Raw genomic sequence first — 229,813 nt, forward strand, 5'->3', positions numbered from 1 at the left:
TCAACCCTAACGGCCGCGAGGAAGATCTTCGCGCCCAGCCGCCTGCACTGACGTATACAGGTGCAACTCGGGCCGGATGCAGTGCGCACTCCTTCACACGAATGCCACCGCCCGAACCTACCTCCTTGGTGGTCCTAGTCAGACGTTCGTCGGGGGTTGTGCCAGGCGATGGGATCGGCGGGGTAGAGCCCACAAGCGCAGTCGAAAGCCCTGTCGGGACTACCGCTCGGCCGCCCGGTGGACAGGACCGAGTCCTGGTCCTTTCCATTGCAGGCCAGATAGATCGCGAAACCCCAGCTATGGGCAGAGCCCAGATTGCGCAGCGTCAGCGGCAGCACCGTGTCGTCGGCGAGCGTGCCATCGAAGTGAGCGAACGCGCCTCGGAATCGGGCATCGATGCCACGCAGCGGTGACCAGCGGCCCCATGCATGGTCGAGCAACCGCAGGCGCAGCGAGTTCTTCGTCGATTCCGATGGCGAGTTCGGCACGACGTCCCCGTGACCGGGTCGCCGTGACGGCAGGCGGACCGGATCCGGCAGAGTTGAGGCATGAGTGACCTGGTGGTACCGGCGTGGAGGCGCTGGTGGCGGTCTCGATCGAGGTGAGCCTGGCCGACCGTGCCGAACTCAAACGACGGATCCACCCCCGCAGCGGCAGGTTCTGCGGCCGCTGATCGTGGTGTGTCGACGGACATGAGAACCTGACCGTACGCGGACAGGAAGATGACCGCTGACGGCCAATAAGAGCCGACTGTGTGCGGACACGAAAGTGACCATCGACGGTCACGAATCTGCCCAGACCATCCCATTCGCCCCGGCGCGTCCGCGCCGGGGCGGCCCCTCCCGTGGTTTCGATTGCGATGCCTAGTCGAATCGAACGCCCCGGGAGGGACCACTGTGAAGTCTGACGGAGAACTGATGGACATACTCAATGCCTACGATCTGACCGGCTCGTACCGTGCCGCCGCGCAGTTGTGCGGCTGCTCGCACAACACCGTCAAGAAGGCCGTCGAGGGCCGGGCGGCGGGGCTGCCGCCGGCGGTGCGGCGCGCCCGGTTGATCGACGACTGGCACGACGTGCTCGAGGGGTGGGTGGCCGAGTCCCGCGGCAAGATCCGCGGCGACGTCGCGCACCGGCGGTTGCAGGCACTCGGCTACACCGGCACCGACCGTACCACCCGGCGGGCACTGTCGGAGATCAAAACCCAATGGCGACTGGGTAATACGCGAGTGCACCGCCCGTGGGTGACCGAACCGGGGTTGTGGCTGCAGTACGACTTCGGGGACGGTCCGGTCGTGGACGGCCGCAAACTGGTCCTGCTCGTCGCGTGGCTGGCGTGGTGCCGGTACCGGGTGGTGCTCGTGCTGCGGGACCGGACCGCGGCCAGCGTGTTCGCCGGCCTCGACCGGGTCTTCCGCATCCTCGGCGGCGCCCCGACCTACCTGCTCACCGACAACGAGAAGACCGTCACCACCGGTCACATCGCCGGGGTCCCGGTCCGGAACCGGCAGGCGGTGACGTTCGGACGCTACTACGGCATCTCGGTGCTGACCTGCGCTCCGGCCGATCCCGCCTCGAAGGGCGGGGTGGAGAACGCCGTCAAACTCGCCAAGGCCGACATCGTGCCCACCGAGACGAACCTGCTGTCCCGCTACGACAGCGTCGCCGCGGTCGAGGCGGCCGCCGCGGAGTTCATGGACCAGGTCAACACCCGCACCCACCGCGCCACCGGCCGCGTCCCGGCCGAGATGCTCACCGAGGAACGCCCCCGGCTGCACGCGATACCGGACCTGCCGCACACCGCCGCGCTCGGGGTCACCCGTCGTGTCCCCGACACCACCCCGATGATCACCTTCGAACACGGCCAATACTCCGTTCCGGCAACACTGTTGGGGCACAGCGTGTGGGTGCGCCACCACGCAGGCACCGACGAGATCGTCGTCTGCGCCCTCGACGACGGCGGCCCGGTCGAAGTCGCCCGGCACCGGCGCACCACCGTCGGCAGCCCCGCGATCGACGACCGACACTTCCCCGACCACCGCGCCACGGTCCCCGGCGACTACCGGGTCCGTGCCCGCACCGCCGCCGAACACGCCTTCCTCGCCATCGGCGAGGGCGCGGCCTGCTGGCTCAAGGAAGCCGCCGCCGTCGGCACCGAACGCATGGGGCAGAAGATGGCCCATGCGGTCGCACTGTCCACCCTCGTCGACCGCGCCGACGTCGACTGGGCACTCGGGCACGCCGCGGTGCACGGCCGCTTCGCCACCGGCGACCTCGACTCGATCCTGCGCGCCAAGGGCCTGGATCCGACCCGCCACCGAGCCCGCGAGGACACCTCCCTCGCCCAGGGAACCCGGGGATGGACCCTGCTGGGCGCCACCGGACCCGACGAGGAGGTGGGCGCATGAACCCCACGACGGCACCGCTGTCCGCCGACGTCGAGGCCCTGATGCGGCAGCTGCGGCTGCCGCATGCCCGTGCGATCGCCGCCGACGTGCTGGCCACCGCCCGCTCGCAGCGGTGGGACCCCACCGAGGTGATCAAAGCACTGTTGGCGGAGGAGGCGGCCGGGCGGGCCCGGTCGATGCTCGCCTCCCGCCGCAAGGCCGCCGGATTTCCCACCGGCAAGACCTTCGACGTCTGGGACGAGACCGCCTCGTCGATCCCGTTGCCGACCCAACACGCCCTCAAGACCCTCGAATGGGTGCACCGGCGCGAGAACCTCGTCGTCTGCGGCCCCTCGGGCACCGGCAAGACGTTCTTCCTCGAAGCCCTCGGCCAACGCGTCATCGAGGCCGGCATGCCGGTGGCCTGGTTCACCCTCGAACAGATCGGGGTGCTCGTGCGCTCCCACCGCGCCGACGACTCCCTCGGCAAAGCGATCGCCAAGATCGTCCGCGCCGAACTCGTCGTCATCGACGACGTCGGCTTGCTCCCGGTCGGGGCCGATGCCGCCGAAGGGCTCTACCGCATCGTCGAAGCCGCCTACGAACGCAAATCCGTGGCGGTCTCGTCGAACCTGCACCCCAGCGGCTTCGACGAGCTGATGCCCAAGACCCTGGCCACCGCCACCGTCGACCGGCTGCTGCACCACGCCCACCTCTGCCAGACCAGCGGCGACTCCGTGCGCCTGGCCCAAGCCCTCAACGGGAAAGGAGTCAAAGCTCTGACCTGACCACCACCCGGTGGCGGACACCCCGCGGGCAGATTCGTGTCCGCCACCGGTCAGCCCCACATGTCCGCCCACGGTCAGCCCTCATGTCCGCCCGCAGTCAGATCCAGATGTCCATTGACAGTGGTGCTCGCCGCCGACCTGCGGATCTGCGTCGACACCGTCATACTGAAGGTCCCGTTACTGCTGCATAGTGGTCGGCGCCGATCCAGAGGTCGGCGGCGAGCACCAATTAGTACTGCAACGACAGTTTGTGATTCCGACGTTTGTGGTGACTGACGCGAGCTCTGGCCTGACTGACGCGGCGCCAGTTCGACCAGTGCCAGACGTGGACGAGAGCGTGTCTGACGGGACACGCGGCACGATTGAACAGTCGTCGAATCTCATTGACTGTCAGAGGAATCAACTTACCGGGACCGGCCGAAGATCCCCTTTTGAGCGTCTCGGCGCAGAATCGTCAAGAACGCGGCGGCAGCCATCGACAAGGTGATGTGCCGGTACCAGGCGGTGTAGCCCCGGACCTGATAATGGTCGAGCCCGGTCTCGTTCTTCGCGGTCTGGAAACACTCCTCGATCGCCCAGCGACTGCCGGCCACGCGGACGAGCTCGTCGAGTCCGGTGTCGGCAGGGCCGTAGCAGATGTAGTAGGCGATCTGCTCCGGGTCGGTGATCGAGCGGCGGGCCAGCAACCAATGGCCCCGGCCGGGCTCGCGCAGCGGCCGGATCGGGGCCGCGGCCCAGTCGTACACCCGCGGTCCGTGGGCACCGTCGCCGCAGGACAGTCGTTGCCACGCCGACGCCTCGAGCTCTGCGATCACCGCGTGCGCCCGGCGCTGACGTAGCTGCATCGAGATCACCATCTGCGACTTGGGCACGGCCAGCACGTGCGCAACGCCGCGGGATTCGAGCCACATCCGCACGCGGCCGACCTGCCCGTAGGCCTCGTCGGCGGTGACCCACCCGAACGGGATACCGCCGTCGACCGCTCGTTCGATCATCGATTGGGCCAGTTCGGGTTTGGTCGCAAACTCTTTACTGTCGTCGATGCCGGCATCGCGGCAGCGATCGCGGTCCTCGGTCCAGGACTTGGGTAGATACAATTCCCGGTCGATCAACGCCCGACCACGATCTTCAGGCGTAGGCGAGGAACACTCCGACCTGACTGTTCTCGATCCGCCCGGCGGTGCCGGAATACTGCCGGGCCACGCCGGCGGATTTGCTGCCCTTCTTCAGAAAACCGGTCTCGTCGACGATCAGCACCCCGGTCTTCTCGTCGCCGATCGTCTCGACTACCACCTGCCGCACGTCATCGCGCAGCCCATCGCAGTCCCAGGCATAGAAGTTCAGCAGCCGCTGCATGCCTTCCGGGCCGGTGTCCCCGGCGGCCTCGGCCAGCGTCCAGCCGTTCTTACGGTCGACCTCCGCGAGCAATCCACGGACATAGGCCACCATCCGCCGTCGTGACTCCACCCGCGAGAACCGGTGTGCGAACCGACTGCAGAACGCCGTGAACCCCGCTGACCATTCCAACACCTCCGACTGCACCAAGATCAATTACCATAGGTACAACCTTGGTCACAAACTGTCGTTGCAGTATTTAGAGGATGTCTCATTTGGCGAGCTTCTTCCAGCACGTCAGCGCGGCGGCGAGTTGGAGAAATCCGGCGAAGTGCTCACCGTGGCGTTCGTAGCGGATCGTCAGGCGCCGGTATCCGGTCAGCCACGCCAGGGTGCGTTCGATCTTCCACCGGTATCGGCCGAGGCGCTCGCCGGTGTCGACGCCCCGGCGAGCGATGCGTGGGACGATACGTCGGGCGCGCAGCCACCGGCGGTGCACGGGGTAGTCGTAGCCCTTGTCCGCCTGCAACCGGCCGGGTCGGCGACGACGCGGCCCGCGACGCGACCGCACCGCCGGGATCGCAGTCACCAGCGGTTGGAGCATGACGCTGTCGTGAGTGTTTGCGGAGGTCACCGCGGTCACCAGCGGGATGCCGTCGGCATCGGCGAGGATGTGGATCTTCGAGCCGTTCTTGCCTCGCTCGACCGGACTGGGACCGGTCAGAGATCCCCCCTTCGCCCGGACGTGCGCTGCATCCAGGATCGCCGCGGACCAGTCCAGGTCCCCGCCGGCGCCGAGTCGGTCGAGGACCTGGCGGTGCAGCTCGTCGAACACCCCGGCCTTGACCCACGCGGCGAAGCGGCGGTGCGCGGTCGGGACGCTGACCCCGGACGATGGCGGCAGGTGCCGCCAGGCGCAGCCGCTGGTGAGCACGTAGACGATCGCGGTGAACACCGCCCGATCGTCGAGCGCCACCCGACCGCCGCCCTGCGGCCGCGCCCGGAACCCGGGCAGCAGCGGTTCACCGATCTCCCACAATGCATCCGGCACCAGCCGTGTAGACAACGCATCGACCACGACATGTATCATGCCGCACAGACGATCCGATCCATAAGATACACGCTCTTAATCAGGGGCAACCGCTCAATACCTCCCCGGCGTGGCCGCATCGGTCGGCACGAAGAGGCGTTCAAGCCCGGAAATCGCACTTGACAAGAGTGCCGTTACAACCTAAAACCGGCGATTTCTTGACGATACAAGACCACTTTCACGCGCGCTGCTGAACCTCCCTTTCAGCCCGACGATCCCGGACCGCCTCGTAAGCTCTCCGGGCAGGGATTTCGATCCATCGGTACATCAATACTCCTACGCCAATGCCAAGCGCTGAATGAATCAATAATCGTAGGACCAATGGACGATGATCGGTATAACTCTGGGCCCACATGATCAGACTGAGGTGAACCAAATAGATGCTGTAGCTTGCGAGACCGATCATCTTGACGACCCGATTTCGGCAGAAAGCAGTAAACAGGTCCCGCACTCTTCCGTCGGCAGCCGTGAACCCGTAGAGGAGCACTACGCAGGTCGCGATGCTTTGGAGCGAGTACCGAATCGTTTGCCGATACCAGTCGTCCCGAATCGCCAAACTCACCAGGAAAACCATGACCGCTGCAGCGAGTGCAGCTCCACGGCCGCTTGATCTCCGCAGACGGCCTGGCTTTCCCCCACCGCATTGCCAACCGAACAGAAGAATGGCGACCAAGATGCCCCAGGCAAGACTGTCGGCACGCGTATCGGAGCCATAGTAGATGCGATCAGCGATCTGTTGGCTTCCCGGATCTGCGAGAAGAAGCCGAGCCGCCGTACTGGCTCCGACGACTCCGATCGCCGAAGCAGTCAACCATGGAATTGCCCGGGGGCTCTTCACCATCCACAACCAAAAGATCGCAAAGACAATATAGAACTGTTCCTCGATCGAAAGACTCCACACGACTCCGGAGCCTGGAAGTACCCCTGCCTTGTCGGCATCCAGCAAGTTGAAGTAAAAGAGCAATTGACCCGCGAAAGCGTTCCAATTGATCGTTCCGCCGAACGCCGCGAAGATCAGTGTGGGAACAGCAACGGCAAGGAGGAGCGGAGGAACCAACTTCACCGCTCGACGAACGTAGAACGCCTTGATGTCGAAACGTCCTGTCCTCTGCCACTCCTTCAGCAGAAGAGTGGTGATGATGAAACCGGAAATCGTGAAGAACACTGTGACACCAGCGCCCCCAGGGACAATGTGGCCGAGTCCGGCGTGCCCCACGATGACGAGGAGAACAGCGAATGCTCGCATCCCGTCGATGTGTTCGTACCTATTACCTGCGGTCTCGGCCGGTACTGGCGTTCTCACCTTCCCTGCTCGAAGCGTGGCTGGATCATGAGGCACCGCGCCCGTGTCGCTCATGACAGAATCGGGTAGCTAGAGATGTACACGTGACGTTCTCCTTCGGCTATGGCCAGGTATGCGGCATGGTCATCCAGGATGTATGAATTTCCCATGCGTTGTGCTGTTTCCGAACCGGCTACCTCGGAGCCACACGCACGGTCTGCATGGCCGAACTCGGGCACAAGGTGATCGGCATCGATATCGATGCGGACAAGATCGCAAACTCGAATCCCGCGAGGTTCCGCTCCTCGAGCCCGGACAGCTCGAAGTCCTTCAGCCGGCCTGGAGGCCGGACGGCTCGCGTTCACCAAATCGTTCGAAGAACCAGCCGCGCTGCGTTTGCAGACCTCCAAATCCGTTCGTCGAGCCGTCGATGACCCGATTCCTCTTCTTCCGCCCAAGCATGTCGTAGAACGGGAAGACCGTTCACTGACATGCTCGATGCGCCTGTCAGTCGGCCTACGCGCGGGCCGCGATGACCTCGTCCGGCGCACCAATATCCGCGACACGGTCCGATGCGTCGCGTCTCAACACTTCGGTGACATTCCGCCGAACGCTAGCGGGGACGACGTCGCTAGGTTCGAGGTAGCCGAGGGAGATTCCCACGGCAGCTCGTTCGTAATCTGGAATGCCCAGGTCTCGGATCAGGGCTCGTTCCTCTGAAGCCGTGTTGCCGAACTGCAGCAGGCACGACCCCACCCCCTTCCAATGAAGCGCGTACACCAACGTCATCGCGAACAACCCGGCGTTGAGATACCCCTGGTTTCTCTCTCCGTAGAACTCCAGACTACGAGAATCGTAGGTGATCAACCCGATTCGGCAATTGTCGTAGTCGACGCCACCCGTACCGTGCAGAGTGTCGTAGAGCAACCGCTTGCCTTGATGGTCGTCGATCACATGCAATCGGACCATCTGGCGATTGCATGCTGAGGGAGACAACATTGCCAGATGTACAGCCTCGTCAAGGACCTCATCCGAAACGTTGCTGCTTGTGTAGCGCCGCGTCGAGTGGCGTGAAGCAACGAACTCGTCGAACGGAATCTCCCTCCAAGCCTCCGGGTCTCGCTCCGAAATGGTCTTCACACCGGCTTCGCACCGTTCCACGTCCGGGTCGCTGGCGCTGTCCAGGAACCGGTCAACCGTCTCGTACGCGTCCTGATTTCTGTCATCGCGATCGGAGTGAAAATCGAGCCATGCCCGCAGAACGGATTCCCCCATCCGGTACGCGGTCGATGTCCGAGTCTCCGCGCTGGCGTTGTCGAGCATGTGGGCAAGCGCGATCGCTTTAGCGGCACCGAAAGACCTGGGGGTGCGGTATGCCATTCCCTTCTCCAGGGAATGAACTCGTAGCATTATCCGGTACTGTTCATGACTCGATGCACGCCCACCGTCCAAGAGGTGACTGGACATGAACCGGGCATCGTAGAAGTACTCCCGATGGATCTTGATCCGCTTCACGAACTGCCGGAGCGAGTCAACGGACTTCAGCCTTTTCTTGAGACTCACGACGAATCACGCTCCTTGCTACCTTGACGAGATTGGGGTCGCAAACGAGTAGGTAAGCGACAAGGACTATCCAAACGAACACTTTGACGAACAGAACCGGCCAGAATTCCAGTCCCCACCAAGACTCATGGTCGCCCACCATCACGAAGCACACCGCAACGAGGCCACCGGACTGCAGCCTCGCTACGCGGGACCAGGGGATTCCCGGGGTGTCCAGTCGTCTGGACGACGAGACTGCTATTGCGCTCATCATGATGCGCTGCACCAGTTGAGCCGCGGCCACACCCATCAGGCCGAACTGGGCTGCACCCAGTACAGCCAAAGGGATCGAGGTGACGCTCGAGGTGCCCGAGATAATCAAGACCACACGTGTGCCCTTTTCGTGGTAAAGCAGGGCGGACAACGACGGATAGTAGATCGACTTCACCATCATGCTAAGTGAAAGAAGTGGGACGATACTGGCCGCGGCGTGAAAACTCTCCGGTGTCATCAACGTCAGGAGCTCGGATGCGAAGAGTGCTACCGAGGACGAGATGACGACGGAGGCCCCCACGAACGTGGCAATCACATCGCGTACACGGCTCTGCCAGCCGGAAGGTTTCCCATCCACTTGCGTGAAGTACCACGATAGAAATGCTCGGTGGAACGCCGTCTGAATCGCGTCGATGAAGTTCACCGCGTACATCGCGATGTTGAACAAGCCGGCGGCCGCGACACTGATCAGGTGCGAGATGATGACTCTCGTGGCCAGTGAAGTCGCCTGCAGGGTGAGTGTGTGAGGAAGCATGGGCAGCGCGTATGCGAGCAGACGACGAGCATCCTCCTGATCGAAGCGAACCCACAGCATGCCCATCTTAATTGCTCGGACTGTTCCGATAAGCGCAAAGGACCCATTGGCTACCACCAACGCCAGCGCCACACCCAGAAGTCCGAGTTTCAGTGGCCCGAGGAATAGTACGGTTAGCGCACCATTGGAAACGAACAGCGCCAGCGAATAGAGACCGAAGGACCTCGCCATCGATCGCGCTTGGAGCAGCGCAAGATACACAGTGGTCAGCGGCTGGAAGAGCAACGACGGTAACGCAACCAATATGACCGGGTAAAAATCGAATTCGGGAAACACCAAGGGCGAGTACAAAGGTCCGGATAGTGTCAGTACCACGGTGAGGGCCACCGCGGCGGACAGCACCGTCGTGTAGGCGGCCGTATAGAACTTGGCTTGGCTTCGGTGGAGCGCCTCACCCGAGCCGTCCACACCGTCCTCAGCCTCGAAAGACGGGTGGCAGAATCGCACCACTGCGTATTCCATACCCAGCGACGCGATCGCTCCCCCAAGTACTAGGAGGGTGACGATGAGATTGAAGTATCCGTACTCCTCAGGGGTGAGGAGTCGCGTGTAGACCGGCAGAAGGATCAGCGACGAGAGCTTCTGCAGAATGGAAGCTACGGCGTAGATCAGGGAGCGTCGAGCGACTCCCCTGGTCTTATCGGACGTCGGCAAGACCTTCTCCGACTGCTTCCTTGATCCGGGCCAAGACGGCAAGACCGTGGTCCCGTTCGCGGTCCATAGCCGATTGCGCAGTCCAGGCCGGCGGTTCGGCGATCATCTTCTCGACTGCGGCGAGCAGTACACGGTGATCGCCGGCAGCGCCCGCCTCGGTCAGATTCACGTAGCGATCCTGTAGTCCGAGCTTGACGAGCAGATTCTTGATCTTGCTCTCGTACTTCGAGTAGAGGCACTCGCTGTCGAAACTGATAAATGGGACCTGGCTCAGTGTGCTCATACAGGTTCCGTGGAAGAAGTCGGTGACCACGCAGTCGTACTGGCCGAAGGCACCCGCGAACTGGACGGGGTCCAATTGAAGGAACCGGGCACCGGGATACCGAATGAACACCGTGTCGATATCCACCGAGCCGCTAAGACTCGAAACCAGGCCTTCACCTACCGTTCGGTCGCGCACCATCAGCAAGATCTTCTTCCGACCGTTTCGAGAAGCCGCGGAGTAGGGAACAACGAACTCCGGTAGCCCGTGGATGAGCGTCGGATCTACGATCTCGTCGATCCCTACGGACTCACCCAGCAGTTCCTGGACGAAGGAGTACGTATTTGCGTCACGCACGGATATGTAAGTGTACGACGCGAGTGAACGCCGGAGGATCTCTCGGCTCCCCGTCGAAAGCCCCGAGATGTCGAGCCTGTTGGCTGATGTCGCAAAACTTGCTCGAACCCGACCGAGAGATTCGGGAGCGTAATAGATGCTCTTGTCACCGACAAATGCCAGATTCCAGACCTCGTCGGATCCTGTCACGAATCCGTCGAACTGGGAGTCGAGGTAGTCGAGCGTCCCGTTACGGTCGCTGACGTCTATCCACCGCTTCCCAACCGGCTTGTGCGTATACGGACTCACGAATTGACGCATGGACGCGAAGTTCCGCGCTCTGGTGAGACCGAAACTCGGATTCTTGGGGTTGAGTACCGAAGCGAGGCGCCGCCTTCTAACGTGTCCGACGTCCGTCGGGACGAGGGAATAACTCCCCCTTGCGTCTGCAGTGGCGAACAGTTGGTAGGTCGCGTACGCCTGCAACACCGTCCCGTAGTTCTCCGACTGAGTGAGTGTGAGAATGCCAATTCTCCCGGTAGCGCAATTCACTCCGTACCCCTGTCAGTTCTTTGGCTCTCAACGGCGTCAATGGCAGGACAGATCTCGTCCGGGACCAGTGAACGCCTGGTGGAGTAGTGCAGATCGAGCAGCGCGATCGCGATGAACAGCACGATCCAGTAGCTCGTATGCGTGATCAACCTCGAAGTGATCAGCACGAAGAACGTGTACGTCATGAGAATGAACGCGGGACGACTTGTCCTGCCGACAAACACGAGAGCACCGAGATAGACCGCGACGCCGAGAATCCCCACCTCCATGTACACACGTAGAGTGTCGTTATGAAGAAGACTGTTCCAGGATGTTCCGCTCACCCGCAGAGCAGTATCGGCGAGACACTCGTTGAGAGATCCGAACGCCTGGGACGAATCGGCGCAGTGCACTGCGAGTCTGTAAATGGAGACCCGGCCGCTGGTGAAATCATCGAAAGCGATACCGAAGTAGTTGTAGAACGAGCGTGAGAATTCTGCGGAGTACGCCGCCTGCACGACGAACGGACTGGCTGCTCCGGCTACGAGGAGCGCAACAAGAGCACGCCGCCTCGGCGGTGCATCTTTCCGGATCCAACGACGGAACACCAAAAACAGTGGGGCAGAGATGAAGGCTGCACGCTTCAAGGCAATCATCGTAAAGAAGGTCGACACTCCGCTCCGCACCGCCTTCTGGCGGACAACGAAGTACATCGCCAACACCAACATGTCGTGCGAGAACGACGACTCGAACGGTGACGTAGAGGCCGACCAACTGATCGCACTGAGGGCGGCCACGCTGAACTCACCTGAAACGACGAAATAGGCCACGTAACGCGCCAGCAAGAGGGTCATATACGCGTCAGCCAGACGCATCGAAACGGTGTTGGCGACGCACACTGCGATGACGGTCGGTACCAGGATGTAGCCAACGGCTCCGAAGCTAGTGAAAGTGAAATCTCCGTGTACGACGATTTCGTTGATCATCGACAACAGGACGAGGACACCGGACGCGGATGCCAGCGCGGCCGCCGACCATCCGAAGATGAGTGTCGATCCAGGCCGCGCCTTGAGCATCAGTCCCACGACCCGAAGCGTGGCAAACAAGACCAGTGCAGCAAGACACAGATAGTACACCGCTCCTGGAAGGAGTTCTGCTATGTAGAGGGCGTAGCTGAATGCGTAGGCGGCAAATAATGCCAACTGGACGTAGTCGACGAATAGCATCGGGCGTGATTGTCCGACGCGCCCAGTCGTGGTTGCCCCGAGAGTGAAGCTCATGGACGTCCACCCGCCCCCACCAGCTCCCGAAGATGAGACCACGAATCATTAGAGCGCGTAAGCAATTTCGCTGCTACGTCGTCGGCGTCGTAATGCGGGTCTTCCACCGGAACGTCGTCGAGGGCCGACGCAAGCCGCGTTAGACCGACGGACGCCAGTAGGTCTTCGTTGCGTGTCGAGTTGCTTTGGGGCAGCAATGCATAGAGCGGCCTTCCGAAGGCTAGCGAGAACGCCGTCCCGTGAAATGAGTCCGTGACGACGTAGGAGGCGTCTCGGAAGAGGGCAACGAATTTCGCCGGATCGACTAGATAATCGGATGCGCGATTCTCCATCAGCATCTTGGCGTCGGGTGTGACCCGACGGACCGGTAGGTTGTGACGGCTTCGAATCGCGGCCAGCTTCTCCTTGAAGCCCGGCGTGTTGTGAAGCTGGTAGACAAGGATGTATCGACTCCCCACCGGCAGGTGGGAACTCGAAAATTCGGTCCAATACTCTTTGCCGTGAAGAAGCACCGGATCGACGTCGACGCGAGAGGGTATTCCCATTGCCTCCAGAGCAGCCTGTGCCGAACGCTCCCGAACAGATACCGAAGTGAAGTCCTCAAGCCATGACGCCACGCGGTGGGCATCCGCCCAGGACGGCGCGTTCGAACCGAAACTCGCTGCGTAACTGTGCTTCTTGTCAGGCTTTTGACCATCCAAGAAGTACACAGGGTCCAGTTGTCCATGGACCGAGTTCCAAACTTGATCGCTCCCCGTCAGCACGAGGTCAACGTCGTCCGCAAGGCTCCGGACACCCGTCTCGTCTTCGCAGGTCGGGGTAAGTGTCAGATACCGACGCTGAAATTTCCTGAACCGAAGACTCATCGTCGCCATGTTGGGCGTCTGAACTGCCAGGTAAGCGGCACTTTTTGCGGCGGAACTTCGCACTCGGGACTCCCTGAGGCGGGATGCCGCCAACCTGAGTGGCCGGTCCGTGTGAGGAAAGTAGTCGATGACATGCGGTGCAGCACCGAGCGAAGCCAGTGCACCCTCAAGTGCACGACATTGGAGAAGTGAACCGTAGTTGGGGTATACGTGGCGAGTCAGAATGCCGATTCTTTTCACTGATCCTCCGTTGCCTCGACGAAGCAGTTCTGCGGATCGGTCACCGGTAGCGTCGCTGCCTTGTTCGTCGGGGACTCGGTCAATCGACTTGCTTGATCGGCACGCTTGCTCGAGACACGGTGATACGCTTTGTCCAGCTGTGCAGCCACCACCTCGGTGGAGAATGTTCTTCTCGTCCAGGCTGTCAGTTCGGATCTGTAATCGTGGTGATCGGAAGCGCAATCGATCATCGCATCGGCCAACGACGCCACGATCTCACCCTCCGACTTGGCGTCAACGTCAACCAGCCTTATACCCGGTGCATCTTGAAACACCTGCCACTCCCCAACCTTCGTGTAGACAGTAGGGGTGCCTTGAGCATGCGATTCGATCAGAGCCATCGGAAGTACCTCTGCGCGACTCGGAAGTACGACGGCCGTTGCTGCCGCGATTTCCTCTTGCAACCTCGTTCTGCTCAGGTCTCCAAGGTAGTCGACGCGGGACCGGGCGGTCTGCGAGTACCCGTTTGCGACCGGGCCGGCGATGCGCAGCCGTGCGTCTGGGAATCGAGACTGGACAGTTCGCCACGCCTCGATCAATCGATCATGACCCTTTCTTGCCCCTACTTCTCCCGCGAAGAGAAAGGTCGGCGACGTAGTTCGCCGCGGCGGTGTGTCAGCATCAGATGGAAACGACTCGAGGCCGAGCGGATTAGCGATGATCTGAGTTGGAGTTCCTGCGAGCGCTTGAACGACGTTTGCATGATTCTTGCCCAGGCAGAGGACAAGATCCGCCGAGTTCAGTACGTACCGGGTGATTACTGGATACTTCGCCACGTGGCGAGTCAGATCAGCACCGTGGAGCGTCACCACAGCCGGCTTGCGCAGAAGTTGCGCGAGCAAGAGCAAAGCCCCCTCTCGGATGAAGCTTCCGTACTCGCTCAGATGGACATGAGCGATGTCCCACCGCCGCACACTCCGACACATTTTGATTGCGGCACGAGTTGCAGTTGGGAAAGAGGCGAACTTACCGTTCGGTATCCATGACGGACAAGGCCGTTGCTCGAAAAAAGCTGAATCGAATTTCATAGTTTCTTCTATTACGGCTGCGATGCCTCCAGAGGTTCCAGCCGCGGGACCAATCTGCAGAACGACCTTGCGATCACGTTGGGACCTCCCCGAGTCTGAAGGAGTCGCTGCATCTAGGGCACTTTCACGAGTAGGCATTACGCAGCACCCCGGCACCGGGAAACGACTTCAGATATCCAATAGATGTGAGCAGGTGTGGGGGTATAGGCGCCGGACCGTGAGGACGACGGGATGGATGCATGCCCATGAGAATCGGACCTCGAGGTGGCGTAATTATTCACTTCTTGAGCCCCCCGTTTTCAACGAAGGTCGGAATGAATGCCGTGGCATCACGGGCGTACCGAGGCAGCAGACGCCGCGGTTCGGTAATGATTCGGTGCGCCCATTCCATTCCGGCTCGCTGCATCCATACCGGGGATCTACGAATTCTTCCGGCACTGAAATTGATTGCCATTCCAAGACAGAGAATTTGTCCCGCGCCGCCTTCTCCTCGAATTTCGTGCGCGATACGCTCCTGCTTCGGTGCACCCAAACCAAGCACGACGAGGCCACCAGACCCGCTTGAAGCCACACGAGCAACCAGAGCTTTTCTCGATCGTGGATCATCTACTTCGGAACGAGGTGCGGGTTCTTCAAAGACCTTCCACGACGAGCGGCGTGCCCTGTCCGCTACAGCTACCAGGGCATCGCGGTCCTCGCCTCCGACCAGGACAAGTGGCCTACCCTCCCCGCCAGTTTCAAGAATGACTTCCAGCAGATCCGATCCCGCTATGCGGTCGACACCCATTCCTGACGCTCGGGAGAGCATCCAAGCAACTGGCCATCCGTCAGGAAGCAGGAGATCAGCTGACGCGTAAAGACCGACGAGCGACTTATCCTGCCGCAACAAATAGATGTGATGCAAGTTTGGGGTAATAACGACTCGCCACACATCGGAGTCACTCTGAGTGATCTCTTCAACGACGTCTTGCAATGTCCTGCGTGCGAATGGTATCTGCTCACCCCGAATGCGTATGGAGACTGAGTCGGTTCCACTCCGCAGCATTTCCTACCCTTTCACGATCTTTGCCTGGGAAACTTTGATTGCGCTCAGACCCTGCAGTCCGACAATGGGTGCTTTACGTCGAGTTGACTAACGTGTCGTTATGAGTAGGCATCGCGTGCCAGCACCGCCTTGACGGTCTTCCCAGTGATCAACACCTCCGAGATCATCGACCGCCCCCTGACCGCTAAGCTGGCGGATACCATCCAAGCACTCAATGCTTGTTGCATCGGCCGATTGAAACCGCCCGTTCAATATCAAGGTGTCAGTACGCGCCGTCGCTGGCGGCAACAGCCTTTACAGTTTTCGCAATGATCAGCACATCGCTGACCATCGACCAGTTCTCGACATACGACAGGTCCAGACGAACGGACTCGTCCCACGACAGGTCCGAACGTCCACTCACCTGCCAGAGTCCAGTGACGCCCGGTCGGACCAGCAGCCGGCGACGGATCATGCCGTCGTAGTTCTCGACCTCGCGTCGCAACGGCGGGCGTGGCCCGACGACGCTCATCTCCCGACGGACGACGTTGATGAACTGCGGAAGCTCGTCGATGCTGTATCGACGAATGAACTTGCCGACACGCGTGATCCGCGGGTCGTCACGCATCTTGAACAAGAGCCCGGCGCCCTCGTTTCGATCGAGTAGCGCGGTCACCTGCTTGTCGGCGTCGGTCACCATCGACCGGAACTTGATCATGCCGAAGGGCTCGCCGTCGAGACCGATGCGTTCGGAGCGATAGAACACCGGGCCCTTGCTGTCCAGCTTGATGGCGAGCGCCACGAGGGCGAACACGGGAGCCAAGAGCACGAGAGCCGTGAGCGAGAAGGCCAAGTCGAACGCGCGCTTTCCGCTTCGCTTGGCGCCGTGGTAGCTGGGCTTCTCCACATGGATGAGCGGCAGGCCGGCAACGGGTCGCATCTCCATGCGCGGACCCGCGACGTCCACGACGCCGGTGGCGACGACGAGGTCCGCCTCGTACGGTTCGAGTTCCCAGACCAAGTCGCGGATTCCCTCGTGGCCGAGGGTTTCGGTTGCCGTCACTACAACTGTATCTGCGCCCGACTCGGCCAGGGCGTCGACGACCGATCGTTCGTCGCCATAGATTGCTATCCGGTTCCCGTCCACCTCGATGGACTCACCGCGTGCGCCGGCATAGCGCGGAACACAGACACCGACGACTCGGTAGCCGTCGGAAGCTTCGCGCTGGAAGGTTCGCGTCATGAGGCGTACCGCGTGCTCTCCTCCGACGACGAGGACCGAGGTCTGGAACTCGCCGCGGCTTCGCTTTCGTGCCACCACGCGCCGCCACATCCATCGACTGAAGATGAGCATCATGAGCCCAGCGGGCAGGGCAATGGCGAGGTAGCCGCGGGCCAAGTCGAGCTTGAAGACCAGCGAGACGATCGCGATTGCGCCGAAAAGCCTTAGCGTTCCGGAGATTACGCGCTGGTACTCCTCGTACCCGCTACCGATGACGCGACGCGACCGGGTGCGGAAGAGTGCGAGAGTCCCGATCCACGCCGCAGCCAGACACACCGACACGACGGCGTAGTTCAACTCACTGAACGAGGTTGCCGCGAGCGGATCGGCGTGCCCGAAGCGCACGACGTGCGCAAGGACGACTGCCAAGACGACGATGACGTTGTCGGTCCAGAACAGACGGCGGACGTATGCGCTCTGCCACGACCATCGGGTGTTGCCGGAGCGGTCTCCGACGAGGTAGGGAGTGCGCCTGGCCGGCGCTTCCCTTGCGGCGCCGGCCGTGGTGGTCTGCACCCGGTCCGACTGGTCCACTGCTGAATTCATTCCGTTCCCTCCCCGAGCCCCACACGGGCGAGCTGCCCGTATTGGTGCGATCACCTCGGACGGAACACGCGGACGGCATCGATGGTGTGCACGTACCTCCCCGTACCGCACACATCTCAAACCTGCGTTGCCCTCGGTAAGGAACATCTTGGGCCATTCGGCCGCGACTTGCATCTCGATCGGGACACGACTTGGACTGCCGCTGACACGCGTTGACCTGCGATAACTATCTACTTCTCAGTAACTTCTCAGCAAGTACCAGGTCAGACGGTATGTTCGCGCCCTAGCCGCGTCGGCCGTTCGGTTGCAAGCTATTCTTCGTTACAGTGTGAAATGTCACACAGGAGCGTTGCGCAGGGCTGATTCGCCACCTAGTTGGACGCATGACCAGTTCACATGAACGTACACACAGCAGGATGCAAACGCTAGTACATAACCAGTATTCACCGTGCAAGATTTCGAATCTCGAAGCCGCCGCTCCCGCTGTGTTCACCGACGCGGTTGTGCTGGCAGGACTCCTGGAGGGCAGCCGGCGACTCCGACATGCCTTGAACTGAAGGAATCTTCGACATCCATTGGCGACGGCCCCGTTCGGTGCCCCGATGTCCCCCAAATCCGCACGAGTAGGGTCGCGAATTTCGCTCAATGGGTTAAACTTCGCACAATCGCGCATTCCCGTGGCAATACTCCCCACTGCAACGGCTCGGGCGCGTACCTATTTCGATCGATATTTCCGTTGGCATGGGCACGTCTACCGACGAATATCTGATTTGTGCCATTCGAGAGACGAGGTGTCGCCATGGGCGAATTGATCGCCGAGAACCCGAGCGTGTTCAAGACGGCGGTGGTGCCGGCTGCGGGTATGGGCACGCGGTTTCTCCCCGCAACCAAGACGGTGCCCAAGGAACTCCTGCCCGTCGTGGACACCCCCGGCATCGAACTGGTCGCCTCGGAGGCCGCCGAGTCGGGCGCGGGCCGCCTCGTCATCGTCACCGCGCCGGGTAAGGCCGGCGTGGTCGCGCACTTCGTCGAGGACCTGGTCCTCGAGAATCACCTGGCGGCGAAGGGCAAGCATCACCTGCTCGAAAAGGTGCGCAAGGCACCGAGGTTGCTCGACGTCGAATCCGTCGTGCAGGCCGAGCCGCTCGGTCTTGGGCACGCTGTCGGGTGCACCGAGCAGGCCCTCGACGACGACGAGGACGCGATTGCGGTCCTCCTTCCCGACGATCTCGTCCGGCCCTGCGGCGTCCTCGAGGTCATGGCCCGTGTGCGTGCCGAGCGCGGCGGCAGCGTCCTGTGCGCCATCGACGTGCCGAAAGCCCAGGTCAGTTCGTACGGCGTCTTCGAGGTCCAGGAGGTTCCCGGCGTCGCGAACCCGGATGTGATGAAGGTTCTCGGCATGGTCGAGAAGCCGAAGCTCGAGGACGCGCCGTCCACCCTCGCCGCAGCCGGCCGCTACCTGCTCGACCGCGCGATCTTCGATGCGCTGCGCCGTGTAAAGCCCGGCGTGGGCGGGGAACTGCAGCTCACCGATGCCATCTCGCTGCTGATCGACGAGGGTCACCCCGTACACGTCGTCGTCCACCGCGGCTCGCGGCACGACCTCGGCAATCCCGGCGGTTACCTGCGAGCGTGCGTCGACTCGGCCCTGGCGAGCCCGGAGTACGGCCCGATGCTGCGATCCTGGCTGACGGACCGGCTCAAGCAGATCGATCCCGACGCTGCGACCGGCGCCCCGCAGTAGGACCCGGCCGCCGGCGGACCTGGTTACTCCGTCATCGGCCCATGCCGCGGTAGCGCCAGCCGTGGGAACGCCAGCGCTGCGCGTCGAGGCAGTTGCGCCCGTCCAGAACGGTGCGCGCCCGAACTGCTGCGCTGATCTCCTCCGGATCCAGTTCTTTGAAGTCTTGCCACTCGGTGAGTACCAGTACAGCGTCGGCACCTCGGCATGCCTCGGGGATGTCCGCCGCGTAGGTGAGGGTGGGGAACAGCCGTCGAGAGTTCTCCATTGCTTTCGGATCGAAGACCGTCACCGCTGCTCCCTGCAATTGGAGCTGTCCCGCCACGTTGAGAGCTGGGGAGTCCCGAACGTCATCGGAGTCGGGCTTGAAGGCCGCGCCCAAGACTGCGATCCGGGCGCCCAGGAGCGATCCGCCGCAGGCTTCTTTCGTCATCTCGACCATCGTGGTGCGGCGCCCCATGTTGATGCCGTCCACCTCCCGGAGCAGGTGCAGAACGTTGTTGGCACCAAGCTCGCCGGCCCGCGCCATGAACGCCCGGATATCCTTCGGCAAGCACCCACCTCCGAATCCGAGGCCGGCATTGAGGAATCGCCGCCCGATCCGGGCGTCGTAGCCGAGCGCATCGGCCAGCTCGACCACATCTGCGCCACTCGCTTCGCAGACCTGTGCGACGGCGTTGATGAACGAGATCTTTGTTGCCAAGAATGCGTTCGCAGCAGCCTTCACGAGTTCGGCCGTGGCAATGTTCGTGACCAGGAAGGGCACGCCCTCCGCGATCTGGCACGCGTAGAAGTCACGCAGTGTCGCTTCGGCTCGCCCGCCGCGACTAGGGTCGACCCCGACGACCAGCCGATCCGGGGCGAGAGTGTCCTGTACCGCGTACCCCTCGCGAAGGAACTCGGGGTTCCACGCCACCTCGACGTCGTCGCCGGCCGGTGCGGCGCTCCTGGCACGCTCTGCCAGTTGCTCGGCTGTTCCGACCGGCACCGTCGACTTCCCGACGATCAGCGTCGGACGGGTCAGGAGCGGGGCGAGCGCGTCGACGACCGCATGCAACTGGGACAGATCCGCGGCGAATTCGCCGCTCTTCTGTGGGGTGCCGACACCGATGAAGTGGATGTCCGCAAAGTCTGCCGCCTCGGCGTAGGACGTGGTGAAACGAAGCCGTCCGCATTCGAGGTTTCGTCGCAATACCTCGGAAAGGCCGGGCTCGAAGAAGGGCACCTCCCCTGCCTCCAGCTTCGCGATCTTCCCGGGGTCGATGTCGACGCCCAGGACGTCATGCCCCAGTTCTGCCATACATGCGGCGTGAGTGGCGCCCAGGTATCCCGTGCCGAAGACTGTGCAACGCATTCTCCCAGAGGTACTCAGCGGGCGTGTTCAGCACACCGATGCACGCTGAGTACTGAACCAACAATGTGTGAAGAGTTGGCGCTGTCGGCCCACTCAGGTCGACTCCGACGGAATTGGCAGTGTTGCCGCGAACACCGTCGCGTGAGGACTCCTGGCCTGTACAACGAGTTCGGGGTCCGAGCCCGGAACCCACGCCGCTTCCCCCCGCTCGAGGTTCAGTATCTGATCGCTACACCGCAGCTGAGCTGATCCCTCCACGCAGAGCAGGATCCGCGACGCCGGGCCACCGAATGCAGCAGAGGTCGGTCTCGAAGTACCCGATAGATCCAATTCGGCGCGCACCAACTCGAACTCGCGCACCGGCGGTGCGTACAGGCATTCGTCCCTGTCGATGCGTGCACGTACCCATGGCACGTCCACCGATCCGAAGTCGAGCACGCGCAGCAGTTCCGGCACGTCCACGTGCTTGGACGTGAGCCCGCCGCGGAGCACGTTGTCCGAGTTCGCCATGATCTCCACGGCTGTGCCCCGCAGGTATGCGTGGAGGTTGCCCGCCGGCAGGAACAACGCGTCGCCCGGTTCCATGGTCACCCGGTTGAGCAGGAGCGACGCGATGACGCCCGGGTCCTCGGCGTAGGCCCGGCCGAGGTCGAGGGCGGTGCGTGCCGCGACGGTGAACTCGTCGTCCGAGCCGGCCCGCGCCGCCAGGTAGCGCTCGCACCCGGCCAGAACGGCGTCCACCAACGCGACGAGAGACTTGGTCGGCAGCGTCATCCACGCGGTGAACAGGGCGCGCAGCCCCGTCGCGTCGAGGTGGTCGCCCAACTCCGACGCGTAGGGAGTCAGTTCGGGGACGCTCAGGTCACGAAGGAACTCGACCGTCTCGGTCGGCGCCCGAAAGCCGGCCAGCGCCTCGAAACGGCTCAGCGCCACGACCATCTCGGGCTTGTGGTTGTCGTCCCGATAGTTGCGGTGCGGTGCGCCCAATGGAATTCCGGCGTCGTTCTCCCGCGCGAACCCCTCCCGAGCCTGCGCCCGGCTCGGATGCGCCTGCAACGAGAGCGGCTGCTCGGCCGCGAGGACTTTCAACAGGAACGGCAGCCGACCGTCGAATTCTCGGGCACATTCCGATCCGAGCTGGCCTTCGGGATCGCGAGCAATGAGATCGAGCAGCGACACCGTGGTGCCGTCTTCGTCCACCACGGCCGGGGCCGCCGGATGGGCACCGAGCCACAATTCGGCTTCGGGTTCCTCGGTCGGCGCAGGCCGGCCGGTCAGCTCGGCCAGCGCGGTGTGCGAACCCCACGAATAGTTGCGAACGGCCCCGCGAAGCGGATACATCGAGCTCCTCCCCGGAACCGGATCAGCTTGTCCTGCATGTCTCTACACGTCGGTGGAGAACCGGACCCCGCCGTCCGGCAGGACGACTCCCGGCCACACCCGCGCGCCGCGTAGCAGTTCACAGCGGGCTCCGACCTCGGCGCCGTCGCCGATCACGGCGTCACGAACCAGAGCACGCGGCCCGATCCGGGCACCGAATCCCACGATCGAGCGCTCCACCACCGCTCCCGCGTCGATGCGTGCGCCGTCGAACACCGCGACTCCGTCGAGCCGGGCTCCGCCACCGACCACGACGTCGCGGCCGACCGCGGTTCCGCCGATCAGCATCGCCCCAGGGGCGACGCGGGCTGTCGGGTGTATGCGGGCCTCGCCGCGCTCACCGTCGAGCGCCGGGGACGGCGCAATTCCCCGGACCAGGTCGGCCGAGCCCTTGACGAAGTCGTCCGGCGTCCCCATGTCCCGCCAATACGCGGCGTCGACGTGGCCGAACACGCGGGCGCCGTCGACGAGCAGCGCCGGGGATACCTCCCGCTCCACCGAGACGGGACGTCCGGCCGGGATCTTCTCGATCCACTCGCGACGGAAGACGTAGCAGCCGGCGTTGATCTGATCGGTCGGCGGATCCTGTGTCTTCTCCAGGAACGCCGTGACCCGTCCGTCCGCGTCGGTGGGCACGCATCCGAAGGCGCGTGGATCGGCGACGCGCACCAGATGCAGCGTCACGTCGGCGTGGTTGACCTCATGCGTGTGCAGGATCTCGCGCAGGTCGCTGCCGCCGAGTACGTCGCCGTTGAACACCATGACGTTGTCGGAGCGCAGGTGGGGCAGCACGTTGCGGATGCCGCCGCCGGTGCCGAGCGGCTCGGTCTCGGTGACGTACTCGATCTCCAGCCCCATGCTCTCGCCGCTACCGAAGTACTCCTCGAACACCTCGGCCTTGAACGACGTACCGAGCACCACGTGGGTGATGCCCGCGCTCCTGATCCGCGCGAGCAGATGCGTCAGAAAGGGCAGTCCCGCCGTGGGCAGCATCGGCTTGGGCGCCGACAGCGTCAGGGGCCGCAGACGCGTTCCCTTGCCTCCTACCAGGACCACCGCGTCGGTCGCGGCTCCTCCGCCCATGTCCCTCCCCCTATCGAACGCGCGCCCGGCGCGACCGTGCGCGAATGCAACTGCCACTCCCGGGAACCACGCGGCGGCATCCCGTGCGGGATGCCGCCTGCGCGTGCCGAAGGTCAGCTCTGCGAGAGGTCCGGCAGCTGATCGCCGAAGAGATCGATCACGAGACCGATCAGCTCTTCGGGGGTGTCGATGACGTCGTCGGTCTCGGGCGCGACGTCCGCCTGCGGAACGGTCCCCTCCGACTTGGTCGGGGCGGACTGCGCGGCCGGGGCCGCGGGTGCGGGAGCGGCGCCGTCGCCGGCGACGTTCACGACGATCGGGTTCTGGAACGGCGCGCCGGACTTCAGGCCGACGTTGTCCCACTGGGTGCCGGCCGCGTCCTGGCAACCCCAGTACACGTAGTAGGTGCCGGCCGCGATGGGCTGCGGGCCCTGGGAGACGGGCTGGCCGTCCTGGACGAAGGTGATGGCGGAGGTGCTGGTGTTCTCGACGGAGAACTTCGAGCCGGGCGCCTGTGCATCGGCGCGGCCCGACGGATCGGCGGCGTCGAGCCCGCTCTGCTTGGTCGACACGTAGGTCACGCAGGTGACACCGCCGGCGACGTCCACCCCGGCGAAGTCGAAATCGACGGTGATCGAGCCGGGCGTGCCCGACGCCCCCACGGACGGGTTACCTGCCGCGACCGCGGTCCCCGGCACGCACAGCGCCAGCGCTCCCACCCCGACAACGGCCACAGCGGTCTTCTTCAGAACGGATTGCATCAAAGCTCCCTCGAATACGGCGTTTTCCGCGGAAGTCGCGGCATGCACTTCGACCCCCCGGTCGGAATGTTCCGAAACACCGTAACCCGAGGCGGCCTCACATGCGAGTTGGTCGGTCTGTTTCGAGCGGCGCCGCCCGCGCCTACACGCCGCGCCTCCAATCTGCACTCTCGGTGTCGTTTCAGCGGACTATTCCAGTCCACGTCCGTCGCCGCGGACGAAACGATGGACTCGGTCGGCATCGTTCACGGTTCGACGGATGGACATCGTCTTGCGCCTGGTGGTCCTGCGGGCAGCGCTGTAGGTGCTGATCGCAGTTGTGGCCGGTGATGCCGTCCGGCTCCGGGAGGAACGTCCCGCCCGACGCGCGCCGCCGAAGCGCCGGCCGGGCCGACCAAGCCCGAAACGATCGTCCGGACCTCGGTCGGAGTCTGAGCTCGGCAGCGGCGGCTGCGCGCACCGGGATCGTGCACGAAGCTGCCGCGGCTCCCGGTCCCTACTCGGCCACGGTGAGGCGCGTCGACTCGGCAGCGCCAATCACTGCGCCCGGCGTGGGAAGCGGAACGAGCGCGCACTGACCGGAACCGGACGAGAGGACGCAGAGCGCCGCGGGAAGAATGTTGGGAAGGATATCGGCACTTCCGGTGCCCGCACTTGCGGTGGCCGGTACGGCGACGGTGATCGCGGCACAGCCCAGGATGCCGGCGAGAAGACGCTTCACGAAGACCTCGATTCGAAGAGGAAGGACCTGACGATCCATTGAATCGGGCAAATCGCCAAAACGTTACGTCTGCGAAGAATAGCGCTGCTCGAGAGAGCATTACCCGCCGTGCGCTCGCCGGGCTCCTATCCGTGCCCGGCTTGGTCCACCGGCGCCGCTGCGGAACGCAGGAAGCCAGCCGGCACGGTGTACTGATCCACGGGACCGATACCGGATAGTCCACGGTGCGGCCCCACCCGCAGTGCTCGGCCCTCGACGTCACGGTGTAGGCGCGCGCTCCCGCGAGAAGAAGATCGGAACCACCAGGACGATGATCAGGCCCACCCCGGCCAGGGCAGCAGACCACGCATTCAAACGACCTTCCCGCTCCTCGAATTCGGCACTGTGTTGCGCGGATTCCGCTATTGCGTTGTTTCGTTCGAGAACCGCCCGCCGGAATTCGTCGACTTGGATGAGGAACAATTCGACTGCGCGGGGCTGCAGAGCCGGGTCTGTCGCAGCCGGCGCGGTCGGCGGGGTGGGCATAGCAGGAATGTCGGGAGGGCGCGGACTGCTGACGAACGGGGCGACGATGAAGATGAGCCCCACTGCCAGACTGAGCACACTCGTCTGAATGAAGTAGCGCCGCTGCCCCGTCGCTCGATTGACCCACTCCATGAAGAAGATCAACCGCTGCATCTGGTGATTGTGCAGGGTTCCCGTCGGAGGGCGCAGCGTCGAGCGACTCGCAGGCATGAGGAAGGCCAGATAGAACCCGGAAAAGGCGACGGCCATACCCAGAAAGAGCGGGGCGAAGACCCCGCGCAGGGGTAGCGAATTATCGGTCACCGAAAACGCCACACCCAACACGCCGATATAGATGGTTCCGATGGCAGCGGCGGCGGTCTGCACGAACTTCGCACTGTCTCGACTTCGCTCGAAACCGCCCTTGGATGCGTCGTACAGGTTCTCCTGGAACAGCTTCCGCAGTTCGTACTCGGCGGCCCAGCCGGCCAGCTGAAAATCGGTCGTCGCCTTCTCGAGTGCGGCGCTGCGCTCCGCCTCCTCCGCACGCTCCGCCTCCAGCCGGAGCCTCTCGAGTTCCTGCGAGCGCCTCGCGGCAGGGCTCCACATTCTCACCCTCGCGACCGCGGATCTCAATCCGCGTCCTCGGGCGACTTCGACGGCATCACGTAGCTGTCCGGAATTCCCCACGCCCGCCCCTGGCAGTGCATATGCACGTCGCCTTGGAACTCCTCGGCCGGAAAGAACTCGTTCTCGACCTCGCACCACTTCCGACCGACAGGCATGGCCCGAGTGTGCTCCGAAATCTGTGGACCGATGTTGCACAGCCACAACGAGTGGGTATCGATACAGAGCACCGCATGCGGACGAAGCCCGATAACACGAGCACGACTGGAAACTGGCCGGGCAGTTCTGCCGGTACCGGCGCCGGATACGGCCGTAGAAATCCTATTCCTGCGCCCGGTGCGCGGCGTCCCCGTGCCCCAGATCCCGCTCGGGATCCACGACGTCGCGCACCCGCTGCTTGAGCGTGACGATGTCGGGAAACCCGCCGTCGGTCTTGCGGTCCCACACCACCCGATCACCGGCCGTGACGACGAAGATGCCGCCGGTGCCGGGGATGAGCGCAACCTCGCCCAGATCCGCGCCGAAGGTGTTGAGCAGCTCCTGCGCCATCCAGCCGGCACGCAGCAGCCAGTTGCACTGTGTGCAGTAGGTGATGGTGATGCGGGGTGCGGGGTGCGGCTCGGTCACCGCCCGAGCGTATCGGTCGGCACGCCGCCGGAAAGGGGTGAGGCCCCGCCGATCGTGGTGGCGAAACGGCGGGGCCTCGGCGCGGGCCGGCGATGGGGGGTTACCGGCCTGCGAGCGTCGCCTTCGCAGGGGGGACAGGAAGGCGACACAGGAACACTAGTCCTCAAGATCGTTACTCGCGAGTACAAACACTAAAGTGCTGGTCAAAAGCATGTAAAGCGATGTCAGGGCTGGTTGGTGTGACGTTCGCTCTCGCGCTCGGCGCGCTGGATCTCGACGAGGGATTCCTCCATGTCGGCCACGCGCAGCACCTTGCCCAGCACCAGACCGATCGCCACCGAGACGAGCAGCCAGGCGCCCAGAACCGCCGCAACCCACCACCACATACCCACAGTGTGTACGAACTTGGTCGCCGATGGGTAACGCGCGGAGGACTGTGAGCGATATTGCGTCCACGCTACCGCGGCCGTGTCGCACTTGTCCCACATTTCGTACCGAACAACCGTAAAGTCCCCGATGTGCCGACCCAGACAATTCGCCGTGCCGGACACGCCATCCTCGTTCCCGCCCTGGCCGCGCTGACCGTGCTCGCCGCGGGCCCTGCCGCCGCGCAGGACCCCGTCGCGCCGCCCGGCGACGTCGTCTTCGGCACGCAGACGCTGGGATTCGGCGACACGGTTGCCTTCCGCGGCCACAGCGACACCGCGACCCTCACCGTCCCGGTGCCGGACGGGCTGCGGCCCGCCGCGCTCGACACGACGGTGCAGATGCCCGCCAACGTCGCCCGCGGCTGGATCGACGTCCAGTCGCAGGGGCTACTGCTCGCCCGCATCGACCTGCCCGCCGCCGGAACCCTCGTGCCGGTCTCGCTGCCCCTGGATGCGGCGCCGATCGCGGACCGCGCCGTCACCGTCACCCTGACCCTTCACCTGCTCCCGTTCGACGGGATCTGCCCCGAGGACTGGACGGATCGCTCGGTGGTGCTGCGCGACGGACGCGTCCGCTACACCGGGGCGGCGACCCCGCCGGCCGTGGTCGCCGACTTCCTGCCGCCGATCCTCGAGTCGCTGGAGCTGGCGCTGCCCGCCGACCCCACCCACGCCGAGTCGGCCACCGCTCTCGATCTCACCGCGGCCGTCACCGCCCAGTACACGGGCCGGCCGCTGCGGGTGACAGTGCAGACCCTGCCCGGCGACGACGCGGTGCCGCCCGCCCCGGCCGGGCCGTTCACCCGGCAGATCGCGATCGTCGAGACCGACGGCGACGGTGCCGCCACCCTGGTCCAGGTGCCCGGCGGCAGTCCGGCGCTCGCGGTCACCGGCGACGCCGACGCCCTGCGCAACCAGGCCCGCCTCATCACGAGCGACATCTCGTCGGTCGCGGTGGCCTCGGCGGCGACGGTCGGCACGCTGGGCCGGCCGCCGCGGCTGTCCCCCGACGCGACGACGCTCGCCGAACTGGGCCTCGGCGCCCTCACCGACACCGGCGTCGGCGTGGTGGAGGTGCCGCTCGGCATCGACCAGACCCGTCTGGGACGGCCGTCCCACAATCTGCGGATCAACCTGCAGGGCTCCTACACCCCGCTGCCCACGACCGAGGGCGGCCTGGTCTCGGTGACGGTCGGCGACACCGTCGTCGACTCGTGGCCCGCCGACGCGTCCGGCCGTCTCGATCGGTGGATCACGGTGCCGGACAACGTGCTCGGACGGACCACCGACGTGGTGGTGTCCCTGCGCGCCACCGGCGGCACCCACCAGTGCGGCCTGCAGCAGCCGATGACGCTGACCGTCGACGCCGGCAGCCGCGTCACCACCGAGCCCGCCGACCCGCCGCTGCCCGGGGGCTTCCGGTCGCTGCCGCAGGCGCTGCTGCCGAAGGTGAACGTCGCCGCCACCGAGGCCGGGATCGCCGACACCGCCCGGGCCGTCGCGCTCGTGGCCGGGCTGCAGAGCCTGACCTCGGTGCCGCTCGATCCCGACTGGGTGAGCGTCGACGAGGCCGCCACCGGCGGCACCCCCGCCATCGTCGTCGCCGCCGACGGCCGCGTCCCCGACACCCTGGAACTGCCGCTCGCCGGGACGCAGGGCCGCACCCTCGACCTCCTCGACCCGGCCACCGGGAACGCCACCACCGTCACCTTCCCCACCGACATCGAGTTCGCGTCGCTGCAGGTGGCGCGCGACGGCGACCGCACGGTCCTCGTCGCCGCCGCCACCGAGGTGCCCGCCGAACTCGACCGCACCCTCGGCTGGCTCGCCGCGACCCCGCAACGCTGGGCCGAACTCGACGGCGACGTGCTGTTCACCACCGCCGACCGCGACCCGGTCGAACTCGCGCTCACCGACCCGGCCGCCGAGCCCGGCACCCAGGAGTCGCTGGGCCGCACGACGGGCTGGGTGCTCGCCGGTGGCCTCGCCCTGCTGGCCGTGGGGCTCGTCGCCGCGGGCGTCACGGCCTTGCGATGGCGTCGCGGCCGGCCGCGCCCGCTCTGATCGGATGTCGCCATGAGCACCGTCACGACCGCCGAGCGCGCCGCACTGTTCGCGCACACCAGCGCACGGTGGACGGTGATCGTCGCCGCCACCGTGCTCGGGTACTGGTCGACGTGGGAGCAACTGCTCACGGAGATCTCCCGCGGCACGGGCGGCGGCTACGTCCTGCTCGTGCCGCCGTTCGCGGTGCTCGCCGCCGAGGGCGTCACCCGGCGCCGCCGCGGCGAGTTGCCGATCCACGACCGGCAGACGGACCGGATCGTCGGCGGCGCCGTCCTGCTGATCGCGCTCGCGGTCAAGTGGCTGCTGCTGCCGCGGTACGGGCCGAACTACCAGATGATGCACCTCGACGTGCTGTCGGCGTGGACGTTCGTGATCGGCGCGTGCGTGCTGCTGTTCGGCCTGCGCGTCGCCTCCCGGTACTGGCCGGTGTGGCTGCTGCTGCTGGGCACGTCGCCGTTGTTCTACCGGGCGGTGCTCGTGCAGCTCGGCGGCACCAAGTTCGCCGCCGGGTTCCTGATGGTGCTGCTGGGCGCGATCGCGATCGCCGTCGCGGTCGGCCGCACCCGGCGCCGCGCGCTGATCGGCTTCTCCGCGACGATGCTGCTCGGCCTGGCGCTGCTGTTCGCGGTGACCACCCGCTACCCGGACGCGCGGGTCGCCGTCGCGCAGATCGTGCCGTCGGGCACGGCGGCGCTCGTCGTCGGCGGCGCGTTCTACCTGTACCGGTATCGCGGCCTCGCGCCGCGCACGCTGCCCCCGAACCCGGTGTCGCCGCGGGAGGCGACGCGCTCGGCGCTGTTCCTCGTCGCCCCGGCCGCGCTGGTGCTCGCCGTGCTGCCGCTGCCGGATCAGCAGCTCACGCCGGTGTCGGTGGGCCCACCGCCGAGCGGCACCGTCACGCAGGTGGTCCCCACCGGTTGGTACCAGATCGACTCCATCGACTACGACTGGCCGCGAAGGTATTTCGGCTCCACCGCGCAGCTGCGCCGGCAGATGATCCGGGCCGTCGAGCCGCGCGCCGACTGGGATCGGCTGTCGCGGCCGCGCACCGTCGCCGTGCAGACCCTGCAGGTGCGGCGGGTGGGGGTGTTCGAGGTGTATCCGGTGCAGACCTCCTACGATCTCGGGCGGGCGCGGGTGAGCCCGAAGATCCGGGTGGACCTCGGCCACGGCGTGCAGGCCGACTTCTTCACCGTCGTCGACGACGAGTTGCTGCTCACCTGGAGCCTGATGAACTTCATCTGGACGCGCGGCGACGCCCTCGTGCAGCGGGTGAGCCTGCTGACCGTCGACAACCACGAACTCGATGCGCCGTTCCCGCAGCCGACGCCGAACATGGCGTCGAACGGCCGGAATCTGCTGTCGGTGTTCCTGCGCGGGCGGGCGTCGGTGGAGGATTCCGATCCCGAGTACAAGGACTTGGACATGCTCACCGAGCTGGGCCGTGATCTGGTGGAGGCGCAGTGGCGCGGAATCTAGTCGACGAGGAGTTCAAGGCCGCCGCGCTGCACGACGCGGTGTACGGACTGCGGGAGAAGCGGCCGCTGTCGTCGGCGTCGGTGGCGTTCGTGCCGTGGCAGAAGTGGCTGACCCTCGGCCTGGTCGCCGCGGCGATCGTGGCGCTGGTGTTCGCGACGACGCCGACGCTGACCGTGCTGATGGCGGTGTGCACGGCCGGGTACATCGCGACGCTCGCGGACCGGCTGCTGCTGTTCTCCCGCGGCCTGGCGCGCGACGCGATCCTCACCGTCGACGACGACGTGGCGCGGGCCGTGCCCGGGCACGCGCTGCCGACGTACACGGTGCTGGTCCCGGCCTACAACGAGCCGGAGGTGGTGGGTGATCTGATCGCGGCGATGGCCGCGCTGGACTATCCGGCCGAGAAGCTGCAGGTGCTGTTGCTGCTCGAGGAGGACGACGCCGTCACCATCGCCGCGGCCGAGGAGGCCGGGCTCGGCGAGAGCGTGGAGATCCTGCTGGTGCCGGCGGCGGACCCGCGGACCAAGCCGAAGGCCTGCAACTACGGGCTGCACTTCGCCACCGGCGACATCGTCACCATCTTCGACGCCGAGGACCTGCCGGAGCCGCTGCAGTTGCGGCGCGTGGCGGTCGCGTTCGACCGGCTCGGCGACGACGTCGCGTGCGTGCAGGCGAAGCTGGCCTTCCACAACGGCACCCAGAACATGCTCACCGGCTGGTTCACCGCCGACTACGCGCTGTGGTTCAACTTCGTGCTGCCCGGCCTGATGCGCTCGAATTCGCCCATCCCGCTGGGCGGTACGTCGAACCACATCCGGCGCGCCGTGTTCGACGAGATCGGCGCGTGGGATCCGTACAACGTCACCGAGGACGCCGACCTCGGGGTGCGCATCGCCGAGTCGGGCTACCGTACGGCCGTATTGGACTCGACGACGCTGGAGGAGGCGAACAGCGATCCGATCAACTGGATCCGGCAGCGTTCCCGCTGGTACAAGGGATATCTGCAGACATGGCTCGTGCACGTGCGACGACCCGTACAACTGTGGCGGGGCATCGGCACGGTCGGGATGCTCCGGTTCACGACCCTGCTCGCCGGGACGCCGATCATCGCGTGCCTGAACATGGTGTTCTGGTTGATCACCATCGCGTGGCTGCTCGGGCAGCCGTTCCTGATCGAGGAGATCTTCCCCTGGTACGTGTACTTCCCCGCGTTGATCTCGCTGGTGTTCGGTAACTCCGCCGTGCTGTACATGAACCTGGTCGCGTGCCGGGAGACCGGCAACTCGGCGCTGTGGCTCGCGTGCCTGACGGTGCCGGTGTACTGGCTGATGATGTCGGTCGCCGCGATCAAGGGCACCTATCAGCTGATCCGCAATCCCTCCTACTGGGAGAAGACCTTCCACGGGCTGTCGTCATGAGGGGCGACTCGGCCCGGGTGTTCTGGCTGTCCTGCCTGCTCTATGCGGCGGTGGGGCTGTACCTGTCGCTGGATGTGGCCTATTTCCAAGGTGATTCGCTCAGCCGCGTCGCGGCCGCGCGCAGCGCCCTGCACAGCCGCGACCCGCACCTGGCGGCGATCGGGTTCGTGTTCACGCCCCTGACCGCGCTGATGCAGTTGCCGCTCGTGGCACTGTCGGACTGGTGGCCGGCGCTGACCCGGTGGGGCCTCACGGCCGTGGTGATGTCGGCGCCGTTCATGGCCGGGGCCGTCACCCAGGTCCACCTGTTCGCCCGCGATCGCGGTGCGTCGCCGTGGCTGGTGTGGACGGTGACGGCGCTGTTCGCGCTCAATCCGATGATCGTGTACTACGGCGCCAACGGCATGAGCGAGGCGCCGTTCCTGATGCTGCTGTGCTGGGCGACGCGCCGGCTGGTGCGGTGGATCAGCACCGACGACGTGCACGACCTCGCCGTCGCCGGGATCGCCGTCGGCCTGGCGTATCTGGCGCGGTACGACGCGCTCGCCGTCGGCGCGGCCGTCACCGTGCTCGTCGTCGCGGTGACGTGGTGGCGCACCCGCGTGTGGCGGGCGGCGCTGCTCGACGCGATCCTCGTCGCCGCCCCGGTGGCGTTGGCGTTCCTCGTGTGGGCGGCGACGAGCTGGCTCATCACCGGCGAAGCGCTGCAGCAGTTCTCGTCGTCGTACGGCAACGCGGCGATCCTCGAGCAGAGCGGCGGCGGCTCCACCGGGGGCCTGGGGGCGCTGGCGTTCTCCGTCGCCGAGATCCTGGTGCTCGGGCCGGCGCTGCCGCTGCTCGCGCCCGTCGTCGCGGTGCTGGCGTGGCGCCGCCGGGACTTCGAGCCCGCCGTGCCGTTCGTCGTGCTGGGGGCGGTGCTGGCGTTCGCCGCCCTGTCGTACTTCCGCGGCATGACGTTCCCGTTCCTGCGGTTCTACGTCGTCGCGGTGCCGCTGGCGGCGATGTGGGTGGTGCAGCTCGCGCCCCGTCGCGGGCAGCTGCGTGCGCGCCGGCTCGGCGCGCACGCGACGGTGCGGCCGCAGGACCGCGGCACCCTTGCACCCGTCGGGGCGCTCGCGCTCGCGGTGTCGGTGCCGGTCACGTTCGTCGCGATGGGCAACGCGACGCTGTCGCAGGAGCAGCACGCGCTGCGCACCGTGCTGTTCCCCGATCCGGACGACACGTCGCAGCTGCGGGACCAGGAGAACCGCATCATCGCGTCGTTCGGCACGGAACGTCGCATCGCGGACCATCTCGACGCGCTCGACCTGCCCCCGGGCTCGGTGGTGATGGACACCGTGTACGGGTTCGCGGTCCTCACCGCCACCGACCGGCCCGAGCAGTTCGTCATCCCGTCCGACGCCGACTTCACCCGCATCCTCAACGATCCCGCCGCGAACGGCGTGCAGTATCTGCTCACCGTGCCGAACGAGGGCCGCGGCGTCTCGGATGCGGTGAACCGCCGCTACCCCACCGTCTTCGAGACCGGCGCCGACATCGCGACCCTCGATCTGGAGATCCCCAACGACGGTGACAACCAGCCGACCTGGCGTCTGTACCGGATCGGTTGACGCACGGCGGGCCGCGTGCCACCATCGCTGCACCGACCCCGAAAACGGGGCGACCCCGGCCGGTGCGCCAACACCGAACCGGGGTCTGGGCACAAGACAGTAGGAGCTGTCATGCACCGTGAGGTGGATTGTATCCACACGCCGATTCCAGGCGTACATCCCCGGGAGTGGCCGGCGCCGTGCGCCGCGCACCCCCTCGACCGGCCCGGCGCAGCGTCCCGCGCCGCCGACGTGACCCGGACGAGTCCGCCGACGTCCTGACCCGTTCACCAGCCCTCGCACACGACTGTCACCAGCCGTGTCCGGGGGCCACAGGTGTTTCCTGCGTGCGTGCGAGGGCCGTTCCGGTGACCGAGGCGCACGCGGTCACGTCGTTTTCCGTGCGGGTCCGACGTTAACCAACCGCATCCGGCATTCCACCGTCCCGGTGAACGGCACCGGGCACCCGATCGAGCACGGGTCGACACGTCCGACCGGGTCCAGCTCAGCCGCTTGCCCTTTCGGGCACGCGGCCATACGTGCTGGCCGAGACGCGGTATCGGGGCATGGTCCGTGGGTTTGCTTGGGGAAGGGGCCGACAGGACGGGGACCCGTAGGGTCTCCGCCTGCCCGGCCGTCCGGGATCGGCGATTCCCGTGTGGGCCCGGATGGTCGAGATCAGCGCGGACGTGCGGGCAGTTGGTGTAACGCGTGCACCAGCGGCGCCAGCTCCGGGATCTCGCATGCTCGGCCGAGAGCAGCTTCGAGGGTGGCATCGTGCGTCGGTCGGGCACTGTCCAGTAGCTCACGTCCGGAGGCGGTCAGTTCGGTGTAGATCCCGCGGCGATCGTCCTCGCACAGGATCCGCGTGAGCAACCCGCGCTTCTCGAGACGGTTGACCAGCCGGGTCGTCGCGCTGCTGCTCAGCGCGGCCGCGCGGGCGAGCTGCGCCATCCGCATGTGCCAACCGTCCTGCCGACTCAGCGCGTCGAGCACGGTGTACTCGACCACCGAGAGCTGGTGCTGCTGCTGGAGAGCGCGTTCGAGCTCGGTGTCGAGCGCCCCGTGCAGCGCGGCCAGCGTGCGCCAACCCTGCGCGCGGATCTCCACCGCGTCGTCTGCAATGCCCACGTCGCCTCCTTGCTTCCTGCCCTCACCGATACTACCGGCTTGCGCATACATAAGGCGCGTGCAACTATTTATGAGGCGTCTGCAACTACTGCGCACGCGTTCTATGCGCTCACGCGCAGCTCTTCGAAAGGACATCGACGTGCCATTAGGCCTCATCGCCCTCGCCATGGGCGGATTCGGCATCGGCCTCACCGAATTCGTGATCATGGGCTTGCTGCCGGAGGTCGCGGCGGACTTCGCCGTGAGCGAGTCCGTTGCCGGCTACCTCATCTCCGGGTACGCACTCTCGGTCGCCCTCGGCGCGATCCTGCTCACCGCCGCCCTCACCCGCTTCGACCGGAGGCGGATACTGCTGTCACTGATGGTGCTGTTCATCATCGGTAACCTGCTGTCGGCCGTCGCTCCGTCGTACGAGGTCATGATGGGCGGACGCATCGTCGCGGCCCTGTGCCACGGCGCATTCTTCGGCATCGGATCGGTCGTCGCCGCGGACATGGTGGCACCCAACAAGCGCGCCGGCGCCATCGCCATCATGTTCGCAGGCCTCACCATCGCCAATGTTCTGGGAGTCCCGTTCGGCACCCTGCTCGGACAGCAACTGGGTTGGCGCTCAACCTTCTGGGCCATCACCGCAATCGGCGTGGTTGCGCTCATCGGCATCGCCACCTTGGTGCCCTCCACTCCCGCCGCTGCCGCACACGGCGGCCTGCGGGGCGAACTCGGAGCCTTCCGCAACAAGCAGGTCTGGCTTTCGATCGCGATCACCATCCTCGGATACGGCGGCATGTTCGGCGCCTTCACCTACATCGCCTTCACCTTGACCGAGGTGAGCGGCTTCGCGACATCCAGCGTGCCGTGGCTGCTCATCGTCTTCGGGTCCGGCCTGTTCGTCGGAAACTACCTGGGCGGCAAGGCAGCCGATCGGGCCCTCACCCCGGCGCTGACCTGGATCCTCGCTCTGGTGACCGCCGTCCTGATCGTCTTCGCCACGACCGCCGACAACAAGATCATGACGATCCTCTCGCTGTTCCTCATGGGCGCCTTCGGTTTTGCGACAGTCCCCGGCCTGCAGATGCGAATTATGAACTATGCGTCCGCTGCTCCGACCATGGCCTCCGGCGCAAACATCGCCGCCTTCAACGTAGGCAATGCCCTCGGGGCCTGGTTGGGGGGAATCACCATCGCAGCCGGCCTGGGATTCACCTCCCCGATCTGGATGGGCGCTGCCGTCACGGTGGCCGGTCTCGTCGTCTTGCTGATCGCCACGGCGATGGATCGGCCGAGGGACGAAGTGCCGACAGACTCGACGCTCGTGCCTCTCTGACATCCGCCCGCCGACCCGGCCGCAGCTGCCGGCGTGATTCTGCGACAGCTGACGGGGTGTAGCGCGGGTGCCGCACTTCCCAGAAGTGCGACCCCAGCACCACCGGGTAGTGCGGCACTCCCAACTGGTGGCGGTGTCGGCGCTAAGCTCAGGACCTGGCGGCCCTGCACGAAGAGCGCGTGGCGTGGGTCCAACGCCTCCGAGGCGGGTCCGCACCGGCATCGACGTGTGGCCCCCGAGGAGGACACCGTGCAGTCTTCGTTCCGCTTTCGTTGCCGGCGTCTCGGCGCGCCGGGTGCGCGATGACCGCCGCGGCCGCGTCACCTACCTCGGGTGCGGGGCGCACCGGATGGCTGTCCGCGGTGGCGTCGGTGCCCCGGCGGGGAGCGCAGGCGAGCACCCGACTGGCCGTGGTCGGTGCCGGGGCGGGGGTGAATGCGGCGATCGTGGGGGCGGCGACGGTGGCCGGGGTGGGGACCGCCGTGCTGCGGGCCCCGGCCGCGGCGGTAACCGCACCGTCGAGCACCGCGGTCCGTGCCGTCGCCGAGCTGGTGCGCGAGAGCCCTCGCGGGGCCGCACCGCGGCGCCGGGGTTCCACCTCGCAGCGGATCTGGCTCGGGGTGCGAGGTCTGAACGGCCCGGACGGGGATCGGGTCGCCGAGCGGATGCGGCAGGCGCTGCACACCGTACCCGGTGTCGAGCAGGTGCAGGTGCATCGGCAGTGGTCGCGGGCGGTGCTCACCCCCGGGCCGGTCGGCCCCGATCCGCAGGTGGTGTGCCGGATCGTCGACGGCGTCGAACGGGACTGCGGCCTCGACCGGTCCGGCGGTGGTCGTGATCTTCCCGGCGACGACCTCGTGCTGACCCGACGGCTGGTGGCGGCCGCGGCGGCAACCGCGGGACTGACGGCGGCGCTGGCCGGGCGGTATCTGCGGCTGCCGCGGCTGCCCGGCGCGTTCGCGGCCCCGGTGGTCGCCGCCGACTACCAGCCGCGGATACGGGCGGCGGTGGAGACCGCGGTCGGGTCCGAGGCCGCGGATCTGGTGTTCGCCCTGGCCTCGACGGCCGTCTACACCGCCACGCTGGCGCCGCCGTCGTTGGCGGTCGAGACCGCGCTGCGGGTACTGCTGGTCGCCGAGGCGCGCGCGGGTCGCCGCGTCTGGCAGGCGGTGGAGCCGGCGCTGGCCCGGCATATCGACTCGGCCCGGGCCCTGCCCCGGGTGCGCCGCCCGACGCCGCCGCGGCCGGGGCCGATCGAGCGGCACGGCGACCGGGCCGGGCTGGCCGGGGCGGGTGCGGCCGCGGCGCTCGGGGCGCTGACCCGCAACCCGGCCACCGCCGGGGCCGCGGTGCTGGTCGCCGCGCCCCGGGCCACCCGTGCCGCCCGCGAATCCTTCGCCGCCGTCCTCGGGAGTGGGCTGGCCGAGCGGGGGACACTGGTGCTGCGTCCGGCGGTGCTGCGGCGCCTGGATCGGGTCGATGCGGTGGTGGTCGATCCGCGGGCCCTCTACACCTCGCATCTGAGCGTCACCCGCGTGCTCGAGGTGCCCGACCGCGACCGGACCCGGGTGTGGGACGCCGCCCGGAGAGCGGTCGAGGCCGGGGCGCTCGGGGTGGGGTGGCATCCGGTCTCCGCCGTGCCCGGCCTCGCCGTCGAGACGGACCACAAGGCCCGGGTACTGGTCGGCTACGTGCACGACCGGTTCGCCGCCGCGGTGCTCGCCGCGGCCCGCAGCGCCCGCACCCAGGTCGTCTCCGTCGAGGACGACGGATTGCGTTCGCTGCGAACCGGATTCGACCGTCTCGACCCCGCGGCCGCCTCGATGGACAAGGCGCTGCGCGCCGTGGTCGAGCGGCTGCAGGCCGACGGCCGCACCGTCGCGGTGCTCACCGCCGATGCTCCGGAGACGGTGGCGGTCGCGGACGTCGCCGTCGGTGTCTTCGACGGCGGTGATCCGCCGCCATGGGGCGCCGATGTGCTGGTGCCGGATCTGACCGGAGCGTGGCGGCTGTTGGCCGCACTGCCGGCTGCCCGGACGGCGAGTCGCCGCGGGGTGGACCTCTCGCTCAACGCCTCGGCGCTGGGCGCGTTGCTGATGCTGCCCGGGGTGCCCGGCAGCGGCCCGGAGTCGGTGACCGCCAGTGCCGTCGCGGCACTGTGGACCGGGCGCTCGCTGGCCCGCGCCGTGCTTGCCGAGCCGCTGCCGCAGCCGCGGTCCGGGCACGACTGGCACGCCCTCTCGCCCGCGGCGGTGCGCCGGTTGCTGCCCCCACCGGACGGGGACCGACCCCCGCCGCGGCCCCGCCGTACCGTGATCCCGTTCGCGGCCGGGCCGATTCGCCTCGCCTGGCGCACCGGCGGCAGGCCCGTGCGGTCGGTGCGGGGTTTCGCCGGTGCGGTCCGGACCGAGCTGGCGGATCCGTTGACCCCGGTGCTGGCGACCTGCGCGGCGGCCAGCGCCGTGCTCGGCTCGCCGCTCGATGCGATCCTGGTCGGGTCGGTGCTGCTGGTCAACGCCGGAATCTCGGCGACCCAGCGGCTGCGGGCGGAGAAGGTGCTGCGCGAGCTGTTGCAGGAACAGGATCCGCCGGCCCGTCGGCTGACCGGCGTGGCAGGCCACCGCCGCTACGTCGCCACCTCGGCCGCAGCGCTCGAACGAGGGGATCTGATCGAGGTCCGGCCCGGCGAGGTCGCCCCGGCGGACGGCCGGCTGATTCTGGCCACCGGGGTGGAGGTGGACGAGTCCTCGCTGACCGGGGAGTCGCTGCCGGTGGTCAAGCAGACCGACCCGACACCCGGGGCGCCGCTGGCCGAACGGACCTGCATGCTCTACGCGGGCACCACGGTGCTGACCGGCACCGCCGTCGCCCTGGTCACCTCGGTGGGCGCCGCCACCGAGACCCGCCGGGCCACTGCCATGGCCCCGGGCAAGGTCCGCGAGGTGGGCCTGCAGAGCCAGCTCAGTGTGCTGACCCGGCGGGCCCTGCCGGTCAGCTTCGGCGGCGGGGTGCTGGTGACCGCGTTGGGGTTGCTGCGCGGCACCGGGGTGCGGGCGGCCGTGACCAGCGGGGTCGCGGTGACCGTGGCGGCGGTGCCGGAGGGGCTGCCGCTGGTGGCCACCCTGGCGCAGATGGCTGCGGCGCGCCGGTTGACGAGCTCGGCGGCGCTGGTGCGCACCCCCCGTTCGGTCGAGGCCCTCGGCCGGGTACAGGTGGTGTGCTTCGACAAGACCGGCACGCTCAGCGAGAACCGGCTGCGGGTGACCGTGGTCGAACCGGCCGAGGGATTCACCCGCGCGCAGGTCCTCGCCTACGCCGCCCGCACCGGCCACGCCGCGAACGGCGGCCCGCCCGATCACGCCACCGACATCGCCGTCGTCGAGGCCGCCGAGGGCGCCGGCGCCACCGACGGCGACGGCAACCGGAGCGCGTATCTGCCGTTCCGCTCCGGCCGGGCCTACGCCGCCGCGGTCGCCGGCCGGCACCTGGCCGTCAAGGGCGCCCCGGAGGTGATGCTCGGCGCCTTCACCGCCCGCCCCGACACGCTCGCGCAGCGGGTGCAGGCGATGGCCGCGGCCGGGCTGCGGGTGATCGCCGTCGGCGGGCGCGAGCTGTCCGACGAGCAGGTGCGCGCCGCCGCCGACGACCCGGACACCCTGGCCAACCTGGCCACCCGGCAGCTGGCACCGGTGGGACTGATCGGGTTGGCGGACACCCCGCGGGCCGACGCCGCCGGGCTGTTGCCGGCGCTGCGCGAGCAGGGCCTCGGGGTGCGGTTGATCACCGGCGACCACCCGGTGACGGCGATCGCGATCTCGCGGGAGCTGGGCCTCGACGTCACCGACGAGCAGGTGCTCGCCGGCAGCGAGTGGGAGGCGATGTCCTCGGCCGAGCAGCAGCGCGCGGTCGGCGAGCGACTGGTGTTCGCCCGGATGTCGCCCGAGCACAAGGTGCAGATCGTGCAGACCCTGGAAAGGACCGGGCGAGTCGTCGCGATGGTCGGAGACGGCGCCAACGACGCCGCCGCGATCCGCGCCGCCAGCGTCGGCATCGGGGTGGCCTCCCGCGGCAGCGACCCGGCCCGGGGCGCGGCCGACGTGGTCCTGCTCGACGGGCGTGTCGGCGCGCTGCTCGACGCCCTCGCCGAGGGTCGCCAGCTGTGGCAGCGAGTGCACGCGGCGGTGGCGGTGCTGCTCGGCGGCAACGCCGGCGAGGTGGCGTTCGCGCTCATCGGCAGCGTGCTCACTGGGCACTCGCCGCTCAACGCACGGCAGCTGCTGCTGGTGAACATGCTCACCGACGCCCTGCCGGCCGCCGCGCTGGCGGTCAGTACCCCACGCGCCAACGGCCACCACCCCGCCGCCGCGGCGGTGGCCGATCAGTCGGCGCTGATGCGCACCGTCGCGGTGCGCGGCACCACCACCGCCGCCGGCGCCACCGCCGCCTGGTTGATGGCCCGCGGCACCGGAACCCACCAGCGGGCCTCGACCGTCGCGCTGATCGCGCTGGTCGGCACCCAGCTCGGCCAGACCCTGCTCGACTCGCGCAGCCCGCTGGTCGTCGGCACCGTGCTCGGGTCGCTGGCCACCATGGCGATGCTGGTCAGCACCCCCGGCGTCAGCGGGTTCCTCGGCTGCGTGCCGGTCGGGCCCGTCGGCTGGACCCAGGGCCTCGGCAGCGCCGCGGTCGCCACCGCGCTGGCCGCGCTCGCCCCCGAGACGGCGGCGCGGATCCCGGGGATCGGCGCGGTGGTGCGCACGGTGACCGAGGCCGGCAGCCTCGACGAGGCGCGCCGCCGCCTCGACCGGATCGAGAAGACTACCGCTCAGGTGGCCAGGTCCGAGGCGTGACGACGGGCCCGCCCGGCCGCCTGCAGCTCGAGCCCGTACAGCAACCCGAAGGTGAACCCGTTCTCCCCGGGTGTGGTCCCGGCCCGGGCACCGAACTCGCGCAGCAGGTCGGTGGCGACGGCGCTGTCCCGATGTTCGCCGAGGACCTGCTGGATGTTCGTGTACCGGGCGATCTTGCGCTTCGCGCGTGTGCGGCCCAGCAGCGGGGCAGCCAACTCGACGGCGTAGCGGGCCCGCTCGGCGGCCTTGCGGGCCCGACTCGGCGCCGCCTCGTCCTCGTCGGCGGCGGCCCGCACCCGGCTCAGGGCCGTGCGTTCGGCGGTGCGCACCGCCTTCTCGATCACCCGCGCACCGTCCCCATGGTCGGTCAGCGGTGGCTGCGTGCGCCAGCGTGCCAGCGCGGCGAGCAGCATGCGATACCGGTCGGAGTCCAGGGCGCGCAGCACCTCGTCGAGGTGGCGGCGCTCGTCGGCGAGCAGATCGGTGTCGAGCCGGGACGCCACCGGGCCCATCACCACTTCCGGCGGCAGTGTCTCGAGCGCGGCGGCCAGCCGGGCGCGCTGCACCTGCCGATCCCGAACATGGCCGAGCAGCCCGGAATACCAAGACAATTCGGAATCGAGCCAGGTGCGTTGCGCGGGTTCGAACAGGTCCTGCCACACCCGGAGGGTGCTGCGCAGCCGCCGGACACCGACCCGGGTGGGATGTATCGGGTCCAGACCGCGGCGCAGCCACACGTCCCCCGCGCCGATCGCCTCGATCTGGGCGTCGAGGTAGGCACCGAGCATCCGCCGCGCTGTGGGGGCCTTCCCGGTGGGGGTGTGGGGGCCCGGGGCCGGGTCGGTTGCGGCGAGGGCGTGCTCGAGCTCGCTGCGGTGCGGCGCCGGTGCGGCGCCGGCGCGGGCCAGGGCCGCGGTGACGGCGGTGCGGTGCTTCTTCGTCGCCGCCGTACCGAGGTCGAGGTGGAGCTGGTGCCACTGTTCGACGGTTGCCACCCGGCCGATCACGGTGGCCTGGACCGTCTCGACGATGATCTGCGCGAGCAGCCGGTCCTTGCGGTCGTACCACTCGTGCCGGTGCTCGCCGATGCCGAGGGTGACCGAGCGTCGCAGCGGCCGCCCGCCCGTCAGGCCCGCCACCGCCGCGGTGAGTTCGTCGGGCACGAGGTCGCTGTCGGGGGAGGCGAGGTGCAGTTCGGTGCCGAGCGTGCCGCCCGGGACGGCCAGTTCCCAGCCGGGCTCGTCGTCGGGGGCCGGGATTGCGGTACCGAAGGACGCTGTCCCAGCGCCGCAGATCACGCTCGTCGGTGTCGAGGTAGATGCTGTGGCGCTCGGGGCCGGGGTGCTCGACGTGCCGTGCCTTCGGCAGGATGTCCTGCCATCGCGGCAGGTTCCGCCGGGACGACGCGAGATACGTGGTGTGGGCGGGCGCGGACGAGGCCATGGTTTCGAGTCTGTCGCATCCGACGCGACTACAGTGAGGAATCAGCCCTCGAGTGCCGTAGCGCATCCGTCTCGCCTCCGATCGAGGTCGTCACGGACCTACCGACGTCGCCGACATCCCGGACCGGCGTCGCCTGTGGTCGCCCGAATCGCGTGACTGCGGCTCGGGCCGTCCGACCACCACCCGCGGCGACGGGGCTGGACCCAGGGGCCGGGCGGCGAAGGCCCCCGCTCACTCCGGCTGTGGCCCGGACGGCCGGACCGATCGAGGAAACGACATGGGAATTCGCGATACATCCGCTCGTCTCGTCACCGACTCGACCCGCCTGGTTGCCGACACGGCCAATGCCACCACCAGCGTTGCCGGCGCGGTCGGCGGGGCCGCCGTCGGCGGGGTCGTCGGTAGTGTCCGCGGCGCCGTCAGCGGCGTGCGCACGGGACTGAACAAGGGATCCGGCTCGACCCCGGCCGCCGCGGCGACACTGGCCGCCCTCGGCGTCACCGGCCTGGTCGAATGGCCTGTGCTGGCCGCCGTCGGTGGCGGGGCACTGGCCGTGAAACTGCTGACCCCGCACCGGCCCACTGCCCGAGTGCAGTCCGATACCACCACCGCTGCGGCAGCGCGGTCGTCGACGCAGCCGAAGGATGCGGTGACGACCGCACCGAAGGCCGTGCCGGCTACAGGCCGAAAAGCCCCGCCCCGCTAGAGGTGTCTCGACGGCACCTCTACCCCTCGAGGAGCGGACAGGTCAGTCGTCGACGACGACCACCACGCCGACGCGCATCAGCAGGGCATACACCTCACACAGCGGCGGGGTGAGCAACCGCACCACCGCTCCGACCACCGCGTCCGGGCCGGCAACGGTCATAGGGTTCGACATGGCTCAATGGTAGGAGCCTCGGGTGCGCACCAGGAGGCGCGCAGCTTACGACAGGGGAAACCACGGCCGACGAACAGTCTTTTCGGCAGTCGCACCGCACCATGGCCGGTCTGGGCCTCAGGTTCCGAACGCCGTATGCGGCGGGGCCAGCCAGAGCTCTTCGGTGGGTGGGGCCGGCGGCCGCTCGTCCGGGAACGTGCCGGTGACGACGAACACGATGCGGCGGCCCACCTCGACGGTGTGGTCGCAGAACCGCTCGTAGAAGCGTCCCAGCAAGGTCAGGTTCACTGCGGCCGAGGCACCGTGAGGCCACTGCGGGTCCCTCGTGGCGGAGAACAGTTGCACCAGCAACGCGTCGGCTCGGTCGTCGCCGGCGATCAGGCGCACCGCGCCGTCCTGATCGCGGGTGCGTAGGACGTCCTTCGCGGCCGCTGCCTGACGTTCGGCCACCGCACCCATCTCACCGACGAGGCCGCGAAGCTCTTCCGGCACAACCGGATTAGGATGATGCAGGCGCGCCACCTCGGCGATGTGGGCGGCCAGACTGCCCATCCGCCGCAAATCGGCGATATTGTGCATGCCGCTGACCAAGGCCCGCAGATCCTGCGCGACCGGCGCCTGCAGCGCCAGCAGGGTCAAGGCGCGCCGGTCGAGGTCACGGGCTCGGTTGTCGATCTCGGCGTGCAGATCGAGGGTGTCCTCGGCCGCGGCGAGATCGGTGTCGAGCAGCGCACGAGTAGCCAGCCCGATTGCGGTCTCGGTCATTGCGCACAGTTCGGCCAGTTCGAACCGAAGGTCGTCGAGTTTCGCAGTGAAGACCTCGCGCATCGCCCCGCTCCTCTCCCCGGTCGACGGCAGCACCGCCTTCGTAGCTTCGATGACAGCGCATGGGGCCGTGCGGCGTCCGTCATGTCGCCCGCGCACCCGCGACGGTGTGGCCACCCACCGGACCTGGGTGTGCGCCCGCACCGTCGACGGCTGCCTCTTATCGTCTCGCATCGCCGTATCCGCCGTCGCCGGTTTCGCAGGCGGTACCCCGCACAGTTCCCAGACGCGCCATCTCGACCTCCGCCGCAGCAACGGCTTCTGCAGCCGAGGACTTGCTGCCCGATATTGTCGCTCTTGGGACTGCTGTGACTGAAGTGCCGCATGCGCCGCGACACATTCCGCCCACCGTGCGTGCAATCGATCCGGCCCGGACACTGGAGGGGCATTCGATCCGCCACCGCAGCCCGCACCGGTCGTCGGTCTGCGCGCACCCCGCCCGAGGAGTCGCCGATGTTCGTCGTGGTACGCCATGCTCACGCCGGGAACAAGAAGCTGTGGACCGGTTCCGATGCCGAGCGTCCGCTGTCCCCGTTCGGACGTGAGCAGGCCCGCTTCCTGGCGACCGCGCTGGCGGAGATCGACCTGCACACCGTGCGTTCGAGCCCGACCGCCCGGTGCCGGCAGACCGTCGCACCGCTCGCCGCCACCCGCGGGTTGCCGATCGACGATGAACCGCTGCTGGCCGTCGACGCCCCCATCGACCGCCTCTACGAGCTGCTCACCGGCACGGACATGGACGGCGTGCTGCTGTGCACGCACGGCGAGGTGTTCCGGGAGTTGATCACCGTGGCCCGCTCGCACGAGGATTGGCCCCGGTCCGCCCCGGACAGCACCGAAAAGGGCGCCGCCTGGATCGTCGATCCGTCCGCCGCGCCCCGCCACCGGCTGCGCTATCTTCCCCCGTCCCCGGTCGGAAACCTGACCGCGCTGGGCGCGGTGGTGATCCGCCCGCTCACCCCCGGCGACGACGACGCGGTGCGTCACCTGCACGAGCGCCTCGACCACCACAATCCGGGCCCGCCGAGGCGCACCGGCCTGCCCGGCATCGCCACCGTGCTGCCCGCGCAGCTGCGCCGGCCCGACGGCCACCACCTCGGGATCGGAGCCTTCGCCGGCGGTACCGTCGTCGGTCTCGCACATTGCACACTCGTCGAAGCCGAGACCGGCGCAGAATGGGTGGCGGACTGCACCCTCGTCGTCGACCACGACGCGCAATACCACGGAATCGGCGCGGCCCTGGTCCGGCAGCTGACCGCCCGTGCCTGCGCTCTCGGCGCGCTGCAGGCCCGCGCCCGGGTGCCGGCCGCGAACACAGTGCTGCTCGAGGTGCTGCACTCGCTTGGCTGGTCGCGCACCGGCCCGGCCGGGCCGACCGTCGAGATGACCTGTGCCCTTTCCGGTTCCGGCCCCGCACGACTGGACCGGTAGCGTGCTCGGCGACGGACGGGCGTGGCCCGCCGGTCGCCCGGCATCACCCGACTCCGCCCGGCAGGACCGACGGTCCTGCGGATCCAGGGTTTCCGGGCAGGCGTTCCGGTGCCACACTCGTATGATGGACAGCAGCACCGAGGACTTGGCCATCGCCTGGGCGGTCCACCATCTACGCGGCCAGTTCCCGGGCGTCTCGCCCGATCTGGTCGAGTCACTCGTGGCCGAGGTCCACGCCCGGTACGACAACTGCAAAATCCGCGACTTCGTGCCGCTGTTCGTCGAGCGCCGCGCCCGCGAGCAGCTGCACAAGGGCCTCGGCGGCACGGTCTTTCAGGCTTGAGCGCCGACCACCGCATCCGGGCCGGCAACGGTCACAGGATCCGACATGGCTCGCCGGTAAAAGCCTCGGGTGCGCGCCAAGAGGCGCGCAGCTCAGGAAAGAGGAAACCATGGCCGACGAACAGTCCTTCTGGCAGTCGCACCGCACCATGGCCGGCGTGGCCCGCGACGCCGAGCGTTTCGCTCTGCGCCTACCCCTGGTGGGTCACCTCGGAATTCCCCGGCCCGAACAGGTCGCCTACTTCGCGGGCCTGGGGGCACTGGTGGCGTTGGATCTACTCGAGTGGCCGGCGGTCCCCGGACCTCTGCCGCAGACGCGGCGCCGGAGCACGGCACGGCCCCCGCGGTCGCCCCCGTATCCTGACCGGCGCATCGCGACACCGTCACCGCCGGGCTCAGGACACCGGCGGTACCGGCGGCCACTCCGCTCGAGTGCGCGAGGGTAGGGAAGGTTCTACCCGTACCATCCCGTCGCTCAGGATCCCGACCGCTGTTCCCTGGTGGATTGCGTCGAATACGGCCACTGTCGACGAGAATTCACCGAGCGTTGACGTGGCCGTCTCCCGCCGCGCGGGACAATTGCGAGTGGACCTGTCGGTGCTGCCGAACGGGGGTGTGAGGTGAGCGAGACGATGGCGCGGTCGTCGCCGGGGATACCGCTGGTCTCCCGGACAGCCCGAGTCGTATGGGACACCGCGGCGGACAGCGACCTGACCGTCCGGACCTCGGTGCGCCTGCTCTACGTCGACGTCCCCGAGGTCACCGCCTGCACCGTCGGCGGTGCCCGCAGGATCGACGAGCGGTTCGCCCGGCTCGCGCGGTGGATCGAGCAGGGTCCCGGATTGCCTGCTATCCGACGCCTCGCCGAATACCTGCTGCCGAAACTCGGCACTGGCCGGGCCGGCACCCTGCACTTCGAACAGGGACGTGCCGCCGCCGCCTTCACGCACGCGAATGCCGCCGCCCGGTTGAGCCGTCCCGACGGCACCGAACGCCCGCTGTTTCTGCGTACCGCCGGAACACCGTTCGACCGCCGGGGTCGGCTGTGGGCCTATGTGGCCCCGTACTACACCGCAGCCGAACGCTGCGGGATGACCCGGGCACAGCGCTCGACGTTCAACCTGGACATGGTGCGGGCCGGCTGGGCGGTGCCGTTCCTGGTGTATCCGGACCTTCCCGCGACACCCGATCTCGCGTTGCTGCTCGAGGAAACCGCCCTGGCGAGAGCGGCCGGCCGAGGTATCTGGGCCGACCCGCACACCCTCCTGCCCTTCGAATATCGGGCGGTGGAGCGGCTGTGCACGATCGCCGAGAAGACCGTCGCCGGGGATCCGCCGCCCGATCCGGACGCCTGGCAGGTGCTCTACTGCGCCGACAGGCGTACCCGTGTGCTGCACGGTCCGTTCGACTATGTGGAGGTCCCACTGCTCGACCGACTATGGTTGCGCCCGGCGGACGTCACCGAGGCGCTCGGCCGACTCAAGCTCTCCTTCTCGCCTCGGTTGCTCGACACCCACTGACCGCGGCCGGCCCGCACCGTGGCGACGAGCACCGGACGAGGGGAGGAACGGCACACCGAGAGTAGGTAACGGCTGGCGGCATCCTCGCCTGCCCGCCCAGGCCGACCACGAAGATCAAGGCGCTGCGCCACCGCGGTGCGGACCCGGCCGGCCCGGGCCCCCACAGCGCAGCCGACCACGGCCCGGCGGGGCAGCCGAAGGGATCGACATGACCGGCAATCCGGTGATCACCGTGGACGTGGACGGCACCCTCGAGGCCGACGGGGCCGCGGTGTGGGCCGCGACGGTCGCGCATCGGCACGGCTGGGGGCTGCGGCTGGTCCACACGCTGCCCGAGGCGTTGTACCTGATGAGCGATATCGAGGTGGTACGCCAAGGCCCCGCCGTCGCCCGGATCCGCACGGGCGGCGAATCGATTCTCGACCACGCCGCCGAACTCGTCCGCGCCCGGTTCCCCGGGCTGGAGGTCGGCACCGAGTTGCTGCTCGGGCCAGCGGAGGCGGCAGTGGCCGCGGCGGGAGCGCGGGCCCGGATGATCGTCCTGGCCCACGAACGCGGTGGCCTCCTCGACCGGATCCTCGGATCACCGGCACTGGATGTGGTCAAGAGGGCATCGTGCCCAGTCACCTTCTGGTGCGGGCAACCCGGGCAGCTGCCCGACCGGCGACCGGTCGTCGTCGGGGTGGACGGCAGTGCCCTCGGCGACACCGCGCTGGTCGAAGCGTTCGAGTTCGCGTCCCTGTTCGGTGCTCCGCTGACCGCCGTGCACACCTGGTCGGTGCAGAACGAGGCCGGGGGTGTGACCAACCCCCTGCTGATCGACACCGACGCGCTCGCCCACGAGGCGCAGACCAGACTCGCCGCACATCTGGCGACTCTGCGTGCGTTGTTCGCCGACGTCCTCGTCACCGAGGTCGTCACCCAGGACGAGCCGACCCGGGCCCTGGTGCGCGCCGCCGACGGTGCCCAGCTCATCGTCGTGGGCACGCACGGCCGCGGGCGCATCGTCGGTGCTTTCCACGGGTCGGTGAGTCGGCACCTGCTGCGGCACAGCCCCTGCCCGACCATGCTGTGTCGCCCCAGCTCCCACGCAGAACCTCCCACGCAGAACACGGACAAATGATCCGCACGCCCGAAACGTCATGCTCCGGCCCGGGGCGCCGGTACCGCCACGAATGGGGCGTGTGCTGCTCATCACCGCGACCGGATCTGTCATACACTCTCCGCGTCGCCTCTTCGGCGATCGCGCCGCCGTCGGCTCCGGTGGCGGCCGCCGTCAGGCTGTGTTCGGCGCCGACCGGAGGGAAGCTCCATGGCGAGCGTCTCGACCTGTACCGACCCCTCGCTCGTGGACGTCGACACGCTCGTCGACGCGCTCGACGCCGACCCCGCACGGGGCCTGAGCACGCCCGAGGTCGAGCGCCGGCTGGCCGCCGGCGGGCCCAACGAACTCGCACCGCCACCGTCGGTGCCGGTGTGGCGCACGTTCCTCGCGCAGTTCCACGATCCGCTGATCTACCTGTTGTTCGCCGCCATCGGCGTCTCGCTCGTGGTGTGGGCGATCGACGGCGCCGCCGGATGGCCGGCCGATGCGGTGGTCATCACCGTCATCGTCGTGCTCAACGCCGTCCTCGGCTTCGCGCAGCAGGCCCGGGCCGAGCACGCCGTGCAGGCCCTGGCAAAGATGAGCGCGCCGGCCGCGACGGTGCTGCGCGACGGGGTACGTCAGCGCGTGCCGACCGCCGAACTCGTGCCCGGCGACATCCTCGTGCTCGGTGAGGGCGACGCCGTGGCGGCCGACTCGAGGGTGCTGTCGGCCGTCTCGTTGCAGATGTCGGAGGCCTCGTTGACCGGGGAGAGCGAACCGGTGTCCAAGAGCGCGGACACCCTGAGCGAGCCCGCTGTCCTCGCAGATCGCATCGACATGGTGTTCGCCGGCACCGCCGTCACCCAGGGCTCGGGCCGGGCGGTGGTGACCGCCACCGCGATGGACACCGAGCTGGGCCGGATCGCGGATCTGCTGCACACCACCCGCCAGGCGCCGACCCCGTTGCAACGGGAGATGTCCCGGGTCGGGCGCACACTCGGGATCGCCGTGCTGGTGATCGCGGCGGTGGTGGTCGCCACGACCGTGGTGGTCTACGGGGTGCACAGCCCCGATGAGGTGGTCACCGTGCTGCTGCTCGGGGTGTCGTTGGCGGTGGCCGCCGTCCCGGAAGGCCTGCCGGCGATCCTGTCGGTGGTGTTGGCGCTGGGGGTACAGCGCATGGCCGCCCAGCACGCCATCGTCAAGACCCTGTCCTCGGTGGAAACCCTCGGTTCGGCGTCGGTGATCTGCTCGGACAAGACCGGCACCCTCACCAAGGGGCAGATGACCGTCGGTCGCGTCGTCACCCCGCTCGGGCAGGTCACCGTCACCGGCGTGGGCTACCGGCCCGACGGGCAGCTCCTGCACGACGGACACCGCCTCGACGCCGACAGCGACCTGGGACACCAGACTGCCTGCGTGCTCACCGGCGGCAGCCTCGCCGGCAACGCCCTCGTCCGGGAAGTCGGCGGCCACTGGACCGTCCACGGCGACCCCACCGAGGCGGCGTTCCGGGTGGCCCAGACCAAACTCGGCGCCGCGGCGCCGCCGGCGGGCCGGTTCCGCCGGATCGGGGAGATCCCGTTCACCTCCGACCGCAAGATGATGACCGTCGTGGTCGTAGACACCGCTCACGCCGACACCCCGGTCGTGGTGAGCAAGGGCGCCCCCGACGTGCTGCTCGAGCGGTGCTCGCACGTGCAGGTGGGCCGGCGGATCGAACCGCTCGATCCGCCGGCGCGGCGGCGCCTGCTCGAGCAGGTCGAGCAGCTCTCGGATCAGGCCTTCCGCACTCTCGCCGTCGCGTACCGGCGGTGCGACCCGGCCACCGCGTCGTCACCGCTGAACGATTCGATCGAGCACGAGCTCGTCTACACCGGCCTGGTCGGGATCCTCGACCCGCCCCGGCGCGAGGCCGCCGACGCCATCGCCGAGGCCCGCCGCGCCGGGGTGCGGGTACTGATGATCACCGGCGACCATCCGCGCACCGCGACCCGCATCGCGCACGACCTCGGCCTCGTCGGCGACGGTGCGGGAAGCCCGGCGGCCGTGTCCGGCCGCGAACTCGCCGAACTCGACGCGCCGGGTCTACGCGAGACGGTGCGCCGCTGCTCGGTGTATGCCCGTGTCACCCCGGCGGACAAGCTGCGCATCGTCGAGGCCCTGCAAACCGATCACGAGGGTCCCCGCGAGGTGGTGGCGATGACCGGGGACGGCGTCAACGACGCTCCCGCACTCAAACGCGCCGACATCGGCATCGCCATGGGCCGCTCCGGCACCGAGGTCAGCAGGGAAGCGGCGGCGATGATCCTCGCCGACGACAACTTCGCCACCATCGTCCGCGCCATCCGCGAGGGCCGCGGGATCTTCGCCAACATCAAGAAATTCCTGCGCTATCTGCTCTCGTCGAACATGGGCGAGGTGCTCACCGTCTTCCTCGGTGTGGTCCTCGCCGGGGTCATCGGCCTCTCCGACGGCAGCGGCGCGATGGTGCTGCCGCTGCTGGCCACCCAGATCCTGTGGATCAACCTGCTCACCGACAGCGCCCCCGCCCTGGCGATGGGGGTCGATCCGGACACCGAAGACGTGATGCGCCACCCACCCCGGTCGACCTCCGAGCGGGTGATCGACGCCCGCATGTGGGCCGGGGTCGTGCTGATCGGGATGATCACCGCCGCCGCGACGCTGGCCACCGTGGACCTGTATCTGCCGGGCGGCATCCTCGACGGAACCCGGTCCCTCGACAACGCCCGCACCGCCGGATTCACCGTGCTGGTGCTCGCGCAGCTGTTCAACGCGTTCAATGCCCGCTCGGAGACCACCACCGCCTTCCACCGCCCGTTCGCCAACCGCTGGCTGTGGGCCGCGGTCACCCTCTCGGCACTGCTCCAGGTCGCCGTCGTGCATCTCCCGGTCCTCAACGACGCCTTCTCCACCGAGCCGCTGTCGGCCCGGCAGTGGCTGGTCTGTGTGATCATGGCCAGCGTCGTGCTGTGGGTCGGTGAGATCCGCAAACTGATCCTTCGCCGGTCCGGTCACCCGAAACCGACTACCTGATCGGCGAGACGCCGACGTTCACACTGTGCGTGGTCACGGACGCGGCGCGCGCTGCGTCGGCACGGCCTGACAACCCGTGATGCGGCTACGGCTTCCGGTTCGGGGTCGCGGGCTTGGATCGCTTCGTGGGCCCAGCCTTCGCTGCAGTCGCCTTCTCGGTCGTCGGCGCCGCGGTCGGTGCGGGCTCGGCCGTGGTCGTCACCGATGGGGCCTCGGTCGCGGAGGCAGCCACGGCCGGGGTGGGCTTGCCGGTGGATCCTTCGGCCGGTGTCGCCGGCCGGCGCGGAGTGAGTATCCGGATGGCCAGGGCGGTGACACCGAGTCCGGCCAGGATCGGACCTGCGGCCATGCCGGTGGCCAGTCCCGCCGCCCCCACTGCGGCGATCGTCGCCGCCGCCGCGGGCGTCGAGCCGGCGCCACTGCCGACGCCGGAGCGCACACCTTCGGCGGCGCCACGCACACTGCCGATCAGCGCCCCCACCACCGCCCCGCTGACGGCACCGGCGGCGCTGGTCGTGGCGTACGCCGCATCGGTGACCATCTGGGTGGCCTTGTCCAGGACATCCATCACTGCATCCCTTCCACCTCGATCGATTGTTCGACGCCGCCGATTGCGTGCTCCCAGACCTTCCAACGGCTGCCGGAGTCCTCGGGCCCAGCAGCGAACGTCGCGCCGCCACGCCGCAGCCGATCCCGATCGGGCCGACGACGCGTGCGTGAGGTCCAGGGACTCTCCCACATGCTCCGACACCCGATGGCGTGGCCAGCGTGCTCGAACGCGTCGCAGCAATCGACGGATGCCCCCAGTGTCCTCCCTCCCCGGGTTCGCGGAGCCCAGTTCTGCGGCAGTACACGCAAGGTTCACGTGCCCGCAACACCGGTGTGCTGCGGCAACATCTGCCCGGCCGGACCCTCAGTCCGGTGCCGGTCGGCGGAGCAGGACGTAGCCGACGAGGCCGAGCAGGGCTGCGCTGAGGGTGACGACGCCCAGCGGTACCGCGGTCCCCGGGCCGGCCAGGCCGACGAGGGGGGCGGTGACGCCACCGAATGCGAACCGGGCCAGCCCCAGCAGCGAGGCGACCGAGCCGGCGACCTCGGGATAGTTCTCCAGCGCGAGGGACGTCGATGGCGGGGTCGTGACCGCCGCCCCGCTGACCATCGTGACCAGCGAGACGACCATCGCGGCCAGCGGCAGGTGTGCGGTGGCGGTGAGCAGCACGCCACCGGCGCCGGCCGCCACCATGATCAGACCGACGACCAGGGCGCCGTGGACGTACCACCGCTCCGCGATTCGGCCGGCGAGGAATCCGAAGACCATGAATCCCAACGAGTTCAGCCCGAACGCTTAGAAGTAGCCCTGCGGCGACAGGCCGTAGATGCCCTGCAACACGAACGTCGCGCCGCTGAGATGGGCGAACAGGGCGGCGTTGACGTACCCATCGTGGACCTGGCCAGGAACCGGGGCCGGAAATCCTCCACCGCGATCACCGCATGCTGGGCGACAACCCGCCGCGCCTCGTGCCGGTCCGCCCCGCGGCCTTCTGCTGGATCTCTGCCGCCTGCTTGCGGGCCCGCCGGTAGCCGTTCGGCGCCGGGCGTCCCTTGCTCGGTCGCCAGCGCGCCATTGTGCGTTGCGCCTTGGCCAGCAAAGAGACGTTGTCGCGGGTGACGACGAACGAGGCGTACCAGTGCCCCAGCGGATCCCGGGGCGGAGGTCAGGGGCGGAGCAGCACCTTGATCGCCCGCCGCTCGTCCATGGCCTTGTACCCGTCGGCGGCCTGCCCGAGCGGCAGCTCGAGGTCGAACACTTTGCCCGGATCGATCTTTCGGTTCCAGATCAGGTCGATCAGCTCGGGCAGATACTGCCGGACCGGGGCCGGACCGCCGTGCAGGTGCACGTGCGAGAAGAACAGCTCCTCGCCGGGCAGCTGCACGCCGTGGGCGACCCCGACGTAACCGACGTGCCCGCCGGGCCGGGTGGACCGGATGGCCTGCATCATCGACTCCTGGGTGCCGACGGCTTCGACGACCGAGTGCGCGCCCAGCCCGCCGGTGAGCTCCTTGATCCGGGCCACGCCCGCGGCACCCCGTTCGGTGACAATATCGGTGGCACCGAACTCGCGGGCCAGCCGCTGCCGGGGTTCGTGACGGCTCATCGCGATGATCCGTTCGGCGCCGAGCTGCTTCGCCGCGAGCACCGCGAGCAGACCGACGGCGCCGTCGCCGACGACCGCGACGGTCTTGCCCGGTCCGGCCTCGGCGGCGACGGCACCGAACCAGCCGGTGCCGAGGACGTCCGAGGCGGCCAGCAGAGACGGGATGAGGTCGGGTTCGGGCATGCCCGGAGTGGCCACGAGCGTGCCGTCCGCGAGGGGGACCCGCAGGAATTCTGCCTGGGAACCGAGGCTGCCCATGATCACCCGGTGGACGCACGAGCTCTGATACCCGGCGCGGCACATCTCGCAGGTGTTGTCGGACGCGAAGAACGACCCGACGACGAAATCGCCGACGTTGATGTCGGCGACGTTCTCGCCGATCTCCTCGACGACGCCGACGTACTCGTGGCCCATGGGGATCGGACCGTCGTAGGTCTCGACCCCGCGGTAGGGCCACAGGTCCGAGCCGCACACACAGGTCGCGGACAGTCGGATGATCGCGTCGGTGGGTTCGACGAGGGACGGACGGTCGCGTTCCTCGACACGGACGTCGCCGGGGGCGTGCAGGACTGCTCCTCGCATGACGGTGCTCCTTGATGTTCGAACTCGGGGTCCGGCATTTCTCCGGCCCGCGTTCCATGGAACCCCGCGCACCACCCGCGCGGGAGGTCGCGTTCATGGGGGTACAACTGCAACCTCCCTCGGCGACACACCGGACCTGAATTGCACCAGGATGGCCGATTCCCGGGACCGATCCGGCGTTTGTGCTGGTGAGAGCGGTGCGAGTTCGGGAAATGGCACACTTGCTGTACGACTACGACTCGTCGTGCCCGAACACGGCAGCACAACGACCCTGCCGTCTCCCGGCTCAGTTCTGCATGAGGATCTGCTGTTCTCTAACCAGCGGGTATGCCGCGAGGGCGCTTCCGTCGAGATCTTCTCTGTGCATGTCCACGCCGGTGACCTGGCTGTTCTCGTAGGTACGGTAGTAGTAGACGCCCTTGTTCGTATTGCAGCACGACGAGTAGATGGTGATCTCGTACTTGTCGTCGAGCCGAACACATCCCCGCTGTTGTTCCACGGAGCCGAGAATATGGAAGAATTGACTGATAGCCTCGGATTCCGACTCGCCCGATACCGAATTCACTTTGGTGAAGGCGGCTTTGACGAAACGCGACATCGAGGACAGGTCTCCGGGCAATCCCACAGCACCGAGTCCGCGACTGTAGGTGTCGAAGGGTATCTCTTTCGAGAATCGCGGTTCCGGCGGATCGACGGACAGACTCATGTAGTTGTTGATGTTGAACAACTGGATATCGAATGTCGGGTTGTTGGTGAGGACCTGGATCGGATTGTCGTGGACTTTCAGGCCCTCTTGGACCGACTCGACAGAGATGGATTCGTTCCGGTCGGAGATGATCCAGTGCAGCGGGGAAGGTGAGAACTTTTCGCTGAACGCGAGGTCGACGATGCGCACGTCTGCCAGTGCGTCTCGAACCTGAGCCACGGTCTCGAGCTGTCCCAGGACCCAGGGAATGAACTCGAACGACGCGATATTGGTCCCGTTCTCTGAGACGGGCTTGTAGTCGGCATTGTCGGGGAAATTCAGCCCCGCCATGCTCAAGCCTTTCTCGTTGGTCGCATCGTAGTAGAGCGGGTAACCATCGGCCACGGTCGCCATACCGATCATGGCGTGATGCGTCCTCTGCGGAGGCACCCTGCGGAACTCGAACGGGAAGTTACGCGGCGTGACCGTCACCGTTTCCCTGTACGAGTACTCGAGGTCGAGGTTCCGGCCGAAGTAATGGTCCTTGGCGGTGTAGTTGGCGGCTGTGCACATACGACTCCTCCGGACAATCTCGACCCACGGTATCGGCATCTGCGTGCAAGTTCAGGATGTCTGATTTTGCGAGTTTCTTCCAGTACGTCAGCGCGGCGTTGCCAGGAAGTCACGATCGCCGGGCACGAACACACCGACTTCGATCCGCTCACCGACGACGCCGTGAGCATCCTCGATTCCCTCGAGATCCCAAATCCCAGGTCGGGTCGGCACACTGAATTGGTGCAACTCGGGCGCGCACCGCCCGCACGGGAGGTCGCGTTCATGGGGGCACAACTGCAACGTCCGTCGGCGACACACCGGACGTACCGTGGACGGCGTGGACAACCGCGCCGACATCCGCAGCTTCCTCGCCACCCGGCGGGCCCGGCTGACCCCGCAGCAGGTCGGCCTGCCCGCCGGCGGCGGCCGCCGCCGGGTCCCGGGGCTGCGGCGCGAGGAGGTCGCCGTGCTGGCCGGCGTGAGCACCGAGTGGTACACCCGCCTGGAGAAGGGGCACATCGGCGGCGTCTCCGAAGACGTCCTCGAGGCGGTCGCCCGGGCACTGCAACTCGACGAGGCCGAACGCACCTACCTGTTCGACCTCGCCCGCGCCGCCCGGCCCACCCACCGCGCACCCCGCGCCCGCAAACAAGCCCAGGTGCGGCCGCGGGTGCAGTGGATGCTCGATTCGATGACCGCCTCCGCCGCGTTCGTCCGCAACGGGCGCATGGACATCCTCGCCACCAACGCGCTCGGCCGCGCGCTGTACTCGCCGCTGTTCACCGACGACCGCAAAACCGCCAACATCGCCCGGTTCCAGTTCCTCGACCCCGGCGCCCAGGACTACTTCCCGGACTGGGACGGGGCCGCCAACGTTACCGTGGCACTGCTGCGCGCCGAAGCAGGCCGCGATCCCCACAACAAGGACCTGCGCCACCTCGTCGGCGAACTGTCCACGCTCAGCGACGAATTCCGAACCCGGTGGGCAGCCCACAACGTGCGCATCCACCACGCCGGGAACAAGCAGTTCAACCACCCCGTGGTCGGCACGCTCGACCTCGTCTACCACTCCCTCGACCTGGCAGCGGACGACGACTGGGTCCTCGATCTGACCATCTACACCGCCGAACCCGGAACCGACTCCGAAGACCGGCTCAAGCTTCTCGCCAGCTGGGCCACGACCCATCTCCCGGCCCACCCGGCGACCGAACCGACCAGCTGACACGGACGGACGGCACCCGCGACGTTCGGTCGATCCTGCCGTCCCCGCCGGCAGACAAGGCCTTCCGCAGCAAGATGGAAAGCGCTCCCGTGGCGTCGGCCTCTACCCGTCGAGGAGCCCGCCCGAGGCCGAGATCGGCCGCAGCACGATCCGGACGAGCGCAAGCGGGTTGTCGTCCCCGGCGCAGCGGTTGGCGTCGAGCGTGCCGCAGGTGCGGCACCGGTGGATGATCACCCATTCCCCACCCCCGCGCACGGTCACCGAGATGGGCTCCATCCGGCCCCCGCAGCCGGCGGCCCGGTCGCCGGGCACACGATCGACGTGCCTACTGGACAGGCAGTGCGGGCAGTGGTTGCGGTGCGCGGTTCCGGGCGCCTGCATCGGCACGTCCAGACCGCATCCGATGCAGCGGAACGATGTTCCGTGCCGCGCGGGTGCGTCGCGATGTGCCGGCTTCGGCCGCTGCACTCGAGCTGTTCGATTGTTCCTGCGGGACACCGAGCGCTCCTACAGTTGTGCGAGATGCTCGAGCGGGAACGGCGGTTGCGCCAGTGGTTTCACCGCGATGCGGAGCAACAGCAACTGGTTGTCGTCCTCGACCACCGGGCACGCGTCGAGGCCACCGCAGGCGGTACAGCGGTGGATGAGCATCCACTCTCCGCCCCGGAGCACCGCGATCGAGATCGGGTGCGTGCGTGCTCCGCACCCGGCGTCCGGTCCGGGTCGGTGCTTTCCGGCGAGGCAGTTCGGGCAGTGCGTCCGTGTTGCACCGGCAGGCGTCGCGGCAGGTACCGTCAGCCCGCACCGGATACATGTGAACGTGGAAAGGTGCGATATCGATGTGCCACTGTGGGACACTTGGGTTCTCCTCTGTGAGATCAACTGTGCTGCAATGTGTGCCGAGCACTGTCGATCCCGCGAAGACCTCACACCGGACAGGCGATCCGATGGTGGGTGCGGATCACCGGTCCGAGCGCTTCACGGGATCGTGAAGGAGCTCGGCGGCTGTCCGGGGCATAATTCACCACTTTCCATCCGAGTTCGACCGGCCTCTCCGCCGGACGCAGCAGACAATATTCACCACGGGGTGAACCCGCAAACGAATTACTGCGAGCGACCGTGTTCCGGTTCTGTATCCGACTGGCGGACAGGTCCGTTCGAACGGTCCGGGAACGGTGGTTCGATGCAGGACGACGACCGGGCGCACATCCGCGCACTCGGCGATCGACGCGGCACGGGTCAGTAGCTCCCGTGCCGGGCCAGCACGTCGAACGCCGGGTCGCCGGGGCCGATGTCGTACGTGCACTCGCCGCCGCGCGGGTCGGGCACGAACGCCCACAGCAGCGCGCCGGCGGCCCCGGTCTCGCGGTAGCCGGTCAGCGCCGCGTCCACACGTTCGGCCCGTTCGGGCAGCGGCAGGCAACTGCCGGCCTCGATGCCGAGTTCGGCCACCAGGATCGGCTTGGTGACCTGCCCGAGCCGCACCGGCAGCCATGCCGCCTCGTCGTAGTCGTGGTACTGCAGCACGTCCACGTACGGCGACTTCGCGAGCTGCGCGTAGCCGTCCCCGGCGCTGCCGCACTGGTCACCACCGATCAGGCCGAGGCTGATCGGGTGCCGCGGGTCCGTCTCCCGCACGATCCGGCCGACCGCGTCGGTCCACGCCCGCAGCAGTTGCGCCGAGTCGGGTGGGCAGGAGCGCCGCGGCAGGCTGCATGCGGCGTCGCCGCACACGCCGGGCTCGGGCTCGCCCAGCAGGTCCCACGCGGCGAGCGCCGGCGACACCCGCCACCGGTCCACGGCCAGGCGGACCCAGTCGCGGTAGCTGACCGCGAAGGGGGCCCGGCGCGTGGTCCAGCCGTGTTCGTACCAGGCGCGGTCCTTGTACAGCTCGTTGCCGCACGCGCCGTCCTGCGGGGACAGCACCGGCATGACGAGCTGGCCGTGCCGCTCGGCGGCGGCGAACACGGCGTCGATCGCCGCGAAGTCCAGCGTCCCCGTGACGCGGTTCAGCGCCAGCGCCTGGAAGGCGTTGAACCGCGTCAGCGACGATGGCGGCAGCGACGAAAAGTACGCGTCCAGGTCCACCTGCGCGCCGCAGCCACCGTTGACGTCCCAGTCGGAGGCGAGCTGATAGGCGTTGAGCCCGGTCGGCCACCAGGGCTTCCCGTCCAGAATCAGGCCCCGCCCGTCGACCGTGACACGCGCCGGCGGCGGCGGCGGTGGTGGGTCCGGCGGTGGTGGGGACGCGCACGCGGCCGCGCCGACCAGACAGGCGACTACGACGGCGGCTGCGCGCATGGGCGAACGGTAGTCCCTGCCCGGCCGGACGGGAAGGCGGGTTGGCCACGGCGCACACGTCGGCGGGGTCGGGTGAGCTCGTGGCCCACCGTTCCCCGCCGCGGCGCCCGTCCTAGCCGATCCTGCGGCGGTACGTCACCATGGCGAAGATGTACGCGACGACGAGGATGCCGACACACCAGGCGAGGGCGATCCAGATGTCGGCGCCGACCGGCTGCTGTGTGAACAGGTCGCGGATGGCATCGACGATGGCCGTCACCGGCTGGTGCTCGGCGAAGGCGCGTACCGGGCCGGGCATGGTGTCGGTGGGCACGAATGCCGAGCTGATGAATGGCAGGAAGATGAGCGGGTAGGAGAACGCGATCGCGCCGTCCGCGGACTTCGCGGAGAGACCGGGAATCACGGCGATCCACGTCAACGCCAGGGTGAACAGGGTCAAGATGCCGGCGACCGCGAGCCACGCCGGCGCTCCCGCTGCCGAGCGGAATCCCATGAGGAGGGCAACGAGCACGATGACCACGACCGAGGCCAGATTGGCGACCAACGAGGTCATCACGTGCGCCCACAGAACGGACGAGCGTGCGATCGGCATGGACTGGAATCGCTCGAAGATGCCGCTCTTCATATCCAGGAAGAGCCGGAATGCGGTGTAGGAGATGCCCGAAGCAATGGTGATGAGCAGAATGCCGGGCAGCAGGTAGTTCACATACGAATTCGACCCCGAGTTGATCGCGCCGCCGAACACGTAGACGAACAGCAGCAGGAAGGCGATCGGCATGATCGTGGTCGTGGTGATGGTGTCCGGGCTGCGCGTGATGTGGCGCAGAGATCGTCCCAGCAGGACGGCGGTGTCGCCGAAGAAGTGCTTGGTCATCGTTGTCTCCTACTCTTCCGTGCCGGCGCTGCGTCGTTGCCGGCGTCGCCGTCCTTGCCGTCGGCACCGACGACGGCAAGGAAGACGTCCTCGAGGGTCGGCCGCTTTTCGACGTATTCGACCGTGGCGGGCGGGAGCAACTGCTCGAGCTCGGTGAGGGTGCCGTTCACGATGATCCGGCCCTCGTGGAGGATCGCGATCCGGTCGGCGAGTTGTTCGGCCTCGTCCAGGTACTGCGTCGTGAGCAGCACCGTCGTGCCGTGCTCGGCGAGTTCCTCGACGGCCTGCCCCACCTCGAGGCGCGCCTGGGGGTCGAGCCCGGTCGTCGGCTCGTCGAGGAAGATGACCGGCGGATCCCCGATGAGGCTCATCGCGATGTCGAGGCGGCGGCGCATGCCGCCCGAATACGTCGACACCTTCCGCGCGGCCGCGTCGGTCAGCGAGAAGCGCTCGAGCAGATCATCCGCGATCCTGCCCGGATCCGCGACGTGCCGCAACCGGGCGACCAGCACGAGATTCTCACGCCCGCTGAGTATTTCGTCGACGGCGGCGAACTGTCCCGTGAGGCTGATGGACTCTCGCACATCCGCAGCCTGCGTGGCGACGTCGAAGCCGTTGACGCCGGCAGTCCCCGCGTCGGCCTCGAGCAGCGTGGACAGAATCTTCACGACCGTGGTCTTGCCCGCTCCGTTGGAGCCGAGCAGGGCGAAGATGCTGCCCCGCGCCACGTCGAAGTCGACGCCGCGCAGCACCGGCAGGTCCTTGAACGCCTTCTCCAGGCCCTGCACGCGGATCGCGGGCAACTGCACCTGATCGGTTGTCATCCGGATATCCGTTCTCTCGTGCGTCACGATTCGGAGCCCGCGACGCGATCGATGGTGTCGGTCAGCCGTTCCCGTTCCTTGCTGATCCACTGACCCTCCGGGTAGTTCCGGAGAAATGCCTCCGCGAACTCGACCGGGTCCTCCCCGACGACGGCGCGGATCGGCGTTCCGTCCGCCGCGCTCTGCTCGAAGAGATCGGCGAGGTCCTCGAACATTGAAGCCGCGCTGGAGGGGTCCCCCGGCCCGAAGTGCATCAGGTACCGCTCGAGCGCATCGATTGCCGTGCGGTAGTCCGCGGGAAGCTGTTTCGTGCGCGCCTTGTATTGCCGCCATCGCCGCTTGTCCCCGAGCATCTTCGAGATGAACATGGTCATCTGCCTCCTTCGCGGAGCTGTTCGAGCCGTTCTGTGAGGAAGCTCCATGTCCCCCAGAACTCTTCGAGGTATTCCTGTCCCTGCGCGTTGAGCGAATACACCTTGCGCGGTGGCCCCTTCTCGGACGGCACCTTCTCCACGTCGACGAGGCCTCTTTTTTCGATCCTGACGAGCAGGGCGTAGATGGTGCCTTCGGCGATGTCGGAGAAGCCCTGCTCCCGCAGCCGTGCCGTGATCTCGTAGCCGTATGCGGGCCGGTTGGAAACGATCGCGAGGACGATGCCCTCCAGCGTTCCCTTGAGCATCTCCGTCATCTGCTTGCTCACGGAACACCTCCTCAACTACTAAGCGTTACTGACTACTGGTACATAGTAACGCTGAATAGCGGCGGCGCAAGCCCCTCGCGTCGAGACTCACCGACCGACGCCGCAACCACTCGATCACCAGGACCTGGGGGAACTGCCCCGGAAACCCAATGTTCAAGTGGCGGCCATGCCGCGGAGATCCGAAGCCACGACACTGGATGAATCGAGTGCCGATCGATGCAGAGGAGGCACTGACAGGACGGACGTGGCGGCCCACCGCCCCACCGCGCACCCCTCCGGTATGGCGCTACTGCGCCGAGTGCCTCCACGCGCCGCACATCGCGGCGGTGTCTTTACGGGTGCGGCGACGACAGGAGTTCCGTTCGACCACGGTCACAGCACCGCACCAGCACGAGGAGGCCCGAGATGCTCGGACTGAAGTTGCCCATGCCATCGTTGCCGACCCTCCCGCTGCCGGGCCGCTCCCCGGCGAGCAGGCCACCCGCGGACGTGGTCGTGCTCGACCACGACCAGGTCGAGGAACTCGGGCGCGAACTCGATGCGCTGCGCGCCCGCATCACCGCGGACCTCGGCGCCCAGGATCGCGACTACCTCTTTCGCGTCATCAAGGTGCAGCGGGGCGCCGAGGTGGCCGGCCGAGTTCTGATGCATCTGGGGGTGTTTCCGCCGGCGTGGCTGGCCGGCGTGGGCGCACTCGGGATTTCGAAGATTCTCGACAACATGGAGATCGGGCACAACGTGCTGCACGGTCAGTACGACTGGATGCGCGAGCCCGGCGTGAACTCCCAGGACTTCGAATGGGACATCGTCTGTCCCGCCGACCAATGGAAATACTCGCACAACTACATGCATCACACCTACACGAACATCCTCGGGCGGGACCGCGACATCGGGTACGGCATCCTGCGGATGGACCCCGGTCAACACTGGAACCCGTACTACCTGGGCAACCCGCTGTATGCGCTCGTGCTGATGCTCACCTTCGAGTGGGGCGTGATGCTCCACAACCTCGAGACCGACCGCGTACTCCGGGGCCGACGCCCGTGGCGCGACATCGCACCCTTGGTCCGCGGCTGGTGGCGCAAGGCCCGCCCCCAGGTCCTCAAGGACTACGTGGTCTTTCCCCTGCTATCCGGGCCGCTGATGCTCCCGACGCTGGCCGGGAACGCCGCCGCCAACCTCGTCCGCAACGTGTGGGCGTTCTCCATCATCTTCTGCGGCCACTTCCCGTCCGGCGTGCAGACCTTCACGGAGGACGAAACCGCCGACGAGACCCGCGGGCAGTGGTACGTGCGGCAGATGCTCGGATCGGCGAACATCACCGGCGGCCCGCTGTTCCACATCATGTCCGGAAACCTCTCGCACCAGATCGAGCACCACTTGTTCCCCGATATCCCGGCGCACCGGTACCCGGCGATGGCGCCCGAGGTGCAGGCTCTGTGCGAGAAGTACCGCCTGCCCTACAACACCGGCGGGCTGGGCCGCCAGATCGGCTCCGTCTGGGTCAAGATCGTCGTGCTCGCGCTGCCGCCGGCCCTGACGCCACCGGTCCCGGCACCCGCAGTCACGATCGAGCGGCGCACCACGAGAGCCGGCGCCTGAGCAACGGTTCGCTGCAGGGCGCGTGCTCAGCCGGCAGGGCGTGTGGTCAGCGGGCATGGAGCCGACGTACGGCAACATGTCCGGCATGTGCTCGGATGCCGCGGCGAACCTCCTCGACACCGTCCCGGGACGCATGCTCGTCCACTGGTATCTGCGCGCCTACGGTGACGCAGATCCGCGGCCGTCCGTCGCCGCATTCATCGAAGCCTCCACCCTCGAGGACTTCGTCGACGACCTCGTGCTGATCATCGGCGAGTACCTCTACGGCAACGGCGCCAACGACGTCCTGGACATGGCCCTCACCGCACCGGCGACGATCGAGATGGCCGAGGCGATCTGCGCCGCGCTGCGTCACCCGAGCCGGAACACCCTCGACTCCCCGCAGACCCACGAGGGCACGATCACCGAGCTGAGTCTGCCGCGGGTGCGCAACCGCAAGCGACCCGGCGCGCTGCCCGACGGCGCGTTCTGGACCGCGACGCCTCTGCACGACGGGACGAGCGACACGTGGAGCGCCAGCGGGGAGAACCTGCGCGGCCTGAAGGACCCCGCCCGCTACACCGTGCACTTCGATCCGGACGTCGCGCGGATTGTCCGGATCGACACCGCCGGCGACTGGGCGGCCCTGATCGCCGACCATCCGCTCGAGTTCCGCGGGGCGCGCGTCCCGGACTGGCCGTCGATCGCCGAGGAGTGGGACGCCGTGCACCTGTCGGCTCTCGGCCTGCTGTGCGCCCACCCCAGGCTGTCCGAGGTGCCGTACGACCGGTACGAGGCCGGCGGCTACCGGCACAGCCAGTCGGGGCCGTGGCCCGGGGTGGGCGACTGGTCGACGGTGAGCACCGCGTGGCTGCGGATCCCCGAACGGTTCGAGATCCGGTCCACCACCCGGGCCGCGCGGTAAATGGTTCGCGGCCGGACCCGGCGCGGCTCTACGGTGGGTCGCGATGACCGAGATACGTCCCGCCGAGCCCGCCGACGTCGACCGCGCGACCCGCACCCTGGCGCGCGCCTTCGCCGACTACCCGTTCACCCGCCACACCGTCGATGCCCGTGACCACCTGCGTCGCGTCGAGGAGTTGCAGCGGCTGTATCTGACCGAGATCGGCCTGCGCTGTGGGCGGATGTGGGTGGCCGACGACGCGTCGGCCGTCGCGGTGTGGACCACCCCCGAGTCCACCGGAATCCCAGAGGCTTTCGAACGCATCGCCGGACGCGTCGCCGAGCTGTCCGGTGATCGGGCCGACGCGGCGGCGGCCGCGGAGGAGGCGCTGGCGCCACTGCGGCCCGTCGGACCGGTGTGGCTCCTCGCGACCGTCGCCGTGGATCCGGACCGGCAGGGCTCGGGCCTGGGCGGCGCGGTCCTCGAACCCGGACTCAGGGAAGCCCGCGAAGCGGGGGTGCCCGCGTACCTGGAGACGTCGTCGGAGCGGAACGTCGCGTTCTACCGCAGGCTCGGTTTCGACGTCGTCGGTTCCGTGACCCTGCCCGGCGACGGGCCGCGCACGTGGGCGATGGTCCGCAACCATACGCAGTAGGTGGCGGAGTTTCATCACGACGTCGAGGACCTCGCCGGGTAACGCTAGAACATGATGTGCATCATCTCTCGAGAATGGAAAGCGGCATCAATCCCGAGACGGTTCACCTCAGTTGTCGCGGACCTGCTTCCTCCGAGTTCCGGGCCGGCCACAGTCGGATTGCTCTGAACGGTTGACCAACACGTCGGCGCCCATGAATGCCACAGGCTGATGTTCGCTGTCGAATCCCACACATCCCCAGGAAGCAAGCAGGTATTTGCCGACGAACCGTCCCGAGCCGGCCATCTGCTTGACGAGGGCGCTGTCGTCGAACTCGGAGTCCATCCAGCGACCCACACCGGGCGCTGAGTACCACCGCTGCACTTCGTCAATGCTCGACTCGGGAACGCAACCAGCTACCGCGAGACGCGATGTCATAGTCATCAACCGTAGGACCCACGTCCGACATACGCGAGGAGGGTCAGAAGCTCCCGGGGATGTCGAGGACCACGATCCCTGCCTCTTCCTCCAGCGCCTCCCACAGGTCCGGGCGGTCGAGCAGGTTCTCGGTACCGAGCACCGCGAAATCGCTGGGCTCTTCGTCTGTGCCGGTCTGATCGCCGCTGGCCGCGAATACCGCGATGCACGCATCGACGTGCTTGAGATCGTGCCGTGCCCAATACCGAATGCCGTCGAACCCCGCTTCGTGCAACGCCTTTGCCCACTGCTGGGTCAGCGGATAGTCGGTGGTGGTGAACATCTCGGAGGTCAATCCGAACTGGATCGCCCGGTTGGAGGTCGCATCGGCGAGACGCAGATCCCTACGGACAATCACCGTTGAAATGTCCCGCTTGACGAGTTCCGGACGTGGGATGACGTAGATGCCGCTCCACGCCTCGAGCAAGGTGATGAGCTCGGTTTCCGCGGTGTAGCAGGTTCCCTCGGACCCGGTGAGATCGAAACGGCCGCCCCCATTGCTGCTGAACCACCACGCCCCCAGGCCGGCGGCATGACTGCGGTAGATCGTCGTACGGGCAGCCAGCCCGGTCTCAGGGAACCGTCCCCGGAGTGTGTCCGGGGACGGTGGCGGTTTCAGGTGTTGTTGTGCGCGGGAAACATTCACGAAGCGAGCCGTTCCGACGCCTGGCGGGCGAGCTTCTCGACATCAGCACTGTCACCGTCGAGCAGGGCCTGCCGCGGTGTCCGGCCGTCGAGTTCGGGTTGCGCACTCGACATCCACGACGCAATCGTCCACGGTTCGACGTCGGCATGAGCCCAGGCGCCCAGGACGTTCTTGATCCCCGCGATCGGTCGGTAGCCGGCGGCAGTCTCGGTGAAGCCATCCGACCAGTAGCCGGCAGTGCCGTCCGCGGCGGTCAGACGCAACACGCGATTGTCCCTGACCCCCTGGCTGAGCGCCTGCTTCGACCAGCCGGTCACTTCGAGGGTCTGCTTGTGGGTCAGGATCGGGCCGATGTGCTTTTCCCACGCTCGGCGCGCTTTGAGGCTCGACAGCATACGTCTCACGCCGTCGGCCACGTACCGCGCGTCGTCGTCGCTGAGCTGTTCCGCGGCCATCCCGCTGGCGTCCAGCTGGTCCTCGACAACCTTCTTCAGTGGAGTGCTCATACCTCGATCGTCCTCGGTCAAGTAGGTCAAGTCAAGTAGGTCAAGGGGACGTGGGCTGCACGTTCGGCGAGGCCGCGCCGTGATCAAGCCCTCACCGAGCCCCCGACCTCCGTGTCCACTGGTTCAGGGGAATCTCAGGCAGGCCGCTGCGCCGGCGACGCGCGGCATCGGTCCCCCGCGGTCGCTACCCTGACACCGCACTCGCGACAAGTATGGAGGACCAGTGAGGCGCCTGACCGGTCGGTGGCGGATCGTGGAGATGGACCTGTGGGACCGCGACGCGATCGACCTCGTCGAACCCGGTTTCATCGAGCTCGCCGCCGACGGGACCGGCCAGTTCGGCTTCATCGCCGTCCGCGGCTGGATGGACTGCCGGACCATCGAACGCGACAGCCGCACCGCCGTGGGGTTCAGCTGGGACGGCGACGACGAAGGCGACCAGGTCAGCGGCCGCGGCTGGGCCGCCCTGGCGCAGGACGCCACACTCGAGGGACACCTGTTCATCCATCGGGGAGACGACTCGGGTTTCCGGGCGGAGCCCTACGACCGCGCCGATCGGCGGGAGGGGCGATGAGTGAGTACCAGCACTACGAGTTCCTCACCGTCGACCGGCCGTTGGACGAGCGTCAGCAGGCCGAAGTGCGTTCCCTGTCCACCCGCGCGAGGATCACGGCCACCAGCTTCGTCAACGAGTTCCACTGGGCAGCTTCCGGGACGATCCGAACCGGATGATGGAGCGCTACTACGCCGCGCACCTGTACCTGGCCAACTGGGGAACACGGCGGATCCTGCTCCGCCTTCCGCGCGGCCTGCTCGACCTCGACGTCGTCGGGGACTATTGCGTCGACGAGCGGGTAACTACCTGGACCACGAGCGAATTCCTCGTGCTGGACCTGACCAGCGAGGACGAGTCCGGCGACGTCGATTCGGACGCCGGCGCACCGATGTCACCCGTGCCGCCCCGGACTGGCCACCCTCAGCGCGGCGCAGCGCGCCCTGGCCGAACTTCTCCGCCTCGACGATGACCTGCTCGCCATCGCGGCCCGCACGAGCGCACCGTTCGACTCCTGCTGCGGGTCGCCGAAAATCACACGGTGACCGTCCGGATGGAGATGCTTCGTCGATTCCACAACGGAGCACACCACAAACCTGCCCGCCCCACCTCGCCGGACCGTGGCCGATCTTCTCGAGGCCGCGGCGCGTCGCCGAGGCGACCATGAGCGCCGGGCAGCTGCCCGGCGCGCCGGGGAGGAAGCCCGCCGGCACAAGGCCCGTGGTCTCGCATCGACGCGATGATCGCCACCCGAAAGTCCGGCGAGTACGACGCCGCCGCCGCACTGCTCACCGATCTCCGGACGCTCGCCGAACGCGACGCCGACGTGACACCTTCACCCAGCGCATCCTGGCACTACGTCACACGCATGCGCGCAAACCACGCCTCATCGAACGTCTCAACCGGGCAGGCCCATGACCCGGCACCAATCCGGGAAGTCGGCGAAGGCCGCCGACCACCTCGACGCCGCAGTGTCGGATCTGTTGGGGTTCAAAGTATTTCCCAAACAGATCTGGAAGCAGATCTGGAGCAATCATCCGCAGGGAGCGCCTCAACAAAAGAAGTCCGTAGGAGAACCAATGTGGTCGGGATCTTTCCGGATCGTACCGCGTTGATCCGTCTCGTCGAGGCGGTGCTCGCGGAGCGAGCACGATGAGTGGATCGAAGGGCGCCGCTACCTCGGACTGGATGTGCTCGCCCGCTCCCGTACCAACACGGCCGAAGAACCGTGACTGAACCCGCCGAGGAGGTTGCACCGGCCTTGACTACCTGACCTCCCGCCGAGGAATCACGCGGCGACGTCGTACACCACCTCACGGGACTTGGCCCCTCGCCGGTGACTCGCACCTCGTGTCACTTTCACGTCCTCCTGGGTACCAGCGGTTGCGGCCGGGATGCGAACTGCCGACGATAGGCGGTGGGTGAAGTCGCGAAGGCGGAGGTGAAGTTCTGCCGGAAGGTGGCGCTGCTGCCGAAGCCGCACGCGGACGCGACGGCATCGATGCTCCAATCCGTGGTTTCGAGCAGAGCGCGTGCCTCCTGCAGTCGGCGCGTGAGAATCCAACGTGCCGGCGTGGTGCCGGTGGCCTGCCGGAAGTGCCTGACAAAGCTGCGCCGGCTCATCCGGGCCCGATCCGCGAGTCGATCGACCGTAAGCGGTTCGTCGAGCCGGGTCAGCGCCCATTCGAGCACCTCGGCGATCGCGTTGTCGGTGGCGGGCCGCGCGAGGGGACGTTCGATGTACTGTGCCTGTCCCCCTTCTCGGTGCGGAGCCACGACCAGGTATCGGGCCACCCGGGTGGCGATCGCCGACCCGAGGTGTTTGCGGACCAGGTGCAGACAGGCATCGATCGCCGAGGCCGTACCTGCGGACGTGAGGACGTCGTCGTGGTCGATATAGAGAACCGAGGAGTCCACCTCGGTGCCGGGGCAGCGTTCGGCGAGCAGCGGCATCGCCTCCCAGTGGGTGACCGCCGCACGACCGTCGAGCAGCCCGGCGTCGGCGACGGCGAACGCCCCCAGGCACAACCCGGCGATCACCGCACCCCGCGCATGTGCCTGGCGCAGCTGTCTTTTCAACTCTGCACCGATCAGCCTCGGGGGCATCGGCCACGACGGGACGATGACGATGTCGGCCCAGTCGACCGTCTCGGGTCCGGTCACCTCACCGATCGGGTATCCCTCGGCGGTACAGACCGAGCCGGCCCGGTCCGACCACAGCCGGGTCTGCCAGTCGGGGGCCGGACCGAGACGGCGCACTTCGGCGAACACCAGCAACGGTGCCGCGAGGTGGAACATGGTGATCCCGTCGAAGGCGTAGACAGCGATTCGCATCCTGTTCTCCCGAGTTGGCCCGATCTCATCGAAAGTATGCATTCGTGCCACTTCCGGCCAGGGTAGACCTGCCGAACAATCGGGCAGTGAGGCGCTCACCCCGTGGGCGCGACACCCCGAATGATTTCCCAGGGAGGAAACCCGTGACCGCACCCCGCCGTGCCCTCGTCGTTGTCGACGTCCAGCAGGAGTACTTCGACGGACCGCTCGAGATCCAGTACCCGCCGCGCGAGCAGTCGCTCGCCAACATCGAGGCCGCCCTCGACGCTGCCGCCGCCCACGACGTCCCGGTCGTAGTCGTTCAGCACCGTATGCCCGACGGAGCCCCCGTCTTCGTCGAAGGTTCGCGAGGATGGTCGCTGCACCCGAATCTCGAGCGGCGCATCGACCCGACGTGCAAACGCGTGCACAAGCAGTACGCGAGCGTGTTCGCCGGCACCGACCTGGCCGGCTGGTTGCGCGCCCGCGAGGTGGACACCGTCACGATCGTCGGATACATGACCAACAACTGCGATCTCGCCACCGCCGCGGAGGCCGAGGCGCTCGGATTCGCCACGGAGATCCTCTCCGACGCCACCGGTGCGATCCATCTCGCGAACGCCGCCGGGCAGGTCTCCGCGCAGTCCCTGCACACCACCCTGATGGTGCTGCTGCAGTCCAACTTCGCCGCGGTCACCACGACCACCCAGTGGATCGAGGCCGTGCAGTCCGGCTCGACGCTACCCAAGAGCAACCTGGTCGAATCCGCCCTCGAGGGACGCTCGGCATCCGCGCTCGCCTGACGACCACCCCACGCCCCGGGGCAGCCCGGTCGCGGAGGAGACGGCCGGCGCGTCGCGCTGGCAACTCACTGACAGGCTCGGCTGACCGGCTCGGCGGGGCCGGTGTGCTTCACATGCACCGGCACCCCGGGCCTGCTCCACCGACGTCGTCGCGGCGGCGGATCCCGGACGTTCAGCGGTTCTTGCTGTCCTTCTCGGCTTGCCGGCGCGCCCCGGCGGCGATGGTCGACGCCTCGTACTTCTTGCGGCCGGCCGAGTTACGGGTGGCGTCGACGCGGGTCTTGCCCTTCGACCGCACCTTGCCCTCGGCACCGACATCCTCGGCGGGCGCGGCGGCATCCGAGCGGGCGCGAGCGAGCCGTTCCTGCTTCAGCTCCTCGGCCGAGCGGCGGGCCACCGCCCCCAGCTGGCGGCTGACCCGGGCCAGCGCATCCTCGAACACCTCCGCCTTGCCGGCGTTCCGCTCGTTCGCCGACTTACCGGCCGCACGAGACTTTTTCGCGCCGACCTTCTCGGCACCCTGCCGGCGGTAGAGCTTGACGTACTTGTTGCGGGATCGGCGGATACGGGTGTGCAGATCGATCAGGCCGTCCTCGTCGAGATCTGCCATCTCCGTCTTCTTCGTCTGCCGCACCAACACGAATTCGTCCTCGGACAGCGAGTTCACCAGCTTTGTCATGACCGATTCCGTTCGTCGCACCAGTCCTGCACAGGTGTCGGCATCGTATCCACCTCGGCCCGGCCACCGAGGCCGTTCCAACCGATCCGCCGCACTCCGGCAGGCGCAGCGACGGGTGCGCGATTACCCGGCCGCGGGCGGGGGTATGCGCGAGGAATGTGGTTCCGGGCGGTGTCCGTGAAGTTCGAGACCGACGGCGGCCCCGGGGCCCGGGGGCGACGGGGACCGATCTCCTCCGTACTGAAGCGTCGACAGGTGTTCGTCGAAGCGGTGCGCTCCCGGCTGTGGCCCGTCCCGGCGGCCGCGGTGCTGCTGGCCGTGCTGGCCGGCATCGGCTTGCCCGAGCTCGACGCCGCCCTCGATGACCGGCTGCCACCGACGGTGGCGGGATACCTGTTCGGGGGCGGTGCCGACGCCGCCCGCGAGGTACTGAGCGTGATCGCCGGCTCGTTGATCACCGTCACGGCGCTGACGTTCTCGCTGACACTGGTGACCCTGCAACTGGCCAGCAGCCAGTACTCCCCGCGGTTACTGCGCACCTTCGCCGCCGACCGTGTCATCCAACGCACCCTGGCGCTGTTCCTGGCGACGTTCATCTACGCGCTGACCGTGTTGCGCACCGTCCGCAGCGCCACCGACGGCACCGACGGCACCGCGTTCGTCCCGCAGATGGCGGTGACGACGGCATACCTGCTCGCGGTGGCCAGCGTCGTCGCGCTGGTGCTGTTCCTCGGACATCTGGTCCGGCAGATCCGCGTCGAAGCCGTGCTCGAGCACGTGCGGGCCGACACCTGCGCCACCGCCACCCGTCTCCTGCCTCCCGCACGCCGGGACACACCTGCCGTGCCGGTGCCCGCGCCACCGCCGCACCCGCACCTCGTCGAAGCGGCCTCGTCCGGATTCCTCGTCGAGATCGACGAACACGCCCTGCTCACCGCGGCGGAGCAGGCCGAGGCGGTGGTGTGGGTGGACCGCCCGGTGGGCAGCCCGGTCCTGGCGGGCACACCGGTCGCGTTCTCCTGGTCCGTCCGCCCGCAGGAACCGTTGACCGAGGACGCGGCGCACCGGCTGAGCGAACGGGTACGCGCGGCGCTGCGCACCGGCAGCGAACGCACCGCCGTCCAGGACATCGGCTACGGACTGCGGCAGTTGACCGATGTGGTGGTGCGGGCCCTCTCGCCCGGGATCAACGATCCCACCACCGCCGTGCACGGACTGATCTCGTGCACCGCGGTCCTCGCCGACCTTCTCGACCTTCGGCTCGGCCCGTACACCCAGTGCGACGAGCACGATCGGGTACGGGTGGTGCTGGCGCGGCCGACCTTCGCCGAGCTGCTGGAGCTGGTGTGCACCCAGCCGCGGCTCTACGGCGCCGACGATCCGATGGTGCTGGACGCGCTGCTGTCGATGCTACGGGAGCTGGCATGGAAAGCCGCCACCGGCGAGCAGCGCACGGCGATCACCGACCAGCTCGATCGCCTGCGCGAGCATGTCACCGACCACGACACCGTGACCCGCCGGCACCTCGACCACCTCGCCCGGCAGGTGGGCGAGGCCCTCGAAGTGCGCTGGGCAGGGCGCCGTCCTACCTGACGTGTGCCGTCGCTTCCGCGGCGTCGCTGGCGGTCGCCGCGGGGCCGGCTCGTCGGTGTCACCGCGGCGCTGCGAAGCCGCCGGCCACCTCACAGGAGGCCGCCGCCCTCGGGTGATCCGCCCCCATCGACCGCGTTTCGGTCTTCGATTCCACTTCCCGCCCCTCGGGCGAACTGTTACAGTCACCACAGTCATTGATTGATCGCTTGATCAGTAGAGGTAACCGCGCTTCGGCGGTGGGAGGCAGAGCATGACGCACAGCGATGTGCCGGTGGCGGTGATCGATCGCGCCGCCCGGCTGCTGGAGGCATTCCGCGACAGCGAGCGGCTCACGTTGGCCGAGCTCACCCGCCTGACGGGCATGCCCCGCTCGTCCACGCATCGCCTGCTGACCCAGCTCGTCGAGATCGGCTGGGTGCGACGGGACGCTCCCGCGTATGCGCTGGGCACGAAGATGCTCGAGCTCGGGTCCCTCGTCCAGCACAACGACACCCTGCACCGGGCCGCCCTGCCCGTCATGCACGAACTGCACGGCAACACCGGTCTCGTCGTCCACCTGGCGGTCCTCACCGGCGCCGAGGTGCTGTATCTGGAGAAGGTGGGCGGCCCCTATTCGATGCGCATCCCGTCGCGCGTGGGCGGACGTCAGCCGGCACACTGCACCGCGTTGGGCAAGGCGCTTCTGGCACAAGGAAGAACCGACCTCGACGCGCTGTTCGCCGAGCGCCCGCCGACGGCCCGGACCCGCCACAGCGTCACCGACCCGAACCGGCTGCGCCGCGAGCTCGCCCGGACCCGGGAACAGCACGTGGCGCACGACCGCGACGAGGCTGCCCCGGGCGTCTCCTGTGTCGCGGCGCCGATCGGTCACGCCGGCAAGTGTGTCGGCGCGATCTCCGTCAGCGGCCCCACCTCGTCGATCCGCCCCGCTGCCCTGGCGGGCCCCGTGCGCGTGGCCGCCCTCACGACGTGGCGTCGCCTCACCCGGCTCCGGTCGGCGGACTCCCAGCACGCCGTCTGAGGCTCTACTGATCGTTTGATCAATGGATGTGCCACAATGGACCGGCCGTCGACGACCGAGCCCCGAGGAGTGCCATGGATCCGCACGAGCGCCGCCGCCAGATCCTCGACAGATCCGCACAACTGTTCGCCACCAAGGGAATCGCGGCAACCACCATCCGGGAGATCGCCGACGAGGTCGGGGTCTACTCCGGGGCGCTCTACCACTACTTTCCGTCCAAGGAAGCGATCGTCACCGAACTGATCCGCGAATACATCGAGGACCTGTCCGCCCGGTGCCGCGAGATCACGTCCCGAACCCTGCCGCCGGTCGAGCGGATCGAAGCGCTCGTCCTGCTCGCCCTGACCACCTCGGAGAACTACCGGGGCGCCACGACGATCTGGCAGCGCGAGGGCGAGTACATGCGGGACCGCCTCGTCGAGGCGGACCTGGCCGAGATTGCCGACGAGGTGGAGAAGGCGTGGCGGGAGGCCATCGCCGAGGGTGTCACCGGGGGAATCTTCCGGGACGACATCGATCCGGAGGTGTTCTACCAGCTGATCCGCGATGCCGTCTGGCAGGCACCGCGCTGGCACCGACCGAGCGCGCAGCGCTCCAATGCCGACCTCGCGCACGAGATCACCCGGATCTTCGTCGACGGCTTCCGGCCGCGCACCGGCTGACGACCGCCGCCGGCCCGCGCCGGACCGGTACGGCTCGGCGCGGGCCGGCGCTCGCGGGTCAGCCGCGCAGTGCCATGGTCTCGTCCACTTCCCTCTGCCAGTTCTCCAGTGCCCGACTGGTATCCACCTCGAATTCGAAGCGCTGCACCATCTCCGGAGTGACGTCCTCGACGTCGACGAAGAACTGGCTGTACCAGCGACGCAACTGGTAGACCGGGCCGTCCTCCTCGGTCAACAGCGGGTTCTCGATGCGGGTCTTGTGCTTCCAGATCTCGACGTCCTGCTTGAACTGCGTCTCCACACCCTCGGTGAACATCGTCGCCATCGCGGCGGCTTCCTCGTCCCCGACTCCGTCCACCTTCTTGACGATGGTCCCGAACTGCAGCACGAACGAGTCCTGCGTGACCGGGTAGTGGCAGTTGACGAGCTTGGTCTCGACCGTCACGTCTCCGGCGACCGTGTAGACGGTGTCGAGCATGAAGGACGGTCCGTAGTACATCGCGTCCGAGATCGTCTGCGAATCCGGCAGATCCAGCTGCACACCCGTCTTGATGTCGTCACGGCCGGTCGAACGCATGTGCTGTGCGGCGATGTGGCCCTCGAAGACGTTCTTGAAATATTGCGGCATCTGGAAGTGCACGTAGAAGAAGTGCGCCATGTCGACGACGTTGTCGACGATCTCCCGGCAGTTCGACCCCGTCACGTGGAAGGTGTTCCACGTCCACTCGCTCCACGCGTCCGTCCCGTAGTCCGGGATCCCGGGGATGGTCACGTCCGCCGGCGGCGGGTTGCCCTGCGGGTCGTTCCACACGAAGAGCAAGCCGTTGCGTTCCATGTTGATCCAGGACTTCGTCCTGGCGATCTTCGGGGTGCGGCGGGCGTACGGCACCTCCGCGCACCGGCCGTCGCCGCCCCACCGCCAGTCGTGGAACGGACACGCGATCGTGTCGCCCTTGATCTCGCCCCGGGCCAGATTGCCGCCCATGTGCCGGCAGAAGGCGTCGAGGACGTGCAGGGCGCCCTTCGAATCCTCGAAGACCACCAGGTCGGTCCCGAATACCTTGATCTGATGCGGCTTTCCGTCGTGGAACGTCTTCGCCAGTCCGAGGCAGTGCCAGCCGCGGGCGTACCGCGTCGGGTTGCTGCCCGTCTCGATGCTCCGAACCTCGATGGTCTCGGGTTCAACAGTCATGAAGTCCTCCAGGTGATGTGCTTCCGGGTGCGGCGACGGACGCCGGACCGACTACGGTTCGACCCGCTGCGAGGGCACGAGCCGGCCGTCACGCACGGCTCGATCGACCGACTCGTGCAGCGCTCCGCAGCGGGGCAGGTAGGTCGTGGTCTCCCCCGGACGGGCCGCCGCGGCGAACTCGCGGCAGGTGTCGCGGGCCGGCCCTGTCCACTGAATGCTCGTGTGCACGGGGCTGTACTTCGCCACGAACACGGTGTTGCCACACGCATGACAGTCGAGCGACTGCATCGATCACTTCCTTCCTCGGGTACCTCGAGCGTAGGAATTTCCCCGCGCTGTGGCTGCGGGGTGTCAGCTCAACGGGACACCTTTTCCGAGGCGGGATTCGGGACCGGGGTCAGGACGCATCGCGTGCCGGTGTGCGTGCCGGCGAGGTCGGTGGCTCCGCCGAGCAGAACGAGCGGGGCGCGCACCACCGCTCACCGGTCGGCGATTTCGCGAAGGTGATGCCCCAACCGGTCACGCACGGCGTCCGACTGTTCGGCAAGCTCGCACCGAAGGTCTACCCGTATCGGGACCTGCATCTCCTGGAACAGGCTCCGCAGTTCCTGCCCCTCAGACGTCCCGCTGGGGCAGGATCTCGACGTACCCGTCGGTTCCGTTCACGCGGATCTGTTGCCCGTCGCGAATCAACCGGGTGGCACCCTCCACACCCACGACGGCCGGCAATCCGTACTCCCGCGCGATCACCGCCCCATGGGTCATCACTCCGCCCACCTCCGTCACCAGGCCTTTGATCGCGACGAACACGGTAGTCCAGCTCGGATCGGTGTAGGCGGTGACCAGGATGTCGCCCGCCTCGAGATCGGCCTGCGCCATATCCGACACGACACGGGCTCGCCCCTCGATACTCCCGGCGGACACCGGCGTACCGGCCAGCGCTCCAGGCGGGACGCCTTCGCGCCGATACCTTCCGGCGACGACCTCGCCGTCCGATGTGAACACCCGGGGCGGCGTGAGCGCCTGGTACGAGCGGAATGCGGCCTTTCTCTCACGGATGAGCTGGTCACACGATCGGTGCGTGAGCACGACCTCGCGCAGCTCGTCGAACCTCAAGTAGAAGATGTCTTCCTTGCGGCGAAGCACACGCGCCTGCACGAGCCGCTCGGCCTCGCCCAACAAGGCTTGCTTGTATACAAAGTAGCGGCTGACCATGCCGTATTTCGGATACTCCCGATACCCGGAGAAGGCGCGGACACGGTCGATCATCCGCTTGGCCTCATAGGCTTTTCGCTCTCCGTCCGGCAAGGCGCGCAGACGCTCCAGCAACTGGTGTTCCTTCTTGCGAGCCTCTCGCCGCCCGTGCTCGAAGCGTCGCTTTCCAGCGCCCGGCCCGAAGTTTCTGATGTTGCTCATGAGCATCGGCACCAAGGTGGTGGGGCGTTCGCTCCAGCGCGGTCTCGTGATGTCGATCTCGCCGACGCAGCGCATGCCGTGCTTGTCGAGGTAGGCCTCGATCGCCGCGCGCGCCTGCGGGCCGCCGGCGCGTTTCGCCAGCTCGTCGAGGAAGCTCCCCTCCTCGAAGCCCGCGTCCTCGACGTGCTGCAGAAAGGCCACCACGTCCGGGTGCGGCCGGATCGCGTCGGCCACGCCCACGAGCGCCAGGCCCATCTCCGACGTGACGTTGCGCGGGACCGATTGCGTGAGCGTGTCGGCTGCGTTCTTCTCGCCCAGCCAGGCCTGAAGCCGATCGTTGAGCCACCAGGCTGCTTCCATCGCCGCCGTGATCACCTGGTGGCTCCGCGGGTCGAACAGGATCCGCCTCAGCTCCTTGAGGTCGGCCGAGATGAAGTCGAGCAGCGCCGCTCCGGACTTGGCCCGGATCTCGCGCTTCAACATCGCGACAGAGGCCTGGCTCTGCGCCATCAACTCGGCGACGATGCCTTCGTCGGCCTCGATCAGGGCAGGTGCATCGCCGGCCGGTACACCGCCGACCCCGTCGTCCGGACACCACCTGATGAAGTCGACGCGTTCGACGATGGTCGCCAACGCATCCCCGAGAAGCGGATCGGACTTGCCGAGAGCGTCCAGCAGTCCCGTTCTCTTCACCGGCGAAGCCAGAGCCTGGGTGACATCGACGAACAGCCGACCTCCCGCCTCCCTCGTGGGTGCCGGACTCGTCAGTTGCCACAGGGAGATCCCCAGGGGCTTCATCGGGTCGGTCATCATCTGCTGGTGGCCGACAGAGACGTACACACGGTTCTCCCCGTCGTCGACCACGGGGACCGGGAACAGCGTGGTGATCGGGCGACTTTGCACGATTCGGAAACCGTCGTCGACCAGGCACCATTCGATGTCCTGAGGACTGCCGAAGTGCGCTTCGATTCTTCTGCCCAGCCGCTCGAGTTGCACAATTTGCTCATCTGTCAGCACCGATCGGTTCTGCTGCTCCTGCTCGATTCCCCGCATGTGCGTGCCACCGGCTGGCGCTGCTTGGGCGGCGCGTTGTTTGGTGGCGACGGTCCTGTCCGTGACTTTGCCGTCGCGCACCTTGTAGACGTCCGGGTTCACCAAGCCGGAAACGAGGGACTCGCCGAGTCCGAAGCCTGCCTCCACCGACGCGACCTTCCGATTGGAGGTGATGGGATCGGCCGTGACCAGAATCCCGGCCGCCCACGGGAACACCATCCGCTGGACAACCACCGCCATGTGAACCTTCCGCTGGTCGAAACCGTTGCGCAGACGGTAGGTGACGGCTCGCTCGGTGAACAACGAAGCCCAGCACCGGCTCACGTGCCGGAGAATCGCCGCTGGGCCCGAGACGTTCAGGTACGTGTCCTGCTGACCGGCGAAGGATGCGGTCGGCAGATCCTCGGTCGTCGCGCTGGATCGGACCGCATATGCGGCTTGTTCACCGAGCCGGGCGAGAGAGCGGACGATCTCCGACACCACATCGTCAGGGATGACGCACTCTTCGACCGCACGGCGGATCTGCGCACTGAGCACGCGGATCGAATCGCGATCCGCCGCCTCGAGACGCGACAATCGATCGAGCCGATCGTCGAGGGACGGCACTTCTGCCACGACCCGCCGGAAGGCGTCAGTCGTCACGCAGAACCCCGCCGGCACACGTATGCCTTCGATTCGCGACAGCTCTCCGAGGTTCGCGCCCTTGCCGCCGGCGACCGCAACCTGCGTCCGATCGATCTCCCGGAAGTCCAGTACATATCCCATTCCCCTGCCCCTCACCTGTAGGTTCCGGCGTTCCGCAGGCGATTATCGGCCACAATTCCGGGCCTCATGAGAGCCTCGAATCGTGTATAACGTAGAAGGGGGGCAGGGACAGCACACCGTCGTGGCGGACCGATATGCCCCGGCATGGTTGATCAGGGCGGAACATCCCTTCGGCCTTCTCCGCCTTGATGATTCGATTGCACACGGCCACGGGACCGAGCCGGGCCGGACCGGGCCGGTGCGAGCACATCGGGCATCTGCACGTTTCTCTCTTCCGCGACAAGGTACGAGTAGCGATGTCCGTCGCACGTCTCAGCGCATCAGCGCTTGACCGCCGTCGACGGGGAGCGAGTGACCGGTGATGTACCGTGCCGCCGGACTGCACAGGAAGACCACCGCCGGACCGATGTCGGTTTCGGGGTCGCCCAGCCGCCCGAGCGGCACGGTGTCGAGATACGCCCGCGCTTCGTCCGGACTCTCCTGCGCCCACACCTCGAGGGCGGATGAATTGGCCAACGGGAGAATCGCATTGACTCGAATCCCGTCGGCGGCCCACTCACACGCCGCCGTGCGGGTGAGGACGCGGATCGCCTCCTTGGCGGCCGCGTAGCCACCGTATCCGGACGGGTCCCAGCGCACCCCCGCCGCGGACCCGAGATTGACGATCGAGCCGCCGCCCTTCAGATGCGGGTGACACGCCCTCATCAGCCGCAGTGTCGCGGTCGGCCCGGAATCCATCCCCCGCTGATAGACCTGTTCGTCGAGGTCGAGCAATCGTCCGTGGACCGTCGACTGGGCGTTGTTCACCAGGATCGACAGGCCGCCGAATCGCGCGATCACCCGCTCCACCAGGAGATCGATCCCGGCCGCATCGGTGACATCGCACACGAAGGCGGCAGCGCGGCCGCCGCGCTCCTCGATCTCCGCCGCCACCTTCTCGATCTTGTCGGCCGTCCTCCCCACCACGGCCACCCGGGCTCCGGCCGCAGCCAACGCCAGGGCGATGCCGCGTCCCACCCCCTGACCCGCTCCCGTCACCAGCGCCGTCTCACCGTTCACAGAGTTCACGTCCGCCTTCCTTGCTCGGGACCGCACACCGCTGTGCGCGCTCATTGAGTAATCGATCAATCAATTACGATCGATGATGCCGGTTGCGACCGGACCCCGGTAGGTGTACCGGCGGGTAACTTCTGGCACCCGCGGACGTCCTTGCGTTGCGATGAGACCCTGGCAGCTGTGGAAATGGTGATCGCGGTGAATCCGGAGCCGGCGTCCAAGCTGGGCTACCTGCTGCGGGTACCCCTCGACGGCGGGCTGGTGTTTCGCACCTCGGGAACCTGGCCGCGCACGAAGGCGCTGTACTGCCATCCGGTGCCGATCGACGAATGGCCCGACGACCCCGAGGTGGTCGAGCGGGTGGCCGTGCGGTCGTGTGCGCGGCGCGGCGCGGCAATCGATCTGGTACTCGATCGGGGCCGGGAGAACCGATCGCAGATCGTGTACACCACCGCGCGCGGGCGCGAGGTGGTGTTCTGGCAGTCCCCGCGGACCCGCAAACAGGCCCGGCCGAACGTGCGCACACCCACCGCGCGGGCCGCCGGCATCGCCGAGCTGCCCATCGTCGTCGACTCGCACGAGCGTTACGCCTACCGGTTCGCCGACCAGCAGGTCGGGCTCACCAAACGCGCACTGCCGTGCGGGGACTACGGGGTCTTCCTCGAGGACCGCCTCGTGGCCTCGGTCGAACGCAAGTCGGTGCCGGACCTGGTCTCGAGCCTGACGAACGGCACGCTGCGCTACGCGCTGGCCGAACTGGCGGCCCTACCGCGGGCCGCGATCGTGGTCGAGGACCGGTACTCGGCGATCTTCGCGCTCGAGCGGGTGCGGCCGGCGACCGTCGCCGACGGCCTGGCCGAGTTGCAGGTGCGCTGGCCGAACGTGCCGATCGTGTTCTGCGACAACCGCGCCCTGGCGGAGCAGTGGACCTACCGCTATCTGGCGGCGGCCTACGTCTGGGCCGAGGCAGAGAACACGGCGATCGCCCGCATTGCGGCACCGCGCCCGGTCGACGCGCCCGCTGCCGAATCCGGGGACATCGCCGAATCCGCGAGCGGCGCCGGGGAGGGGGCACCGCCGGCGCCGTCCACCGCCGAGGTTCGGGCCTGGGCACGTGCCCAAGGCCTCCCGGTGCCGGATCGGGGCCGGCTCCGTCCCGACATCTGGCAGGCGTGGAGCTCGGCTCACCCCGAATAGCGACCCCGCCCCGAGCCGGACCGCATCGACGACGCCGGCACCGGGGCGGGCGGTCACGGCCGGCGCCTGCCCGGACGGCTCAGGACCCATGTACCAATCCGACTGCGGCCCGGATAATCTCGCTCCTCGCTTCCGCCGAACTACCGACGCCGACCGTCGAGTGGACAATGGCCGCACCTTCCACCAGGCTGACCACGGTCGCCGCGACCGCGAGGCTCCGCGACCGGTCGAGATCGGGGCGAACGCAGGCCACGAGGTCGGCCACGTGACCGACGTATCCGGTGTAGAAGTCGCGGACGACCGCGGCCGTGCTCTCGTCGCTCATGGCAATGGCCCAGACCTCCACGAACAACCGCACGCACGACGGATCGTCCTGCTCTGCGAGCAGGATCTCGAACAGACTCGTCGTCTCCAACCTGGTCAGGGCCGGCTGCTCACCCCGTTCCTCGACCGGCCCCAGTGCGGACGAGAGCCGCTCGAGCGAGCGCTGCAGCGCCCGCTCGAGCACAGCCCGGATCAGATCGGCGCGAGTCGGAAAATAGTGCTGGAGGTGCCCGATACGCACGCCCGCCGCAGCGGCAAAGTCACGCAGAGACGCATCGGCGTTGCCGCGGGTCGTGAGTACCCGTTCGGCGGCATCGAGCAGTTCGGCCTGCCGTTGGCCGCCCTTCGTCGAGATCATTCCCGCAATACTTCCACTCCGTGCTCGGGTAGCGATCGCAGGATCGAGGCCGGATCCGGATGCAGCTCGGGGTAGGTGACACCGGGCACCGACCCCGTCGGATCGAGCACTCTTCGCAAACCGAGGAAGCCGCCGAGCGCAGTCAAGTGGGCTTGGCCTCGCGGATCGACGACCGTTGCCGATGTCCTTCCCCCCTCGCCGTCGACGTCGACCCGGATCTCGGCGTTCCCTCCCTCGCCGGGCGAGTACAACAACGACCGGCGTACGGATGTCCACCGGTCCCCCTTGCCCCACCTGAACAACCCGGCCTTCTTCGCTGCGAGCAACGCCGTGGTGGCCGCGCCCGAGCTGAAGCCGATGCGTGTGGACACGGTGCCGACATCGAGGGTGATCGGCAGCGTCAGCTGTTCGGGGGTGTCGATTCGGACCACCTTGGTGCGCGACCCGGCGATATTCACGATCCGCGGATCTGTCAACGGCGCCACCGTCACCGGTAGTCCGCCCCGACGAACCTCGTAGTCGTATCCGAGCCGATCCATGAAGTCGACCGAATCGATGCCGGCCATGTCGTTCATGTCCCAGCGAACTGCGATATCGACCGAGGCGGCATCTCCGCCGCGCTCGGCTATCAGGGCAGCGGCTACCACACTCGTGATTCCGCCCATCCACGCCGACGAGAAGAGCACCGGCGCACGTGGCTTCATCACGGCTGCAGCGGCGATGGCGCGGGTCATGCGGCTGGTCCATCGCGTGATGTCGACGTACGGAACGCCCGCGCCGACCGCAGCCGTCAAGACCCGGTCGATCGGATCGTTGACCGTTCCGATCACCGCTCGGACCGCCGCCCGAAATGGCGCCGGATCCGTTAGATCCCAGCGCCGCACCGTAGCCCCGTGCTTGTCGGCGAGCGCCGCGCCCTTCTCGGGATTGCGCCCGGTCAGCAGCAACGGCCAGTGCGGAGCGGCGAGTTCGGTCAGTGCGGAACCCACGGTTCCGTATCCACCGACGATCAGGACCGGACCTTCGTGGTCTCGTGTGAGCGTGTCAGCCATGGTCAAAATATAGGTCATTTGACCTATATTGTTCACTGTGCCGGCCCTCACACCCCGGCAACTCGGGATGGCCGCAGCGTGCGCGCACCTCCGCCGAGTCGATATCCGCGCCAGGACACCGCGAGCCGCGGGCAACGAAGACGAGAGGCCACCGGCGTCGTGCTGACCTGGTGTTCGGTCGAACGCGCGATCGCCACCCGGCGTCTGCTGTCCGCCGCCGCCGCGATCCTCATCGGCGCGATCACCGTCACCGCCGGCCCGTCGGGCATCATCTGCTTCGCCGCATTGATCGCCGGCGCCCGCCCGATCGCCCCGCATCCTCCATCACCGGCTCGCAACATGGGATGGTTGCCCCTGCTCGCTCCGATGGTCGCGGCCGGGCTGGTGGTGCTGGTGCCGGTCTTCTCGGACCAGACCCCTGCGGCTGTGCTGGAGATGCAGCACGTACACGAGGTCGGCCCGAATGTGCCGTGGTTCCAGGAGTATCTGCGCTATCAGTACCTGCTGCAGATCACTGTGGACGGGTCCCTGGCGCACCGGTTCGCGGTCTTCACCCTGGTGCTGTGCCTGCTGGTGGCGATCGTGGCGATGCTCGCTGCCGTGGCGACCGGCCCCGCGGTGTTGCGTTCGCGGCGCAATCGGGCGCTGTTCGCGGCAGCGGTGTCGTTCGTGGTGACCATGTCGTTCATCGGGCCGAACGGCTGGTGGTATGTGTCGAGCTACGGGGTGCCGTGGTGGGACAAGCCGCCGTCGATCGCCGAATTCGGGTTCTCCACAGTGGTCTTTGCCGCGACCGTCGTCGCATTGCTTTGGCTGATGCGACCTCGGACCATGCGTCGTAGTAGGCCTTGCGCAATCCGCTCCGGTCTCTCCGAGTCCGACAGTGCGCGCTCCTAGGATCGAGATATTGTCAGGACCTGTGGATGGGCGAGTTTCAGGCGACCTCCAGGGTGGTTGGTGGGTCGATCGGTCGTTCTGTGAGTTTCCCGGGCAGTTCGTCGAACTGCTGGTGGATGTCGAACAGGCTGCCGTGCAGCAGCAGTACTTGCGTGCCGCTCGAGTCGTGTATCTCGTAGTGCATCCGCAGCTCGCCTGGCTGTGTATGTCCGATCAGTCGTGTTTCGCCTCGTAGCGCAGCAGGACCGTGCCACCCGGGAAGGTGCGGTTCTCCAACAGTCGCAGCGAGATCCATGACGGCAGGGTCGGGAAGAACGGGGTGCCGCCGCCCACGGCGATGGGCGCGACCACGATCCGGTATTCGTCCACCAGTCCGGCCTGCACGATCGGTGCTGCCAGCGTCGCGCCGGCCACCTCCAGCCTGCCGTCGGTTTCGGCTTTCAGCCTCGTCACCACCTCGACCGGGTCGCCGCGTTCCAGGCGGGAGTTCCAGTCGACGGACTCCAGGGTGTGCGAGAACACGACCTTGGGCATGTCGCGCCAGATGCGGGCGAAGTCGACGATCAGAGGGGTGGCGTCCGGGGCCTTGTCGGCAGTCGGCCAGTACGCGGACATCAGTTCGTAGAGCCGCCGCCCGTAGAACGACAGGGCGGTCTCCCGCTCGAAGTCGTTCCAGTACTGGTGCAGTTCTTCGCTCGGATCGGTCCAGTCGATGTTGCCTTGTGCATCGGCGATGTACCCGTCCACCGACACGTTGAAGCCATAGATGAGTTTGCCCATGCAGATCAGACTGCACCGGAGGGCAAAACTCATCGCGACACCACACGAGTTATTGTCAAATCGTTGTGGATGGGCGAGCGTCGGGCGACCTCCTTCGTAGTTGACGCATCAACCGGTCGTTCTATGAGTCTTCCCTTCTCGAACACGGCTCCGGCCCGAACGAGGGCGACCAGGTGCGGCGCGTTCACGGCGCGCCAGCGTGCCTCAGCGGCCTCGATCACCGTGAACGCCAGCGCGAGCCCGGCCGTCCGCGAGCCCGGCCCCTTGGTGACCTTGCTCCTCAAACGCACTGGCGCGAAAATAGATTCGATGGGGCAACACAATCAGCCAGATACCGCCGAACTGGCTCGACCACCTCGCCCACATCGTCGTAAACGAGCCAGGGCACGATGCGGCTCTTCATCATCCAGGGTGTAGCAGCGGCCTGAAGCCGCCGGTCTCGAGTAGCGGGCCGGCGATGTAGGTGGTGAGGTTGCCGAATCCGAGGGCGGAGCCGCGGAGGTGTTCGAGTCGTCCGTTGATCGCCTCGGTTGGGCCGTTGCTGGTGCCGGGTCGGTCGAAGTAGGCCAGCACGTCGACGGCGCGCTTCTTCAGCGTTCGGCCCAGCGTGATCACCTCGCTCAGCGCAGCGGGAACGCCGGCGCTGACCGACCGATCAGGTTCCGCATCGGCTCGCGCCCCTTCGTTCGATCCGGGTGACGGTAGGCGGCGATCATCCGCTGGTAGATCCCCCAAGTCGCCTCGACTTCGACATGCTCTTCGGCGGCGAACAGGGCGGTGAGTCGGTTCCTCTGCTTGTCGGTGAGTAGGTCGGCGCCGGTGTGCAGGGTCCTCCTGGCGGAGTGGAGCGGGTCGTCCTTGTGACCGCAGTGGCCGTGGATCGCGAGTTGGACCCGGCGCCGGCACTTGTCGAGCGCGTCACCGGCTACGCGGCCCCCGTGGAAGGGATCCATCACCGCGACCGCTGCGGGGATCCATCGACGCCGAGAACCTGGACGCCGTCGAGCCGGTGCGGATCGTCTATCAGGACCCGCTTGCCCTCGGCCAGGACGGCGTCGTTGGCGATGTTCCAGGCGCCCACGAGTCCTTCAGCGACACGCGCGACGGTCAGGTGCTGGCGCACGACGCCTTCGAGTGCCCACCGCAGACCACCTCGCGAGAGCTTCGCCCGCGGCTCAGCAGCCAGGCTGGTGTCCTGGCGCCACATGCTCGCAGCCGGAGCACCGATAGCGACGGATCGTGACCACCAGCGTGGTCGGCCGCCAACCCAACGGCTCGTGCGCCAGACGCCGGGTTACGGTGTCGCGCGACGATCCCTCGCATCCGCAGCGGCGACACCACCTCTCATCCGACCCGTCGGGTTCGACGACGCGACAGGCCAAGACAGCACGGTCCGGCTCGAACCGCGGCCTGGTCACTTCGAGACCGAGCTCGTCGAGTCGGCAGAACACGGTCAGATCAGGGCAGGCAAAGCCCGCCCCAGGGGTAGCGTCAGGCACGTCGAGGTCTAAGGAGAGCCCCGTGGGCAAGGTGGTCATGTACAGCTCGGTGTCGGTGGACGGCTTCGTCGCGGACGAGAACGACCAGCCCGGACCGCTGTTCGACTGGTTGTCCAGCGGTGACGTCCCGTTGGACGAGAGCGGCGAGGTGAAGGTGTCGCAGACGTCCTACGACTACACCCGGCCGTACTGGGACCAGATCGGGGCGACAATCGTCGGCCGCCACGTCTTCGACATGACGGACGGCTGGGAGGGGACGCCTCCGGGCGGGGTCGACCACGTGGTCGTCGTGACGCACCGGCCGAAGCCCGAGGGCTGGGCCCCCGAGGCGCCATTTCACTTCGTCGACGGCGTCGAGGCAGCCGTGGCCAAGGCGCAGGAGCTCGCGGGTGACCGCATCGTCGAGGTCGCCGGTGGCGACGTCGGTGGCCAGGTGCTTGCCGCGGGCCTGGTCGACGAGGTGCGCATGGACGTCGTACCCGTCGTGTTCGGGTCCGGCAAGCGCTACTTCGGGTCGGTCCACGCACAGCACCTGTTGGAGGATCCCGACGTGGTGATTCAGGGCAACCGGGTGCTTCACCTGCGCTATCGGGTGCGCCGTTGACCGATCTGAGCGGGTACTCGAAGAAGTCCACTGCGAACGGTGACACAAGATCGGGCCTCCGGCTGCGTTTGCGCATCGCTGCCCCGGGACCGACGCGCCAGCCAACATCCAGCCAGCGATTACACCCTCAACTGTGAAGAGCCCACAATGCCACCGCCTCGCTCGACACGGCCCCATTGCGGCAGTCTGATCGACCCGATATCCCGCTGCGTCTCGTCGGACAACGTCCCTCACCTCCGTGTTTGAGAGATGCCTACGCGGCCGTGCAACGAGTCCGGTGTCGGCAGGACGGCGTGTCGCTACGTAGTCCGGTCACCAGATCGATGCCGTTTTCCGGATGGTCGATCCGGCCTGTCGACGGCAGGCCGGAGTCGGCTCTGGCCCCCTTTCCCGATTGCGTCGTCAGGCATGCCTGACGGCCGAGCACTACGAGATAATCGTGCGCGAGCAGTTGTGCGCCGGCTGACCGCCGACCGGGACACCACTTTGCTACCGAATCCCTGCAGGCGTTGGCGGAGGCAGTGCTCTCCCTGGCGGTCGAGAACAGCGATCCGGCGACGTCGTCACCTCACCCATCCAGAGGATCGTGAGGCACCCTGCGGTCCCTGATATTTCCCGCCTGTGGGTACTGCAGCGCATGACCGTCGAGACCGAACTGCTCGGCCAGCACGTCCATGAAGTCGATGTGGCGCGGTACTCGGCGTAGCCCTCCGCGGCGAGTTTCGGGATAGGTGTCAGGCAGGTCGCACACCTTGGCGACTTCGGCTTGGCCACTCTCCGATGAGTTTGACCGGCCCGTGGAGTCTCAACCTCTGCAGGCGGCGCGATGCAAGGACGTCCGGCTCGGCGGCGGGGCACCTTGCTCAACTGAATGAAAGGGGACCGACCGTGAACAACCTGCAGTCCGGGGTACCGCCAACGTACGACGGCCTCGCCGACCTGCTCGACTCCGCGCCCACCGAGACCTGGGACACCCCGTCGCTCTGCGCGACGTGGCAGGTCCGCCACGTGGTCGCGCACGTAACGATGCCGGCGCGGCTCACACCCGAGCAGTTCGGAGCCGAGATGGCGGCGGCAGGCGGCGACTTCACCCTGCTGTCCAACACCGTAGCCGCCCGCGACGCCTCCCTGCCGGTCGCCGACCACCTGGCCCACCTCCGGTCGCCGCTGCTGCACGAGTGGCAGCCGCCGGGTGGCGGGGCGGCCGGGGCGCTCAGCCATGCAGTGATCCACTCCCTCGACGTCACGGTCGCGCTCGACCGGCCGACGGTTGCGCCGGTCGAGGCCGTGGTAGCCGTCCTCGACCAGCTCACCGCCGCGAACGGCGCACTGTTCGGGGTCGACCTGACCGACGTCCGGCTCGAGGCTGCCGACATCGACTGGAGCTGGGGAAGCGGGAAGGTCGTGCGGACCGACAGCGGACGCCTGGTGGCGCTTCTGAGCGGCCGAACCCTGCCCGATGGCCGCGCCCTACGCCGCGGCTGACCCACCCAGGTGGACGCGAGGGTGTACGCCGCCACCCACCGGCCGTCGCGGGCGGTGTAGTGGATCTCGAGCTGCAGCGGCCAGGTGCCGTGCCCGCCCCGGATGGTGGCCTCCGTCCGCGTCCGGCCGGAGGCGAGGTCGGCCAACCATTAGGCCTTCGACTGCTCGTACCCGGTCATGTGTGTGAGCGTGAAATCTTCATCGAGCAGTTCGCCGAGCGCGACCGCGTCGCCGGCGACCATCGCGGCGCGCTGCTGTTTGCAGTCGCGCACCGCCGCCTCGACGTCGTTCCCCGCCTTCATCAGCCGTTGCACTCGTCGGTGACGTGCTCGAGCCACGTCGTGGTCGTCGCCGGGCTGTCGGCGTTGTCGAGCATCGCCAGATGCTCCATGAACGAGTCGGCGGCCGCACCGTGCCAATGTTCCTCGCCGGGCGGGCAGTAGATCGTCCGGCCGGGGTACGCCTCGATCTTTTCCCCGCCACGGGACTGCACCCACGCCACGCCCTGTGTAACGTGCAGCGTCTGGCCGCGGGCGTGCGAGTGCCAGGCGGTGCGGGCGCCGGGCGCGAACCGGACTTTCGCGACGATCATCCGCTGACCGTCCTCGCGGGGGAAGGCAATCGGGTCCAGCCACACGTCGCCGTGGAACTGTTCGGGCGGGTTCTTCGTGGTGGGGGTACGCGGGGCGATCCGCATCTTCCGTTTCCTTCGATCCGGCTCGCCCTGCGAGCGGTGATGTGACAGCCGCGGGTGCGACAGGCAGTCAGAGCAGGTCGGTGCGCTGCAGCCAGGAGTCGACTGCGGCGCCGGCATCGCGGACCTCCTCGCCCCGAACGGCCAGACCCTCACCGAGAGTTGCTCCGCGACAAGCATATTCGTAATCGGCCGGGACGCTCCCGAGCCCGCTCACGGCGTGGGTGGTGATCGGGTGGACCCTCGTGCCGGCGAAGTCGAGCCCCTCGGCGAAGGCCCACATGATCATCGGCGCACTGCTGTTCCACACCGGACTCCCCACAGAAGTCATGCCCAAAAGTGTGCCGTACCCCCGCACCGGGTGCCGAACCCGACGTCCCGCGCCGTTGTCCCTGCGGCCCCGGAGGGGACGGTGTGGCACCGAACGGCGAGGGGACGTGCATTTTCCCTGTTCAGGAAGCATTCTCGGCGGTGCGGGCGATCTCCACGACGAAGCGGCCGTCCGCGGTCGGGGTGACGCGGGAGTCGATGTGCAGCCCGGATCTGCGCACCGCGGCGATCCTGCCGGTGCGCAGGTCCGGGCGGCGACGCTGGCCAACTGGCGGCGGCTGCGGTCGTAGACCTTCCAGGTGACCCATTCCCCGGGCCGGGCGCCGGCCAGGGCCTTGATCTCGGCTTCGGCCTGCTGACGCGTCGTCGGGACCGGATCCCGGGACGGGCTGGGCGCCGAAGACGTCCCCGACCGACCGCCGGTCCGGTTCGGCGTCGAGCTTGGCCAGCAGAAAACAGTGGTGGACCGTCCGCGTCCTGAGCTCAGGAAACCGGCACGACCGTAGGTCCACACCCGCGTGCCTCGAGTATGAGACACGAAGACATAGCGCCGGGGGACGAACTGGTCGTCACCACTCCTACTCCACGAGGTCGAACTCCGGCATTGCGACGATCCACGCGAGGTCAGCGGCACCAACGTCTCGAAACCCGACCTACGAATCGTCCGATCATCCGATTCGGTCAGAAGCCGGCACCATCGTCGGCAGTGCGATCGACTACACCCGCAACCCGATAGTTCGTCCGTTGCCCTGGCGCAACGAGCGCGTCGACCCGCCCCGCGACAACGAGCTCTTCCAGCACCGCGAGAACGACCGTCCAGTCCATCTCGAGCCGATCGGCAAGCTCGACGACCGGATATTCCTCACTCCCGAGTGCCTCCACAATGGTGTCAGCCAGCGATGACGACACCGGCGTGGCCACCGACGACTCGGTGAATCCGGAAGGCTCGGCGTCGGACACAACACCGACATCCGCACCCTCGGAGGTAATGCCGCGCCGCTCGAGCTCGCCCCACAGCCCCGACATCGACGCGTCCGGGTCGAGGTAGTACTCGGATTCGCGGACCCTCCAGAACCTCCACCCGCTCCGGCGCAGTTCACGTTCACGCTCGAGGTCGGCGCGCTGCCGGTCGGGAGTGGTGCGCCACTGCTCGCCGTCGCACGCCACAGCCAGCTTGCCTGCCGCGCCGGTCACCACCAGATCGATAACGTGACCGTTCACCTCCACCCGGGGGTTCACGTGATATCCGCGGGCAGCGATGTCGAGGAACACCTCCTGCTGGAAGAGACTGTCGAATGCCTCGTGCCGCTCCTCACCCGTCACACCCGCCGGCATCGGCGCCGCAGGCATCGGCGACGTCGACTGCATGTAGGTGAGCAGCGAATGCCGCAGGTCCGTCGGCCGCAACGTGTCGACGATCCTCGAATGGAACAACCACAACTGGTCCTGTGCCCTCGATGCGGCGACGTTGAACCGTCGTTGGTATTCGGTCCTCGTCATCGCCGCGATGTTCTGGTCGGGCGCGACCACCATGGACAGAAACACCACGTGCCGCTCGTCCCCTTGGAAATCCGGAGGCGTGCCGACACGGAGTCTGCGTTCGTCCCATTGGTGCGGGGTGAGCCGGTCGAGCAGTTCGTTCTGGATGACGTCGACCTGCGACTGCCCCTGCAAAACCACCACGCCGAAGGTTTTCCCATCGTAGGCGGGGTCTTCGACACACTGCACCACAGTGTCTACGAGGGCACCGGCCTCGACACGGTTCGTCAACGTCGAGTTCTGTCCGGTGACGACACCACCGTCGACGTAGGTGGTGCGCAGAGGCGGAAGGCGGTCGGACCCATACTGCCGCAACGGAACCAGGGGGTCGTCTGCATAGAACTGTTCGCTCGACCAGGCGATGATCTCCGGCATCGATCGGAAATGCTCACGCAACCGGACGATGCTCCCGAACCGCGACCGCAACAACGAGAACATGCTCGAGCGGGGAGTGAAACTATCGCGCAAGTACTTCGGGATGTCGGGCAGGGATGAATCGAGACGACGGAACACTCCGTCGAGCGCACCCAACGACACCGCACTCGGCGCGCATTGCTTATCGTCCCCGACCACGATCACACGCGGCGCCAACCACAGCAGGAACAAGCTACTGATGTCGACCTGGCTTGCTTCATCAACAATGACGACATCGAACAGGTTCTGTACAGGCGGAACCGAAGACAGCACCTGCTGCAACGGCATCACCCACGCCGGCACCGCACCCTGCGCGACCTGCATGGCCTCACGCGCTGCAGCCCGATACCGCTCTGCATATCTCCCGGTACCCTTTCCGATACTCGCGACATGGTCGCGGTACGAGTGCAGGGCTTGGACCTGCTCGGCGGTCGTGCGGTCGAGACACGCGCTCCACGCCTTCTCCGCGACGAGCTGCGTGGTCAACCGCGAGATGTCTTTCTCGACCGCGTCGAGGTCACGTTCGAACTGCCCGTCCTCACGCCCCTCGTTGACGTTCCGCACCCACTGCTCTGCGCGACGCCACGCCCACGCGCTCTCGATGTTTGCCAGACGAACCGGCCACTGCGGCCACGACGGATCTTCGGCGATGGCCTGCGCGAGCGCCGGTGCGGCGTCGGTCAAACGCGCGTGCAGCGACAAGAGTTCGAGCTCCTCCCGCTGTTCACCGGCCGCACGATCCCATGCATCCAAAGCTGCATTGATACCGTCGAAGTCCGCATCGTGGAAGGCCCGTGCCAGGGCGCGCCCTTCGGGCGACGCTCCCCCGGCGATCTGGCCCCGCACATACAGGCCGACGGATTCGAGCCAGGCCTTGCTGGCTTGCGCAGTGCCGACCGCGGCGATTGCCCGCGCCGACTCCGCAACCGACCGCGCCTGTTCGACACTCACAAGCCGCGGCGCACCAGGGTGGATGTCTCGTAACGCCGATTCGACATCCCGTACCCGTGTGACAAGGTTGTCCACGATGCCACGGTCCCGGTTGATCAGTGCCAGGGTGCCGATGGCACGGCTGCGTGACTCGTCGAGTGCGATGTCGATACCGAGATCGCGCAGGACGATCCCCACGACCCGCACCGCGTCGAGCGCACGGAGGTGCTCGGCGACGATACGCACCGAGTGGGCGGTCGTGGCCGCGACCCCGTCGACGGTCGCAGGCTCGCCGAGCGCCTCGACCGCCGACTGCTCGTCACTCCTCCGGAACCGGGAGAGGCCACTGCGCCATGTGTCCCCCGCCTCCAGCTTGCGAGCCAGCGCGTCATACGCCTCGAACGCGGGCCGCCCGGTCACCGGCGTTGCCACCGTGCTGGCACCGACGACGCGATCGGCCTCCTGCGCGGCCTGCACGAGACCTGCGAACTCGGCGGTCTTTCCCCACAGGTGCTGCGCCCTCCCCGACAGGACATCGTCGGCCACGCGTTGAAATCCCAGGTCGAGCCGTTCTGCATCGTGCAGAGCGCCCTGCAGTTGTTCGCAGAGATCGCGGATACGGGCCAGTATGTCGGGGGAGGCGCCCTCGAGTACCCGCAGCAACTCCGGCATTTCGCCGGTCACGTCCTGCGATGCCTGTGCGACCGCGGCGCACGCGTCCTGCACCTCTCTCTGGGTGGGCAGGGACAAGTCGGGGAACACTTGGTGCCGGCGACGCGCCCGCTCGACGCTCGACCGCTGATGAAGCGCATGGAGGGTGATGAATTCGTCGACGCTCAGAGGTGGGGCGTCGGTGAACAGCGGTGCGGGCAGCCACCCCTGTCCGGATTCCTGTGCGCGGACCCTCCGGACGATCGACGCGACCGTCCCCTCGTAACCGGCGGCGACCGCGGTGTGAACGACCGTCTCCTGCGCGCGCGTCTGCCGAATCTGTTCCGTCAGGATCGCCCGACGGTTGAGCACGTCGTTGCGTTGCGTGGTGAGTTCGTCGATGCGCTGCGCTGCGCGCCGCCCGTTGAATTGCGCCTTGCGGGTAGCGATCTCGCTGACACTGCGGTTGAGCTCCGCAGACCCTCCCCGCGCCGGGTCGGTCACCGCCACACACAGTTCTTGCAGTTCGAGCGGAAGTTTGTCGCGCAGTACACGCAGCGCCTGAGCCTTCTCACTGGTGACCAGCACGCGCTGGCCACCCGCGAGCAGCGCGGACACCAGGTTGGCGATGGTGTGTGTCTTACCAGTACCGGGTGGGCCTTCGACCACGACGCCGCTGTCGCCGGTGAGGCGATCGAGGATGTCGCGCTGCTCATCGTTCGCGGGCAACGGGAACAACGGATCATCGGCGAACAGCGCGGACGGTGTGCCGATGCGGTCGAGCCATGCGACACGGTCGGCCGGTTCGATCGCTTCGACGAGTTGCGCCAGACCCAGCGGCACCTGGTTCGACTCGTCGGCGACGGCCTCGCTCATGCGGTTGTAGTACTCGATGAGCGCATAGGCGCCGCGCTTGCGGAGCACCAGAGCCGGCGACGGTCTCACGAACGCCTCGGGCGACGATGCCTCCTCCGCCTGGTCGACGACGTCCACGCGCACTGTAAGTGCCCGGTCGGTCCAGTCCTTGAGAAACACCCGAGCCGCGGGGTCGAGGGGCGACGCGACCTGAGTCGCGAGGGATTGGTGCAGGTCGCGGGTACTCGATGGATCGAACACTTCCAATCCGGTGAGGAGCTGGGTGTCTTCGAGCGACGGGACGGCGTCGGGATTCAGCCGGACCAGCAGGTCGCCGGATTCCTCGTGCCGCTCGATGAGGGCGGACTGGGTGATCAAGTGTGTGTGCACCCGCGCGCCTGCGACATCGTCGGAGAGGTGCAGCAACCCCGATGCGACGACGAGCTCGAGCGATTCCGGTTGGGCGTCGAGGTCTAGCATCGCGTGCTGCAGGAACGTGTACAGCTGCGACGCGGGCCGTCGTTCCCGATCCACAGCCGCCCACGCCCGCCATTGCGCCAACCAGGTCTCGACGCCGTCGACGGCGTCGGGGGCCTGTGGGTCGAGTGGGGGTTCAGCGGCAGAGTTGTCGATTGCTCCCTGCACATACTTCGCGACCAGCGCGGGAGGACGCGGTGGATCTTCGAGAACAAGACGCCGCGCACGGAGGAAGACGTCGCCTGCCGCGGCATCGGCGGTCAGGCCGACGTCGAGGTTTCCCTCGTCGAGAGACATCACGGCACGGTGTTTGTCGAGGGTACGGACAGGTGCGCTCCGTGCTTTGACGAGCTCGGCCAGAAAGGCAAGCAGGCGTTGCACGCGATCCCTGAGTTCAGGTTCGCTCACCCTCGGCTCCACACCCACTCCACTCTCCCTGCGGACGTCCTTCCGCCCGTCGACGGAAACCGGGCAACTCCAGCTTAGGAACCACCTCCGGCATGTCCGTGTCCGGTCTCGCTTGTCGCCGATTGCGGCCCCCCGAACCCGTCACCGCGATCGCACCTGGCCTGTGCGAAGAACAGCTATCGAGTGCACGGGGGATGGTACGGGCGGGTAAGTCACGGCAGACGCAAGCTCATAGCCCCCGGGGATACCTGCCGCCGACCCGGTCGGGGTCGTCGGCCAGGAACACCACGTCCCGGCGGCCATGGTTGAAGGCGCGGAAGTTGTCGTAGTCCCAGCCGGCAGGGGAGTAGTCGTCGTTCCACCGCACTCGCGCGGCGGGCACGAGCCCGGCGTCGGCATACAGGTCCGGCAGCACGGTGTCGAACAGTCCAGACGGCGGCCATCGAGCGCGGTGGCGTACCGGACCATCGCGCGTGCCGCGCGCGGGTGGGCGCAGTCCCGGTGCGCGGACACCGAGACGATCTCGTCGCCGTGCAGGGCGGCGCCGGCCTTGCCGTCGTCGGTCACCAGTAGCCGCATCCGCCGGTAGTCGTCGTGGACGGACACCGAGGCGGCATAGGGATTCTTGTGCCGGCCGTCAGCGCACCACCAGCTCCGCGCACGCCCGGAACGGTATCGCGTCCACATCGACGACGCCCTTGCCGGCGAGGGTTTCGCCCAGGTCGGGCAGCGGCGGGATGCTGAATCCGGCGGCGAGAGCGATGTCCTGGCCTTCTTGTACCGGTGCGAGGCTGTGCTCGTCGCCTTGGCCCCGGTCTGATCGGCCAAGACCGCGAAGGTCCACTCCGGGTGGGTGATCTCGAGTTGGGCGGCCGCCTTGACGACCGGAGCGAGGTCGGCGCTGTCGAGGAACGCCAGCAGTTGCGCGATGGTCTGCTGTGCGGGTCGCACCGCCGGCCGGAGGTACCGGCGGTGGGGTCACCTCGTCGAAGTGGGCGAGGTCCGCCGCGACACGAGCGGCACCGTCGCGCGGTGCCACGGGCTCGGCAACGGCGGCCGTCGGTGCGCCGGCGCGGGTGTCGACCGCACGGTCGATGGCCTGTCTCGTCACGACCGTTCCGGCTCAGCCGCGTCGTCGCGCCCGCAGCACCGAGTCGCGGACGGTGACCTGCTCCCCGGAGTGCGGGTGTGCCGTGGTCCGGGACCGGACCTCGCAGAGCTCGACCTCCCACTGACCGTCCTCGAGCGCCGGAATCAGCGACTCGGGGGTGAAGAGGAACCAGTGGTGACCGTGGCGCAGCCCGGTCGCCAGGTCGTCGGGGTGGTGACCGACCACCAGCAAGGTGCCACCGGGGGCGACCGCGGAGCCGAGGCGCCGGGTCAGCTCGACCATCCCGCCGTCGGGAAGATGCAGGAACTGCGAGGACACCAGATCCCATCGCTGCTGGCCGGGCTGCCAGCTGCGGACGTCGGCGGCAACCGTGGTGACACGGTCACCGACGCCGGCCTCGGCTGCGTGCGCGGCCGTCTTCTCCAGGGCGGCGACCGCGAAGTCCAGGGCCGTGACCGACCAGCCGCGGCCGGCCAGCCAGACCGTGTCGGCGCCCTCACCACAGCCCACGTCCAGGGCCCGTCCGGGTGTCAGGGACGAGACCTCGGCCTCGAGTTGGGGGTTGACGCGTCCGCTCCAGACCCGCTCCCCGGAGTAGCGATCCTCCCAGGCGGGCTGCTCGAACAGCTCGGCCCGGCGCTCGGCGACCGCGCGGTCGGCGTCCTCGGCGGCCAGGTCGGCGTTGACGAACGCTCCCACCCGGGTGCCGTGAGCGGCCGCGCCGATCAGGGTCATGCCGATGTCGGTGGCGTTGCCGGCCGCGTACAGGCCCGGCACCGCGGTCGCCCCCACCGGGTCGACCGCGATCACCGACCCCACCGGCGCCCCGCCCCACTCGACGTGCTGCGGCTCCAGGCCGAGGGAGGTCAGGAAGTCGAGGCGTACCTGCGGCCGGGAGGCCACCACGATCGCCTCGCGCTCGAGCAGCGAGCCGTCGGCCAGGCGCACCCCGATCAGCCGGTCGCCGTCGGTGACGACCTCCCGCGCAGTGCCGTGCTCGATGCGCACGCCGATCGCGGCCATCCGCTCCACGTCGGCGGCCGGCAGCTCGACCCCGTCGGCGACGACGAGGACGACGTCGCCGGTGAGCTGGCGCCAGAGCAGACCCTGGTGTCCGGCGACGGGGCTGGTCGCCAGTACCGCAATCGCTCGACCGCGCACCTCCCAGCCGTGGCAGTAGGGGCAGTGCAGCACGTCGCGGCCCCAGCGTTCGGCGAGGCCGGGGACATCGGGCAGTTCGTCCACCACCCCGGTGGTGACCAGCACCCGCCGGGCGGTGACCTCGCGTCCGCTGCCGGTGGCCACGGCGAAACCGTGCTCGGTGCGGGTCACGGCCGTCACGCGGTCGCTCGCCAGCTCCACCCCGTACGCCGCCACCTCGGCCCGGCCGTCGGCCAGCAGGTCGAGCGGGGGCACCCCTTCCCGGCCGAGATAGTTGTGGACGTGCTCGGCCGGAGCATTGCGAGGCTCACCCGCGTCGAGCACCAGCACCCGGCGACCGGACCGCCCCAGCACCACCGCACCACTCAAACCGGCAGCGCCGCCGCCGACCACCACCACATCGAAACTCTCGTTCTCCGTCATGCCTCCAGGGTGCAGACCCCTCCCAAGATATGGCAAACATCCTTGCCGTAATGGCAAAACTCCGGCACACTGAGCGACATGGAAGACCAGGACGTCTTGAAGAACGTGGGCCCGAGACTGCGACAGCTTCGACTCGAACGGGAAGCCACCCTGAGCGACCTGGCGGAGGAGACCGGCATCTCGCTCAGCACCCTCTCCCGACTGGAATCCGGACAGCGCAAGCCCACCCTCGAGCTGCTGCTCCCCCTCGCCCGCGCCCACCGGGTCGCACTGGACGAACTCGTCGACGCCCCGGACACCGGCGACCCCAGAATCCGGTCCAAGCCGGTGACCCGGCACGGCCGGACCTTCCTCTCCTTGACCCGCCGCCCCGGGGGCCTGCAGTCCTTCAAAATGGTGCTGCCCACCATCGACGACGTCGCCCACCCGACGCTGCAAACCCACGAAGGCTACGAGTGGCTCTACGTACTCAACGGCCGGCTGCGCCTGATCCTGGGCAGCCGCGACCTGGTGCTCGAACCCGGAGAAGTGGTCGAATTCGACACCCGCACACCGCACTGGATCGGCAACCCCGGACCCACCCCCTGCGAAGTGCTCGCAATCTTCGGCCCCCAAGGAGAACGCATGCACGTGCGCTCATAACCAGCGCCCCGTCCCCGACCACGCACCCCCGCCGGCGGCCGGCGACGAGCACCGCGGTGACGTAGCGGCACCGATCCTCACCGCCCCGACAACCTCGGACACCGGGCCCACACCGCCAACGTCGGCACGACCACACCATCCCCACCCACCGGAAACTGCACCCTCAACTCCATTGCGCGGGAGGAGTTGCGCCGTACATGACACTTGAGGCTACGGACGTCCAGCTCTGCATTTACGCGGGTATGCGTTGCGCTGGGGGCCTGCACATCACTCACCATCTCGCCGCGCCCCGCACGCGAGGGGACCGCAGGCGCGGTCGAGGCTCTAGACCGCCCCCAGAACCGCGGGCAGCGTTGTCGGTCGCAACCCGAAAGCTTCTCGACCGACGTGACAAGGCGTGTCGAGACCGCTGACCGTGAGGTCACGTGGCCCAACCCGCCCGCATGATGTCTTCGAGCGCGCCGCCGGACGTCTCATCGGTCAAGGCGGCCTCCCGCACCCAACTGATCGCGAGCACGTTCAGGAACAAGTCTTTGCCTCGCACGGTCGGTCGGGCGCCGCCGTCGCGTTGGGGAAAGAAGTTGGCTCGAGGTCGGTGGCGCCGCGGCGAGGCGCGTGGACCTGCCCGATACCGGCACCACCCGGTGCCGGCCTGGCAGCGACGGCGCAGGCGGTGTACGAGGTGGCCACCGCACCGATCACCGTCCGCGGCGTGCTCACCTGCCCCACCACGTCCCTCGCCGCCCTCGCTGCCCAAACCGTGACGGTGCCAGGCAGCAACGCCACCGAGATCGTCCTGCCGAAACGCGCAGACTCGCCGAAAGCGATTTTGCAACAGCGCAAGAACATCGCCGAAGACGTCGAAAGGATGCTCGACGACCACCCTCTTTCCCCAGTCCTGATGTCGATGCCCGGCACCGGTGTCAGGACTGCAGCTCGCATCCTGCTCGAGGTCGGCGACGGTTCGGCGTTCACTTCCGCGGCCCATCCGGCCGCCTACGCCGGCATCGCCCCGGTCACCCACCGGTCCGGCTCCTCGATCCGCGGCGAACACCCGGCGCGGTCGGGCAACCGCAAGCTCGAACGAGCGCTGTTCCTGTCCGCGTTCGCGGCGTTGCACGACCCGACCAGCCGTGCCTACTACGACCGCAAACACGCCGAAGGTAAGAAGCACAACGTCGCCCTGATCTGCCTGGCCCGGCGACGTTGCGACATCCTCTACGCAATGCTCAAGAACAAGACCTTCTATCGAGTCCGTGATTCCGTCTCGAGAAGAACGTCGGGCTGCCCGGCGGATCCGCCCCGGTGCGGGGCCTACCTCCCCGACCTGCTCGACCGGGTCTGGAACGGACGCATCGAGCCCGGCAAGGTCTTCGACCTCACCCCGCCCCTCGCGCAGGTCGCCGAAGCCTACGCAGCCATGGACAAGCGGCGCGCCACCAAGGTCCCACTGCGCCCCTGACCGGATTCCGGCACCCCTGCGAGCGGTCCAGCCATGACGCCACCGCCCGCGACGGTTCAGCGCGTGCCGCCGCTCACATTCTCGTGTGCCCCCGTGTAGTGCATCGGACTGTCCAGCAGATGCGCCGGCGGCAGGTTGCGATCGGGCGTGTGCACGACGGGCGCGTCCGCCGGGATACGGCCCGATGCGCGGTCCCAGCCTGCCCGGGCCCGCGGGTGGTAGCGATAACGACGCGGAATCAGCTTCTCCCCCAATCCGATCGAGCGGCCGACGAGCCGATGCAGCCGCTGTTCGCGTGGGGAGAAGGTGTAGCCCATGAGTTCGCGCACCGGTGGGTCGTACAGCCCGATCGTGAGCCAGACGAACCCGCGCGTCATCGGCGGCCGCAGCACCGTCCACACGCTCGCGGGCACCCACCGCAGGAACGGCGGCCGGTCGAGGTGCGACAGGTCCAGCACGTCGCGGGTCGCCTTGTTGTCCTCGAGCACCTCCCGGCACATGCGGTCCCAGTAGGCGAGGAAGTCCTCCCAGCTGCCGGGGACGGGTCGCATCGACACCCCGTAGAGCCGGTACCACCGGACGTGCTCGTCGAACAGCCTGTGCTTGTCCGCAACGGACAGCGGGCCGTCGAACCACTCGATCGAGACCACGAGACTGTAGAAGAACGTCGCGTGCGCCCAGTAGAACGTGTCGGGGTCGAGGGCGTGGTAGCGCCGGCCCTTCTTGTCGATCCCCTTGATCGTGTCGTGGTAGCCACGCACCTGGGCGGCGGTTTCCGGGGCGCGCGGGCCGTCGAAGACGACGCCGTAGATGGGGTACAGCGACCGGTACAGGCGTTCCCAGCGCTCGTCGAAGAACTGCGAGTGCTCCTCCACGGCCGCGCCGAGGCCCGGGTGCATGTTCTGCATCGATCCGGCCCAGGGGCCGAACAACATTCCGCGCCAGCCGCCGAAGTACTTCCACGTCAGGCTGTCGGGGCCGAGCGGGACGAGCTCGCTTTGACTACGCACGTTGTCAGTTTGGGGTGTGGCCCGGCGCATGTCAAGGACGCACGGATTCGCTCGCACCTTCGGAATCTGCCCACGGCGTGCACCGCGCAACCTCCGGAAACACGCACGAATCCGTGATGGGGCGGGTAGGCGCCACTACCTCGGGGAATCAACCGTCTGTGCCCGTTTCCACAGTCCTCTCACGGCCACTGGTCCGTGTGACGGTTCGCCGGGCGCACCGGTACGCGCCGGCGGACGCGGCACGGCACCTCACCGGCCGGGTGCAGCAGCAGATCGGTGGTGAGCGCCACCGAGTCCGAAAGGGAACAGAACTCGAACTCACGCACCAGGATCGCCAGGGCTACCGCCGCCTCCAGCATCGCGAAGCGCTGACCGATACAGCCACGGGGGCCGTGACCGCATGGGAACCACGCATACTTGTGACGCTCCCTCTCGCTGTCCGGGGTGAAACGCTCCGGGTCGAACCGGAACGGCTCCGGCCACAGATCGGCACGATGGTGCACCACCCACGGCGCCAGGTTGACGTCCGCACCGGCAGGGATCCGATACCCGCACACCTCCCTCTCCTCGACGGCCCGCCGCGTCAGGTACGGCGAGGGTGGGTACATCCGCGCGGCCTCCTTGAGCACCATCGTCGTATACGTCAGCGCGTGGGCATCGGCGGCCGTCGGTGTTCCGCCGACCAGCACCTGTTCGGCTTCGTCCCGAGCTCGATTCTGCACACCCGCGTTCTTGCCGAGCAGGTGGAGTGCGAACGTCAACATGGTGGCCGTCGTGTCGTGTCCGGCCAGCAGAAACACCTTGACCTGATCGCGAATCTCAGCGGTGGACAACGCGTCACCGCATTCCTGGGCCGCCACCAGGCGCCCGATCAGGTCGACCCCCGGCTCAGCGGCGGCGCGGCGGCGCTCGATAATCGCGTCACACAGCCCGTCGAGACGGGATTCCGCGCGCGCGATTCTCCGATTCCCGGGCGTCGGCCACGCAGAGGGAAACCGAACCGCGGACACACCCCGCTGCAGGACGGCACGTCCGAGGACGGGCAACGTTGTGCGCAGCACCGGCAGCATCTGGGGCGCCTGCACGCCGAACAGGATGCGAGCGGCGACACCGAGCGTCAGCGCCGTCATCTCCGCACCGAGGTCGACGAGGCGACTCGGACAGTTGTGCCACCGGATGGCCACACGCTCGGCTCCGTCGACCATCGTCGTCACGTGGCCGTCCACGCTCTGCGGGGTGAACAGGGGCTGGATGAATCGACGCTGACGCAACCATGTCTCGTCCTGACTCGTGACCAGGCCGTTCCCGTACAGGTCGCGCATCGCGCGGTAGAACTCCGAGTCCTTCCGGTAGTTGAGGTGGTTCGGAGCGTTCAGCAGTTCCCCCACCCCGTCCGGGTGGTTGACCGTGAAGAACTCGCGGCGCCGGCCCGGCAGCCCGACGGCGTAGCGTACGACGTCGCCTCCCTCGGCGTACCCGCGCAGACCGAGTTCGAGGGGATCGCGAAGCAGCTCCCTCGTGGAGCCCAGCAGCCACGTTCCCCGGACGGTCGGTGGCTCCCGTGACGATGTGCACGGCGCGGGCGTTCGGCCCGGCTGCCGCGGTGCCACTGGGCCGCGGATGCTGTTGCATGACATGGCTGTCCTTGTCGTTCGGGTGGTCCGGCAGGACCGAGCAGTAGTGTGACGCAGTGGTGACCGCCCCCGGGCGGGGCCGAATCTCCGGACCGCATACTCAGCATCGGACGCCCGCCGCCGGGGGACGCGAGTAGTGCGCTACCCCAGTCCGACCCTCGCGCCGAGCCGGGGTACGCATGGGGCACGAGGCGGACGTACCGGTCCGGCCGGGACGGATCCGAATGGAGTACCTCCCTACGCGTGCCGTCCCCGTGCCGCGGCGCAACCCTCGATGCATGAACGAGAGCTTCGAGACCTGGGACGCGATGTCGAAGGAGCTGCCGAAGCCGTACGCGGCAGCGCTGCGGATGCGGGCAGGGGCTGCCGGTGACGAACCGCTCGCCGGGTACGTGGACCCGGACGCGCCGGAGGGATCCGCGCGCATCGCCGAGGCCGAACCAGATGCCCTGCAGGTGTGGCCCGACGGTGGAGCACCGCTGCTGTGGTGACCTAGAATTCGCATGTGATCAGCGCGTGGCCGCTGACCGGCCGGGGGGACGAACTGCGAATCGTCCGCACAGTGATCGCCGGGGACAGCTCCTGCGCCGGCATCGTCATCGCCGGAGCACCTGGCGTCGGCAAGACCCGGCTCGCGCGCGAGGCCCTGGAGCAGGCGCGCACCCGCCGATGCCGTACCTACTGGACGGCAGGAACGGAGTCGTCCCGAAGCGTCCCGCTGGGTGCGTTCACCGACGTCGTCACCGACTTCGGTGCTGACCCGCTCATGCGAGTTCATGACGTTCTCACCGGGCTGGTCGGTGGACCCGACCGGCCGCATCTGGTCGTCGGTGTCGACGATGCACACCTGCTCGACGACATGTCGGCATTTGTTGTCCACCGGCTTGTGCTCCACGGACTGGCGACAGTGGTTCTGACCATCCGCGCCGGCGAACGCTGGCCGGATGCGCTCGTCCGGTGCTGCAAGAATGGACCGCTGCGCAGACTCGACCTGCGTCCGTTGTCCCGGGACGACACACGCACGCTCGTCGAGACGGTGCTCGAAGCTCCGATGGAGGCGTCCAGCGCCGAGCGACTCTGGGCCTGCACGCAGGGGAATGTGCTCTATCTGCGCCACCTTCTGGAAGACGAAATGCAAGCGGTCGGCTGACGCAGTCGTCGGGCGTCTGGCTGTGGCCAGGTCCGTCGGGCCTGTCACCGACCCTTCTCGGTCTGGTGGAAGCGAGCATCGGCCGGCAGTCGGCGTCGGTCTGCGAGGTGCTCGACGTTCTGTCCACCTGCGAACCCCTCGACCTCGCGGTGTTGCGAACAGTGGTCGATCCCGCCGCACTCGACGCAGCCGAAGCGAGCAGGCTCGTTGTGGTGGAGACCGACAGCCGCGCACCGACCGTACGGCTGGCTCACCCGCTGATCGGAGAGGTCCGCCGTGCCGAAGCCGGCACCCTCCGGCTTCGGACCATCCGCGGTCGCGTCGCCGCCGCGCTCACCGCCACCGGCGACACCGATCCCCGGACGACCGTGCGGCGGACCCTCCTGACCATGAACTCCGACTGTCAGGCCACAGCGGCAACCCTCCTCGAGGCGGCATCGGCAGCGATGCAACTGCTCGACGCGCACCTTTCCGACCAGTTCGCCCGCGCAGCCGTAGCCGCGGGAGGTGGTGCCGCGGCCCACCTGACGCGCGCCTTCACTCTCGGATTGCTCGAGCGGGGGCAGGAGGCCGATCATCTCCTCTCCGAACTGGCGAGCACGGTCCCCGACGGTGCGCTTCGATTGCGAATCGCACTCATCCGAGCGGGCAACTCGACCTGGGTCGAGCGAGCACCGTGCAAGGCCGAAGAAATTCTGACTGCCACCGGGGAGCTGGCCGCGAGCCTCGACCGGCGCAGCGCACACCGGGCACTGCGCTCGGCCGCCGCCGCGGCGGGCGGGCACTGCCGCACCGCCGTCAACCTCGCACGCGATGCTCTTCACGACGGCGGGATCGACGACTACGAGACGATGATGGCGATCTGGAGCCTCGTCATCGGTCTCGGCGACGTAGGCGACGTCGATGCCGTTTCTGACGTCGCGGCGACCGGCTACGCCCTCGCCGAGGGCTCGTTCGAGGCCGCGCACCTGCGCTTCGGACTCGGTTTGCTGGAGCTGACCGCGTATCTGCTGGCAGGACGGCTCGCCGACGCCGACACCGTCACCCACCGCCTGTACGAACATGGCCTCGACATGCCTCACGCGGTCGGCGTCAACTTCATGCTCGGGATGTGCGAGGCCGCGCACGGCCGTCTCGCGACGGCTCAACGCCATCTCCGGGAGGCCGTTGCGCAATCCACCGGATCCGCCGACAACACCACGCCCGGCCTTCTCTCCGCCACGCTGCTCGTTGCCACGCTGTCGATGTCCGGCAAGCCCAGTGAGGCCGAACGCATTCTCGCCGGAGTCGATGTCCGCATCGGGCCCGGCTTCGCGATGTGGGACCCGGATATCGCCGCCGCCGAGGGATGGGTGAGGGCCGCGGCCGGCGCGCTCAGCGAGGCGATCACCACCGTGCGCAGAGCGGCCGACGTGGCCGCAGACCAGGGCCGACCCGCCCGCGAAGTGCAATGTCTGCAAATCGCCACCCAGTTCGGCGACGCGACGACGGCGCGTCGGCTACGGCAGTTGTCGACCGTCGTCTCGGGTCCACGGGTGGCTGCCGCCGCTGCCCACGCGACCGCGCTGGCCGGACGGGACGGCGACGCACTGCTCGAAGCGTCCCGTGCGTACGAGGTCTTCGGAGATCTCGTCGCGGCTGCGGACGCCGCGGCCCACGCCGCCGCGAACTTCCGGCGGGCCGGCCGCCGCGGGCCCGCGCTGACTGCGTGTGCCGTCGCACGACGATTGGCTGACGCGTGCGAGGGAGCGAGCACCCCCGCGTTGCGGGCCTATCTGGAGCCGGTTCCGTTGACCGGACGCCAGCGAGAGATCGTGGAGCTCGTGCAACGGGGCTTGTCCAATCGGGAAATCGCCGAGCGACTGGGGGTTTCCGTGCGCACCGTGGAAGGTCATCTGTACCGCGCCTGCCGGAGAACCGGGGTCTGCAGCCGGGACGAGCTCGGAGAACTCCTGGGCACCCACCCCAATCGATGACATCGGTCTCCCGTTTCGGTTGTGCGTCAACGGCATTGCTCGCGCAGCAGAGCCGCGAGCTCGTGCCGGTTGCGGGTTCCGGTCTTCTTCTGTGCCCTATACAGATGGCCTTCGACCGTTCGTACCGACATCGTCAGCGCTTCGGCAATCTGACGGTTCGTCAGTCCCCGCATCACCATCGAAATGATCTCGCGCTCACGGGGCGTCAGGGGAAGGTCGCGGTCCGCCGTCTCGCGGAGGGCGGGGGTGGTCAGCCCTCCGCATTCCCGGGCAAGGCGTTGCGCGCGGGCGCCCAGTGTCAACGACGACCCGCGCAGATTCGCGCGAGCGAACGCGAGAGCGGCGCGCGCAGCGGCATCAGCCGCTGCAGCCGTATCCCCCATTTCCTCGAATTGCGTTGCAACCTCGGATAACGCCTTTCCGTCGTGGTCGGACGCAGCGGAGGCGAATGCGGCCGCGATGCACGCGCGACGACTTCTCGTGCTCTCCGCAAGATGCGCCAGCCGCCTTCTTCCCGTCGCGTCCCCCAGGTGAACTGCGACCTGTAGGCACATCACTTCCCGGGCATGTTGCCGATGCTCGGCGGCGAACTCCGCGGCCCGGAGCGCGACCGCCGCCGCTGTGCTGACTGCCCCCAGCGCCGCATGGCCCCAGGCGTGGGCGAGCAACCGCTCCGAGTCGACGAAGTCGAAGGCCGGGTGCCGGTTCTGGTCGACGCTGGACAGCAGCGCCGTCGCCGCAGTACCGCGACCTGCCATCGCCAGTGCCTGAGCGAGAAGTATGCCGTACCGATACATCAGGACCGGGTAGTCGAGCGACGTGAACTCGGCAAAGGCCCGATCGAGGCGTTCGAGGGCGAGTGCCAGTCGCCCTTGCCCTAGGGCAGCCATGCCCGCGATCGCCGTTCCCACCGCGCTCGTCACACCGGGGAGCCGGATACACTCGCGGTAGGTGCGAGCGGCAACGGCTTCGGCTTCAGCCACCTCGCCGGCGAGGAGCAAGGCACCGACATGGAACTCGACGAGGCCGACACGCTGGTACGAGGCTTCCTGCCAGGATTCCGCCAGTCTGTAGCCCTTCGATGCGGTCTCCGAGACCAGGTTCGACTCGCCCACATCCCCTGCCGCGATGACAGTTCCCCAGATCGCGCACATCGCCGCCGACGCGGGCACCCGTGTCGTGTCGACATCCCGGCCGAGTTCGAGTGCGGGCAGGGGATCACCCGCGACAGCTCTCTGTACGGCTCGAACGGCGCGCAACGACTCCGCCACGGTCGGCGGGGCGTCGCCGAGCGCGTTGTCGACGATCCGTTTCGACTCCTCCGGCCGCGCCAGGATCCACAGCATGTTCGTGGCCCGGAGCGTCAGCAGACGCGCGAACCGATCGTCCGTCAGGCTTTCGAGCGGCATGGCGGCGAGCACATCCTCGGCCTCGGTTCCCCGGTTCAGCAGCAGGAGGGCGTGAGCACGACAGAGGTCGGCTTCGGCCCCGCCTCCGGCGAGGGAACTCGCATGTGCCAGCCTCTCGCAGAGGGACAGATCCAGCAGCGCCATCGCGCCCCGAGCGGCGCGCAGGAACAGGTCGGGGTCGATCGGCAGGTCCGAGTCAGCGTGCAGGACCGCCCGCCGTACGACGTCCTCGGGTCCGGACGGGGGGAGAGCCGCGAGCGCCGACACGACACGCCCTCGCAGGCGCCGCAGTCGCGTGTCCCCGGCACGTGCTCGACGCACCTCTCCGTACAGCGGATGAGCCATTCGCGCAGCTCTCGGCCGACTTGCTGCGTCTATTCGGATCAGCCCGCGGTTCTCCGCCTCTTCCACCGCATCGAGGTCGGACAGCTCCGACAGCACCGCGACGGGCAACGGTTCCGCCACCGCAACCAAGTCCAGAACCGTGCGCACCGCCTCCGGGAGGCGGCGGATCTGTTCGCCGAGCAGGTCCGCAATACTGTCGGAAACGGTGAATTCCTCCTGCCAGAACCACAATCCGTGACATTCTCGAAGTCGGCCGCTGGTTACCTCCTGTGAGACGAGATGCCGCAGGTACAAGGCATTGCCGCGCGTCAGATCCCATATCTTCGACGCCGACTTCTCGTCTACAGGACTGCCGAGCACACTGGCGAGCAGTGCGTCGGACTCGGATCGCGACAAGGGCTGAAGATCGAGCCGCAGCAGCATGCCGTCCTTCCACAGGGCGGTGACGGCATCAGGTGCCGGCTCCCCGGACCGTACCGTGACGATCAGCCGGGCAGTCCCTCGCAACGCCACATGGTGGATCACGAATGCCGACAGTTCGTCGAGCAGATGCGCATCGTCGATCGACAACACCTCGTCGGGGCTTTCGGAAGTGGACGACTGTACGAGCTGGTCGATCAGCTGAAGGGGGTTGGAGGTGGGGTGGTCACACCATCCGGCCAATGCCCCCAGCGGCACCGTCCGCGCCGATGCCGTCCCCACCGCCGACCGCACGGAGATGGCGGCCGACGATGAGCGGAGCACCAACTCGTGCGCCAGTCGGCTCTTGCCCACCCCAGCCTGGCCGGCGATCACACATCCGCGGTAGCCGTCGGTGCCGTTGAGCGCCTCCTCGAGCAGACGCAATTCTTCGGTGCGTCCGATCAGCGCCCCTGCCCCCGCCATAACGGCATGGTAGGGACGTGCCTCCCGCTGTGTCCACCAGCGCTCGGCGTCCGCGAGTGCGGGCCCGATCCTCTGAGGACGGCAACGGTGAGCGGTCAGGACTCAGCCGAAGGAGAAGTGGTGGCTGCCGACGAACCGTGTCTGCGCCGGGCCGGGGATCGAGACGTCGATCGAACCGACGCTCCGGTACACGTGGTCGTCGTCCTGGCAGTCCGCGTCGACCGTGTAGTCGCCGTCGGGCACGTTGTCGAACTTCACGGTCTCGTAGTCGGCGTAGTAGATCTCGGCCACTCGCACGTCGGGGATTCCGTTGATCACCGCGTTGCAGTAGTGCGGGTAGTCCGCCTCGGGGGCGCGGTAGTAGATGAACTTGACCGTGACCGTGTGCTCCCGCACGCTCACGCTCCAGCTGCCGTACGGGTACGGATCCACTGCCGATGCCGTGGGCGCGAGGCCCGTCATCAATGCGAGCGGCGCCGCGAGGGCGACCGCTGCGCGTCCGAGCTTCGAGCCCTTCATGGGCGCTCCTTTCGACCGTTGACCAGCCCGACCGGTTCAATGGTCGACCCAGGTACGGGTACAGGAACTGCAAAGCGCCGCAGTCGAACACAACCCGTGATCAACATCGATCGACTGTCACCCGGCCGTGACCGGGCGTGTCACGGAACAGTCACGCCGCGTGCCCGTAGCACCGACGATGCAGGGCACGCACCTCGTCGACGAGTTCCGGCACCGGCCCCTCCACGGTCACCCCGGGCGCGACCTCCTGGATCGGCAGGGCCCGGACGGGCGCCGGCGGCACACCCATCTCCTCCAGCCAGCCGACGAGTTGCGCCGACGACGCCACGTACACGACGCGGCCCAGCCCCACCCATCCGTGCGCGGCCGCGCACATCGGGCAGTGCTCGCCGGACGTGTACACCGTCGCGGCGGCGCGCTCGGCCTCGCTCATGTGCGCGGCGGCCCAGCGGGCCAGTTCGAACTCGGGGTGCCTGGTTCGGTCCCCGCCCGCGACGCGGTTGCGGTCCTCGGCGAGGCGCGTGCCGTCGGCCGACACCAGCACCGAGCCGAACGGTTCGTCGCCGGCGTCCAGCGCCTCGCGCGCCAGTTCCACGCACCGCCGCAGGTGCGTCATCCCCGATTCGTCGATCACGAGGTCCTCCCGGTGTCGCGGTCGTCGACCGCATCATGCCACCGCGGCCGGTGGACCGTCCTCAGCCCGCGCAGGTGCCCTCGTCGGGCGCTCCCGCGAACCGCCGGTCCATCCAATCCAGGCCTTCCACGGCGGCCGGAAGCAGGCCGATCCCGTGACCCGCGCCGGTCCCGGGCAGCACCGGTGGAATGGCGTAGCGGCGATAGGTGACGGATGTGCCTCCCGCGCACCATTTCCCGACCATCGTGTCGACGCCGCTCACCTGGACGAAGTCGTCCGTCGCGCTCTGCGCGACGAACGTCGGGATCGTGGGGGCGATGTTGCCGAGCTCCTGCTCGCGCACCAGCGAAGCCCACGGTTCGACGGTCAGGTGGTCGGCGATGGGCCGGCCGTCGACCGTGTACCAGGTGGTGGGGAAGAACGGATTCATGCGCGGCGCGTCGTAGACGCAGTAGGTCTCGGCGCGCGCGAGAATGTCGCGTCCGGCGGGATTGAACACACTCAGCAGTTCCTCCCGCACCTGCGGATAGGCGGCGGCGAATCCGTTGACCACCCAGCCGATTCCGCCGGAGAGCAGCGAGCCGTCGCCGGCGACGGCGAGATCGGCGAGCGACGCCGGCGGTGAACCCGCGACCGCGGCGACGACGGGCAGCTCGGGAGCGTAGGTGTCCGCCAGCTCCGCGGCCGCCGCCGACGACATGCCGCCCTGTGAGTAGCCCCAGAAGCCGATGCGGGTGCCCTCGTCGATGCCGCGGTCGGTCAGCCGCAGGGCGGCACGGGCCATGTCGAGCATGGCGTGCCCCTGCGAGACGCGGTTCAGGTAGGGATGCACACCGGGTGTGCCGAGGCCCTCGTAGTCGGTCATCGCGACGGCGTAGCCCCGCGCCAGCAGCGGCACGATGTGCAGGTATTCGTACTCCTGGGCGTGATGGGTCAACTTCGACGGCGCGCACTGATCGCCCATGCCCTGCGTGCCCGGGCCGAGGACGATCGTCGGGCGCGGGCCGTCACCGGCCCAGGGTTGCGACGGCACGAACACCGTGCCGGTGACGGCGGTCGGGCCGCCCGTGGCGTTCTCGCTGCGGTACATCACGCGGGTGGCGGTGGCGTCGAGCGCCGGCGCGACGGCCGGTTCGGCGCGCAGGACGTCGCCGGCCGCACCGTCGGGCAGCGGGTCGGGCGGGAGGTAGAACCCGGCGTCGCCCGTGCCTGACACGGACCCTGTCGGATCGGCGGCCGCGACGGGACCTGCGACGAGGGGCATGAGCAGCATCGTCAGGGCCGCGGTGAGCAGTCGGGCGGTGCGCATCGGCATGCCGAGCATTCTGCACACGTGTGTACCGCCACGGAAGGTGTTGCGTCGATATTTCTGCAACAAGTTCTATGACAGGATGACGCCACGGTCCGATCACCGGGACGACCGATGCCGAGAGGAGCCCCCCCCCCCCCCCCCGGCGCTACGGTCCGCTCGCCGCTGTATCCGCAGGACGGAAGGACGACGCCATGACCGTCGAAGAGCGACTGGCCCGCCTCGAAGCGCTCGAGGAGATCCGGATGCTCAAGCACCGGTATTTCCGCGCGTGCGACGCCAAGGACCCGAAGGCCATGCGCGACTGTTTCGTCGCGACGGGCGCCGACATCTATTACGGCCCCGCCCTCGGCAGCTTCGACGACGCCGACGCTCTCGTCGACGTTTACGCCCGCATCGCCCTCGAACGCGTCGACGACCGGTACATCGTGCTCGACATGCACCACGGCATGCACCCCAGCATCGAACTCACCGGCGACGGCACCGCCATCGGCGCCTGGACGCTGCGGTTCCGGCAGGTCGACCTGCGTGCCCGCACGGAGCGGGTGAGCGCACTCGACTACGACGACGACTATGCGATCGAAGACGGCAGGTGGAAGATCGCCCGGTGCCACGTGCGCGTCCACTGGTCCATCGAACGGGCCCTGACCGACGACGTGAAAGTGGTGTTCTGACATGACCGAACGCAGGGTCGCCCTCGTCACCGGCGCGAGCCGCAGCGTCGGCAAGGGCATCGCATGCGCCCTCGGCTCCGACGGCTGGACCGTCTACGTCACCGCGCGGGGCCCGGTCGGCACCGACAGCCCCCTGGACCGGACCGCCGCGACTGTCACCGAACGCGGCGGGCTCGGCATCGCGGTGCAGTGCGACCACACCGACGACGAGCAGATCCGGGCACTGTTCCGGCGCATCGCCGACGAGCAGGGCGGCCGGCTGGACCTGCTGGTGAACAACGTGTGGGCGAGCCCGCCCGGGTTCGCGGGCTTCTCCGAGCCGTTCTGGAAACGCCCGATCAGCGATTGGGACAGTCTCGTCGGCGTCGGACTGCGCGCCCACTACGTGGCCTCCGTCGACGCCGCGCAGCTGATGGTGCCGCGCGGCAGCGGGATGATCGTCAACATCTCGTCGTTCGGCACCCGCGGCTACCTGCACTCGGTGCTGTACGGCATCTCGAAGGCCGGCCTCGACAAGATGGCCGCCGACATGGCCGTCGATCTCGCCGGCACCGGCGTCACCGCCCTGTCGCTGTGGCCGGGACTGGTGAAGAACGAGGCGATGCTCGCCCGCGGCATCGACAACTTCGAGGGCTTCTCCCTCGCCAACGCCGAGACCCCGGAGTTCGTCGGCCGTGTGATCGTCGCGCTGGCGAACGATCCGAAGGTGAACGAGCGCAGCGGGCGCACCCTGATCACCGCCGAGACCGCCCTCGACTACGGGGTCGTCGACGTCGAAGGCAATCAACCGGATTCGCATCGGGCCGCGTTCGGCGGCGGCCCGCTGTACTGATCCGCGGCCCGGCGCACCGGGCGAGACGCCGTGATCACCCCTGCGGGTGCGGATCTTCCGCGGTTCTCACCGGGTTTCCCGAGGACGAGATAGCCTCGGGCGAGAGGGTGAAAGGGAGCGGCAGCATGCACAGCGAGAGACTCCACTTCGCCGGCTCCGGCGCTACGGAACTGGCGGGCCGGCTGGACCTGCCGGAGGGCACGCCGCGCGCGTTCGCACTGTTCGCGCACTGCTTCCCCTCCAGCGAGGACGTACCGGCGGCGGCGCGGATCTCGGAGGTCCTCACCGAGCACGACATCGCCGTCCTGCGCTTCGACTTCGCCGGTCGCGGTGGGTCCGGCGGGGACTGTGCCGGCACCACCTCCGGTCCCGATGTCGCCGACCTCGTGCGTGCGGCGGATTTCCTGCGCACCCACCATGCCGCTCCCAGCATCCTGATCGGCCACTCCCGCGGCGGCACGGCCGTCCTCGCGGCGAGCGAGCACGTGCCCGAGACGCGAGCCGTGATCACGATCGGTGCCACGGCCGGGACCGAGCGGATCCACCGACCCGGTACCGCACTGCTGGTGATGCACTCCCCCACCGACGACACGGTCGGCATCGACAACGCCCGACAGATCTTCGCGGCCGCCCGCCACCCCAAGTCCTTCCTCTCCCTCGACGGCGCCGACCACCTGCTCTCCCGGCAGTCCGACGCCCGGTTCGCCGCCTCGCTGCTGGCGACATGGGCGAGCAGGTACCTCGACGAGAACACTGCGGCCCAGGCGCCCACCGCGCCGGCCTCGGCCGAAGGCGTCGTCGAGGTCACCGGGAACGGAGCCACCCGGTTCGGGCAGCGCATCACCCTCGGCCGGCACCTGATCACCGCCGATGAGCCCACACCGGTGGGCGACGACACCGGGCCTTCGCCGTACGACCTGCTGCTCGCCTCCCTCGGCGCCTGCACATCGATGACGCTGCGCATGTACGCCGACCGCAAGCAATGGCCCCTGGAGAACGTGACGGTTTCCCTGCGTCACAGCCGGATCCACGCCGCGGACTGCGAGGACTGCGAGACCCGGACCGGGCGGCTCGACAAGATCGAACGCGTGATCCACCTCGCCGGTGTTCTCGACGAGCAACAGCGGCAGCGTCTGCTCGACATCGCCGACCGCTGTCCGGTGCACCGGACCCTGCACTCGGAGATCGTGGTGGACACCGCCCTCGCAGCCAATGACCCCGCCGACCGGGAGACCCGCGACGCACCGACGGCGACGACCGGGCCGGCACCGGCATGAGTTCGCTGCCCATCGGCGACTACGCACTGCTCTCGGATCGGCACTCGGCCGCACTGGTGTCGTCCGACGGTTCGATCGACTGGCTGTGTATGCCCCGCTTCGACAGCCCCTCGATCTTCGCCGCGATCCTCGACGACAACGCCGGGCACTGGTCGATCCGGCCGGCCGGCGAATTCCGGGTTCGGCGCGAGTACGTCGAGGGCAGCATGGTTCTTCGCACGCTCTTCCACACCGGCGGGGGGATCCTCGAGCTGCGCGATGCCCTGATCCTCGGGGATGCGCAGGACCCCCATCGCCTGGGGGAGCATGCGCCGCACATGCTGGCCCGGACCGTCACCTGCACCCGCGGCAGCGTCAGCGCGGAGCTGCTGTTCCGGCCTCGTCCGGAGTACGGTCTCGTCGCGCCGGTACTGACCGCCGTCGACGGCGGGATCACGGCCGCCGGTGGGGCGAGCCGGTTGACCCTGTCGAGCACGGTGCCCCTCGAGGTCGGCGGCGGCGCAGCCCGGGCCCAGTTCGACCTGCACGCCGGGGAGAGCGCGTACTTCGCGCTGCAGCACGCGGCACTCGGCGCACCCGTTCCGCCGGTGCGTCCCGGAGCCGCCGTCAGGGCAGCGGTCGACGACACGACGACCGGCTGGCAGGACTGGTCGGCGCAGCACCAGGCCTACCAGGGCCGCGCGCGCGACCTGGTCCACCACTCGGGACGGGTGCTGCAGGCCTTGAGCTACCAGCCCACCGGCGCGATCGTGGCGGCAGTCACCACCTCGCTTCCCGAGCAGGTCGGCGGTGCGCGCAACTGGGACTATCGCTACTCCTGGGTGCGCGACGCCAGCATGACCATGCAGGCCTTGTGGGTCGCTGCCTGTCCGGACGAGGCACACGAGTTCTTCGATTTCATGGCCACTGCCGCTGCCTGCTCCTACACCAACCGCCCCCTCCAGATAATGTTCGGCATCGGCGGGGAGCACGACCTGTCGGAGCGGACCCTTCCGCACCTCTCCGGCTGGCGTGGCAGCAAGCCCGTCCGGGTGGGGAACGGTGCCTGGACCCAGCCCCAGCTCGACACCTACGGCGAATTGCTCGACGCCGCCGCCCAGCTCCGTGACCAGGTCGGCTCGCTCGACAGTCCGACTCGAAACTTCCTGGTGGGCCTCGCCGACGCCGCCGCGGCACGCTGGCGCCAACCCGACAACGGCATCTGGGAGGTCCGCGGCGAGCCGCGGCACTTCGTGCACTCCAAGGTCATGTGCTGGGTGGCCCTCGACCGTGCTGTCGCCCTGGCCGACTGGCTCCACGCCGACGGCCATGTCGAGGCATGGACGGCCGCCGCCCAGGAGATCCGAGATGCGGTGCTCACGCAGGGGTGGAACGAGGCCCTCGGTTCGTTCACGCAGTCCTTCGGCGCATCGAACCTCGACGCCACCGCCTTGCTGCTGCCGATCGTAGGTTTCCTTCCCCCGGACGACCCGCGGGTGCTGTCCACGATCGATGCCGTCCGCGAGCGGCTCACCGACGCCCGCGGCCTGGTTCACCGCTACCACACCGCGGCGGGGGTGGACGGCCTCGAGGGCCAGGAGGGAACCTTCCTGCTGTGCACCTTCTGGCTCGCCCAGGCCCTCGCCCTGGCCGGTCGCACCGACGAAGGTGCCGAGGTCTTCGAACGCGCGGTGGGCTACGTCAACGACGTGGGATTGCTCGCCGAGGAGATCGACTCCGCCACCGGGGAACAGCTGGGCAATTTCCCCCAGGCGTTCAGCCACATCGGACTGGTCAACGCCGCCTGGGCGCTGCACCAGGCAGAGCACGTCGGCACGTTCCACTGAACCGGCTGGATCGAGGTGGAGGAAGAGAGTTCCGGGGTTCGCCGGCCGCGTGATCGTCGCACCGCCGAACGCGTCACGCGAGGTGGCAGGCCACCTGCCCGCCGCCGGGCACCTCGGTGGTCTCCGGTCGGCGTTCCCGGCACACCGGCATCACCTGCGGGCAGCGGGAGCTGAACGCACATCCGGCCGGGGGATTCGCCGGGTCGGGCAGCTCGCCGTCGAGCCGGATCCGTACGCGGGTGCGTTGCCGCACGGGGTCCGGGACGGGCACCGCGGACAGCAGCGCCTGCGTGTACGGATGCGCGGGCTCGGTGAACAGCCGTTCCGACGGCCCCCACTCCACGATCCGGCCCAGGTACATCACCGCCGTGGTGTGGGCGATGTGCCGGACCACGGCCAGGTCGTGGGCGATGAACAGATATGCGATGCCCAGCTCGGCGGACAGCTCCTCGAGCAGCGCGATGACCTGGTTCTGGGTGGACACGTCGAGGGCACTCACCGCCTCGTCGGCGATCACCAGCCTCGGCTCCACCGCGATGGCCCGGGCGATGGCGATGCGCTGACGCTGGCCGCCGGAGAACTCGTAGGGGTAGCGCTCGGCGTGCTCAGGCCGCAACCCCACCTGTTCGAGCAGGCGGCGCACCTTCCGACGCCGAGCCTCGGCGTCCAGGTCGGTGTGCACCTCGAGCGGTTCGGCGATGGCGTCCCCGACCGTGCGCGACGGATCCAGCGAGGAGTACGGGTCCTGGAACACCATCTGCATGTTGCGCCGCGCACCCCGCAGTTCCGACCGGTTCAGCGTGGTGAGGTCGACGCCGTCGAGGACCACCGAGCCGGCGGCGACGTCGACCAGCCGCAGGATGCCGCGGGCGGTGGTGGATTTTCCGGATCCGGATTCCCCGACCAGGGCGAAGGTCTCGCCGGGCCGGATGTCGAAGCCGACCCCGTCCACCGCGCGGATCGTCCGCTTCTTACGCGACATCCGGCCCCGGACGGGGAACTCGACCCGCAGGCCCCGCACGCTGAGCAGCGGTGCGCTCGCGGCCGATTCGACGACGTCCACAGTCATGAGGTTCCCTCCAGGATCAGATCGGTCACCCGCGCGCAGCGCGATACGCGGTCGTCGCCGACCGGCCGCAGCGGCACGTCGACCGCGCACTCGTCGGCCCGGTGCGCGCAGCGCGGTGCGAACCGGCAGCCGACGGGGATCGAGCCGGGCGGCGGTGGTGAGCCGGGGATGGTGTGCAGGTCCGTCCGGCCGCCGATGTCGGGCACCGATCGCAGCAGGCCCTCGGTGTACGGATGCCGGGGCGCCGCGTAGAGCGCCTCGGTGCGGGCCCGTTCGATCACCTGTCCCGCATACATCACCACCACCTCCGTGCACAGGTCGGCGACCACGCCGAGGTCGTGGGTCACGAACAGCACCCCCATGCCGAATCGTCCGGCCATCTCGCGGATCAGATCGAGCACCTGTGCCTGGATGGTGACGTCGAGCGCGGTGGTGGGTTCGTCGGCGACGAGCAGTTTCGGCTCGCACGCCAGGGCCATCGCGATCATCACCCGCTGCCTCATGCCCCCGGAGAACTCGTGCGGATACTGCCGGACCCGGCGTGCGGCATTCGGGATTCCGACGAGGTCGAGTACCTCCACGGCCCGGGCCGTGGCGTCCTTCCGGCTCATGCGGCGGTGCCGGCGCACCACCTCGGTGATCTGGTCACCGACCGTGAACACCGGGTTCAGGCTGGTCATCGGCTCCTGAAAGATCATGGCGATGTCGTTTCCGCGCACGGACTCCAGTTCGCGAGCAGGCATGGTCAGCAGGTCCCGTCCCTGGAACCGGATGCTGCCGGCGACCGTTCGGGACTGCCGGGGCGGCAGCAGCCGCAGCACCGAGGAACACGTGACGGACTTGCCGGAGCCCGACTCCCCGACCAGCCCGACCAGTTCGCCGGCCGCGACGTCGAAGGACACGTCCTGCAGGACCGGCGTCCAGCCGGACGCGGTGGCGAACTCGACGCCGAGGCCGTGGACACTCAGCAGTGGTTCGATCATCGTTCGCTCCGGTTCTCGCGGCCCACCGAATCGCGGATGCCGTCACCGAGGGTGTTGCAGGCCAGCACGGCAAGGACGATGGCGACGGCGGGAATCAGGACGGGCCAGGCGGTGTAGTTCCAGGCCTCGCGTCCCTCGGCGAGCATCCGCCCCCAACTCGGGTCGGGCGGCTGGACCCCGAGGCCGAGGAAACTCAGCGAGGATTCGGCGAGCATGGCGAAGCCGCAGGCGAGACTGACCTGCACGATCAGCGGGGACAGGGTGTGCGGAAGAATGTGCTTGCGCACGATCCACGCGGTCGGGGTGCCGATGCTGCGGGACGCCTCGACGAAGGTGTTCTCCCGCACCGCGATCACCGCGCCGCGCACCACGCGGAAGAACCTGGGCCCGAAGACGATTCCGATGGCAATCATCGCGTTGGTGAGATTCGGCCCCATGACGCCGACGATCGCCATCGCCAGCAGCAGCGGCGGGAAGCTGAGGAAGGCGTCGGCGATCCGGGACAGCAGCGCGTCCCAGCGGCCGCCGAGAAACCCCGCCGTCAGCGCGGGGATCACGCCGAACGCCAGCCCCACCGACACCGAGATCGCCGCGGCCGAGACGGCGACCCGCGCGCCGTAGAGCAACCGCGACAGCGTGTCCCGGCCGAGGTTGTCCGTGCCGAGCAGATAGCCCTCGCTCAGCGGCGGCAGCCGGCGCGCCGTCAGTTCCTGCACCAGCGGATCGTGCGGCGCGATCAGCGGCGCGGCGAGACCCAGCACCGTGATCAGCGTCAGGAACACGGCCGCCGCGACGGCTGCGCGGCGGCCACGGAACCGGCGCAGGAACCGGCGGCGCGGGGATTCGACGACAACCGGGGACGCATCCTCGACGGTCTTCGGCGGCGTGATGGTTTCGCTCATGCGGCGCTCCTGGTCCGGGGGTTGAGGTAGCCGTACGAGATGTCGACGAGCAGGCTCATCACGACCGTCGCGAAGACACCGAAGATCACCACGCCCTGGATGGCGGGCAGGTCGCCGGACAGCACCGCCTGCACGGCGAAGTCCCCGAGTCCCTTGAGCCCGAACACCGACTCGATGACCGCCGTGCCGCCGAGCAGGAAGGCGATCTGCATGCCGAGCACCGTCGCGGTGGGGATGAACGCATTCTTGAGGGCGTGCTTCCACAGGACGGCACGTCGCCCGAGCCCCTTGGCCGTGGCGGTGCGGACGTAGTCCTGCTGCATCACGTCGATCATGGAACTGCGCAACTGGCGGGCGATCTCGGCCGCGGCAGCCAGTCCCAGCGCGATCGCCGGGAGCAGCAGGTGGCTGAGCCACGGCCACAGCCCCTTTGCGAGCGGTGTGTACCCGGTCGCGGGGAGTGCCTTCAACTGCAGGGAGAACACCAGCACCAGGATGAGACCGAGCACGAAGTTCGGTGTCGCGACGCCCAGCGTGGACCCGAGGCTGGTGGTCCGGTCCTGCCAGCTGCCGGGGCGGCTGCCGCCGATGATGCCGGCCGGAATACCCACTGCCAGCGCGACCAGCACCGACACGAGGGTCAACGACACGGTCACCGGCAGCCGGTCGACGATCATCTCGAGCACGGGGGCCTGATAGGTGAAGCTCGTCCCCAGGTCACCTCGCGCCAGACCGCCGAGGAAGTCGAGATACTGCACGACGACGGGCTGATCGAGGCCGAGATCCACGCGCACCGCCTCGATCTGCTGCGGTGTCGCGCTCTCCCCGGCGATCCGATGGGCGGGATCGCCCGGGATCAGGAATATCAGGCCGAACGTGATGGCGGTGGCGATCAGCAGCAGCGGTAGCACCGCGAGCAGCCGTTGGCCGATCAATCGAAGCATCCTGCCGGTCCTTTACATCTCTCGAGGTGTCGCTCGGGGCGCTGCCGCAGCGGTCATTCGGCGGCCGTGAGGCCGATCCCTCCCCATTCGTCCAATGCGCGGTACGGCTGGTATCCGACGACCCGGTCGGTGAGGGTGGCGCCGAGGTCGGCGAAGGCCAGGGGGATCATCAGTGCCTGGTCCACGACCGTGGCGGAGACGTCGCCGATGAGCCGTCCCCGGGTCTGCTGGTCCGGTTCGGCGTTCGCGGCGGCCAGGGCCTCCGCGAAGCCGGGAGTGACGTCGTGCGACGGGTTCTGCGGCGAATCCGGGGCGAAGTAGGTGGCCAGCAGCAGCGACGGATCGGCGCGTCCGGAGAAGGTGGTGAGCACGGCGTCGAGCTCCCCCCGGTTGAAGACCGGTGACATCTCGGCCGGGCTGAGCAGGCGGATCTGCATGGTGACCCCGATCGCGTCGAGCTGCTGCTGGACGATCTGCGCGATCCGCTCGTTCTCGGGCAGGTTCATCACCCCGGCGGTGAACGTGAACCCGTCGGGCAGGCCGGCGGCCGCGAGCGTCTCGCGGGCGGCCCGCTCCTCGTAGGCGTAGCGGTCGGCCAGTTCCGGGTTGTAGGCGAAGTAGCCCTGCGGGAAGTTCTGGCTGGCCGCCTCGCCGTGACCTTCGAGGGCCGAGTCGACAAGAGCCTGCCGGTCGATCGCGGTGCTCAGCGCCCGGCGCACGTCGACATTCCCGAATTCGCTTCGGGTGCGGTTGAAGTGCAGGACGTAGTGGTTCAGGCTGGTCTGCACCTGCGAGTCCAGGCCCTGTGCGGCGGCGGGGTCGATCGAGAGCGGCGTGGCCATCGCGATGTCGAGTTCGCCCGACGCCATCGCGTTGATGCGGGTCTGTGGGTCGGTGACGACCTCCCATTCGAAGCGTCCGGCGGTCACCGACTCCGGATCCCAGTAGCCGTCCCAGGCCACGAAGTCGTACGATGCGCCGGGCTGGGCGTCGGCGACGATGTACCGGCCCGCGCCGACGGGTCGCAGCACCAGGGCGGCGTCCTTCTCCGGCGTGCCGAACGCATTCGGGCTGACCATCATTCCGGGCAGATCGGACAGGGTCAGGACGAGTTGTGTGCCGGGTCCGGTCAACCGCAGCACCACCGTGGTGGGGTCAGGGGTCTCGATCGCCTCGACCGGAGCGAGCATCGTCGTGGTGATCGAGTCCGGCTCCTGGGCGCGTTCGAGGTTGGCCTTGACCGCCTGTGCGTCCAGCGGGGTGCCGTCCTGGAACTGCAGTCCCTCCCGCAGGTGGAAGGTGAGGGTGCGGCCGTCGTCGGAGAACTCCCACGACTCGGCCAGTCCCGGAATCGGGTTCGCGTCCCGGTCGCGGTGCACCAGCCGGTCGTACACCTGGGTCAGCATGATGTTGTCCTGCGCGACCCGGGTCTTGTGCGGATCGAAGGACGACGCCCCGTAGGTGGTGGCGTACCGCAGCGTCGCCTGGGGGTCGACGGCGTCCGACGTCGCGGTGCCGGCGGACCCGCACCCGGCGAGGAGCGCGACGGCCAGCGCGGCGCCCAGGGCGAGTCTCGTACGACGGGCCATGATGTTCTCCGATTCTCGGCGTGGGATGGAGACGGGTGTTACGGCGCGGCCACCCCGACGCCGCGCCACTCGTCGAGCACCCGGCTCGGCTCGTAGCCGACGACGGTGCCGGAGGTGATCGCACCCAGGTCGGCGAACGCGACGGGCAACATCGCGGCGTGATCCATCACCACCGCGTTCACATCCCCGAGCAGGGCGGCACGTTCGCCGGGATCGGTGGCCCGGTTGGCTGCTTCCATCGCCGCCCGGAAGCCGGGGATATCGTCGTGCGACGGGTTCTGCGGCGAGTCCTGCCCGTAGTACGAGGTCAGCAGTAGCGACGGTTCGGCGCGACCGGTCAGGGTGGTGAGGATGGCGTCGAGCTCGCCGCGGTTGAATGCGAGATTGAGGTCGGTCGGCGTCATCGACCGGATCTCCATCGTGATCCCCACCCGCGCCAGCTGTTCCTGCATGATCTGCGCGATGAGCTGGTTCTCCGGCAGGTTCGACGCGCCGGCGACGAACGAGAATCCGTTCGGCACACCGACCTGTGCGAGCAGGGCCTTCGCGCGTTCGGGGTCGAACGCGTACTGGCCGTCGAGGGCGGCGTTGTGCGCGAAGTACCCGGAGGGGAAGTTCTGGCTGGCGGCCTCGCCGTGTCCTTCGAGTGCGGTCTCGACGACGGCCTCCCGGTCGACGGCGTGGGCGAGTGCCTGCCGCACTTCGAGGTTCCCGAACTCGCTGCGAGTCCGGTTGAGGTTGAGCACGTAGTTGTTGAGGGTGGTCTGCACGTGCGACTCGAGGCCCTGTTGTTCGGCCGGGTCGACGGACAGCGGGGTGGCGATCGCGGCGTCGAGCTGACCGGAGGCCACCGCGCTCACCCGGGTCTGCGGATCGGTCATCACGATCCACTCGAAGGCGCGGGCCTGCACCGCCTCCGGATCCCAGTAGCCGTCCCGGGCGACGAACTCGTACTGCGCACCGGGCTGTGCGTGCGCGACGGTGTAGCGTCCGGTGCCGGCGGGGGTCAGCACCAGGGCGGCGTCCTTGTCGGGGGTGCCGAACGCGTTGGGGTTGACCATCATTCCGGGCAGATCGGAGAGGGTGAGCACGAGTTGCCCGCCCGGGCCGTCGAGTCGCAGGACCACGGTCTGCGGGTCGGGGGCCTCGACGGCGGCGACGCCGGCGAGCATGGCGGCGGTGATCGAGTCGGGCTGCATCGCCCGTTCGAGGTTGGCCACCACCGCGGAGGCGTCGAACGGGGTGCCGTCGGAGAACGTCACGTCCTGCCGCAGGCGCAGCGTCAGGGTGGAGCCGTCGTCGGCGAACTCCCACGATTCGGCCAGCCCGGGAATCGGATTCGCGTCCCGATCACGGTGCACCAACCGGTCGTAGACCAGGTTGAGCATGATCGAGTCGCTGGTGATCCTCGTCTTGTGCGGGTCGAACGACGACGCACCGTAGGTGGTGGCATAGCGCAATGTCGCGTTCGGGTCGACGGTCTGCGCGGCGTCCGTCGCCGCGGAACTGCCGCACCCGGCCACCGCGACGGCGACGGCGAGCACGGACAGGGCGGCCTTCATCGATCTGCGAAACATCAGATTCCTCGGGGGGTTCGGGTCGTCGAGGGGTTCACGGGGCGGCGACGCCGACGCCGCGCCACTCGTCGACGAGCAGGGTGGGTTCGTAGCCCACGACCTGATCGGTCAGGGTGGAGCCGAGCTCGAAGAACACCAGCGGGATCGCGAGCGCGTTGTCGCTGACCAGCTTCGACACGTTGCCGAGCTTGCCGGCGCGCGCCTGCGGATCGGACTCGCGGTTGGCCGCATCCAGGGCCTCCTGGAATCCGGGGGCCGTGCTGCGGGACGGGTTCTGCGGCGACTCCGCCCCGTACAGCGAGGAGAACAGCAGGGCGGGATCGGACCGGCCGGTGAAGGTGGTGACGACGGCGTCGGCGTCCCCGCGGTTGAACGTCGGGGAGGCTTCGGACGGCGGCATCGGCTTCAACTGCATGTCGATGCCGACCTCGGCGAGCTGTTGCTGCACGATCTGGGCCACCTGCACGTTCTCGGGCAGGTTGAGCAGGATCGCAGTGAAGGAGAACCCGTTCGGCAGTCCCGCCTGTGCCAGGAGCTCCCGCGCCCTGTCGGGGTCGTACGGGTAGGCTCCGGCCAGGTCGGGCTCGTAGGCGAAGTAGTCCTTCGGGAAGTTCTGCGTCGCGGCCTCGGCGTGGCCCTCCATCGCGGTGTCGGCGATGGACTGCCGGTCGATCGCGTACGCCAGCGCCTGCCGCACCTCCAGCTTGCCGAACTCCCCGCGCGACCGGTTGAGGTTGACGGCCATGTGGTCGAGCCGCAGCGCCGCCTCGACCCGAAGGCCCTGCTGCTCGGCGGCATCGATGGTCAGTGGCGTGGTGATGGCGGCGTCCAGGTCTCCGGAGGACACGGCGTTGAGCCGGGCCTGCGGATCGGTCATCACGGTCCACACCACGCTGTCGGTGCGGACCGCGTCGGGATCCCAGTAGCCGGGCCGCGCGGCGAACTCGTACTCGGCGCCCGGCTGCGCGCGGGTGACCGTGTAGCGGCCGGCACCGGCCGGGGTGAGCGCCAGCGCGGCGTTCTTCTCCGGGGTTCCGAATGCGTCGGGGTCGACGATCATCCCGGCCAGGTCGGACAGCGCGAGGACGAGCTGGGCGCCGGGCCGGTCCAGCGCGAGCACGACGGTGCGATCGTCGGGGGTCGTGATGCCGGTGACCCCGGCGAGCATCGGTGCGGTCACCGAGTCCGGTTCGAGGGCGCGGTTCAGGTTGGCCCGGACGGCGGCCGCGTCCACGGGGGAACCGTCGGCGAAGCTCACCCCCTCGCGCAGATGCAGGGTGAGGGACTCGTCCGTCAGCTCCCACGATTCGGCCAGGCCGGGGACGGGTTGCGCGTCGACGTCGCGGTGCACGAGCCGGTCGTAGACCAGGTTGAGCATCGTGGCGTCACTGGTAATCTTGGTCTTGTGCGGGTCGAAGGAGGACGCGCCGAAGACCGTCGCGTAGCGCAGGGGGATCGTCGGGTCGGTGACACCCGAGTGCTCGGACACCCCGGAGCCGCACGCGGCCACCAGCACCGCGCACGTCCCGAGGGCGGCCGTCCACCGCCGGATGGAAAACCTGCCCGTTGCGACCGGCATCTCGCCCCTTCCTCGAAGCGCTCGCGCGCACAGTCGATTTCAGGACGGACGTCGATGCGCACGGCCTGTTACCGACCGAACGTAGGGGCTTGTGACATGCCGCACATCGCCGTTCCCACTGAACGAGACCGTGCGGGAACAGGTGGTCAGCCGAGCGCGCCGAGAAGGGTGGAATTCACCTCCGCGGCCGGGACCATGGGCATCGTGTGGTGCGTTGCTCCCTCGACGATCACCGGCCGCAGCCGCGAGCTCGTCGCTGCGACCGCGGCCGCCACCCGCGCGCTGTCGTGGATCTTGCTGCCGGCCGCGAGAATCACCGTCGTGTCGACCGCGAGCCCGGCGAGGGTGGGACGTGCGGGTCGTTTCGGGACGACCAGCTTCGCCGTCGGGAAGTGCTCGGCGCCCTGGGCGGCGAGGTTCGGCCAGTCCGCGTCGAGGGGCCGGCCGCCGGTCTCCCACGCGAGGAAGCTGCGCTGGCGGTGGTCGCTCGGCCGGAGCAGCAGGGGGATCGCGCGGGCGAGGTACTGTGCGCGCATCCTGGCGAAGCACGAATTCGGATCGAGCAACACCATGTTCGAGATCCGCTCGGGGCGTTCGAGCGCGTAGGCGAGCGCGATCATCGCCCCGTACGAGTGGCCGGCCAGCCGGAACGAGGACAGGCCGAGCGTCGCCGCGATGCCGTCGAGCCACGACAGCAGATCGTCCACGCTGCGCATCGGCTTTCCGTGCGCGACACTCCGTCCCACGTCACCGATCGGATCCACCGCCAGGACCCGGTACCGGGTGGCGAGCGCGGCGGCGTTGGCGAACCACACCGTCGACGTCGCTCCCCCTCCGGGCAGCAGGAGGACCGGCGGCGCGTTCTCGCGGCCGCAGACGTTGATATGCGTTGTGCCGAATTCCGATTCGACCGTCACTGCGCCGACGGCCGCCGGCCACTTCGCGAGCACGGCATCGTAGGCGCGGAGGAACTGCCTCCCCGCAGTGGTGGCTGCGAATTCTGTTGTCGACGCACGCGGCATCGCCTTCCCCCCTTCGTCCGGATCAGCCGGTCGGTCCGGCCATCCCGTAGAACCGTTCGACCCGCATCGTCAGCACGAGCCGGCGGTCGGCGACCATCGCGTCCCGGAACTCGTCCCAGTCCGGGTGTTCGCCCTGCACCGCCCGATACAGGGCGACGAGTTCCTCGACGGTGTCGTCGTGCGGGTCCTTCGCGACGGGCGACAGTTCGGCGGTGCCCTCCGCGACCGCGTACGCCCAGCCGTCGGCGGCGCTGACATACAGGCTCACGCGCGGGTCGCGGCGCATGTTCGCGGTCTTGGCCCGCCCGTCGGTGATGGAGACCGAGAACGTCCGGGCGCCGGGGTCGTAGTGGTACACGATGTTGGAGAGCTGCGGCCGCCCGTCCCGCTTCAGCGTGACGAGGGCGCCGATCTTCGTTGCAGCGAAGAGTGATTCGATCCTGTCTGCGGGCGCCGTCATGGGATCACCATCTCTTTCCGTGGGAACGGTAGCGCTTGACGTACTCCACCCAGTTCCAGGTCGACAGGAACCCCTGCGCCGCCTCGTACCCCTTGGCGAACTGTGCCTCGATCTCGGACTTGTCGAGGTGGAAGTCGAGGACCCCCACCTCGGTCGAGTCGACCCGGATCGTGCGGGCGCTGACCCACGGCTGGTTGAGGTGGGCCTGGTCGCGGCCGACGAGCACGGTGGTGACGATGCCCTCGATCAGCTCCGGGGAGTCGCCGAGGGCCGAGAACGGACGCAGCAGCCGCAGCGGTGGGAGGACCTTGTCGTTGTCGGCGGGCAGGTTCGGCAGCACGGTGACGCCGAAGGTGGGCCAGCGGGGTTGCTCGGTGTCGATCCGGTCGAGCGAGTCGATCGGGAAGTTCGACAGCAGCCCGCCGTCGACCAGTGTCGACGTCAACCCGGACGTGGCGGTGAGCGTCGCGGGCCGGAAATAGAACGGGATCGACATGGACGCGCGCACCGCGTCGGCCACCGACTGCTCGTCGGGATCGAGGCCGTAGACCGACCGGTAGTCCCACGGCAGCCGGACCAGCAGGCCCCGCGTGATGTCCGTGACGGTGACCACCAGCCGGTACCGTCGCTCCTCCGGGATGTCGTCGTCCTCCATCCGCAGATCCCCGAAGGTGCTGACGCCCAGGTCCTTCAGCGTGTCCCGGATCCAGGCGTGCGCGTAGTCGCCCTGGTAGATCCCCGACCCCCGAAGCACCCCGAATGCGGGACCCAGCAGGGGAATCCGTTCGACGGGCCCCGGGTCGAGGAACTTGCGGTACCTGATCCCGAAGACGGCGTCGCGCATCTGCTCGCCCGTCCATCCGGCCTTCGATCCGGCCGCGACGATGGCGCCGACCACCGCCCCCGCGGACGTGCCCGACACCCGGTTGAGCCGGTATCCGGCGTCGGCCAGAGCCACGACGGCACCGGCGAGGCCGATGCCCTTCACCCCGCCGCCGGCGAGGACGAGGTCGGCGACGTCCGGATGCGGGGCTGCGGTCATCGCACACCCCCGAGGCCGCGTCCGCCGCCCGGGACGATCCGTTCGCACCCGTACATGGCCGCCTCCTCCTGCACCGCAGTGCCGCATCGACGAACTGTTCGCGGGACGGACGCACCCGGCTCCCCTGTCCCGTTCACACTATGCCGGGCACCGTGCGAACGCTGGCAGGAAATCGCGGTCCGGACTGTGAAGTGGCGGCTGAACGGGAGGATCTCGTGTCGAGGGGGCGCCTGTTGCGGCGAACGGCGAGAGGCCAGCGCAGCAACCGCCCCTTCGACGCGACAACCGCCCGGTCAGCTCGGGCGGGCGTCGGGGTGTTCGCGCACGAAGTTGAGATACGCCTTCGACGGCGTCGGGCCGCGCTGGCCCTGGTACTTCGACCCGACGGCGGCGCTGCCGTAGGGGTGCTCGGCCGGGCTGGTCAGCCGGAACAGGCACAACTGCCCGATCTTCATCCCCGGCCACAGCGTGATCGGCAGGTTGGCGACGTTGGAGAGCTCGAGGGTGATGTGCCCGCTGAAGCCCGGGTCGATGAACCCGGCCGTGGAGTGGGTGAGCAGCCCGAGGCGGCCGAGCGACGACTTGCCCTCGAGCCGGCCGGCGAGGTCGTCGGGCAGGCTGCACGTCTCCATCGTCGAGCCGAGTACGAACTCGCCCGGGTGCAGCACGAACGGCTCCCCGGGCGGGGCCTGCACCAGCGAGGTGAGCTCGTCCTGGCGCTGCGCGGGGTCGATGTGCGTGTAGCGGGTGTTGTTGAAGACGCGGAACAGGCTGTCGAGCCGTACGTCCACGCTCGACGGCTGCACCATCGCCGCATCGAAGGGGTCGATGCCGAGACGCCCGGAGGCGACCTCGGCGCGGATGTCGCGATCGGAGAGCAGCACGAGGTAGAGGCTAACAACTCGCACCGGGCGACTCCGAGAGCGCTCGAGGTTGTCAGCCGCGCCGGATGTCCGTCGCCGCCGGTCGCGTCAGCGGGCCTGCGACGACATCGTGAGCAGAAAATCGGTGCAGGCCTCGATCACCTCGTCCTGGCTCAGCGGGCTGTCGCCCTCGAGCCACGCCGTGAGCACCTGTGCGAGGCCGCCGACGACGAAGTGCGCCGCGAGGTCGAGCCGGGGCGTCGAGCTCACCTCGAAGAAGTCCACCGCCTGCGCCGTCACCAGCCCGGCGAACATGCGCGACGACTCGAGTCGCCGGCTCACCAGCTGGGGGTTGGCCTGGCTGACGGAGAAGATCAGCCGGCCCATGCGCGGGTCCTCGGCGACCTCGCGGACGATGTTCTCCACGCCGGCCCGGACCACCGACCGTTCGTCGCGCGGTGCCTCCGTGACCGCGCGCAGGGTGCTCTCGGCGATCCGCTGGATCACGTGGTCGTACACGGCGACGGTGAGTTCGTCGCGGTCGGGGAAGTTTTCGTAGAAGTAGCGTGAGGCCAGGCCGGTGCGCTTGCACACGCCGCGGACGGACAGGGTGTGATCGCCGTCGGGTCCGCCGAGGATGTCGAGCCCGGCCTCGATGAGCTGCGCCCGCCGTTCCGCCTGCCGCTGTTCTCCCCCGCGTCCCCCGTAGAGCCGTCCTGTCACCATCCGTCCATCTTCTCAGGAGAGCTCTTTACCCCGATCATATATGTGACTACAGTCGTGTTCACATATAGGACGGACGAAGGGATCGACCTCGTGACCACCCTCGAGAAGCCCGCCGAGTTCGACGACGTCATGGACGGCCTCGGCCTCATGGCCGGCGCGGCGAACGTCATCATGCAGCTGTCCCACCCCGGCGTCGGCTACGGCGTCGTCGAGAGCCGTGTCGCCTCCGGCCGGCTGTTCGACCATCCGATCAAACGCACCCGCACCACCCTCACCTACCTGGCGGTCGCGGCCACCGGCACCGACGAGGAGAAGCAACTCTTTCGGCGCGCCGTCAACACCGCCCACCGCCACGTCCGCTCCACCGAGGCGAGCCCGGTCGAATACAACGCCTTCGACCCCGAACTGCAGCTGTGGGTGGCCGCGTGCATCTACCGCGGCTTCGAGGACGTGCACCACGCGCTCTACGGACCGATCCCGGCCGAGGCCGTCGAGTGGTACTACCGCAAGGGCGCCACCTTCGGCACCACCCTGCAGGTCGAGCCCGACATGTGGCCGATCGACCGCGAGGCGTTCGAGGAGTACTGGAACGACGCGCTCGCCAAGGTCGACATCGACGACGTCGTGCGCGACCACCTCTACGCCATCGCCGCCATGCGGTTCCTGCCCCGCCCGGTGTCGCTGCTGTTCGGCCGGCTCAACCTGTTCCTCACCACCGGCTTCCTGCCCCCGATGTTCCGCGACCGGATGCGGCTGCCGTGGAGCCCGCGCGACCAGCGCCGCTTCGACCGGCTCATGCGCACCCTCGGGGCGGTCAACTCGCGGCTCCCGGTGGCGCTGCGCGAAGCCCCCTACCGGCTGCTCATGGCCGATCTGCGCCGGCGGATCCGGACGGGCCGTCCGCTGGTCTAGGCCCTCCGGGGCCGGTGCGCAGCCACATCAGCAGCTGCCGGTAGACCTCGTCGTCGTTGAGCAGCGTCAGATGGTGCGCCGGCGCCCGGTGCATGCCGTCCTCCATGCGGAAGCCGATGCGCCGGGTCCGGCCGTGCCCCGACGCGCTCGGCACCAGGACGAGTCCGTCCCCGAGCAACCGCCCCAGCGGATGAGCCGGGCTGCGCGTCAGGGTCGCCGACACGAAGCAGTGCATCGCCCCGTCCAGCAGGGGCACCTCCCGGCACACGGCGCGGCGCAGGTCGTCGATGCCGCGACCGGACCAGTCCTCGTCCACCACGGCGCCCTGGTTCAGGTCGCGGATGCCGGCGCTGCGCCGTCGCAGCAGCGTCCCGAACGGCCGCAGCTCCGGGACCGCGACGAGCGCGGCGCTCGCGTAGTGCACCGCCTGCTCGAGCGGCGCCCCCAGATGCGGGGATCCGAGCGAAACGACATGGCGCACACGATGAGTCCACGCAGCATCGGTCTCGGTGCCGTAGAAGCAGGCGCTGCGCGCGACGAGCCCACCCATGGAATGGCCGATCAACGCGAGCTGCTCGACCTTGCGCGGCCACGCCCGCACGAGCGCGTCGAGCAGCGCCGACAGCTCCCGACCGTTCGCGGAGATGCGCCGGCCCGTGTTGTAGCGGACGAACACGGACGTGCAGCCGAGATCGTCGACGAGTCGTTCGCCGTAGGTACGACGGCCGCCGAACCGCCACGTCGTCTCGGTCTCCATCAGACCGTGGACGAACACCACCACGCGGCCCGTCGCGGGCGGGAACGCGCGGGCGAGGCCCTCGGTCGTGAGCGGCACGGCCCGGCTGTCCACCCGCACCGACATCGGCGGCGCCAGCGGTGAGCCCTCGGCCTCGAGGACGTCGCCGATGAGGCCCTCGACCGCGGCGATCGCCATCGCCCCGCGGACGCTCTCCGACGGCAACCGGTCGCCGGTGGACTCCGCGAGCCCAAGCGCGGCCAGCTTCCCCGTCGCCGCGGCGGCACCCCTGATCGCGGAATAGACCCCGTCGGCGATCGCGTCGTGCGCGGCCTTCACCGCGAGCGCCGGCGTCCCGACGCCCAGTGCGACCGCCCCGAACACCCGGTCGGAGATGCTGCGGTGCATCGCCTGCACGCCCCCGGTCGCCGCGCCCACCTCGTCCAGCAGCAGCCGAGCCAGCTCGGACGCCTCGGACCGCTCCCCCGTGGCCTTCATGCTCCCAGTGTGGGGGTGCGACGCGCCGCTGTCGCGGCGGGTGCGAGCGGGAGGTTCCGGCGACGAGGGGGTGGTTCCGGAGGCCTCCACTCGGCGTTTGCCGCAACAACCTCCCCCTCGAAACGGAACGCTCCGGGGTGGATGTGACGGCGTCCGCGCGGAGTCTGCTACAGTGTGCGACGAGCGTGGACGGAGCCGAGAAATCGGCAAAAGCCCAGCGTGCCGATGTAGTTCAATGGTAGAACATCAGCTTCCCAAGCTGAATACGCGGGTTCGATTCCCGTCATCGGCTCTCCCGAAGGCCCCGGCCGGCGCATCGCGCAGCCGGGGCCTTCGTCGTCGGCGGGTCGGCGCCCACATACCGGCTAGCCGACCAGCAGCACCCCGGTGAGCGCGGTCGCGGCGACGATGATCGTCGAGGCGGCGGCGAGAGCGAAGGGCCGCCACCCGACACCGCGCAACACGGACAGCCGGACCCCGGTGCCGAGCGCGAACATCGCGGCGGTGAGCAGCGCGGTCTGGGTCAGTCGCGCGGCGTCGAGCCACCCCGGTCCGAGAACACCGGTGGCCCGCAGCGCCACGCAGGCGAGGAATCCGACCAGGAACAGCGGCACCAAGGGCGGTCGCCGCGTCTGCGTGGGCGTGGCGGTGCGGCGTCGTGACGCCACCCCGATCCACGCGACCACCGGCGCCAGCAGCGCCACCCGGGCCAGCTTGACCGTCACTGCAATGGCCAGGGCACCGCCGCCCACCGCCGCGGCCGACGACCCCGCGTCGAGCGCGCCGCCGGCCGCGACCACCTGCGCCACCTCGTGAATCGCCGCGCCGGCCCACATTCCCGCCTGGGTCGAGTCCAGACCCAGGGCGGCCGCAGCCGCGGGAAGAGCCGGAATCATCACGGTGCCGAAGACGACGACCAGCGCGATGGTGGTCACCAGTTCCCGCTTACGTGCGTTCACCACGCCGTCGGCCGCGGCCGCGGCCGCGGCACCGCAGATCGAGAAACTGCACGCGATCAGGAGCCGTTGCGTCCAGCCGATCCCGAGCAACTTTCCGAGCGCCATCGACCCGGCGATGCCCAGGCCGACCACGGCAGTGACCACCGCGAGCGTCCCCCACCCCAGTGCCAGCACGTTCGGCAGCAGCAGTTGCAGACCCAGCAGCGCGACTCCGATACGGAGCAGCCGCCGCGATGCGACGGTCACACCCGGTTCGAAGACCGCCGGCAGCGTTCCCAGATTCGCGACCACCGCGCCGAGCAGGATCGCGATCAGCAGAGGGCTGATCCCACCCAACAGGCGCGCCGCGACAACTGCCACCGCCGCCGCGGCGGCAGACAACACCAATCCGGGCAGCGATGCACGCGCCCGTTCGAGCGCAACCTTCCCGTTGAGCCGGGTGCCGCGGCCGCCGCTGCGCCCGTCTCCGCCTCGGCCGCCCGACTCCGCCTGGCCGGTCCCCACCCCCGCAGCCGGCCGCGTATCCGCTCCGCCCGACGTGTCGTGGTCGGGATCTCTGCGGTCGGACTCCGCGGCCGCGGTAGCATCCAGCACGCTGCACACTCTCCTTCTTCGTCATGTCGGCCCGGGCATCCCGGCCCGGTCGAGGTATTCGACCTGGGGTCGGGTCCGTCAGGCTCGGTGGGTGACCGAGATCTGTTCCATGTCGGTGCATTACGGACACTTCGCGGTGACCGGCTCGCCGGGATCAACGTCGCCGCGATCGAGCGGGCCACGGTCACCGACCCGGCCGGGAATCTCCCTGCAGGGCCTGAATTGCGACGCACCTCACGGTATCCGGATTCGGCACGGCATACTGTCCCTATCGGGACACGGTGTATTCGATATGGGACACCGCGTTCGCGCGGATGCCGGTGTCATACCAGCGCGTTCCCGGCCCGCACGGCGGTGTCCGTCCGGTGTTGAGCGCGCCAATTCCTTGGGCTGCAGTCGAATTCGTTGCTGAACCAGCGGGAGAAGTTGCTTGCCGAGGAGAAGCCGAGCAGATCGGCGACCTCGGTGAGCGAGTAACGACGGCCGGCGACGAGGTGTTCGGCCAGGTCCACGCGGGTGGCGGTGAGCACCGCGGTGTAGTTCTGCCCCGCCTCGGCGAGATGGCGGTGTACGGTGCGCCGGTCGACCCCGAGGCTGCGGGCGACCTGCTCGACCGAGCATCGCCCGGTGGGCAGCAGCAGTTCGATCAGCTCGCGGACCCGGGTGACAGGCGTCACCTCGGGCCGGGTGTCGATGGTGTCGAGGAATTGGCGCGCATACGGGCCGATCGAGGGACCCGACATGGCGTTGGGAGCGTCGAGATCGCTTGTGTAGAGTACGATTCCGGAGAATTCCTGGTCGAACTTGACCATCGGGCCGAACGCCTCGAGGTGAGCGCTAGTGTCCTCGGGGGCGAAATGGGTGAAGCAGACCGCCAGGGGTTGCCAGCGGCCGCCGCGGAAATCGCGTAACAGCCCGTGCAGTACCCCCATCGCCAGTTCCGTGGCCTGCCGGGTGTCGGCGGGTTCGCCCAGCTCGAGCCCCACCCGGATCGTCGCCACGTCCTCTGCCTCGACCAACCGCAGCCGCAAAGCCTCGTTGTACATGTGCTGATAGCGCATCAGGAACTTCAGCGCGCTGCGGACGTCGGGTTCCTCCCGGATGACCAGGCTCACCGGGCCGAGGCTGGCAAAGCGCCGACGCTCGACGAGCCGCAGCGCGAAGTCGGGGCAGCGGGTCGCGGCGGCCGAGCGTTCCAGCAGGCGGGCGATCGCGACGGCGGGGATCCACCGGTCCGGCAGCCCCAACCCGGCGGGATCGAGCCCGACGCTGCGCAGCAGTGGCGTCGGATCCGTGCCCAGCGACGCGCACAGGTCGGCGTACCCTGTGATCGCGGCGTAGCGGGCCAACGGCTTCATGTCCGGCCCCACCTCTCGCCCCGGAGAGAACACCTATGTCACCCCAAGATACGCTCGATCGGGCGGTGAGACACGCCCCGGATGGCGCCGATCGAAATCGCCGCCGGGGACACCGATGATCACGTGCACCGTGTCGCACCGACGGCTGTTCGGCAGCGCGGGGACGGTCCCCCGCGCGGGCGGCGGCCGCGAGTGCGTGCGTCGGCGGTCGTTGGTGATTGTCATCATCGTTGTTCGGGTTCGTGGAGGAAGGCGTCGATCACCGGGGCGAGTCTGCCGGCGTTGGTGATCGGTTCGATATGTCCGCCGTTGTGCAGGTACAGGGTGGCGTGGGGTAGCAGTCGGTGCAGGATGTGGGCGTTGACGATCGGAACGATGGGGTCGTCGGTGCCGGCGACGATCAGGGTGGGTTGGCGGATGAGGGGAAGCATCGGCAGGCTGGTCCACACGGCGCCGGCGAGCAGCTGGTGCAGGTAACCGATCGTCGATCCGGCGTGGGTCTGAGTGTCGAAGAGGGCGGCGATGTCGCTGCCCTGGTTTCTCGCGGTGCCGCCGTAGATCTGGCCGGCGATCGCTGCGGTGTGATCGGGGTCGGTGAACCGGCGACCGGTGAGCATCTTGGCGAGCACCCGGGGATGTCCGGGCACCATGAGCGCCCCGGTGGCGGTGGCGACGAGCACGAGTCGCCGGCACCGGCGCGGGTTCTGGAAGGCGAACTGCTGGGCCAGCGCGCCGCCCCAGGACAGGCCGAGTACGTCCACCATGCCGATACCGAGCCGGTCGAGGACCCGTCCCAGCAGCCGCGCGAGGTAGCCGAACCCGTAGGGCGCGAACGAGGTCCGCGACCCGCCGGCGCCGGGGACGTCGAACCGGACGATCGTGGTGGCCGGGTCGAGGGCGGCGACGAACGGGTCGAGCACCTCGAGCCCGGCGCCGATCCCGTTGCACAGCACCAGCGGCACCCCCGACCCGCGCCGGATGTGGACCCGGATGCGTTGCCGGCCCACGGTGAGGGTGCGCTGCGTGGTGCGAGCGTCTCCGGTCATCGGTAGACGACGACGACCTCGGCGACGCACACCGGCCGCGTCCCGCCCCGGATCTCGTAGGTGAGGGTGAACACGGCCTCGATGCCGGCGGGTTTCTCCACTGCGGCGGTGAGGGTGATGGTGGCGCGCAGTTCGGCTCCGACCGGGACCGGCGCGGGGAATCGGACCTTGTTCACCCCGTAGTTCACTGCCATCCCGAGGTGGTCGATGGCGAGTACCTCGGCGAGCACGATCGGCGTCAGCGACAGGGTGAGGTAGCCGTGCGCGATGGTGGTGCCGAACGGTCCGGCCACCGCCCGGTCGGGGTCGGTGTGGATCCACTGGTGGTCGCCGGTGGCGTCGGCGAACCGGTTCACCTGCTCCTGGGTGATCTCGCGCCAGTCGGTGCGGCCGAGTTCGTGCCCGACCAGGTCGAGCAGTGCTTTCGGGTTGTCGAGTGTGGTGGTCATGATGTCGCTTCCTGAGGTCGTGGTGGGTCAGATGTGGTGTACGTAGGTGCCGGGTGCGGGGTCGAGCGGGGAGTGGCCGGCGCCGCCGAGCGTGGTGGGTGCGGCGACGGTGGCGCCGCTGCGCGCGGCGAGCCAGGTGGTGTAGTCCGGCCACCAGGAGTCGCGGGTGACCGTCGCGCGGTCGAACCATTGCTCCGGGGTGTCCGCGTCGACGGGCCCGACCCGGAAGGACGCCTTGGGGTTTCCGGGTGGGTTGACCAGCGCGGCGACGTGCCCGCTGGTGGAGAGCACGAACCGGGTGTCGGCGCCGCCGAGCAGGGCGGCGCTGCGGTGGCAGGACTGCCATGGCGAGATGTGGTCGGCGATGCCGCCGATCACGTACGCGTCGGCGGTGACCGCTCCGAGGTCGATCGGGGTGCCCAACAGGTCGATCGTGCCGGGGGTGGCCAGCGCGTTGGTAGCGCCGATGCGGACCAGGTCGCGGTGCAGGCCGGCGGTCATGCGAGTGGTGTCGGCGTTCCAATGCAGCACGTCGAACGGCGCGGGCGGGCGGCCCTGCAGGTAGTTGTTGACCCAGTAGCGCCACACCAGGTCGGTCGGGCGCAGCCAGGCGAACACCTCGGCCAGCTCGTCCCCGTCCAGGAAGCCCCTGGACTGCGAGCGTTCGATCGCGGTCTCGGCGGTGCGTGCGTCGAGGGCGGCGGCGGCGAACCCGGCCTGGGCCTGGTCGAGCACGGTCACCGCCAGGGTGAGCCCGGCAACCCGGTCGCCGTGGCCGGTGGCAGCCAGGTACGCGGCGGTCGTCGCGGCCAGGATCCCGCCCGAGCAGCTGCCCTGCAGATGCGTGCGGTCGGTGCCGGTGATCCCCTGGACGGCGTCCATCGCCTCGAGGATCGCGCCGCCGTAGGTGTCGAGGTCCCAGTCCCGATGCTCGGCGTGGGGGTTTCGCCAGGAGATGGCGAACACCTGCTGGCCCTGGGCGACGAAGTACTCGATCATGCTGCGACCGGGGGCGATGTCGGTGATGTAATACTTGTTGATCACCGGCGGCACCATCAGCAGCGGCACCTCGCGCACGGTCGCGGATTGCGGGGCGTACTGGATCAGCTCGAACACCGGGGTGCGCAACACCACTGCCCCGGGTGTGACCGCGACGGTCTCGCCGAGGGTGTAGGCGCCGTCTTCGATCATCGCCGGCACCCGCGGCTTGGTGGCCATGTCGCGGGCGAACGCGCGCGCCCCGCGCAGCACGGACAGGCCGCCGGTGTCGATGAGCGCCTTCCACCCGAGCGGGTTGAGCAGCGGATTGTTGCTCGGCGCGAGGCCCTCGACGAGGTTGTCGAGCACGAACCGCATCCGTTCGGTGTCGCGCCAGTCCAAGCCCGCGTCCGCGAGCAGGGCATAGGCGGTGTCGGCGGTGGCGAGGTAGGCCTGCATGCTGCGGTGCAACCAGGGGTTGTTCTGCCACGCCGGGTCGGCGAATCGTTTGTCGCCCTTGCCGGGTGCGCGGTCGGCGCGGCCGGCGGCGACCGCAGCGAGTTCCTTGGCCAGGTTTCCGCCGCGGTGCGCGAGCGTGCCCGGGCGGGTGGCCAGCCCGCCCGCGAGCCGGGCCCAGGATCGGTTGGGCAGCATCCGGCCGGCCACGCCGCGGGCCGAGCCGGCCAGCAGCAGGTCCAGCGGCGCGGCGAGCTCGTCGGGGCGGTGTGCCGGCTTGGTGGTGGTGGTGGTGGTCATGGTCGGTTGCTGCTTTCGAAGGTCGGGATGGTGATGTCGCGGCGCAGGATCTTGCCGGTCGGCCCCTGCGGCAGGGTGTCGAGGATCCAGATGTGGCGCGGATACTTGTAGGCGGCGACCCGCTGTTTGACGAATGCGACGATCTCGGCGGGGTCGGCGCTCGCGCCGGGCTTGAGCGTGACCGCGGCGCCGATCTCCTCGCCGAGGCTGGCGTGCGGGATGCCGACCACCGCGGCCTCCGCCACGGCAGGGTGCTCGTAGACGACCTCCTCGACCTCGCGGGGGTAGACGTTGAACCCGCCGCGGATGATCAGGTCCTTCTTGCGGTCCACGATGTAGAAGTAGCCGTCGGTGTCGATGCGGCCGATGTCGCCGGTGGCGAACCAGCCGGCCGCGTCGATCGCGGCCGCGGTCGCCTCGGGCAGGTTCCAGTAGCCCTTCATCACGTTCGGTCCCGCGATCTGGATCTCGCCGGGCTGGTCAGCCGGAACCTCGGCACCGGTGCCGTCCACGACGCGCATCCGCACGCCCTCGATCGGGGTGCCGATCGAGCCGGTCTTACGGACGCGGTTCGGGTGGTTGAACGAGGCGACCGGGGAGGTTTCCGACAGCCCGTAGCCTTCCAGGATCACCGCGTCGAAGGTCCGCTCGAAGTCGGTGAGCACTGCCACCGGCAGCGACGCGCCGCCCGAGACGCACACTCGCAGGCTCGCCGTCGCCGCCGCGTCGAGTTCCCCGGCGACACCGAGCATCGCGGCGTACATGGTCGGCACGCCCTCGAACACGGTGACCCGGTCGCGGGCGATCACCTCGAGCGCGACTCGCGGGTCGAACCGCGGCACCAGTGTCAGCGTGGCACCCACGAGGACCGAGGCGTTGAGCCCACAGGTGAGCCCGAAGACGTGGAACAGCGGCAGTGCGCCCATCACGACGTCGTCGGGTCCGATCTGGATCAGGGTGCGAGCGGTCACCTCTGCGTTGCCGGCCAGGCCGGCGTGGGTGAGTTCGGCGCCCTTGGGCTTGCCGGTGGTGCCCGAAGTGTGCAGGATCACCGCGGTGTCCTCACCCGCCCGCGCCACCGGCGCGGCCTGCGTCGGCAGGTCGGCGGTCAGCCGGGCGAGGTCGTCGTCGTCGACCAGCCACAACCGGGCGTCGGCCGCGTCGGACGCGGCGCGGGCCTGCTCGGCGAACACCGGGGTCGCGAACAGCGCCGACGCGGCGGTGTTGGTCAGGAAGAACTCGATCTCGCGGGCCTTCAGCAGCGGGTTCATCGGCACCGCGATCGCGCCGCGCCGCAGGATGCCGTAGAACACGATCGCGAACGCCGCGGTGTTGGGCAGCATCACCGCGACCCGGTCACCGGGTGCGATCCCGGCCCGCTCGAGCAGGGTTGCCACCCGCGCCGCGGCCGCGTCGAACTCGGCGAACGAGAGCGTGTCCTCGCCGCACCGCAACGCGGTCTTGCCGGGGTAGTTGCGCGCTGACACAACGAGATTGGTACTGAGATTGGTCATGCTGTGGTTCTCCGGTGTGGTTCGAGAAAGGGGTCGTGGTCGGTGGTCGTCTCCGAACCGGCGTGGGGCCGAAGGGGCACGCACAGCGCCGGAGCCCAGCGAATGGAGCCGAGCACCCCGGTCAGCCACGCGATGCGGGCGGCGGCGTCGGACCGGGTGCGCGTCAGCCGGGCGAGCCACTCGGTGGGTTCGCTCGCGTGGGTGGCCGGCGCGGTGATGCTCACAGTCCGAGGTCCCGTCCGATGATCTCCTTCATGATCTCGTTGGACCCGGCCCAGATCTTGGTCACCCGTGCGTCCTTCCACGCCCGCGCGACCCGGTATTCGTTCATGAACCCGTAGCCGCCGTGCAGCTGGACGCAACTGTCGAGGATCTGGTTCTGCACCTGCGAGCTCCACCACTTGGCCTTCGCGGCGTCCACCGCGGTGAGCCGCCCCTCGGTGTGTGCCTGCACGCACCGATCGACGAACGCCTGCGCCACCTCGAGCGTGGTGACCAGTTCGGCGAAGAGGAACTTGTTGTACTGGAACGAGCCGATCGCCTGGCCGAACGCCTTGCGCGCCCGGGCATAGTCGAGGGTCTCGGCCAGGATCGCCTCGGCGTGCGCGAGATTCGACACCGCCGCGCAGATCCGTTCCTGCGGCAGCATTCGCATCATGTGCGCGAACCCGCCGTCGACCTCGCCGATCACGTTCGCCGCCGGGACCCGGACGTCGGTGAAGAACAACTCGGCGGTGTCGGACTCGGGTTGGCCGACCTTGTCCAGCTTGCGGCCCCGTTCGAAGCCCGCCGTGCCGGTCTCGACCGCGAACAGGGTGATGCCCTTGGCCTTCTTCTCCGGACTGGTCTTCGCCGCCACGATCACCAGGTCGGCGTGGTAACCGTTGGTGATGAACGTCTTGGACCCGTTGAGGATCCAGTCCTCCCCGTCGCGTCGGGCGGTGGTCTTCAATCCGGCCAGGTCCGAGCCCGCGGCCGGTTCGGTCATCGCGATCGCGGCGACCAGTTCACCGGTGCAGAACCCCGGCAGCCACCGCTGCTTCTGCTCCTCGGTGGTCAGCTCCACCAGATACGGCGCCACGATGTCGTAGTGGATGCCGAAACTCGACGCGATCGCGGCACTCACCCGCGAGAGTTCCTCCCCCACAACCGCGTTGAACCGGTAGTCTCCCGCCGCGCTGCCACCGTACTGTTCGGGTACCTCCAGACCGAGCAGGCCGAGCTTGCCCGCCTCGATCCAGATCTCGCGGTCGATGAACCGCTGCTCGATGATCCGCTCGTGCTCCGGAATCAGGTGGCGCTGCGTGAAGTCACGCACCGTGTCACGAAAGGCGAGGTGGTCGGCGGTATAGATGGTCCTGGTCATCGATCTTCCTGAGGGGTGGCGACGGGTGTTTTCGAGCACGTCGGGCAGGTGGCCGCCTCGGCCGGCTGCATCGACGATCCCGGTGCTGGGGACGTGGCCCGCGGAGTGCGGGACTCGATCGAGAACCCATGTGGGTCTTCGGCTTGCCACTCCACGGTAGCCGAACCGCACCCACCGTACTTATCTCATCGGGTCAGCAGACTATTCGTATCGGGACAGGGTTGATGGCGCACAGACCACACCGCCTGCAGTCCACGCGAATCCGATGAGCACCGTTGTCGCACACCGACGCCGCCCCGGTCGGCTCGATCGACCGACACCGTCCCACACCATCACGCCCTCGCATCCGGGATGCAGCCGGCTCGAACCCGGCGGGATGCACCTCCCGGGCCGGCGAGACCGCTGGATCGCCGCAGCGTCCCGAAGCGAATATTTGGAGTCCCGCCAGGATAAGTATCCATGGGATGGTCCGACTAGAGTTGGGTTCATCACAGCACGGGCCACCCGGTGACCGCCCTCACAAGCCGAACCGGCGCACCCGAGTGAATCCAAAAGCTGTTCCACAGCACAACGTTTCGGATCTCCGAGTCGTCACGACGCGAGCACCCGGGACCGAGAAGGAGAATACCGTGGCGAAGGCCGTTCGTTTCTACGAGACCGGTGGACCGGAGGTCCTGCGGTGGGAGAACGCCGAGGTCGGGGAACCCGGCCCGGGCGAGGTCCGGATCCGCCACGGTGCGGCCGGCCTCAACTTCGCCGACACCTACTTCCGGACCGGGCTCTACCCGGCCGCGTTGCCCGCCGGCATGGGCGTCGAGGCGGCGGGTGTGGTCGAGGCCGTCGGCACCGGCGTGTCGCACGTGCGGGAGGGTGACCGCGTCACCTACACCGGCAGCCCGCTGGGCGCCTACAGCACCGAGCGGGTGATGCCGGCCGAGCACCTGATCACGCTCCCGGACGGGATCGCGTTCGAGACCGCGGCGTCGATGACCATGCGCGGGCTCACCAGTGCGTATCTACTGCGGCGCATCGTCGCGCTGGACGCCGGGGACACGGTGCTGCTGCACGCCGCCGCAGGCGGGGTCGGCTCCATCGTCACCCAATGGGCGAATCTGCTGGGCATCAACGTGATCGGCACCGTGTCCAGCGACGCAAAAGCCGAGATCGCCCGCGCCAACGGCTGTGCACACGTGATCGTCTACACCCGCGAGAACGTCCCCGCCCGGGTCCGCGAGATCACCGACGGGGTCGGAGTGCCGGTGGTGTTCGACAGCATCGGCGCCTCCACCTTCGCGACCTCGCTCGACTCGCTGGCCCGCCGCGGCCTGCTGGTGTGCTTCGGCACCGCGTCCGGGCCGATCCCGCCGATCGACGCGATGTCGCTGGCGGTGAAGGGCTCGCTGTTCGTGACCCGTCCCGCGCTGGCGGACTACATCGCCGACCCGGCCGAGCGGGCCGAACTGGCCGGCGAGGTGTTCGGCCACGTCGCCGCCGGCCGGATCCGCATCGACATCAACCAGCGCTACGAGCTGGCCGACGCGGTGACCGCACACCGCGATCTCGAGGCCGGCGCCAGCATCGGCACCTCGGTGTTCACCCTCTGAACCCGGCGAATACCCGACACCGTCACCGAACCCCAATTCTTCTAGGAGACAACGCAATGTCTGTCACGATCGAGATGCCCCGGCGGACACGGACGGTGACCCCGTTCCGGGTCGAGCCGTTGACCGCCACGATCGGTGCGGAGCTGTTCGACGTGGACCTGGGCGAGGTGTCGCGCGACGACGCCCTGTTCGCCGAGCTGCGTGCGCTGCTGCTGCGTCACAAGGTGCTGTTCCTGCGCGGGCAGGACTTCACCCGCGCCGAGCACGTCGCGCTGGCGGAACGGTTCGGCCCGCTCGAGGATCACCCGGTGGCCGGCAGCGACCCCGACCATCCCGGGCTGGTGCGGATCTACAAGGACCTCGACAGCGCGCCGGAGCACTACGAAAACGCCTACCACTGCGACGCCACGTGGCGGCGGAACCCTCCGATGGGTTCGGTGCTGCGCGCCGTGGAGATCCCACCGGTCGGCGGCGACACCGTCTGGGTGAACATGGCGCAGGCCTACACGCGGCTGCCGCAATCGGTGAAGGACCGGATCGACGGGCTGCGCGCCCGGCACAGCATCGAGGCCAGCTTCGGTGCGAACATGCCCCTCGAGGCCCGGCACGCGCTGCACGAGCGGTTCCCCGACGCCGAGCACCCGGTGGTGCGCACCCATCCGGAAACCGGGGAGAAGATCCTGTTCGTCAACGCCTTCGCCACCCATTTCGTCAACTACCACACCCCCGACAACGTCCGCTTCGGCATCGACTACGCCCCCGGCGCCGGGGATCTGCTGCGCTACCTGATCAGCCAGGCCGCGATCCCGGAATACCAGGTGCGGTGGCGCTGGACCCCCAACAGCGTCGCCATCTGGGACAACCGATCCACGCAACACTATGCGGTGCAGGACTATTGGCCCGCAGTACGCAAGATGGAACGCGCCGGCATCGTCGGCGACGCCACCTTCTGACCCATCCCCCGTCCCGTTCACCCTCACCAACCCCACCACAACTCTGATCGGAGCACCACCATGCACTTCCACGACGACGCCCTGTTCCCGGAGAACCAGGAGAAGCTGGTCATCACCGTCGCCCCCTACGGCCCGGAGTGGGACATCGACGACTTCGCCGAGGACCTGCCACTGACCATGGACGAGCACGTGCAGAAGGCGGTGGACTGCTACGAGGCCGGCGCGACCGTGCTGCACATCCACGTGCGGGAACTCGACGGCAAGGGCTCCAAGCGGCTCTCGAAGTTCAACGAGCTGCTGGCACGGCTGCGCGAGGCGGTACCCGAGATGATCCTGCAGGTCGGCGGCTCGATCTCGTTCGCACCCGAAGGCGAGGGCGCGGACGCGAAGTGGCTCTCCGACGACACCCGCCACATGCTCGCCGAACTCGACCCCAAGCCCGACCAGGTCACCATCGCGATCAACACCAATCAGATGAACATCGTCGAGCTGATGACCGCCGACGACATCGCCGGCACCTCCTTCGAGCGCCCCGAGGTCTACGACGCCTACCGCGAGATGACCGTCCCGGCCGGGCCGGGCTGGGTCGAGGAGCACCTGCGCCGGCTGCAGGCCAACGGTATCCAGCCGCACTTCCAGCTCGCCAACATCGCCCAGCTCGAGACCGTGGAGCGGTTGATCCGTCGCGGCGTCTACACCGGCCCGCTGATGGTGACCTGGGTCGGCATCGGCGGCGGCTTCGACGGCCCCAACCCGTACAACATGATGGAGTTCATCCGCCGCACACCCGACGGGGCGGTGCTCACCCTGGAAACCCTGATGCGCAGCGTACTGCCGGTCAACACCATGGCCATCGCGATGGGCCTGCACGCCCGCTGCGGCACCGAGGACACCCTGTGGGGCCGCAAGGGCGAGAAGATGACCTCCGTGGCGCAGGTCGAACAGCTCGTCCGCATCGCGAACGAACTCGGTCGCGAGGTCGCCACCGGCAAGGAGGCCCGCGAGATCTACAAGCTCGACGAGCACTACACCAGCGCCGAGGAGACCCTCGCCAAGATCGGCTTCGCGCCCAACCGCCGCCCCGGCCAGCGCGGCTTCACCCAGCACGCCTGACGCAGCATCCGCGTGACCCGCGGGGCGTGACACCACGCCCCGTGCCGCGCCCCCGGGCACGCGAAACCCTTTCTCCCACCGGCCGTCAGCACCACAAACTTCACCCCCAGCCATCGCGCTCCTCCCCACCCCACCCGAGGTTTAGGAAGATCATGTCCTCTCTCACCCCCACCGCGCCGGAGCGGACCGCGACCGTGTCGGCGCCGTCTCGCCGCAGCGGGCGATCCCGGTTCTACCCGTGGCTCGTGTTCGCACTCACCTTCGGGCTGCTGCTGTCGGACTACATGTCCCGGCAGGTCCTCAGTGCGGTGTTCCCGTTCCTGAAAGCCGAATGGTCGCTGTCGGATTCGCACCTCGCATCGCTGAACAGCGTGGTCGCGTTGATGGTCGGGTTGCTCACCCTGCCGCTGTCGATGCTCGCCGACCGGTGGGGCCGGGTGCGCAGCCTCGTCGTGATGGCCGCGTTGTGGAGCGTGGCGACCCTGCTGTGCGCGGTGGCGGGCTCCTACGAGCAGATGCTCGGCGCCCGGTTCCTGGTCGGGGTCGGTGAGGCCGCCTACGGCAGCGTCGGTATCGCGGTCGTGCTCAGCGTGTTCGCGCCGCGGCTGCGGGCCTCGCTCTCGGGTGCGTTCATGGCCGGCGGCTCGTTCGGGTCGGTGATCGGCGTCGCATTCGGCGGGGTCATCGCCGTGCAGCTGTCCTGGCGCTGGTCCTTCGCGTCGATGGCGATCTTCGGGCTGATCCTGGTCGCGCTGTTCTGGGCCCTGGTCAGCGAGCGCAAGCTCGCCCGCCACGCCATCGACGACGACACGAACACCACCCACACCGAGGCGCCGGGCCCGGTTGCACGTGCCCCGATCTCGAGCCTGTTCACCAACCCCGCGGTGCTGTGCGCCTACATCGGCGGCGGGCTGCAGATGTTCACCGCCGCCGCGCTGATGGCGTGGCTGCCCAGCTTCTTCGGCCGCTCCTACGGGCTGGCCGCGGACAAGGCCGCCGCGATGGCCGCGGTCTTCGTGCTGCTCATCGGCGCCGGCATGATCGTGTGCGGCATCGTCGCCGACCGGGCCGCCCGCATCGACCCGGCCCGCAAGTGGACAGTCGCGATCGCGATCAGCCTCGCCGCCGGGGTACTGCTGATCGTCGGGTTCCGGCTGCCGGTCGGCACCGCCCAGCTGGTGCTGCTCGGACTGGGCGCGTTCTTCTCCGCCGGCTCCACCGGCGCGGTCACCGCGATGGTCGCCAATCTGACCCACCCCACCGTGCGGGCGTCGGCGTTCGGCACCACCACCCTGGCCAACAGCCTGCTCGGGCTGGCCGCGGGCCCGTTCGTCGTCGGTGTCCTCGCGGACAGGATCAGCCTCGCCAATGCTCTGCAACTTGCGCCGCTCGTCTACCTGGGCGCGGTCGCGGTGCTGCTGGCCGGCAAGCGCGTCTACCCCGCCGGCGTCCGCAAGCTCGCCACCCTGTCCGCCACCCCCGCGCAGCAGACCGGAGCCGACAAGTGAGCACCCTCGATACCACGACCGTGGTGATCGTGCCGGGCCTGCGCGGCCACGTCGCCGAGCACTGGCAGACCCTGCTCGCCGCGCGGCTGCCGAAGGTGACCACGGTCGAGCCGCTGCAGCGCGACAAGTTCGGTCTCGCCGCCCGCGTCGCCGCCCTCGACGAGGTCGTCGCCGGCACGACCGGCCCGGTGCTGCTGGTCGCGCACAGCGCCGGTGTGATGATCACCGTGGCGTGGGCCCAGCGCCACGACCACCGCGTCGTGGGCGCGTTGTTGGCCACCCCACCCGACCTCACCGTCGCGCTGCCCGCCGGCTACCCCACCCCCGAGCAGCTACGCGACAACGGCTGGTATCCCACCCCGCGCACACCGCTGCGGTTTCCCAGCATCGTCGCCGCCAGCAGCAACGACCCGCTCTGTGGGTTCGACCGGGCCGCCGCTCTCGCGCGGCACTGGGGCAGCAGACTCGTCGACGCCGGACCGGTCGGGCACCTCAACCCCGCCGCCGGCTACGGCCACTGGCCCGCCGCCGAGGACCTCGTCCGTGAACTTGCCGAGGCACCGCCGCCCCGACCGGTCCCCGTCCGGGCCTGAGCCCCGGACCGTGGCGGCGAACCCTGCGATACCGACGTCGAGGTTCGCCGCCACACTCGACAGTCTCTCGTCGATCCTGCTGACACGGGTGAGGACCTCCGTGCGTCCGGATACCGTGGATCCGACACGGACAGGTCAGGAGAGCGCCGAATGATCACACGGACCAGGTTCTTCTCCGTTCACCACTCACGGTCGGCGCGATCGGGGCCTCCCCCGGACCCGCCGCCCCCGCCGGCGCCGTCCTCGGGCCTGTGGTGGCAGCTGGTCGCGGTCGCCGTCCTGCTCGGCGGCCTGGTGGTCGCCCTGGCCCTGCAGACCCCGACCTCGAGCACCCTGACCTACAGCGACTTCGTGGACCGGGTCGATGCGGGCACCGTGGAAGAGGTGACGATCGACGACAAGGGATCGGTCTACGGAACACTTTCCGATGGAACCGAATTCGTCACCCAGCTACCCACCGCGCTGGACCTCGCCGGGCTCGACAACAAGCTGCAGGCGAAGCAGGTCCGGGTCAGCGCGGAACAGACCGACGACAGCCCGTGGGGGGCGATTCTGTTCAGCATGCTGCCCTTCGTGGTGTTCGCGGGACTGCTGCTGTGGCTCGGCCGCCGGGCGCAGCGCGCATTCAGCGGCGGCGCCGGCGGTATCGGGGGCATCGGAACGTTCGGCCGCTCGAAGGCCCGGGTGATCGAGGCGAACCGGCCGACCACCCGCTTCGCCGACGTCGCCGGATACGACGGCGTCAAGCAGGAGATCAGCGAGGTCGTCGACTTCCTGCGGGATCCGGAGAAGTACGCGGCCGCCGGCGCGAAGGGTCCCCGCGGCGTGCTGATGATCGGCCCGCCGGGCACCGGCAAGACGCTGCTGGCCCGCGCGGTGGCGGGTGAAGCAGAGGTGCGCTTCCTGTCCGTCACGGGCTCGGAGTTCGTGGAGATGTTCGTCGGCGTCGGCGCCTCCCGCGTGCGGGACCTGTTCGAGCAGGCCCGCAAGAGCCCCCCGTCGATCATCTTCATCGACGAGATCGACGCCATCGGCAGCAAGCGCGGCGTCGGGACCTACGCCGGAAACGACGAGCGGGAGCAGACGCTCAACCAGTTGCTGGCCGAGATGGACGGCTTCGATCAGAGCGTCGGCATCGTGGTGCTGGCAGCGACGAACCGCCCGGAGGCGCTCGATCCGGCACTGCTGCGGCCGGGCCGGTTCGACCGCACGGTGGTCATCCCCCTGCCCACCCAGTCGGAACGGGCCGCGATCCTCTCGGTGCACCTACAGGGCAAACACCTCGGGCCCGACGTCGATCTGAGTGTGCTCGCGCGGGCCACCCCGGGGTTCTCGGGTGCGGATCTGGCGAACCTGGTCAACGAGGCCGCGATCAACGCCGTCCGCGACGACCGCACCGTCATCTGCGCCGACGACTTGTCGTCCGCGCGCGACCGCCTGCTGCTCGGCCGCCGCGAGAGCGCCAACGCCCTGCTCCCCGAGGAACGGACCTCGGTGGCGGTGCACGAATCGGGTCACGCGCTGCTCGCGGCCCTGTGCCCGCACGCCGACCCGGTGGCGAAGGTGACGATCCTGCCCGCGGGCATGGCGCTGGGATCGACCCAGCAGCTCCCCGAGGTCGAACGCCACCTCTACAGCGAGGGATATCTCAACGATCTGCTCACCGTGCGGGTGGGTGGGCGGGCCGCGGAGATCGTCGTGTTCGGGGAGGGCTCGACCGGCGCCGCCGACGATCTGAGCGGCGCGACCCGGATCGCCGTGCGCATGGTGCGGGAATTCGGGCTGTCCGAAGCGTTCGGCCCGGTGGGGTACGGCTCCGGCGATCCCAACTACCTCCATGCCGACACCAGCGACCGGAGCCTCGTGCGGCCCTACTCGGAACACACCCAGCAGCTCGTGGACCGCGAGGTCGCCCGGCTGCTGCGGGCCGCCGAGGAACGGGCGGTCGCGCTCCTGACGCAGCATCGGACGGCGCTGGACCGGCTGGCCGCGATCCTCGTCGAGGAGGAGACCGTCGACGGCGACGTCGTCCTCGATGTGCTTCGGGTGGAAGCGGACACGGCCCGGCCGCAGCGCCTCGGCAGCACCTGAGGAATGCGCCCGACATGATTCGCCGCGCCGCGGGGAACCCGGTCCCCATGGCACCTCTCCCCGACCCCACGACGGCACGGCACTACCGCATCCACGAGACTCCCGACGGTCACCGTTGGGTGATCTGCACCCACGACCCGTCGCTGGGCATCGATTTCGGCCCGGGACCGGAGGCCGAGTCCTGGGCGCGGGAAGCCTGGGCCGACCTGGAATCCCCGCCGCCGCAGAACCAGTACAACTGGCGGCCGGCGCCGCCGGGCCTCGCGGGCTCGCGGTTCGGCCCCGACAGGCGGATCCCCGGACCGAGAAGGTAACGGCCGGCGGGCGCCTACCGTGGGGGGTGTGGACGCACGCGCTCTCGTCACCGCCGCCCGCGTCGCACGGCTCGCCACCGCCGGGCCCGACGGGCGCCCGCACCTCGTCCCGATCGTGTTCGCGCTCGCCGGCGACGTCCTCTACACCTGCGTCGACGACAAACCGAAGACGACGCGCCGGCTGCGGCGCCTGCGCAACATCGAGGGCAACCCGCACGTCACCGTGCTCGTCGACCACTACGAGGAGGACTGGACGCACCTGTGGTGGGTACGCCTCGACGGCACCGCCACCGTCCACGACCCGCGCTCCGCGGTCGGCACGGCCGGTCTCGATGCGCTCGCCGTCAAGTACGCCCAGTACCGCGCCGCCCGCCCGGCGGGGCCGGTGCTCCGGATCGCCGATCTGCGCTGGCGGTCCTGGTCCGCCTGACACGCACGGCCCGCGCGGCGCCGCGCGGGCCGTGCGATCAGTTGATCGGACGACGCCACGGCCCGGTAATGGCAAGGACCAGCCCGGGCGACTGGATGTTGACGAACAGGGTCTTGCCGTCGGCACTGAACGCCGGTCCGCAGAACTCGCTGTCGTTGAGTTCGTTGCGGGCGATGGCGAACGGCTGTCCCTCGGCGGTGACGCCGATGAGGTGGCTGATGCCGTCGCCGTCCTCGGCGAGGATCACGCCGCCGTACGGCGAGACGGTGATGTTGTCGGGACCGTCGTAGTTGCCGGTGTCGACGGACGGGTCGGGGTTGACCCCGAACAGCGTCTTCAGCGTGACCGTCTGCGAGGCCGGATCGTAGAACCACACCTGGCCGTCGTGCTCGGCGACGCTGCCGTCGCTGGTGCGGGCGTAGCTGGCGACGAAGTAGGCGCCGCCGTCGCCCCACCACTGGCCCTCGAGCTTGCGACTGCGGGTGACCTCGTCGGCGGCGAACTGTGCGCGCACCGGCGTGGTGGCGGCGTCGCGGTCGGGGACGTCGACCCACTCCACCGCGTAGCGCACGCCCGGCTCGGTGGCCTGCGACAGGTCGGGCACGTGCGTGCCGCCGTCGAGGCACTTCATCGCCTGCAGGCTGCCCGCCGTGTCGCCGCCCGGCGACACGGCGAGTTCACGCAGGGCGCCCGGCCCGCCGCGGAAACCCTGCGGCGGCGTCCACCGGAAGAACAGGCCGTTGGGCTCGTCGGCGTCCTCGGTGAGGTAGATCGCGCTCGATGCCGGGTCCACGGCGACGGCCTCGTGCGCGTACCGGCCGAGGAACTTCAGCGGCACCGGGCTCTTGCCGCGGTTGGCTTCCTGGCTCGCGGGGTCGACCTCGAAGACGTATCCGTGGTCGAGCGTGAATCCCTTGGAGCCGGCGCGTGCCTCGGTTTCCTCGCACGTCAGCCACGTGCCCCACGGGGTGATTCCGCCGGCGCAGTTGTTCACGGTGCCGGCCAGGCTGACGTACTGGCCCGTGCGCTGCCCGTTCGGCCCCACCGTGACGGTGGTGGTGCCGCCTCGGGCGCCGGGGTCGTAGGTCAGGCCGTCGACGACGGGCACGCCGAACGGCTCGTCCTTGCCGATCTCGTGGTTGGTCACGATCGTGGAACCGTTGCCGTGCGCGAACACGCCGTTGGCGTCGGGATCGCTGGGGACGGGCGTGCCGTCGTCGAGGGTCGTCTCCCCGGAGCGCGACACCACGGTGTACGAAAAGCCCACAGGCAGGGCGAGAATGCGGTTGGGATCCGGGACGAGCGGGCCGTAGCCGATCGCCGTGCCGGGCACGGCGGACGCAAGTCCGGGGCGGACGATCGCCTCGACGCTGCCGGCGAGGGCCACGCCGAGTCCGGCCAGCGCGGTGCGTCCGAGGAACCCGCGGCGATTCAGTGGTGCCGTCGTCACTGTTTCGATACCTCCATCGATCCGGTCGAGTCCTTCGGACCGTAGGTACCGGAAAGCCCGGTTCGGTGGCCGGCGCGTGACCCGGAACTGAACCGGACGCGAACGTCGCGGAGGCGGTCAGGCGACGTCCGAGTCGACGGGCAGCCCGGCGAGTCGCCACTCGAGCACACCGTCGGCGGCGCGCCGGGCGGGCACGCCGTGGGTGTGCAGCAGCCGGACGGCGTCGTGGGCGAGCACGCAGTACCGGCCGCGGCAGTAGGCGACGATCTCGCGGCCCGCCGGCAGGTCCGCGAGCCGCTCGGTCAGCTCGTCGAGTGGCACGTGCAGCGCGCCGGGCAGGTGCCCGGCGGCGTATTCGGCCTCGGGGCGCACGTCGAGCAGGACCACCTCGCCGGTCTCGAGACGGTGCAGCAGTTCCTCGGTGCCGACGGCCGTGGTGTCGTCCGGGCCGAGATACGCGCGACGGGCGAGCTCGGTGTGCGGGCGGTGCCGCTGGGCGACGCGGCGCAGGGTGTCCCACAGGACGGCCACGTCGTCCCCGGCGAGCGAGTAGAAGATCCGCTTGCCGTCGCGGCGGGACTGCACCAGCCCGGCCGCGCGCAGCGTCTGCAGGTGCGCCGAGCAGGTGCTCACCCCGAGCCCGGCGGCGACGGCGAGCTCGTCCACGCTGCGCGGGCCCTGCGCGAGCAGGTCGAGCAGTTCCAGGCGCGCGGGGTTGCCGAGCACCTTGCCGACGGCGGCGAACTCCCCGAAGAGGGCATCCTTGGCGGCTCGGTCAGCCATGGGCGGGGTCCTCCTGTGCGACGCGGGCAGGTCGGGGGTGGGTCTCGTACATGCGCACCGCGACGATCAGCCCGGACAGGGCGGTCAGCGCGGCCACGACCCACACGGCGGCGTGGACGCCGAACGCGTCGGCGACGATACCGGCCAGCAGGGCGCCGGCGGCGAATCCGCCGTCGCGCCAGAGCCGGTACACGCCCACGGACCGTGCCCGCCAGGCGGGGTGGGCGACGTCGCCGATCGAGGCGAGCAGGGTCGGGTAGACCAGCGCGGTGCCGGCGCCGAGCGCCACCGCGGCGATCGCCCACGGCAGGAACGCATCCGAGACGGCGATCACGGCCAGGGCGAGGGCCTGCAGCCACATGCCGGCGACGATCATCCACTTGCGGCCCCACCGGTCCGACAGCGCGCCGGTGACCAGCTGGCCGACTCCCCACACGGCCGGGTACAGCGCGGCGAGGACGCCGATTCGGCCGACCGAGAGGCCGGCCGCGGCGAACAGGATCGGGAACAGGCCCCAGGCGAGGCCGTCGTTGAGGTTGTTGACCAGGCCGGCCTGGCTGGCGGACGACAGTGCCGGTTCCTTGAAGCTGGTCTGGACGAACACCTGCCGGTCGGTGAGCTTGTCGTGCAGGTGGTCGTGGCGTCCGTCGGCGCGGGCCACGTGGCCGACGGCTTCGAGGCGCGCGTGTTCGCGGGTCTCCTTCACTGCGAGGGTGGACAGTCCCAGGCCGAGCGCCGCGAAGGCGATGCCGAGCAGGAACGGCGCCGGCCGCAGACCGTAGGCCTCGGCCAGGTAGCCGGTGGCGAGCGCGGTCGCGGCGACGGCGGCATACCCCGCGGCCTCGTTCAGTCCCATCGCGAGCCCCCGGCGGGCCGGGCCGACGAGGTCGATCTTCATCACCACCGTGGTGGACCAGGTCAGTCCCTGGCTGATGCCGAGCAGCACGTTGGCGAAGATCACCCAGCCCCACGACGGAGCCCAGATGAGCAGCAGCGGCACCGGGACTGCGACCAGCCAGCCGGCCACGAGCACCGGTTTGCGCCCGTACCGGTCGGAGAAGGTGCCCGCGAAATAGTTGGTGATCGCCTTCGACAGGCCGAAGACGAGGATGAACGACAGGCCGGCGGTGTAGGCGCGGATGCCGAATTCCTCCTCGGCGAGCAGCGGCAGCACGGTGCGTTCCTGGCCGAGCATGCCGCCGACGAGGGCGTTGACCACCACCAGCAGCGTGAACTGGGCGGCGTTGCGGCGCAGGCCGAGTCCGATCCGTTCGCCGGACGGGGTGGTGGGGCGCGTGGGGCTGTTCATGAGCCGCCCTCCGGGGACGTGTGGGATCAGGGTCGCCGCGCGCCGGGCCTTCCCGGCGGGAGACGCGGCCGACTTCACTACGACATTCTATGGAATTATGGAATGAACCGCCACCGACGGCGGAGCGGGTGTGCCCTCGCGGCGATCAGTGCAGGTTCTCGGCGTGCCGGACCGCCGTCTCCAGATGTTTGTCGACGCTGCGCAGATCCAGGCGCGCGTCGGCGAGGAGGTCGAGGATCTCGAGGAGCGCGGCCTCGGCGGAGTCTCCGTGGGAATGGCGATCGATCCGCCCGAACTCTTCGCTCAGTTCCTTGATACGTCGATCGAACACGTGCAGATCGGCCCGCAACCGCGAGGCGTGCCGGGCCAGCTCGGGGGTGCTCATTGCGGGACCGTCCTTCGATTCGACGTGCGGGGTGTGAAGTCATCGTGGCCGACGGGGTGCTCCGGCGCCACGCCCGGCACCCGGCCGGTCCGCTCGGCGGATACGCCGCAACCGGCCTTCTCGTCCGGCCGCACAGGTGGAAGAATCACCGGAGAGCTCCCGCACCGGACTCGACGCCCGAAGCGAAGGGTCCGGGGATGTGCCGCGGGGAGGCGGTGACGCGATGGATCCTGTTCGGCTGAACAGCGGTGTGCACCGGTGGTCCACCGAGCATCTCGTGCGGCTCGTGGACCAGAGCACGACGCACGATGCCGCCGTGGGGTGCGGGCCTGTCGAGGCGGCCCGGATCGAATTGGCCCGCAGACGCGCCGGTGGAACGTTCGATTGGATGTGCCTGGTCGAGGATCCCGCCGACCCGGACCACCGCACGGAGAGCTTGATCCTGTCCCTGCCCACGGGAGTGACCGAGGAGCAGGTGCGGTCGGAGGCACTGGCCCGTGCGCGCGCACGGTACGGTCCGCGGGTGGTCGTCCGCCACGTCCGCGCGTACGACTGACGAGGTGCCAGCGGACGATCACGGTCCGGCGTCTCCGCTGAATCCCACCTCGGACAGCGACGTCCGGAAGCGGCCGGGCCCGACCGACGCCAGCTCCGTGATCCAGACGAGCACCTCCGACATCGGTGCAGCCGTCGCCGCCACCGGTATGCGGGTCACGCCGGAGACGAGGACAGCGCCGCCGATCGTCTGCGCCGCGGGGTGCGGGCCGCCACCGCGGGGCGCGGTTCGGATCTCGACACGCGAACCGGCACTGAGGCTGTCGATCCGGACCTCGCCGAGCCGGACCGGCCGCGGGAAGGCGATCGTCAGGCCCACGCCGCTCCGGCCGGCCGGGACCGGCCGGGGATACAGGTCGGTGCTCCAGGCCGTGTTCGGGTTGGCGTCCGCCGCAAGGTCCGCCGTCACCGCATTGTCGGTAGTCCCGTCCCGCGACTGGGCGCGCACGGACAGCGGAACGAGGGGGGCGCTGATCGGCGCCGCCCCGGCACCGATCGTCGGCGCCACGACGGCGACTGCGGGCAGCGTCGGTGCCGTCACCACGGAATCGCCACCCGGGCCACTCAGGGCGGTGCCGGCGACCCAGCCGACCGCGGCGAGGCACGCCACCAGAACCATTGCAGCCGAGGCAGGCACGACCGCGATGCGCCGGGGAGGGGTCGCGGGCGGCCGATGCGCCGGGAACCGTTCCGGTGCCGGCGAAGGGGTTTGGCGGCGTACGGCTTCGGCCGTGCGTTCCGCGCCCCGGAACCGCACGTCGCCACGCGGGAGCATCCGATCCAGCCGGTCGACGAAATCGGTTGCGGTACAAACATGTCCGCCCAAAGCCTCGTCGGCGAGCTGCCGCATCGGCTCTGCGCCGGGGCGCGCCTCGCCGGCGCCGAGCAGGCAGCGCAGCACCGCGCCGAGCCCGGCGACGTCGGTCGTCTCGTCCGCACCGGACAGGATCGCGGGGAAGGCGAGGACGGCGGTACCGCACTCGCCGACCCGGACGCGGACCGGATCGTCCAGGCACAGGACGGTGGACTGCCGGTGCGCGGCGCGCACCGTCTCGGCCAGGCGAAGCGTCATCCGTGCGGCCGCGGCCGGGTCCGGGCGGTCGGCGGCGACGTCGCGCAGCGACCGGCCCCGCGTCCACTCTGCCACCACCACGCAGTGGTCGGTGTCGCCGACGACGTCGAAGACCCGGGCCGCGGCCCCTGCCCGCTCGAAGGCCGCCGAGGCGGTCCGCACGCACAGCCCCGGGAAGAAGCCGGCATCCGGGGCGGGGCGAGGCACGAGGGTCAGCGCGACGGTCCGGTTCATGGCCGTGTCGCGCCCCCGCCAGCACTGCAGGCCGCCCACTATGCCGTGCCGTTCCACCAGCCGGTAGCGGCCGCCGCCGACGTGCGCTCCGGCCTCCGGGAGCACCCGTCGAAGCCTCCCGTCCGGAGCCGAGCCGTCGTTCCCGGTCATCGACGTCGCCTCCCCCTGAGCCGGATCCTCGCGCCTCATTGTCCGCCGGAGCGCAGGCGGCCGGGCCCGGATCCGCACTCCGAAAATCCACCTGCGTGATTGACGCGGGCCATTTCGGGTTACCCCCGGGTAGCGGACAACCCCGCACAGACAGTCCCTACCACCGAGGAGCAGGACGTCATGGACGAAGAGGGCACGTCCGCGGAAGCCCGCGAGGGCTTGCTGGATTCCATCAAGGGCAAGGCGAAGGAAGTCGCGGGCGCGGTGACCGGCAACGACTCGCTCACCGCCGAGGGCCAGCTCCAGCAGGCCGAGGCCCACGCACGCAAGGAGGCGAACACCGCCGAAGCCGTCGCGCGGGCGGAGACCGAGGAGGCTGCGGACGAACTCGGGTCGATCCACGAGCGGGGCGCGCAGGAACGAGCGACGGTCCGGCAGGAGGCCGCGGCCGCGGAGCAGGACGTGCGCCGCCGGCAGCAGAGCGAGCATCTGGTCGCCGAGCAGCAGGCGCAGCACCGGGCCGCGGCCGGGCGGCTCGAAGCCGAACGCGACGCCCGCGTCGAGACGGCGCGCGCGCAGTCCGCCGAGCGCGCCCGGGTGGCCGAGGCCACCGCCGACGCGATCGATGCCACCGAGGAACACCGGGAGGCGATCGACGAGGCCGCCGAGGCGCGCGCCGAGGCCGCGCGGGCCCGGCAGAAGGCCGAGAGCCTCGGCGACGACGCCGAAACGCCCTGACCTCTCATACCCGACGAAGCGGAGACGACATGAACATCACCACCGTGCCCCTGGCCGTGTTGCGCCTTCAGTACCAGATCTTCCGATTCCCGCTGCAGATGATCGAGCAGCAGGTGTTCTCGCGGTTCCCGCCCGACGCACCCCCACGACTGATGTACGAGCGGGGCCTCGGCCTGCTCGACGGGACCGTGGGAACCGTCCTCGGCGCCCGCGACGTGCAGCAGCGCGGCGCCGCGATGACCGAGCGCACCGACGCGTTCGCCCGGGCGAGCGCCCTCGAGGAGGAGGCCGCCCGCAAGGAGCAGGAGGCCGACGCCGCGCTGCGCGCCGAGCGCGAGCAGGCGCGGGCGCAGCAGTCGGAGGCCCACGAGGCGAGGCAGCGTGAGGTGGCGCAGGCCCGGGCCCGTGAGGAGGAGCGCAAGCGCACCGCCGCACGGGAGGCCGAGCAACGCGCCGAGGCGGCGAAACGGCAGGCCGACGCCGAGGCGGCACAGCGCACGCAGGCGGTCGAATCGGCCCGGCGGAAGGAACAGGAGCAGATCAGGGCCGCCGAGCAGGCCGCCGCCGCCCCGGCCGAGGCGCAGCTGAAGGACGCCGCCGACAAACAGGGCGAGGCAGCCGACAAGCGTGCCCGCGCCGAGCGGTTGGAGGATCTGTCCGAGGCGGAGAAGGTCGGGCGTCGTGCCGAGCGCAACGGCGAGGCCGCAGGCGGACCGGCCTGACGAGGCGACCCGTCGGGCGCCGCGGTCCTCACCGCACCGGCCGCACCGGGATCGCCCGGATGCGGTCGAGCAGGGCCGCGAATTCGTCGTCGTCGGCCGGGTCCTCGGGCGGGTCGATCGACAACCCGTCGCACGTGCCGCCGTACCAGGATTCGAGGACGGCCGGCAGCTGGGCGTAGGTGCCGTGCGGGACGAGGGTGCGCAGGACGTCGTCGCTCACCGTCTCCGTCATCTCGTTCCAACGCTGTTCCCGCGCCAGCCTGGTCAGCCGCTCACCGAATTCGGTGAGACCGAGCGCCGCCAGCGTTCCGCGGTAGGCGGGTGTCGAGTACAGGAACGCGAATTCGGAGCGGGCCGCCTCGCGCGCGGCCGCGACGACGCGGTCGTCGCGGCCGGTGATCGCCTTGGGAACCACCACGACGCGGGGGCCGCCGTCGCGCCGGCCGCGGCGTTCGGCGCCCTCCCTCAGTGCGGGCAGGATGTGTTCGCGCAGGAACGTGGGGTGCGAGTTCGTCGGGTGCGTGACGAATCCGTCGGAGCACTCACCGGCGAGCACACACATCCGCCGGTTGACGCCACCGGTCCACAGTTGCGGCGCCGGGACATGGACGGGGCCGGGTCGGAAGTACGGCTGCAACCGGTCGAATGTGTAGTGCGTGCCGCTGTGCGACAGAGGCTCTCCGGTGGCGAACGAGCCGAAGATCGCCCGCAGGGAGTCGAGGTAGTCGCGCAGCTGGGCGGCGGGATTGCTCCACGGCATCGAGAACCGGCCGACGATGTTGCCGCGGACCTGCGTCGCGAGACCGAGCTGGAAGCGGCCCCCGGAGAAGCGGGCGAGCTCCCACGCGGAATACGCGGTCACCATCGGGCTCCGGGCGAAGGCCACGACCATGCTGGTGCGCACCGTCAGCCGCGACGTGTGTTCCAGCGCCAGCGCGCACACGGTGAACGGGTCCCGCACCGTTTCCGACACGTGCACGGTGTCGTACCCGAGCGCCTCGATCCGGCGTACCCGCTCGGCCACCCGGCCCAGTTGCGTGTCCGCCGGCAACGACGCCACCCTCTCCATGGCGAGACCTCTCGTCGCGGTCAGAAGACGACGATTCCGCGCAGGTTCCTGCCCTCGTGCCTGCCGGTGAAGCCCTGGGCGGTGGCGCCGAGCCGGTCGTACGGGGGGAACACCGAGCGTTCCTCGGGCCGCATCCACTCCTCGAGGTGGTCACGCGAGTACTGCTGCCGGCGTTCGAGCAGCGCGTGCACGTCGGAGGCGGCGACGGTGGTTGCGGTCATGACGCGGATGCTAGGAGCGCACCTGCGACGCCCTCGCCGGAGTCCCGCTCAGCGAGACTCGAACGCGCGGCCTCTCCCCCGGCTCACCCGGTCACGACGTAGCCGCCCTCCTCCCCCGATGTCGTGCCCGTCGCGCGACGGTCGCGGCGGGACCACAGCACGCCGCCGCCGGGAGTCGGGCCCTGTTGCACCAGTTCGCGTTTGAGGATCTTGTTCGTAGCGGTACCGGGCAGGTCGGCAGCGATGCGCACGTAGCGGGGCCACGCCTTCGGCGACAGGTCCGGCTGGGCGGCGAGGAACTCCTCGAACATCTCGGGGGTCAGTTCGGCAGCGTCCTGCAGAACCATCGCGGCCATCACCTGGTCGCCGACGTGATCGTCCGGCACCGCGTAGACGGCAACGCGGTTCAGGGCGGGCAGGCGCTGCAGGATCCGTTCGATGGGAGCGGTGGCGAGGTTCTCGCCGTCGACGCGCATCCAGTCCGCGGTGCGGCCCGCCAGGTAGATCCACCCGTCGGCGTCCTTGTACGCGAGGTCGCCGGACCAGAACATGCCGTGGCGGAGTCGCTCGTCGGTGGCCTCCTGGTCGTTGTAGTACCCGGAGAAGAACCCGGCGCCGTGGGTGTTGACCAGTTCGCCGATCGCCTCGTCCGCGTTGATCAGGGCACCGGCGGCGTCGAACTCCGCGGCGGGGCACTCGGTGACGGTGGCGGAGTTGTAGACGGCGACGCCGTCGAGGCCCTTGCCGATCGATCCGCGCGGCGTGCCGGGCTCGCGGGTGACGATGACGGCGTTCTCGGTGGAGCCGAAGCCGTCCCATACCGTGCAGTCGAACCGGCGTGCGAACTCCTCGATGTCGCGATCGGTGGCCTCGTTGCCGAATGCCACGCGCAGCGGGTTGTCCCGGTCATCGGGCCGCTCGGGGGTCGCGAGCACGTAGGCGAGAGGCTTGCCGACGTAGTTCATGTAGGTCGCGCCGCAGCGGCGGATGTCGTCGAGGAACCGGGACGCCGAGAAGACGGCCGGGACCATGGCGGCGCCGCTGCCGATGCCCACGCTCCAGCCGGCGAGGACGGCGTTGGAATGGAACAGCGGCATCGACAAGTAGCAGACGTCGGTGTCGGCGATACCGAACCGACCGATGAGGTTCTGACCCGCGAACAGCACCATCAGGTGGGCGACGCGGACCGGTTTGGGATCGCCGCTCGTGCCCGACGTGAAGATCATCATGAAGGTGTCCATGGCCTCGACCTCGCGGTGCGGGTGCAGGACACCGGCCCCGGCGAGCAGGTCGGCCCACTCCCGCGACGACGTGTCGAGGATCCGCACCCCCGGCAGGTCGAGCCCGGCCAGCAGGGGCCGGTGTTCCGGGTCGGTGACGACGATCTGGCAGTCGGCGCGCCGGATGTCGCGGGCCAGGCCGTCGCCGCGGCGGGTGGTGTTGATGCCGCACAGGACGTAGCCGCCGAGTCCGGCCGCCGCCATGGCCTCGAGCATGTCGGGAGTGTTGCCGAGCAGGGTGCCCACGTGCATCGGGCGGTCCGGGTCCGCCACGCCCAGCAGGGCCGCGGCCTGGGCGGATGCGCGGCCGAGGTGCTCGCGCCACGTCCATGTCCTGTCGCCGTACACGACTGCGGTGGTGTCCTGGTCGCATCGCTCACGGAGGGCTTGCTGGACGGTCTCTGCCATCGGTCTACCTCGTCGTCGTGGGAGCGGCGTCGTCGTGCCGGGGACTCCCGGCGGTGCCGGCGTGCCGGGGACTCCCGGCGGGCGGGCTCCCGGCACCGAGGTGCCGGGACAGGAACGAGATCTGATGGGCGACCGCGGCATCGAACCAGTCGCGCCCCGGCCAGACGTCGAAGTGGTCGCACGGGTAGTGGCGGACCTCGGCCCGTCCCCGGGCGGCGGCGACCGCGGCGGCGTGCGGGGGTGCACTGCGGTCGAAGTCGGCGATCTGGACGAGCAGCGGGCACCGCAGTCCGGCGGCGTCCTTGCCCGGCCGGTAGGTACCGAGTTCGAGCGCGACACCTGCGTCGATCTCGTTGCGCCACGTCGGGCCGGCGAGTGCCGTGTAGTCCTCGAAATACCCGTCCAGGGTCAGTGCCGCGGTCTCGCCGGGGCGGCCCACGATCGGAATCGTTACGGGGGGAAGGCCTCTCAGGGCCGCGACTCGGCTGCGGGTTCCGATCGCGGTGGACCGCAGCATCGACGGCATCGAATGGTGCCGCGCCGCCAGCAGACCCGCGGCGGGGCCGTCGACCAGCGGTGTGAGGGCGACGACGGCCGCGACGTCCCGGCGGTGTGCCCCCACCGAGAGCACATGTCCACCCGCCAGCGACACACCCCACAGGATCAGGCGATTCGGGTCGGCCCCGTCGAGGCGGGCGGCGGCGCACAGGGCGGCCCGGTAGTCGTCCGCCTGGCCGCGCAGGTCGACCCGTTGACGCGGCGCACCACCGGACGCGCCGAATCCCCGGTAGTCGAAGGCGAGGACGTCGAGACCTGCCGCGGCGAGCCGCTCCGCGAACGCCTGGAGGCCGGAATCCTTGGTGCCGCCGAGCCCGTGCGCCATCACGACGACCGGGCGGCCGCCGTCACCGGCGAACGCCTCGCCCTGCCCGGGGAAGTGCCAGGCGTCGCAGAGCGCGTCACCGGATCGGAAGGTCTTGTGTCGGTGTGTCATTCGGATACCTCCTCGGGGAGGTCGGTCGGGTGGACGCGACTACCGGTGCGCAAGCGCCCGTTTCCTGCCGGCGGGTAGTTCGTGTACCCGCAGGTCGTGTTCGTAGAGGAAGTAGTCGACCTGCTGGGTGTGCCGGGGCCGGTCGAGCATGTGCCCGGTGTACTTGCGCTGATCTGCTTCGATCACCCGCTCCATCTCGTCCACCGACGGCAGCCGGTACCGCCCGATCACGTGGGCCGCGACGAGCCGGGCCTGGCATTCGACGAACGGAAACAGGGTAGGCGTGGCCTGTGCGAACCCGACGAAGGCGAGGTTGTCGATGCCGGGCTTGAAGATCCGCTTGTAGAGCGGGATGTGGTTACCGGGCGCGCTGACGAAGTCCTCGTCGAAGAACGGGAAGGTGATGTTGTAGCCGGTGGCGTAGACGACGATGTCGAAGTCCGACGAGGTGCCGTCCTCGAAGTGCACGGTCGCGCCGTCGAGTAGGCGGATGTTCGGCTTGGCGACGACGTCGCCGGAACCGAGGCGCAGCGGCAGTTCCACCGATTGGGTGGGGTGGGCCTCGAAGAACTTGTGGTTGGGCGTGGGCAGGCCGTACCGCTCGGGACGCCCGGCGATGACGGGCTGCCCGAGCTGGGCGAGCTTGCGCTGCCAGGAGAGCGGAAGGTGGGGGCTGGTCCGGTAGTACTTGTCGGCCGGACGGCCCGCGATGTACTTCGGCACGATCCAGGCGCTCGAGCGGGTGGACAGGGTGACCTCGTTGCCGAGCGCCTTGGACGACAGTTCCACCGCGATGTCGGCGGCACTGTTGCCGATCCCGACGACGAGAATGCGCTTGTCCGAGAAGTCGATCGGCGTGCGCGGATCGACGTACCGGTGCGAGTGGAGGGACATGCCCGTGAACTCGCCCGGAAAGTCCGGGATCCGTGGATCCCAGTGGTGACCGTTCGCCACGACGAGGAAGTCGAAGTACCGGGTACGCCCGTCCTCGGTGTCGAGTTCCCACCGGCCGTCCGCGTTCCGGCGGGCATGCACGACACCGTTGCGGAACTCGATCCGTGACTCGAGGTCGAACGCCGCGGCGTATCCGTCGAGGTACTGCTTGATCTGGGTGTGATGTGGGAAGTCGGGGAAGGACTCCGGCATCGGGAAGTCCTTGAACGAGAGCTGATGCTTGGACGTGTCGATGTGCAGCGAGCGGTAGGCGCTGCTGTGCCCGTTGGGATTGCCGAACGCCCAGTTGCCGCCGAGCCGGTCCGACGACTCGAAGCACGTGTAGGGCACTCCGTAGTCCCCGAGCATCTTGCCCGCGGTCAGACCGCTGATTCCCGCGCCGATGACGGCGGTGGTCGGTGCCGGCATGTCGCAGCTCCTCGTGTGCAGGTTCCGGCCATCCGGTGAGCCGGTCCGATCTCCGGCGCGAGCGCGTCCGGTGACGACGACCACAATGTAGAACATGTTCACAGCGGGTGTACACACATTCCGGAAAGTGTCTACTGCGCGTAGGGTCGGCTCGCGGGCCGCGCGGTCCGCCGGCCGAGAGGAACAGCGCGTGCCCACCGAGACGAAACCCGGAAGCGTCCGCGAGCGACTGCTCGCCGCGACGGAGGACTCGCTGCGCGCCAAGGGAATCCGGGCGACCACGATGGCCGAGGTGGCCGAGGCGGCCGGCGTGTCCCGGGCCTGGCTGTACCGGCACTTCCCGGACAAGGCGAGCCTGGTCGGCAGCGTGATCGTCCGGCTCGACGCGGCGTACTGGGCCGACGCCCGAGCGGCGCTCGCCGGGTACGGCTCCTTCGACGAACAGCTCGCGGCAGGCGTCCGGATCGGCCGGGCCACCTACGACGACCCGGGCGCGCTGCCGCTCCGGCTGCGCGCCACCGAGCCGGAGGAGTTCGAGGCGTGCGCCGGCGCGGGGGTGCGCGAACTGGTTCCCGATCTCGCGGCGTTCTGGCTCGAGTTCGTCGTCGCGGCGATCGAACGCGGGGAGGTCCGTGACGACGCCGATCCCGTCGAGGCCGCCGAGTGGGTGGCGCGCTCGCTCATCAGCCTCGCCACCGTGCCGGGCAACACCCTCGACCCCGACGACGCCGCCGCCGTGCTGCGCTACGTGCGGCGGTACGTGCTCGCCGGCCTGTCGCCCGCCGCGCCGCGCTGATCGGCGACCGTCAGGATCCGGCCCCGGGCGGCGGTCCGTCGAAGCCGTTCGCCCAGTACCGGCCGCGCAGGGACAGTTCCAGCAGCATTTCCGTGACGTCCTCGAGGGGAAGCACGGGCGGATCCGACTCGATCCACCAGCGCAGCACGGAAATCTGCTCGCCGACCCAGGCCCGGGCGAGAACGTCGACGTCGATGCGCGGGGTCACCCCGTGGGCGTCCGCGCGCTTGCGGAAGATCCGGGCGACGACCTCGCTGCGGTCGTCCATGAACTCCCGCAGCGCACGGCCGTCGCCCTCCCCGCGCAGGATCACCCGGTACACGTCGCGTTCCTCGGCGGCGTGGCGGAACATCTCCAGGACCGGCTTGCCGGTGAACCCGGCCGACGAGTCCGTGACGAGCGGGCGCAGGCGTTCGTTCAACTCCGCGATCAGATCCGCGACGATCCGCCCGAACAGGTCGTCCTTGTCGGTGTAGTGCCCGTAGAAGGTGGCGCGGCTGAGGTCGGCCCGTTCGGCGATGTCCTCGACGGTGACGGCGCCGTAGCCGCGCTCGAGCACGAGCGTCACGAGCGCATCGCGCAGCAGTCGCTTGGTGCGACGCACCCGGCGGTCTTCCGTTGCCATTGCCGGCTCCCTTCCCGGTACCAGGACGCCCATGCTAGCGCAAGTCTTGACACGGACACCAGTTCAATACATCGTGTCCAATAACAGTCACTCTGTCCGCGAAGGAGCGGAAATGAACCTCGGCATCTATCTGAGCCGCAGCAGTACGTACTGGCCCGACCACGAAGCCGTGGTGTGCGGCGACGAGCGCTGGACGTACCGCCGCCTGGAGGACTCCACCAACCGGCTCGCCTCGGCACTGCTCGGGCGCGGACTCGAACCGGCGCAGGCGGTCGCCACCTTCGCCGGTAACCGCCCGCAGCTGGTGGAGACCGAGATGGCCCTGTGCAAGGCCGGACTGCTCCGCGTGCCGATCAACGCGCGACTCGGCGCCGCCGAGGTCGCCCACGTCCTACGGGACGCGGCCGTGCGCATGCTGTTCGTCGACGCCGAGCACGCCGAGGCCGCGCTGAAGATCGTCGCCGACACGGGGGCGGACTGCACGGTCGTCGACTACGACGACAGCTGCGACGGCGCGGTGCGCTACAGCGACCTGCTGGCCGAGGGCGACGATCGCCCGGTGGCGATCGAGGTCGACCCCGAGGTTCCCGCGGTCCTGAACTTCACCTCCGGCTCGACCGGAAAACTCAAGGCCGCGGTGCAGACTCACGGCAACCGCCTGGCCAACATGCGCAAGCGCCTGATGACTCCGGACAGCTCGCTCGGTGTCGGCGAGCGCTACCTCGCACCCGGCCCGATCACCCACGCCTCGGGCATGGGCCTGCTCGCCTCCCTCTCCCGCGGATCGACCGTCGTGATCCTGCCGCACTGGGACACCGGGCGGTTCCTGCGCACCCTCGAGTCCGAGCGCATCACCTCGACGTTCATGGTGCCCACCATGCTCAACCTGGTGCTCGACCACCCGGAGGCCACCACCACCGACTACTCGAGCCTCAGATGCGTGCGGATCGGTGGCGCGCCCGTCTCCCCGCAACGCCTGCGTGACGCCGTCGACCTGTTCGGACCGGTCGTCGCCCAGGGTTACGGACAGGCCGAAACCACCAGTGGGGTAACGGTTCTCACTCCGGATGACGTGGAGCGAGGAATCGACTCCGACCCCGAGCTCCTGCTGTCGTGCGGACGCGCGGTGTTCGACACCGAAGTCCGGGTGGTCGACGACGAAGGCCGGCCCGTGCCGGCAGGCGAACTCGGCGAGATCGTCGTGCGCGGGCCGGACTGCGTACGCGAGTACTGGCACGAACCGGAATTGTCGGCGGAGACCTTCCGCGACGGGTGGGTCCACACGGGCGACATCGGGCGCCTGCGGGAGGACGGGTATCTGTTCATCGTCGACCGCAAGAAGGACATGATCATCTCCGGCGGGTTCAACATCTACTGCAGCGAGGTCGAGGCTGCCCTGTACGAGCACCCCGACGTGTCCGAGGTCTGCGTCGTCGGCGTCCCCGACGAGCGGTGGGGCGAGGCCGTGAAGGCCGTCGTCGTGCCGCGCACCGGCACCGGGCCGACGGAAGCCGCACTGATCGGCCACTGCGCCCAGCGGCTCGCCGGGATGAAGAAACCACGCTCGGTGGACTTCGTCGAGTCCCTTCCGATCAACCGCAACGGCAAGGTCGACCGCCGCGCCGTGCGCGACTCCTACTGGTCCGGCGCCGAGCGCCGCGTTCACTGACAAGGACCCCCATGTCGTTCACCCTCACCCCGTCCTACGACGACCACCCGCGGCTCGCGACGCTGGTTCCGCGCCTGCGGGACTACCTCGACGGCGAACTCGCCGAGTACGAACAACGACTCGGCCTGGGACCGGAAACCCGCTATACCCGAGAGCAACTCGAACCGGTGTGGCGGCGCAGCCGTGAACTCGGGTTCTACGGAATCCATCTGCCGCCGGCCCTCGGCGGTCAGGGCCTGTCCTACACCGAACTCGCCGTCCTCAAGGAGGAAGTGGGGGCCAGCGGCCGGATCCTCGCCCACTCGGTCCTCGGTGACATGGGCGGGCCGCTCCGCGTCGGGTCGATCTTCGGCGTGGCCACGGACCACCAGCTCGAGAAGTACCTGATGCCGGTGCTGCGCGGCGAGCGGGCGTGCTGCTTCTCGCTCACCGAGGAGGACGCGGGATCCGACGTACGACGGATGCGCACCATCGCCACCCCCGACGGGGACGGCTGGCGGCTGACCGGCCGCAAGGTGTTCTCCTCCGCCGGCCCGTTCGCCGACTTCTCCGTGCTCGTCGCGCGAATGGCCCCCGCCGGTGACACCGACCCGGAGGTCTATTCGGCCTTCCTCGTCGATCTCGACTCCCCCGGCTGCACCGTCGTCGACGGTGACCTGCCGATGTCGGGCCAGCACGTGGAGAGCGACATCATCCTCGACGACTGCTACGTCGGGCCCGAGCAACTGCTCGGCTCCGTCGGCGACGGTCTGCGAATCGGGCTGGGGCGCGTGACCGTCAACCGGCTGCTGCACTGCCCGACGGTGCTGGGCAGCGCGCGACGCGCGCTGCACCTGACCGTCGACTTCGCGAAGACGCGGCACGTGCAGGGCGCACCCCTGGCGGCGTTGCAGTCGATCCAGCACAAGATCGCCGACATGGCCACCGACTACTACGCGGCCCGGAGCATGACCTACGACGCCCTCGCCGCGCTCGACGCCGGCACACCGCCGCGCGTCGAGGCGTTCATGTGCAAGCTGTTCGTCGCCGAGCACGCCTTCCGCATCGCCGACGAGGCCGTGCAGATCCACGGCAAGGCGGGCATGGTCCGCGGCGCCGAGGTCGAATGGCTGTTCCGGCGGCTGCGCATGTTCCGCGTCCTCACCGGGTCGTCCGAGATCCAGAAGAACGGGATCGCCAAGCAGTTGCTCGCTCAGCCGGCGCGCGGAAAGGAAGCGGCATGACCAGCCCACTGTCGAGGCCGAAGGCGGCCACCCCCGCCACCGCGGCGGCCAACCGGGCCGTGCTGAGCACACTGGACTTCGCCGACCGGCGTTCCTTCGACGACGCCCGCCGCGGATTCGTCGCCACGATCGACCCGCCGGTGATCCGCGCCGAGAACGGCCGGGTGGTGTGGGATCTGACCCGGTACGACTTCCTCGGCGGCGACTGCCCCGACACCGTCAACCCCAGCCTGTGGCGGCAGGCGCAACTCACCGTGCGGCACGGCCTGTTCCGGGTCACCGATCGCATCCACCAGATCCGGGGTTTCGACATCGCGAACATGACGATCGTCGAGGGAGACACCGGATACCTGGTGATCGATCCGCTGCTCACCCCGGAGACCGCCGCCGCCGGCATGCGACTCGTACGAGAACACCTCGGGGACAAGCCGATCCGCGCGATCGTCTACACCCACAGCCACACCGACCATTTCGGTGGGGTCAAGGGCGTCGTGTCCGGCCACGAGGTGGCGCGCGGTGCGGTGCGGATCGTCGCGCCGTCGGGCTTCATGGAACACACCGTCAGCGAGAACGTCCACGCCGGCAACGCGATGAAGCGGCGCGCACAGTACATGTACGGCTCGCTCCTGCCGGCGGACGACCGGGGTGTCGTCTCGGTCGGGCTCGGAGCCGCACTCGCCAACGGTGCACCGACGCTGCTCGCTCCCACCGACCTGGTCGCCGAGACCGGTACCGAGATGGTGCTCGACGGGGTGCGGATCGTCTTCCAGTACACCCCGGACAGCGAGGCTCCGGCGGAGATGAACTTCTTCCTTCCCGACCTGCGGGCGTTGTGCATGGCAGAGAACGTCTCGCACAACATGCACAACCTCTACACCCTGCGCGGCGCTCAGGTGCGCGACGCCGCAGCGTGGAGCAACTACATCCGGGACGCCCTCGACCTCTTCGGCGACCGGGCCGATGTGCTGTTCATCAGCCATCACTGGCCGGTATGGGGGCGCGAGGCGATCCGCGAATTCATGGAGAAGCAGCGCGACCTGTACCGCTTCATCCACGACGAGACGCTGCGGTGGGCGGCGCGCGGGCTGAACGCGGCCGAGATCGCGGAGAGACTCGAGCTTCCGCCCGCCCTGGCGACCTACTGGTCCAACCGCGGCTACTACGGAACCCTCGAACACAACGTCAAGGCGGTCTACCAGAAGTATCTGGGCTGGTTCGACGCCAACCCGGCGAACCTGCACCCCCACCCGCCCGCCGCGGCGGCGGCGCGGTACGTGGAGTTCATGGGCGGTGCGGACGAGGTCCTCCGCAAGGCACGGGCGTCGTTCGACGCCGGCGACTACCGGTGGGTCGCCGAGGTGGTCGGCCGGGTCGTCTTCACCGACCCGGGGAACGAGGACGCGCGGGCCCTGCAGGCCGACGCCTTCGAGCAGCTCGGATATCAGGCGGAGGCGGCCTCGTGGCGGAACTTCTACCTGACGGGTGCCCAGGAACTGCGCTCGGGCGTCACCTACGCCGGGGGCGGCGGGGCGCGGGGCGACATGCTCACGGCGATGACCACCGAGATGCTGCTCGATCACCTGGCGGTCCGGCTCGACGGAACCGCGGCCGCCGGATGCGACGCCCATATGGCGCTCGATGTGGACGGCGACGGGCGGATCTTCGTCCTGGTCCGCCACGGTGTGCTCGTCCACAGCCGTCGTCCGCAGCGCGGCGACGTGGATGCCACCGTCGCACTGTCGCGGCCGGTGCTGGCGCGACTGGTGCTCGGGGCACTCACCGCGGCCGACGCCGAGGCCGCCGGGCACGTCACGATCTCGGGTGACGCTGCCGCGTGGCGGGTGCCGTTCGACCTGCGCGGCGGGTTCGACCCGGCATTTCCGATCGTCACCCCGCGAGCTACAGCACAGTCGAATTATGTTGTCCTCTAACATATTTCACTGACACCGCCCTTGCGTTATGGCGTCCGTCACAGTAGGCTGAGTGCAACACGGGACGGTGTACGACTTCGACTTCTCGTGACGATCGACCGGAATGCGCCGCCCTTCCGTCGGGCCACCGACGACGAACGCGGGCCCGGTGCCGATCGGATTCCCAGACGACGTGGCCACCGATCGAGGATCGGGACGAGCCGAGGAGGATGCATGGCGACAATTCGAACCCCCAGCCCGGCGACCACGGCGCCGGAGGTGAACCCACCCGGGTACAGCCGTCGACGTGCCCTCGCCGTCCTCGTGATGATCGTCTTCTTCATGATCATCAACTTCGGCGACAAGGCCGTGCTCGGTCTCGCGGCGGTACCGATCATGAACGAGTTCCGGATCGACCGCAGCATGTTCGGACTGATCGCCAGCTCGTTCTACCTGCTCTACAGCATCGCGGGCATCGTCGTCGGCTTCGTCTCCGCCCGGGTCTCCAGCCGGCTCCTGCTGTTCTCGATGGCCATGATGTGGACGGTCGCGCAGATTCCGGTGCTGCTGGTCGCCACGGTCCCGGCCCTGGTGGCGGGACGCGTGCTCCTCGGCGCCGCCGAGGGCCCGGCCACGCCGATGTCGATGCACGCCCTGTACAAGTGGTTCCCGGCGCACAAGCGCGGGTTGCCGTCGGCCCTGCAGATCAGCGGTGCCGCCCTGGGAGTCCTCATCGCCGCCCCCGTCCTGACGTGGCTCATCAGCGATCACGGATGGCGGGCCGCGTTCATCGCACTGGCCGTCGTGAGCGGGCTGTGGGGCATCGCCTGGCTCGCGATCGGCAAAGACGGCCCGTTCGACCGCGACACCCGGCACGGGCACGGCGCCGCGGCCGGCCCGTCGGGCGCGGCCGGCAATCCGAAGATCTGGAAGATCCTGGTGAGCGGCACGTTCCTCGGCAGCGCGGCGAGCGCATTCGGCGGCCACTGGGCGATGGCGGTCAACTCGGCATGGCTCCCCGAATACCTGCACTCCACAATGCAATTCGGTCCTGCGGACGTCGCCGGCGTGATCAGCGCGATCTCCGGCACGAGCCTCGTCCTGCTGCTCACCATCTCCCCGCTGTCCGACCTGCTCCTGCGCAGGGGACTGTCGGTGCGCTGGGCGCACGGGGCCTTGCAGGGCGTCGCCGTGACGATCGCGGGCCTCGCGATGGTGCTCGTCCCGCTCGCGGACGCGTCCGCAATCCGCCTCGTGCTCATCGTGATCGCGTTCAGCGGCTCGGCCGTCGCGTTCCCGCTCCACTACATGACGGCGGCTGCGGTCGTGCCACCGGCCAAGCGCGGCGCCGTCTTCGGCATCCTCGCCGCCACCGGCACCCTGCCCGGGCTCGTCGCCCCGTACCTGACCGGCCGGATCGTCGACGGCGGCGCCACGGTCGTGGCCGGATACGGCACCGCGTTCACCCTCGCCGCCGTCGTCATGATCGCGTGCGGCGTGTATGCCATCGCAGCCATCCGCCCCGCCCACGATGCGCGTCGTCTGACCCGGGTCGGGACGACCGGCACCGCGGACGACGCCACGGCCGGTGCGGTGTGACCGCGCACCGCGGAATGGAAGCGGCCCCGTCGATGCGCACCGGTCCGGATCTCACGTGGGCTCGTGGCCTGACCGATCCCGCCGACGTGCGCCGGTACCTGACGTCTCGCCGCGAGACGATGCCCACCCGGCGCGTGTGGCGCGGCCGCGGCGGCGTGTGGGAGTTGCCCGCCGCACCGACCGACCTTTCCGGGCTTCCCATCGAACGGCTCCGAGGACGGCCGGAGACCTTCAAGCGGATGCTGGAGACGTCCGACACCGACGGCATCGCGGTGGTGCATCGGGGTCACGTCGTCCACGAGTACCACCGGCCGGGCTTCGCGGCACACGATCCGCACCTGACCACCTCGATGACGAAGTCCGTCGTCGGCCTGGCAGCCGCGATTCTCGTGCACGACGGCGTCGTCGATCGGCGGCACCCGGCCTCGCGCTACGTACCCGAAGCGGCAGGCACCGCGTTCGGTGACGCACGCGTCGACGACCTGCTGCACATGAGCACCCGGGTGTCGTACAGCGGCCGGATCTACCACCGTCGCGCCGAGGCGCAGCGCCTGCTCGCCGCGGTGAGCTGGTCCGCGCGCCCCTTCGGATACACGGGGCCGGGCTCGATCCGCGAGCACCTGGCGACGGCCCGGGCGACCGGTCCGGCCGGCGCGGAATTCCGTTACGAGAACGGGAATGTCGAAATGGTCGCGGAGGTGCTCCGCCGGGCCACCGGAACCACGCTCGCCGACCTCGTCGGCGAGCTGGTGTGGTCCCGCATCGGCGCCGAGGAGGACGGCTACTTCGTCCTCGATTCCGACGGCACCGAGATGGCGAGCGGCGGGTTCTGCGCCACGTTGCGCGACGTCGCCCGGCTCGGCGAGGTGCTGCGTTGCGGCGGTGCGCTGGGTGGCCGGCAGGCGCTGCCGGCCGCGGTGGTCACAGGCCTCGGGGCCCGCGTACCCACCGGTCCCGGCGCGCGTGTGCGGCCACCGAATGCGTCACCGGACTCACGGTCGACGCTGTCGTACCGCGACTACTGGTGGGTGCTCGACGACCCGTTCGGCTCCTACACGGCCACCGGAATCCACGGCCAGATGCTGTTCGTCTCACCGGGACTCGAGCTGGTGGTCGCCCTCTACGGGTCGCGCGTCGAATCCCCGTCCGTTCCCGCACCCGCCTTCGTCCTGGCGTGCTATCAGATCGGAGCGCACCTCGGAGCGTTCGAACCCGTGCCCCCGCCGTGACTGTTCCCCCACGGCCCACCTCGGATCGATTCGTGCCGTGCGTTCGCCGCTGTCCTCACAGGGGGATAGTGCGCCTCGGAGGTCAACCGTTGCGTGTCGTCTCGGACAGCTCGTCGAGGGGGACGGAGTGCGGGGAGGCGAACGCGGCGTACTGGGCCTGTCGGCGGAGCCGAGCCGCCTCGTAACGATCTCGCGTGACGTCCGTATTCGGTGTGAAGGGGGGCACGGCAACGGGTTCACCGGTGTCGTCCACGGCGACCATGGTGAAGTACGAGCTGTTGGTGTGGCGACGTGTTCCGCTTCGGATGTTCTCGGTGTCGACCCGGATCCCGATTTCCATCGAGGTCCGTCCGGTGTAGTTGACCGACGCCGAGAAGGTGACCAGTTCTCCGACGTGAATTGCGTCGCGGAAGAGAACCCGGTCGACGGAGAGGGTGACGACGTAGGTACCGGCGTAGCGGCTGGCGCAGGCGTAGGCGACCTGGTCGAGAAGTTCGAGGAGACTGCCGCCGTGGACGTTGCCGGAGAAGTTGGCCATGTCGGGGGTCATGAGCACCGTCATGCGCAGTGATGCGTTGCCGGAAGTCACAGCGATCCTCCAGGGTGGCCGGGCGAGCCGGAGGCCGAGCGCCGTTGCGCCCATCGCGGGGGACGACCGACGGTACTCGGGTCGACATGCCAGCCGGCCGGGATGCGGCACCAGACGAAAGCCCGGCACTGCGGGACCGGATGCAGAATCCAACGCCGATGCATGCTCACCCCCCACCCGAGGATGTCCTCGGATGGGGGCGAGGCGGCTCCGGATGGGGGCGGGGTCGACGCGAGCAGAGCGCGTGGGTGGAGGGGGAGCGGCACGGACCTGTCGGTGACGACGGCGGCTGCGCCCACTGCGACTGCGAGGTCTCCGATGCCGGGCCGGTCGGGTGCGACGAGCGGGACGAGGACTGCGTGCCCGGCCGAGTTGGCGTTGTCGATGACCGCCTCGCGGGTCCGGCGGTCCCCGATACAGACGAGAACGGCATCTCCGCAACCGACACCGGCCGCGGCGAGATGGTCGACGATGTGGTGCGGCGCGATGCCGTGCCGGGTGGATTCGGTCATGACCAGCTCCTGATCGGGCGTCGAGTGGGGGATGCGACGAGACACCGAGCGGCGTAGGAGGAGGGTCCACTACGCCGCTCGGCGGTCCGGTCCCGTGGCCGGCGCGCGGTCTATGCGGTGGTGGCAGCGACCGGCGCAGGTGTGGCCGGGTGGGTGTGCAGGTAGTCGAACAGCTGGCGCAGCCCGAAGGACCATGCGGGCAGGGATTCTGTGGCCCCCACCTCGTTGATCAGCGCACCGAGATGTGCGCTACGGATGGTGACGACATCGCCGATCTTGTGGGTGAAGCCCTGCCCGGGCTCCTCGCGATCGGCGACAGGGGCGAAGAGCGTTCCGGTGAAGAGGGCGAAGCCGTCGGGGTACTGGTGGTGATCGCCCATTGTTGCGGCGACCAGTTCCTCGAACGGCCGGCTGATGCGGGCGAGGTTGTTGACGCCCTCCATCCTGAATCCGTCGGGACCGTCCACGCGAAGCCGGATCTCCTCGTTGCGGACCGTCTCGAGACCGAAGTCCCCGTCGAACAACCGGATGAAGGGACCGAGCGCACTCGAGGCGTTGTTGTCCTTCGCCTTTCCGAGCAGCAGGGCGCTGCGGCCCTCGACGTCGCGCAGGTTCACATCGTTGCCGAGCGTGGCGCCGGCCACGGTGCCGACCGAGTTCACGATCAGCACCAGTTCGGGCTCGGGATTGTTCCACGACGAGAACGACGGGATGCCGATCTTCGCTCCGACCCCGACCGAGGACAGCACCGGAGCCTTCGTGAAGACCTCGGGATCGGGACCGATCCCCACCTCCAGATACTGGGACCACAAACCCTCGTCGAGCAGGATCCGCTTGGTCGCGGCGGCCTCGGGTGAGCCCGGCCGCAAGGCGGCGATGCCGCCGCCGAGGGTTCGTCCGATCGAGGCCCGCACCTCGGCGGCGCGATCCGGGTTCCCGGCCGTGCGTTCTTCGATGATGCGCTCGATCATGCTCTCGACGAAGGTCACCCCACAGGCCTTCACGACCTGCAGGTCGATCGGGGCCAGGAGGTGCGGACGGGCCGGATCCTGCACGAGGGAGGCATCAACGAGATCGGAGACCTGCCAGCGGGGTGGCGACTGCGCCGTCACGCTGTCGACGTCGGCGAGGACGGTGGACGACTCGAGCAGTTCGGACACGGTTCCGGCGACTGCATGGAGATCGAAGACACCCCCGTCCCGCACGGCGACGACGCGGGGGCCGCCCGTCTCGACGTCCCACACGCGCCCGATCAGCCGCGCCCGGTCGGCGTCCTCGGGCAGGACGTGAGCGTGTGTCATCGCTGCGCTCCCGGCCTTGCCGGACGGTGCCACTCGCCGTCGATCCGCTGTGCGATCCCCCACGGGTTCTCGTCCTGCAACGCCTCGGGCAGACGCGATGTGGGAAAGGACTGGTACGCGACCGGTCGGAGGAACCGGGAGATGGCGGCGGTGCCCACGGAGGTGGTCGTCGATGTCGTCGCGGGGTACGGTCCGCCGTGGTGCTGGGCGTAGCTGACGGTCACGCCTGTGGGCCAGCCGTTCCAGAGCACCCGACCGCTGATGTCGACGAGCACGGCGGCCAGTTCGGTGACGTCGTCGGCGGCTTCGGCCTGCACAGTCGTCGTGAGCTGGCCTTCCAGGAGGCGTGCCAGACCGACCAGTTCCGATTCACCGGCGTACTCGACGATCAGGCTCGCCGGCCCGAACATCTCCTGTCGCAGGAGTTCCGGATGTGCGCGTACGTTCGCGGCCGTGGTGCGCAGCACCATCGGCGACGGCATCGCCGCGAAGTCGCCTTCGACGAGTACCTCGACGCCGGCGGCGGCCCGGACCCGCGTCACCGCCTCGCGGTATCCGTCGTGGAGGCGAGCGTTGAGGAGCACGGTCGGCTCGAAGCGGTCGAGGGCGTGCGCCAGCACAGCCGCAACGGATCCGGTGTCACCCGCCGGCACGAACAGCAGCCCCGGCTTGGTGCAGAACTGCCCCATGCCGAGAGTGAAGGACTGCGCGTAGCCGGTGAGAATGTCTTCGCGGCGGCTGTTCCACGCGTTCTCGGTGACGAACACCGCGTTGATTCCACCGAGTTCGCCGTAGAAGGGAATGGGCTCGGGGCGTGCCGCCGCGCGGTCGAACAGGGCGCGGCCGCCACCGGTCGAACCCGTGAAGCCGACAGCCTTGACCAGCGGGTGATCCACCAGCGCCTCTGCTGCGGGTCTGCCGGTCACGAGCCCGAAGAGACCGGCAGGGGCTCCGGCGGCCTCGAGTGCGGCGACCACGACGTCTGCGGTGCGTGCGGCGAGCTCGAGGTGCCCGTCGTGGGCCTTGTGGACGACAGCGCATCCGGCGGCCAGCGCCGAGGCGCTGTCGCCACCCATCACGCTGAACGCGAAGGGGAAGTTCGACGCACCGAAGACACCGACGACGCCCAGCGGCACGTTGACACGGCGGATGTCCGGCCGCGGCCCCATCCCCCACGAGTCGTCGGCATGGTCGATGACGGCGTCGAGATGCTCGCCGCGGCGGACCTCGTCGGCGAACAACCGGAGCTGGAAAGTACTGCGCCGTAGTTCGCCCTGAAGCCGGTCGAGCCCCAGACCGGTTTCCCGCGCAGCGATGTCGACCAGGGCCGGAGCGTCGCCCTCCAGCCCCTCGGCGACGGCCTCGAGCCAGCCGGCGCGGGTGTCCGGGGGGACCGTCCGGGCCTTCTGAAATGCCGCGTGGGCCGCTTCGACCTTCCGGTTCAGTTCCTCGACGGTCGTGTTCACGGCGCCACCTCCACTCCGGTCTTCGTGGTGGCCGCGCGTCCGTTCACCTCTCGCCAGCCGGGGCCGGCGGGAAAGACCCAGCGTTCGCGCGACGCGGCCAGCATCTCCGCGCCGATACCCGGCAGGGCCGGCGCGGCGTAACGTCCCCCGACGATCCGGACGGGTTCCGCGAAGTGCTCGTGCAGGTGGTCGACGTACTCGATCATGCGTCCCTCCTGGGAGCCACTGACGGCTGCGTAGTCGAAGAACGAGAAGTGCTGAACGAGTTCGCAGAGCCCGACTCCGCCGGCGTGCGGGCACACCGGCACCCCGAAGCGGGCGGCCAGCAGCATGACGGCGATGTTCTCGTTCACTCCGGCAACGCGGGTGGAGTCCAGTTGGAGCACGTCGATGGCCTGGGCCTGCAGCAGCTGCTTGAAGACGATACGGTTCGCGACAGCCTCGCCGGTCGCGACCCGCGTCGGGGCGACACCCTTACGGATGTCGGCGTGGCCGAGGATGTCGTCGGTGCTGGTCGGCTCCTCGATCCAGTACGGGTCGAACTGCGCGAACTCGTTCACCCGATCGATGGCCTCGGAGACCTCCCACCGTTGGTTGGCGTCGATCGCGATCGGCAGGTCACCGACGGCCTCGCGGGCGAGGGCCAGGCGACGAAGGTCGTCCTCGACGCTCCCGCCGACCTTGAGCTTGATCATGGAGAAGCCGTCGGCGGCTGCCTCCTTGCTGAGACGCACGAGTTTCTCGTCGCTGTATCCCAGCCACCCCGGTGACGTCGTGTAAGCGGGGTAGCCGCCGGCCTGGAGTGCGGCGATGCGGTCCGCCTTGCCGATGCTGCCGCGCTGGAGGAGGTCGAGGGCCCGAGCCGGATCGAGGGAGTCGCGGATGTGCGTGAAGTCGACGACGTCGACGATCTCCTCCGGGGACATGGTGCTCAGCAGCAACCAGAGCGGCTTGCCTTCGCGACGGGCCCGAATATCCCACAGCGCGTTGATCAGAGCGCCGCAGGCCATCTGGCTGACGCCCTTCTCCGGGCCCAGCCACCGCAGTTGCGAGTCGTGGACGAGACGTTTGGATGCGGCGCCGAGATCGAAGATCAGTTCCTCGGTGTTCCGGCCGATCAGCAGCTGGGCGTAGGTGTCGATGGCATGGGTGACGACATCGTTGCCCCGACCACAGGTGAAGACGAAGCCGTGCCCTTCGTCGCCGGCATCCGTGCGGATCGTGACATAGGCGGCCGAGTAGTCCGGGTCGACGTTGACCGCATCCGAACCGTCCAGTTCCAGCGACGTCGGGAACCGGACATCGTCGGTCGTGATGGAGACGAGGTGAGACATGGCACTCACTTCCGTGAATCGTATAGGAATCGCCGCAATCATATAGGCAGTGTGGTCCGCGTCAAGCCGCCGGAGATGGATCGGTCACCCCGCCGGGGCCCGAGAGGGGCCCCGAGGCTGGTCGACGGCGAAGAGGACCGGGGCGTATACAGTCGGCATGTCCGAGCGCCCGCCACCTGCCGCACCGCCACAGCGGGCCGAGAAGTGGAGAGAGATGGTCATGGCCCGGCGCGATACGTCCGACGCCCCGAGAGTTCAGCCGAAAGTAGCTGCCGGCGAGGTCTATTCGAAGCTGCGGGACTCCATCGTGGCCAGCGAGATTCCGCCGGGCACCCGAATGAACATCGATGCCATCGCGCGCGACCTGGGCGTCTCACAGACGCCGGTCCGAGAAGCGTTGCAGCGGCTCGAGGGGGACAACCTGGTCGTCTACAGCCCCGGCCGCGGGTACAGCACCACCCCCCTGCTCGACCTTCCCGAACTCCGATCCCTCTTCGAGTTCCGACTGCTCGTCGAGCCCTGGGCAGCACGATCCGCGGCGGTGGATCGGCTCACGAACCCGAGCAGGGCCCTGGACCGGGAGCTCGAATCCTTCGAGCGCCGCGTCGAAGAGGGCGGCGACCTGCGTCAGGACCTCGTCGCCCACGACACCCGCTTCCACGACACCATCCTCGGTGCGGCCGGCAACCCAGTGGTCCAGCACGCATTCGTCCAGACCCACTGCCACCTGCACATCTTCCGGCTCTATCCCGCGGACGTCGACGGGTCGGTCACCGTCGCCGAACACCGGCAGATCTGGGATGCCATCCGTGCCTGCGAGCCGCAGACCGCCGAGCAGGCCATGGCCGACCACATTCGCAACTCCTTCACGCGATTCGCGCAGGCCTTCGACGGCAACATGCCACCCCTGGATGCCTCCGAGACCGCACGGACGCAGAAGGCGCACATCGTCGGTTAGCGCGACGTCCCAGGGGAGACGAGGTCGGACGCCGACGATCCAGGCGTTTCCTCGACGCGTCGATTCCGCCGGCGCCCTTTCGCGACCGGAACGGGAAGCTCCGAGGTGCCGGGTTGCCCCTCCCCGGCCCGCTTGACAGTGACGGCAGTCACCTGATTCCATGTGGCCTATACGATCGCCGGTGTTCCTATACGATCCCGTGCCGCGATCGACCTCACCCCACCTGCCTCATGTTCGAGGATTCGAGGAAACAATGGTCATGTCAGGGAGAACCCCCATGAGTACTGCAGTAGGAAGTGACTCCGAAGTGAAAGCACCTCGGACCATGACTCGAATGCGATGGGCCATCATCTGGCTCGCATTCGTCGGCCTCAGTATCAACTACCTCGACCGGTCGAGCCTGAGCGTCGCGCTGCCGTTCATGGGCGAGGATTTCCATCTCACCGCCACCCAGCAGGGCATGATCTTCGCGGCTTTCTTCTGGGCCTACGACGTGTGCCAGCTCGCCGCCGGCTGGTATGTCGACAAGGTCGGCCCCCGGCGATCGTTCACCATCGCCGCCCTCTGGTGGTCGGTCTGCACCATGGCCACGTCCTTCGCGCGGGGATTCGGTTCGCTCTTCGCGGTCCGTTTCCTGCTCGGAGTGGGTGAGAGCCCGGCACCGAGTACGTCCGCCAAGGTGGTCGCCACCTGGTTCCCGAAGAGCGAGCGCGCCTTCGCTACGAGCATCTGGGACTCCGGCTCGCGCGTCGGCGCGGTGATCGCCCTTCCGATCGTCACGCTCATCATCTCCTTCACCACCTGGCACGGCGTCTTCATCATCATCGGCGCTCTGGGTGTCGTATGGGCCTTCGCCTGGTGGAAGATCTATCGGGCCCCTCAGGATCACCCGCGGGTCGGTACCGCCGAACTCGCGCATATCGAGAGCGGCGGCGCACGCGGTGCCGGCAGTGACGACGCGGACGCCGCGAAGCTACCCTGGCGGTCGCTGTTCCGGTACCGCACCATCCTGAGCATGATGTTCGGCTTCTTCTGCCTGAACAGCGCGATCTACTTCTTCATCACCTTCTTCCCCAGCTACCTCGTCAGCGAGAGGGGATTCGATCTCCTGAAGCTCGGAATGTTCGGCGCGCTGCCGGGTGTGTGCGCGGTGGCGTGCGGATGGCTCGGTGGATTCGCCGCCGACCGCGCGGTACGTCGGGGACACTCGGTCACCCGGGTTCGCAAGACCCAGATCGCCGGAGGCCTGGTCGGCGGATCGGTCATCATGTTCGCCGCAGTCGTCCCCGAGGCGTGGATGGCGTTGGCGCTCTTGTCTCTTGCGTACTCCAGCCTGACCGTCGCCGCTACCGGAATCTGGTCGCTTCCGGCGGACGTCGCACCCAGTTCGAAGCATGTCGGGTCGATCGGCGGAATCCAGAACTTCGCGTCGAATCTCGCGGGTATCTTCACGCCGCTCGTCATCGGCGTCCTCGTCGACAGCACCGGGTCCTACGTCGCCCCGCTCGCGGTGATCGGCGCAGTGGCACTGCTGGGGGCAGCAAACTACTTGTTCGTCATGGGGAGGGTGGAACCACTGAAGGTCAAGGAGCCCCTGGCGCTTCAGCACTGATCGGAGATCTGCACCGGGCAGCTCTCACACGTCGGCTCCGATGAAAGCGAGATCCCACGACCGTCGGTCGTGGGGTCTCGCTTTCGCGTGGCGAAACCTGCAGGAAGCCGAGAGCCGGGACGTCGTCGGCACAGGGGACGCGGGGAGGCGCGGCCACGACAGTGTCCCCGATGCCGCGTTGTTCGAGTCGCGGCGACGGACGAGTCGGGCCAACCGCGCCCGTCAGCCCTCGCGTTCGAAGGTGACGAGCAGCCCCTCGACCCCGCCCGGGCCGACGCGGCCCTTGATCTCGGCGGAGGTGATGGCCTTCAGGCGCCACCCCTGCCGGGCGTGCTCGTTGAGCAGATCCTCGAGCTTGTCACCGGACATCTTCCCGCCGAGCATCTTCTCGCGGACCTCGACAACCTTGTACGAGTACATCGCATTCCTCATGTCGTGGCGATCGGGAATCAGCGGGAGCGCCGACATTTCGCATCCTACCCGCGCCCGCGCGGCGCGAGCCGGGCTCGACGACCGAAGGACGGATCCACCCGAGGCCGGCTGCCAGCAAGTTCCCAGCATCCGTCCGGTGTTTCCCGAGCTTCCCTTCGTAGCGTGAACCCCACCGAACCGAGCCGAGAGGACACCGCAATGAGTTCACGCCGGGCGCGTCGCGTTCCCACCGACCCCGAACTCCACGAACACGACCTGGGCCTGGCCCACGACATGAGGACGATGCTGTCGCGCCGGCGGATGCTGGCCGTCTTCGGCGCGGCCGGCACCGCGGCCCTCGCTGCGTGCTCGACGGGCGGGTCGACGTCCACCTCGGCATCCGCGTCGGCCACCACCACCGCCGCTTCGACGACCTCCGCGACCGCCGCGGGCGAGTGCGTCGCCGCCGCACCACAGGAGACGGCCGGCCCGTACCCCGGCGACGGATCGAACGGGCCCAACATCCTGATCGAGTCGGGAATCGTCCGCAAGGACATCACCACCAGCTTCGGTGACTACACCGGCACCGCCGCGGGCGTGCCGACCATTATCACCCTGCACCTGCAGGATCTCGCCGCCGGCTGCGGCCCCGGCCAGGGCATGGCCGTCTACCTGTGGCACTGCGACCGCGACGGGCAGTACTCCCTCTACAGCGACGGTCTGACGGACCAGAACTATCTGCGCGGCGTGCAGGTCGCCGACGCCGACGGCACCGTCTCGTTCACCTCGATCTTCCCGGCCTGCTACTCGGGGCGCTGGCCGCACATCCACTTCGAGGTGTACGACTCCGTCGAGGTCGCCGTCGCCGGCGACAACGCGCGGCTGACCTCGCAGATCGCCCTCCCCCAGGACGTGTGCGAGACGGTGTACGCCGGCGCCGACGGATACGCGCAGAGCACCCGCAACCTGGCGCAGATCAGCCTCGACTCCGACAACGTCTTCGGCGACGGCTGGGACGCCGAACTCGCGACCGTCACCGGCAGCATCGACACCGGCTACGCCGTCGACATCACGGTCGGTGTCGCCGAGAAGTCGGCGAACGTCCAGTCCGATGCGCCGCCGCAGGGCGGGATGGGAGGCGGCCCCGCCGGTGGCCGCCCGGCAGGTCCGCCGCCCGGGCAGTGACGGTCGCTCACTCCACCTTCGTCAGCGACCGCACTGCACCCTCGGACGCACGGCAGTCTTGCCGTCGACGCGCCCGGTTACTTCTTTCCCCCGGGGTTTCTCACGAGCTTCTTGTTGGCAAACTCGTTGAAGCCGAACCGGGCCAGCGATGCCGGACTCCCTCGTCGTCGCGCTGCCCGACACCCACCCGCTGGCCGGCGCGCGCCGGTTGTCGATTGCCCAGCTTGCCGCGGAAAGCTTCGTCTCCCTCCCGCCGCACGAGGGTGCGGTGCTTCCCGACCGGTTGCGGCGGCTCGCGCACGCGGGCGGGTTCGTCGCCGACGTCGTCCAGGTCGCCCCCGATACGCAGACCGCCCTGGCGCTGGTCAGCGCCGAGGTCGGGTGCCACCTGACGTTGGCGTCCGTGGCGAGCAACGTCACCGATCCCCATGTCGTCTTCGTTCCGCTCGACGAGTCGACCCCCGACGTCGACCTACGCGTGGCGTGGCGGCGTGACGACACCAATCCCGCGCTGCACGTGGTGCTGAAGGTGGTGCTCGGGTTCGCCGATGCGGCGAACGGCTGAGGACCGGAAGACCCCGAGCGGCCGCACCGGGCTCGGCGCGATCAACGATGTCGGTGAGGGTGAGTCGATGAAGGCCATGGCCGAGGGCATCACCCTCGGTCGTCGCGTCTCCACCGGTGAGGACGTGGCAGCCTTCGTCTTCTACCCGGCCGGCCCCCGACTCGAACTACATGACGGGCCAATCCGTGCTCATCGACGGCGGCATGCTGTTCGTCCGAGATCCCGACGACGACCCGCTCACCGCCTCGCGGTGCGCGGCGCCGCCGGACCGGTTGCGCCGTCGAACAACCCACAACCGGTCCGACGAAGGGCGCGAGAGAACCGCAGCGCGCATGATGCAACGGCCGCTACTCGCCGGCCAGATCGGCGGAGAGGTCGGAGACATGGACGCCGTCCGGGATCCGGACCTCCTCGACCGGTTCGGGTCTGTCGTCGAACTCGAGCTTCAGCGCGCGGCAGATCGTAGCGTGCATGTCGTACATGCACGTGATGTAGGTGAGTTCCATGATCTCCTGGTCGGACAGGTGAGCCCGGAGCAGGGCGAACACCTCGTCGGGCACCCGGCCGCCACCGAGGACGAGCCCGTCTGTGTAGGCGAGCACGGCGCGCTCGAGCTCCGAGAACCGGTCGCTGATCTGCCAGTGCGGGAGGGCAGCGATCTTCTCTTCGGACATCCCGAGAGAACGCATCTGCTTGCAGTGCTGGGAGAACACGAACTGGCTCCCGCGCGCGTACCCGGCCCTGCCCTGACCGAGCTCGCGCAGCAGCGGGTCGAGACCTGCGTTGCGGTACAACGCGAAGCCCCGTACGGCATGCCGGAACACGGCCGGAGACTGTGCGAACACCGTCCACCAGTCGCCCGGCGTGGCATGAATGGTGCCGTGGTCGACGGCGGGGTCCTTGTCGGCGCCGAACAGCCGGTCGTAGAAGAAGAGGATCTTTTCGTCGGTCACCTCGGCACGAGGGACTTCACGGAGGCGGGGCATGTCGATTGTCCTTTCGGCCGTCGGTCAGGAGGCGCCGGTCGTGCGGCGGTCGGCCGCGGTCTTCGGCTCGTGCACGACGTCTTCCGGAGTGAACTCGCGCGTCCAGCAGGCAAATTCGAGGAGGACGCCGTCCGGATCCTGGAAGTAGAACGATCGGACGAAGGTGCCGTCGTGCACCTCCTTGGCTACGCCGGACGGGCTGTCGTCGTGGTTGAGGACGCGGCTGACCTCGACACCGTCCGCTTGCAGCCGGGCGCGGTACTCGCCGAACAGTTCCGGTGGGACAGCGAAGGCCACGTGGTTCATCGATCCGACCGCACTGGCGAGTTCCCCCTCGTCGGGGCGGCCCTTCGGCGCCGCAACGCCGGGGGCGGCATCGGGTGCGTCCTCGAGCCAGAAGAACGCGAGGGTGTTGCCTCCCCCGCAGTCGAAGAAGAAGTGCTGGCCGAGTCCCCCGGGCAGCTCGACCGTCTTCACCAGGGGCATGCCGAGGGTTCCCGAGTAGAAGTCGATCGTCCGCTTCATGTCGGAGCAGACGAGGGCGAGGTGATTGATCCCGCGGAGTTCGAACTTCGAATTCGATGTGGTCACTGCAATCCTTTCGGGCACTGATTCGGAGAAATCCGGGCAGGAAACGGAGAGAATCAGAGAACAAGGGGTACGAGATGACTTGACAGTCATGTCACCTTCGGGGATAGTCTGACCGTGGCCAAGTCATCTGTCAACACCCCGTCCGTACCCGCGCCGGTCGAGACCCTCACGGCGCGGGGGCGGAAGACTCGTGACGCCCTGCTCGACGCGGCGCGCACCGTATTCGAGACCGTCGGATTCCCCGACACCCGGGTCGAGCAGATCACCCAGGAGGCCAACGTCGCTTATGGCACCTTCTATCGGTATTTCGAGTCGAAGGAACACATCTTCCGCGAACTGAGCACCCGCCTGTTCGAGGATGTACACCGCCGCGAACCGACCGATCCCGACCTGTCCCCCGCGGCACGGCTCGTCGCGGCGAATCGCTCGTACTACAAGGCCTATCGGCGCAATGCACGGCTGATGGCGATCGTCGAGCAGGTCGCGACCATCAACGACGAGTTCCGGGAATTGCGCCACGAGCACCGCTCCCAGCTCATCGAACGGACTTCCCGGGCGATCGCCCGCTGGCAACAGGAGGGACTCGTCCGGCAGTCGCTCGACCCGGTACTCGCCGCCCGCGCGATGTCCGCGATGGTCGATCACACCCTCTACCTCTGGCTGATCCAGGGGGAGGCGGCGGACGAAGAGGCACTGCTGAGCACCCTCGACCAGATGTGCCTGGGCGCCCTGGGACTGGAATCCGATTCCCCCTGACATCCCATCCGCAGCACCGAGGAGAACCACCTTCGCATGTTGGATCTCGCAGACCGATTCTTCGCCGCCGTCCGAGCCGGTGACGTGGACACACTGACAAACCTGTATGCGCCGGACGCGCGCATCTGGCACAACGACGACGGCCGCGAGCAGACCGTCGAGGAGAACCTGCGCGTGTTGCGCTGGCTCACCCGCACGCTCGAGGACTTCCGTTACGAGGACGTCCGCCGCGACGCGGTTCCGGACGGCTTCGTACAGCAGCACGTGGTGCGCGGGGCCCTGCCGGGACACGGTCCGCTCGAAGTGCCTGCCGCACTGTTCGTCCGGGTCGTGGACGGACGGATCACCCGCATCGACGAGTACGTCGACTCCGCCGCCATCCGACCGCTGCACGAGACGACCGACACGACAACGAAGGGAAACGGGGCATGACCACCAATCATCCCGAGGGCCACATCGCAGACCTGTGCGCCCGCATGCGCTCGTTCATCGACAACCAGGTGATTCCTGCCGAGCCGGTCCTCGCGCGCGAGGACGACGACGCCCGCAAGGCACTCGATCAGCTGCGCACGCAGGCAAAAGAGCTCGGTCTGTGGGCCTTGGGTCACCCGGCGGACGTCGGGGGTGGTGGTGTGCGGTTCCTCGATTTCGTATACCTCAACGAAATCATCGGCCGGTCCGAGTTCGGGCAGCTCGCCGTCGGGTCCGTGTCCATGCAGGACACCTTGATGCTGCGCAAGCACGGCACCGAGGAACAGCGGGAACGATGGATCCCGCCGCTCGTCGCCGGCGAGTTCCTGCCCTCGGTGGGACTCACGGAGCCGGAGGTCGCCGGCTCCGATCCGACCCTGATCACCACCCGCGCGGAGCTCGACGGGGACACCTGGGTCATCAACGGGCACAAGTGGTTCACGACGGGAGTCAAAGACGCGGGCTACTGCACCGTCTTCGCGCGCACCGAGCCCGAGGACGTGCCCCGCCACTCCCGGATCAGCGCGATCATCGTTCCGACCGACACCCCCGGTTTCGAGATCCTCCGCTCGATCCCGACGATGGGCCACGATCCCAGCGACCACTACGAGGTCCGGCTCTCCGACGTGCGGGTGCCTGCCGACAACCTGCTCGGCGAGCGCGGCAAGGGGTTCGCCGTCGCACAGGACCGCCTCGGACCCGGGCGCATCTTCCACGGCATGCGCTGGCTCGGTCAGGCGCAGCGGGCCTACGAGCTCATGTGCGAGCGGGCCAACACCCGCTACGTGCACGGTTCTCTCCTTGCGGAGAAGGGCGAGGTCCACCGGTACATAGCGGAATCCGCCGCGCAGATCCACGCTGCCCGGCTGATGACACTCGATGCCGCCCGCGCGATGGACTCCGGCGACGATGCACGCATCCGGATCGGGCTCGTCAAGTTCTGGTGTGCACGGATGCTGCACGACGTCGTCGACCGCGCCATCCAGGTGCACGGAGCGCTCGGGCTGACCGCCGACACGCCGTTGGAGCGGATGTATCGGCAGGCCCGGTACGCCCGCATCTACGACGGCCCCGACGAGGTCCACCGCATGTCCACAGCCCGCAAACTGTTGCGCGACCCGGGCGCGGCGCCGTGGCTGTGACCGAGGCTTCCTCGTCACTGGGTGACGGGATCCGAGCGATCCTCATCGAGGCGCGCGGCGAGAACGTCTCGGTCGGCGAACCCCGACAGCTGACCGGCGGCGCGAGCCGCGAGGTGTGGTCGGCGCAGGCAACCGATGCCGCGGGCAACCCCCTGCCCGTAGTCCTCAGGCGTGATCCCCCCGGGCACGGCGACGCACAGCGGATGCGCGCGGAGACGGCATGCCTGCGCGCCGCCGCCGCCGCCGGTGTGCCGGTACCCGCTGTCCTTGCCAGCGGTGACACCGCCCCCGGCATCGATGCCCCCTTCCTGCTGATGGAAAGAGTGGCCGGCGAGTCGATTCCCCGGAAGATCCAACGGGATCCGGCGCTCGCCGAAATGCGGGAGCGGCTGGCCGAGAAGATGGGATTCGTGCTGGGACAGATTCACAGCAGCGCTGTCGGAGCCCTCACGATGCTCGACACCAGAGACCCGATCGACGTGCTCGAGTCCGTCTATCGGGCTCTCGACGACCCGCGCCCGGCGGTCGAAATCGGGCTGCGGTGGCTTCGGGACCATCGGCCTTCGCGCCGACCGGCCACTCTCGTGCACGGCGACTTCCGCCTCGGCAACCTTCTGGTCGACGACACCGGAATCCGGGGCGTCCTCGACTGGGAGCTCGCCCATCTGGGCGATCCGATCGAGGACCTCGGATGGCTTTGCGTCCGGGCATGGCGGTTCGGTGCCGAACTCCCGGTCGCCGGTGTGGGGACCCGCGAGCAGTTGCTCGACGGCTACGAGAAGGCGACGGGTGAGCGGCCTTCGACGGCAGAGCTGCACTGGTGGGAGACCTACGGCACCCTGCGGTGGCTGGTGCTCAGCCGGTTCCAGGCGCAGCGACATTTCGGCGGCGCCGAGCGCTCGCTCGAACTCGCCGCGATCGGCCGCCGGGTCTGCGAATCCGAATACGACCTGCTCCTGATCCTCGATCTGCTCGACGACGAGCCACCGGCGGCACCTGCTCCGCCGGCCGAGTCGCTGCACGACCGCCCGAGCCTGGCCGAGATTCTCGAGCTCGTCTCCTGGACGCTCACCGACGAAATCGGTCCGGCACTCGACCGGACGCAGGACCGGGAGCGCTACCTGCTGCGGATCTGCGTCAACCTCCTGGGCACGGCGCGTCGGGAACTCGACTCCGGCGACAGCACCGTGCTCGGGGACCTGTTGACCGAAGTCGGCTGCGCCACCGAGGCCGAGCTCGCAACCGCGCTTCACCGGGGAACGCTCTCGTACACCCACCCCCTTGTGCGTCGAGCCGTCTCGACAGCGGTCCTGGCCCGTCTGCGCGTCGCCAATCCACGCCACCTCACCACGTGATCGAAAGCGATTCCATGTCAGATTTTCTCGGATCACCGACCCCTACCAGACCACGGCTGCGCCAACTGCTGGACAGCGCGGCACCGGTCCTGGCGCCGGGGGCCTACGACAGCCTGTCCGCGCGCCTGGTCGAGGCCGCCGGGTTCGATGCGGCGTACATGACCGGCTTCGGCACCTCTGCGAGTCTGCTCGGTCGCCCCGACGTCGGATTGCTCACCGCTACGGAGATGACCGACAACGCCCGCCGCATGGCTGCTGCCGTCGACGTCCCGTTGATCGCCGATGCCGATACCGGGTACGGCAACCCTCTCAACGTCATTCGCACCGTCCGCGACTACGAGAGGGCCGGTGTCGCGGCCATCCAGCTCGAGGATCAGGTCGCTCCCAAGCGATGCGGCCACATGGAGGGCAAGGCGGTCGTCCCGGTCACCGACATGGTGGCCAAGCTGGAGGCGGCCGTCGCGGCCCGCACCGATCCGGACCTCCTGATCATCGCTCGGACCGACGCCGCGGCCGTCGACGGGCTGGACGCGGCAATCGATCGCGCCCTGCGCTACGCGGACGCCGGCGCCGACCTGTTGTTCGTGGAGGCTCCGGCCAGCATCGACGAGGTGCGTGCGGTGGCGACCCGGTTGAAGGGACATCGCCTGGTGTTCAACTGGGTAGAAGGCGGGCGCACTCCGCCGGTGCCGCTGGATGTGCTGGGCGAGCTGGGATTCGCTCTTGTGCTGTTCCCGATCGGCGCGCTGCTGGCCGCTACGAGGTCGATCCAGGACTTCCTGGCCACGATCGTGCGCGACGGGACCCCGGCGGCGGCGTTGTCGCGCCTGCCCTCCTTCGACGAGTTCACCGGGTTCATCGGACTGTCCGAGGTGAACGAACTCGGTTCCCGTTTCGCCGATCGCTGAGCCGGAAGGGTCCGCCTGGCCACATGGCCAGGCGGGCTTTTTCGGTACCGATCGCACCGGGCGACAGCCGGAGACCACTAACACCGCAGCGACGGACGGGCACCCTAGATCCTGATCGAGGGTGCCCGTCCGTCGCCGGTCGTGGTCCGGGCAGTTCAGCCGGTGGCCACCGGTTCCAATTCCAGTCCCGGGTCCTTTGTGCCCTCGGACCGTCCCCCGTCGCTGCGACGACCCGGGATGCATGCCACGAGCGGCGCGAGCCCCCACCGCACCAGACTGATCAAGCCGTAGGGCAGTACGAAGATGAACAGGATCAACGCAGCGCCGTAGGTGATGCCGGCCGCCGACTGGTTGAGTTCAGCAGTCCACTGCGGGACGTAGACGACGAAGAAGGCGCCGAACACGACACCGGGCACGGTACCGAGACCTCCGACCACGATCATGGTGATGAACGCGATCGCCAGCGGCAGCCCGAAGGCCTCCGGGCCGACGTACTGGACGACGAAGCTGTAGAGCACCCCGCCGACGCCGGCGAGTGCAGCACTGAGGGCGAACACGGTGGTCTTCGTCCGGGCGGCCGGCATACCGAGGGTCGTCGCCACGGCCTCGTAGTCACGGATCGCGATCAGCGATCGCCCGATGCGGCCGGTGGAGAGCCGGCGCACCACGAGATAGGTCAGCGCGGCGACGAGCAGGCACAGGTAGTACACCCACTGGTCGCGATCGAGACCGGAGGATACGGGTGCCTCGGCCGCGGTGACGTTGATGCCCGCCTGACCGTCGGTCACGTGCTCGAAGCGTTTGATCACGGCGGGGGTCACCAGTGCGAGACCCAGTGTGGCGAGCGCCAACTGGAGGCCGTGGAGCCGCAGCGCCGGCAGCCCGAACAGGTACCCGCCCACATAGCAGACCGCGAAGGCGAGCGGGAGCACCACCGGATAGGCGACACCATGGTTCTCGATCAGCACCGCACTGAGATACGCGCCCACGGCGAAGAAGAAGCCATGGCCCAGGGAGATCTGACCGGTGTTGCCTGTCAGCAGATTCAGGCCGAGTCCGACCACGACGTACAGGAGAACCATGGAACGGTCGAAGTTGACGTACGGCGCCGAGACGAGCGGTGCGACCGCGGCGAGGACGAGCACCACCGCAACGGTGGTACGGCGGAGCCACACCGGTGCGTCGAGTTCGGCGCGGGGGCGGCGGAGCATATCGAGGACTTTCATACCCGCGCCACCTTCCGCGCACCGAAGAGACCTTCCGGCCTGAAGAGCAACACCCCCAGGATGAGGACCAGTGCCACGGCTTGCTTGAAGTCGTGGCCGATCCACTCGATGTACGTACCGGCGAGGTTCTCCGCGACACCGACGCACAATCCGCCGACGAGGGCGCCGACCGGACTGTCCAATCCGCCGAGAACGGCGGCAGCGAATGCGTAGATCAGCGACGCGACGAGCATGTTCGGCTGGAGGAACAATTGCGGGGCCGCGAGCGACGCCGCGAGCGCGCCGATCGCCGCCGCCAATCCCCAGCCGATCATCAGCATGCGACCTACCGGAATACCCACCAGCTCAGCGGAATCCGGATTTCCGGCGGCCGCCCGCATCGCGAGGCCGACACGGGTACGCTGGAACAGGAGGAACAGCAGCGCCGCGACAACCACGACCGCGCCGACGATCACGAGGGACTGCCGCGAGACTGCCACCGTCCCCAGCGTCACCACCGGTCCGGACACCGTCGACGGAAATTCCCTGCTCTGCACACCCCAGATCCAGCCGGCCGCGCTGTTGAGGACCAGCATCAGTCCGAGAGTGATGATGACGAGCGGCATGTGGTTCGGCGAGCCCGCCAGCGGCCGGATCAGCACCCGCTCGGTGACGGCGCCCATGAGGAACGCTACCGCCATCGCCCCGAGGATCGCGACATACAGCGGCGCACCCCACTGGTGGAACTGCCACGCGAAGAACGCCGCGAACATCGCCATCTCCCCCTGCGCGAAGTTCACGATCCCGGAGGCCCGGTAGACGAGGACGATGCTCAATGCGAACGCACCGTACAGTGCGCCCCACGTGAGCCCGTCCACCAATTGTTGAAGAAAGACGTGCATGACTCACTCCTGTGCTCAGTAGCCGAGGTAGGCGCGTCGCACCGACTCGTCGTGTGCGAGACCGGCGGCGGGACGCTGGGCGACGACGCGACCGGCGTCGACGAGCACCGCGGACGACCCGATGTCGAGGGCCAGGTGCGCGTTCTGCTCGACGACGAGAACTGTCGTCCCCATCTCCGCATTGATGCGGCTCAGCGCACGGAACACCTCCTGGGTGATGCGGGGGGCCAGGCCGAGGGACGGCTCGTCGAGCAGCAGCAGCCGTGGTGCGGCGACGAGGGCCCGGGCGATGGCGAGCATCTGCTGCTCGCCGCCACTGAGTCCGCCGGCCTGCTGCCGACGCCGCTCCCGCAGCCGGGGGAAGAAGTCGTACCACTGCTCGATCGCCCGGTCGGTGTCGGCGACGGCGGCCGCGTACCCTCCGATGCGGAGGTTCTCCTCGACCGTCAGGTCGCCGAAGGTGCCGCGGCCCTGCGGAACGTGCGCGATCCCGAGACGCGCGATCCTGTCGGTGCGCATGCCTGCGATGTCCCGGCCGTCGAATTCGATCCGGCCACGAGTGCGGACCATGCCGCACAGCGCCCGCAAGATGGTGGTCTTGCCGGCACCGTTCGCGCCGAGCACCACCGTCACCGCGCCCTTCTCGGCTTGAAATTCGATGCCGTGCAGAACTTCTGCACTTCCGTACCAGGCGAAAAGCCCCTCGACGCTCAGCAGGCTCACGCCGCACCCCCCAGGTACGCCTCGACGACCTCGGGGTGCGCGGCCACGTCGGCCGGAAGCCCCTCCGTGATCTTCTGCCCGAAGTTCAGCACGACGACGCGGTCCGAGATCGACATCACCATCGCCATGTGGTGCTCGACCAGCAGCACCGAGAATCCTCGTTCGTCACGCAGTTGCCGGACGGTCTCGGCGAGTTCGAGCACCTCCTCGTGGATGAGGCCGTTCGCGGGTTCGTCCAGCATCAGCAACTTCGGACGCTGCATCAGCGCCCGCGCGAGTTCGATCCGTTTCAGCGTCCCGTACGGAAGGGTGCCCGCCGGTTCGCGACCGACCCGGGCGAGGTTCATCGACTCGAGCAGTGCCCATGCCTCGTCGCGCTCGCGTCGCTCCTCACGTCCGGTCATCGGCAGACCCAGCGCGGCCCCGAGAAACCCGGTCCGGGTACGCGAGTACGCACCGGTCAGCACGTTGTCCACAACCGACATCGTGGGGAACAACCCGATGTTCTGGAACGTTCGGGCGATACCGACATCCGCGACCCCGTCCGCCGACAGCGACAGCAGATCCTTGTCCCCGAAGGCGATTCGTCCCGATTCCGGCTGGTACAGCCTGCTGATGCAGTTGAACAGTGTCGTCTTTCCCGCCCCGTTCGGACCGATCAACCCGACGATGTGGCCGGGCTCGATCGTGAACGAGGGACCGTCGAGCGCGACGACGCCGCCGAACCGGAGCCGGACCTCCTCCACGACCAGGGCGGGAACCGCGCCGTCGTCGCCGGCGTCCGGTACGGACGTCATCGCTCGGTGCTGCGGGTGACCGCAGCGTCGTAGTGCCACCTGCCGTCGCGGAATGTCATCGGCGCCATCGAGGTGATCGCGTAGGGATAGTCCGGCGTGGTGTCGAAGGTGATTCCCTCGATCGCGAGGTCGGTGGTCACACCCCGCATGTTCTGCACCGCGTCGAGCAGGTCGGCCCGCGTGCAGCCGTCCATCTGCTTCAGGGCGGTCACCAGCAGCTGGGCGGAGTTGTAGCCGGTCGCCGCGATGGTGTCGGTGGTCTTGATCTTCCCGGAGTTGCGTTCGGCGAATTCCCGCCATTTCTGCACACCGGGCTTGGCGTCGTGATCGGTGCTGCTGACGTCGTAGATCCAGTAGAAGGAGTGGACGCCCTCGGCGGCGTCCGGACCGGCGGGGGCGAGGACGAAGTTGGTGTCGGTGGCGCCCGAGTAGATGTAGGTGTCGGGTTTCCATCCGAGTTCGTGCGCCTTCTTCAGCGACTGGGTCACGAAGCTCGCCGTCGCAAAGTTGACGAAGACGTCGGCGCCGGAGTTCGCGAGGTTGACCACCTGCGAGTCGACGGACGGCGTCGTCTGCTCGTAGGCCTGCTGTGCGACGACCGCGGTACCGCTGCCGTCGAGTGCGGACTTCAGGGCGTCGAGGCTTCCGTTGCCGAGGCTGTCGTTCGGGTACAGCACCGCGATCTTCGCCTGTGGATGGTCGCGCAGGATGATCTCGGCACGCTCCGAGACCTCCCATCGTGTCTGCGGGTTCACCGCTCCGGCCACGACAGGGCGCTGCTCGTGCGTGGCCAGCAGTTCGTCGGTGCCGGTCATCGGGAACACGAGCGGCACGTTCTTCTGCGTCAGGTAGTCCACGACGGCGAGCGTCGAGGCGGTGCCGATCAGATTCTGGATCGCGAAGACCTGTTCCTGTTCGACCAGTGAGCGGACGTTGCCGACGGTGCGTGCAGGGTCGTATCCGTCGTCCATCGCGATGTACTCGATCTTGCGGGTCTTCCCGTCACCCATGGTGACCCCGCCCGCGGCGTTGATCTCGTCGAACAGCGCGGTTGCGGCGACCGCTTGAGGTCCCGCGACGGACTGCATGAGGCTTGTTCCGAAGCGGATCTCGGTGTCGGTGATTCCGGGATCGCAGTCACCCGCCGAAGTGGCGGTGTCCCGGCCGGAACAGGCTGCCAGGGCGGCGGTGGTGCACAGGGCAGTAAGGCCCACGGCAAGAGTACGTTTCATGGTCGCTCCGTGTGTCGAGAGGTGGGCAGGGCAGGACAGAAGTGTGGCTCGGGGCGGCGGGCCGGACTGGGAGGCTTGTGCTAGGCGAGTGTTCGGGTGGCGAAGCGCTCGCGAAGATCGCGCTTGAGGATCTTGCCGCTGACGTTCTTCGGGAGGGCGTCGACGAATTCGACGCGCCTCGGCACCTGGAATCCGCCGAGGTGCTCTCGGCACGTCGCGATGATCTCGTCCGCGGTAGCGGTGGAGCCGGAGCGCAGAGCAACAATGGCGCAGACGATTTCGCCCCACGTCTCGTCCTTGACGCCGATCGCGGCCGCCTCGGCCACCGCCGGATGACTGTACAGGGCCTGTTCCACCGTGAGAGAAGCGATGTTCTCGCCACCACTGATGATCAGGTCCTTCTTGCGGTCCACGATGTAGACGAATCCTTCGGCGTCCCGTCGCACCAGATCACCGGTGTGGAACCAGCCGTCGGTGAACGCGGCGTCCGTCGTGTCGGTGTCGTTCCAGTAGCCGGCCATCACCTGGTCGCCACGGACGACCATTTCGCCGATCTCTCCGACCGGAACGTCCCGAAGCTCGTCGTCCACGATTCGAATATCCGCCAAACGCATCGGCTTTCCGGCTGCCGCAAGGAGGTTGGACTCCCCGTTCGCGGCGCGCCGATGCGCCTGCTGGTCGAGGTGCAGCACATTTCCGGCCAGCTCGGTCATGCCCATACCCTGATAGAAGTCACAACCGAGGCGGTCGAGTCCCTCCCGCAGTACGGGAGCGGGAATCGCCGACGAACCGTACCCGATCGCCTCCAGCGTGCCGAGGTCGTGCGCGTCGAGCGCCGGATCCTGCAGCAGGAAGTTGATCATCGTGGGCGCCAGGCCGGTCTGGGTGACCTTCCACTGCTGGACCAGCCGGAGGAAGGTGGCATTGTCGTAGGCGCGGATGATCCCGACCGTGGCACCCATCAGGTGGTTCAGGAGCGTCACGTAACCGCCGACGTGGCAGAGCGGGAAGCAGAACAGGAAGACGGTGTCCTCCGGCAGCGCCCACTGGAGGGCCGAGGAGGTTATGCCGGTGAGGAGGTTGCGGTGGCTGAGCATCACACCCTTCGGCACCCCGGTCGTGCCGCTGGTGTAGACGATCCATGCGATGTCGTCAGGACGCGGACGTACCTTCGGTTCCGTCGCGGGCGCGCCGGCGACGAACGCGTCCCATGACAAGAACGCCGCATCGGCGTCGGCGTCGCCGATCACGACGACGGTATGCACCGACGTGATCCGGTCGCGGATACTCGCGACCATCTCGGCGAAGTCCTCGGAGACTACGAGGACCGCGGCGCCCGAGTGCTCGACGAGCGCCGCGATCTGCTCGGGATGCAGCCGGAAGTTCAGGATCGTCAACGCCATGCCCGCCATGGGCACGCCGTAGTAGCAGTCGAAGTACTCGGTGCGGTTCGTGGAGAGGATCGCGACGCGGTCGCCGGGGTCCGCGACGCCGAGGAGTGCGTTCGCGAGGCGGCGGCTGCGGTCACGCAGCTGGCCGTAGCCGACCGTCTCGTCTTCGAAGCGCAGGGCGATTCGATCGGGATGCTTGCGTGCGCTGTACTCGACGATGTCGCTGAGCAGCATTCGGTTCTCCTTGGCGTGATGAAATGGGCGGTATCGGGTCGGTTCGGCCGAGCGGGAGGATTCCGGCTGCCGGTCGTGTCAACGGATGGCGAGAGGGTTGATCGGGGAACCGACTGCCCGGGTGAACTGCAACGGCGGCCCCGTGTAGAAGAAGTCGTAGATGCCGTCGGCGGCGCATGCCTTCGAGAGTTCTTCGAAGTCGAGCATCTCGGCGAGCGTCATGCCCATGTCTCGGATCAGCACCATGTGCAGTTCGAAGAGGGCGCCCGGGTTCTCCCCGGGTATCACCTCGACGGCCCAGTTGTCGGCACCTACGACCGCCACGTCCCGGTCGCGCAGCCACTGTGCGCACGACAGGCTCAGCCCCGGCTCTCCCGCCATGTACGCGGCCGAATCGGACTCCGCGAGAAACTTGGCGTGCCAACCGGTTCGGATCAGGAGGATGTCGCCCGGCCCGACCTCGACGCCCTGCGCTTCCACGACGGCATCGAGTTCCTCGGGTGTGATCGCGGTTCCCGACTCGAGCCATGGGAGACCCCGATGCCGGGCGACGTCGAGGAGCACGCCGCGGCCCGCGATGCCCTTGGCCTGGGTGTGGATGCCGCACTTGTCGGCGCCCTTGACGGTGACGCCGTCGCCGGGATGCCCGTTGTACAGCTGCTCGTCGTAGTGGACGTGCGCGAGGGAGTCGTACTGCGACCCGGCTTGCAGCGGCATGAAGACGTAGTCGTCGGCCCACTTGAAACCGCCCGGCAACACCTGCTCCTGCCCGTTTTCGGACATCAGACGGATCGGGTTGATCCGGCTTCCGCCCGGCTGCGGACCGTTGCCGTCGAGCGGGATGCCCAGTTCGAAGATCTGTCCGGTTCGGATCAGCCGTGCCGCGTCCCTGACCCGCTCGGGGGTGATGAGGTTGGTCGTGCCGCGCTCGTCGTCGGCGCCCCACCGCCCCCAATTCCGTACCTTTCGTCCGAGTTCACGCATGTCAGGAACGGCGGCGGTCATCGATATCTCCTCTGGACAGTGAAACGCGTCGGACATGCAGTATGACGTGACAGTCATGTCAACTGCGCTCAGATTGTGTTCCACAACACTCGGAGTGTCAACACCCGGCCGGACATCATCGGACGATGGCGACCACTGGTGGTCGGATGCAGCGTCGGCTCGATGAGCGGATACCGACGCGCCGCCGAACTTCGTCGCACCCCAGGTGAGTACGTCGCGGTCCTCATCGTCCGCCCTGGAACGGAGGTCCTGGAACAGTGCAGTCGGGGCGCCGAAAACGCTTCCGGCACCGCTGCCCTGTGGGACGGCGTAGGCCCCGCCGAGTGCCTCAGTGCCGGGACCTGGATCAAGAACACTCCTCTCCGTTCCACGCCACCTGTTGACCGACGCAGTGCCCGACCTCGACTCGGCTCTCATGCGGACACTTCCGGACTCTCCGAATCCGAAACTGTTGACCGCATGGCCGGACGTGTCGATGCGGCACCTCGACGCCGACGGAGCGCACACCGCCGGCGCATGGCGCTCGATCTCCTCCGCTCGGCGATTGCACGAACCCGCGGCGACGCCGGCGACTCCCGCCAAGTAATCCTGAAGGAGGTCAGCTGATGAGCCCGCCGACAGAGCTGCCCGGCGGCGACGCGGGACGGGGAAACCATTATCTGTACGCCCGAACGCCCTGGGGTAGCACCATCGAACTCGTCACCTGTCCCACGTCACAGGCCTACGAGTCCGGCACCGGGCTACGCCGATGGCGTCCGTCGGCCACGAAGCCGAACGACTCGCGTCACCAGGAGCCCTGACCCTCGTGAAGCCGCGTACGACGGCAAACCGGTCCAATCCATGAACCGGTGAGAAAGGCCCCGGGCCGAGAAGCTCCCCGCAGAGATCTTCTCGGCCCGGCCCTCGCCCACCGGCGCGGCGTACAGTTCACCGACGCCGACGGATATACACAGGTCACCCGCAGCCTCGAGCGGATCAGCCTCCACTCCGAATCGGCGATTCGCGGCGCTCCGACCGCTCCACTTCGGCCCTGCCTTACCGGAGGCAGAGGCGGCAGACTCGCCCCATCGCCGCAGCCCCGGAAAGGACCCCACGTGAGCGCCCCCTCCCTGTCCCAGCACACGACGACGCTACGTTTCCTCGACTCCGCCGACGGCAGTCCGCTCGGCTGCCTCGCCTCGTGGCCGAACCACCGGTTCACCCTCACCGACGTCGTCGACGTCCTGCGGCGCTTCGGTCTTCACGTGAGCGACCACCGGCCGCTGGACGAGCCGGGGGCGCACCACTTCACGATCGCGCCGTCCGGAACCGCCGCTCCGGATGCCGGGGTGCTCGACCTGATCGCGGACGCGTTCGTCGCGGGCGCCGAGGGTCGCACCGACATCGACGACTTCTCGATACTCGTTCTGCAGGAGGGTATCTCGTGGCGATGGGTCGACCTGATCCGGGCAGCCGTCCGGTTCCTGGCGCAGGCCGGCATCGGCCTGTCGCCGACGTACATGCTCGGCTGCCTGACGGCCACCCCCGGCTATGCCGCGGCCCTCGCCGCACTGTTCGACGCCCGGTTCCGCCCCGGGCTGCCCGACCGGGAAGCCGCCGTCGCCGCCGCGGCCTCGGCGGTGGCCGGCCACATCGATCGCGCCGCGACCTTCGACCTCGACCGGACCCTGCGAGGGCTGCGCTCGTTCGTCGACGCGACCCTGCGTACCAACTGGTTCCAGAGCGGGGGCACCAAACCGTACGCGTCGTTCAAGCTCGATCCGTCCGCGCTGACCGTCGGCGGGGCGATCGTGCCGCTGCGGGAGATCTACGTCCACTCCCGCGACGTCGAGGGCGTGCACGTGCGGGCCGAGCTCGTCGCGCGGGGCGGGCTGCGGTTCTCCGAACGCCCGGAGGACTACCGCACCGAGGTCCTCGGACTGATGGCGACCCAGGCCGTCAAGAACGCGCCCATCGTCCCGGGCGGCGCCAAGGGCGCCTTCGTGATCCGCCCCGGATCCACCGCGGACCTCACCACCGCATACACCACCTTCATCCGCGGCCTGCTCGACGTCGTCGACAACGTCGTCGACGGAGCGCCGACCACCCCGGCCGACACCGTCGCCTACGACGGCGCGGACGCCTACCTGGTGGTCGCCGCCGACAAGGGCACCGCCCGCATGTCCGACACGGCGAACGCCGTTGCCGCCGAATACGGTTACTGGCTCGGCGACGCCTTCGCCTCGGGCGGCTCGGCCGGCTACGACCACAAGGCGATGGGCATCACCGCCCGCGGCGCGTGGGTGGCCGTGCGGCACCGCTTCGCCGAACTCGGTCACGACGTCGACACGCAGACCTTCACCGTCGCGGGCATCGGCGACATGTCGGGTGACGTCTTCGGCAACGGCATGCTGCTCAGCGACCGCATCCGCCTCGTCGCGGCCTTCGACCACCGGCACATCTTCCTCGACCCCGACCCGGATCCCGACGCCTCCCACCGCGAGCGCGCGCGTCTGTTCGCGCTGCCGCGCTCGTCCTGGGCCGACTACGACCCCGCGGCGATCTCCGCGGGTGGCGGCGTGTGGCCGCGCACCGCCAAGGCCGTGCCGCTGTCCGCGGCCGCCCGCGCGGCCCTCGGGATCGACGCCGAGACCCTGACGCCCGACGAACTGATCAAGGCCGTGCTCCGCGCGCCCGTGGACCTGCTGTGGAACGGCGGTGTCGGCACGTACGTGAAGGCCTCCGACGAGACGCACGGCGACGCCGCCGATCCCGCCAACGACCGGGTCCGGGTCGACGCCTGCGAGGTGCGTGCGCGCATCGTCGGCGAAGGCGGCAATCTCGGCTTCACCCGCGCCGCACGTGTCGAGTACGCGCGCCACGGCGGCCGCTGCGACGGCGACTTCATCGACAACGCCGCCGGCGTCGCCACCTCCGACCGGGAGGTCAACATCAAGATCGCAGTCGATCGCGCGGTCGCGGCCGGAACGCTGGCGCCCGGACAGCGGGAGACGCTGCTCGCCGCGGTGACCGACGACGTGGCCGAGGCCGTGCTCACGGCGTCCCGGGATCAGGTGCTCGCCCTGGGTTGCAGCGAGCACGACGCCCCGGCGCTGCTCACCCAGCACGAGCGGCTGATCGAGGATCTGGCGCGGGCCGGCCGGATCGCCCGCGACGGCGACGGCCTGCCCCCGACGGCGGAGATCCGGGAGCGGAGCCGGGCGGGAACGGGCCTGCTGCGACCGGAACTCGCTGTGCTGCTGGCGCAGTCGAAGAACGTCGTCGCGAGCGAGCTGGCCGCGTCGTCGCTGCCGGACTCCCCGGCCTGCACCCCGTGGGCCGAGAACTACTTCCCAGCCGAGATCCTGGCCCGCGCCGGAAGCGGCGTGGCCGAGCATCCGCTGCGCCGGGAGATCGTCGTCGCGTCGCTCGCGGACGAGCTCGTCAACCGTCTCGGCCCGGGAGCCCTGTACCGGTTCGAGGAACGGTTCGGCGCCGCCACCGCGGACTCGGCGCGCGCTTACGTGGTGGTCAGCCGCGTGCTGCACACCGAGGACATCCGAACCCGGATCCTCGCGGCGGGCTCCGATGCCCGCAGCACGCTGGCGGAGCTGAGCGCGCTCGCGCGCGTCGTCGAGGCCGAGATGGCGTGGTTGCTGCGCCACACCGCCCGCCGGACGCTCCGCGACGTGCTCGCGGGTGCGTGCGACGACGCGGACACACCGGAGGCTCTCGTGGCGCTCTTCGCCGCGCCCGTCGCCGCCGCACTGGGCGACCGGCCGTCGGCCGAGGACTGCCGTGGCGCGTTCGCGAACGCCGCGGTGGCGCTGCGCCTGGGCACCGACCCCGCCCGTGTCGCCGCGGCCCGGGACGCACTGATCGACAGCCTTCACATCCGTTGGCTGCTCGAAGGTTTCGCCACCCGCGTCCGCGGCTCCTACTGGGAGGCCATGGGTGCGGCGGCCCTGCGCGACGAGATCTCCGACCGCCTCGACACGCTCGTCGTCACCGCACTCGACGGGAGTGCCGCGGACCCGACCGGTCGCACGCACCGTCTCGTGCGACTCCTCGACCGGCTCCGCGGCGAGGACGCGGTGGACACCGCACGGCTGGCCGTGATCGCCGGGGAACTGCGCCTGCTCGACCGTTGAGCGCGTGCCTCGCAGGGACGGGACCCTGTGTGCGGCATGGTGCTATGGCGTGGTCGATGCGTTGTCTTCGCGCTCGGTCACCTGCGGCGAAGGCCGGTGCTCGCGAGGGTGCCCTCGACCGCCGTGCCGACGGTCGAGGGCACCGACGAGATGCTTACGCGTCGTCCTGGCGCTTGGCTGCTTCCCGTCCCGCGAGGTAACCGAACACCAGCCCGAGCGAGATCGTCCCCCCGGCGCCTCCGTAGAAGCCCTTCGTGGGTGCGCCTCCTGCGTTGCCGGCGGCGTACAGGCCGGGAATGACCTTGCCTTCGGTGTTCAGCGCGCGTCCGAGTGCGTCGGTCTTCGGGCCGCCCACGGTGCCGAGCGCGCTGGCCTGGACCTCGAGCGCGTAGTAGGGCGCGGTGTCGACCGGTCCCAGCACGCTCGACTTCGGGCTCTTCAGCATGGGTCGGATGATCTTCGCCAGGGGTCCGACCACGAGGGAACGCACGCGTTCGGGGTCGTTCCTCTTCGCCACCCGTCCGGCGAGCTTGCTCACGATCGGACCGATCGCCGCGGCGATGCGCATCCGCGCCTTTGCGGTGGCGGCGGGGAACCGCGCGTCGGGCGAGTTCTTGCCCAGCCGGGGATAGTAGGCGCCGAAGTAGCGGTCGAACAAGGTCTCCCCGCGGTGGAACTGCGGGTCGTGAGCTCGGGCGGCCTCGGGGTTGAACCGGTCGACTGTGCGGAGCAGCCCCACCTCGTCGACCCCGATCCTGTTCGCCAGCTCCGACAGGGTGTCGGCGCGGTGGAGGTAGTCGGGCACCTCTGCGCCCGGCGTGACGCCGAAGATCCCGAACTTCGTCCAGTAGTTGTGGTCGAAGATCAGCCAGGCCGTGGCATTGGGCATGGTGCCCGTCTCCGGGTCGACCTCGCGCATGATCTGCCCGAACTGGTCGTAGGCCAGGGCCTCGTTCGCGAAGCGCTCACCCTTGCTGTTGACCATGATGCTGTGCGGCAGCGCTCGCTCGCCCAGGAACACACGACTGAGCGGGCGGCCCTCCAGCTCTTCACCGGGCAGCTGCACGCCGGGCATCCACCAGGCGTCCTCCATGCCGGTCAGATCAGCGCCCACCTCCTGCGCCAGCTGCACCGCGATGCCGTCGTGGCCCTGGGGGGAGACCTGCACGCCGAAGGGCGCGTCGAGGTAGGTCGAGGTGATCTCGGTCGAGCTCTCGAACCCGCCGCTGGCCAGCAGGACCCCCCGGGTGGCACGCACCGTGTGCTCGGCGCCGTCGGCCCGCACGACGATCCCCCGCACCCCCGACTCGTCGGTGACAAGCCGGGTCGCGGGCGTCTCGACGCGAACGTCGACGCCGTTGCGCAGGCCCGCCTCGAGCAGTGCTCCGATCAAGGCCGGGCCGGCGAGCCAGACGTCGTCGATGCCGATCCCGCCCAGCAACCAGAACGGGAGCGGGTTCTTGGCCATGCCCGTGGTCAGGGCCGGTCGCACGTACTTCGCGTTCTCCCCGAGTCCCTCCGGGGAGTACGGGCCGGGGAACAGTGCCCGACCGACGGACGCGCCGTCGATGTCGGAGCGGTAGTCCGGCCAGATCGTCGGGATCCACCCGAAGGAGGTGTGCTCTTCGATGAACCGGGCGACGTGCGGTCCGGTCTCCAGGAACTTCTCCACCAGGTCGTGGTCGAGGATCCGGTCGCGACCTTGGCCGTAGATGTACCGCCGCGCCTGGTCCAGGTCGTCGTGCACCTTCAGGTCCTTGGTCGAGAAGCCGTGGTTGGGGATCCAGGCGGCACCCGCCGAGATGCCGGTGGCGCCCCCGACGATCTCCCGGGACTCGACCACGAGGACTCGTGCCCCCTCCTTGGCGGCGGTGAGCGCCGCCATCAGGCCTGCGCCGCCGGACCCGACGATCGCCACGTCCACCTCGTCGGGGATGCCCTTCTGGGACACGGTCCCGATGGAGCCGCTGTGCTCGGTCGAACTGCTAGCCATGATCCTCCGTACGGTCGGTTTCGGTCACGCCCCTCCCGACGGAAGGGCGCGACGCTCGTCATATAGTTGATTACTCAATCTTATAGTTGAACACTCAACCATACTTTCCTGTTCCCGGCCGAAGTCGCCCCGCGACGACCACTCGGGCTCTCCCCGGGAACGGTGCCGCGCCGGCTCCGACGGCATTCCGGCCGGCTGGACGAACTCGCCCGCAGCGTGAAGGGCCGACTACGACTGCAGCACTACGCCGTTTCCAGCTACCTAGGGCGCCGGTTCCCCGATCAGCAGGGCGAGCAGCAGCTCGGCCCGGACGCGGGCGTCGCCGAGGTCGACGCCGAGCACCTGCTCCGCCTTGGCGATCCGGCTGCGCAGGGTGTGCCGGTGCACCTCCAGAGCCGCGGCCGCCGCCTCCCACTGCCCGTTCGCCTCGAGGAACGCCCGCAGCGACGCGACGAGCCTGGTCCCCCGGCCGCGGTCGTAGTCGGCGAGAGCGGAAACAGTGGACGCAGCCACGGATTCGAGTACGGCCCGCACCGCCGGGGAGGCGAGCAGGGCGGTTCCGTGCGTGGCGTCGAACTCGACGAGGCGGTGGGCCGCGTCCGCCGCGGCCACGGCGTGTTCGGCCTGCTCGACGGCGCGGCGGGTGTCGGCGAGCCGGTGCGCGGCGCTGAGCCCGGCGCGGAGGGTGCGCGCCTGCGGCGGGGCGAGGTCCGCCAGGAGCGCCGCCACGTCGGACAGAGTGTCCTCACCGCGCAGCAGCACGGTGAGCGCCTCGTCGCCGCTGCGCGCGTACAGCGGGCGCTGCCGGGCGCCGAGACCGGCGTCCAGCACGCGCCGCACGTCGGCCGCGGCCGGGGTGTGCAGACGCAGGATCCGGATGCGGTTGCGGGCGCCGACCGCGTCGGCGAGATACTCCAAGGCGTCGCCGGAGTCGAGGACGTCGTCGACGAGCAGGCCGAATGCCTTCGCGCCCAGCGCGTTCCGCTCCGCGCGCAGCCGCCGCGGCTTGTCCAGCTCGAGGGTGACGAGGGAGACGGCGTGGCCGATCAGGACGAGTTCGACGTTCTCGAGCGGGCGGTCGGCCTGCACGGCCAGGTGTCCGCTGACGAGGCCGGCGTGCGTGACCGGTTGCACCGTCAGCGTCCGGCCGGGCCGGCTCGTGGTGACCGAGCCGGCACCGTCCCGGCGCAGCTCCGAGATCTGCTCTGCCAGCTCCGCCGCGACCTCGGGGTGGGCGACCACCTCCCCGCTGCGCTCGTCGAGGTAGGCGACGGCGGCGCTGGTGGCGACGGCCAGTTCCCGCACGATCGCGGCCACGCCGCCGCGCAGCGCGGCGCGGGTGATGCGCACCTGGGTGTCGGCGGCGCGTCGCACCAGCTCGTACTGCTGTTCGGCGAGCCGGGCGGTGACGGCACGGCTGACGGCGGCGAACGGCGTCGTGTACGGCACCTCGAGCAGCGCCAGCCCCACCGCGTCGGCCGCCTCAAGCACCGACTGCGGGATCCGCTCGTGCGACAGCCCGGTGCCGAACCCCAGGGCGGCGACGCCCGCCTCCGCGAGGCGGCGCACGTAGTCACCGCCCTCCTCCGCATGCAGCCCCAGGCCGGTCGTGAGGACGAGTTCCCCGCCGGAGAGCCAGGGCCGCGGGTCCAGCAGTTCGGTGGGCTGGACGAAGCCGATCGGCCGCTCCTTCCCGGTCCGGCCGCCGCGCAGTGTCAATCCCAGTCCCGGTTGCCGCAGCAGCCAGGCGATGCCGACGCTCATGGGGCCATCGTAAGACCGCTCGACGAAATGGCGCGGTGTGATTCACCGGGTTGTACGAATCGGCCCTGTCTCGGGTCCGCGGACGCTCCCATACTCGAATCGTCTCTACGCCGCCGAGCCCGAGGAAGTCCCCCATGACGAGCATCGAATACCGCCTTCCGCAGCAGCGTCGCCTGGTCACCGCGCTGCCCGGCCCGCGCTCGGCGGCACTGACCGAGCGTCGCCGCACGGCCGTCGGGGCGGGTGTGGCCTCCTCCGTGCCGGTCTACGCCGCCGACGTCGACGGCGGCATCGTCGTCGACGTCGACGGCAACGCCCTGATCGACCTCGGTTCCGGCATCGCGGTCACCAGTGTCGGCGCCTCGGACCCGGCGGTCGTGGCGGCGGTGCAGGAGCAGGTCGCGCACTTCACGCACACCTGCTTCATGGTCACTCCCTACGAGGGCTACATCGCCGTCGCCGAGAAGCTCGCGGCCCTGACCCCCGGCGACCACGCCAAGCGCACGGTGCTGTTCAACAGCGGCGCGGAGGCGGTGGAGAACGCGGTCAAGATCGCCCGGGTCGCGACCGGTCGCAGCGCCGTGGTGGTCTTCGACCACGCCTACCACGGCCGCACCAACCTGACGATGGCGCTGACCGCGAAGAACCAGCCCTACAAGGAGGGCTTCGGCCCGTTCGCCCCGGACATCCACCGCGTGCCGGCGTCGTACCCGTTCCGCGAGGGCCGCAACTACGACGGCACCGAGGTCACCGGTGAGCAGGCCGCCCATCGCGCGATCGCGCAGATCGACAAGCAGATCGGTGCGCACAACGTCGCCGCGATCGTGCTCGAGCCCATCCAGGGCGAGGGCGGATTCATCTTGCCGGCCAAGGGTTTCCTGCCGACCCTCGTCGACTGGGCGAAGGCCAACGGCATCGTCTTCGTCGCCGACGAGGTGCAGACCGGCTTCGCGCGCACGGGCGACTGGTTCGCCAGCAACGACGAGAACGTCGTGCCGGACCTGATGACCCTCGCCAAGGGCATCGCCGGCGGCATGCCGCTCGCCGCGGTGACCGGCCGCGCCGAGCTGATCGACGCCGTCCACGGCGGCGGCCTCGGCGGCACCTACGGCGGCAACCCCGTCGCGTGCGCCGCGGCGCTGGCCACGCTGGACCGGATCGAGCAGCTGGACCTGTGCGGCCGCGCCCGGCGCATCGAGCAGATCGCCACCGAGCGGCTGCGGGCGCTCGCCGCGGACGTCGACATCGTCGGCGAGGTCCGCGGCCGCGGCGCGATGCTCGCCGTCGAGTTCGTGCAGCCCGGCACGCGCGAGCCGAATCCGGAGGCCACCAAGGCGATCGCCGCGAAGGCGCTCGAGCAGGGTGTCATCGTGCTCACCTGCGGCACCTACGGCAACGTCGTCCGCCTGCTGCCACCGCTGGTGATCTCCGACGAGCTGCTCACCGACGGCCTCGACGTCCTCGCTGCCGCCGTCCGCGACGTCGCGGGCGTGCGCCCGACCCTGGCAGGAGCCACCCGATGACCCACACCCTCCCCGCGGGCGTCCCGACCCGGCTCTGGCTGGGCGGCAAGCTCACCGACTCGTCCACCGGCGCGACGTTCCCCGTCGAGGACCCCGCCACCGGCGCGGTGCTCGCCGACGTCGCCGACGCCTCCGCCGACGACGGGCTGCGCGCCCTCGACCTCGCCGTCGCCGCGCAGGCCGAGTGGGCCGCGACCGCGCCCCGGGTGCGCGGCGAGATCCTGCGCACCGCCTTCGACCTCGTCCACGCCCGCGCCGACGACTTCGCCCGCGTCATCACCCTCGAGATGGGCAAGACCGTCGCCGAGGCGCGCGGCGAGGTGAACTACGGCGCCGAGTTCCTGCGCTGGTTCGCCGAGGAGGCCGTGCGCATCGGCGGCCGCACCGCCACCGCCCCCGCCGGCAGCGGGCGCATCCTCGTCACCAAGGAACCGGTCGGGCCGGTCCTGGCGATCACCCCGTGGAACTTCCCGCTGGCGATGGCCACCCGCAAGATCGGCCCGGCCCTGGCCGCGGGCTGCCCGATCCTGGTCAAGCCGGCCGCCGAGACCCCGCTGACGATGCTGCTGCTCGGGCAGGTCTTCGCCGACGCCGGCCTGCCGGCCGGGGTGCTGTCGATCCTGCCCGCCACCGACGCCGCCGCGCTGACCGGGCCGCTGCTCACCGACGCGCGGCTGCGCAAGATCACCTTCACCGGCTCCACCGGCGTCGGCAAGCTGCTGGTCCGCCAGTCCGCCGACCGGCTGCTGCGCACCTCGATGGAACTCGGCGGCAACGCCCCGTTCCTGGTGTTCGACGACGCCGACGTCGACGCCGCCGTGGACGGCGCGACGGCCGCGAAGATGCGCAACGGCGGCGAGGCCTGCACCGCCGCCAACCGCTTCCACGTCGCCCGCAGCGTCGCCGGCGAGTTCACCGACAAGCTCACCGCCCGCATCGCGGCGCTGCGCACCGGCCACGGCCTCGACGACGGCACCGACCTCGGCCCGCTGATCACCGCCCGGCAGCGCGCCACGGTCGAGGCACTGGTGCGCGACGCCGTCGAGCGCGGCGCCCGGGTCCGCACCGGCGGGCAGATCCCCGCCGGACCCGGCACGTTCTACCCGCCGACCGTGCTCGACGAGGTCCCGGCCGACGCGCGACTGCTGCGCGAGGAGATCTTCGGTCCGGTCGCGGCGATCACCGTCTTCGACACCGAGGACGAGGCGATCGCCGCCGCCAACGCCACCGAATACGGCCTGGCCGCGTACTTCTACACCCGCGACCTCGACCGCGCGATGCGCGTGGCGTCCGCGCTGAAGACCGGCATGGTCGGTGTCAACCGCGGCATCATCTCCGACGTCGCCGCCCCGTTCGGTGGCGTCAAGGAGTCCGGATTCGGCCGCGAAGGCGCGGCCGAGGGTATCGAGGAATACCTCGACACCAAGTACATCGCCCTGTAGGCCCCGCGGCGGGACCCCGCCCGGCAATCGAATACCGGCTCGGTCCGGGATCACGGCACACCGCCGGTCCCGGACCGAGCCGTATCCTCTTGCGGCTCAGTCCTTCCGGAGCAGCTCCAGGCGCGCCTCGAGTCCGGCGATCATCGCGTCGAGTCCGGCGTCGAAACCGGCGTCCGGGGTGTAGTGGCCGCCCGATCCGGCGAACGCGTCGATCGCCGCGGTGAACACCGGGCTGTCGCCGGCGAGGTCGGCGGTGTCGAAGATGTCGGCCGGTGCGTTGGCGTCGAGCGCGGAGCCGAAGATGAACGACTCCAGCGCGACGACGACCGGCACGATCGTGTCGATCGGCCACCCGGCCTCCGCGAAGCCCGCCGCCACCGCCTCGTACACCGCCAGGGTGCGGGGCGCGCCCGCGACGGGCATCACGGCGATCACCGGGACCAGCGGCGCGTGCCGGGCGAACACGTCCCGGTAGGACAGGGCCCACCGCCGCGTCGCCACCGCCCACGGCTCGGCGCCGAAGCCGCTCACGTCGACCTTCGTCATGAGGTCCTCCTGCACCCACAGCAGGACGTCCTGCTTCGAGCTCACGTGGTTGTACAGGGCGGACGGGGCCACACCGAGGGCACGGGCGAGCTTGGCGACGGTGAAGGCGTCGTAGCCGCCCTGCTCGATCACGTCGAGCGCCGCGTCGGTGATCGCCTGCCGAGACAGCACTTTCGTCGACGGCCGGCCGGCGCGTCGATGCGTCCCCTCTCCCACGCCGCTCCCCTTCGCCTCACGATTCCGGCCACGAATTGCCGCGAAGGTCTTCTCCTCGCGCCCCGATGAGGTTACAGTGTGATGCGACACATATGAATGTCGTTCATTTTCTCGAAGGGGAATCCCATGAAATCCATCGAGCGTGACGTCGTCGTCGTCGGGGCGGGCCCGTCCGGCCTGACCGCCGCCTACCGCCTCCGGCAGGCGGGCCTGCGGGTCGCCGTCCTCGAAGCCCGCGACCGCGTCGGCGGCCGCACCTGGACCGACACGATCGACGGAGCGATGCTCGAGATCGGCGGTCAGTGGGTGTCCCCCGACCAGACCGCCCTGATCGCGCTGCTCGACGAACTGGGCCTGCGCACGTTCTCCCGCTACCGCGAGGGCGAGAACATCTACCTCGACGCCGAGGGCCGGCCCGTCCGGTACCGCGGCGAGATGTTCCCCACGTCCGAGCACACCCGCGCCGAGATGGACAAGCTGATCGCGCTGCTCGACGAACTCGCCGCCGAGATCGGCCCCCGGGAGCCGTGGGCGCATCCGCGGGCGCGGGAACTCGACACCGTCTCCTTCCACCACTGGTTGCGGGCCAACTCCGACGACGAGGAGGCGTGCAACAACATCGGGCTGTTCATCGCGGGGGGCATGCTCACCAAGCCGGCCCACGCGTTCTCCGCGCTGCAGGCGATCCTCATGGCGGCCTCCGCGGGCTCGTTCAGCAACCTCGTGGACGAGGACTTCATCCTCGACCAGCGCGTCGTGGGCGGCATGCAGCAGGTGTCGCAGCGGCTCGCCGAAAAGCTCGGCGACGACGTCTTTCTCGGCAACCCGGTCCGGACCCTGCACTGGTCCGAGGGCGAAGAACCGGGCGCGCCCGGGCACGTGCGGGCGGTGGCCGACGGCGTCACCGTCGATGCCCGCTTCGCCGTGCTCGCCGTGCCGCCGAACCTGTACTCCCGGATCTCCTACGTCCCGCCGCTGCCGCGCCGCCAGCACCAGATGCACCAGCACCAGTCCCTCGGTCTCGTCATCAAGGTGCATGCCGTGTACGACACGCCGTTCTGGCGCGAGGACGGCCTGTCCGGCACGTGCTTCGGCGCCGGGGCACTCGTCCAGGAGATCTACGACAACACCAACTTCGAGGATCCGCGCGGCACCCTGGTGGCCTTCGTGGCGGACGAGAAGGCCGACGCCGTCTTCGAACTCCCCGCCGAGGAGCGCAAGGCCGCGATCCTCTCGTCCATGGCCGGCTACCTCGGCGAGAAGGCGCTGAGCCCGGTCGTCTACTACGAATCCGACTGGGGCTCGGAGGAGTGGACCCGCGGAGCCTACGCGGCGAGCTACGACCTCGGCGGCCTGCACCGCTACGGCAAGGACCAGCTCACCCCCGTCGGTCCGATCCTCTTCTCGTCGTCCGACCTCGCCGCGGAGGGCTACCAGCACGTCGACGGAGCCGTGCGCATGGGCGAGGACACGGCCCGGCGCATCCTCGACGCCCTCGGCTCCCGCTCGGCCGCGGCCGCGGTGGCCGGTGCCCCGGCACACTGACCGCCCCTCGCGGCCCGGCCGCCGCGACACCGAAGACCCTTTTCTACACCGTTTTTCACGACTCCTTCGGCGCGCCCGTCGCGGCGCCCGACGCGCTCACGACGACGTGAGCGTTCCGGTCGCGGCGGCGCCGCCCCTCCGGCGGCGCCGCCGGCTTCCGAGCTTGCGCTCCCACCCCGCCGCCGGACCCCTGGCCGGGCACCCGCGGCGCGGCCCACACTGATCACCTGAGATCCCTGCCCCTCCCACCCGGCCGGGCAGGCTTCCGAGAGGACCCCCCATGACCGACATCCGCGAGAACTACATCGACGGCGCGTTCGTGCCCTCGACGGCCACGGAATCCCTGCCGCTGATCGACCCGGTCGACGAGTCCTTCGTGGGCTCGATCCCGGTGTCGACCGCCGCCGACGTCGACGCCGCGGTGGCGGCCGCGCAGCGCGCGTTCCGGAGCTGGGGCAGGACCACCCCCAAGGAACGCCAGGCGGCGCTGCTGAAGCTCGCCGACGCCCTCGAGGAGCACTGCGACGAACTCGTCGAGGCCGAGTGCCGCAACACCGGCCAGCCGAAGTCCATGATCGCGGACGAGGAGGTCAAGGTCGGCGCGGATCAGCTGCGCTTCTTCGCCGGCGCGGCCCGCCTGCTCGAGGGCAAGGCGGCCGGTGAGTACATGGAGGGCCACACCTCCTACGTGCGGCGCGAGCCGATCGGTGTGGTCGGCCAGGTCACGCCGTGGAACTACCCGCTGATGATGGCGCTGTGGAAGATCGGTCCCGCGCTCGCCGCCGGCAACACGATCGTGCTCAAGCCCAGCGACACCACCCCGGACAGCACGCTGGTGCTGGCCCGCCTGACCCAGGGCATCCTGCCCGACGGTGTCTTCAACGTCGTGCTCGGCAACGCCGCCACCGGGGCCGCCCTCGTCGAACATCCCGCACTCGGCCTGGTGTCGATCACCGGCTCGGTCCGCGCCGGCATCGAGGTGGCGGTCTCCGCGGCCCGGCAGCTCAAGCGCGCCCACCTCGAACTCGGCGGCAAGGCCCCCGTCCTGGTGTTCGACGACGCCGACGTGGCCAAGACCGCCGAGGCCGTCGCGGCGGCCGCCTTCTTCAACGGTGGCCAGGACTGCACGGCCGCCACCCGGGTACTGGTCCACGAGTCCGTCCACGACGATCTCGTCGACGCGCTGGCGCGGCAGGCCGAGCAGCTGCGACCGGGCCGGCCCGACGACCCCGACGCCTTCTACGGCCCGCTCAACAACGCCCAGCACTTCCAGCGCGTCACCGACAAGATCGCCGCCCTGCCCGCCTCGGCGACGATCGTCACCGGCGGCACGCGCGCCGGCGAGAAGGGCTTCTTCTTCGAGCCGACGATCGTCACCGGCGTGGACCAGCACGACCCCATTGTGCAGGACGAGACGTTCGGCCCGATTCTGACGGTGCAGTCCTTCGCCACCGAGGACGAGGCCGTCGCCCTGGCCAACGACGTCCGCTACGGGCTCGCCGCGAGCGTGTGGACCCGCGACCACGGGCGCACCCAGCGCCTGTCCGCCGCGCTGGACTTCGGGGCGGTGTGGATCAACTGCCACATCCCGCTCGTCGCGGAGATGCCGCACGGCGGGTTCAAGCACTCCGGCTACGGCAAGGACCTCTCCGCCTACAGCGTCGAGGACTACACCCGCATCAAGCACGTGATGAGCACCCACGACTGACCTTCCGCGGCCCCACCGCGCCGTCGCCGGAGCCGGCACCACCCCGGCTCCGGCTTCCCTACCGGATCGGATTCCCATGAGACTGGTTGTCGGATACCTCGCCACCCCCAGCGGCGCGGACGGGCTGGCGCTCGGCGTCCAGCTGGCCCGCAGCCTGGGCGCCGAACTCGACATCTGTATGGTCCTGCCCCCGGATCGCCCGGTGCCCTCCCGGGCACCCACCGAGCCCGGGTACGAGGACGTCCTCGCCGGAACGGGCGAAGCGTGGCTCGCCCAGGCGGCGGCCACGGTGCCCGACGACGTGCGGGCACATACCCACCTGAGCTTCCACGAGTCCTTCGCGCAGGGCCTGCTCGACGAGGTGGCGCGGCTCGGCGCCCGCGCCGTCGTCGTCGGTGCCGCGGGCGACGGGCTCCTCGGCCGGCACTCCATCGGCACGGTGTCGTCCGAGCTGTTGCATTCCGCGCCCGTGCCGCTGGCCCTGGCACCGCGGGGATTCCGGCACTCCGCCGCCCCCCGGATCCGCGAGGTCACGTGCGCACTGGGCACCCGCACCGGAGCGGACGTCCTGCTCCGGACCGCGGTGCGCGCCTGCGAGCACATGCGCACGCCGCTGCGGCTCGTCTCGCTCGTCGCGTTCGATCCGCACGGGGTCGGGCGCGGCGCACATCCGTCCCACGAGCACGTGCTCGAATCGGCGCGGGCACATGCCCGGTGCGTCCTGGACACCGCACGCGCCCAGCTCCCCGACGACTTCCCGGTCGCCTCCCTCGTCGCGGACGGTGCGACCGTCGAATCGGCGGTGCCCACGCTGGAGTGGCGCGACGGCGACGTGGTGATGGTCGGCTCGAGCCGGCTCGCCCAGCCGCACCGGCTCTTCCTGGGTTCGACGGCAGCGAAGATGCTGCGGGTCGTTCCGGTGCCCATGGTCGTCGTTCCCGCCCACGACCCCGAGAACAGTGAGTAGGCCCGCCATGACGAATTCGCTTCCTCCCAGCCGGGTTCGAGAGGCCGACCCGGTGATCACCCCCGGCGACGGGGTCGTGCCGAAGGGCCTGGCCGCCGGCAGGATCGGCACGTTCGCCGGCGCCGTCCTGGGCATCTCGTCCGTCGCGCCGGGCTACACGCTGACGGCGAGCATCGGCCTGATCGTCGCGGCCGTCGGGCTGAAGATGCCGGCGATCTTCATCGCCGGGTTCATCCCGATGTTCCTCACGGCGTACGCCTATCGCGAACTCAATTCCGAATCACCGGACTGCGGGGCGTCGTTCACGTGGTCCACGAAGGCCTTCGGCCCGTACGTCGGGTGGATGTGCGGCTGGGGCATGGTGATCGCGACGATCATCGTGCTGTCCAACCTGGCCGCGATCGCCGTCCAGTTCTTCTACCTGTTCCTCGCCCGCATCACCGGAGACTCCGCGATCGCGGATCTTCCCGGGAACAAGTTCGTCAACGTGGGCACCACCCTGGTGTTCATCGCGATCGCGACATGGATCGCGAGCCGCGGCATCACCACGAGCGAACGCGTCCAGTACGCGCTCGTCGGGTTCCAGATGGTGCTCCTGCTCGCGTTCGCGGTCGCGGCACTCGTGCACGTCGGCGCGGGCGACGCGCCCGCCGGGCTGTCGCTCGACGCCTCCTGGTTCGACCCGTTCCACGGGCTTGCGATCGGCGCCTTCGTGATCGGCGTGACCGGTTCGATCTTCGCGTTCTGGGGGTGGGACACGTGCCTCACCCTCGGGGAGGAGTCCCGGGACCCCAAGAAGACCCCGGGCCGGGCCGGCCTGTTGTGCGTGGCGACGATCCTGCTGACCTACCTGCTGGTGTCGGTCGCGGCGATGATGTATGCCGGTGTCGGTACGACGGGTCTGGGGCTGGGCAATCCCGACAACTCCGAGAACATCTTCGGCGCCCTCGCCGATCCGGTCCTGGGCCAGTGGGGTGGTCTGCTGCTCTTCCTCGCCATCTTCGTCTCGTCGGTGGCGAGCCTGCAGACCACCTTCCTGCCGGCGGCGCGGACGATGCTCGCGATGGGTGCCTACGGCGCGTTCCCGCGCCGGCTGGCCGCGGTACATCCCCGCTTTCTGGTGCCCTCGTACGCGACGGTCGTCGCGGGGGTCGTCACCGCGGTGTTCTACGCCGGCGTGACGTTCCTGTCCGAACGCACCCTCCTCGACACCATCGCCGCGCTGGGCATCATGATCTGCTGGTACTACGGGATCACCGCGTTCGCGTGCGTGTGGTACTTCCGCGGACGTCTGTTCACCAGTGCCCGCAACGCCGTGTTCCGGTTCGTCTTCCCCCTGTCGGGCGGGATCATGCTCGCCGCCGTCTTCGCGATCTCGGTGGGCGAGAGCATGAATCCCGACAACGGCAGCGGCGCCGAGATCGGCGGCGTCGGGCTGGTGTTCTTCCTCGGCTTCGGCATCCTGCTGCTCGGCGCGGTCCTGATGCTGGTGATGCGGGTGCGCAATCCGCAGTTCTTCCGCGGGGAGACCCTCACGCGCAGCACCGCCGCGCTCACCGGGGAGACGGACGTGTTCACCACCGACCGCGGTTGAACCCGGACCGCACCGACCACCGCGCCGACGCCGGCCGGGCCGTTCAGGCCCCGGCCGGCGTCTGGGCGACCAGGCCGGCCACGAGTGCGCGCAGGCCGAATTCGAAGGCGGCGTCGGCCCGTTGCGGATTCGGGCAGGCGGTCTGCAGCGCGGCGCGCATCGCGTCGCCGGTTTCGGGGACGTTCGCCCACACCACCTCGGGCGCGGCGAGGTCGAGCGCCGAGCCGAGGACGAAGCTGTCCACGGCGGTGATGGCATGCAGCACGTGCGCGGGCGTGAATCCGGCATCCGTGAAGGCCTGCGCGAGAGCGTTGTAGAGGCCGAACGCGACCGGGGACTGCACGGTCTGCGCGGTGAACAACGGGATCAGCCGCGGATGCGCGGCGTAGGCGCGACGGTACTCGCGGGCGAGGCCGGCGACCGTCTCGGACCAGTCGCCGGCCGGTTCGCCCACGACGATGGTGGACATGATGCGCGCCCGCATGGCCTCGACGATCTCGGCGCGTCCCGACACGTGGTTGTACAGCGACGACGGCCGCACCTTCAGCCGCTCGGCCAATCCCGGCATGGTGAAGTCGCCCGCCGTGTCCACCATGTGAATCGCTGCGTCCGTGATGATCTCGGGCGACAGCAGCCGCTTCGGCGGTCGTGGCATACGAAAACTCCTCGAAATCGTCGTGGGCTCTTGCCCGGGACGCGCTCGTCCACCATACTTAACGAATCAAATTCGTTTTATCCCCCCCGGATCGAGCCGAGGACTTCCCATGCTCACCATCACCGCCACCACGCCGCCCGACTCGCTGTGCCGGGTCGACGCCCCCGATCGGCCGCCGCTGCGCGTCGGACTGGTTCAGCACCGCTGGCACGACGACGAGCGGGCGTTGCACGCCGAACTCACCGAGGGCATCGCCCGCGCCGCCGGACTCGGCGCGCGCGTCGTGTTCCTGCCCGAACTCACGTTGAGCCGCTACCCGGCCGACACGCCCGGCGGCGCCGACGCCGCCGGGACCGCCGAGGACCTGCGGACCGGCCCGACCGTCGCCTTCGCCGCGGCCGCCGCGTCCGCCCACGGTGTGTTCGTACACGCGTCCCTCTACGAACGCGCCGACGCACCCGACGGCCTCGGCTACAACACCGCCGTCCTCGTCTCCCCCGCCGGCGAACCGGTGGCCCGGACCCGGAAACTGCACATCCCCGTGACCGCCGGATACTACGAGGACACCTACTTCCGGGGCGGTCCGGCCGGTGACCCGTATCCCGTCCACACCCCCGACGGCCTCGACGGCGCCCGCATCGGCATGCCGACCTGCTGGGACGAGTGGTTCCCGGAGGTGGCGCGGGCGTACTCGCTCGCAGGGGCCGAGATCCTGGTCTACCCGACGGCAATCGGCTCCGAGCCCGACCACCCCGAGTTCGACACCCGCCCGCTGTGGCAGCAGGTGATCGTCGGAAACGGCATCGCCAACGGCACGTTCATGATCGTGCCGAACCGGCACGGCTGCGAGGGAGCCATCACCTTCTACGGCTCCTCGTTCGTCTCCGATCCCTACGGGCGCATCCTGGTGCAGGCTCCGCGCGACGAATCCGCCGTGCTGGTGGCCGATCTCGACCTCGCGCAGCGCCGGGACTGGTTGTCGCTGTTCCCGTTCCTGAGCACCCGCCGCCCGGACACCTACGGCTCGCTGACCGCACCGGTGGACGCGCACGCACCCTTCGGAGCCACGCGATGACCTGGCGCATGCCCGCGGAGAGCGAACCGCACGAGCGCACGTGGATGGCCTTCCCCACCGAGGGATATTCGCTGGGCGACACCGCGGAGGAGCACCACGAGGCCCGCGCCACGTGGGCCGCGGTCGCGCACGCCGTCGCCGAGTTCGAACCGGTCACCGTGGTGGCCGATCCCGGCCAGGTCGACGCGGCCCGCCGGTACCTGTCCCGCGACGTGGAACTCGTCGAGGCCCCGCTGAACGACGCCTGGATGCGCGACATCGGGCCGACCTTCGTCCTCGACGACGACGGCCGGTGCGGCGGGGTCGACTGGGTGTTCAACGGCTGGGGCGCGCAGGACTGGGCCCGGTGGGACCACGACGCCCGGATCGCGTCGTTCGTCCTCGAGCGGGCCGGCGTGGAACGGGTCGCGTCGACACTCGTCAACGAGGGCGGTGGCATGCAGGTGGACGGTCTCGGCACCGTCCTGCTCACCGAGACCGTCCAGCTCGACCCCGGGCGCAACCCGCACCTCGACAAGGCCGCGGTCGAAGCGGAACTGCGGCGCACCATCGGCGCGACCTGCGCGATCTGGCTCCCGCGCGGGCTGACGCGGGACCAGGAGCGCTACGGCACCCGCGGTCACGTCGACATCGTCGCCGCGATCGCGTCCCCGGGCGTGGTCCTCGTCCACGACCAGCGCAACCGGGACCACCCGGATTTCGACGTCACCGCGCTGATCGTCGAGCGGCTGCAGCACACGGCGGACGTGCGCGGTGAGCCGTGGCGCATCGTCCGGGTGCCGGCCCCGGCGACGGTCCGCGACGACGAGGGCTGGGTGGACTACAGCTACATCAACCACTACGTCGTCAACGGCGGGGTGATCGCCTGCCGCTTCGGCGACCCCGCCGACGACGAGGCCGCGGAGATCCTGGCGGCCGCGTATCCCGGCCGTCGTGTCGTGGGAGTGGATGCCCGGCCGCTCTTCCGCCGCGGCGGCGGCATCCACTGCATCACCCAGCATCAGCCGCGGTGAGGACGCCCGTCTTCGCCGGCACGGTCCTGTGTCGGCGAAGACGGTCCCCGTGACCCGACCTCGCCTCTACTGTGTCCTTGTGCCCGGCGTCCTCGTGCCCGGCGATGCCGCCGGTGGCCGACGGCGCGGGCGGGAGGTCCCTGTGACGGAGGAACGCTTCGACCCCGTGACGGAGGAACGCTTCGCCGCCGTGACGGAGGAACGCTTCGACCCCGTGACGGGCGAACGCGCCCGCGAGGAGCGCATCGTCGGCTCGGTCGTCGATTCGACCGGCATCTCGCGGGCGAAGGTGTTTCCCGGACACAGGCTTACGTCGTTCGTCGAGTCGGGCGCGGGCGCGTCGCCGAGCTGGGCGGTCTTCTGCGTCGACGACCACCTGGCGTTCACGCCGTCACTGTCGGTGACGGGCGATCTCCGGCTGCGGATCGACCGCGACCGGCTCCGGCCCGTCGGGGACGGCGTCCGGTGGGCGCCGGCCGGCCTGTACGAGCAGGACGGGACGCGGTCACCGTTGTGCACGCGCGCAGCGCTCGAACGCGTCGTCGAGGAGCTCGCCGCGGCCGGCGTGCAGGCCCGGGCAGGGCACGAGATCGAGTTCACGCTCTTCGACGGCGGGCGCAGCGAATGGTCCGCATACGGTCTCGGTGCCGTCCTCGGGCGGGACCCGTTCGTCGCGGATCTGTTGCACGCGGCCGCGCAGGCGGGTCTGGGCATCGACCAGATTCACGCCGAGGCGGGCGCGCAGCAGTTCGAACTCTCCCTGTCTCCGGCAGCCCCCGTGGAGTCGGTCGACGACCTGGTGCTCGCACGCATCCTGATCAGCCGCACCGCCCGGCGGCACGGTCTGCGGGCGTCGTTCTCCCCCGTCCCCGTCGTCGGCGGGGCGGGCAACGGGGCCCACGTCCACGTGTCCTTCACCCGCGAGGGGCGGCCGCTCCTGTCCGGCGGCGACGGCCCGCGCGGGGTGACTGCGGCGGGCGGCAGCGTCGTCGCCGGCATCGTGCGCGCGCTGCCCGAGTTCGGGGCGGTCCTCACCGGGTCCGTGCTCTCGCATCTGCGGCTGCAGCCGGGCATGTGGTCCGGCGCGTGGTGCTGCTGGGGGCTCGAGAACCGTGAGGCCGCGCTGCGGCTGTGCGCGCTCACGCCCGGGAGCCCCTACGGCGCCCACCTCGAGGTCAAGCCCGTGGACCCGTCGGCCAACCCCTACCTCGCCGGCGCGGCGATCCTCGGGGCGGCCCACGCCGGTCTCACCGACGCACTCCCGGTTCCGCCGGAGATCCCGGTCGATCCGGGCCGGATGACCGATGCCGAACGCGCCGAACTCGGGGTCCGCGTCCTGCCGACGGACCCCGACGGCGTGCTCGCCGCGCTCGGGTCCTCCGGCCTCGCGCAGCGCCTGTTCGGACCGTCGATCATGGAGGCCCTGCTCGCCGTGAAACGCTACGAGTTCGGGGAGTACCGCTCGCGGCCGCCCGCCGAACTCGCGGAACGGTTCCGCTTCGCGTGGACCGACTGACCGTGTCGCGACGATCGAGGTAACGGACGTCTCCGAATCGGCGATTCACGGCCGTCGGCAATGGAGAGAACGGACGGCCATGCACAACCTCGAGTCGGTGGACCCCCAGGCGATCACACAGCCCATCGCACAGGTGCTCACGCCGGGCGATTCCGCGGCGGAGCCGGTCCGCCCGCCGGCGTCCCGGCACGCGGCGGCCGCCCACTCCGCCCCGCCCGCCGCCGAGGTCCGGCGCGTCAAGCGGCTCACCTACGGCGACGAACCCCGCCGACGGTCGTTGCGGCCGGATTTCTGGTCGATCGTCGGCGCGCTCGCGCTCGTGCTGGCGATCGCGTTCGTCGTCGTCGCGCTGCTCGTCGCGGGGAACCGGCCCCAGCCGTCGTACCGGCCGAACTACGCGCCGTCCGGCCTGGGCGCCGCGCTGGTGCCCGCCGCAGCGGTGGTGTGACGGCCCGCGGCCTGCCCTTTTCCCGCTGAGCGGGATCGCCGCACCCCTGCGGGCCCGCCGGGGCTGGAGCATCGACCTGCTGACCGAGGAGGACAGGAGTGGATTCGATGAGTGAGTTCGAAGGCCGGGTCGCGCTGATCACGGGCGGGGCGCGGGGCCAGGGCCGCAGCCACGCGGTGGCGCTGGCCGAGCGCGGCGCCGACATCGTGCTGTGCGACCGGTGCGCCGACAGCCCGGTGGTGCCGTACCCGCTGGCCACGGAGGCGGATCTGGAGGAGACCGCGGCGGCGGTGCGCGCCACCGGGCGCCGGTGCCTGACCGCGAAGCTGGACACCGCGGACCGCCCGGCAATGGACGAACTCGTGGCGCAGGCGCACGCCGAGTTCGGGCGGATCGACATCGCGGTGGCGAACGCGGGCGTGTCGGTGGCCGCCCCGATCCAGGCGATGACCGAGGCGCAGTGGGCGGAGGCGATCGGCTCGAATCTGACCGGTGTCTTCAACACCGTCGGTGCGGTGGCGCCCGGCATGGTCGCGCGCGGCTACGGGCGGATCGTGACGATCTCGTCGATGCTCGGCCGCGCGGGCAACACCAACATGGCGGCGTACAGCGCATCGAAGTGGGGCGTGATCGGCCTGACCAAGAGCGCCGCGCTGGATCTGGCGCCGCACGGTGTCACGGTGAATGCGATTGCCCCCGGGAATATCTCGACGCCGATGATCCACAACGACTTCCTCTACGGCCTGATGCGTCCGGATCTCGAGCATCCCGGCGCCGACGACGTGGCTCCGATCTTCCAGAGCCTGCACGCGCAGCCGGTGCCGTGGCTCGAACCGGCGGAGATCACCCGCGTGGTGCTGTTCTTCGCCGCCGAGGCGAGCGCCCACATCAGCGGCACCGTGCTGCCGGTCGACGCCGGCAACGCCGGGCGGGTCACCGGATAGGCGCCTGCGGCGCCGGTGCGTCCTTTGGGCCGCCAGGGCAGCCCAAAGGACGCACCGGGGGCGTCAGCCCCAGCGCGACTGGCCGCCGTCGAGGGGGATCGTCGCGCCGGTGAGATACCCCGCATCCTCGCCGACTAGGAAGACCACCGCCCGCCCGATGTCGGTCTCGGGGTCGCCGATGCGGCGCAACGGGATTCCCGCGCGGAACTCCTCCGCCTCCTCCGGGTTGCGCGCCATCCAGGCCTCGAGTCCCGGCGACATCGCGTGTGGTGCAATGGCGTTGACGCGGATCCCGTCGACTCCCCACTCGCAGGCCGCGGCGCGGGTCAGCGACCGCATGCCCTCCTTGATCGACCCGTAGACGCCGTAGTTGCTCGCGTCCCAGCGGACCGCCGCCGACGTGACGAGGTTGACGATCGAGCCGCCCCCGCGCTCCTTCATCACCGGGTAGCAGGCCCGCATCAGCCGCAGCGTCGCGAGCGGGCCGGTGGCGAAGGACCGCTCGTACTCGGCGTCGGTGAACGACAGCAGCGGGCCGGGCCGGCAGTCGTTGGCGTTGTTGACCAGGATGTCCACGCCGCCGAAATGCGTCACGGTGCGCTGCACCGCCGCGTCGACGTCGTCGGCGCTGCTCACGTCGCAGCGCAACGCCAGCGCCTTGCCGCCGAGTTCCTCGATCGCCTCGGCCGTCGCGACCACCTTGGATTCGGTGCGGCCGGCGGCCGCGATGTGCACCCCCTCCTTGGCGAGCGCGAGGGCGATGCCCCGTCCGATCCCCTGTCCCGCGCCCGTGATGAGCGCGACCTTGCCGTCCAGCTTGCCCATGTGTCCCTGCTCCCGGTTCTCTCGCCACTACGGAAATCCTGGTGCCCCAGGCGTCCCGTCCACTATCCTTGACCAAGCACTTGCTTGTCCACGTCGGTTCCCGCTCGCGTCCACGAAAGGCGCGCGACGGCAAGCAGTCTCGAACCGACCCGAGTTCCAGAAAGGTAGCCACGTGCACCTTCCCAATCCCGTCGACCACACCGGACGCGCCGTGATCGTCACCGGCGGCACCAAGGGCATCGGCTTCGTCGTCGCCGAACACTTCCTCGCCGCGGGCGCCGACGTCCTGGTATGCGCCCGCAACGAGCCCGGGTCCCTGCCCTCGGCCGGCGGGCGGAGCGCGGCGTTCCGGGCCGTCGACGTGCGCGACCCCGCCGACGTGGCCGCCCTGGTCGACGACGCCGTCGCCCGGTTCGGCCGGCTCGACGTGCTGGTCAACAATGCCGGCGGGTCACCGGACTCCGACGCCGCCACCGTCTCCCCGCGCTTCGTGGAGAAGATCGTCGCGCTGAACCTGCTCGCCCCGTTCTACGCGGCGCAGGCGGCCAACCGGGTGATGCAGGAGCGGCCCGGGGGCGGCTCGATCATCAACATCGGCAGCGTCTCGGCACACGATCCGCAGCCCGGCACCGCCGCGTACACCGCCGCAAAGGCCGGCCTGCTGGGCCTGACCAAGGCCCTCGCCCTCGAATGGGCACCGAAGGTGCGGGTCAACCACATCACCACCGGCCTGATCCGCACCGAGGCCGCGGCCTCGGTCTACGGCGACGACGGCGGCGCCGCGGTGACCCGCACCCTGCCGATGGAGCGGATGGCCGTCCCGTCGGACATCGCGCGCGCCTGCCTGTTCCTCGGCAGCGACCTCGCGTCCTACGTCAACGGCGCCGACCTGGCGGTCCACGGCGGCGGCGAGTACCCGGCCCGCTACATGGCCCTGCACGGCAAGTGACGCGTGGACCGGTGCCCGGCAGCCGGGCACCGGTCCACGACCTCACGCGAACGACGCGCGCGCCCCCGAGATCACGGCCTGCCCGTCCGCGGCCACCTCGAACACGGCGTCGTCGCGTCCGCCCCACACCCGCAGCACGGCGACGTCGCCGGGGAACACCGGCGCCGCGAAGCGGCCCTGCAGTTCGGTCAGGTCCGCCGGATGCGCCCCGAGGAGCCGGGCCAGGGGCAGGGTCACCGCCGCCAGGGTGCACAGCCCGTGCATGATCGGGCGCGGCTGACCGATCCGCGCGGCCGCCTCCGGATCGATGTGGATGTGGTGCCGGTCGCCGGTGAGCCGGTACAGCGCGGCCTGGTTCGCGGCCGTGGCCAGTTCCCCGGTCAGCTCCGGCTCGCCCTGCGGCGCCGCCGGCTTCGACGGGCCGCGCTCGCCCCCGAAACCACCCGCGCCGGGCGCGAAGATCGACCACGTCGCGACGAAGTACTCGCACTCGACGCGGACCTCGAACACGGCCGCGGCCCCCTTGTCCCACACCTCGCCCACCGACGCCCGCAGCTCCACCTCACCGCGACGCGGCAGCGGGGCCAGCACGGTCAGCTCCTGCGAGCCGTGCAGCGCCGTCGTCGTGTCGAACGCGCCGCGCGAGCCCAGCTCGTCCGGTGCCCACTGGGCCAGGGTCAGCGCGAACGTCGGCAGCACCCGCAGCCGGTCCTCGAGCACCAGGTCCAGGTCGGTGGCGGGCTGGGCGCCGACGGCGAGCGCGTAGAGGATCGCGTCGCGCTCGTCGTAGGCCACCGTGCGGGTGCCCAGGTCGGCTCCGCGCCACGCGCCGGCCTTCTGCTCCACTGCCGTCATTGTCGAATCCTTCCGGGATCAGGCGGCACCGAGGATCAGTCCGGACGTGGGAACCGCGGTTCCCGCCGTGACGATCACGTTCTCGACGCCGTCGGGTTGATTGGTGGAGGTGCCGCGCACCAGGCGGACCGCCTCGGCGATGCCGTTGACACCGTGCAGATACGCCTCGCCGACCTGGCCGCCGTGGGTGTTGCTCGGCAGCCGGCCCCCGATCTCGAGGTTGCCCTCGCGGACGAAGTCCCTGGCCTCGCCGACGCCACAGAAGCCGAGTTCCTCGAGCTGCGGCAGCACCAGCGGGGTGAAGTGGTCGTAGAGGATCGCCGCGTCGATGTGGTCCGGACTCAGTCCGCTCTGGCCGTAGAGCTGGCGGCCCACCAGTCCCATCTCGGGGATGCCGGTGATGTCCGGACGGTAGTAGCTGGTCATCATGTGCTGGTCCTTACCGGAGCCCTGCGCGGCGCCCTTGACGAGCACGGGCCGGTGCCGCAGGTCCCGGGCGCGTTCCGCCGAGACGACGACGAGGGCCTGACCGCCGTCGGTCTCCTGGCAGCAGTCGAGCAGGTGCAGCGGCTCGGCGATCCACCGCGAGTTCTGATGGTCCGCGAGCGTGATGGGCTTGCCGTGGAACCACGCGGCCGGATTGTTCGCGGCGTGCTTGCGGGCGACGACGGCAACCCGACCGAAATCCTCACTCGTGGCACCGTACTGGTGCATGTAGCGGCGGGCGAACATCGCGACCCACTGAGCGGGCGTCGCCAGCCCCTGCGGGGTCAGCCACGCGTAGGCGGCGCGGTCGGCGGTCGAATCCATCGGCCGGTCGTGCTGGCCGAGACCGAACCGGATACCGGAACGTTCGTTGAACGCGCGGTAGACCACGACGACCTCGGCGACGCCCGTCGCGACGGCCATCGCGGCCTGCTGCACCGTCGCGCACGCCGCCCCGCCGCCGTAGCCGATGCGGGAGAAGAACTTCAGTTCCCCGAGCCCGCAGTTGCGGGCGACGAGGATCTCGCCGTTGGTCTCCATCGTGTAGGTGGCCAGTCCGTCGACCTCGGACGGGTCGATGCCGGCGTCGGCCAGCGCGGCGACGACGGCCTCGCACGCGAGCTGCAGCTCCGAGCGGCCGGACTTCTTGGAGAACTCGGTGGCGCCGATGCCGACGATCGCGGCGGCACCGGAGAGCGGGCTGGTCATCGGGTTCCTCCCGGCCGGTCGGTGAAGGCGATCGTGACAGTGCCGGTGGCGTGGTCGCCGAGGCTGTTGGCGCCGCGGACGCGGACCTCGACGAGGCCGTCGGACTTGCCGACCACCTCGCCGGTAATCGTCATGGTGTCCCCGGGGTAGTTCGGTGCGCCCAGACGGATCTTCACCCGCCGCACGACGGCGCACGGACCGGACCAGTCCGTGACGAACCGGCCCACCAGCCCGTTGCTGGTGAGGATGTTCATGAACACGTCCTTCGAACCGCGCTCGCGCGCCAGCTCGGGGTCGTGGTGGACATCCTGGAAGTCGCGGGTCGCGAGGGCGGTCGCGACGATCAGTGTGCGGGTGAGCGGGATCGCGAGTTCGGGCAGTGCCTCGCCGATCTCGATGTCGTCGTAGCTGCGGCCCGTGGACACGGTGGCGGTCACGCGACCACCTCGACGCCGGCGGCGAGCTGGGCGCCCAGGCGCGCCAGATCCGACGCGGAGCCACCGAGGGTGGCGCCGATCTGCTTGCCCCACAACAAGTGCCGATGCACCGGATAGTCGGTGTCGACGCCCATGCCGCCGTGCACGTGCGTGGTGCGGTGCACGACGCGCTGGCCGCCGTCGGTGGCCCACCACTTCGCGACGAGCACCGAGGTGCCGGGGTCCTGTCCCTCGGCGAGCAGCCACGCGGCCTGCCACAGCGTCACGCGCATCGCCTCGAGGTCGATGTAGCAGTCGGCCAGCTGGTGGCCCACGGCCTGGAACGTCGCGAGCGGACGTCCGAACTGCATGCGCCCGTTGAGGTAGGTGACGGCCTGCTGGACGGCACCCGAGCCGACACCGAGCTGGATCGCGGCGAGCGCGAGCTCGACGCGGTCGAGCAGCCACTGCGCGGCGGTGCCGTCCGTGGGCCCGAGCAGCTCGGCGGGAGCCGAGTCGAACGTGACATTGCCGCAGATCTCCCAGGTGGTCGAGTGCGTCTGCTCGACGGAGACGCCCGCGCCGGCGAGATCGACGACGAACAGCGCGGCACCGGCCGGGGTGGTGGCCGAGACGATCGCGCGGGACGCGACGTGGGTGACGGGGACGACGGCCTTCGCACCGGTCAGGGCCCACCGGCCGCCGGCCTCCGTGGCGGTGGTCTGCGGGTCACCGGGGACGTAGGGGCCGAACTCCTCGAGACCGATCGTCAGGAACCGGCTGCCGTCGGCGACACCCGGCACCAGCGCGGTGCGCTGGTCGTCGGTGCCGAACTCGGCGACGGCGAGCGCGGCGAGCACCGACTGCCAGATCGGCACCGGCGCCACGTGCCGGCCCTGCTGCTCGAGCAGGACGTACAGCTCCGCCAGGCCGAGCCCACCGCCGCCGAGGTCTTCGGGCAGCGCGACGCCGAGCAGACCCGTCGTGGCCAGCTCCCGCCACAGCTGCCGGTCGATGCGCTCGTCGCTCAGCTCGACCTGCTTGACCCGATCGATGCCGGCCTTGCCGGTGAAGACCTCGTGCGCGAGGCCGCGAATCGCTTCCTGCTCTTCGCTGAAGTTGAAATCCATCTACGAATCCTTCCGTGCGGCCGGCCGGAACGCGGGCAGCGTCAACTCGGGGTCGGCGTCGATCCAGTCCAGTTCCACCGCCATGCCGATCTCGACCTCGTGCGGTTCTACACCGGTCATGTTCGCGATCAGCCGGGTGCCCTCCTCGAGTTCGATCGTCGCGACGACGAGCGGGTACTCGAACCCGGGGATCCGCGGGTGGTGGTTGACGACGAAGCTGTAGACGGTGCCGCGGCCCGACGCGTCGACGGTGTCCCACTCGAGGGAACGACACCGCCCGCACATCGGCCCGGTCGGATGCCGCAGCGTGCCGCACGCCGCGCAACGCTGGATCACCAGGCGGTGCTCCCTGGCCGCCTCGAACCAGAAGGCGTTGTCGGCGTTGATCGCGGGACGCGGGCGCAGACCCTTCGGGACGGTGGATTCCGAGCCGGGCGAGCTCTCGCGCTTCGGCTCCGGCTGCGCCGTGTCCTTCGGCCGGAAGCGCAGGGTGCGCCAGCGCTGGGTGGCGACGACCGCGCCGTCCCCGTTGCGGTACGTCTTGAGGGTGGTCACGAAGTGACCCGCGCCGAGCCCGGTCCTCTTCTCCTCGGAGATCGATTCGATCACCTCGGTGAGCGAAACACGTTCGCCGGGGCGCAGTTCGACGAAGAACTCGAAGTCCGAGTCCGTCGCGACGACGGACGTGAAGCCGGCGTCGTCGAGCGTGGCGATCAGGTCGGTCCACACCGGCGACGGGTCGTTGTTCGCCATCTTGTCGGTAAAGGTGCGCATCGTCCACACCTGCGTCATGAGCGCGGGCGCGACGGCACCGTCGCGGCCGGTGGCGCGGGCGGCGGCGTCGTCGAGGTAGATCGGGCTGGTGTCGCCCATCGTCTCGACCCAGTGCCGGATCATCGGGGTGTTGACCGCGTCAGGGCCCCACGTCGTCGGCGTCAGGGTCTGCCCCTCGAACGCCCTCAGCCTGGTCAGCAGTTCGCTCACTTGACCCTCTTCTCCCGCACCAGGCCCAGGCCCATCGTGCCGACCATGTCGCGCAGGACCTCGTTGACACCGCCGCCGAACGTGTTGACCATGCCCTGACGGGAGATCTGCTCGATCTGTCCGGCGAGCACGGCTCCCGGCGACTCGGGGCGGATCCGGCCGGCGGCCCCGAGAATGCCCAGCAGCGTCCGGTACACGTCGACGTGCGTCTCCGTGCCGTACACCTTGGTCGCGCCCGCGTCGGCACCGGAGAGGGTGTCGGCCGCGACGGCGGCGGTCATCTTCCAGTTCAGCAGCCGCATCGCCTCGAGCTTGGCGTGGGTGCGAGCGAACTCCTGCTGCACCCAGGAAATCTCGATGGCGCCGTTCTCCTTCGCCCAGTCCAGCACCTGCTGCCACAGCCCGTAGGTGCGGCCGCCGATCGCGGCGAGGCCGATGCGTTCGTGGTTGAGCTGCGCGGTGATCAGCGGCCAGCCGCCGCCGACCTCGCCGACGACGTCCCGGTCCGGGATTCGGATACCGCTGTAGTAGGTGGCGGTGACCGAGAGACCCCCGACGGTGTGGATCGGCGACCACGAGAACCCGGGCGCGTCGGTCGGCACGATGAGGATCGAGATGCCCTTGTGCTTCGGGACGTCCGGGTCGGTGCGGCACGCGAGCCACACGTAGTCGGCCGTGTTCGCGCCCGAGGTGAAGATCTTGTTGCCGTCGACCACCCACTCGTCGCCGTCGCGCACCGCGCGGGTCTTCAGCGACGCCAGGTCGGTGCCGGCCTCCGGTTCGGTGTAGCCGATCGCGAAGACGATGTCGCCGGAGAGGATGCCGGGCAGGAAGCGGTCCTTCTGTTCCTGCGTGCCGTATTTCATCAGGGTCGGCCCGACGGTGTTCACGGTGACGAACGGGAAGGGCAGGCCCGCCCGCTGCACCTCGTCGAAGAACACGAACTGTTCCTCGATGGAGCGGCCCTGCCCGCCGTACTCCGTGGGCCAGCCGATCCCCAGCCAGCCGTCCTTGCCGAGCAGCGTGACGACCTCGCGGAAGTGCTCGCCGCCCACCCCCTGCTCACCGGCACGGCGGCGCTTGTCCTCCGGCAGCAGCGACGCGAAGTAGGCGCGCAGCTCCTTCCTGAGCGCGACCTGCTCCGGGGATTCCTTCAGATCCATCGCGATTCTCCTAGCGACCGAATGTCGTTGTGACCTCGGACGCTAGTCAGCGTTGCCGTCGGCCGGGCGGAGCATCTCGGCCAGCGGGAACCGGCCCGGCGTCAGACCCGGCCGAGGCGTTCGGCGCAGGCGGCCATCTCGTCGAGGACCTGGCTCAGCGATCCGGCCTTCGGCGAGGCCGACAGCACCATCCGCCCGGCCCCCAGCTTCCGGGCCCGGTCCATCCGCGCCTCGTCCAGCCGCGGCAGGGTCGCCCCCAAGACCAGCTCGACGGTGCCGGGATCGCGGCCCGCCGCCTCGGCGGCGCGGCGCATCCGCCCGATCGCGCGGTCGAGGTCCTCCCCCGCCAGGCCGAGCGGCTGGAACCCGTCGCCGAGCCGGCCGGCCCGCCGCGCGGCGGCCGCGCTGTGCCCACCGATGTACAGCGGCACCCCGGTCTCGCGGTGCGGTTTCGGCCAGCTGTGGGCGCCGCGGAAGGTGAAGAACTCGCCGTCGAAGTCCACCCCGGCCGGGCCGGTGCCGGCCCACAGGGCCCGCATCACCGCGATCGCCTCGTCGGCGATCTTCCCGCGACGGTCGAAGTCGCCGCCGCACGCCTCGATCTCCTCCCGCATCCAGCCCAGTCCCAGGCAGATCCGGACCCGGCCGCGGGCGAGCCGGTCGAGGGTGGCCAGGCGTTTGGCCAGGACCACGGGATGGTGGTTGGGCAGCACCAGCACCCCGGTCGCGAGCCCTAGGTCGGTGGTGGCGCCGGCGACGAACGACAGCAGCTCGAGCGGGTCGGGCAGGTCGCAGTCGTCGGGCAGGTGCGACTTGCCGGTCGGCGCATACGGGTACGCGCTGCCCGTGTTCGCGACGACGACGGAATGCTCGACGGCGGAGATCTCGTCGAAACCCAGTTTCTCGGCGGCGCGGGCGAATTCGAGGATCCACTCGGGTTCCCCGCTCTGCTCCAGCTCGACCGGCACCACCACACCCAGCTTCACGTGACGTCCGTCCTCTCGTTCCGCCGCTCCACCGCGGAAGCGGACATCCTCTCGATCAGCGTCGGCGCCCATACGACCTTGCCCAGCAACCGGTCCGCGTCGGGCACCGTCGCCAGCCACACCGCGGCGTCGGCGGGCACCGTCGCCGGCACCGCGTCGAACCCGGCGTCCTCCACCGCGCGGGTGCCGCCCCGGGCCCGCCCCGACTCGGTGACGACGAAACCCGGACTGAGGTTGAACGCCCGGACGCCGCGGGCGCGGTACTCGGCGTTGATCATCCCGGCGACCCGCGCGAACGCGGCCTTCGACGCCGCGTACGACAGACCCCAGCCGCCCTCCCCCGGCGGCGCGGGCGGATCGATCGCGGCCGACCCGGACACGAGGTCGATCACGACGCCGCCGCCGCGGGCGAGCATGGCCGGCAGCACCGTCTGGATCAGCGCCAGCTGGTGCAGGTAGTTGCCCTCCACCATGGCGGCGGCGTCGGCGAGATCGATGTCGAGGAGCCGGTCCATGTTGCCGCTCGTCTGTGCGTAGGCGTTGTTGACGAGCACGTCGATCCGGCCCCACACGTCCAGCACACGGCGGCCCGCGGCCCGCACGGAGTCGACGTCGAGCAGGTCCATCGGGACGGACAGTGCCCGCACCCCGAGCGATTCGATCGCCGCCGCGGTGGTCTCGAGGCTGCCGGGGACGGCGATCGGCTCGTCGCCGTCGCGGCGGGTGCGCGGAGGCACCGTGCCCCGGCCCTCGCGGACCGTGCGGGCGGTGACCGCGACGTCGAAACCGGCCCGGGCGAACGCGAGGGCGGTCTCGCGCCCGATGCCGCGGCTGGCACCGGTGACGAGGGCGACGCGGGTCTCCGGCATCGCCTACACGCTCAGCAGCCGTTGCCGGCCGTGCGCGGCGAACTCCCGGTCGAGCGCGGCCTTGTCGTCCGCGCTCATCGCGGTGTACTCCGGCGCGCCGCGTCCCACCCACCGGTACACGGGCTCGGTGGTGTGCCAGCGCTGCGCCTGCAGCTCGCGCTTGAGGACCTTGTTCGAGCCCGTCACCGGCAGGTTCGTCGACACGCGCACGAACCGCGGCGCGGCCTTCGAACCGAGATCGGCCTGCCCGGTGAGGAATTCGGCGAACTCGACCGGATCGAAGCCGGCGAGGGACTCGACCTCGATCGCCGCCATCACCTGATCGCCCGACCGGGGATCCGGCACCGCGTAGACGCCGGTGCTCACGACCTTCGGATGCCGGCGCAGGACCCGCTCGATCATCAGGGCCGAGGTGTTCTCGCCGTCGACCCGGATCCAGTCGCCCTTGCGGCCGGCGAAGTAGATGAAGCCGGCCTCGTCGACGTAGCCGAGATCGCCGGTCCAGTACCAGCCGTTGCGGATCCGCTCCGCGTCGGCGACGTCGTTCTTGTAGTAGCCCTCGAAGGCGCGGGCGCCCTCCTTGTTGATCATCTCCCCGATCGCCTCGTCCGGGTTGAGGACGCGGCCGTGCTCGTCGAGCACCGCGCGGGCGCACTCCTCGAGGGTGTCGGGGTTCACCACCGCGATACCCGCGTGGGCGGGCCGGCCGAGGGCGCCCTCCGGGGCCTGCGGATCGAGCCGGACCGAACCGGCGCCCTCGCTCGAGCCGTACCCCTCGTACAGCACCGCACCGAACCGGCGCACGAACTCGGCCTTGTCCTCGGGCGAGGCCTCGGTGCCGAAACCCCGTTCGAGCCGGTTGTCGGCGTCGTCGGGCTGCTCCGGCGTGGCCATCAGGTACGCCAGGGCCTTGCCGACGTAGGTGAAGAACGTCGCGCCGAAGAACTTCACGTCGGGCAGGAAGCCGGACGCGGAGAACTTGCGGGTCAGGCACACCGTCGCGCCGTTGGCCAGCGCCGGCGCCCACAGCGCCATGAGCGCGTTGCCGTGGAACAGCGGCATGCAGCAGTAGTCCACGTCGTCGCGGTGGTGCCCGTACTTGGCGGTGTTGGCGTACGCGAGCCGCGACAACCGGCCCTGGGAGCACTTGACGGCCTTCGAACGGCCGGTGGTGCCGGAGGTGAACAGCAGCAGGAACAGGCTGTCCTCGCCGACGCCGTCGGCGATCGCCGGTTCCACCCGCTCGAGCCGCGCCGCGTAGTCGGGATCGTCGATCAGCAGGAAGCGGTCCTCGTCGAGGCCCAGGTCGAGGCCGCGCAGCTTCGCCATCCCGGCGGTGTCGGTGACGATGAGCTGGCAGTCCACGTACCGGATCTCGGCCTCGAGCTCCGCCGCGCCGCGCGTGGGATTGATGCCGACGACCGTCGCGCCCGCCAGGGCCGCCCCGCCGAGCCAGAACAGGAAGTCCGGGACGTTGTCGAGAAGAATGCCGATGTGGAACGGGCCGTCGACGCGCAGCGACCGCGCGAGCGCGCCCCGCGCGGCGCTCTCGCGCACCACGGCGTTCCACGTCCAGTCCTGCTCCCGGGTCCGCAGGCCGAGCCGGTCGTCGCCGACGCGGTCGAGCAGCATCTCGGCGATGGTGGCGCGCTGCACCCCCGTCTCCGTTGCGGCGGCGCGGGGGTTCACGGTGCTCGTCATCGTCGCGGCTCCCTTCACGCCGTCCGGAGCACGCAGTGGGTGCCCCCGTAGATGGCGGTCATGCACTTGTTGCAGTGGTTGCACAGCGACGCGGCGGCCGCGTCCTCCTGCATGCGGTTGACGAGATCCGGCTCGCGCAGCAGCGCCCGCGCGGCGGCGACGAACTGGAAGCCCTCGGCCATCGCCTCGTCGATGATCGCCCGGTTGGTGATGCCGCCGAGCAGCACCAGCGGCATCTTCAGCTGCGACCGGAACTGCTTGGCGTCCTCGAGCAGGTAGCCGTCGCGGTAGGGGTACTCGCGCAGGAAGTGCTTGCCCACCAGCTGGATCCCGAGCTTCGTGGGCTGCGGCATCACGGCGGCGAAGTCGCGCAGCGGCGCGTCGCCCTTGAACAGGTACATCGGGTTGAGCAGGGAGCTGCCGGCGGTGAGCTCGAGGGCGTCGAGGGAGCCGTCGGCCTCGAGCCACTTGGCCACCTGGATCGACTCGTCGAGCCAGAAGCCGCCGGGCACACCGTCGTCCATGTTGAGCTTGGCGAGGATCGCGATCCTGTCTCCCACGGCGTCGCGGACGGCGCGGGCGGCTTCCCGCGCGAAGCGCGCGCGGTTCTCGAGCGAGCCGCCGTACTCGTCCTTGCGCTTGTTGATCTTCGGGCTCAGGAACGAGCTGATCAGGTAGTTGTGCCCGAAGTGGATCTCGACCGCGTCGAACCCGGCCTCGACGGCGCGGCGCGCGGCCTCGGCGTGGCCCTCGGTGATGCGGGCGATGTCCGCCTTGGTCGCGGGCTTGCTGAAGTTCTGGGTCGTCATGCGGAAGGCGCGGCTCGGACCGAGGGCGGGGGTGCCCAGGTACTTGGCGGCGGAGACCGGTCCGGCGTGCCCGATCTGCGCCGACACCGCGGCGCCCTCGGCGTGGATCGCGTCGGTGAGCCTGCGCATGCCGGGCCGAGTCTCGTCGGTCCACTGCAGCTGGCCGGGCGCGGTGCGGCCGTCCGGCGCGACGGCGCAGTACGCGACCGTCGTCATGCCGACGCCGCCGGCGGCGGGCCGGCGGTGGAACTCGATGAGCTCGTCGGTGACGAGCCCCTTCGGGGTGAGCCCCTCGAACGTGGCCGCCTTGATGACCCGGTTGCGCAGGGTCAGCGGACCGAGCTTCGCGGGGGCGAAGGGATCGATCCTCGTCGTCGGGTTGTCGAGAAATGTGGACATGCGGTTGCTCCTCCGGCAGCGATTCTGCGCCGAACGTAGCCCCGGCTGTCGGGTGGATCACGGGAAGTCCCGCTCAGTGGTAACCACTTCCGCGGCCGCGATCCGGCATGAGAAATTGCAGTGGCACGCCTCACACGCGGCCGCGGCCGGGGTGGGGTTCCAGGTCCATCGCAGCAGGTGACACGGTATTCACGTGACACGAAGGAAAGGTCCCCGCATGACTGCGTCCGCAGATCCCCGGCTGTACCTCGACGAGGTCGTCTCCCGCCTCACCGGCCCGGGTGGCCGGTTCGAGATCGTCGAGGAAGAGGTGCTCGGCGCCTCGATGCCGGTGATGAAGAACCGCGGCAAGGCCGTGGGCGACCTGCTCGCCGACTCCCTGCGCTGGGGCGACCGGGACTACCTCGTCACCGCCGACCGCCGGCTGTCGTTCACCGAGCACGCCGCCGCGGCGTACTCCCTCGCCCACGCGTTGCGCGAGCGGTACGGCGTGGAGAAGGGTGACCGGGTCGCGATACTGGGAGCGAACACCCCCGAATGGGTGATCGCGTTCTGGGCGAGCCAGGTGCTCGGCGCCATCACCGTCGGCCTCAACGGATGGTGGGTGCCGCGGGAGATCGAGTACGGCCTGAAGCACAGCCGGCCGAAGATCCTCGTCGTCGACGCCAAGCGCGCCGCGGCCCTGGCCGACGTCGACACCGGTGGGATCACGGTCCTGACGATGGAGGAGGACCTGCCCCGGCTGATCGCGCAGTTCCCCGACGCCGTGCCGCCGCGCGTCGACATCGACGAGGACGACCCGTCCGTCATCCTGTACACCAGCGGCACCAGCGGCCGGCCCAAAGGCGCGCTGCACTCGCACCGCAACCTGCTCGCCGTCGTGGACTACCACCGGTTCAGCGACGCCCTGCTCGCCGCGTTCACCGGGCGGACCGCCGGCGACGACGTCCCCAGCGACCTGCGCTACCTGCTCACCTCGCCGCTGTTCCACATCGCGAGCCTGCACAACCTGGTCGTCCCGCGCCTGGCGACGGGCAGCGCCGTGATCATGCACCAGGGCTCGTTCGACGTCGACAAGGTGCTCGGCCTCATCGAGCGCGAACGCGTCACCAACTGGGGTGCGGTCCCCACCATGGCGTCGCGGCTGCTCGAGCACGACGACCTCGGCAAGTACGACCTGTCGTCGCTGACGGCGTTCGCGCTCGCGTCGGCGCCGTCGTCGATCGCGTTCAAGGACCGGCTGCGCGAGAAGGTGCCGTTCGCCCGCAACGCCCTCGTCGACAGCTACGGCCTCACCGAGTGCAGCACCGCCATCGCGGTGGCCAACTCCCAGGACCTCGAGGCGTTCCCCGGCACCCTGGGCCGGCCGATCATCACCGTGAGCCTCGAGATCCGCGACCCGTTCGGCGAATGGCTGCCGGACGGCGTGGAGGGCGAGGTGTGCGTGCGCAGCCCGTTCGTCATGCTCGGCTACTGGGAGGACGAGGAGGCCACGGCCGCGGCCATCACCCCGGACCGGTGGCTGCGCACCGGCGACTACGGCGTCATCGAGAACGGCCGGCTGCGACTGACGGGCCGTCGCTCCGACCTGATCCTGCGCGGCGGCGAGAACGTCTATCCCACCGAGATCGAGCAGACCCTCGACGAGCACCCGGCCGTGCGCGAGTGCGCCGTGATCGGCGTTCCGCACCCCGACCTCGGCCAGGAAGTCGCGGCGGTGGTGGTCGTCGCCGAGGGGGCTCACGTCACCGAGGAGGAACTGCGCGAGTTCGCGGCCGAGCGGCTGTCGTACTTCAAGGTGCCCACGCGCTGGCGGATCACCTCCGACCTGCTGCCCCGCAACGCGACGGGTAAGACGCTGCGCCGCGAGGTCGGCATCTAGCGGCCGTCGTCGAATGTTCCTGCTCGGCAAGGTGTTTCTTGCGCGCGTCCGTTCGCGCGCAAGAAACACCGCTGCCCGCAACCGCCAGGTCCGTCGCGGCGCGTCCGGCTACTGCGACCGGGACACGAACCCCGGATCCTCCACGGCCAGGCGCTGCCGCACCGGCTCGGGCATCGTCGAGCACGAGTCGTCGCTCGGACGGTCGTCGGCGTGGTCGGCGGCCGAGTCGTCGATCCCGACCGACGCGACGAGGTTCTCCCAGCCGCCCCAGCCGGCGAACCGGGCGGGCAGGTCGACGTTCGCGGCGCCGTTGATGTGGAACGCCGCGCTCGGGTACTGCGCGTCGGCGGGAGTCGCGACACCGCCCCCGGGCAGGCGCACCACGTCCTCCGGGTTGGGCAGCATGCCGGCCAGCTGCATCGCGTGGTACTGGTACATCTCCCACGGCGGGGTGTCGAAGTAGTACCAGCTGGCCGCGCACACCCCGTACAGGTCCGGGCCGAACTGCGCGTAGTTCAGGTACAGCTCCATGATGCGGGCGTCCGGCAGGGTCGCACTCAGCAGCACCGAGGGCACCGTCTCGACGGCCTTGCGGACCGCGCTCTGGTCGGGGGTGAAGAACATGTTCTTCGCCAGCTGCTGCGGGATCGTCGAATACGTCTGTTGTTCCTCGCCCGTCAGATGGGCACGGGCGCGGTCGGCGAAGTCACCCCAGTGGAACGCCTGTGCCCGCAGGCCCATCTGGTCGTCCTCGTGCGCGATCACCGACGCGACGACGTACCGGCTGACATGGTCGAGCGAGACGTACTGGTAGGCGATCGGACCGTCGTCGATCCGCATGAACCGCGACGACGACGGCGTCCACACGCGCAGCGACGAGGCCGCGACGACGGTGACGAACGCGACCACCGTGAGCGCCGCGGCCGCGCCTTTCGCCCGGCGCAGCCAGGGATTCGGCGGCGGGACCGGGACGCGCGGCGGCGGTGCGGGAGCGGGACGACGCCAGTGCAGTCGGGAGCGCCGAAGCCTCCGCAGCAGCGACCCGGGGTCGGGCT

Annotated in this window: 203 protein-coding genes, 1 tRNA gene and 7 pseudogenes; 83 read left to right on the top strand and 128 right to left on the bottom strand. The window is 69.1% G+C overall.

What is annotated here, in order from left to right; translation table 11 throughout:
* Positions 1-134: 134 nt before the first annotated feature.
* Complete coding sequence (locus tag HFP48_RS21505; protein WP_246872445.1) at positions 135-488, bottom strand: hypothetical protein; 354 nt, start codon at positions 486-488, stop codon at positions 135-137.
* 408 nt (positions 489-896) lie between these two features.
* On the opposite strand from HFP48_RS21505, the gene istA reads away from it, so the two are divergent.
* Complete coding sequence (gene istA / locus HFP48_RS21510) at positions 897-2,408, top strand: IS21 family transposase (protein WP_168580001.1); 1,512 nt, start codon at positions 897-899, stop codon at positions 2,406-2,408.
* Entirely contained in the window at positions 2,405-3,175 is a 771-nt protein-coding gene (gene istB / locus HFP48_RS21515; RefSeq protein ID WP_102032129.1) for an IS21-like element helper ATPase IstB, read from the top strand. The genes istA and istB overlap by 4 nt, the downstream gene beginning before the upstream one ends.
* Before the next feature lie 399 nt (positions 3,176-3,574).
* On the opposite strand, the pseudogene HFP48_RS21520 reads toward istB, so the two are convergent.
* From HFP48_RS21520 to HFP48_RS21530, 3 genes and pseudogenes are all read right to left on the bottom strand, one after another.
* Positions 3,575-4,717: pseudogene (locus tag HFP48_RS21520) on the bottom strand (IS701 family transposase).
* 64 nt (positions 4,718-4,781) lie between these two features.
* Complete coding sequence (locus tag HFP48_RS21525; protein WP_246872446.1) at positions 4,782-5,600, bottom strand: IS5 family transposase; 819 nt, start codon at positions 5,598-5,600, stop codon at positions 4,782-4,784.
* 178 nt (positions 5,601-5,778) lie between these two features.
* A complete protein-coding gene (locus HFP48_RS21530) occupies positions 5,779-6,957 on the bottom strand; it encodes an acyltransferase (RefSeq protein WP_168580002.1) in 1,179 nt (392 codons plus the stop codon).
* Positions 6,958-7,103: 146 nt separating this feature from the next.
* Between HFP48_RS21530 and HFP48_RS31665 the strand changes: the two are divergent.
* Positions 7,104-7,269: pseudogene (locus HFP48_RS31665) on the top strand (UDP-glucose 6-dehydrogenase); the annotation flags it as partial.
* Between the two features lie 129 nt (positions 7,270-7,398).
* On the opposite strand, the gene HFP48_RS31670 reads toward HFP48_RS31665, so the two are convergent.
* From HFP48_RS31670 to HFP48_RS21570, 8 genes are all read right to left on the bottom strand, one after another.
* Positions 7,399-8,445: a nitroreductase family protein gene (locus HFP48_RS31670; RefSeq protein WP_246872447.1), complete on the bottom strand. Its 1,047-nt coding sequence runs from the start codon at positions 8,443-8,445 to the stop codon at positions 7,399-7,401.
* A complete protein-coding gene (locus HFP48_RS21540; RefSeq protein ID WP_168580003.1) occupies positions 8,414-9,946 on the bottom strand; it encodes a lipopolysaccharide biosynthesis protein in 1,533 nt (510 codons plus the stop codon). Before HFP48_RS21540 ends, HFP48_RS31670 begins: the two co-directional genes overlap by 32 nt.
* Positions 9,930-11,033 (bottom strand): polysaccharide pyruvyl transferase family protein, encoded by a 1,104-nt coding sequence (locus HFP48_RS21545; protein ID WP_168580004.1) that lies wholly within the window; start codon positions 11,031-11,033, stop codon positions 9,930-9,932. Before HFP48_RS21545 ends, HFP48_RS21540 begins: the two co-directional genes overlap by 17 nt.
* Positions 11,034-11,092: 59 nt before the next feature.
* Positions 11,093-12,301, bottom strand: coding sequence for a hypothetical protein (locus HFP48_RS21550; RefSeq protein ID WP_168580005.1), 1,209 nt, complete (start codon positions 12,299-12,301; stop codon positions 11,093-11,095).
* Between the two features lie 50 nt (positions 12,302-12,351).
* The gene (locus HFP48_RS21555) at positions 12,352-13,461 is read right to left on the bottom strand and encodes a polysaccharide pyruvyl transferase family protein (RefSeq protein WP_168580006.1); all 1,110 of its coding nucleotides are present in this window, start codon (positions 13,459-13,461) and stop codon (positions 12,352-12,354) included.
* Positions 13,458-14,666, bottom strand: a complete 1,209-nt coding sequence (locus HFP48_RS21560) for a glycosyltransferase family 4 protein (RefSeq protein WP_348983352.1) — start codon at positions 14,664-14,666, stop codon at positions 13,458-13,460. The genes HFP48_RS21555 and HFP48_RS21560 overlap by 4 nt, the downstream gene beginning before the upstream one ends.
* 139 nt (positions 14,667-14,805) lie before the next feature.
* Positions 14,806-15,573: a WecB/TagA/CpsF family glycosyltransferase gene (locus HFP48_RS21565; RefSeq protein WP_282597434.1), complete on the bottom strand. Its 768-nt coding sequence runs from the start codon at positions 15,571-15,573 to the stop codon at positions 14,806-14,808.
* A gap of 262 nt (positions 15,574-15,835) precedes the next feature.
* Positions 15,836-17,368: a sugar transferase gene (locus HFP48_RS21570; protein ID WP_210432772.1), complete on the bottom strand. Its 1,533-nt coding sequence runs from the start codon at positions 17,366-17,368 to the stop codon at positions 15,836-15,838.
* An 811-nt stretch (positions 17,369-18,179) separates the two neighbouring features.
* Between HFP48_RS21570 and HFP48_RS21575 the strand changes: the two genes are divergently transcribed.
* Positions 18,180-19,124, top strand: coding sequence for a UTP--glucose-1-phosphate uridylyltransferase (locus HFP48_RS21575; RefSeq protein WP_161994855.1), 945 nt, complete (start codon positions 18,180-18,182; stop codon positions 19,122-19,124).
* Between the two features lie 31 nt (positions 19,125-19,155).
* Here the strand turns inward: HFP48_RS21575 and HFP48_RS21580 are convergent, their stop codons facing one another.
* The 9 genes from HFP48_RS21580 to HFP48_RS21620 all read right to left on the bottom strand — a co-directional run bounded on the left by HFP48_RS21580 (position 19,156) and on the right by HFP48_RS21620 (position 26,564).
* Positions 19,156-20,475, bottom strand: a complete 1,320-nt coding sequence (locus tag HFP48_RS21580; protein ID WP_043797029.1) for a UDP-glucose/GDP-mannose dehydrogenase family protein — start codon at positions 20,473-20,475, stop codon at positions 19,156-19,158.
* A gap of 93 nt (positions 20,476-20,568) precedes the next feature.
* On the bottom strand, positions 20,569-21,816 hold the full coding sequence (manA, locus tag HFP48_RS21585) for a mannose-6-phosphate isomerase, class I (RefSeq protein ID WP_161994854.1): 1,248 nt from the start codon (positions 21,814-21,816) through the stop codon (positions 20,569-20,571).
* Between the two features lie 42 nt (positions 21,817-21,858).
* The gene (locus tag HFP48_RS21590) at positions 21,859-22,938 is read right to left on the bottom strand and encodes an NDP-sugar synthase (RefSeq protein ID WP_161994853.1); all 1,080 of its coding nucleotides are present in this window, start codon (positions 22,936-22,938) and stop codon (positions 21,859-21,861) included.
* 113 nt (positions 22,939-23,051) lie between these two features.
* Positions 23,052-23,699 carry a hypothetical protein gene (locus tag HFP48_RS21595; protein WP_161994852.1) on the bottom strand — a complete coding sequence of 216 codons (648 nt, stop codon included), beginning with the start codon at positions 23,697-23,699 and terminating at the stop codon, positions 23,052-23,054.
* Between the two features lie 496 nt (positions 23,700-24,195).
* A complete protein-coding gene (locus tag HFP48_RS21600; RefSeq protein ID WP_139310901.1) occupies positions 24,196-24,420 on the bottom strand; it encodes a hypothetical protein in 225 nt (74 codons plus the stop codon).
* Between the two features lie 258 nt (positions 24,421-24,678).
* Positions 24,679-25,533, bottom strand: coding sequence for a hypothetical protein (locus HFP48_RS21605; RefSeq protein WP_168580009.1), 855 nt, complete (start codon positions 25,531-25,533; stop codon positions 24,679-24,681).
* 23 nt (positions 25,534-25,556) lie between these two features.
* Positions 25,557-25,709 carry a hypothetical protein gene (locus tag HFP48_RS21610; RefSeq protein ID WP_157127564.1) on the bottom strand — a complete coding sequence of 51 codons (153 nt, stop codon included), beginning with the start codon at positions 25,707-25,709 and terminating at the stop codon, positions 25,557-25,559.
* 163 nt (positions 25,710-25,872) lie between these two features.
* Positions 25,873-26,178 (bottom strand): SelT/SelW/SelH family protein, encoded by a 306-nt coding sequence (locus HFP48_RS21615; protein WP_168580010.1) that lies wholly within the window; start codon positions 26,176-26,178, stop codon positions 25,873-25,875.
* Positions 26,179-26,402: 224 nt separating this feature from the next.
* Complete coding sequence (locus tag HFP48_RS21620) at positions 26,403-26,564, bottom strand: hypothetical protein (protein ID WP_168580011.1); 162 nt, start codon at positions 26,562-26,564, stop codon at positions 26,403-26,405.
* A gap of 132 nt (positions 26,565-26,696) precedes the next feature.
* Here HFP48_RS21620 and HFP48_RS21625 point away from each other — a divergent pair, with 132 nt between their 5' ends.
* The 4 genes from HFP48_RS21625 to HFP48_RS21640 are packed head-to-tail and all read left to right on the top strand — an operon-like array spanning position 26,697 to position 33,180.
* Entirely contained in the window at positions 26,697-28,670 is a 1,974-nt protein-coding gene (locus tag HFP48_RS21625; RefSeq protein ID WP_168580012.1) for a cellulose biosynthesis cyclic di-GMP-binding regulatory protein BcsB, read from the top strand.
* A gap of 12 nt (positions 28,671-28,682) precedes the next feature.
* Entirely contained in the window at positions 28,683-30,152 is a 1,470-nt protein-coding gene (locus HFP48_RS21630) for an exosortase/archaeosortase family protein (RefSeq protein ID WP_168580013.1), read from the top strand.
* Complete coding sequence (locus tag HFP48_RS21635) at positions 30,137-31,570, top strand: glycosyltransferase (protein WP_029545632.1); 1,434 nt, start codon at positions 30,137-30,139, stop codon at positions 31,568-31,570. Before HFP48_RS21630 ends, HFP48_RS21635 begins: the two co-directional genes overlap by 16 nt.
* Positions 31,567-33,180, top strand: coding sequence for a glycosyltransferase family 39 protein (locus HFP48_RS21640; RefSeq protein ID WP_246872448.1), 1,614 nt, complete (start codon positions 31,567-31,569; stop codon positions 33,178-33,180). Before HFP48_RS21635 ends, HFP48_RS21640 begins: the two co-directional genes overlap by 4 nt.
* Before the next feature lie 657 nt (positions 33,181-33,837).
* On the opposite strand, the gene HFP48_RS21645 is transcribed toward HFP48_RS21640, so the two are convergent.
* Positions 33,838-34,290, bottom strand: coding sequence for a MarR family transcriptional regulator (locus HFP48_RS21645; RefSeq protein WP_168580014.1), 453 nt, complete (start codon positions 34,288-34,290; stop codon positions 33,838-33,840).
* Between the two features lie 139 nt (positions 34,291-34,429).
* On the opposite strand from HFP48_RS21645, the gene HFP48_RS21650 reads away from it, so the two are divergent.
* Positions 34,430-35,614, top strand: coding sequence for an MFS transporter (locus HFP48_RS21650; RefSeq protein WP_168580015.1), 1,185 nt, complete (start codon positions 34,430-34,432; stop codon positions 35,612-35,614).
* 302 nt (positions 35,615-35,916) lie between these two features.
* Positions 35,917-40,464, top strand: a complete 4,548-nt coding sequence (locus tag HFP48_RS21655; RefSeq protein ID WP_168580016.1) for a cation-translocating P-type ATPase — start codon at positions 35,917-35,919, stop codon at positions 40,462-40,464.
* Here HFP48_RS21655 and HFP48_RS21660 read toward each other — a convergent pair.
* On the bottom strand, positions 40,440-41,762 hold the full coding sequence (locus HFP48_RS21660; RefSeq protein ID WP_246872449.1) for a CHAD domain-containing protein: 1,323 nt from the start codon (positions 41,760-41,762) through the stop codon (positions 40,440-40,442). The genes HFP48_RS21655 and HFP48_RS21660 overlap by 25 nt on opposite strands.
* A gap of 422 nt (positions 41,763-42,184) precedes the next feature.
* On the opposite strand from HFP48_RS21660, the gene HFP48_RS21665 reads away from it, so the two are divergent.
* Positions 42,185-42,613: a hypothetical protein gene (locus tag HFP48_RS21665; RefSeq protein WP_168580017.1), complete on the top strand. Its 429-nt coding sequence runs from the start codon at positions 42,185-42,187 to the stop codon at positions 42,611-42,613.
* Positions 42,614-42,655: 42 nt separating this feature from the next.
* Here HFP48_RS21665 and HFP48_RS32125 read toward each other — a convergent pair whose 3' ends face one another.
* Positions 42,656-42,787: a hypothetical protein gene (locus HFP48_RS32125; RefSeq protein WP_269151820.1), complete on the bottom strand. Its 132-nt coding sequence runs from the start codon at positions 42,785-42,787 to the stop codon at positions 42,656-42,658.
* A 117-nt stretch (positions 42,788-42,904) separates the two neighbouring features.
* A complete protein-coding gene (phoU, locus tag HFP48_RS21670) occupies positions 42,905-43,729 on the bottom strand; it encodes a phosphate signaling complex protein PhoU (protein ID WP_246872450.1) in 825 nt (274 codons plus the stop codon).
* 336 nt (positions 43,730-44,065) lie between these two features.
* Between phoU and HFP48_RS32180 the strand changes: the two genes are divergently transcribed.
* The 5 genes from HFP48_RS32180 (at position 44,066) to HFP48_RS21700 (ending at position 51,049) form a co-directional block, all read left to right on the top strand.
* Positions 44,066-45,043, top strand: a complete 978-nt coding sequence (locus HFP48_RS32180) for a GNAT family N-acetyltransferase (protein ID WP_210432773.1) — start codon at positions 44,066-44,068, stop codon at positions 45,041-45,043.
* Positions 45,044-45,167: 124 nt separating this feature from the next.
* Entirely contained in the window at positions 45,168-45,386 is a 219-nt protein-coding gene (locus tag HFP48_RS21680) for a hypothetical protein (RefSeq protein WP_168580018.1), read from the top strand.
* Positions 45,387-46,005: 619 nt separating this feature from the next.
* A complete protein-coding gene (locus HFP48_RS21690) occupies positions 46,006-46,905 on the top strand; it encodes a thermonuclease family protein (protein WP_210432774.1) in 900 nt (299 codons plus the stop codon).
* 208 nt (positions 46,906-47,113) lie between these two features.
* The gene (locus HFP48_RS21695) at positions 47,114-48,028 is read left to right on the top strand and encodes a universal stress protein (protein ID WP_168580019.1); all 915 of its coding nucleotides are present in this window, start codon (positions 47,114-47,116) and stop codon (positions 48,026-48,028) included.
* A 189-nt stretch (positions 48,029-48,217) separates the two neighbouring features.
* Positions 48,218-51,049: a cation-translocating P-type ATPase gene (locus HFP48_RS21700; RefSeq protein ID WP_168580020.1), complete on the top strand. Its 2,832-nt coding sequence runs from the start codon at positions 48,218-48,220 to the stop codon at positions 51,047-51,049.
* A gap of 85 nt (positions 51,050-51,134) precedes the next feature.
* On the opposite strand, the gene HFP48_RS31680 is transcribed toward HFP48_RS21700, so the two are convergent.
* The 4 genes from HFP48_RS31680 to bsh form a co-directional block, all read right to left on the bottom strand.
* Positions 51,135-51,617, bottom strand: a complete 483-nt coding sequence (locus HFP48_RS31680; RefSeq protein WP_246872451.1) for a hypothetical protein — start codon at positions 51,615-51,617, stop codon at positions 51,135-51,137.
* 345 nt (positions 51,618-51,962) lie between these two features.
* Positions 51,963-52,385 carry a hypothetical protein gene (locus tag HFP48_RS21710; RefSeq protein ID WP_348983364.1) on the bottom strand — a complete coding sequence of 141 codons (423 nt, stop codon included), beginning with the start codon at positions 52,383-52,385 and terminating at the stop codon, positions 51,963-51,965.
* A gap of 379 nt (positions 52,386-52,764) precedes the next feature.
* Entirely contained in the window at positions 52,765-53,787 is a 1,023-nt protein-coding gene (locus HFP48_RS21715; RefSeq protein WP_168580021.1) for a zinc-dependent alcohol dehydrogenase family protein, read from the bottom strand.
* 286 nt (positions 53,788-54,073) lie between these two features.
* Positions 54,074-55,045 (bottom strand): choloylglycine hydrolase, encoded by a 972-nt coding sequence (bsh, locus tag HFP48_RS21720; RefSeq protein WP_168580022.1) that lies wholly within the window; start codon positions 55,043-55,045, stop codon positions 54,074-54,076.
* Between the two features lie 310 nt (positions 55,046-55,355).
* Here bsh and HFP48_RS21725 point away from each other — a divergent pair, with 310 nt between their 5' ends.
* On the top strand, positions 55,356-56,249 hold the full coding sequence (locus HFP48_RS21725) for a helix-turn-helix transcriptional regulator (protein ID WP_168580023.1): 894 nt from the start codon (positions 55,356-55,358) through the stop codon (positions 56,247-56,249).
* A gap of 102 nt (positions 56,250-56,351) precedes the next feature.
* On the opposite strand, the gene HFP48_RS21730 is transcribed toward HFP48_RS21725, so the two are convergent.
* The 7 genes from HFP48_RS21730 to HFP48_RS21760 all read right to left on the bottom strand — a co-directional run bounded on the left by HFP48_RS21730 (position 56,352) and on the right by HFP48_RS21760 (position 60,948).
* Positions 56,352-56,747: an RNHCP domain-containing protein gene (locus HFP48_RS21730; protein ID WP_168580024.1), complete on the bottom strand. Its 396-nt coding sequence runs from the start codon at positions 56,745-56,747 to the stop codon at positions 56,352-56,354.
* A gap of 9 nt (positions 56,748-56,756) precedes the next feature.
* Positions 56,757-57,179, bottom strand: a complete 423-nt coding sequence (locus HFP48_RS21735; RefSeq protein WP_308936530.1) for an RNHCP domain-containing protein — start codon at positions 57,177-57,179, stop codon at positions 56,757-56,759.
* 309 nt (positions 57,180-57,488) lie between these two features.
* Positions 57,489-58,550 (bottom strand): beta-mannosidase, encoded by a 1,062-nt coding sequence (locus HFP48_RS21740; RefSeq protein WP_168580025.1) that lies wholly within the window; start codon positions 58,548-58,550, stop codon positions 57,489-57,491.
* A 112-nt stretch (positions 58,551-58,662) separates the two neighbouring features.
* Positions 58,663-59,424, bottom strand: coding sequence for an ABC transporter permease (locus HFP48_RS21745; RefSeq protein WP_072636008.1), 762 nt, complete (start codon positions 59,422-59,424; stop codon positions 58,663-58,665).
* A complete protein-coding gene (locus tag HFP48_RS21750; protein ID WP_168580026.1) occupies positions 59,421-60,248 on the bottom strand; it encodes an ATP-binding cassette domain-containing protein in 828 nt (275 codons plus the stop codon). The genes HFP48_RS21745 and HFP48_RS21750 overlap by 4 nt, the downstream gene beginning before the upstream one ends.
* Positions 60,249-60,271: 23 nt before the next feature.
* Entirely contained in the window at positions 60,272-60,622 is a 351-nt protein-coding gene (locus tag HFP48_RS21755; protein WP_043798392.1) for a DUF1048 domain-containing protein, read from the bottom strand.
* Positions 60,619-60,948 (bottom strand): PadR family transcriptional regulator, encoded by a 330-nt coding sequence (locus tag HFP48_RS21760; RefSeq protein WP_043798394.1) that lies wholly within the window; start codon positions 60,946-60,948, stop codon positions 60,619-60,621. Before HFP48_RS21760 ends, HFP48_RS21755 begins: the two co-directional genes overlap by 4 nt.
* Before the next feature lie 405 nt (positions 60,949-61,353).
* Here HFP48_RS21760 and HFP48_RS21765 point away from each other — a divergent pair, with 405 nt between their 5' ends.
* Genes HFP48_RS21765 through HFP48_RS21775 form a run of 3 tightly spaced genes read left to right on the top strand, consistent with a single transcriptional unit; the run spans position 61,354 to position 64,088 of the window.
* Positions 61,354-62,550 (top strand): acyl-CoA desaturase, encoded by a 1,197-nt coding sequence (locus HFP48_RS21765; RefSeq protein WP_168580027.1) that lies wholly within the window; start codon positions 61,354-61,356, stop codon positions 62,548-62,550.
* 55 nt (positions 62,551-62,605) lie between these two features.
* The gene (locus HFP48_RS21770; RefSeq protein WP_246872453.1) at positions 62,606-63,454 is read left to right on the top strand and encodes a hypothetical protein; all 849 of its coding nucleotides are present in this window, start codon (positions 62,606-62,608) and stop codon (positions 63,452-63,454) included.
* 43 nt (positions 63,455-63,497) lie between these two features.
* On the top strand, positions 63,498-64,088 hold the full coding sequence (locus HFP48_RS21775; RefSeq protein WP_168580028.1) for a GNAT family N-acetyltransferase: 591 nt from the start codon (positions 63,498-63,500) through the stop codon (positions 64,086-64,088).
* A gap of 108 nt (positions 64,089-64,196) precedes the next feature.
* On the opposite strand, the gene HFP48_RS21780 is transcribed toward HFP48_RS21775, so the two are convergent.
* From HFP48_RS21780 to HFP48_RS21790, 3 genes are read right to left on the bottom strand one after another with little or no spacing between them, the layout of a single operon-like run.
* Positions 64,197-64,505 carry a hypothetical protein gene (locus HFP48_RS21780; RefSeq protein ID WP_168580029.1) on the bottom strand — a complete coding sequence of 103 codons (309 nt, stop codon included), beginning with the start codon at positions 64,503-64,505 and terminating at the stop codon, positions 64,197-64,199.
* A gap of 43 nt (positions 64,506-64,548) precedes the next feature.
* Positions 64,549-65,190 carry an RES family NAD+ phosphorylase gene (locus tag HFP48_RS21785; RefSeq protein WP_210432775.1) on the bottom strand — a complete coding sequence of 214 codons (642 nt, stop codon included), beginning with the start codon at positions 65,188-65,190 and terminating at the stop codon, positions 64,549-64,551.
* Positions 65,187-65,696, bottom strand: coding sequence for a hypothetical protein (locus HFP48_RS21790; RefSeq protein WP_168580030.1), 510 nt, complete (start codon positions 65,694-65,696; stop codon positions 65,187-65,189). The genes HFP48_RS21785 and HFP48_RS21790 overlap by 4 nt, the downstream gene beginning before the upstream one ends.
* Before the next feature lie 223 nt (positions 65,697-65,919).
* Here HFP48_RS21790 and HFP48_RS21795 point away from each other — a divergent pair, with 223 nt between their 5' ends.
* The 4 genes and pseudogenes from HFP48_RS21795 to HFP48_RS21805 form a co-directional block, all read left to right on the top strand.
* Positions 65,920-66,270, top strand: coding sequence for a hypothetical protein (locus HFP48_RS21795; protein WP_168580031.1), 351 nt, complete (start codon positions 65,920-65,922; stop codon positions 66,268-66,270).
* On the top strand, positions 66,267-66,428 hold the full coding sequence (locus HFP48_RS31685; RefSeq protein ID WP_006936660.1) for a hypothetical protein: 162 nt from the start codon (positions 66,267-66,269) through the stop codon (positions 66,426-66,428). The genes HFP48_RS21795 and HFP48_RS31685 overlap by 4 nt, the downstream gene beginning before the upstream one ends.
* Complete coding sequence (locus HFP48_RS31690; protein WP_246872454.1) at positions 66,425-66,721, top strand: hypothetical protein; 297 nt, start codon at positions 66,425-66,427, stop codon at positions 66,719-66,721. The genes HFP48_RS31685 and HFP48_RS31690 overlap by 4 nt, the downstream gene beginning before the upstream one ends.
* Before the next feature lie 478 nt (positions 66,722-67,199).
* Positions 67,200-67,522 (top strand): annotated as a pseudogene (locus HFP48_RS21805) (transposase); the annotation flags it as partial.
* Positions 67,523-67,608: 86 nt separating this feature from the next.
* On the opposite strand, the gene HFP48_RS21810 reads toward HFP48_RS21805, so the two are convergent.
* Positions 67,609-68,583 carry a helix-turn-helix domain-containing protein gene (locus HFP48_RS21810; protein WP_168580032.1) on the bottom strand — a complete coding sequence of 325 codons (975 nt, stop codon included), beginning with the start codon at positions 68,581-68,583 and terminating at the stop codon, positions 67,609-67,611.
* A gap of 143 nt (positions 68,584-68,726) precedes the next feature.
* Here HFP48_RS21810 and HFP48_RS21815 point away from each other — a divergent pair, with 143 nt between their 5' ends.
* Entirely contained in the window at positions 68,727-69,365 is a 639-nt protein-coding gene (locus tag HFP48_RS21815) for an isochorismatase family protein (RefSeq protein WP_168580033.1), read from the top strand.
* Positions 69,366-69,537: 172 nt separating this feature from the next.
* On the opposite strand, the gene HFP48_RS21820 is transcribed toward HFP48_RS21815, so the two are convergent.
* A complete protein-coding gene (locus HFP48_RS21820; protein WP_168580034.1) occupies positions 69,538-70,044 on the bottom strand; it encodes a hypothetical protein in 507 nt (168 codons plus the stop codon).
* A 156-nt stretch (positions 70,045-70,200) separates the two neighbouring features.
* On the opposite strand from HFP48_RS21820, the gene HFP48_RS21825 reads away from it, so the two are divergent.
* From HFP48_RS21825 to HFP48_RS21835, 3 genes are all read left to right on the top strand, one after another.
* Entirely contained in the window at positions 70,201-71,637 is a 1,437-nt protein-coding gene (locus HFP48_RS21825) for a DUF2254 domain-containing protein (RefSeq protein ID WP_168580035.1), read from the top strand.
* A gap of 250 nt (positions 71,638-71,887) precedes the next feature.
* The gene (locus HFP48_RS21830; RefSeq protein WP_168580036.1) at positions 71,888-72,658 is read left to right on the top strand and encodes an IclR family transcriptional regulator; all 771 of its coding nucleotides are present in this window, start codon (positions 71,888-71,890) and stop codon (positions 72,656-72,658) included.
* A gap of 74 nt (positions 72,659-72,732) precedes the next feature.
* Complete coding sequence (locus tag HFP48_RS21835) at positions 72,733-73,320, top strand: TetR/AcrR family transcriptional regulator (RefSeq protein ID WP_050035797.1); 588 nt, start codon at positions 72,733-72,735, stop codon at positions 73,318-73,320.
* Between the two features lie 58 nt (positions 73,321-73,378).
* On the opposite strand, the gene HFP48_RS21840 is transcribed toward HFP48_RS21835, so the two are convergent.
* The 4 genes from HFP48_RS21840 to HFP48_RS21855 form a co-directional block, all read right to left on the bottom strand.
* Positions 73,379-74,512 carry a Rieske 2Fe-2S domain-containing protein gene (locus HFP48_RS21840; protein WP_168580037.1) on the bottom strand — a complete coding sequence of 378 codons (1,134 nt, stop codon included), beginning with the start codon at positions 74,510-74,512 and terminating at the stop codon, positions 73,379-73,381.
* A 51-nt stretch (positions 74,513-74,563) separates the two neighbouring features.
* Complete coding sequence (locus HFP48_RS21845) at positions 74,564-74,800, bottom strand: hypothetical protein (protein ID WP_006930830.1); 237 nt, start codon at positions 74,798-74,800, stop codon at positions 74,564-74,566.
* 327 nt (positions 74,801-75,127) lie between these two features.
* Entirely contained in the window at positions 75,128-77,746 is a 2,619-nt protein-coding gene (gene rph, locus HFP48_RS21850; protein WP_168580038.1) for a rifamycin-inactivating phosphotransferase, read from the bottom strand.
* Between the two features lie 312 nt (positions 77,747-78,058).
* The gene (locus HFP48_RS21855; RefSeq protein ID WP_029545691.1) at positions 78,059-78,814 is read right to left on the bottom strand and encodes an SDR family NAD(P)-dependent oxidoreductase; all 756 of its coding nucleotides are present in this window, start codon (positions 78,812-78,814) and stop codon (positions 78,059-78,061) included.
* A 174-nt stretch (positions 78,815-78,988) separates the two neighbouring features.
* Between HFP48_RS21855 and HFP48_RS21860 the strand changes: the two genes are divergently transcribed.
* On the top strand, positions 78,989-79,999 hold the full coding sequence (locus tag HFP48_RS21860) for an ERCC4 domain-containing protein (RefSeq protein WP_044475577.1): 1,011 nt from the start codon (positions 78,989-78,991) through the stop codon (positions 79,997-79,999).
* A gap of 79 nt (positions 80,000-80,078) precedes the next feature.
* On the opposite strand, the gene HFP48_RS21865 is transcribed toward HFP48_RS21860, so the two are convergent.
* Together HFP48_RS21865 and HFP48_RS21870 are read right to left on the bottom strand one after the other, a co-directional pair.
* Positions 80,079-80,681, bottom strand: a complete 603-nt coding sequence (locus tag HFP48_RS21865) for a TetR/AcrR family transcriptional regulator (protein ID WP_168580039.1) — start codon at positions 80,679-80,681, stop codon at positions 80,079-80,081.
* The gene (locus HFP48_RS21870) at positions 80,678-81,733 is read right to left on the bottom strand and encodes a saccharopine dehydrogenase (RefSeq protein WP_168580040.1); all 1,056 of its coding nucleotides are present in this window, start codon (positions 81,731-81,733) and stop codon (positions 80,678-80,680) included. The genes HFP48_RS21865 and HFP48_RS21870 overlap by 4 nt, the downstream gene beginning before the upstream one ends.
* Positions 81,734-81,886: 153 nt before the next feature.
* On the opposite strand from HFP48_RS21870, the pseudogene HFP48_RS21875 reads away from it, so the two are divergent.
* Positions 81,887-82,543 (top strand): annotated as a pseudogene (locus HFP48_RS21875) (arabinosyltransferase domain-containing protein); the annotation flags it as partial.
* A gap of 124 nt (positions 82,544-82,667) precedes the next feature.
* Here HFP48_RS21875 and HFP48_RS21880 read toward each other — a convergent pair.
* From HFP48_RS21880 to HFP48_RS21895, 4 genes and pseudogenes are all read right to left on the bottom strand, one after another.
* The gene (locus tag HFP48_RS21880; protein ID WP_158507579.1) at positions 82,668-82,814 is read right to left on the bottom strand and encodes a hypothetical protein; all 147 of its coding nucleotides are present in this window, start codon (positions 82,812-82,814) and stop codon (positions 82,668-82,670) included.
* A gap of 29 nt (positions 82,815-82,843) precedes the next feature.
* A complete protein-coding gene (locus HFP48_RS21885) occupies positions 82,844-83,410 on the bottom strand; it encodes a dihydrofolate reductase family protein (RefSeq protein WP_043798707.1) in 567 nt (188 codons plus the stop codon).
* 29 nt (positions 83,411-83,439) lie between these two features.
* Positions 83,440-83,724 (bottom strand): annotated as a pseudogene (locus HFP48_RS21890) (hypothetical protein); the annotation flags it as partial.
* 88 nt (positions 83,725-83,812) lie between these two features.
* Positions 83,813-84,909, bottom strand: a pseudogene (locus HFP48_RS21895) (transposase).
* Between the two features lie 22 nt (positions 84,910-84,931).
* On the opposite strand from HFP48_RS21895, the gene HFP48_RS21900 reads away from it, so the two are divergent.
* Positions 84,932-85,513, top strand: a complete 582-nt coding sequence (locus HFP48_RS21900; RefSeq protein WP_006930808.1) for a dihydrofolate reductase family protein — start codon at positions 84,932-84,934, stop codon at positions 85,511-85,513.
* A gap of 888 nt (positions 85,514-86,401) precedes the next feature.
* The gene (locus tag HFP48_RS21905) at positions 86,402-86,998 is read left to right on the top strand and encodes a maleylpyruvate isomerase family mycothiol-dependent enzyme (RefSeq protein WP_043798414.1); all 597 of its coding nucleotides are present in this window, start codon (positions 86,402-86,404) and stop codon (positions 86,996-86,998) included.
* Between the two features lie 149 nt (positions 86,999-87,147).
* Here HFP48_RS21905 and HFP48_RS21910 read toward each other — a convergent pair whose 3' ends face one another.
* The 7 genes from HFP48_RS21910 to HFP48_RS21945 form a co-directional block, all read right to left on the bottom strand.
* Complete coding sequence (locus HFP48_RS21910) at positions 87,148-87,300, bottom strand: nuclear transport factor 2 family protein (RefSeq protein ID WP_168580041.1); 153 nt, start codon at positions 87,298-87,300, stop codon at positions 87,148-87,150.
* Positions 87,300-87,695, bottom strand: a complete 396-nt coding sequence (locus HFP48_RS21915) for a cupin domain-containing protein (protein WP_050035805.1) — start codon at positions 87,693-87,695, stop codon at positions 87,300-87,302. Before HFP48_RS21915 ends, HFP48_RS21910 begins: the two co-directional genes overlap by 1 nt.
* Before the next feature lie 67 nt (positions 87,696-87,762).
* Positions 87,763-88,023 (bottom strand): flavodoxin, encoded by a 261-nt coding sequence (locus tag HFP48_RS21920; RefSeq protein ID WP_210432776.1) that lies wholly within the window; start codon positions 88,021-88,023, stop codon positions 87,763-87,765.
* Between the two features lie 680 nt (positions 88,024-88,703).
* The gene (locus HFP48_RS21930; protein ID WP_246872455.1) at positions 88,704-93,296 is read right to left on the bottom strand and encodes an AAA domain-containing protein; all 4,593 of its coding nucleotides are present in this window, start codon (positions 93,294-93,296) and stop codon (positions 88,704-88,706) included.
* A gap of 229 nt (positions 93,297-93,525) precedes the next feature.
* Entirely contained in the window at positions 93,526-93,711 is a 186-nt protein-coding gene (locus HFP48_RS31300; RefSeq protein WP_006941774.1) for a hypothetical protein, read from the bottom strand.
* Between the two features lie 222 nt (positions 93,712-93,933).
* The gene (locus HFP48_RS21940; protein WP_029545710.1) at positions 93,934-94,140 is read right to left on the bottom strand and encodes a hypothetical protein; all 207 of its coding nucleotides are present in this window, start codon (positions 94,138-94,140) and stop codon (positions 93,934-93,936) included.
* Between the two features lie 279 nt (positions 94,141-94,419).
* Positions 94,420-95,991 carry a bifunctional NAD(P)/FAD-dependent oxidoreductase/class I SAM-dependent methyltransferase gene (locus HFP48_RS21945; RefSeq protein ID WP_006941777.1) on the bottom strand — a complete coding sequence of 524 codons (1,572 nt, stop codon included), beginning with the start codon at positions 95,989-95,991 and terminating at the stop codon, positions 94,420-94,422.
* A gap of 78 nt (positions 95,992-96,069) precedes the next feature.
* Here HFP48_RS21945 and HFP48_RS21950 point away from each other — a divergent pair, with 78 nt between their 5' ends.
* Positions 96,070-96,633 carry an XRE family transcriptional regulator gene (locus HFP48_RS21950; RefSeq protein ID WP_050035811.1) on the top strand — a complete coding sequence of 188 codons (564 nt, stop codon included), beginning with the start codon at positions 96,070-96,072 and terminating at the stop codon, positions 96,631-96,633.
* Between the two features lie 736 nt (positions 96,634-97,369).
* A pseudogene (locus HFP48_RS21955) lies at positions 97,370-97,873 on the top strand (transposase); the annotation flags it as partial.
* A gap of 278 nt (positions 97,874-98,151) precedes the next feature.
* Here the strand turns inward: HFP48_RS21955 and HFP48_RS21965 are convergent.
* Both HFP48_RS21965 and HFP48_RS21970 read right to left on the bottom strand, forming a co-directional pair.
* Entirely contained in the window at positions 98,152-99,105 is a 954-nt protein-coding gene (locus HFP48_RS21965) for an oxygenase MpaB family protein (RefSeq protein ID WP_282597436.1), read from the bottom strand.
* A gap of 179 nt (positions 99,106-99,284) precedes the next feature.
* Positions 99,285-100,742 carry a cytochrome P450 gene (locus HFP48_RS21970; RefSeq protein ID WP_168580043.1) on the bottom strand — a complete coding sequence of 486 codons (1,458 nt, stop codon included), beginning with the start codon at positions 100,740-100,742 and terminating at the stop codon, positions 99,285-99,287.
* 275 nt (positions 100,743-101,017) lie between these two features.
* Here HFP48_RS21970 and HFP48_RS21975 point away from each other — a divergent pair, with 275 nt between their 5' ends.
* Together HFP48_RS21975 and HFP48_RS21980 are read left to right on the top strand one after the other, a co-directional pair.
* On the top strand, positions 101,018-101,230 hold the full coding sequence (locus HFP48_RS21975) for a hypothetical protein (protein ID WP_043798425.1): 213 nt from the start codon (positions 101,018-101,020) through the stop codon (positions 101,228-101,230).
* A 14-nt stretch (positions 101,231-101,244) separates the two neighbouring features.
* Entirely contained in the window at positions 101,245-101,889 is a 645-nt protein-coding gene (locus HFP48_RS21980) for an AAA family ATPase (protein WP_168580044.1), read from the top strand.
* Between the two features lie 44 nt (positions 101,890-101,933).
* Here the strand turns inward: HFP48_RS21980 and HFP48_RS21985 are convergent, their stop codons facing one another.
* Entirely contained in the window at positions 101,934-102,467 is a 534-nt protein-coding gene (locus tag HFP48_RS21985) for a hypothetical protein (protein WP_168580045.1), read from the bottom strand.
* On the opposite strand from HFP48_RS21985, the gene HFP48_RS21990 reads away from it, so the two are divergent.
* On the top strand, positions 102,438-103,865 hold the full coding sequence (locus tag HFP48_RS21990; RefSeq protein WP_168580046.1) for a helix-turn-helix transcriptional regulator: 1,428 nt from the start codon (positions 102,438-102,440) through the stop codon (positions 103,863-103,865). The two genes, HFP48_RS21985 and HFP48_RS21990, sit on opposite strands and share 30 nt — an antisense overlap.
* Positions 103,866-103,891: 26 nt before the next feature.
* On the opposite strand, the gene HFP48_RS32130 is transcribed toward HFP48_RS21990, so the two are convergent.
* The 4 genes from HFP48_RS32130 to HFP48_RS22010 form a co-directional block, all read right to left on the bottom strand.
* Positions 103,892-106,504, bottom strand: a complete 2,613-nt coding sequence (locus HFP48_RS32130; protein ID WP_043798428.1) for a LuxR family transcriptional regulator — start codon at positions 106,502-106,504, stop codon at positions 103,892-103,894.
* A gap of 102 nt (positions 106,505-106,606) precedes the next feature.
* On the bottom strand, positions 106,607-107,023 hold the full coding sequence (locus HFP48_RS22000; protein WP_072636062.1) for a hypothetical protein: 417 nt from the start codon (positions 107,021-107,023) through the stop codon (positions 106,607-106,609).
* Positions 107,024-107,174: 151 nt separating this feature from the next.
* Positions 107,175-107,657: a nucleoside deaminase gene (locus HFP48_RS22005; protein ID WP_168580047.1), complete on the bottom strand. Its 483-nt coding sequence runs from the start codon at positions 107,655-107,657 to the stop codon at positions 107,175-107,177.
* Positions 107,658-107,718: 61 nt separating this feature from the next.
* On the bottom strand, positions 107,719-108,972 hold the full coding sequence (locus HFP48_RS22010) for a lipase family protein (RefSeq protein ID WP_246872456.1): 1,254 nt from the start codon (positions 108,970-108,972) through the stop codon (positions 107,719-107,721).
* 188 nt (positions 108,973-109,160) lie between these two features.
* On the opposite strand from HFP48_RS22010, the gene HFP48_RS22015 reads away from it, so the two are divergent.
* The 4 genes from HFP48_RS22015 to HFP48_RS22030 all read left to right on the top strand — a co-directional run bounded on the left by HFP48_RS22015 (position 109,161) and on the right by HFP48_RS22030 (position 113,575).
* The gene (locus tag HFP48_RS22015) at positions 109,161-109,640 is read left to right on the top strand and encodes a nuclear transport factor 2 family protein (RefSeq protein WP_050035819.1); all 480 of its coding nucleotides are present in this window, start codon (positions 109,161-109,163) and stop codon (positions 109,638-109,640) included.
* Position 109,641: 1 nt separating this feature from the next.
* Positions 109,642-110,472 carry an SDR family NAD(P)-dependent oxidoreductase gene (locus tag HFP48_RS22020; protein ID WP_006945887.1) on the top strand — a complete coding sequence of 277 codons (831 nt, stop codon included), beginning with the start codon at positions 109,642-109,644 and terminating at the stop codon, positions 110,470-110,472.
* A gap of 125 nt (positions 110,473-110,597) precedes the next feature.
* A complete protein-coding gene (locus tag HFP48_RS22025; RefSeq protein ID WP_168580048.1) occupies positions 110,598-111,749 on the top strand; it encodes a bifunctional alpha/beta hydrolase/OsmC family protein in 1,152 nt (383 codons plus the stop codon).
* On the top strand, positions 111,746-113,575 hold the full coding sequence (locus HFP48_RS22030; protein WP_102800458.1) for a glycoside hydrolase family 15 protein: 1,830 nt from the start codon (positions 111,746-111,748) through the stop codon (positions 113,573-113,575). The genes HFP48_RS22025 and HFP48_RS22030 overlap by 4 nt, the downstream gene beginning before the upstream one ends.
* A gap of 73 nt (positions 113,576-113,648) precedes the next feature.
* On the opposite strand, the gene HFP48_RS22035 is transcribed toward HFP48_RS22030, so the two are convergent.
* The 12 genes from HFP48_RS22035 to HFP48_RS22090 form a co-directional block, all read right to left on the bottom strand.
* A complete protein-coding gene (locus HFP48_RS22035; RefSeq protein ID WP_180987082.1) occupies positions 113,649-114,644 on the bottom strand; it encodes an oligopeptide/dipeptide ABC transporter ATP-binding protein in 996 nt (331 codons plus the stop codon).
* Positions 114,641-115,627, bottom strand: a complete 987-nt coding sequence (locus HFP48_RS22040; protein WP_006945892.1) for an ABC transporter ATP-binding protein — start codon at positions 115,625-115,627, stop codon at positions 114,641-114,643. The genes HFP48_RS22035 and HFP48_RS22040 overlap by 4 nt, the downstream gene beginning before the upstream one ends.
* Positions 115,624-116,529: an ABC transporter permease gene (locus HFP48_RS22045; protein WP_006945896.1), complete on the bottom strand. Its 906-nt coding sequence runs from the start codon at positions 116,527-116,529 to the stop codon at positions 115,624-115,626. The genes HFP48_RS22040 and HFP48_RS22045 overlap by 4 nt, the downstream gene beginning before the upstream one ends.
* Positions 116,526-117,473, bottom strand: a complete 948-nt coding sequence (locus HFP48_RS22050) for an ABC transporter permease (protein WP_006945898.1) — start codon at positions 117,471-117,473, stop codon at positions 116,526-116,528. The genes HFP48_RS22045 and HFP48_RS22050 overlap by 4 nt, the downstream gene beginning before the upstream one ends.
* Positions 117,474-117,526: 53 nt before the next feature.
* Positions 117,527-119,062: an ABC transporter substrate-binding protein gene (locus tag HFP48_RS22055; RefSeq protein ID WP_006945902.1), complete on the bottom strand. Its 1,536-nt coding sequence runs from the start codon at positions 119,060-119,062 to the stop codon at positions 117,527-117,529.
* Between the two features lie 38 nt (positions 119,063-119,100).
* Positions 119,101-120,624 (bottom strand): ABC transporter substrate-binding protein, encoded by a 1,524-nt coding sequence (locus HFP48_RS22060; RefSeq protein ID WP_168580631.1) that lies wholly within the window; start codon positions 120,622-120,624, stop codon positions 119,101-119,103.
* Positions 120,625-120,673: 49 nt separating this feature from the next.
* Positions 120,674-122,218, bottom strand: a complete 1,545-nt coding sequence (locus tag HFP48_RS22065; protein ID WP_168580049.1) for an ABC transporter substrate-binding protein — start codon at positions 122,216-122,218, stop codon at positions 120,674-120,676.
* Between the two features lie 146 nt (positions 122,219-122,364).
* Complete coding sequence (locus HFP48_RS22070; RefSeq protein ID WP_168580050.1) at positions 122,365-123,240, bottom strand: alpha/beta hydrolase; 876 nt, start codon at positions 123,238-123,240, stop codon at positions 122,365-122,367.
* 22 nt (positions 123,241-123,262) lie between these two features.
* Positions 123,263-123,700 (bottom strand): PPOX class F420-dependent oxidoreductase, encoded by a 438-nt coding sequence (locus HFP48_RS22075; RefSeq protein ID WP_006947587.1) that lies wholly within the window; start codon positions 123,698-123,700, stop codon positions 123,263-123,265.
* A 4-nt stretch (positions 123,701-123,704) separates the two neighbouring features.
* Complete coding sequence (locus HFP48_RS22080; protein WP_043798453.1) at positions 123,705-124,742, bottom strand: patatin-like phospholipase family protein; 1,038 nt, start codon at positions 124,740-124,742, stop codon at positions 123,705-123,707.
* A 293-nt stretch (positions 124,743-125,035) separates the two neighbouring features.
* Complete coding sequence (gene dcd / locus HFP48_RS22085; RefSeq protein ID WP_006947585.1) at positions 125,036-125,626, bottom strand: dCTP deaminase; 591 nt, start codon at positions 125,624-125,626, stop codon at positions 125,036-125,038.
* Positions 125,627-125,713: 87 nt separating this feature from the next.
* Positions 125,714-126,331 carry a TetR/AcrR family transcriptional regulator gene (locus HFP48_RS22090; protein WP_006947584.1) on the bottom strand — a complete coding sequence of 206 codons (618 nt, stop codon included), beginning with the start codon at positions 126,329-126,331 and terminating at the stop codon, positions 125,714-125,716.
* A gap of 90 nt (positions 126,332-126,421) precedes the next feature.
* On the opposite strand from HFP48_RS22090, the gene HFP48_RS22095 reads away from it, so the two are divergent.
* The gene (locus tag HFP48_RS22095) at positions 126,422-127,243 is read left to right on the top strand and encodes an oxygenase MpaB family protein (RefSeq protein WP_168580051.1); all 822 of its coding nucleotides are present in this window, start codon (positions 126,422-126,424) and stop codon (positions 127,241-127,243) included.
* Here the strand turns inward: HFP48_RS22095 and HFP48_RS22100 are convergent.
* On the bottom strand, positions 127,194-128,477 hold the full coding sequence (locus HFP48_RS22100; RefSeq protein WP_168580052.1) for an alpha/beta hydrolase: 1,284 nt from the start codon (positions 128,475-128,477) through the stop codon (positions 127,194-127,196). The two genes, HFP48_RS22095 and HFP48_RS22100, sit on opposite strands and share 50 nt — an antisense overlap.
* A 221-nt stretch (positions 128,478-128,698) precedes the next feature.
* On the opposite strand from HFP48_RS22100, the gene HFP48_RS22105 reads away from it, so the two are divergent.
* Positions 128,699-128,769: transfer RNA gene (locus tag HFP48_RS22105), tRNA-Gly, on the top strand.
* 73 nt (positions 128,770-128,842) lie between these two features.
* Here HFP48_RS22105 and HFP48_RS22110 read toward each other — a convergent pair.
* The 8 genes from HFP48_RS22110 to HFP48_RS22145 all read right to left on the bottom strand — a co-directional run bounded on the left by HFP48_RS22110 (position 128,843) and on the right by HFP48_RS22145 (position 137,497).
* Entirely contained in the window at positions 128,843-130,039 is a 1,197-nt protein-coding gene (locus tag HFP48_RS22110; RefSeq protein ID WP_210432777.1) for a putative sulfate exporter family transporter, read from the bottom strand.
* A 314-nt stretch (positions 130,040-130,353) separates the two neighbouring features.
* On the bottom strand, positions 130,354-131,388 hold the full coding sequence (locus tag HFP48_RS22115) for an AraC family transcriptional regulator (RefSeq protein ID WP_168580053.1): 1,035 nt from the start codon (positions 131,386-131,388) through the stop codon (positions 130,354-130,356).
* Between the two features lie 224 nt (positions 131,389-131,612).
* Positions 131,613-132,434, bottom strand: a complete 822-nt coding sequence (phaZ, locus tag HFP48_RS22120) for a poly(3-hydroxyalkanoate) depolymerase (RefSeq protein WP_168580054.1) — start codon at positions 132,432-132,434, stop codon at positions 131,613-131,615.
* Entirely contained in the window at positions 132,431-132,883 is a 453-nt protein-coding gene (locus tag HFP48_RS22125) for a MaoC family dehydratase (protein ID WP_168580055.1), read from the bottom strand. Before HFP48_RS22125 ends, phaZ begins: the two co-directional genes overlap by 4 nt.
* 27 nt (positions 132,884-132,910) lie before the next feature.
* Complete coding sequence (locus HFP48_RS22130; protein WP_065922124.1) at positions 132,911-134,617, bottom strand: alpha/beta fold hydrolase; 1,707 nt, start codon at positions 134,615-134,617, stop codon at positions 132,911-132,913.
* Entirely contained in the window at positions 134,614-136,131 is a 1,518-nt protein-coding gene (locus tag HFP48_RS22135; protein ID WP_029545810.1) for a long-chain fatty acid--CoA ligase, read from the bottom strand. The genes HFP48_RS22130 and HFP48_RS22135 overlap by 4 nt, the downstream gene beginning before the upstream one ends.
* On the bottom strand, positions 136,128-136,355 hold the full coding sequence (locus HFP48_RS22140) for a hypothetical protein (RefSeq protein WP_006937055.1): 228 nt from the start codon (positions 136,353-136,355) through the stop codon (positions 136,128-136,130). The genes HFP48_RS22135 and HFP48_RS22140 overlap by 4 nt, the downstream gene beginning before the upstream one ends.
* On the bottom strand, positions 136,352-137,497 hold the full coding sequence (locus HFP48_RS22145; RefSeq protein WP_006937057.1) for an acyl-CoA dehydrogenase family protein: 1,146 nt from the start codon (positions 137,495-137,497) through the stop codon (positions 136,352-136,354). Before HFP48_RS22145 ends, HFP48_RS22140 begins: the two co-directional genes overlap by 4 nt.
* A 629-nt stretch (positions 137,498-138,126) precedes the next feature.
* Between HFP48_RS22145 and HFP48_RS22150 the strand changes: the two genes are divergently transcribed.
* The 8 genes from HFP48_RS22150 (at position 138,127) to HFP48_RS22185 (ending at position 146,103) form a co-directional block, all read left to right on the top strand.
* A complete protein-coding gene (locus HFP48_RS22150) occupies positions 138,127-139,101 on the top strand; it encodes a quinone oxidoreductase (protein ID WP_168580056.1) in 975 nt (324 codons plus the stop codon).
* 56 nt (positions 139,102-139,157) lie between these two features.
* Positions 139,158-140,054: a TauD/TfdA family dioxygenase gene (locus HFP48_RS22155; protein ID WP_168580057.1), complete on the top strand. Its 897-nt coding sequence runs from the start codon at positions 139,158-139,160 to the stop codon at positions 140,052-140,054.
* Between the two features lie 60 nt (positions 140,055-140,114).
* Positions 140,115-141,167, top strand: coding sequence for a 3-keto-5-aminohexanoate cleavage protein (locus tag HFP48_RS22160; protein ID WP_006937062.1), 1,053 nt, complete (start codon positions 140,115-140,117; stop codon positions 141,165-141,167).
* A 152-nt stretch (positions 141,168-141,319) separates the two neighbouring features.
* Positions 141,320-142,675, top strand: coding sequence for an MFS transporter (locus HFP48_RS22165; RefSeq protein WP_006937064.1), 1,356 nt, complete (start codon positions 141,320-141,322; stop codon positions 142,673-142,675).
* Positions 142,672-143,268 (top strand): alpha/beta hydrolase, encoded by a 597-nt coding sequence (locus tag HFP48_RS22170; protein ID WP_168580058.1) that lies wholly within the window; start codon positions 142,672-142,674, stop codon positions 143,266-143,268. The genes HFP48_RS22165 and HFP48_RS22170 overlap by 4 nt, the downstream gene beginning before the upstream one ends.
* Before the next feature lie 150 nt (positions 143,269-143,418).
* Positions 143,419-145,359 (top strand): ATP-dependent zinc metalloprotease FtsH, encoded by a 1,941-nt coding sequence (gene ftsH, locus HFP48_RS22175; protein WP_246872457.1) that lies wholly within the window; start codon positions 143,419-143,421, stop codon positions 145,357-145,359.
* A 47-nt stretch (positions 145,360-145,406) separates the two neighbouring features.
* The gene (locus HFP48_RS22180) at positions 145,407-145,673 is read left to right on the top strand and encodes a hypothetical protein (protein ID WP_029545826.1); all 267 of its coding nucleotides are present in this window, start codon (positions 145,407-145,409) and stop codon (positions 145,671-145,673) included.
* Between the two features lie 28 nt (positions 145,674-145,701).
* On the top strand, positions 145,702-146,103 hold the full coding sequence (locus tag HFP48_RS22185; protein WP_050035835.1) for a TIGR03668 family PPOX class F420-dependent oxidoreductase: 402 nt from the start codon (positions 145,702-145,704) through the stop codon (positions 146,101-146,103).
* Between the two features lie 37 nt (positions 146,104-146,140).
* Here the strand turns inward: HFP48_RS22185 and HFP48_RS22190 are convergent, their stop codons facing one another.
* From HFP48_RS22190 to HFP48_RS22205, 4 genes are all read right to left on the bottom strand, one after another.
* On the bottom strand, positions 146,141-147,553 hold the full coding sequence (locus HFP48_RS22190) for an alkaline phosphatase PhoX (RefSeq protein WP_168580059.1): 1,413 nt from the start codon (positions 147,551-147,553) through the stop codon (positions 146,141-146,143).
* 117 nt (positions 147,554-147,670) lie between these two features.
* On the bottom strand, positions 147,671-148,336 hold the full coding sequence (locus tag HFP48_RS22195; RefSeq protein ID WP_168580060.1) for a metalloregulator ArsR/SmtB family transcription factor: 666 nt from the start codon (positions 148,334-148,336) through the stop codon (positions 147,671-147,673).
* Positions 148,329-149,645: an MFS transporter gene (locus HFP48_RS22200; RefSeq protein ID WP_006939757.1), complete on the bottom strand. Its 1,317-nt coding sequence runs from the start codon at positions 149,643-149,645 to the stop codon at positions 148,329-148,331. The genes HFP48_RS22195 and HFP48_RS22200 overlap by 8 nt, the downstream gene beginning before the upstream one ends.
* A 145-nt stretch (positions 149,646-149,790) precedes the next feature.
* Positions 149,791-150,030 carry a hypothetical protein gene (locus HFP48_RS22205; RefSeq protein WP_006939756.1) on the bottom strand — a complete coding sequence of 80 codons (240 nt, stop codon included), beginning with the start codon at positions 150,028-150,030 and terminating at the stop codon, positions 149,791-149,793.
* 223 nt (positions 150,031-150,253) lie between these two features.
* Between HFP48_RS22205 and HFP48_RS22210 the strand changes: the two genes are divergently transcribed.
* Positions 150,254-150,586, top strand: a complete 333-nt coding sequence (locus HFP48_RS22210) for a hypothetical protein (protein WP_029545834.1) — start codon at positions 150,254-150,256, stop codon at positions 150,584-150,586.
* Positions 150,587-150,604: 18 nt separating this feature from the next.
* Here the strand turns inward: HFP48_RS22210 and HFP48_RS22215 are convergent, their stop codons facing one another.
* A complete protein-coding gene (locus HFP48_RS22215; protein WP_168580061.1) occupies positions 150,605-152,041 on the bottom strand; it encodes a hypothetical protein in 1,437 nt (478 codons plus the stop codon).
* Between the two features lie 180 nt (positions 152,042-152,221).
* On the opposite strand from HFP48_RS22215, the gene HFP48_RS22220 reads away from it, so the two are divergent.
* Both HFP48_RS22220 and HFP48_RS22225 read left to right on the top strand, forming a co-directional pair.
* Positions 152,222-152,779 carry a CsbD family protein gene (locus HFP48_RS22220; protein ID WP_168580062.1) on the top strand — a complete coding sequence of 186 codons (558 nt, stop codon included), beginning with the start codon at positions 152,222-152,224 and terminating at the stop codon, positions 152,777-152,779.
* 29 nt (positions 152,780-152,808) lie between these two features.
* The gene (locus HFP48_RS22225; RefSeq protein ID WP_050035839.1) at positions 152,809-153,501 is read left to right on the top strand and encodes an IF2 family translation initiation factor; all 693 of its coding nucleotides are present in this window, start codon (positions 152,809-152,811) and stop codon (positions 153,499-153,501) included.
* A 28-nt stretch (positions 153,502-153,529) separates the two neighbouring features.
* On the opposite strand, the gene HFP48_RS22230 is transcribed toward HFP48_RS22225, so the two are convergent.
* From HFP48_RS22230 to HFP48_RS22250, 5 genes are all read right to left on the bottom strand, one after another.
* A complete protein-coding gene (locus HFP48_RS22230) occupies positions 153,530-154,570 on the bottom strand; it encodes a TIGR03617 family F420-dependent LLM class oxidoreductase (RefSeq protein ID WP_029545838.1) in 1,041 nt (346 codons plus the stop codon).
* 20 nt (positions 154,571-154,590) lie between these two features.
* Positions 154,591-154,791, bottom strand: coding sequence for a hypothetical protein (locus HFP48_RS22235; protein ID WP_168578825.1), 201 nt, complete (start codon positions 154,789-154,791; stop codon positions 154,591-154,593).
* Between the two features lie 83 nt (positions 154,792-154,874).
* Positions 154,875-156,479 carry a fatty-acid--CoA ligase FadD1 gene (gene fadD1, locus HFP48_RS22240; RefSeq protein WP_168580063.1) on the bottom strand — a complete coding sequence of 535 codons (1,605 nt, stop codon included), beginning with the start codon at positions 156,477-156,479 and terminating at the stop codon, positions 154,875-154,877.
* A 4-nt stretch (positions 156,480-156,483) separates the two neighbouring features.
* Entirely contained in the window at positions 156,484-157,473 is a 990-nt protein-coding gene (locus HFP48_RS22245) for an alpha/beta hydrolase (RefSeq protein ID WP_168580064.1), read from the bottom strand.
* A 39-nt stretch (positions 157,474-157,512) separates the two neighbouring features.
* Positions 157,513-158,835: an NAD(P)-binding domain-containing protein gene (locus HFP48_RS22250; protein ID WP_065922119.1), complete on the bottom strand. Its 1,323-nt coding sequence runs from the start codon at positions 158,833-158,835 to the stop codon at positions 157,513-157,515.
* 190 nt (positions 158,836-159,025) lie between these two features.
* Between HFP48_RS22250 and HFP48_RS22255 the strand changes: the two genes are divergently transcribed.
* Positions 159,026-159,631, top strand: a complete 606-nt coding sequence (locus HFP48_RS22255; RefSeq protein WP_050035843.1) for a TetR/AcrR family transcriptional regulator — start codon at positions 159,026-159,028, stop codon at positions 159,629-159,631.
* Between the two features lie 10 nt (positions 159,632-159,641).
* On the opposite strand, the gene HFP48_RS22260 is transcribed toward HFP48_RS22255, so the two are convergent.
* A complete protein-coding gene (locus tag HFP48_RS22260) occupies positions 159,642-160,256 on the bottom strand; it encodes a TetR/AcrR family transcriptional regulator (RefSeq protein WP_029545845.1) in 615 nt (204 codons plus the stop codon).
* Positions 160,257-160,368: 112 nt separating this feature from the next.
* Between HFP48_RS22260 and HFP48_RS22265 the strand changes: the two genes are divergently transcribed.
* The 5 genes from HFP48_RS22265 (at position 160,369) to HFP48_RS22285 (ending at position 167,886) form a co-directional block, all read left to right on the top strand.
* Positions 160,369-161,925: a long-chain fatty acid--CoA ligase gene (locus HFP48_RS22265; protein ID WP_168580065.1), complete on the top strand. Its 1,557-nt coding sequence runs from the start codon at positions 160,369-160,371 to the stop codon at positions 161,923-161,925.
* Positions 161,926-161,936: 11 nt separating this feature from the next.
* Complete coding sequence (locus HFP48_RS22270; protein WP_006935246.1) at positions 161,937-163,148, top strand: acyl-CoA dehydrogenase family protein; 1,212 nt, start codon at positions 161,937-161,939, stop codon at positions 163,146-163,148.
* Positions 163,145-165,079 (top strand): alkyl sulfatase dimerization domain-containing protein, encoded by a 1,935-nt coding sequence (locus HFP48_RS22275; protein ID WP_168580066.1) that lies wholly within the window; start codon positions 163,145-163,147, stop codon positions 165,077-165,079. The genes HFP48_RS22270 and HFP48_RS22275 overlap by 4 nt, the downstream gene beginning before the upstream one ends.
* A 213-nt stretch (positions 165,080-165,292) precedes the next feature.
* Positions 165,293-166,657, top strand: coding sequence for an MFS transporter (locus tag HFP48_RS22280; RefSeq protein ID WP_043798483.1), 1,365 nt, complete (start codon positions 165,293-165,295; stop codon positions 166,655-166,657).
* A gap of 32 nt (positions 166,658-166,689) precedes the next feature.
* Positions 166,690-167,886 (top strand): serine hydrolase, encoded by a 1,197-nt coding sequence (locus HFP48_RS22285; RefSeq protein WP_168580067.1) that lies wholly within the window; start codon positions 166,690-166,692, stop codon positions 167,884-167,886.
* Positions 167,887-167,968: 82 nt separating this feature from the next.
* Here HFP48_RS22285 and HFP48_RS22290 read toward each other — a convergent pair whose 3' ends face one another.
* From HFP48_RS22290 to HFP48_RS22310, 5 genes are all read right to left on the bottom strand, one after another.
* The gene (locus HFP48_RS22290) at positions 167,969-168,475 is read right to left on the bottom strand and encodes an acyl-CoA thioesterase (RefSeq protein ID WP_029545853.1); all 507 of its coding nucleotides are present in this window, start codon (positions 168,473-168,475) and stop codon (positions 167,969-167,971) included.
* On the bottom strand, positions 168,472-168,987 hold the full coding sequence (locus HFP48_RS22295) for a hypothetical protein (protein WP_006935240.1): 516 nt from the start codon (positions 168,985-168,987) through the stop codon (positions 168,472-168,474). The genes HFP48_RS22290 and HFP48_RS22295 overlap by 4 nt, the downstream gene beginning before the upstream one ends.
* Positions 168,988-169,097: 110 nt before the next feature.
* Positions 169,098-170,288, bottom strand: coding sequence for a fumarylacetoacetate hydrolase family protein (locus HFP48_RS22300; RefSeq protein WP_037201980.1), 1,191 nt, complete (start codon positions 170,286-170,288; stop codon positions 169,098-169,100).
* Complete coding sequence (locus HFP48_RS22305; RefSeq protein WP_168580068.1) at positions 170,285-171,754, bottom strand: aldehyde dehydrogenase (NADP(+)); 1,470 nt, start codon at positions 171,752-171,754, stop codon at positions 170,285-170,287. Before HFP48_RS22305 ends, HFP48_RS22300 begins: the two co-directional genes overlap by 4 nt.
* Entirely contained in the window at positions 171,751-173,088 is a 1,338-nt protein-coding gene (locus HFP48_RS22310) for an enolase C-terminal domain-like protein (protein ID WP_161994835.1), read from the bottom strand. Before HFP48_RS22310 ends, HFP48_RS22305 begins: the two co-directional genes overlap by 4 nt.
* A 157-nt stretch (positions 173,089-173,245) precedes the next feature.
* Here HFP48_RS22310 and HFP48_RS22315 point away from each other — a divergent pair, with 157 nt between their 5' ends.
* Both HFP48_RS22315 and HFP48_RS22320 read left to right on the top strand, forming a co-directional pair.
* Positions 173,246-174,046 (top strand): GntR family transcriptional regulator, encoded by an 801-nt coding sequence (locus HFP48_RS22315; protein WP_231385949.1) that lies wholly within the window; start codon positions 173,246-173,248, stop codon positions 174,044-174,046.
* 334 nt (positions 174,047-174,380) lie between these two features.
* On the top strand, positions 174,381-175,658 hold the full coding sequence (locus HFP48_RS22320; protein ID WP_238406164.1) for an MFS transporter: 1,278 nt from the start codon (positions 174,381-174,383) through the stop codon (positions 175,656-175,658).
* A gap of 222 nt (positions 175,659-175,880) precedes the next feature.
* Here HFP48_RS22320 and HFP48_RS22325 read toward each other — a convergent pair whose 3' ends face one another.
* Positions 175,881-176,078, bottom strand: coding sequence for a DUF4177 domain-containing protein (locus HFP48_RS22325; protein ID WP_006935226.1), 198 nt, complete (start codon positions 176,076-176,078; stop codon positions 175,881-175,883).
* A 210-nt stretch (positions 176,079-176,288) separates the two neighbouring features.
* Between HFP48_RS22325 and HFP48_RS22330 the strand changes: the two genes are divergently transcribed.
* Both HFP48_RS22330 and HFP48_RS22335 read left to right on the top strand, forming a co-directional pair.
* The gene (locus tag HFP48_RS22330) at positions 176,289-177,254 is read left to right on the top strand and encodes an intradiol ring-cleavage dioxygenase (RefSeq protein ID WP_168580069.1); all 966 of its coding nucleotides are present in this window, start codon (positions 176,289-176,291) and stop codon (positions 177,252-177,254) included.
* Between the two features lie 148 nt (positions 177,255-177,402).
* Entirely contained in the window at positions 177,403-177,819 is a 417-nt protein-coding gene (locus HFP48_RS22335; RefSeq protein WP_006935224.1) for a LysR family substrate-binding domain-containing protein, read from the top strand.
* Positions 177,820-178,166: 347 nt separating this feature from the next.
* Here the strand turns inward: HFP48_RS22335 and HFP48_RS22345 are convergent, their stop codons facing one another.
* The gene (locus HFP48_RS22345) at positions 178,167-178,805 is read right to left on the bottom strand and encodes a carboxymuconolactone decarboxylase family protein (protein ID WP_006935223.1); all 639 of its coding nucleotides are present in this window, start codon (positions 178,803-178,805) and stop codon (positions 178,167-178,169) included.
* 24 nt (positions 178,806-178,829) lie between these two features.
* Positions 178,830-179,396: a VOC family protein gene (locus HFP48_RS22350; protein ID WP_006935222.1), complete on the bottom strand. Its 567-nt coding sequence runs from the start codon at positions 179,394-179,396 to the stop codon at positions 178,830-178,832.
* Between the two features lie 114 nt (positions 179,397-179,510).
* On the opposite strand from HFP48_RS22350, the gene HFP48_RS22355 reads away from it, so the two are divergent.
* The 5 genes from HFP48_RS22355 to HFP48_RS22375 are packed head-to-tail and all read left to right on the top strand — an operon-like array spanning position 179,511 to position 184,028.
* Positions 179,511-180,152 (top strand): TetR/AcrR family transcriptional regulator, encoded by a 642-nt coding sequence (locus HFP48_RS22355; RefSeq protein ID WP_006935221.1) that lies wholly within the window; start codon positions 179,511-179,513, stop codon positions 180,150-180,152.
* Positions 180,153-180,188: 36 nt separating this feature from the next.
* Positions 180,189-180,584, top strand: coding sequence for a nuclear transport factor 2 family protein (locus HFP48_RS22360; protein WP_006935219.1), 396 nt, complete (start codon positions 180,189-180,191; stop codon positions 180,582-180,584).
* On the top strand, positions 180,581-181,765 hold the full coding sequence (locus HFP48_RS22365; protein ID WP_006935218.1) for an acyl-CoA dehydrogenase family protein: 1,185 nt from the start codon (positions 180,581-180,583) through the stop codon (positions 181,763-181,765). The genes HFP48_RS22360 and HFP48_RS22365 overlap by 4 nt, the downstream gene beginning before the upstream one ends.
* Positions 181,762-183,120: a phosphotransferase family protein gene (locus tag HFP48_RS22370; RefSeq protein WP_168580070.1), complete on the top strand. Its 1,359-nt coding sequence runs from the start codon at positions 181,762-181,764 to the stop codon at positions 183,118-183,120. The genes HFP48_RS22365 and HFP48_RS22370 overlap by 4 nt, the downstream gene beginning before the upstream one ends.
* Before the next feature lie 14 nt (positions 183,121-183,134).
* The gene (locus HFP48_RS22375; protein ID WP_051446022.1) at positions 183,135-184,028 is read left to right on the top strand and encodes an isocitrate lyase/PEP mutase family protein; all 894 of its coding nucleotides are present in this window, start codon (positions 183,135-183,137) and stop codon (positions 184,026-184,028) included.
* 155 nt (positions 184,029-184,183) lie between these two features.
* On the opposite strand, the gene HFP48_RS22380 is transcribed toward HFP48_RS22375, so the two are convergent.
* The 7 genes from HFP48_RS22380 to HFP48_RS22410 all read right to left on the bottom strand — a co-directional run bounded on the left by HFP48_RS22380 (position 184,184) and on the right by HFP48_RS22410 (position 191,517).
* Positions 184,184-185,254: a branched-chain amino acid ABC transporter permease gene (locus tag HFP48_RS22380; protein ID WP_168580071.1), complete on the bottom strand. Its 1,071-nt coding sequence runs from the start codon at positions 185,252-185,254 to the stop codon at positions 184,184-184,186.
* Positions 185,251-186,135: a branched-chain amino acid ABC transporter permease gene (locus HFP48_RS22385; RefSeq protein WP_006935206.1), complete on the bottom strand. Its 885-nt coding sequence runs from the start codon at positions 186,133-186,135 to the stop codon at positions 185,251-185,253. Before HFP48_RS22385 ends, HFP48_RS22380 begins: the two co-directional genes overlap by 4 nt.
* Positions 186,136-186,150: 15 nt before the next feature.
* On the bottom strand, positions 186,151-186,858 hold the full coding sequence (locus tag HFP48_RS22390; RefSeq protein ID WP_102800478.1) for an ABC transporter ATP-binding protein: 708 nt from the start codon (positions 186,856-186,858) through the stop codon (positions 186,151-186,153).
* Positions 186,855-187,655 carry an ABC transporter ATP-binding protein gene (locus HFP48_RS22395; protein ID WP_006935204.1) on the bottom strand — a complete coding sequence of 267 codons (801 nt, stop codon included), beginning with the start codon at positions 187,653-187,655 and terminating at the stop codon, positions 186,855-186,857. The genes HFP48_RS22390 and HFP48_RS22395 overlap by 4 nt, the downstream gene beginning before the upstream one ends.
* On the bottom strand, positions 187,652-188,887 hold the full coding sequence (locus HFP48_RS22400) for an ABC transporter substrate-binding protein (protein ID WP_043798515.1): 1,236 nt from the start codon (positions 188,885-188,887) through the stop codon (positions 187,652-187,654). Before HFP48_RS22400 ends, HFP48_RS22395 begins: the two co-directional genes overlap by 4 nt.
* Before the next feature lie 80 nt (positions 188,888-188,967).
* Positions 188,968-190,512 (bottom strand): long-chain-fatty-acid--CoA ligase, encoded by a 1,545-nt coding sequence (locus HFP48_RS22405; RefSeq protein WP_168580072.1) that lies wholly within the window; start codon positions 190,510-190,512, stop codon positions 188,968-188,970.
* A gap of 78 nt (positions 190,513-190,590) precedes the next feature.
* A complete protein-coding gene (locus HFP48_RS22410) occupies positions 190,591-191,517 on the bottom strand; it encodes a cyclase family protein (RefSeq protein WP_006935201.1) in 927 nt (308 codons plus the stop codon).
* A gap of 1,094 nt (positions 191,518-192,611) precedes the next feature.
* Here HFP48_RS22410 and HFP48_RS22415 point away from each other — a divergent pair.
* The gene (locus HFP48_RS22415) at positions 192,612-195,647 is read left to right on the top strand and encodes an NAD-glutamate dehydrogenase domain-containing protein (protein ID WP_168580073.1); all 3,036 of its coding nucleotides are present in this window, start codon (positions 192,612-192,614) and stop codon (positions 195,645-195,647) included.
* 154 nt (positions 195,648-195,801) lie between these two features.
* Here HFP48_RS22415 and HFP48_RS22420 read toward each other — a convergent pair whose 3' ends face one another.
* Together HFP48_RS22420 and HFP48_RS22425 are read right to left on the bottom strand one after the other, a co-directional pair.
* Positions 195,802-197,640 carry an FAD-dependent oxidoreductase gene (locus HFP48_RS22420; protein ID WP_168580074.1) on the bottom strand — a complete coding sequence of 613 codons (1,839 nt, stop codon included), beginning with the start codon at positions 197,638-197,640 and terminating at the stop codon, positions 195,802-195,804.
* 261 nt (positions 197,641-197,901) lie between these two features.
* Positions 197,902-199,404 carry a PucR family transcriptional regulator gene (locus tag HFP48_RS22425; RefSeq protein WP_168580075.1) on the bottom strand — a complete coding sequence of 501 codons (1,503 nt, stop codon included), beginning with the start codon at positions 199,402-199,404 and terminating at the stop codon, positions 197,902-197,904.
* A 134-nt stretch (positions 199,405-199,538) separates the two neighbouring features.
* Between HFP48_RS22425 and gabT the strand changes: the two genes are divergently transcribed.
* Both gabT and HFP48_RS22435 read left to right on the top strand, forming a co-directional pair.
* Positions 199,539-200,927 (top strand): 4-aminobutyrate--2-oxoglutarate transaminase, encoded by a 1,389-nt coding sequence (gene gabT, locus HFP48_RS22430; RefSeq protein WP_168580076.1) that lies wholly within the window; start codon positions 199,539-199,541, stop codon positions 200,925-200,927.
* Positions 200,924-202,369 (top strand): NAD-dependent succinate-semialdehyde dehydrogenase, encoded by a 1,446-nt coding sequence (locus HFP48_RS22435; protein WP_050035863.1) that lies wholly within the window; start codon positions 200,924-200,926, stop codon positions 202,367-202,369. The genes gabT and HFP48_RS22435 overlap by 4 nt, the downstream gene beginning before the upstream one ends.
* Before the next feature lie 96 nt (positions 202,370-202,465).
* Here the strand turns inward: HFP48_RS22435 and HFP48_RS22440 are convergent, their stop codons facing one another.
* Complete coding sequence (locus HFP48_RS22440) at positions 202,466-203,131, bottom strand: TetR family transcriptional regulator (protein WP_006935192.1); 666 nt, start codon at positions 203,129-203,131, stop codon at positions 202,466-202,468.
* 126 nt (positions 203,132-203,257) lie between these two features.
* On the opposite strand from HFP48_RS22440, the gene HFP48_RS22445 reads away from it, so the two are divergent.
* From HFP48_RS22445 to HFP48_RS22460, 4 genes are all read left to right on the top strand, one after another.
* Positions 203,258-204,676, top strand: coding sequence for an NAD(P)/FAD-dependent oxidoreductase (locus HFP48_RS22445; RefSeq protein WP_043798532.1), 1,419 nt, complete (start codon positions 203,258-203,260; stop codon positions 204,674-204,676).
* Positions 204,677-204,956: 280 nt separating this feature from the next.
* The gene (locus HFP48_RS22450) at positions 204,957-206,384 is read left to right on the top strand and encodes a gamma-aminobutyraldehyde dehydrogenase (RefSeq protein ID WP_168580077.1); all 1,428 of its coding nucleotides are present in this window, start codon (positions 204,957-204,959) and stop codon (positions 206,382-206,384) included.
* Positions 206,385-206,460: 76 nt separating this feature from the next.
* Complete coding sequence (locus HFP48_RS22455) at positions 206,461-207,351, top strand: universal stress protein (protein ID WP_168580078.1); 891 nt, start codon at positions 206,461-206,463, stop codon at positions 207,349-207,351.
* A gap of 7 nt (positions 207,352-207,358) precedes the next feature.
* Positions 207,359-208,945 (top strand): APC family permease, encoded by a 1,587-nt coding sequence (locus HFP48_RS22460; RefSeq protein WP_168580079.1) that lies wholly within the window; start codon positions 207,359-207,361, stop codon positions 208,943-208,945.
* Between the two features lie 43 nt (positions 208,946-208,988).
* Here HFP48_RS22460 and HFP48_RS22465 read toward each other — a convergent pair whose 3' ends face one another.
* Positions 208,989-209,600, bottom strand: a complete 612-nt coding sequence (locus tag HFP48_RS22465) for a TetR/AcrR family transcriptional regulator C-terminal domain-containing protein (protein ID WP_168580080.1) — start codon at positions 209,598-209,600, stop codon at positions 208,989-208,991.
* 109 nt (positions 209,601-209,709) lie between these two features.
* Between HFP48_RS22465 and HFP48_RS22470 the strand changes: the two genes are divergently transcribed.
* The 5 genes from HFP48_RS22470 to HFP48_RS22490 all read left to right on the top strand — a co-directional run bounded on the left by HFP48_RS22470 (position 209,710) and on the right by HFP48_RS22490 (position 214,596).
* Entirely contained in the window at positions 209,710-210,675 is a 966-nt protein-coding gene (locus HFP48_RS22470; RefSeq protein ID WP_168580081.1) for a nitrilase-related carbon-nitrogen hydrolase, read from the top strand.
* The gene (locus HFP48_RS22475; RefSeq protein WP_006935184.1) at positions 210,672-211,688 is read left to right on the top strand and encodes an agmatine deiminase family protein; all 1,017 of its coding nucleotides are present in this window, start codon (positions 210,672-210,674) and stop codon (positions 211,686-211,688) included. Before HFP48_RS22470 ends, HFP48_RS22475 begins: the two co-directional genes overlap by 4 nt.
* Positions 211,689-211,878: 190 nt before the next feature.
* Positions 211,879-213,204 (top strand): glutamine synthetase family protein, encoded by a 1,326-nt coding sequence (locus tag HFP48_RS22480; RefSeq protein WP_168580634.1) that lies wholly within the window; start codon positions 211,879-211,881, stop codon positions 213,202-213,204.
* Between the two features lie 79 nt (positions 213,205-213,283).
* Entirely contained in the window at positions 213,284-213,652 is a 369-nt protein-coding gene (locus HFP48_RS22485) for a hypothetical protein (RefSeq protein ID WP_006935181.1), read from the top strand.
* 107 nt (positions 213,653-213,759) lie between these two features.
* The gene (locus HFP48_RS22490) at positions 213,760-214,596 is read left to right on the top strand and encodes a mycofactocin-coupled SDR family oxidoreductase (protein ID WP_043798722.1); all 837 of its coding nucleotides are present in this window, start codon (positions 213,760-213,762) and stop codon (positions 214,594-214,596) included.
* A 63-nt stretch (positions 214,597-214,659) separates the two neighbouring features.
* Here HFP48_RS22490 and HFP48_RS22495 read toward each other — a convergent pair whose 3' ends face one another.
* Complete coding sequence (locus HFP48_RS22495; RefSeq protein WP_006935179.1) at positions 214,660-215,421, bottom strand: SDR family oxidoreductase; 762 nt, start codon at positions 215,419-215,421, stop codon at positions 214,660-214,662.
* A gap of 172 nt (positions 215,422-215,593) precedes the next feature.
* Here HFP48_RS22495 and HFP48_RS22500 point away from each other — a divergent pair, with 172 nt between their 5' ends.
* Positions 215,594-216,370, top strand: coding sequence for an SDR family oxidoreductase (locus tag HFP48_RS22500; protein ID WP_006935178.1), 777 nt, complete (start codon positions 215,594-215,596; stop codon positions 216,368-216,370).
* Between the two features lie 42 nt (positions 216,371-216,412).
* Here the strand turns inward: HFP48_RS22500 and HFP48_RS22505 are convergent, their stop codons facing one another.
* The 10 genes from HFP48_RS22505 to HFP48_RS22550 form a co-directional block, all read right to left on the bottom strand.
* Complete coding sequence (locus tag HFP48_RS22505; protein WP_043798549.1) at positions 216,413-217,225, bottom strand: MaoC/PaaZ C-terminal domain-containing protein; 813 nt, start codon at positions 217,223-217,225, stop codon at positions 216,413-216,415.
* A gap of 18 nt (positions 217,226-217,243) precedes the next feature.
* Positions 217,244-218,419 carry a lipid-transfer protein gene (locus tag HFP48_RS22510; RefSeq protein WP_006935170.1) on the bottom strand — a complete coding sequence of 392 codons (1,176 nt, stop codon included), beginning with the start codon at positions 218,417-218,419 and terminating at the stop codon, positions 217,244-217,246.
* Positions 218,416-218,856 (bottom strand): MaoC family dehydratase, encoded by a 441-nt coding sequence (locus tag HFP48_RS22515; RefSeq protein WP_043798554.1) that lies wholly within the window; start codon positions 218,854-218,856, stop codon positions 218,416-218,418. The genes HFP48_RS22510 and HFP48_RS22515 overlap by 4 nt, the downstream gene beginning before the upstream one ends.
* A complete protein-coding gene (locus HFP48_RS22520; RefSeq protein ID WP_168580082.1) occupies positions 218,853-219,965 on the bottom strand; it encodes an acyl-CoA dehydrogenase family protein in 1,113 nt (370 codons plus the stop codon). The genes HFP48_RS22515 and HFP48_RS22520 overlap by 4 nt, the downstream gene beginning before the upstream one ends.
* Positions 219,966-220,949, bottom strand: a complete 984-nt coding sequence (locus HFP48_RS22525; protein ID WP_043798559.1) for a bifunctional MaoC family dehydratase N-terminal/OB-fold nucleic acid binding domain-containing protein — start codon at positions 220,947-220,949, stop codon at positions 219,966-219,968.
* Positions 220,946-222,112, bottom strand: a complete 1,167-nt coding sequence (locus HFP48_RS22530; RefSeq protein WP_043798562.1) for an acyl-CoA dehydrogenase family protein — start codon at positions 222,110-222,112, stop codon at positions 220,946-220,948. The genes HFP48_RS22525 and HFP48_RS22530 overlap by 4 nt, the downstream gene beginning before the upstream one ends.
* Positions 222,113-222,213: 101 nt before the next feature.
* Positions 222,214-223,098 carry an LLM class F420-dependent oxidoreductase gene (locus HFP48_RS22535; protein WP_043798566.1) on the bottom strand — a complete coding sequence of 295 codons (885 nt, stop codon included), beginning with the start codon at positions 223,096-223,098 and terminating at the stop codon, positions 222,214-222,216.
* Entirely contained in the window at positions 223,095-223,967 is an 873-nt protein-coding gene (locus HFP48_RS22540) for an SDR family oxidoreductase (protein WP_029545909.1), read from the bottom strand. Before HFP48_RS22540 ends, HFP48_RS22535 begins: the two co-directional genes overlap by 4 nt.
* Positions 223,968-223,970: 3 nt before the next feature.
* On the bottom strand, positions 223,971-225,668 hold the full coding sequence (locus HFP48_RS22545; protein ID WP_168580083.1) for an AMP-binding protein: 1,698 nt from the start codon (positions 225,666-225,668) through the stop codon (positions 223,971-223,973).
* Between the two features lie 14 nt (positions 225,669-225,682).
* Complete coding sequence (locus HFP48_RS22550; protein ID WP_168580084.1) at positions 225,683-226,876, bottom strand: NADH:flavin oxidoreductase; 1,194 nt, start codon at positions 226,874-226,876, stop codon at positions 225,683-225,685.
* 217 nt (positions 226,877-227,093) lie between these two features.
* Between HFP48_RS22550 and HFP48_RS22555 the strand changes: the two genes are divergently transcribed.
* Positions 227,094-228,758: a class I adenylate-forming enzyme family protein gene (locus HFP48_RS22555; RefSeq protein ID WP_029545915.1), complete on the top strand. Its 1,665-nt coding sequence runs from the start codon at positions 227,094-227,096 to the stop codon at positions 228,756-228,758.
* A 108-nt stretch (positions 228,759-228,866) separates the two neighbouring features.
* Here HFP48_RS22555 and HFP48_RS22560 read toward each other — a convergent pair whose 3' ends face one another.
* Positions 228,867-229,667: a biosynthetic peptidoglycan transglycosylase gene (locus tag HFP48_RS22560; RefSeq protein WP_246872458.1), complete on the bottom strand. Its 801-nt coding sequence runs from the start codon at positions 229,665-229,667 to the stop codon at positions 228,867-228,869.
* Positions 229,668-229,813 lie beyond the last annotated feature (146 nt).

It is taken from the genome of Rhodococcus sp. DMU1 (assembly GCF_012272955.1).
Classification (GTDB): Bacteria; Actinomycetota; Actinomycetes; order Mycobacteriales; family Mycobacteriaceae; genus Rhodococcus; species Rhodococcus aetherivorans.

Excerpts from the sequence above, each read along its gene's own strand:
- istB (WP_102032129.1), top strand. The coding sequence starts at position 2,405 with ATGAACCCCACGACGGCACCGCTGTCCGCCGACGTCGAGGCCCTGATG.
- HFP48_RS21525 (WP_246872446.1), bottom strand. The coding sequence starts at position 5,600 with ATGATACATGTCGTGGTCGATGCGTTGTCTACACGGCTGGTGCCGGAT.
- HFP48_RS21530 (WP_168580002.1), bottom strand. The coding sequence starts at position 6,957 with ATGAGCGACACGGGCGCGGTGCCTCATGATCCAGCCACGCTTCGAGCA.
- HFP48_RS21550 (WP_168580005.1), bottom strand. The coding sequence starts at position 12,301 with ATGCTATTCGTCGACTACGTCCAGTTGGCATTATTTGCCGCCTACGCA.
- HFP48_RS21560 (WP_348983352.1), bottom strand. The coding sequence starts at position 14,666 with ATGCCTACTCGTGAAAGTGCCCTAGATGCAGCGACTCCTTCAGACTCG.
- HFP48_RS21565 (WP_282597434.1), bottom strand. The coding sequence starts at position 15,573 with ATGCTGCGGAGTGGAACCGACTCAGTCTCCATACGCATTCGGGGTGAG.
- HFP48_RS21575 (WP_161994855.1), top strand. The coding sequence starts at position 18,180 with ATGGGCGAATTGATCGCCGAGAACCCGAGCGTGTTCAAGACGGCGGTG.
- HFP48_RS21580 (WP_043797029.1), bottom strand. The coding sequence starts at position 20,475 with ATGCGTTGCACAGTCTTCGGCACGGGATACCTGGGCGCCACTCACGCC.
- manA (WP_161994854.1), bottom strand. The coding sequence starts at position 21,816 with ATGTATCCGCTTCGCGGGGCCGTTCGCAACTATTCGTGGGGTTCGCAC.
- HFP48_RS21590 (WP_161994853.1), bottom strand. The coding sequence starts at position 22,938 with ATGGGCGGAGGAGCCGCGACCGACGCGGTGGTCCTGGTAGGAGGCAAG.
- HFP48_RS21595 (WP_161994852.1), bottom strand. The coding sequence starts at position 23,699 with ATGCAATCCGTTCTGAAGAAGACCGCTGTGGCCGTTGTCGGGGTGGGA.
- HFP48_RS21605 (WP_168580009.1), bottom strand. The coding sequence starts at position 25,533 with ATGTGGAGCCCTGCCGCGAGGCGCTCGCAGGAACTCGAGAGGCTCCGG.
- HFP48_RS21610 (WP_157127564.1), bottom strand. The coding sequence starts at position 25,709 with ATGCCTGTCGGTCGGAAGTGGTGCGAGGTCGAGAACGAGTTCTTTCCG.
- HFP48_RS21620 (WP_168580011.1), bottom strand. The coding sequence starts at position 26,564 with ATGTGGTGGTGGGTTGCGGCGGTTCTGGGCGCCTGGCTGCTCGTCTCG.
- HFP48_RS21630 (WP_168580013.1), top strand. The coding sequence starts at position 28,683 with ATGAGCACCGTCACGACCGCCGAGCGCGCCGCACTGTTCGCGCACACC.
- HFP48_RS21640 (WP_246872448.1), top strand. The coding sequence starts at position 31,567 with ATGAGGGGCGACTCGGCCCGGGTGTTCTGGCTGTCCTGCCTGCTCTAT.
- HFP48_RS21655 (WP_168580016.1), top strand. The coding sequence starts at position 35,917 with ATGACCGCCGCGGCCGCGTCACCTACCTCGGGTGCGGGGCGCACCGGA.
- HFP48_RS21665 (WP_168580017.1), top strand. The coding sequence starts at position 42,185 with ATGGGAATTCGCGATACATCCGCTCGTCTCGTCACCGACTCGACCCGC.
- HFP48_RS32125 (WP_269151820.1), bottom strand. The coding sequence starts at position 42,787 with ATGTCGAACCCTATGACCGTTGCCGGCCCGGACGCGGTGGTCGGAGCG.
- HFP48_RS32180 (WP_210432773.1), top strand. The coding sequence starts at position 44,066 with ATGTTCGTCGTGGTACGCCATGCTCACGCCGGGAACAAGAAGCTGTGG.
- HFP48_RS21680 (WP_168580018.1), top strand. The coding sequence starts at position 45,168 with ATGGACAGCAGCACCGAGGACTTGGCCATCGCCTGGGCGGTCCACCAT.
- HFP48_RS21695 (WP_168580019.1), top strand. The coding sequence starts at position 47,114 with ATGACCGGCAATCCGGTGATCACCGTGGACGTGGACGGCACCCTCGAG.
- HFP48_RS21700 (WP_168580020.1), top strand. The coding sequence starts at position 48,218 with ATGGCGAGCGTCTCGACCTGTACCGACCCCTCGCTCGTGGACGTCGAC.
- HFP48_RS31680 (WP_246872451.1), bottom strand. The coding sequence starts at position 51,617 with ATGGATGTCCTGGACAAGGCCACCCAGATGGTCACCGATGCGGCGTAC.
- HFP48_RS21715 (WP_168580021.1), bottom strand. The coding sequence starts at position 53,787 with ATGCGAGGAGCAGTCCTGCACGCCCCCGGCGACGTCCGTGTCGAGGAA.
- bsh (WP_168580022.1), bottom strand. The coding sequence starts at position 55,045 with ATGTGCACAGCCGCCAACTACACCGCCAAGGACCATTACTTCGGCCGG.
- HFP48_RS21740 (WP_168580025.1), bottom strand. The coding sequence starts at position 58,550 with ATGCGCGCAGCCGCCGTCGTAGTCGCCTGTCTGGTCGGCGCGGCCGCG.
- HFP48_RS21745 (WP_072636008.1), bottom strand. The coding sequence starts at position 59,424 with ATGACCAAGCACTTCTTCGGCGACACCGCCGTCCTGCTGGGACGATCT.
- HFP48_RS21750 (WP_168580026.1), bottom strand. The coding sequence starts at position 60,248 with ATGACAACCGATCAGGTGCAGTTGCCCGCGATCCGCGTGCAGGGCCTG.
- HFP48_RS21755 (WP_043798392.1), bottom strand. The coding sequence starts at position 60,622 with ATGACCATGTTCATCTCGAAGATGCTCGGGGACAAGCGGCGATGGCGG.
- HFP48_RS21765 (WP_168580027.1), top strand. The coding sequence starts at position 61,354 with ATGCTCGGACTGAAGTTGCCCATGCCATCGTTGCCGACCCTCCCGCTG.
- HFP48_RS21770 (WP_246872453.1), top strand. The coding sequence starts at position 62,606 with ATGGAGCCGACGTACGGCAACATGTCCGGCATGTGCTCGGATGCCGCG.
- HFP48_RS21775 (WP_168580028.1), top strand. The coding sequence starts at position 63,498 with ATGACCGAGATACGTCCCGCCGAGCCCGCCGACGTCGACCGCGCGACC.
- HFP48_RS21780 (WP_168580029.1), bottom strand. The coding sequence starts at position 64,505 with ATGACATCGCGTCTCGCGGTAGCTGGTTGCGTTCCCGAGTCGAGCATT.
- HFP48_RS21790 (WP_168580030.1), bottom strand. The coding sequence starts at position 65,696 with ATGAGCACTCCACTGAAGAAGGTTGTCGAGGACCAGCTGGACGCCAGC.
- HFP48_RS31685 (WP_006936660.1), top strand. The coding sequence starts at position 66,267 with ATGAGTGAGTACCAGCACTACGAGTTCCTCACCGTCGACCGGCCGTTG.
- HFP48_RS31690 (WP_246872454.1), top strand. The coding sequence starts at position 66,425 with ATGATGGAGCGCTACTACGCCGCGCACCTGTACCTGGCCAACTGGGGA.
- HFP48_RS21810 (WP_168580032.1), bottom strand. The coding sequence starts at position 68,583 with ATGCGAATCGCTGTCTACGCCTTCGACGGGATCACCATGTTCCACCTC.
- HFP48_RS21820 (WP_168580034.1), bottom strand. The coding sequence starts at position 70,044 with ATGACAAAGCTGGTGAACTCGCTGTCCGAGGACGAATTCGTGTTGGTG.
- HFP48_RS21825 (WP_168580035.1), top strand. The coding sequence starts at position 70,201 with ATGTGGTTCCGGGCGGTGTCCGTGAAGTTCGAGACCGACGGCGGCCCC.
- HFP48_RS21830 (WP_168580036.1), top strand. The coding sequence starts at position 71,888 with ATGACGCACAGCGATGTGCCGGTGGCGGTGATCGATCGCGCCGCCCGG.
- HFP48_RS21835 (WP_050035797.1), top strand. The coding sequence starts at position 72,733 with ATGGATCCGCACGAGCGCCGCCGCCAGATCCTCGACAGATCCGCACAA.
- HFP48_RS21840 (WP_168580037.1), bottom strand. The coding sequence starts at position 74,512 with ATGACTGTTGAACCCGAGACCATCGAGGTTCGGAGCATCGAGACGGGC.
- HFP48_RS21845 (WP_006930830.1), bottom strand. The coding sequence starts at position 74,800 with ATGCAGTCGCTCGACTGTCATGCGTGTGGCAACACCGTGTTCGTGGCG.
- rph (WP_168580038.1), bottom strand. The coding sequence starts at position 77,746 with ATGGGATATGTACTGGACTTCCGGGAGATCGATCGGACGCAGGTTGCG.
- HFP48_RS21860 (WP_044475577.1), top strand. The coding sequence starts at position 78,989 with ATGGTGATCGCGGTGAATCCGGAGCCGGCGTCCAAGCTGGGCTACCTG.
- HFP48_RS21865 (WP_168580039.1), bottom strand. The coding sequence starts at position 80,681 with ATGATCTCGACGAAGGGCGGCCAACGGCAGGCCGAACTGCTCGATGCC.
- HFP48_RS21870 (WP_168580040.1), bottom strand. The coding sequence starts at position 81,733 with ATGGCTGACACGCTCACACGAGACCACGAAGGTCCGGTCCTGATCGTC.
- HFP48_RS21880 (WP_158507579.1), bottom strand. The coding sequence starts at position 82,814 with ATGCACTACGAGATACACGACTCGAGCGGCACGCAAGTACTGCTGCTG.
- HFP48_RS21885 (WP_043798707.1), bottom strand. The coding sequence starts at position 83,410 with ATGGGCAAACTCATCTATGGCTTCAACGTGTCGGTGGACGGGTACATC.
- HFP48_RS21910 (WP_168580041.1), bottom strand. The coding sequence starts at position 87,300 with ATGAAGGCGGGGAACGACGTCGAGGCGGCGGTGCGCGACTGCAAACAG.
- HFP48_RS21915 (WP_050035805.1), bottom strand. The coding sequence starts at position 87,695 with ATGCGGATCGCCCCGCGTACCCCCACCACGAAGAACCCGCCCGAACAG.
- HFP48_RS21920 (WP_210432776.1), bottom strand. The coding sequence starts at position 88,023 with ATGACTTCTGTGGGGAGTCCGGTGTGGAACAGCAGTGCGCCGATGATC.
- HFP48_RS21945 (WP_006941777.1), bottom strand. The coding sequence starts at position 95,991 with ATGACGGAGAACGAGAGTTTCGATGTGGTGGTGGTCGGCGGCGGCGCT.
- HFP48_RS21950 (WP_050035811.1), top strand. The coding sequence starts at position 96,070 with ATGGAAGACCAGGACGTCTTGAAGAACGTGGGCCCGAGACTGCGACAG.
- HFP48_RS21970 (WP_168580043.1), bottom strand. The coding sequence starts at position 100,742 with ATGTCATGCAACAGCATCCGCGGCCCAGTGGCACCGCGGCAGCCGGGC.
- HFP48_RS21975 (WP_043798425.1), top strand. The coding sequence starts at position 101,018 with ATGAACGAGAGCTTCGAGACCTGGGACGCGATGTCGAAGGAGCTGCCG.
- HFP48_RS21985 (WP_168580045.1), bottom strand. The coding sequence starts at position 102,467 with ATGATCGGCCTCCTGCCCCCGCTCGAGCAATCCGAGAGTGAAGGCGCG.
- HFP48_RS32130 (WP_043798428.1), bottom strand. The coding sequence starts at position 106,504 with ATGGCGGGGGCAGGGGCGCTGATCGGACGCACCGAAGAATTGCGTCTG.
- HFP48_RS22000 (WP_072636062.1), bottom strand. The coding sequence starts at position 107,023 with ATGAAGGGCTCGAAGCTCGGACGCGCAGCGGTCGCCCTCGCGGCGCCG.
- HFP48_RS22010 (WP_246872456.1), bottom strand. The coding sequence starts at position 108,972 with ATGCCGATGCGCACCGCCCGACTGCTCACCGCGGCCCTGACGATGCTG.
- HFP48_RS22015 (WP_050035819.1), top strand. The coding sequence starts at position 109,161 with ATGACCGTCGAAGAGCGACTGGCCCGCCTCGAAGCGCTCGAGGAGATC.
- HFP48_RS22020 (WP_006945887.1), top strand. The coding sequence starts at position 109,642 with ATGACCGAACGCAGGGTCGCCCTCGTCACCGGCGCGAGCCGCAGCGTC.
- HFP48_RS22025 (WP_168580048.1), top strand. The coding sequence starts at position 110,598 with ATGCACAGCGAGAGACTCCACTTCGCCGGCTCCGGCGCTACGGAACTG.
- HFP48_RS22030 (WP_102800458.1), top strand. The coding sequence starts at position 111,746 with ATGAGTTCGCTGCCCATCGGCGACTACGCACTGCTCTCGGATCGGCAC.
- HFP48_RS22035 (WP_180987082.1), bottom strand. The coding sequence starts at position 114,644 with ATGACTGTGGACGTCGTCGAATCGGCCGCGAGCGCACCGCTGCTCAGC.
- HFP48_RS22040 (WP_006945892.1), bottom strand. The coding sequence starts at position 115,627 with ATGATCGAACCACTGCTGAGTGTCCACGGCCTCGGCGTCGAGTTCGCC.
- HFP48_RS22045 (WP_006945896.1), bottom strand. The coding sequence starts at position 116,529 with ATGAGCGAAACCATCACGCCGCCGAAGACCGTCGAGGATGCGTCCCCG.
- HFP48_RS22050 (WP_006945898.1), bottom strand. The coding sequence starts at position 117,473 with ATGCTTCGATTGATCGGCCAACGGCTGCTCGCGGTGCTACCGCTGCTG.
- HFP48_RS22055 (WP_006945902.1), bottom strand. The coding sequence starts at position 119,062 with ATGGCCCGTCGTACGAGACTCGCCCTGGGCGCCGCGCTGGCCGTCGCG.
- HFP48_RS22060 (WP_168580631.1), bottom strand. The coding sequence starts at position 120,624 with ATGAAGGCCGCCCTGTCCGTGCTCGCCGTCGCCGTCGCGGTGGCCGGG.
- HFP48_RS22065 (WP_168580049.1), bottom strand. The coding sequence starts at position 122,218 with ATGCCGGTCGCAACGGGCAGGTTTTCCATCCGGCGGTGGACGGCCGCC.
- HFP48_RS22070 (WP_168580050.1), bottom strand. The coding sequence starts at position 123,240 with ATGCCGCGTGCGTCGACAACAGAATTCGCAGCCACCACTGCGGGGAGG.
- HFP48_RS22075 (WP_006947587.1), bottom strand. The coding sequence starts at position 123,700 with ATGACGGCGCCCGCAGACAGGATCGAATCACTCTTCGCTGCAACGAAG.
- HFP48_RS22080 (WP_043798453.1), bottom strand. The coding sequence starts at position 124,742 with ATGACCGCAGCCCCGCATCCGGACGTCGCCGACCTCGTCCTCGCCGGC.
- HFP48_RS22090 (WP_006947584.1), bottom strand. The coding sequence starts at position 126,331 with ATGGTGACAGGACGGCTCTACGGGGGACGCGGGGGAGAACAGCGGCAG.
- HFP48_RS22100 (WP_168580052.1), bottom strand. The coding sequence starts at position 128,477 with ATGAAGGCCACGGGGGAGCGGTCCGAGGCGTCCGAGCTGGCTCGGCTG.
- HFP48_RS22115 (WP_168580053.1), bottom strand. The coding sequence starts at position 131,388 with ATGAAGCCGTTGGCCCGCTACGCCGCGATCACAGGGTACGCCGACCTG.
- phaZ (WP_168580054.1), bottom strand. The coding sequence starts at position 132,434 with ATGACCGGAGACGCTCGCACCACGCAGCGCACCCTCACCGTGGGCCGG.
- HFP48_RS22125 (WP_168580055.1), bottom strand. The coding sequence starts at position 132,883 with ATGACCACCACACTCGACAACCCGAAAGCACTGCTCGACCTGGTCGGG.
- HFP48_RS22130 (WP_065922124.1), bottom strand. The coding sequence starts at position 134,617 with ATGACCACCACCACCACCACCAAGCCGGCACACCGCCCCGACGAGCTC.
- HFP48_RS22135 (WP_029545810.1), bottom strand. The coding sequence starts at position 136,131 with ATGACCAATCTCAGTACCAATCTCGTTGTGTCAGCGCGCAACTACCCC.
- HFP48_RS22145 (WP_006937057.1), bottom strand. The coding sequence starts at position 137,497 with ATGACCAGGACCATCTATACCGCCGACCACCTCGCCTTTCGTGACACG.
- HFP48_RS22155 (WP_168580057.1), top strand. The coding sequence starts at position 139,158 with ATGTCTGTCACGATCGAGATGCCCCGGCGGACACGGACGGTGACCCCG.
- HFP48_RS22160 (WP_006937062.1), top strand. The coding sequence starts at position 140,115 with ATGCACTTCCACGACGACGCCCTGTTCCCGGAGAACCAGGAGAAGCTG.
- HFP48_RS22165 (WP_006937064.1), top strand. The coding sequence starts at position 141,320 with ATGTCCTCTCTCACCCCCACCGCGCCGGAGCGGACCGCGACCGTGTCG.
- ftsH (WP_246872457.1), top strand. The coding sequence starts at position 143,419 with ATGATCACACGGACCAGGTTCTTCTCCGTTCACCACTCACGGTCGGCG.
- HFP48_RS22180 (WP_029545826.1), top strand. The coding sequence starts at position 145,407 with ATGGCACCTCTCCCCGACCCCACGACGGCACGGCACTACCGCATCCAC.
- HFP48_RS22195 (WP_168580060.1), bottom strand. The coding sequence starts at position 148,336 with ATGGCTGACCGAGCCGCCAAGGATGCCCTCTTCGGGGAGTTCGCCGCC.
- HFP48_RS22200 (WP_006939757.1), bottom strand. The coding sequence starts at position 149,645 with ATGAACAGCCCCACGCGCCCCACCACCCCGTCCGGCGAACGGATCGGA.
- HFP48_RS22205 (WP_006939756.1), bottom strand. The coding sequence starts at position 150,030 with ATGAGCACCCCCGAGCTGGCCCGGCACGCCTCGCGGTTGCGGGCCGAT.
- HFP48_RS22210 (WP_029545834.1), top strand. The coding sequence starts at position 150,254 with ATGGATCCTGTTCGGCTGAACAGCGGTGTGCACCGGTGGTCCACCGAG.
- HFP48_RS22215 (WP_168580061.1), bottom strand. The coding sequence starts at position 152,041 with ATGACCGGGAACGACGGCTCGGCTCCGGACGGGAGGCTTCGACGGGTG.
- HFP48_RS22220 (WP_168580062.1), top strand. The coding sequence starts at position 152,222 with ATGGACGAAGAGGGCACGTCCGCGGAAGCCCGCGAGGGCTTGCTGGAT.
- HFP48_RS22225 (WP_050035839.1), top strand. The coding sequence starts at position 152,809 with ATGAACATCACCACCGTGCCCCTGGCCGTGTTGCGCCTTCAGTACCAG.
- HFP48_RS22230 (WP_029545838.1), bottom strand. The coding sequence starts at position 154,570 with ATGGAGAGGGTGGCGTCGTTGCCGGCGGACACGCAACTGGGCCGGGTG.
- HFP48_RS22235 (WP_168578825.1), bottom strand. The coding sequence starts at position 154,791 with ATGACCGCAACCACCGTCGCCGCCTCCGACGTGCACGCGCTGCTCGAA.
- fadD1 (WP_168580063.1), bottom strand. The coding sequence starts at position 156,479 with ATGGCAGAGACCGTCCAGCAAGCCCTCCGTGAGCGATGCGACCAGGAC.
- HFP48_RS22245 (WP_168580064.1), bottom strand. The coding sequence starts at position 157,473 with ATGACACACCGACACAAGACCTTCCGATCCGGTGACGCGCTCTGCGAC.
- HFP48_RS22250 (WP_065922119.1), bottom strand. The coding sequence starts at position 158,835 with ATGCCGGCACCGACCACCGCCGTCATCGGCGCGGGAATCAGCGGTCTG.
- HFP48_RS22260 (WP_029545845.1), bottom strand. The coding sequence starts at position 160,256 with ATGGCAACGGAAGACCGCCGGGTGCGTCGCACCAAGCGACTGCTGCGC.
- HFP48_RS22265 (WP_168580065.1), top strand. The coding sequence starts at position 160,369 with ATGAACCTCGGCATCTATCTGAGCCGCAGCAGTACGTACTGGCCCGAC.
- HFP48_RS22270 (WP_006935246.1), top strand. The coding sequence starts at position 161,937 with ATGTCGTTCACCCTCACCCCGTCCTACGACGACCACCCGCGGCTCGCG.
- HFP48_RS22275 (WP_168580066.1), top strand. The coding sequence starts at position 163,145 with ATGACCAGCCCACTGTCGAGGCCGAAGGCGGCCACCCCCGCCACCGCG.
- HFP48_RS22280 (WP_043798483.1), top strand. The coding sequence starts at position 165,293 with ATGGCGACAATTCGAACCCCCAGCCCGGCGACCACGGCGCCGGAGGTG.
- HFP48_RS22285 (WP_168580067.1), top strand. The coding sequence starts at position 166,690 with ATGCGCACCGGTCCGGATCTCACGTGGGCTCGTGGCCTGACCGATCCC.
- HFP48_RS22295 (WP_006935240.1), bottom strand. The coding sequence starts at position 168,987 with ATGACCGAATCCACCCGGCACGGCATCGCGCCGCACCACATCGTCGAC.
- HFP48_RS22300 (WP_037201980.1), bottom strand. The coding sequence starts at position 170,288 with ATGACACACGCTCACGTCCTGCCCGAGGACGCCGACCGGGCGCGGCTG.
- HFP48_RS22310 (WP_161994835.1), bottom strand. The coding sequence starts at position 173,088 with ATGTCTCACCTCGTCTCCATCACGACCGACGATGTCCGGTTCCCGACG.
- HFP48_RS22315 (WP_231385949.1), top strand. The coding sequence starts at position 173,246 with ATGTCCGAGCGCCCGCCACCTGCCGCACCGCCACAGCGGGCCGAGAAG.
- HFP48_RS22320 (WP_238406164.1), top strand. The coding sequence starts at position 174,381 with ATGCGATGGGCCATCATCTGGCTCGCATTCGTCGGCCTCAGTATCAAC.
- HFP48_RS22325 (WP_006935226.1), bottom strand. The coding sequence starts at position 176,078 with ATGTACTCGTACAAGGTTGTCGAGGTCCGCGAGAAGATGCTCGGCGGG.
- HFP48_RS22330 (WP_168580069.1), top strand. The coding sequence starts at position 176,289 with ATGAGTTCACGCCGGGCGCGTCGCGTTCCCACCGACCCCGAACTCCAC.
- HFP48_RS22335 (WP_006935224.1), top strand. The coding sequence starts at position 177,403 with ATGCCGGACTCCCTCGTCGTCGCGCTGCCCGACACCCACCCGCTGGCC.
- HFP48_RS22345 (WP_006935223.1), bottom strand. The coding sequence starts at position 178,805 with ATGCCCCGCCTCCGTGAAGTCCCTCGTGCCGAGGTGACCGACGAAAAG.
- HFP48_RS22360 (WP_006935219.1), top strand. The coding sequence starts at position 180,189 with ATGTTGGATCTCGCAGACCGATTCTTCGCCGCCGTCCGAGCCGGTGAC.
- HFP48_RS22365 (WP_006935218.1), top strand. The coding sequence starts at position 180,581 with ATGACCACCAATCATCCCGAGGGCCACATCGCAGACCTGTGCGCCCGC.
- HFP48_RS22375 (WP_051446022.1), top strand. The coding sequence starts at position 183,135 with ATGTCAGATTTTCTCGGATCACCGACCCCTACCAGACCACGGCTGCGC.
- HFP48_RS22380 (WP_168580071.1), bottom strand. The coding sequence starts at position 185,254 with ATGAAAGTCCTCGATATGCTCCGCCGCCCCCGCGCCGAACTCGACGCA.
- HFP48_RS22385 (WP_006935206.1), bottom strand. The coding sequence starts at position 186,135 with ATGCACGTCTTTCTTCAACAATTGGTGGACGGGCTCACGTGGGGCGCA.
- HFP48_RS22395 (WP_006935204.1), bottom strand. The coding sequence starts at position 187,655 with ATGACGTCCGTACCGGACGCCGGCGACGACGGCGCGGTTCCCGCCCTG.
- HFP48_RS22400 (WP_043798515.1), bottom strand. The coding sequence starts at position 188,887 with ATGAAACGTACTCTTGCCGTGGGCCTTACTGCCCTGTGCACCACCGCC.
- HFP48_RS22405 (WP_168580072.1), bottom strand. The coding sequence starts at position 190,512 with ATGCTGCTCAGCGACATCGTCGAGTACAGCGCACGCAAGCATCCCGAT.
- HFP48_RS22410 (WP_006935201.1), bottom strand. The coding sequence starts at position 191,517 with ATGACCGCCGCCGTTCCTGACATGCGTGAACTCGGACGAAAGGTACGG.
- HFP48_RS22420 (WP_168580074.1), bottom strand. The coding sequence starts at position 197,640 with ATGGCTAGCAGTTCGACCGAGCACAGCGGCTCCATCGGGACCGTGTCC.
- HFP48_RS22425 (WP_168580075.1), bottom strand. The coding sequence starts at position 199,404 with ATGAGCGTCGGCATCGCCTGGCTGCTGCGGCAACCGGGACTGGGATTG.
- gabT (WP_168580076.1), top strand. The coding sequence starts at position 199,539 with ATGACGAGCATCGAATACCGCCTTCCGCAGCAGCGTCGCCTGGTCACC.
- HFP48_RS22435 (WP_050035863.1), top strand. The coding sequence starts at position 200,924 with ATGACCCACACCCTCCCCGCGGGCGTCCCGACCCGGCTCTGGCTGGGC.
- HFP48_RS22445 (WP_043798532.1), top strand. The coding sequence starts at position 203,258 with ATGAAATCCATCGAGCGTGACGTCGTCGTCGTCGGGGCGGGCCCGTCC.
- HFP48_RS22450 (WP_168580077.1), top strand. The coding sequence starts at position 204,957 with ATGACCGACATCCGCGAGAACTACATCGACGGCGCGTTCGTGCCCTCG.
- HFP48_RS22455 (WP_168580078.1), top strand. The coding sequence starts at position 206,461 with ATGAGACTGGTTGTCGGATACCTCGCCACCCCCAGCGGCGCGGACGGG.
- HFP48_RS22460 (WP_168580079.1), top strand. The coding sequence starts at position 207,359 with ATGACGAATTCGCTTCCTCCCAGCCGGGTTCGAGAGGCCGACCCGGTG.
- HFP48_RS22465 (WP_168580080.1), bottom strand. The coding sequence starts at position 209,600 with ATGCCACGACCGCCGAAGCGGCTGCTGTCGCCCGAGATCATCACGGAC.
- HFP48_RS22470 (WP_168580081.1), top strand. The coding sequence starts at position 209,710 with ATGCTCACCATCACCGCCACCACGCCGCCCGACTCGCTGTGCCGGGTC.
- HFP48_RS22475 (WP_006935184.1), top strand. The coding sequence starts at position 210,672 with ATGACCTGGCGCATGCCCGCGGAGAGCGAACCGCACGAGCGCACGTGG.
- HFP48_RS22485 (WP_006935181.1), top strand. The coding sequence starts at position 213,284 with ATGCACAACCTCGAGTCGGTGGACCCCCAGGCGATCACACAGCCCATC.
- HFP48_RS22490 (WP_043798722.1), top strand. The coding sequence starts at position 213,760 with ATGAGTGAGTTCGAAGGCCGGGTCGCGCTGATCACGGGCGGGGCGCGG.
- HFP48_RS22495 (WP_006935179.1), bottom strand. The coding sequence starts at position 215,421 with ATGGGCAAGCTGGACGGCAAGGTCGCGCTCATCACGGGCGCGGGACAG.
- HFP48_RS22505 (WP_043798549.1), bottom strand. The coding sequence starts at position 217,225 with ATGACGGCAGTGGAGCAGAAGGCCGGCGCGTGGCGCGGAGCCGACCTG.
- HFP48_RS22510 (WP_006935170.1), bottom strand. The coding sequence starts at position 218,419 with ATGACCAGCCCGCTCTCCGGTGCCGCCGCGATCGTCGGCATCGGCGCC.
- HFP48_RS22520 (WP_168580082.1), bottom strand. The coding sequence starts at position 219,965 with ATGGATTTCAACTTCAGCGAAGAGCAGGAAGCGATTCGCGGCCTCGCG.
- HFP48_RS22530 (WP_043798562.1), bottom strand. The coding sequence starts at position 222,112 with ATGGATCTGAAGGAATCCCCGGAGCAGGTCGCGCTCAGGAAGGAGCTG.
- HFP48_RS22540 (WP_029545909.1), bottom strand. The coding sequence starts at position 223,967 with ATGCCGGAGACCCGCGTCGCCCTCGTCACCGGTGCCAGCCGCGGCATC.
- HFP48_RS22545 (WP_168580083.1), bottom strand. The coding sequence starts at position 225,668 with ATGACGAGCACCGTGAACCCCCGCGCCGCCGCAACGGAGACGGGGGTG.
- HFP48_RS22550 (WP_168580084.1), bottom strand. The coding sequence starts at position 226,876 with ATGTCCACATTTCTCGACAACCCGACGACGAGGATCGATCCCTTCGCC.
- HFP48_RS22555 (WP_029545915.1), top strand. The coding sequence starts at position 227,094 with ATGACTGCGTCCGCAGATCCCCGGCTGTACCTCGACGAGGTCGTCTCC.